This window comes from Paracidovorax wautersii (genome assembly GCF_031453675.1).
In the GTDB taxonomy this organism is placed as follows: domain Bacteria; phylum Pseudomonadota; class Gammaproteobacteria; order Burkholderiales; family Burkholderiaceae_C; genus Paracidovorax.
On the sequence record NZ_JAVIZX010000001.1, the window covers coordinates 397,351 to 624,492 of the forward strand.

Annotated in this window: 203 protein-coding genes, 2 tRNA genes and 4 pseudogenes (2 of these 209 cut by a window edge); 83 read left to right on the forward strand and 126 right to left on the reverse strand. The window is 67.8% G+C overall.

All coding sequences use genetic code 11. The features are described 5' to 3' along the window. Positions 1–233 carry the 5' portion of a M16 family metallopeptidase gene (locus QE399_RS01835; protein WP_309825642.1) on the reverse strand. The gene continues 1,228 nt to the left of window position 1, outside the view, so only the first 233 of its 1,461 coding nucleotides appear in the window; it begins with the start codon at positions 231–233; the stop codon falls past the left edge of the window. 174 nt (positions 234–407) lie between these two features. On the opposite strand from QE399_RS01835, the gene ftsY reads away from it, so the two are divergent. Next, positions 408–1,679, forward strand: a complete 1,272-nt coding sequence (ftsY, locus tag QE399_RS01840; RefSeq protein WP_405044057.1) for a signal recognition particle-docking protein FtsY — start codon at positions 408–410, stop codon at positions 1,677–1,679. Positions 1,680–1,739: 60 nt separating this feature from the next. Here ftsY and QE399_RS01845 read toward each other — a convergent pair whose 3' ends face one another. Then, positions 1,740–2,876 (reverse strand): thiolase family protein, encoded by a 1,137-nt coding sequence (locus tag QE399_RS01845; RefSeq protein ID WP_309825644.1) that lies wholly within the window; start codon positions 2,874–2,876, stop codon positions 1,740–1,742. Between the two features lie 249 nt (positions 2,877–3,125). Here QE399_RS01845 and QE399_RS01850 point away from each other — a divergent pair, with 249 nt between their 5' ends. Beyond that, a complete protein-coding gene (locus tag QE399_RS01850) occupies positions 3,126–3,707 on the forward strand; it encodes a TetR/AcrR family transcriptional regulator (RefSeq protein ID WP_309825645.1) in 582 nt (193 codons plus the stop codon). A 50-nt stretch (positions 3,708–3,757) separates the two neighbouring features. Here QE399_RS01850 and QE399_RS01855 read toward each other — a convergent pair whose 3' ends face one another. Continuing rightward, positions 3,758–4,108, reverse strand: a complete 351-nt coding sequence (locus QE399_RS01855; RefSeq protein ID WP_309825646.1) for a DUF2845 domain-containing protein — start codon at positions 4,106–4,108, stop codon at positions 3,758–3,760. Between the two features lie 126 nt (positions 4,109–4,234). Here QE399_RS01855 and QE399_RS01860 point away from each other — a divergent pair, with 126 nt between their 5' ends. After that, complete coding sequence (locus QE399_RS01860) at positions 4,235–4,711, forward strand: CYTH domain-containing protein (protein WP_309825647.1); 477 nt, start codon at positions 4,235–4,237, stop codon at positions 4,709–4,711. A 48-nt stretch (positions 4,712–4,759) separates the two neighbouring features. Here the strand turns inward: QE399_RS01860 and cutA are convergent, their stop codons facing one another. Together cutA and QE399_RS01870 are read right to left on the reverse strand one after the other, a co-directional pair. Then, on the reverse strand, positions 4,760–5,122 hold the full coding sequence (cutA, locus tag QE399_RS01865) for a divalent-cation tolerance protein CutA (RefSeq protein ID WP_309825648.1): 363 nt from the start codon (positions 5,120–5,122) through the stop codon (positions 4,760–4,762). Positions 5,123–5,204: 82 nt separating this feature from the next. Further along, a complete protein-coding gene (locus tag QE399_RS01870) occupies positions 5,205–6,161 on the reverse strand; it encodes a DMT family transporter (protein WP_309825649.1) in 957 nt (318 codons plus the stop codon). A gap of 138 nt (positions 6,162–6,299) precedes the next feature. Between QE399_RS01870 and QE399_RS01875 the strand changes: the two genes are divergently transcribed. Next, complete coding sequence (locus tag QE399_RS01875; protein WP_309825650.1) at positions 6,300–6,791, forward strand: Lrp/AsnC family transcriptional regulator; 492 nt, start codon at positions 6,300–6,302, stop codon at positions 6,789–6,791. A gap of 52 nt (positions 6,792–6,843) precedes the next feature. On the opposite strand, the gene QE399_RS01880 is transcribed toward QE399_RS01875, so the two are convergent. The 3 genes from QE399_RS01880 to QE399_RS01890 all read right to left on the reverse strand — a co-directional run bounded on the left by QE399_RS01880 (position 6,844) and on the right by QE399_RS01890 (position 10,126). Beyond that, entirely contained in the window at positions 6,844–7,869 is a 1,026-nt protein-coding gene (locus tag QE399_RS01880; RefSeq protein WP_309825651.1) for a Bug family tripartite tricarboxylate transporter substrate binding protein, read from the reverse strand. Positions 7,870–7,933: 64 nt separating this feature from the next. Then, positions 7,934–8,893 (reverse strand): 2-hydroxyacid dehydrogenase, encoded by a 960-nt coding sequence (locus tag QE399_RS01885; RefSeq protein WP_309825653.1) that lies wholly within the window; start codon positions 8,891–8,893, stop codon positions 7,934–7,936. Between the two features lie 36 nt (positions 8,894–8,929). Then, complete coding sequence (locus QE399_RS01890; protein WP_309825655.1) at positions 8,930–10,126, reverse strand: mandelate racemase/muconate lactonizing enzyme family protein; 1,197 nt, start codon at positions 10,124–10,126, stop codon at positions 8,930–8,932. Positions 10,127–10,266: 140 nt separating this feature from the next. On the opposite strand from QE399_RS01890, the gene QE399_RS01895 reads away from it, so the two are divergent. The 5 genes from QE399_RS01895 to QE399_RS01915 all read left to right on the forward strand — a co-directional run bounded on the left by QE399_RS01895 (position 10,267) and on the right by QE399_RS01915 (position 14,847). Then, positions 10,267–10,938: a FadR/GntR family transcriptional regulator gene (locus tag QE399_RS01895; RefSeq protein WP_309825656.1), complete on the forward strand. Its 672-nt coding sequence runs from the start codon at positions 10,267–10,269 to the stop codon at positions 10,936–10,938. A gap of 270 nt (positions 10,939–11,208) precedes the next feature. Next, positions 11,209–12,150 (forward strand): RNA polymerase sigma factor RpoH, encoded by a 942-nt coding sequence (rpoH, locus tag QE399_RS01900; RefSeq protein WP_309825657.1) that lies wholly within the window; start codon positions 11,209–11,211, stop codon positions 12,148–12,150. Between the two features lie 128 nt (positions 12,151–12,278). Further along, entirely contained in the window at positions 12,279–13,304 is a 1,026-nt protein-coding gene (locus QE399_RS01905; RefSeq protein WP_309825658.1) for a Bug family tripartite tricarboxylate transporter substrate binding protein, read from the forward strand. A 144-nt stretch (positions 13,305–13,448) separates the two neighbouring features. Then, positions 13,449–13,826 (forward strand): Gfo/Idh/MocA family oxidoreductase, encoded by a 378-nt coding sequence (locus tag QE399_RS01910; RefSeq protein ID WP_309825659.1) that lies wholly within the window; start codon positions 13,449–13,451, stop codon positions 13,824–13,826. Positions 13,827–13,968: 142 nt separating this feature from the next. Beyond that, positions 13,969–14,847: a Crp/Fnr family transcriptional regulator gene (locus tag QE399_RS01915; RefSeq protein WP_309825660.1), complete on the forward strand. Its 879-nt coding sequence runs from the start codon at positions 13,969–13,971 to the stop codon at positions 14,845–14,847. Between the two features lie 23 nt (positions 14,848–14,870). Here the strand turns inward: QE399_RS01915 and QE399_RS01920 are convergent, their stop codons facing one another. From QE399_RS01920 to QE399_RS01945, 6 genes are all read right to left on the reverse strand, one after another. Then, the gene (locus QE399_RS01920; RefSeq protein ID WP_309825661.1) at positions 14,871–16,604 is read right to left on the reverse strand and encodes a putative bifunctional diguanylate cyclase/phosphodiesterase; all 1,734 of its coding nucleotides are present in this window, start codon (positions 16,602–16,604) and stop codon (positions 14,871–14,873) included. Between the two features lie 443 nt (positions 16,605–17,047). Then, positions 17,048–17,659: an SCO family protein gene (locus QE399_RS01925; protein ID WP_309825662.1), complete on the reverse strand. Its 612-nt coding sequence runs from the start codon at positions 17,657–17,659 to the stop codon at positions 17,048–17,050. 13 nt (positions 17,660–17,672) lie between these two features. Then, entirely contained in the window at positions 17,673–18,596 is a 924-nt protein-coding gene (cyoE, locus tag QE399_RS01930; protein WP_309825663.1) for a heme o synthase, read from the reverse strand. Next, on the reverse strand, positions 18,593–19,804 hold the full coding sequence (locus QE399_RS01935) for a COX15/CtaA family protein (RefSeq protein WP_309825664.1): 1,212 nt from the start codon (positions 19,802–19,804) through the stop codon (positions 18,593–18,595). Before QE399_RS01935 ends, cyoE begins: the two co-directional genes overlap by 4 nt. After that, positions 19,801–20,559, reverse strand: coding sequence for a hypothetical protein (locus QE399_RS01940; protein WP_309825665.1), 759 nt, complete (start codon positions 20,557–20,559; stop codon positions 19,801–19,803). Before QE399_RS01940 ends, QE399_RS01935 begins: the two co-directional genes overlap by 4 nt. Continuing rightward, positions 20,501–21,229 carry an SURF1 family protein gene (locus QE399_RS01945; RefSeq protein WP_473094002.1) on the reverse strand — a complete coding sequence of 243 codons (729 nt, stop codon included), beginning with the start codon at positions 21,227–21,229 and terminating at the stop codon, positions 20,501–20,503. Before QE399_RS01945 ends, QE399_RS01940 begins: the two co-directional genes overlap by 59 nt. A 75-nt stretch (positions 21,230–21,304) precedes the next feature. Between QE399_RS01945 and QE399_RS01950 the strand changes: the two genes are divergently transcribed. Then, on the forward strand, positions 21,305–21,526 hold the full coding sequence (locus tag QE399_RS01950) for a twin transmembrane helix small protein (RefSeq protein ID WP_309825667.1): 222 nt from the start codon (positions 21,305–21,307) through the stop codon (positions 21,524–21,526). A 213-nt stretch (positions 21,527–21,739) separates the two neighbouring features. Here the strand turns inward: QE399_RS01950 and QE399_RS01955 are convergent, their stop codons facing one another. The 7 genes and pseudogenes from QE399_RS01955 to QE399_RS01985 all read right to left on the reverse strand — a co-directional run bounded on the left by QE399_RS01955 (position 21,740) and on the right by QE399_RS01985 (position 28,081). Continuing rightward, positions 21,740–22,621 carry a cytochrome c oxidase subunit 3 gene (locus QE399_RS01955; RefSeq protein ID WP_309825668.1) on the reverse strand — a complete coding sequence of 294 codons (882 nt, stop codon included), beginning with the start codon at positions 22,619–22,621 and terminating at the stop codon, positions 21,740–21,742. A 68-nt stretch (positions 22,622–22,689) separates the two neighbouring features. Beyond that, positions 22,690–22,917 (reverse strand): DUF2970 domain-containing protein, encoded by a 228-nt coding sequence (locus tag QE399_RS01960; protein WP_309825669.1) that lies wholly within the window; start codon positions 22,915–22,917, stop codon positions 22,690–22,692. Next, positions 22,914–23,534 carry a cytochrome c oxidase assembly protein gene (locus QE399_RS01965; RefSeq protein ID WP_309825670.1) on the reverse strand — a complete coding sequence of 207 codons (621 nt, stop codon included), beginning with the start codon at positions 23,532–23,534 and terminating at the stop codon, positions 22,914–22,916. Before QE399_RS01965 ends, QE399_RS01960 begins: the two co-directional genes overlap by 4 nt. 81 nt (positions 23,535–23,615) lie before the next feature. Further along, positions 23,616–23,720, reverse strand: a complete 105-nt coding sequence (locus tag QE399_RS01970; RefSeq protein ID WP_309825671.1) for a cytochrome oxidase small assembly protein — start codon at positions 23,718–23,720, stop codon at positions 23,616–23,618. Positions 23,721–23,733: 13 nt separating this feature from the next. Further along, entirely contained in the window at positions 23,734–25,365 is a 1,632-nt protein-coding gene (ctaD, locus tag QE399_RS01975; RefSeq protein WP_309825672.1) for a cytochrome c oxidase subunit I, read from the reverse strand. A gap of 38 nt (positions 25,366–25,403) precedes the next feature. After that, positions 25,404–26,573 (reverse strand): cytochrome c oxidase subunit II, encoded by a 1,170-nt coding sequence (gene coxB / locus QE399_RS01980; protein ID WP_309825673.1) that lies wholly within the window; start codon positions 26,571–26,573, stop codon positions 25,404–25,406. Positions 26,574–27,170: 597 nt separating this feature from the next. Then, positions 27,171–28,081, reverse strand: a pseudogene (locus QE399_RS01985) (class I SAM-dependent methyltransferase). 34 nt (positions 28,082–28,115) lie between these two features. On the opposite strand from QE399_RS01985, the gene QE399_RS01990 reads away from it, so the two are divergent. Together QE399_RS01990 and QE399_RS01995 are read left to right on the forward strand one after the other, a co-directional pair. Further along, complete coding sequence (locus QE399_RS01990) at positions 28,116–28,832, forward strand: phosphoribosyltransferase family protein (RefSeq protein ID WP_309825674.1); 717 nt, start codon at positions 28,116–28,118, stop codon at positions 28,830–28,832. Positions 28,833–28,930: 98 nt separating this feature from the next. Continuing rightward, positions 28,931–29,401, forward strand: coding sequence for a tRNA (cytidine(34)-2'-O)-methyltransferase (locus tag QE399_RS01995; RefSeq protein ID WP_309825675.1), 471 nt, complete (start codon positions 28,931–28,933; stop codon positions 29,399–29,401). Between the two features lie 81 nt (positions 29,402–29,482). On the opposite strand, the gene QE399_RS02000 is transcribed toward QE399_RS01995, so the two are convergent. From QE399_RS02000 to QE399_RS02010, 3 genes are all read right to left on the reverse strand, one after another. Continuing rightward, positions 29,483–29,947, reverse strand: a complete 465-nt coding sequence (locus QE399_RS02000) for a MaoC family dehydratase (protein WP_309825676.1) — start codon at positions 29,945–29,947, stop codon at positions 29,483–29,485. Positions 29,948–30,013: 66 nt separating this feature from the next. Further along, positions 30,014–30,631 carry a nucleotide-binding protein gene (locus QE399_RS02005; RefSeq protein ID WP_309825677.1) on the reverse strand — a complete coding sequence of 206 codons (618 nt, stop codon included), beginning with the start codon at positions 30,629–30,631 and terminating at the stop codon, positions 30,014–30,016. 154 nt (positions 30,632–30,785) lie between these two features. Then, positions 30,786–31,424 (reverse strand): LysE family transporter, encoded by a 639-nt coding sequence (locus tag QE399_RS02010; RefSeq protein ID WP_309825678.1) that lies wholly within the window; start codon positions 31,422–31,424, stop codon positions 30,786–30,788. 237 nt (positions 31,425–31,661) lie between these two features. Here QE399_RS02010 and kefC point away from each other — a divergent pair, with 237 nt between their 5' ends. Beyond that, positions 31,662–33,542 carry a glutathione-regulated potassium-efflux system protein KefC gene (gene kefC / locus QE399_RS02015; protein ID WP_309825679.1) on the forward strand — a complete coding sequence of 627 codons (1,881 nt, stop codon included), beginning with the start codon at positions 31,662–31,664 and terminating at the stop codon, positions 33,540–33,542. 200 nt (positions 33,543–33,742) lie between these two features. Here the strand turns inward: kefC and QE399_RS02020 are convergent, their stop codons facing one another. The 10 genes from QE399_RS02020 to QE399_RS02065 all read right to left on the reverse strand — a co-directional run bounded on the left by QE399_RS02020 (position 33,743) and on the right by QE399_RS02065 (position 42,484). Further along, complete coding sequence (locus QE399_RS02020) at positions 33,743–34,741, reverse strand: Bug family tripartite tricarboxylate transporter substrate binding protein (RefSeq protein ID WP_309825680.1); 999 nt, start codon at positions 34,739–34,741, stop codon at positions 33,743–33,745. Between the two features lie 111 nt (positions 34,742–34,852). Then, positions 34,853–35,137, reverse strand: coding sequence for a muconolactone Delta-isomerase (catC, locus tag QE399_RS02025; RefSeq protein ID WP_309825681.1), 285 nt, complete (start codon positions 35,135–35,137; stop codon positions 34,853–34,855). 42 nt (positions 35,138–35,179) lie between these two features. After that, a complete protein-coding gene (locus tag QE399_RS02030; protein ID WP_309825682.1) occupies positions 35,180–36,514 on the reverse strand; it encodes a short-chain fatty acid transporter in 1,335 nt (444 codons plus the stop codon). A gap of 228 nt (positions 36,515–36,742) precedes the next feature. Next, complete coding sequence (locus QE399_RS02035) at positions 36,743–37,471, reverse strand: SDR family oxidoreductase (protein ID WP_309825683.1); 729 nt, start codon at positions 37,469–37,471, stop codon at positions 36,743–36,745. Between the two features lie 46 nt (positions 37,472–37,517). Continuing rightward, positions 37,518–37,814, reverse strand: a complete 297-nt coding sequence (locus QE399_RS02040) for a YciI family protein (RefSeq protein ID WP_309825684.1) — start codon at positions 37,812–37,814, stop codon at positions 37,518–37,520. A 107-nt stretch (positions 37,815–37,921) separates the two neighbouring features. After that, the gene (locus QE399_RS02045) at positions 37,922–38,995 is read right to left on the reverse strand and encodes a cyclase family protein (RefSeq protein WP_309825685.1); all 1,074 of its coding nucleotides are present in this window, start codon (positions 38,993–38,995) and stop codon (positions 37,922–37,924) included. A gap of 12 nt (positions 38,996–39,007) precedes the next feature. Next, entirely contained in the window at positions 39,008–39,802 is a 795-nt protein-coding gene (gene pcaD / locus QE399_RS02050) for a 3-oxoadipate enol-lactonase (RefSeq protein WP_309825686.1), read from the reverse strand. A 29-nt stretch (positions 39,803–39,831) separates the two neighbouring features. After that, positions 39,832–41,040, reverse strand: a complete 1,209-nt coding sequence (pcaF, locus tag QE399_RS02055) for a 3-oxoadipyl-CoA thiolase (protein WP_309825687.1) — start codon at positions 41,038–41,040, stop codon at positions 39,832–39,834. Between the two features lie 59 nt (positions 41,041–41,099). Next, on the reverse strand, positions 41,100–41,753 hold the full coding sequence (locus QE399_RS02060) for a 3-oxoacid CoA-transferase subunit B (protein ID WP_309825688.1): 654 nt from the start codon (positions 41,751–41,753) through the stop codon (positions 41,100–41,102). Positions 41,754–41,782: 29 nt separating this feature from the next. Then, positions 41,783–42,484: a 3-oxoacid CoA-transferase subunit A gene (locus tag QE399_RS02065; RefSeq protein WP_309825689.1), complete on the reverse strand. Its 702-nt coding sequence runs from the start codon at positions 42,482–42,484 to the stop codon at positions 41,783–41,785. A gap of 109 nt (positions 42,485–42,593) precedes the next feature. On the opposite strand from QE399_RS02065, the gene QE399_RS02070 reads away from it, so the two are divergent. Then, positions 42,594–43,397, forward strand: coding sequence for an IclR family transcriptional regulator domain-containing protein (locus QE399_RS02070; protein ID WP_309825690.1), 804 nt, complete (start codon positions 42,594–42,596; stop codon positions 43,395–43,397). A 33-nt stretch (positions 43,398–43,430) separates the two neighbouring features. Here QE399_RS02070 and QE399_RS02075 read toward each other — a convergent pair whose 3' ends face one another. The 3 genes from QE399_RS02075 to QE399_RS02085 all read right to left on the reverse strand — a co-directional run bounded on the left by QE399_RS02075 (position 43,431) and on the right by QE399_RS02085 (position 45,166). Continuing rightward, a complete protein-coding gene (locus QE399_RS02075; RefSeq protein WP_309825691.1) occupies positions 43,431–44,342 on the reverse strand; it encodes a DUF2145 domain-containing protein in 912 nt (303 codons plus the stop codon). Then, positions 44,339–44,791, reverse strand: a complete 453-nt coding sequence (locus QE399_RS02080; protein ID WP_309825692.1) for a hypothetical protein — start codon at positions 44,789–44,791, stop codon at positions 44,339–44,341. The genes QE399_RS02075 and QE399_RS02080 overlap by 4 nt, the downstream gene beginning before the upstream one ends. A gap of 153 nt (positions 44,792–44,944) precedes the next feature. Further along, the gene (locus tag QE399_RS02085) at positions 44,945–45,166 is read right to left on the reverse strand and encodes a hypothetical protein (protein WP_309825693.1); all 222 of its coding nucleotides are present in this window, start codon (positions 45,164–45,166) and stop codon (positions 44,945–44,947) included. A 325-nt stretch (positions 45,167–45,491) separates the two neighbouring features. On the opposite strand from QE399_RS02085, the gene QE399_RS02090 reads away from it, so the two are divergent. Both QE399_RS02090 and QE399_RS02095 read left to right on the forward strand, forming a co-directional pair. Further along, the gene (locus QE399_RS02090) at positions 45,492–45,926 is read left to right on the forward strand and encodes a DUF1841 family protein (RefSeq protein WP_309825694.1); all 435 of its coding nucleotides are present in this window, start codon (positions 45,492–45,494) and stop codon (positions 45,924–45,926) included. A gap of 56 nt (positions 45,927–45,982) precedes the next feature. Next, complete coding sequence (locus QE399_RS02095) at positions 45,983–48,547, forward strand: bifunctional diguanylate cyclase/phosphodiesterase (protein ID WP_309825695.1); 2,565 nt, start codon at positions 45,983–45,985, stop codon at positions 48,545–48,547. Positions 48,548–48,683: 136 nt separating this feature from the next. Here the strand turns inward: QE399_RS02095 and QE399_RS02100 are convergent, their stop codons facing one another. After that, positions 48,684–49,346, reverse strand: coding sequence for a c-type cytochrome (locus QE399_RS02100; RefSeq protein ID WP_309825696.1), 663 nt, complete (start codon positions 49,344–49,346; stop codon positions 48,684–48,686). A 99-nt stretch (positions 49,347–49,445) separates the two neighbouring features. On the opposite strand from QE399_RS02100, the gene QE399_RS02105 reads away from it, so the two are divergent. From QE399_RS02105 to QE399_RS02130, 6 genes are all read left to right on the forward strand, one after another. Then, entirely contained in the window at positions 49,446–50,300 is an 855-nt protein-coding gene (locus tag QE399_RS02105) for an AAA family ATPase (protein WP_309825697.1), read from the forward strand. Positions 50,301–50,409: 109 nt separating this feature from the next. After that, entirely contained in the window at positions 50,410–50,643 is a 234-nt protein-coding gene (locus QE399_RS02110) for a hypothetical protein (protein ID WP_309825698.1), read from the forward strand. A gap of 26 nt (positions 50,644–50,669) precedes the next feature. Beyond that, entirely contained in the window at positions 50,670–51,269 is a 600-nt protein-coding gene (locus QE399_RS02115; RefSeq protein WP_309825699.1) for a GNAT family N-acetyltransferase, read from the forward strand. A 43-nt stretch (positions 51,270–51,312) separates the two neighbouring features. Then, positions 51,313–52,500: a vWA domain-containing protein gene (locus QE399_RS02120; RefSeq protein ID WP_309825700.1), complete on the forward strand. Its 1,188-nt coding sequence runs from the start codon at positions 51,313–51,315 to the stop codon at positions 52,498–52,500. 196 nt (positions 52,501–52,696) lie between these two features. After that, positions 52,697–54,586, forward strand: a complete 1,890-nt coding sequence (locus QE399_RS02125; protein WP_309825701.1) for an autotransporter assembly complex protein TamA — start codon at positions 52,697–52,699, stop codon at positions 54,584–54,586. A gap of 6 nt (positions 54,587–54,592) precedes the next feature. Further along, positions 54,593–58,954 (forward strand): translocation/assembly module TamB domain-containing protein, encoded by a 4,362-nt coding sequence (locus QE399_RS02130; RefSeq protein ID WP_309825703.1) that lies wholly within the window; start codon positions 54,593–54,595, stop codon positions 58,952–58,954. Between the two features lie 132 nt (positions 58,955–59,086). Here QE399_RS02130 and QE399_RS02135 read toward each other — a convergent pair whose 3' ends face one another. After that, positions 59,087–59,575 (reverse strand): guanylate cyclase, encoded by a 489-nt coding sequence (locus QE399_RS02135; protein WP_309825705.1) that lies wholly within the window; start codon positions 59,573–59,575, stop codon positions 59,087–59,089. A gap of 73 nt (positions 59,576–59,648) precedes the next feature. Between QE399_RS02135 and QE399_RS02140 the strand changes: the two genes are divergently transcribed. Then, positions 59,649–59,723: transfer RNA gene (locus tag QE399_RS02140), tRNA-Arg, on the forward strand. A gap of 116 nt (positions 59,724–59,839) precedes the next feature. On the opposite strand, the gene QE399_RS02145 is transcribed toward QE399_RS02140, so the two are convergent. The 9 genes from QE399_RS02145 to QE399_RS02185 form a co-directional block, all read right to left on the reverse strand. After that, positions 59,840–60,115, reverse strand: coding sequence for a hypothetical protein (locus tag QE399_RS02145; protein ID WP_309825707.1), 276 nt, complete (start codon positions 60,113–60,115; stop codon positions 59,840–59,842). Positions 60,116–60,263: 148 nt separating this feature from the next. Then, positions 60,264–60,398: a hypothetical protein gene (locus tag QE399_RS02150; RefSeq protein WP_309825709.1), complete on the reverse strand. Its 135-nt coding sequence runs from the start codon at positions 60,396–60,398 to the stop codon at positions 60,264–60,266. A gap of 320 nt (positions 60,399–60,718) precedes the next feature. Next, on the reverse strand, positions 60,719–62,104 hold the full coding sequence (locus QE399_RS02155; RefSeq protein ID WP_309825711.1) for a phospholipase D-like domain-containing protein: 1,386 nt from the start codon (positions 62,102–62,104) through the stop codon (positions 60,719–60,721). Then, positions 62,101–63,528, reverse strand: coding sequence for an ATP-binding protein (locus QE399_RS02160; protein ID WP_309825712.1), 1,428 nt, complete (start codon positions 63,526–63,528; stop codon positions 62,101–62,103). The genes QE399_RS02155 and QE399_RS02160 overlap by 4 nt, the downstream gene beginning before the upstream one ends. After that, the gene (locus tag QE399_RS02165; protein WP_309825714.1) at positions 63,525–64,184 is read right to left on the reverse strand and encodes a response regulator transcription factor; all 660 of its coding nucleotides are present in this window, start codon (positions 64,182–64,184) and stop codon (positions 63,525–63,527) included. The genes QE399_RS02160 and QE399_RS02165 overlap by 4 nt, the downstream gene beginning before the upstream one ends. 224 nt (positions 64,185–64,408) lie before the next feature. Then, the gene (locus QE399_RS02170) at positions 64,409–65,941 is read right to left on the reverse strand and encodes a DegQ family serine endoprotease (protein ID WP_309825716.1); all 1,533 of its coding nucleotides are present in this window, start codon (positions 65,939–65,941) and stop codon (positions 64,409–64,411) included. Between the two features lie 153 nt (positions 65,942–66,094). After that, entirely contained in the window at positions 66,095–66,448 is a 354-nt protein-coding gene (gene arsC / locus QE399_RS02175) for an arsenate reductase (glutaredoxin) (RefSeq protein WP_309825718.1), read from the reverse strand. A 42-nt stretch (positions 66,449–66,490) separates the two neighbouring features. Then, positions 66,491–66,883 carry a DUF423 domain-containing protein gene (locus QE399_RS02180; RefSeq protein ID WP_309825720.1) on the reverse strand — a complete coding sequence of 131 codons (393 nt, stop codon included), beginning with the start codon at positions 66,881–66,883 and terminating at the stop codon, positions 66,491–66,493. Positions 66,884–66,954: 71 nt separating this feature from the next. Beyond that, the gene (locus QE399_RS02185) at positions 66,955–68,667 is read right to left on the reverse strand and encodes an ABC transporter permease (protein ID WP_405043047.1); all 1,713 of its coding nucleotides are present in this window, start codon (positions 68,665–68,667) and stop codon (positions 66,955–66,957) included. A 23-nt stretch (positions 68,668–68,690) separates the two neighbouring features. Here QE399_RS02185 and QE399_RS02190 point away from each other — a divergent pair. Continuing rightward, positions 68,691–69,783, forward strand: a pseudogene (locus QE399_RS02190) (ABC transporter ATP-binding protein). A 99-nt stretch (positions 69,784–69,882) separates the two neighbouring features. On the opposite strand, the gene QE399_RS02195 reads toward QE399_RS02190, so the two are convergent. The 6 genes from QE399_RS02195 to QE399_RS02220 form a co-directional block, all read right to left on the reverse strand. Next, positions 69,883–70,623 (reverse strand): lysophospholipid acyltransferase family protein, encoded by a 741-nt coding sequence (locus tag QE399_RS02195; protein ID WP_309825723.1) that lies wholly within the window; start codon positions 70,621–70,623, stop codon positions 69,883–69,885. A gap of 8 nt (positions 70,624–70,631) precedes the next feature. Further along, positions 70,632–71,927 carry a dihydroorotase gene (locus QE399_RS02200; protein ID WP_309825724.1) on the reverse strand — a complete coding sequence of 432 codons (1,296 nt, stop codon included), beginning with the start codon at positions 71,925–71,927 and terminating at the stop codon, positions 70,632–70,634. 183 nt (positions 71,928–72,110) lie between these two features. After that, positions 72,111–73,073 (reverse strand): aspartate carbamoyltransferase catalytic subunit, encoded by a 963-nt coding sequence (locus QE399_RS02205; RefSeq protein WP_309825726.1) that lies wholly within the window; start codon positions 73,071–73,073, stop codon positions 72,111–72,113. A gap of 2 nt (positions 73,074–73,075) precedes the next feature. After that, positions 73,076–73,621, reverse strand: a complete 546-nt coding sequence (pyrR, locus tag QE399_RS02210) for a bifunctional pyr operon transcriptional regulator/uracil phosphoribosyltransferase PyrR (RefSeq protein WP_309825727.1) — start codon at positions 73,619–73,621, stop codon at positions 73,076–73,078. Then, positions 73,618–74,046: a Holliday junction resolvase RuvX gene (ruvX, locus tag QE399_RS02215; protein ID WP_309825729.1), complete on the reverse strand. Its 429-nt coding sequence runs from the start codon at positions 74,044–74,046 to the stop codon at positions 73,618–73,620. Before ruvX ends, pyrR begins: the two co-directional genes overlap by 4 nt. Further along, positions 74,043–74,642, reverse strand: a complete 600-nt coding sequence (locus tag QE399_RS02220) for a YqgE/AlgH family protein (RefSeq protein WP_309825731.1) — start codon at positions 74,640–74,642, stop codon at positions 74,043–74,045. The genes ruvX and QE399_RS02220 overlap by 4 nt, the downstream gene beginning before the upstream one ends. A gap of 21 nt (positions 74,643–74,663) precedes the next feature. Between QE399_RS02220 and QE399_RS02225 the strand changes: the two genes are divergently transcribed. Continuing rightward, a complete protein-coding gene (locus QE399_RS02225) occupies positions 74,664–76,130 on the forward strand; it encodes a cryptochrome/photolyase family protein (RefSeq protein ID WP_309825732.1) in 1,467 nt (488 codons plus the stop codon). A gap of 71 nt (positions 76,131–76,201) precedes the next feature. Here the strand turns inward: QE399_RS02225 and QE399_RS02230 are convergent, their stop codons facing one another. From QE399_RS02230 to QE399_RS02255, 6 genes are read right to left on the reverse strand one after another with little or no spacing between them, the layout of a single operon-like run. Further along, the gene (locus tag QE399_RS02230) at positions 76,202–82,387 is read right to left on the reverse strand and encodes a FimL-related protein (RefSeq protein WP_309825734.1); all 6,186 of its coding nucleotides are present in this window, start codon (positions 82,385–82,387) and stop codon (positions 76,202–76,204) included. Positions 82,388–82,439: 52 nt separating this feature from the next. Next, positions 82,440–84,731, reverse strand: coding sequence for a methyl-accepting chemotaxis protein (locus QE399_RS02235; protein ID WP_309825736.1), 2,292 nt, complete (start codon positions 84,729–84,731; stop codon positions 82,440–82,442). 21 nt (positions 84,732–84,752) lie between these two features. After that, the gene (locus QE399_RS02240; RefSeq protein ID WP_309825738.1) at positions 84,753–85,280 is read right to left on the reverse strand and encodes a chemotaxis protein CheW; all 528 of its coding nucleotides are present in this window, start codon (positions 85,278–85,280) and stop codon (positions 84,753–84,755) included. A 16-nt stretch (positions 85,281–85,296) separates the two neighbouring features. Further along, the gene (locus tag QE399_RS02245; RefSeq protein WP_309825740.1) at positions 85,297–85,662 is read right to left on the reverse strand and encodes a response regulator; all 366 of its coding nucleotides are present in this window, start codon (positions 85,660–85,662) and stop codon (positions 85,297–85,299) included. Next, the gene (locus QE399_RS02250; protein ID WP_309825741.1) at positions 85,662–86,060 is read right to left on the reverse strand and encodes a response regulator; all 399 of its coding nucleotides are present in this window, start codon (positions 86,058–86,060) and stop codon (positions 85,662–85,664) included. Before QE399_RS02250 ends, QE399_RS02245 begins: the two co-directional genes overlap by 1 nt. A gap of 51 nt (positions 86,061–86,111) precedes the next feature. Beyond that, positions 86,112–86,264 carry a rubredoxin gene (locus tag QE399_RS02255; RefSeq protein WP_309831900.1) on the reverse strand — a complete coding sequence of 51 codons (153 nt, stop codon included), beginning with the start codon at positions 86,262–86,264 and terminating at the stop codon, positions 86,112–86,114. A 118-nt stretch (positions 86,265–86,382) separates the two neighbouring features. Between QE399_RS02255 and thiD the strand changes: the two genes are divergently transcribed. Together thiD and hemL are read left to right on the forward strand one after the other, a co-directional pair. Continuing rightward, positions 86,383–87,333: a bifunctional hydroxymethylpyrimidine kinase/phosphomethylpyrimidine kinase gene (thiD, locus tag QE399_RS02260; protein WP_309825743.1), complete on the forward strand. Its 951-nt coding sequence runs from the start codon at positions 86,383–86,385 to the stop codon at positions 87,331–87,333. Next, positions 87,317–88,627: a glutamate-1-semialdehyde 2,1-aminomutase gene (gene hemL / locus QE399_RS02265; protein WP_309825745.1), complete on the forward strand. Its 1,311-nt coding sequence runs from the start codon at positions 87,317–87,319 to the stop codon at positions 88,625–88,627. Before thiD ends, hemL begins: the two co-directional genes overlap by 17 nt. Positions 88,628–88,739: 112 nt before the next feature. On the opposite strand, the gene QE399_RS02270 is transcribed toward hemL, so the two are convergent. The 5 genes from QE399_RS02270 to QE399_RS02290 form a co-directional block, all read right to left on the reverse strand. Beyond that, positions 88,740–89,228 carry a c-type cytochrome gene (locus QE399_RS02270; protein ID WP_309825747.1) on the reverse strand — a complete coding sequence of 163 codons (489 nt, stop codon included), beginning with the start codon at positions 89,226–89,228 and terminating at the stop codon, positions 88,740–88,742. A gap of 4 nt (positions 89,229–89,232) precedes the next feature. Beyond that, entirely contained in the window at positions 89,233–90,834 is a 1,602-nt protein-coding gene (gene purH, locus QE399_RS02275) for a bifunctional phosphoribosylaminoimidazolecarboxamide formyltransferase/IMP cyclohydrolase (protein WP_309825749.1), read from the reverse strand. Between the two features lie 83 nt (positions 90,835–90,917). Beyond that, positions 90,918–91,151: a Fis family transcriptional regulator gene (locus tag QE399_RS02280; RefSeq protein WP_309825750.1), complete on the reverse strand. Its 234-nt coding sequence runs from the start codon at positions 91,149–91,151 to the stop codon at positions 90,918–90,920. After that, complete coding sequence (dusB, locus tag QE399_RS02285; protein WP_309825751.1) at positions 91,132–92,184, reverse strand: tRNA dihydrouridine synthase DusB; 1,053 nt, start codon at positions 92,182–92,184, stop codon at positions 91,132–91,134. Before dusB ends, QE399_RS02280 begins: the two co-directional genes overlap by 20 nt. 128 nt (positions 92,185–92,312) lie before the next feature. Beyond that, positions 92,313–93,575 carry a GGDEF domain-containing protein gene (locus QE399_RS02290; RefSeq protein ID WP_309825753.1) on the reverse strand — a complete coding sequence of 421 codons (1,263 nt, stop codon included), beginning with the start codon at positions 93,573–93,575 and terminating at the stop codon, positions 92,313–92,315. Between the two features lie 275 nt (positions 93,576–93,850). Here QE399_RS02290 and QE399_RS02295 point away from each other — a divergent pair, with 275 nt between their 5' ends. Beyond that, entirely contained in the window at positions 93,851–94,321 is a 471-nt protein-coding gene (locus QE399_RS02295; RefSeq protein ID WP_309825756.1) for a YqaA family protein, read from the forward strand. 93 nt (positions 94,322–94,414) lie between these two features. Here the strand turns inward: QE399_RS02295 and rarD are convergent, their stop codons facing one another. From rarD to QE399_RS02320, 5 genes and pseudogenes are all read right to left on the reverse strand, one after another. After that, the gene (gene rarD / locus QE399_RS02300) at positions 94,415–95,311 is read right to left on the reverse strand and encodes an EamA family transporter RarD (protein ID WP_309825759.1); all 897 of its coding nucleotides are present in this window, start codon (positions 95,309–95,311) and stop codon (positions 94,415–94,417) included. A gap of 11 nt (positions 95,312–95,322) precedes the next feature. After that, positions 95,323–96,124: pseudogene (locus tag QE399_RS02305) on the reverse strand (lipoate--protein ligase family protein). Positions 96,125–96,132: 8 nt separating this feature from the next. Beyond that, positions 96,133–96,408 (reverse strand): lipoate-protein ligase small subunit, encoded by a 276-nt coding sequence (locus QE399_RS02310; protein WP_309825761.1) that lies wholly within the window; start codon positions 96,406–96,408, stop codon positions 96,133–96,135. A gap of 169 nt (positions 96,409–96,577) precedes the next feature. Beyond that, positions 96,578–97,672, reverse strand: coding sequence for a redox-regulated ATPase YchF (gene ychF, locus QE399_RS02315; RefSeq protein WP_309825764.1), 1,095 nt, complete (start codon positions 97,670–97,672; stop codon positions 96,578–96,580). 70 nt (positions 97,673–97,742) lie between these two features. Beyond that, entirely contained in the window at positions 97,743–98,612 is an 870-nt protein-coding gene (locus QE399_RS02320; protein ID WP_309825766.1) for an MOSC domain-containing protein, read from the reverse strand. Between the two features lie 129 nt (positions 98,613–98,741). On the opposite strand from QE399_RS02320, the gene QE399_RS02325 reads away from it, so the two are divergent. From QE399_RS02325 to mdoH, 11 genes are all read left to right on the forward strand, one after another. Then, positions 98,742–99,890, forward strand: coding sequence for an FAD-dependent monooxygenase (locus QE399_RS02325; protein ID WP_309825768.1), 1,149 nt, complete (start codon positions 98,742–98,744; stop codon positions 99,888–99,890). A gap of 41 nt (positions 99,891–99,931) precedes the next feature. Further along, positions 99,932–100,663, forward strand: coding sequence for a DsbC family protein (locus QE399_RS02330; RefSeq protein WP_405043058.1), 732 nt, complete (start codon positions 99,932–99,934; stop codon positions 100,661–100,663). Positions 100,664–100,776: 113 nt separating this feature from the next. Further along, positions 100,777–102,564, forward strand: coding sequence for a M61 family metallopeptidase (locus tag QE399_RS02335; RefSeq protein WP_309825769.1), 1,788 nt, complete (start codon positions 100,777–100,779; stop codon positions 102,562–102,564). Between the two features lie 69 nt (positions 102,565–102,633). Then, complete coding sequence (locus tag QE399_RS02340; RefSeq protein ID WP_309825771.1) at positions 102,634–103,413, forward strand: enoyl-CoA hydratase; 780 nt, start codon at positions 102,634–102,636, stop codon at positions 103,411–103,413. 27 nt (positions 103,414–103,440) lie between these two features. Further along, positions 103,441–103,517: transfer RNA gene (locus tag QE399_RS02345), tRNA-Met, on the forward strand. Between the two features lie 242 nt (positions 103,518–103,759). After that, a complete protein-coding gene (locus tag QE399_RS02350) occupies positions 103,760–104,200 on the forward strand; it encodes a hypothetical protein (RefSeq protein WP_309825773.1) in 441 nt (146 codons plus the stop codon). A 95-nt stretch (positions 104,201–104,295) separates the two neighbouring features. After that, the gene (miaB, locus tag QE399_RS02355; RefSeq protein ID WP_309825775.1) at positions 104,296–105,642 is read left to right on the forward strand and encodes a tRNA (N6-isopentenyl adenosine(37)-C2)-methylthiotransferase MiaB; all 1,347 of its coding nucleotides are present in this window, start codon (positions 104,296–104,298) and stop codon (positions 105,640–105,642) included. Between the two features lie 28 nt (positions 105,643–105,670). Then, positions 105,671–107,119 carry an ATP-binding protein gene (locus QE399_RS02360; RefSeq protein ID WP_309825776.1) on the forward strand — a complete coding sequence of 483 codons (1,449 nt, stop codon included), beginning with the start codon at positions 105,671–105,673 and terminating at the stop codon, positions 107,117–107,119. Beyond that, complete coding sequence (locus QE399_RS02365) at positions 107,109–107,822, forward strand: hypothetical protein (RefSeq protein ID WP_309825777.1); 714 nt, start codon at positions 107,109–107,111, stop codon at positions 107,820–107,822. Before QE399_RS02360 ends, QE399_RS02365 begins: the two co-directional genes overlap by 11 nt. 22 nt (positions 107,823–107,844) lie before the next feature. Then, a complete protein-coding gene (locus QE399_RS02370) occupies positions 107,845–109,260 on the forward strand; it encodes a sigma 54-interacting transcriptional regulator (protein ID WP_309825778.1) in 1,416 nt (471 codons plus the stop codon). A gap of 453 nt (positions 109,261–109,713) precedes the next feature. Beyond that, positions 109,714–111,633 carry a glucans biosynthesis glucosyltransferase MdoH gene (gene mdoH, locus QE399_RS02375; RefSeq protein ID WP_405044059.1) on the forward strand — a complete coding sequence of 640 codons (1,920 nt, stop codon included), beginning with the start codon at positions 109,714–109,716 and terminating at the stop codon, positions 111,631–111,633. A 390-nt stretch (positions 111,634–112,023) separates the two neighbouring features. Here the strand turns inward: mdoH and ffh are convergent, their stop codons facing one another. Then, entirely contained in the window at positions 112,024–113,412 is a 1,389-nt protein-coding gene (gene ffh / locus QE399_RS02380) for a signal recognition particle protein (protein WP_309825779.1), read from the reverse strand. A gap of 90 nt (positions 113,413–113,502) precedes the next feature. Between ffh and QE399_RS02385 the strand changes: the two genes are divergently transcribed. The 8 genes from QE399_RS02385 to QE399_RS02420 all read left to right on the forward strand — a co-directional run bounded on the left by QE399_RS02385 (position 113,503) and on the right by QE399_RS02420 (position 123,707). Then, a complete protein-coding gene (locus QE399_RS02385; RefSeq protein ID WP_309825780.1) occupies positions 113,503–114,300 on the forward strand; it encodes a cytochrome C assembly family protein in 798 nt (265 codons plus the stop codon). Beyond that, a complete protein-coding gene (locus QE399_RS02390; RefSeq protein WP_309825781.1) occupies positions 114,297–114,527 on the forward strand; it encodes a PP0621 family protein in 231 nt (76 codons plus the stop codon). The genes QE399_RS02385 and QE399_RS02390 overlap by 4 nt, the downstream gene beginning before the upstream one ends. A 13-nt stretch (positions 114,528–114,540) precedes the next feature. Continuing rightward, positions 114,541–116,241 (forward strand): sensor histidine kinase, encoded by a 1,701-nt coding sequence (locus QE399_RS02395; RefSeq protein ID WP_309825783.1) that lies wholly within the window; start codon positions 114,541–114,543, stop codon positions 116,239–116,241. A gap of 14 nt (positions 116,242–116,255) precedes the next feature. Further along, positions 116,256–117,782: a sigma-54-dependent transcriptional regulator gene (locus QE399_RS02400; protein WP_309825784.1), complete on the forward strand. Its 1,527-nt coding sequence runs from the start codon at positions 116,256–116,258 to the stop codon at positions 117,780–117,782. Beyond that, positions 117,766–118,365 (forward strand): 1,6-anhydro-N-acetylmuramyl-L-alanine amidase AmpD, encoded by a 600-nt coding sequence (gene ampD / locus QE399_RS02405; RefSeq protein ID WP_309825786.1) that lies wholly within the window; start codon positions 117,766–117,768, stop codon positions 118,363–118,365. The genes QE399_RS02400 and ampD overlap by 17 nt, the downstream gene beginning before the upstream one ends. A 306-nt stretch (positions 118,366–118,671) precedes the next feature. Next, positions 118,672–121,578, forward strand: a complete 2,907-nt coding sequence (locus QE399_RS02410) for a ribonucleoside-diphosphate reductase subunit alpha (protein ID WP_309825788.1) — start codon at positions 118,672–118,674, stop codon at positions 121,576–121,578. Between the two features lie 143 nt (positions 121,579–121,721). Beyond that, positions 121,722–122,909: a ribonucleotide-diphosphate reductase subunit beta gene (locus QE399_RS02415; protein WP_309825790.1), complete on the forward strand. Its 1,188-nt coding sequence runs from the start codon at positions 121,722–121,724 to the stop codon at positions 122,907–122,909. A gap of 177 nt (positions 122,910–123,086) precedes the next feature. Continuing rightward, complete coding sequence (locus QE399_RS02420) at positions 123,087–123,707, forward strand: histone (RefSeq protein WP_309825792.1); 621 nt, start codon at positions 123,087–123,089, stop codon at positions 123,705–123,707. Between the two features lie 94 nt (positions 123,708–123,801). Here the strand turns inward: QE399_RS02420 and QE399_RS02425 are convergent, their stop codons facing one another. From QE399_RS02425 to QE399_RS02455, 7 genes are all read right to left on the reverse strand, one after another. Then, on the reverse strand, positions 123,802–124,701 hold the full coding sequence (locus QE399_RS02425; protein WP_309825793.1) for a carbohydrate kinase family protein: 900 nt from the start codon (positions 124,699–124,701) through the stop codon (positions 123,802–123,804). A 188-nt stretch (positions 124,702–124,889) separates the two neighbouring features. Next, positions 124,890–126,404, reverse strand: a complete 1,515-nt coding sequence (locus QE399_RS02430) for a DUF3426 domain-containing protein (RefSeq protein ID WP_309825795.1) — start codon at positions 126,402–126,404, stop codon at positions 124,890–124,892. 45 nt (positions 126,405–126,449) lie between these two features. Further along, positions 126,450–127,349, reverse strand: coding sequence for a 50S ribosomal protein L11 methyltransferase (prmA, locus tag QE399_RS02435; protein ID WP_309825796.1), 900 nt, complete (start codon positions 127,347–127,349; stop codon positions 126,450–126,452). A gap of 89 nt (positions 127,350–127,438) precedes the next feature. Then, entirely contained in the window at positions 127,439–128,788 is a 1,350-nt protein-coding gene (gene accC / locus QE399_RS02440; protein ID WP_309825798.1) for an acetyl-CoA carboxylase biotin carboxylase subunit, read from the reverse strand. Positions 128,789–129,067: 279 nt separating this feature from the next. Beyond that, a complete protein-coding gene (gene accB, locus QE399_RS02445; protein WP_309825800.1) occupies positions 129,068–129,526 on the reverse strand; it encodes an acetyl-CoA carboxylase biotin carboxyl carrier protein in 459 nt (152 codons plus the stop codon). Between the two features lie 110 nt (positions 129,527–129,636). Further along, positions 129,637–130,233, reverse strand: coding sequence for a TlpA family protein disulfide reductase (locus QE399_RS02450; protein WP_405043067.1), 597 nt, complete (start codon positions 130,231–130,233; stop codon positions 129,637–129,639). After that, positions 130,230–130,847 carry a hypothetical protein gene (locus QE399_RS02455; RefSeq protein ID WP_309825802.1) on the reverse strand — a complete coding sequence of 206 codons (618 nt, stop codon included), beginning with the start codon at positions 130,845–130,847 and terminating at the stop codon, positions 130,230–130,232. The genes QE399_RS02450 and QE399_RS02455 overlap by 4 nt, the downstream gene beginning before the upstream one ends. A gap of 205 nt (positions 130,848–131,052) precedes the next feature. On the opposite strand from QE399_RS02455, the gene mpl reads away from it, so the two are divergent. Next, positions 131,053–132,465 carry a UDP-N-acetylmuramate:L-alanyl-gamma-D-glutamyl-meso-diaminopimelate ligase gene (gene mpl, locus QE399_RS02460; RefSeq protein ID WP_309825804.1) on the forward strand — a complete coding sequence of 471 codons (1,413 nt, stop codon included), beginning with the start codon at positions 131,053–131,055 and terminating at the stop codon, positions 132,463–132,465. A 117-nt stretch (positions 132,466–132,582) separates the two neighbouring features. Here the strand turns inward: mpl and QE399_RS02465 are convergent, their stop codons facing one another. The 5 genes from QE399_RS02465 to rodA all read right to left on the reverse strand — a co-directional run bounded on the left by QE399_RS02465 (position 132,583) and on the right by rodA (position 137,685). Beyond that, complete coding sequence (locus QE399_RS02465; protein WP_309825805.1) at positions 132,583–132,894, reverse strand: hypothetical protein; 312 nt, start codon at positions 132,892–132,894, stop codon at positions 132,583–132,585. 85 nt (positions 132,895–132,979) lie between these two features. Then, the gene (locus QE399_RS02470; protein ID WP_309825807.1) at positions 132,980–134,101 is read right to left on the reverse strand and encodes a 3-deoxy-7-phosphoheptulonate synthase; all 1,122 of its coding nucleotides are present in this window, start codon (positions 134,099–134,101) and stop codon (positions 132,980–132,982) included. 244 nt (positions 134,102–134,345) lie between these two features. Beyond that, positions 134,346–134,900 (reverse strand): hypothetical protein, encoded by a 555-nt coding sequence (locus tag QE399_RS02475; RefSeq protein WP_309825808.1) that lies wholly within the window; start codon positions 134,898–134,900, stop codon positions 134,346–134,348. A gap of 70 nt (positions 134,901–134,970) precedes the next feature. Continuing rightward, on the reverse strand, positions 134,971–136,431 hold the full coding sequence (gene tldD / locus QE399_RS02480; protein WP_309825810.1) for a metalloprotease TldD: 1,461 nt from the start codon (positions 136,429–136,431) through the stop codon (positions 134,971–134,973). Between the two features lie 78 nt (positions 136,432–136,509). Further along, positions 136,510–137,685 carry a rod shape-determining protein RodA gene (rodA, locus tag QE399_RS02485; protein WP_309825811.1) on the reverse strand — a complete coding sequence of 392 codons (1,176 nt, stop codon included), beginning with the start codon at positions 137,683–137,685 and terminating at the stop codon, positions 136,510–136,512. Between the two features lie 126 nt (positions 137,686–137,811). On the opposite strand from rodA, the gene QE399_RS02490 reads away from it, so the two are divergent. Next, positions 137,812–138,441: a YqiA/YcfP family alpha/beta fold hydrolase gene (locus QE399_RS02490; protein WP_309825813.1), complete on the forward strand. Its 630-nt coding sequence runs from the start codon at positions 137,812–137,814 to the stop codon at positions 138,439–138,441. Here QE399_RS02490 and QE399_RS02495 read toward each other — a convergent pair. After that, on the reverse strand, positions 138,360–139,979 hold the full coding sequence (locus QE399_RS02495; RefSeq protein ID WP_309825815.1) for a Wzy polymerase domain-containing protein: 1,620 nt from the start codon (positions 139,977–139,979) through the stop codon (positions 138,360–138,362). The genes QE399_RS02490 and QE399_RS02495 overlap by 82 nt on opposite strands. Before the next feature lie 251 nt (positions 139,980–140,230). Here QE399_RS02495 and QE399_RS02500 point away from each other — a divergent pair, with 251 nt between their 5' ends. The 4 genes from QE399_RS02500 (at position 140,231) to mtgA (ending at position 145,073) form a co-directional block, all read left to right on the forward strand. After that, positions 140,231–142,393 carry a ribonuclease catalytic domain-containing protein gene (locus tag QE399_RS02500; RefSeq protein ID WP_309825817.1) on the forward strand — a complete coding sequence of 721 codons (2,163 nt, stop codon included), beginning with the start codon at positions 140,231–140,233 and terminating at the stop codon, positions 142,391–142,393. 79 nt (positions 142,394–142,472) lie between these two features. Continuing rightward, a complete protein-coding gene (locus tag QE399_RS02505) occupies positions 142,473–143,333 on the forward strand; it encodes an energy transducer TonB (protein ID WP_309825819.1) in 861 nt (286 codons plus the stop codon). A gap of 116 nt (positions 143,334–143,449) precedes the next feature. Beyond that, on the forward strand, positions 143,450–144,310 hold the full coding sequence (gene aroE / locus QE399_RS02510; RefSeq protein WP_309825821.1) for a shikimate dehydrogenase: 861 nt from the start codon (positions 143,450–143,452) through the stop codon (positions 144,308–144,310). 28 nt (positions 144,311–144,338) lie between these two features. Next, a complete protein-coding gene (gene mtgA / locus QE399_RS02515; RefSeq protein ID WP_309825823.1) occupies positions 144,339–145,073 on the forward strand; it encodes a monofunctional biosynthetic peptidoglycan transglycosylase in 735 nt (244 codons plus the stop codon). Positions 145,074–145,134: 61 nt separating this feature from the next. Here the strand turns inward: mtgA and QE399_RS02520 are convergent, their stop codons facing one another. From QE399_RS02520 to QE399_RS02580, 13 genes and pseudogenes are all read right to left on the reverse strand, one after another. Continuing rightward, complete coding sequence (locus QE399_RS02520; RefSeq protein WP_309825825.1) at positions 145,135–145,911, reverse strand: enoyl-CoA hydratase; 777 nt, start codon at positions 145,909–145,911, stop codon at positions 145,135–145,137. A gap of 64 nt (positions 145,912–145,975) precedes the next feature. Continuing rightward, positions 145,976–146,804: pseudogene (locus QE399_RS02525) on the reverse strand (acyl-CoA thioesterase). Positions 146,805–146,993: 189 nt separating this feature from the next. Further along, the gene (locus QE399_RS02530; RefSeq protein WP_309825826.1) at positions 146,994–148,193 is read right to left on the reverse strand and encodes an acetyl-CoA C-acyltransferase; all 1,200 of its coding nucleotides are present in this window, start codon (positions 148,191–148,193) and stop codon (positions 146,994–146,996) included. A 49-nt stretch (positions 148,194–148,242) separates the two neighbouring features. Continuing rightward, on the reverse strand, positions 148,243–148,791 hold the full coding sequence (locus tag QE399_RS02535; RefSeq protein ID WP_309825828.1) for a DUF4442 domain-containing protein: 549 nt from the start codon (positions 148,789–148,791) through the stop codon (positions 148,243–148,245). 12 nt (positions 148,792–148,803) lie between these two features. Next, positions 148,804–151,227, reverse strand: coding sequence for a 3-hydroxyacyl-CoA dehydrogenase NAD-binding domain-containing protein (locus QE399_RS02540; protein ID WP_309825830.1), 2,424 nt, complete (start codon positions 151,225–151,227; stop codon positions 148,804–148,806). A gap of 36 nt (positions 151,228–151,263) precedes the next feature. Next, on the reverse strand, positions 151,264–151,698 hold the full coding sequence (locus QE399_RS02545) for a DUF2147 domain-containing protein (protein WP_309825831.1): 435 nt from the start codon (positions 151,696–151,698) through the stop codon (positions 151,264–151,266). Positions 151,699–151,751: 53 nt separating this feature from the next. Next, positions 151,752–153,557: an acyl-CoA dehydrogenase C-terminal domain-containing protein gene (locus tag QE399_RS02550; RefSeq protein ID WP_309825833.1), complete on the reverse strand. Its 1,806-nt coding sequence runs from the start codon at positions 153,555–153,557 to the stop codon at positions 151,752–151,754. A 67-nt stretch (positions 153,558–153,624) separates the two neighbouring features. Next, positions 153,625–154,290 (reverse strand): TetR/AcrR family transcriptional regulator, encoded by a 666-nt coding sequence (locus QE399_RS02555; RefSeq protein ID WP_309825834.1) that lies wholly within the window; start codon positions 154,288–154,290, stop codon positions 153,625–153,627. 636 nt (positions 154,291–154,926) lie between these two features. Next, the gene (slmA, locus tag QE399_RS02560) at positions 154,927–155,580 is read right to left on the reverse strand and encodes a nucleoid occlusion factor SlmA (protein ID WP_309825836.1); all 654 of its coding nucleotides are present in this window, start codon (positions 155,578–155,580) and stop codon (positions 154,927–154,929) included. Positions 155,581–155,673: 93 nt separating this feature from the next. After that, positions 155,674–157,125, reverse strand: coding sequence for a sensor histidine kinase (locus tag QE399_RS02565; RefSeq protein ID WP_309825838.1), 1,452 nt, complete (start codon positions 157,123–157,125; stop codon positions 155,674–155,676). An 84-nt stretch (positions 157,126–157,209) separates the two neighbouring features. After that, entirely contained in the window at positions 157,210–157,929 is a 720-nt protein-coding gene (locus QE399_RS02570; protein WP_309825839.1) for a response regulator transcription factor, read from the reverse strand. Between the two features lie 174 nt (positions 157,930–158,103). Beyond that, complete coding sequence (gene argB / locus QE399_RS02575) at positions 158,104–159,009, reverse strand: acetylglutamate kinase (RefSeq protein ID WP_309825841.1); 906 nt, start codon at positions 159,007–159,009, stop codon at positions 158,104–158,106. A gap of 53 nt (positions 159,010–159,062) precedes the next feature. Continuing rightward, complete coding sequence (locus QE399_RS02580; protein WP_309825843.1) at positions 159,063–160,160, reverse strand: glycosyltransferase family 4 protein; 1,098 nt, start codon at positions 160,158–160,160, stop codon at positions 159,063–159,065. 162 nt (positions 160,161–160,322) lie between these two features. Between QE399_RS02580 and QE399_RS02585 the strand changes: the two genes are divergently transcribed. The 14 genes from QE399_RS02585 to QE399_RS02650 all read left to right on the forward strand — a co-directional run bounded on the left by QE399_RS02585 (position 160,323) and on the right by QE399_RS02650 (position 173,751). Continuing rightward, complete coding sequence (locus QE399_RS02585; RefSeq protein ID WP_309825844.1) at positions 160,323–161,096, forward strand: glycosyltransferase; 774 nt, start codon at positions 160,323–160,325, stop codon at positions 161,094–161,096. A 61-nt stretch (positions 161,097–161,157) separates the two neighbouring features. After that, positions 161,158–161,664, forward strand: a complete 507-nt coding sequence (locus tag QE399_RS02590) for a hypothetical protein (protein ID WP_309825845.1) — start codon at positions 161,158–161,160, stop codon at positions 161,662–161,664. An 11-nt stretch (positions 161,665–161,675) separates the two neighbouring features. Beyond that, entirely contained in the window at positions 161,676–163,355 is a 1,680-nt protein-coding gene (locus tag QE399_RS02595) for a GspE/PulE family protein (RefSeq protein ID WP_309825847.1), read from the forward strand. Positions 163,356–163,360: 5 nt separating this feature from the next. After that, a complete protein-coding gene (locus QE399_RS02600) occupies positions 163,361–164,587 on the forward strand; it encodes a type II secretion system F family protein (protein WP_309825849.1) in 1,227 nt (408 codons plus the stop codon). A gap of 52 nt (positions 164,588–164,639) precedes the next feature. Continuing rightward, the gene (gspG, locus tag QE399_RS02605; RefSeq protein WP_309825851.1) at positions 164,640–165,062 is read left to right on the forward strand and encodes a type II secretion system major pseudopilin GspG; all 423 of its coding nucleotides are present in this window, start codon (positions 164,640–164,642) and stop codon (positions 165,060–165,062) included. Continuing rightward, positions 165,062–165,529, forward strand: coding sequence for a prepilin-type N-terminal cleavage/methylation domain-containing protein (locus tag QE399_RS02610; protein ID WP_309825853.1), 468 nt, complete (start codon positions 165,062–165,064; stop codon positions 165,527–165,529). Before gspG ends, QE399_RS02610 begins: the two co-directional genes overlap by 1 nt. A 12-nt stretch (positions 165,530–165,541) precedes the next feature. Continuing rightward, positions 165,542–165,997 carry a type II secretion system protein gene (locus QE399_RS02615; RefSeq protein WP_309825855.1) on the forward strand — a complete coding sequence of 152 codons (456 nt, stop codon included), beginning with the start codon at positions 165,542–165,544 and terminating at the stop codon, positions 165,995–165,997. Further along, entirely contained in the window at positions 165,994–166,632 is a 639-nt protein-coding gene (locus QE399_RS02620; RefSeq protein WP_309825857.1) for a type II secretion system protein, read from the forward strand. The genes QE399_RS02615 and QE399_RS02620 overlap by 4 nt, the downstream gene beginning before the upstream one ends. 1 nt (position 166,633) lies before the next feature. After that, positions 166,634–167,680 (forward strand): type II secretion system protein GspK, encoded by a 1,047-nt coding sequence (locus QE399_RS02625; RefSeq protein ID WP_309825859.1) that lies wholly within the window; start codon positions 166,634–166,636, stop codon positions 167,678–167,680. Positions 167,681–168,056: 376 nt separating this feature from the next. Next, positions 168,057–168,782, forward strand: coding sequence for a hypothetical protein (locus QE399_RS02630; RefSeq protein ID WP_309825861.1), 726 nt, complete (start codon positions 168,057–168,059; stop codon positions 168,780–168,782). Continuing rightward, entirely contained in the window at positions 168,779–169,462 is a 684-nt protein-coding gene (locus QE399_RS02635; protein ID WP_309825862.1) for a hypothetical protein, read from the forward strand. The genes QE399_RS02630 and QE399_RS02635 overlap by 4 nt, the downstream gene beginning before the upstream one ends. Before the next feature lie 287 nt (positions 169,463–169,749). After that, on the forward strand, positions 169,750–170,088 hold the full coding sequence (locus QE399_RS02640) for a hypothetical protein (protein WP_309825863.1): 339 nt from the start codon (positions 169,750–169,752) through the stop codon (positions 170,086–170,088). A 135-nt stretch (positions 170,089–170,223) separates the two neighbouring features. Beyond that, positions 170,224–172,644 carry a secretin N-terminal domain-containing protein gene (locus tag QE399_RS02645; protein WP_309825865.1) on the forward strand — a complete coding sequence of 807 codons (2,421 nt, stop codon included), beginning with the start codon at positions 170,224–170,226 and terminating at the stop codon, positions 172,642–172,644. Positions 172,645–172,665: 21 nt separating this feature from the next. After that, entirely contained in the window at positions 172,666–173,751 is a 1,086-nt protein-coding gene (locus tag QE399_RS02650; protein WP_309825867.1) for an acyltransferase family protein, read from the forward strand. A 336-nt stretch (positions 173,752–174,087) separates the two neighbouring features. Here QE399_RS02650 and QE399_RS02655 read toward each other — a convergent pair whose 3' ends face one another. The 3 genes from QE399_RS02655 to QE399_RS02665 all read right to left on the reverse strand — a co-directional run bounded on the left by QE399_RS02655 (position 174,088) and on the right by QE399_RS02665 (position 177,898). After that, positions 174,088–174,849: an SGNH/GDSL hydrolase family protein gene (locus QE399_RS02655; RefSeq protein WP_309825868.1), complete on the reverse strand. Its 762-nt coding sequence runs from the start codon at positions 174,847–174,849 to the stop codon at positions 174,088–174,090. 109 nt (positions 174,850–174,958) lie between these two features. Continuing rightward, positions 174,959–175,993, reverse strand: coding sequence for an acyltransferase family protein (locus tag QE399_RS02660; RefSeq protein WP_309825870.1), 1,035 nt, complete (start codon positions 175,991–175,993; stop codon positions 174,959–174,961). Positions 175,994–176,071: 78 nt separating this feature from the next. Further along, positions 176,072–177,898 carry a hypothetical protein gene (locus tag QE399_RS02665; protein WP_309825871.1) on the reverse strand — a complete coding sequence of 609 codons (1,827 nt, stop codon included), beginning with the start codon at positions 177,896–177,898 and terminating at the stop codon, positions 176,072–176,074. Positions 177,899–178,969: 1,071 nt separating this feature from the next. Here QE399_RS02665 and QE399_RS02670 point away from each other — a divergent pair. Next, complete coding sequence (locus QE399_RS02670) at positions 178,970–179,974, forward strand: glycosyltransferase (protein WP_309825873.1); 1,005 nt, start codon at positions 178,970–178,972, stop codon at positions 179,972–179,974. Between the two features lie 19 nt (positions 179,975–179,993). Here the strand turns inward: QE399_RS02670 and QE399_RS02675 are convergent, their stop codons facing one another. The 8 genes from QE399_RS02675 to rfbB are packed head-to-tail and all read right to left on the reverse strand — an operon-like array spanning position 179,994 to position 189,519. After that, positions 179,994–181,250: a glycosyltransferase gene (locus tag QE399_RS02675; RefSeq protein ID WP_309825874.1), complete on the reverse strand. Its 1,257-nt coding sequence runs from the start codon at positions 181,248–181,250 to the stop codon at positions 179,994–179,996. Further along, the gene (locus QE399_RS02680) at positions 181,250–183,850 is read right to left on the reverse strand and encodes a class I SAM-dependent methyltransferase (RefSeq protein ID WP_309825875.1); all 2,601 of its coding nucleotides are present in this window, start codon (positions 183,848–183,850) and stop codon (positions 181,250–181,252) included. Before QE399_RS02680 ends, QE399_RS02675 begins: the two co-directional genes overlap by 1 nt. Positions 183,851–183,882: 32 nt before the next feature. Further along, the gene (locus QE399_RS02685; protein ID WP_309825876.1) at positions 183,883–185,274 is read right to left on the reverse strand and encodes an ABC transporter ATP-binding protein; all 1,392 of its coding nucleotides are present in this window, start codon (positions 185,272–185,274) and stop codon (positions 183,883–183,885) included. Further along, positions 185,264–186,091 (reverse strand): ABC transporter permease, encoded by an 828-nt coding sequence (locus tag QE399_RS02690; RefSeq protein WP_309825877.1) that lies wholly within the window; start codon positions 186,089–186,091, stop codon positions 185,264–185,266. The genes QE399_RS02685 and QE399_RS02690 overlap by 11 nt, the downstream gene beginning before the upstream one ends. Positions 186,092–186,094: 3 nt before the next feature. Beyond that, positions 186,095–186,640, reverse strand: a complete 546-nt coding sequence (gene rfbC, locus QE399_RS02695) for a dTDP-4-dehydrorhamnose 3,5-epimerase (RefSeq protein WP_309825878.1) — start codon at positions 186,638–186,640, stop codon at positions 186,095–186,097. Next, positions 186,637–187,536, reverse strand: a complete 900-nt coding sequence (gene rfbA, locus QE399_RS02700) for a glucose-1-phosphate thymidylyltransferase RfbA (RefSeq protein WP_309825880.1) — start codon at positions 187,534–187,536, stop codon at positions 186,637–186,639. Before rfbA ends, rfbC begins: the two co-directional genes overlap by 4 nt. Positions 187,537–187,558: 22 nt before the next feature. Further along, positions 187,559–188,449 carry a dTDP-4-dehydrorhamnose reductase gene (rfbD, locus tag QE399_RS02705; protein WP_309825881.1) on the reverse strand — a complete coding sequence of 297 codons (891 nt, stop codon included), beginning with the start codon at positions 188,447–188,449 and terminating at the stop codon, positions 187,559–187,561. Beyond that, positions 188,446–189,519 carry a dTDP-glucose 4,6-dehydratase gene (gene rfbB / locus QE399_RS02710; protein ID WP_309825883.1) on the reverse strand — a complete coding sequence of 358 codons (1,074 nt, stop codon included), beginning with the start codon at positions 189,517–189,519 and terminating at the stop codon, positions 188,446–188,448. The genes rfbD and rfbB overlap by 4 nt, the downstream gene beginning before the upstream one ends. Before the next feature lie 390 nt (positions 189,520–189,909). On the opposite strand from rfbB, the gene QE399_RS02715 reads away from it, so the two are divergent. Next, on the forward strand, positions 189,910–190,578 hold the full coding sequence (locus tag QE399_RS02715) for a TetR/AcrR family transcriptional regulator (protein ID WP_309825884.1): 669 nt from the start codon (positions 189,910–189,912) through the stop codon (positions 190,576–190,578). A gap of 7 nt (positions 190,579–190,585) precedes the next feature. Further along, complete coding sequence (locus QE399_RS02720; protein ID WP_309825885.1) at positions 190,586–191,395, forward strand: tetratricopeptide repeat protein; 810 nt, start codon at positions 190,586–190,588, stop codon at positions 191,393–191,395. 38 nt (positions 191,396–191,433) lie between these two features. Here the strand turns inward: QE399_RS02720 and QE399_RS02725 are convergent, their stop codons facing one another. Continuing rightward, positions 191,434–192,210, reverse strand: a complete 777-nt coding sequence (locus QE399_RS02725) for a type III pantothenate kinase (RefSeq protein ID WP_309825886.1) — start codon at positions 192,208–192,210, stop codon at positions 191,434–191,436. Between the two features lie 191 nt (positions 192,211–192,401). Between QE399_RS02725 and lysM the strand changes: the two genes are divergently transcribed. Further along, entirely contained in the window at positions 192,402–192,902 is a 501-nt protein-coding gene (lysM, locus tag QE399_RS02730; RefSeq protein ID WP_309825887.1) for a peptidoglycan-binding protein LysM, read from the forward strand. 144 nt (positions 192,903–193,046) lie between these two features. Here the strand turns inward: lysM and QE399_RS02735 are convergent, their stop codons facing one another. The 10 genes from QE399_RS02735 to QE399_RS02780 form a co-directional block, all read right to left on the reverse strand. Continuing rightward, positions 193,047–193,493: a rhodanese-like domain-containing protein gene (locus QE399_RS02735; protein ID WP_309825889.1), complete on the reverse strand. Its 447-nt coding sequence runs from the start codon at positions 193,491–193,493 to the stop codon at positions 193,047–193,049. Between the two features lie 174 nt (positions 193,494–193,667). Beyond that, entirely contained in the window at positions 193,668–194,648 is a 981-nt protein-coding gene (locus tag QE399_RS02740; protein WP_309825891.1) for a M48 family metallopeptidase, read from the reverse strand. 160 nt (positions 194,649–194,808) lie between these two features. Next, a complete protein-coding gene (locus QE399_RS02745; RefSeq protein ID WP_309825893.1) occupies positions 194,809–195,546 on the reverse strand; it encodes a lysophospholipid acyltransferase family protein in 738 nt (245 codons plus the stop codon). A gap of 76 nt (positions 195,547–195,622) precedes the next feature. Next, positions 195,623–196,198 (reverse strand): D-glycero-beta-D-manno-heptose 1,7-bisphosphate 7-phosphatase, encoded by a 576-nt coding sequence (gene gmhB, locus QE399_RS02750; RefSeq protein ID WP_309825894.1) that lies wholly within the window; start codon positions 196,196–196,198, stop codon positions 195,623–195,625. A gap of 84 nt (positions 196,199–196,282) precedes the next feature. Further along, positions 196,283–196,867: a hypothetical protein gene (locus QE399_RS02755; protein WP_309825897.1), complete on the reverse strand. Its 585-nt coding sequence runs from the start codon at positions 196,865–196,867 to the stop codon at positions 196,283–196,285. A gap of 178 nt (positions 196,868–197,045) precedes the next feature. Then, positions 197,046–199,214 (reverse strand): glycine--tRNA ligase subunit beta, encoded by a 2,169-nt coding sequence (gene glyS, locus QE399_RS02760; protein ID WP_309825899.1) that lies wholly within the window; start codon positions 199,212–199,214, stop codon positions 197,046–197,048. Between the two features lie 24 nt (positions 199,215–199,238). Continuing rightward, positions 199,239–200,180, reverse strand: coding sequence for a glycine--tRNA ligase subunit alpha (glyQ, locus tag QE399_RS02765; RefSeq protein ID WP_309825901.1), 942 nt, complete (start codon positions 200,178–200,180; stop codon positions 199,239–199,241). Between the two features lie 268 nt (positions 200,181–200,448). After that, positions 200,449–201,675 (reverse strand): beta-ketoacyl-ACP synthase I, encoded by a 1,227-nt coding sequence (gene fabB / locus QE399_RS02770; RefSeq protein WP_309825903.1) that lies wholly within the window; start codon positions 201,673–201,675, stop codon positions 200,449–200,451. Beyond that, positions 201,672–202,214 (reverse strand): 3-hydroxyacyl-[acyl-carrier-protein] dehydratase FabA, encoded by a 543-nt coding sequence (fabA, locus tag QE399_RS02775; RefSeq protein WP_309825904.1) that lies wholly within the window; start codon positions 202,212–202,214, stop codon positions 201,672–201,674. Before fabA ends, fabB begins: the two co-directional genes overlap by 4 nt. 559 nt (positions 202,215–202,773) lie before the next feature. Further along, positions 202,774–203,889, reverse strand: coding sequence for a type II asparaginase (locus tag QE399_RS02780; RefSeq protein WP_309825906.1), 1,116 nt, complete (start codon positions 203,887–203,889; stop codon positions 202,774–202,776). Positions 203,890–204,097: 208 nt separating this feature from the next. Here QE399_RS02780 and QE399_RS02785 point away from each other — a divergent pair, with 208 nt between their 5' ends. After that, a complete protein-coding gene (locus QE399_RS02785) occupies positions 204,098–205,033 on the forward strand; it encodes a LysR family transcriptional regulator (RefSeq protein ID WP_309825908.1) in 936 nt (311 codons plus the stop codon). A 54-nt stretch (positions 205,034–205,087) separates the two neighbouring features. On the opposite strand, the gene lnt is transcribed toward QE399_RS02785, so the two are convergent. The 4 genes from lnt to QE399_RS02805 form a co-directional block, all read right to left on the reverse strand. Continuing rightward, complete coding sequence (gene lnt / locus QE399_RS02790) at positions 205,088–206,674, reverse strand: apolipoprotein N-acyltransferase (protein WP_309825910.1); 1,587 nt, start codon at positions 206,672–206,674, stop codon at positions 205,088–205,090. Further along, positions 206,674–207,555, reverse strand: a complete 882-nt coding sequence (locus QE399_RS02795) for an HlyC/CorC family transporter (RefSeq protein WP_309825911.1) — start codon at positions 207,553–207,555, stop codon at positions 206,674–206,676. Before QE399_RS02795 ends, lnt begins: the two co-directional genes overlap by 1 nt. Positions 207,556–207,676: 121 nt before the next feature. Then, positions 207,677–208,399: a GNAT family N-acetyltransferase gene (locus QE399_RS02800; RefSeq protein ID WP_309825912.1), complete on the reverse strand. Its 723-nt coding sequence runs from the start codon at positions 208,397–208,399 to the stop codon at positions 207,677–207,679. A 158-nt stretch (positions 208,400–208,557) separates the two neighbouring features. Beyond that, the gene (locus QE399_RS02805; RefSeq protein ID WP_309825914.1) at positions 208,558–209,046 is read right to left on the reverse strand and encodes an Lrp/AsnC family transcriptional regulator; all 489 of its coding nucleotides are present in this window, start codon (positions 209,044–209,046) and stop codon (positions 208,558–208,560) included. 197 nt (positions 209,047–209,243) lie between these two features. Here QE399_RS02805 and hppD point away from each other — a divergent pair, with 197 nt between their 5' ends. The 3 genes from hppD to phhA all read left to right on the forward strand — a co-directional run bounded on the left by hppD (position 209,244) and on the right by phhA (position 212,375). After that, on the forward strand, positions 209,244–210,371 hold the full coding sequence (hppD, locus tag QE399_RS02810; RefSeq protein ID WP_309825917.1) for a 4-hydroxyphenylpyruvate dioxygenase: 1,128 nt from the start codon (positions 209,244–209,246) through the stop codon (positions 210,369–210,371). A 100-nt stretch (positions 210,372–210,471) separates the two neighbouring features. Further along, the gene (locus tag QE399_RS02815; protein ID WP_309825919.1) at positions 210,472–211,440 is read left to right on the forward strand and encodes a Bug family tripartite tricarboxylate transporter substrate binding protein; all 969 of its coding nucleotides are present in this window, start codon (positions 210,472–210,474) and stop codon (positions 211,438–211,440) included. A 95-nt stretch (positions 211,441–211,535) separates the two neighbouring features. Further along, on the forward strand, positions 211,536–212,375 hold the full coding sequence (gene phhA / locus QE399_RS02820; RefSeq protein ID WP_309825921.1) for a phenylalanine 4-monooxygenase: 840 nt from the start codon (positions 211,536–211,538) through the stop codon (positions 212,373–212,375). A 27-nt stretch (positions 212,376–212,402) separates the two neighbouring features. On the opposite strand, the gene QE399_RS02825 is transcribed toward phhA, so the two are convergent. Next, positions 212,403–213,335: an esterase/lipase family protein gene (locus QE399_RS02825; RefSeq protein WP_309831906.1), complete on the reverse strand. Its 933-nt coding sequence runs from the start codon at positions 213,333–213,335 to the stop codon at positions 212,403–212,405. Positions 213,336–213,461: 126 nt separating this feature from the next. Continuing rightward, positions 213,462–216,098, reverse strand: a complete 2,637-nt coding sequence (locus QE399_RS02830) for a PepSY domain-containing protein (RefSeq protein WP_309825923.1) — start codon at positions 216,096–216,098, stop codon at positions 213,462–213,464. 246 nt (positions 216,099–216,344) lie between these two features. Here QE399_RS02830 and QE399_RS02835 point away from each other — a divergent pair, with 246 nt between their 5' ends. Beyond that, positions 216,345–218,039: an AMP-binding protein gene (locus QE399_RS02835; protein WP_309825925.1), complete on the forward strand. Its 1,695-nt coding sequence runs from the start codon at positions 216,345–216,347 to the stop codon at positions 218,037–218,039. Positions 218,040–218,068: 29 nt separating this feature from the next. Here the strand turns inward: QE399_RS02835 and QE399_RS02840 are convergent, their stop codons facing one another. Further along, positions 218,069–219,328 carry a GGDEF domain-containing protein gene (locus tag QE399_RS02840; RefSeq protein WP_309825927.1) on the reverse strand — a complete coding sequence of 420 codons (1,260 nt, stop codon included), beginning with the start codon at positions 219,326–219,328 and terminating at the stop codon, positions 218,069–218,071. Between the two features lie 458 nt (positions 219,329–219,786). Between QE399_RS02840 and QE399_RS02845 the strand changes: the two genes are divergently transcribed. From QE399_RS02845 to QE399_RS02875, 7 genes are all read left to right on the forward strand, one after another. Continuing rightward, on the forward strand, positions 219,787–220,740 hold the full coding sequence (locus QE399_RS02845; protein WP_309825929.1) for a sugar ABC transporter substrate-binding protein: 954 nt from the start codon (positions 219,787–219,789) through the stop codon (positions 220,738–220,740). 151 nt (positions 220,741–220,891) lie between these two features. Beyond that, a complete protein-coding gene (locus QE399_RS02850) occupies positions 220,892–222,583 on the forward strand; it encodes a sugar ABC transporter ATP-binding protein (RefSeq protein ID WP_309825932.1) in 1,692 nt (563 codons plus the stop codon). Continuing rightward, positions 222,580–223,581: an ABC transporter permease gene (locus QE399_RS02855; RefSeq protein ID WP_309825934.1), complete on the forward strand. Its 1,002-nt coding sequence runs from the start codon at positions 222,580–222,582 to the stop codon at positions 223,579–223,581. Before QE399_RS02850 ends, QE399_RS02855 begins: the two co-directional genes overlap by 4 nt. A 43-nt stretch (positions 223,582–223,624) precedes the next feature. Then, positions 223,625–224,638 (forward strand): LacI family DNA-binding transcriptional regulator, encoded by a 1,014-nt coding sequence (locus QE399_RS02860; RefSeq protein ID WP_309825936.1) that lies wholly within the window; start codon positions 223,625–223,627, stop codon positions 224,636–224,638. 25 nt (positions 224,639–224,663) lie between these two features. Next, on the forward strand, positions 224,664–225,599 hold the full coding sequence (gene rbsK, locus QE399_RS02865) for a ribokinase (protein WP_309825937.1): 936 nt from the start codon (positions 224,664–224,666) through the stop codon (positions 225,597–225,599). Further along, positions 225,596–225,988: a D-ribose pyranase gene (gene rbsD / locus QE399_RS02870; protein ID WP_309825939.1), complete on the forward strand. Its 393-nt coding sequence runs from the start codon at positions 225,596–225,598 to the stop codon at positions 225,986–225,988. Before rbsK ends, rbsD begins: the two co-directional genes overlap by 4 nt. A 243-nt stretch (positions 225,989–226,231) precedes the next feature. Further along, positions 226,232–227,142: the 5' portion of an MBL fold metallo-hydrolase gene (locus QE399_RS02875; protein ID WP_309825941.1), read on the forward strand. 34 nt of this gene lie beyond the right edge of the window; only the first 911 of its 945 coding nucleotides appear in the window; the start codon lies at positions 226,232–226,234; its stop codon lies off the right edge, out of view.

Genomic DNA, 227,142 nt, shown 5'->3' on the forward strand with positions numbered 1-227,142 from the left:
ATGGCGCCCACCCGCACCCAGACCATGTGCACGGCCGTGGGCGCGCGCCGGTCGGGCTGCACGATCAGCTGCATACCGTTCTTGAGCGTGAACTGCTGCGCGCCCGTGGGCGAGGCGCCGGCCGTGGCGGCAGGGGAAGTGGAGGGAGGGGTGGAAGGCGGCACCGAAGGCGACGTCTGCGCCCCGGCATGCACGCAGGCCAGCAGGCCCAGGAGGGTGATAGCGCGTTTCATAGAATGGCTGCGATTCTAAGAACCCCGCAAATGTTCAGTTTTTTCAAGAAAAAGCCTCACACCCCCGCCGACCAGCCGGCTGCCACGCCCGAACCTGGCACATCCGCCGCCGCCCCGCAGACGGACGCAGCCCCTGCGGCCGCGCCCGCCCCCGCTGCCGCCGGACTGGGCTGGCTGCGCAACCCGTTCGCCAAGGCACCGGCGCCCCAGGCCGCTCCGGCCACGCCGGCCGCCCCCGACGCGCCGCCACCGGCCGCCTCGCCCGTGGCACTGCCGACCGCTCCCTCCGTGCCGGACCCGGTGGTGGCGGTGCCCGCTCCTGCGCCGGCACCCGCCTCCACACCAGCGCCGGCCGCTTTCACGCCGGCGATGCCTGTGCCTACCCCGGCTCCAGCCCCAGCTCCAGCTACCACGCCGGTCATCCTGGCGCCTGCGCCTGTCGCGCCCCCTGCCCCGCTCCCGGCTCCTGTGCCTGCAGCCGCGCCCCAGCCCGTTGTGTCTGTCGCGCCAGCGTCCATGCCAGTCGCCCTCCCGGAGCCCGCTGCGGAGCGCAAGGGCTGGCTCGATCGCCTGAAGTCCGGCCTGCGCAAGACCGGCACCAGCATCACCACCGTCTTCACCGGCACGCAGATCAACGACGCGCTGTACGACGAGCTGGAAGAGGCCTTGCTCATGGCCGACACCGGCGTCAAGGCGACGCAGCACCTGCTGGACGATCTCAAGCGCCGTGTGAAGGAAGCCAAGGCCACCGACCCGGCGGCCGTGAAGGGCCTGCTGGCCGATGCGCTGGCCGACCTGCTGCGCCCGCTGGAAAAGCCGCTGGTCATCGGCCAGTACACGCCCACGGTGATCATGGTGGCGGGCGTGAACGGCGCGGGCAAGACGACCTCGATCGGCAAGCTCACCAAGCACCTAGCGAATGAAGGAGCCGCCGTGCTGCTGGCCGCGGCCGACACCTTCCGCGCCGCGGCGCGCGAGCAGCTCGGCGTCTGGGCCGACCGCAACACGGTGGAGATCGTCAGCCAGGAAGGCGGCGACCCGGCGGCCGTGAGCTTCGACGCCGTCACGGCCGGCAAGGCCCGCAACAAGGATGTGGTGCTGGTCGACACTGCGGGCCGCCTGCCCACGCAGCTGCACCTGATGCAGGAGCTGCAGAAGATCCGCCGCGTAGTCACCAAGGCCGATGCGACCGCGCCGCACGAAGTGCTGCTGGTGATCGACGGCAACACCGGCCAGAACGCGCTGGCGCAGGTGCGCGCCTTCGACGACGCGCTGCAGCTCACCGGCCTGATCGTCACCAAGCTGGACGGCACTGCCAAGGGCGGCGTGCTGGCCGCCATCGCGCAGGAGCGGCCGGTGCCGGTCTACTTCATCGGCGTGGGCGAGAAGCTGGAAGACCTGGAGACCTTCAACGCCCGCGAGTTCGCGCAGGCCCTGTTGAACTGAGCGCCGCAGGCACGTGCCGGCCGGGCCCGCCACATCCGCCCGCGGCGGACCTCCGCGCGCTCACAGGCGTTCGAGCACCGTCGCGATGCCCTGGCCCCCGCCGATGCACTGCGTCGAGAGTGCATAGCGCCCCTGCCCGCGCTGCAGCAGCGCGGCCGCCTTGCCGGTGATGCGCGCGCCGGTCGCCCCCAGCGGATGGCCGATGGACAGGCCGCCGCCATCCAGGTTCGCTTTCGCCGGATCCATACCCAGGGCGCGCATGCACGCCAGCGCCTGCGAGGAAAAGGCCTCGTTGATCTCCACGACGTCGATGGCGTCCAGGTCCAGCCCCGCGCGGGCCAGCGCCTTGCGGGTCGCGGGCACGGGGCCCATGCCCATCTCGGTCGGATCGCAGCCGATGGTGGCGAAGCTGCGGATGCGCGCCAGCGGCTGCAATCCGTTGCGCAGCGCGAAGTCCTCGCTGGTCACCAGCACGGCGGCAGCGCCGTCGGTCAGGGGCGACGAGGTGCCCGCCGTCACCACGCCGTCGGGGCGGAAGGCCGGCTTCAGCCCCGCGAGCGCCTCGGCCGTCGTGCCCGGGCGGATGCAGCCGTCTTCATCGACCTGGGTGCCGTCCGGCGTGGTGATGCGGACGATTTCGTCGCGCAGGCGGCCGGCATCCCGCGCGGCCGCGGCCTTGCGGTGCGACCCGACCGCGAACTGCTCCTGGTCTGCGCGCGACACCTGGTAGCGCTGCGCCACGTTCTCCGCCGTCTCGCCCATGCTGATGTAGGCCTGCGGGAAGCGATCCATCAGCTCCGGGCTCGGGTCGAAATGCAGGCCGCCTTGGGGCACCATGGTCATCGACTCGACACCGGCGCATACGAAGGCCTCGCCCATGCCGGCCTCGATCTGCGCGGCTGCCATGTGGATGGCCGACATGGACGAGCCGCAGAACCGGTTGATCGTCATGCCGCCCACCTGCTCGGGCAGCCCGGCAAGAAAGCCGACCAGCCGCGCAAGGTTGTTGCCCTGCGGCCCCTCGGGGTAGGCACAGCCGAGGATGATGTCCTCGATCAGCGCCGGGTCGATGTCGGCCCGCTGCACGAGGGCGCCGACCACCTGCGCGGCCAGGGTATCGGGGCGCGTGCCCGCCAGCGCGCCCTTGCGTGCCGGATGGAAGGGAGAGCGGGCATACGAGGCGATCACGGCTTTCATGGAAACTCCTTGAATGGACGAACGAACAATGGCGATGCAGTCGATCCGGAAGCCGGGGGGCGGACGCGCCGGGCCAGCGCCTGCGCGGCCCTGCGGCCAGGCGCTGCGGGCGTGTCCGACCAACGCCGCATGGGTGTCGGTCCGCTGCCCGGCAGGCGGTGCGCCTTCTGCAGCGGGGTGCCCCAACAGCATTCCGGCTCCCGTTCGTTCATTGTATTACGATCATAATTTTAAAGAAGGGGTGGTGTGATGCGATATGCCTCCGGACAGAAGGAACTCACGCGCCAGAAGATGGTGGACACCGCGGCCCTGGTGCTGCGCCGTGACGGCATCGCCGCGGCCGGGGTGGCCACGCTGATGGCGGAAGCGGGGCTGACGAACGGTGCCTTCTACGCCCATTTCGACAGCAAGGAAGCCCTGGTGGCCGAGGCGGTGGTGGCCGCGCTGAAGGAGACCGCGGCTACCCTGGCCCGGACGGTGGCCGAAACTGCCGAGGGCCACCGGCTCGACGCACTGATCGACCGTTACCTGGATGCGCGCCACGCGGCCCATCCCGAGCGCGGCTGCGCCGTCACCGCCCTCGGGCCGGAGCTCGCCCGCCGGCCGCCGGAGACGCGGGCTGCCGTCGGCGCCGCCATCGACGATCTCATCGGCGTCATCGTGTCGGCCCTGCCGCCCGGCCACCGGGATCCGCTGGCCGCCGGCCGCGCCGTGTTCGGCTGCATGGTGGGCACCCTCCAGCTGGCGCGCGTTGCTGAACCCGGCGCGCAGGCGGACATCCTGCGGGGCGGAGCCGCCGCCGCCCGCCTGCTGGGCCGCCCGGCAGGCTGAGGCCGCTCAGTCAGCGCAGCGCAGCGGCCGCCCGCGGCGCCTGCCGCTGGTCAGCGCAGCCGTGGCCCGCTGCGCACCGATTCGATGGTGCCGTTGTGCACGCGGACGACGCCCAGGAAGTTGCCGTCGCCGCGGTCGTAGGTCCACTCTTCCATGGGCACGCACTGGTTCGCCAGCACCGCGCCGGGGCCGTAAGGACGGTACGGCAAGGCGATCCAGCCCAACTGCAGCATGGGCACGCACACGGCCTGGCGGAACACCGGCTCCCCGCACTTCTGCAGCAGCGCCACCAGCGGTTCGCCCTTGCCGACGAGCCGGCCATTGCAGCGCATCGATTCGGAGGCCTGCGCGTGCGGCGGCGCCATCGCGCAGGCCGCCGCGACGGCCCACGCAGCGGTCAAGGTGCGAGACGTCGCGCGTACGGCCAGGCGATGCAGGAGGGGGCGCAGTGGCATGGCCGGAAGCTTAACCCCGCCCAGCCCGCCATGCCCGCGGTAGACTGCCCGTCCCCCTTCCCAGCACCCGCCATGGCCATCGAAATCGAACGCAAGTACCTCGTCGCCGACCCCTCCGTCGTGGCGGGCCGCACCGGCGTGCGCATGGCGCAGGGCTACATCGCCGACAACGGCATGTGGGTGCGGGTGCGCATTGCCGGCAACGACGGTTTTCTCACGCTCAAGGGCCCGTCGCGCGGCCTGTCGCGCGCCGAATTCGAATACGCGATTCCGCTGGCCGATGCCCAGGCGCTGCTGGCCGACCACTGCGCCCACGGCGCGCTGGAGAAGGTGCGCTACATCGTGCCGCTGGAGGGTTTCGACTTCGAGGTCGATGTCTTCGAAGGCCCGCTGGCCGGCTTGGTCACGGCCGAAATCGAGTTGGCCAGCGAAGGCATCCAGCCGCCCTCGCCGGCCTGGCTGGGCGCGGAAGTGACGGAGGACCTGCGCTACAGCAACGCGCAGCTGGCCAAGGCCCGCCGGATTCCCCAGCCGGCGACGCTGGGGTAGGCGCCCAGACAACGGCCCGTTGCGCCGGCCGGCCGAAAGAGTCCACCGTCAAGTGCGCTCAGCACCGCCGCCCACCTGCTGCGCCACCCAGTCCGCATAGTCTGCGGCCGCCAGTTCCGTGCGCACCAGCAGCTGCGGCACCTCGTAGCCATGGGCTTCGCGCAGCCACGCCAGCAGGGCGGGCACGGTGGCGGGCAGCGTCTTGCAGACCAGGCGCCATTCGGGTTCTTCGCACTGCTGCCCCTTCCACACGTAATGCGAGGTGATGCGCTCCACCTGCACGCAGGCCGCGCGGCGGGCCTGCACCGCGCCCCGGGCCAGGCGAGCGGCGTCGGCCTCGGAGCCTACGGTGGTGGTCACGACGGCAACCGGCGCGGTGGCGGAAGGGGGAACGATATCCACGGCCGGCATCTTCATGCTCCTCAAAAGATAGCTAGTTGCGCTTATCCATCAAGCGCTGGCGGCCATTTTTACTCCAAACCCCGCTATCGGATCAACCGGCGCGCCGTGCCGCCCGGGCTTTGCCCAGGCTCACCACCAGGATGCCGCCCACGATGCACAGCCCGCCCAGGGCCAGCGGCAGCCCCAGGGGCTCGCCAAGGAAGAGCACGGACGCCAGCAGCCCCACCACCGGCACGCCCAGCATGGCGGTGGACATGCCCGTGGCCGACAGCTGCATGCTCGCCGCGTTCACGGCGCAGAAGCAGAACGCCGTGGCCAGCGGGCCGACGAACAGCACCGTCTCCCACAAGGCCGTGCTGCCGTCGCCGGTGAAGGGCCCCTCGAACCCGTAGGCCAGCGCCAGCAGCGGCACGGTGGCTGTCAGCATCTGCCAGGGCGCCAGCTGGTAGGCGGACGAATCGGCCTTGAAGTAGCGCAGGTGCAGGATGGTCATGCCCCACAGGAAGGAGCCGGCCATCAGCATCAGATTGGCGTGGACCAATGCGGTGTTGGTCCAGTCCATGGCCAGCGGATTGAATAGCACGCCCAGGCCCAGCAGCCCCAGCCCCAGCCCGCCGCACTGCAGGCGCGACAGCCGCTCGCGGAACACCCATACGGCCACCGGCGTGACCCACAGCGGCGTGGTGTAGGCCAGCACGGCGGAGCGGCCGGCGGGCACCTGCGTCATGGCGATGGAGCCGAGCGCGGTAAAGGCCATCATCTGCACCAGGCCGACGCTGGCGATCAGCGGCAGGTCGCGGCGCGTGGGCACCTTGAGCGAGCCGGCCGCCAGCTGGATGGCGAACAGGCACAGCCCGCCCGTGGCGAAGCGCAGCGCGGAGAACCACAGCGGCGTCACATGGTCCAGCCCGGCCTTCATCACCGGCCAGTTGCAGCCCCAGACCAGAATGGCGAGCGCCAGCAGCAGCACCTTGCTGCGGACGGCCCAGGCTGTGCCCGCGCCCCAGGGAGAAATCGAGAAGGAAAGAGCGGCGGAACGGCTGGACATGGGAGGGGTAGCAGGGGTCGGGGAAAACCCTGAATCCTAGGCAGTCACCGCCAGTGATTGCATCCTTCTTTGCCTGCCAATTCCCATCACGCAACATAGATTCCCCACACAACAGCCACTTCATGGACAATTTCACCCATGAAGAAACTGGACAAGGTGGACATCGGCATCCTGAACCTGCTGCAGGAGGACGCCGGCATGACCAATGCGGAGCTGGCCAAGGCCGTGCACCTCTCCGCCACGCCCTGCTACAACCGCGTGAAGGCGATGGAAGACCTGGGCCTGATCCAGCGACAGGTCACGCTACTGGACCCGGAAATCCTGGGTCTGCACCTCAACGTGTTCATCCACGTGAGCCTGGAGAAGCAGTTCCAGAGTGCGCTGGAACAGTTCGAGGCCACGATCGCCGCGCGGCCCGAGGTGATGGAGTGCTATCTGATGACGGGAGACGCCGACTACCTGCTGCGCGTGCTCGTGCCCGACATCAAGGCGCTGGAGGCGTTCATCCGCCAGCTGACCACGGCGCCGGGCGTGGCGCGCATCCGTTCCAGCTTCGCGCTCAAGCAGGTGCGCTACAAGACAGCGCTGCCGCTGCCCGACAACGGACTGACGCTGCCCGCGCGCGAGTGAGTGATTGATTGAATGACTGGTCGGCGGACAACGCGGCTGTGCACGTCGCGCCTCACTCGGCCTTGATGTTGTGGTCCTTCACCACCTTGCCCCAGCGCACGCTCTCGGCCTGCATCCACTGGGCGATCTGGGCGCGGTTCATGTCGGTGGGCTCGGAGCCCAGTTCTTCCAGGCGCTTCTTGATGTCGGGCCGCGCCACGATGCGCTGGATCTCGGCCTGCAGCTTGTCGAGGATGGCGGGCGGTGTGCCGGCGGGCGCCAGCAGGCCCTGCCAGGAGCCCGTCACGAAGTCTGGAATCTGAGATGCCACCGTGGGCACGCCCGGCGTGGCCGCGAAGGGTTTGGCGCTGGTGACGGCAATCGCCTTCACCTTGCCGCCCGTCACCAAGGGCTTGGTGGCCAGCACGCTGGCCATGGCGGAGTCGATCTGCCCGCCGGCCAGATCGGCCAGCGCCTGGGCGCCGCCCTTGTAGCCGATGACGTTGAATTCGAAGCCCTTGTTCTGCGCCAGCTGGATGCCCGCAAGTTGGCTGATGGCCGCCAGCGGCGTACCGAAGCTGACCGGCTGGCCGCTCTTCTTGGCGTACGCGGCCAGCTCGTCGATGTTCTTGGCCGGCAGATCGTGGCGCACCACCAGCAGGTGCGGCGAGTAGGCCGGAATGGCAATGGGCGCCAGGTCCTTGGTGGGGCTGTAGTTCAGCTGCGGCATGACGGCCGGGCCGATGGTCAGCACGCTCATGTCCAGGAGCAGCAGGTTGTAGCCATCAGGCGCCGACTTGGCGACGAACGAGGCACCGATGTGCCCGTTGGCCCCGGCCTTGTTCTCCACCACCACGGGCTGCTTCAGCGCATCGCCCAGCTCCTTGCCCAGCAGCCGCGCCAGCACGTCGGACGTGCCGCCCGCCGGGTTGGGCACGGTGATGCGGATCATCTTGTTCGGATAGCCCGCCGCGTCCTGCGCGTGCGCGGCCACCGAGGCGCCGCCCAGCGCCAAGGCGGCCGCCATGCCGAGGGCCGCACGGCGGCCGATGAGGGAAGAGGAAGAAGTGGCGCGGGCGCCCGGATGCACAGTCGTCATGTTTGTCTCCATGGATGGCTTGGGGAAGAGGGAAGTCGCGGAAAACCGTCGCCTGTGCCAGCGCTCAGTTCCCTGCGTGGATCACGTTGGCCAGCGGCTCGCCCTGTGCGAGCTTCTGCACGTTGGCGGCCATGAAGGCGTAGCGCCGGTCCAGCAGCGCGGGCGTGATGGCCGAGATATGGGGCGTGGCGCGCACGTTGGGCAAGGCATGCAGCGGCCAGCGCGAGGGATCGACCGGCGCCTGTCCCTTCTGGGGGTACTGGTACCAGACGTCGAGCACGGCACGGCCCAGGCGCTGTGTGTGCAGAGCGTCGTACAGCGCCTCTTCATCCACCACCTCCGCCCGCGCCACGTTCACCAGCAGCGCGCCCGCAGGCAGCAGCGCAAGCTGACGCCGCCCGATCAGGCCGCGCGTGCTGTCGTCCAGCGGGCAGCAGACCACCAGGTGCTGCACGCGGGGCAGCGCCGCATCGAGGTCGGCCACGGCCACCGTCTCGTGTGCCAGCTCCGGCGCCTGGGCCTTGCCGCTGCGCGTGATGGCGATCACGTGCATGCCGAACGCGCGGGCGCGGCGGGCGATCTCTTGCCCGATGTGGCCGAAGCCCAGGATGGCGAGCGTCTTGCCGTGCGCCTCGTCGTGCTGGGGCCGTGCCGCATACGACTGCGCCCAGGCCTCGGCATCCAGGCGCGCCGGGTACTTCCAGAGCTGCAGCGAATGCTCAAGGATGGCGTGCAGCGTGAATTCGGCGATCGGCACCTCGTGCCCGTGCACATTGCACACCGGGGTGCCTGCGGGTAGCGCCGCCAGCGCGATCTGCTCCGCGCCGGCGCCTGGCACATGCACCAGGCGGCAGCGCAGGCGTGCGGCCTCGTCGGCCGTTATGCTGTTGCTGATGACCACATCCGCCGCGATGTCCCCTGTCTCGGGAAATCGGTCGAGGCCTTGCACCTCATGGCCCGCCCCCAGCAGCGCCTGCAGGCGCGGTGCGTTGGGGGCGTGGAGTCCGACGATCTTGATCTGCATGGAAGACGTTTCTGTAGAGGGGATGAAGGGAGTCACTCAGCGGGTCTCGCGCACGATGAGCCCGGGCTGCTGCTTGAAGCTGTCCTGCAGCTTCGTGCCCAGCCCGGCAGCGACGGGAGGCTGGGCCTCGCCGCCTTCGATCACGGGCAGTTGCGTGACGATGTCGCGGTACCAGGTGGCCAGCGTGGCGCGCACCACCTCCTGGTAGATCGCGGTGGGCGCATGCAGCGCCATGTGCAGCCCGGCCATCAGCGTGACGGGGCCCGTGCAGTCGTGCGGTGCCAGCGGCCGGTTGTAGGCCTGCGCCAGGGCGGCGATCTTGCGGCCCTCGGTGAAGCCGCCGCACCAGGCCAGGTCCAGCATGACCACGTCGAGCGCGTCGCCGGCCAGCAGGTCGCGGAAGGGGCGCAGCCCGCCCAGGGTCTCGCTGCCGCAGATCTGCACGCGCGTGCGGCGGCGCAGGTCGGCCAGGCCGGCCACATCGTCCATCTTGTTCAGCGGGTCTTCGACCCAGAACACGTCGTAGTCCTCCAGCGCCTGGCAGATGCGCAGCGCCGAGTGCCCGCCGAACAGGCTGTGCAGCTCGCACATCACCTCGATCTGGTTGCCCACGGCCTCGCGGATCCGGCGGAACGGCTCCAGGCCCTTTTCCAGGTCCGGCAGGCTGATGAGGTGGCCCTGGCTGGCGGGTGCGTAGATGTCGAACGGCCAGATCTTCATGGCCTTGTAGCCCTCGGCCAGCAGGCTCTTGGCCAGCGTGCCGGCGTCGCGCATGAAGGCGACCTGGTCGTCGTAGGGGCCGTCGGACTGGTCGGTGGCCCCGATGTCGCGGCGCTTGCCGTTGGTGTTGAACGCGTAGCCCGCGCAGGTGTTGTAGACCGGAATCGTGGGCCGCGCACCGCCGCCCAGCGCTTGGTAGATGGGCACGCCCTGCCGCTGGCCGGCCAGGTCCCACAGGGCGATGTCCACCGCGCTGGCGGCACGCACTTCGGCGCCCGAGCTGTTGTAGCCCACATAGGGCGTGAGCAGATGGCGCGAGATGCCCTCGATATGCCGCGCGTCGCGCCCCAGCAGCCAGGGCGCCAGCTCTTCGTGCAGGCAGGTATCGACGGTGGCCGCGCCGCGAAAGGTTTCGCCCAGGCCGACCAGGCCGTCGTCGGTGGCGAGCTCCAGCCAGATCAGGCTGGGGCGGTCCGGCAGCCGGTAGGTGCGCAGGGATCGGATGGTTGACATTGTTTACAGCTTTTTATATCTTTAGCGAACAGGCGACAGTGTGTTTCGGTAGGAAAACAGTGTCTTTTCTCTGTCATCCGGCTGTCAATTGCAATCACTCCGTCGTTTTCCCTGTAAATTTCTGACAAGAGCAACCGCTGATGCTGGGTGACAAGGTCTATGCCGATCTGCTGCAACTGCTGGGCACGCCCGGCTTCGAGCCCCGCGCACGCATGCCGGCGGAAACGGCGCTGGCCGAGCGGCTGGGCGTCTCCCGGCCAGTGCTGCGGCAAGCCCTGTCCCGCCTGCGGGACGAAGGGCTGGTGCAGACACTCAAGGGCTCGGGCAACTTCGTGGCCGACACGCTGCCCACGCGCGAGGCGCCGTTCTTCGGCACGCTGAACCACATCGCGGACATCCGCGCGTTCCTGGAATTCCGCTGCTGCATGGAAGGAGAGGCAGCCGCTCTCGCGGCTCTCGCGCGCACGGCGGACCAGCTGGAACACATCCGGGCCTGCCGCGACCGGTTCGAGCAGGCGCTGACCCACGGCCGGGAAGCGCTGGAGGAAGACATCGCCTTCCATGAGGCGATCTCGCAGGCCTGCGGCAACCGGTTCTTCGGCATGACGATTGCCGCCTTCGCCCCGCAGACGCGCTTCAGCATCGGCCTGGTGCGCAGCATTGCCGGCAAACCCCGGGGCGAGCGCCTGGCCGATGTCTGCCGCGAGCACGCCCACATCGAGCAAGCCATCGCCCAGCAGGACGCGCCCGCCGCCCGCCAGGCCATGGAATCCCACCTGCGCGGAGGCATCGCCCGCTTGTTCGGCCAGTGAGCCGTATCTACCGGTCCGGGCCCGCGGCGATTAGGCGGGGTTCGGGCAACACTGTGTTCGCCAAGCGCGGCAGCGGCAGGCTTTGGGAGGTGCCACCAGGCACTTTCACTACCAAAAATATAGCTACAAGTGCTTGATTTAAAAGCGCTAGAGCCCACTTTTAGCATCAACCCGGAATCCGCTCCGTCCTACGAATTCGCGGGAACTCGTCCCTTAGCACTCCCTCTAACGGAGTGCTAACATGATTGCCTGGAAGAAAGGATTTCTGGAATGACTGTTCAATCTGGAACCGCGACGACGACCCTGGCGCATGCCAACCCCTGGGCGCTCGTGCCGCCCCTGGGGAATCTGGATGCCTATATCTCGGCCGTCAACCGCCTTCCCCTGCTGACGCTCGAAGAAGAGCAGAAATACGCGCGCCAGCTCAAGGAAAACAACGACGTGGACGCTGCCGGCCGGCTGGTGATGTCGCACCTGCGCCTGGTCGTGTCCATCGCCCGCCAGTACCTGGGCTATGGCCTGCCGCACGGCGACCTGATCCAGGAAGGCAACGTCGGCCTGATGAAAGCCGTCAAGCGCTTCGACCCCGACCAGGGCGTGCGCCTGGTGAGCTACGCCATGCACTGGATCAAGGCCGAGATCCACGAGTACATCCTGAAGAACTGGCGCATGGTGAAGGTGGCGACCACCAAGAGCCAGCGCAAGCTGTTCTTCAACCTGCGCTCGATGAAGCAGGGGTTCAAGGCCGACGCCGCTGCGGCAGACGCTGGCACGCACCGCGAGACACTGACCGACCACGAGATCGATGCCGTGGCCGCGCACCTGAACGTCAAGCGCGAGGAAGTGATCGAGATGGAAACCCGCCTCTCGGGCGGCGACGTGCTGCTGGACCCCTCTCCATCCGACGACGGCGAGCAGGCCTTCGGCCCCATCGCCTACCTGGCGGACGGCTCCCATGAGCCCACGGCCATGATCGAAAGCCGCCAGCGCGACGTGTTGGCGACGGACGGCATTGCCACGGCCCTGGAGAGCCTGGACGACCGCAGCCGCCGCATCGTGGAAGAGCGCTGGCTCAAGGTGAACGACGATGGCTCCGGCGGCATGACGCTGCACGAACTGGCCGCGGTCTACGGCGTGAGCGCCGAGCGCATCCGCCAGATCGAGGTGGCCGCCATGAAGAAGATGAAGAAGGCGCTGGCCGAGTACGCCTGACGCCTGCCCCTCGCCCTGCAGGGCGGGGCGATAATCCGGCGCGCGGTCCCCCAGGGCCGCGCGCCTTTTTCATGGCCGGACGGGCAGCACGCCCCGCGCACCGCGCCCGGCCCCTGGAGTCCATCGCCATGCCCTGCACCCTGCCCTTGTCCACCCGCCGCGCCGCACTGCGGCTGATCACGCTCTCTGCCCTCTGTGCCGCAGCCGCGGGCAGCGCTGTCGCGCAGTCCACGCCTGCCACCCCGGGCTGGCCGACCAAGCCGCTGCGCATCGTCGTGGGCTTTCCGCCCGGGTCCTCGCCCGACCTCACCGCGCGCACGTTCTCGGAGCCGCTGGCGCAGGCGATCGGCCAGCCGGTGATCGTCGAGAACAAGGTGGGCGCGGGCGGCAACATCGGCGCCGACGCCGTGGCCAAGGCCACCGACGGCCACACCATCGGCCTGTTCATCAACGGCAACATGACCATCGCTCGGCTCATCAACCCGGCCGTGCCGTACGACCCGCAGAAGGACCTGGCGCCGCTGAGCCTGATCGGCGTCTCGCCGCTGGTGCTGACCGCGCCGGTCGGCCAGAGCGGCGTGCCCGCCACCGGCGATGCACGCGCCTTCCTGGAAGCCGCGCGCCAGGCCGGCGACCGCTGGAGCTACGGCACGCCGGGCGTGGGCACCGTCGGCCACCTGGGCACCGAGCTGCTCAAGGCCCGCGCGGGCATCGCCCCGGTGCACGTGCCCTACCCCGGCTACCCACAGGTGGCCACGGCCATGCTGGGCGGGCAGCTGCAGATGGCCCTGCTGCCGCCGGCGCTGGCGCTGGCCCAGGAGCGCACGGGCAAGCTGCGCCTGATCGGCGTGACCTCCGCCGGCCGCAGCACGCTGGCGCCCGGCGTGCCCAGCCTGGCTGAAGCAGGTGTGAAGGATCTGAACCTGGAGATCTGGAACGCCTTCGCCGCGCCCGCCTCCATGCCGGCGCCCGTGCGGGCCCGCCTGTCGGCCGCCATCGTGGAGATCGCACGCAGCCCGGACATCCGCGCCAAGCTGTTCCAGCAGGGCTGGCAGGCGGTGGGCAGTTCGGCCGAAGGCCTGGCCAACCGCATCCAGGCGGACACCGCCACCATGGGCCGGGTGATCCGCGAGCAGAAGATCCGCGCCGAATAGCCGCGCGCCCGGCCGTAGCGAGCCGGTGGGCACACCGCCCGCGGGACGGCTGCGGCCACCCTGCCCTGCAGCCCAACATTGATGTAGGTCATGCCGGTCCGGCGGCCCCGCCGGCAGACTGTGGGTTTCCATTGGAGACCCTGCATGCCTTCCTTCCGCATCGCTGTCATCGGCGCCGGCCAGACCGGCGCTCCCCTCTTGCAACAGCTGCTGGAGGCTCCCTTCGTCGAGCTGGCCGGTGTGGCCGACCTCGATCTGGACATGCCGGGCATCGCCCTGGCGCGCCAGCACGGCGTGGCGGTCACCACCCAGTTTCTGGACCTGCTGGGTGCCGGCACGCCGGTGGACATCGTCATCGACGTGACCGGCCAGAGCGCCGTGCGCGACGCCCTGCGCAAGCACATGGTGGACAGCGGCAACACCCACACGGTGATCATGCATGAGCGCATCGCGCTGCTGCTGATGTCGCTGTCGGCCGGCCAGCATGTGTCCGGCAAGCACGGCGATCTGGCCTACGCCTGACCGCCCCGCCTTTACTCCTGAATCAATAGCTGATTGCGCTTGCTCCTATTGGGCTGAAGGCAATTTTCCACCCAACCCCGCCGACAGCCCAGCCCCGGGGCCTGCAGCGCCCGGAGCCACCCGACCCGATGGCCCTTCTTCCATGACACATACCGACGAGCCGGCCCGCAAAACCTGTCCTGACTGCGCCTGCCAGCCACAATGCCTGCTGGGCCGCCAGGACGACGCGGTGCGCGAAGCCTGGGCGCCCTTCATCACGGAGCGGCGTTTCCGCAAGGGCGAGGTGCTGCAGCGCCAGGGCGACGGCAACGCGACGCTGCAGGTCGTGAAAGTGGGCACGCTGATCCAGCACCGCCGTGGCGAGGACGGCGTGGACCGGCCCGTGGGCATGGCCGGCTGCGGCCAGGCCCTGGGCGTGCCAGCCCTGCTGGCCCATCCCGCCGAGCTGACCAGCGTGGCCGTCATGCCAGGACGCGTGTGCGAGGTGGACGCGGCCGCGGTGACGCGGCGTGGCCTGGTGACGGCGGACTTCCTCACCGAGCTGGCGCGCGAGCAGATGCAGGCCCACTCCCGGCTGGCGGACTGGGCGCGCATCATGCACGTGCGCGGCGTGACGGGGCAGCTCGCCGGTGCGCTGCTGCAGCTGGCCGACATCCAGCGCAGCACGCTGGTGCGCCTGCCCAGCCACACGGTGCTGGCTTCGCTGCTGGCGACCACCCGCGAGACCATCGCCCGCGCCCTGGCGGCGCTGGCGCTGCAGCAAGGCATCGTGCGGCATGACCGGTGGCACTGCGCCATCCAGCGCGACGCACTGGTGGAGCTTTCGCGCGGGGGCCGGCAACTGCCGCGACCGCAGCGCGCCGCAGGGGCCGCTGCGCTGGCCACCGAGACCCCGCCGCCCGCAGCGCGCGCCGCCGCCGCGGCGCCGGCACGCAGTACCGCGGCCGGCAGCGCGGGGCGCAGCCGTGCGGCGCCATCGCTGCACCGCCATCCCGCCGCGGCCGCAGCCTTCCAGGGCTGAAGAAGCGCCACGCCGTGCGCCGGTCAGCCGGCCGCGGCCGTGTTGACCGACGGGCAGGGCGCGGCGTACAGCTGGGCGATGTCCTCGGCCGGCACGGCCTTGGAGAACAGCCAGCCCTGGAACAGCTCGCAGCCCTCGCGCTGCAGAAAGCGCAGCTGCTCGGGCGTTTCCACCCCCTCGGCCACCACCTTCAGGCCCAGCGTGTGCGCCAGGGCGATCACGGCATGCACCAGGGTGGCGTCGCTGGCGCTGTGCACGACCGGGCGGACGAACTCGCGGTCGATCTTGATGCGCGTCACCGGCAGGTGCTGCAGATAGGCCAGCGATGAGTAGCCGGTGCCGAAGTCGTCCAGCGTCACGCCCACGCCCAGCGCCTGCAGGTTCATCAGCACCTGGCGCGCCTGCTGTGGGTCGGCCATGGCTTCGGATTCGGTCACCTCCACCTCCAGCAGCCCGGGCGGCACGCCGTGCCTGTGCAGGCAGCGCGCCACCTGGTCCACCAGGTCGGCCTGGCGCAGCTGCTGGGCCGACAGGTTGACCGCCACGCGCAACGGCATGTCCGCCTGCGCCCAGGCGGCGGTCTGGCGGCAGGCGGTGTCCAGCACCCACGCGCCCAGCGCCAGGATCAGGCCGGTGGCCTCGGCCACCGGAATGAAGCGCGCCGGCGAGACCTCGCCCAGCTGGGGGTCGTTCCAGCGCACCAGCGCCTCCACGGACACCATGCGCCCCGTGCCCATGTCCACCTGCGGCTGATAGTGCAGCGCCAGGCCGCCATAGGCGAGGGCCAGCTTGAGCCGCTCGTGCAGGCGGATCTTCTCGGCCATGCGTTCGCCCATCAGCGGGTCGTACAGCGCGTAGCGCGCGCGGCCGTGTTGCTTGGCGTGGTACATCGCCATGTCGGCGTAGCGCATCAGCGTGACCGCGTCGCGGGCGTCGCCGGGGAAGAGCGCAATGCCCATGCTGGCGCCGAAGTTCAGCTCGAAGCCGTGCATCTGGCAGGGCATGCACAGCGCCTGCAGCAGGCGCGCGGCGACCTGCTCAGCCTCCTGCGCGTGGGCCAGCGGCGCCAGCAGCACGGTGAACTCGTCGCCCCCCAGCCGCGCCAGCGTGTCGCCCGGCCGCAGCGCGCCCTTCAGGCGGCGGGCGGCCTCCAGCAGCACCTGGTCGCCCGCGGCGTGGCCGTAGCCGTCGTTGATGGCCTTGAAGTCGTCCAGGTCGAGCAGCAGCAGCGCGAAGTGCTGGCCGTCGCGCTGCGCCTCGGCGATGGTCTGCTCCAGCCGCTGGCCGAACTGCCAGCGGTTGAGCAGGCCGGTGAGCGTGTCGTGCGTGGCCTGGTAGTGCATGCGCGCTTCCAGCTGCCGCATGTCGGAGATGTCGCGCACGAAAGCCACCACGGTGCCGCCGCACACGTCGGAATGACCCAGCGCGACGTCCACGGGCACCTGCGAGCCGTCCCGGCGCGAAAGCCACAGATCGCGGCCCATGCCCATGGGACGCCGGCTCGGGTGGTCGAGATAGCTTTGCATCTGCGCGGCGTGCTGCCCGCGCACCGCCGCCGGCACCAGCATGTCGATGGATTGCCCGCGCAACTGTGCCAGGGTGTAGCCGGAGATGGCTTCCATGGCCGGGTTGGCCACCAGGATGCGCCCCTGGCGGTCGGCCAGGAGGATGCCGTCCGGCGCGGCCTCCAGCGCGGCCTGGGCCAGCAGGCTGTCCTGGTCGGGGGGCGGCAACACCGGTGCAGTAACCGCGGTCAAGCGGGGGGGCGTGCAGGCCAGGGCGCCGCCGGGGGGAAGCACCGCGTTCACATCGCCCGTCGGGGCGGACGGAGGCAACAGTTCCGTGGGAAGAATGGGACGTCCTCCAGGCAAGAGGCCCTGCGGCGGGCCGGGCGCCCGGCACGGCCGAAACGGCGCCAGGGTCGATACAACCACTGTAGGGAGCCGCCGGCCGGTTGGCATCCCCCGGACGGCGGAGCATCGCGAGGCAACGTGACGGTCAGGGCACTTCGGTGCCGGCCGGCGGGGATGGAGCAGCCAGGGATGCCGTGGCACGGCCGCTGGGGGGCGGCCTCGCTGCAGGAGTGTCTTTGCGCGAACCGTTGGCCCGGACGCCCGTTCTGCTGCCTTCGCGGCCGGCCGGGAGGGCGCCCTGCTATGGCGGTCCGGCGGCCCGTTGCACCGGCCTGGCCGGCCAGGCGTCAGCCTGCCTCGTTCAGCAGCGCCTGCACGTCCGAGGCCAGGGCCTGGGCGCCGCTGCCGTAGCGGTTGTAGACGCGCAGCCGGCCCTGCGTGTCGTACACGTAGCTGCCGGCGGAGTGGTCCATGGTGTAGCTGGTGGGCGTCTTGCCGTCGACCTTCTTGTAGTAGATCTTGAAGTCCTTGGCCACGGAGGCCAGCTGCTCGGGCGTGCCGCGCAAAGCGAGGAAGGACGGGTCGAAGTTGGCCATATAGGCCTTGAGGATCTCGGGCGTGTCGCGCTCCGGGTCCACGGTAACGAAGATGCCCTGCAGGCGGTCGCCGTCCTTGCCCAGCGAGCGCTTGACCTCGGCCAGCTCCACCATCGAGGTGGGGCACACGTCCGGGCATTGCGTGTAGCCGAAGAACACCACCACCACCTTGCCGGCAAAGTCCTTCAGGCTGCGCTGCTGGCCGTTGTGATCTGTGAGCGGCAGGTCGCGCGCGTACTCGGCGCCGGTCACGTCCACGCCCTTGAACTCGGGGCCTTTCTTGGAGCAAGCCACCAAAAGGCCTCCAGCGCTTGCCAGCAAAGCGCCTGCAGCTATTCTTTTAAGAGCGTTGCGTTTATCCATCGAGAGCACCTGTTCAAAACACGTAGTGGTCCACCAGCAAGGCGGCGAACAGCGCGCTCAGGTGGATCAGCGAGAAGCGGAAGGTCTTGCGCGCCAGCGCATCGGAGTAATCGCGCCACAGCGCATAGCCGTAGGCGCAGAAACCCACGCCCAGCACGACCGCAGCGGCCAGGTAAATCCACGAGCTCATGCCGTAGACGAAGGGCATGAGGCAGCCGGCGAACAGGATCAGCGTGTACAGGAACACCTGCAGCCGCGTGAACTCGTTGCCATGGGTGACGGGCAGCATGGGCAGGCCGGACTTGCGGTAGTCCTCGACCCGGTACAGCGCCAGCGCCCAGAAGTGCGGCGGCGTCCACAGGAAGATGATGAGGAACAGGATCAGTGCCTCGGGGCCCACATCGCCCGTCATGGACGACCAGCCCAGCACCGGCGGCATGGCGCCCGAGGCCCCGCCGATCACGATGTTCTGCGGCGTGAGCGGCTTGAGGATCACGGTGTAGACCACGGCATAGCCCACGAAGGTGGCGAAGGTGAGCCACATGGTCAGCGGGTTGATCCACACGTACAGCAGCACCGAGCCGGCCAGGCACAGCGCGGCGGAAAACGCCAGCGTCTGCGTGTTGGACAGCTCGCCCTTGGCCGTGGGGCGCCAGGCGGTGCGCTTCATCTTGGCGTCGATACCCTGCTCCACCAGGCAGTTGAAGGCCGCGGCGGCACCCGCCACCAGCCAGATGCCCAGGCAGGCCAGCGCCATGTGCGCCCACTGCGGGCCAGTGGGCAGGCCGGGCACGGCCAGCACCATGCCGATGAAGGCGCAGAAGACGATCAGCTGCACCACGCGGGGCTTGGTCAGCGCGTAGAACTGGGACAGCCTGGACGGCATCGCGTACGGCAGGCCGGCAGGCATGGGCGCGGGGGCGGGAGCGGCACTCATACCGGGATTTTCGCCGCTTCGGCGCCGCCGTGTGGGGGGTGCGGCACCTTGTCCACCCCGGCCGTGCCGGTAACCGGCCCGCGGCGGCTGGCCGCCAGGGCCCAGGTCAGCACCACGATCAAGGCCGCGGCGCCGCCCGTGTGCAGCACGGCGGCCACCAGGGGCCAGTCCAGCACCACATTGGACAGCCCGGTGGCGAACTGCAGCAGCGTCAGCCCGGCCAGCCAGCGGGCCGGGTCGCGCAGCGCGCCGGCGCGCCGCAGGCGCCAGACCAGCAGCGCCAGCGCCCCGATCACCACGTAGGCCGCCAGGCGGTGCACGTAGTGGATGGCCGTGAGCCCGGCAAAGCTGATGTGGCTGCCGTCCTGCAGCAGGCCCAGCGGCCGCCAGATCTGGAAGCCCTGGGCGAACGCCATGTCGGGCCACCAGCTGCCCTGGCAGGCCGGAAAGGTGGTGCAGGCCAGCACGGCGTAGTTAGTGCTCACCCAGCCGCCCAGCACGATCTGCGCGGAGACCAGCGCGGTGGTCGCCCAGAGCAGCGCGCGCAGCCCCCCTGGCAGCGCCACGAGCGCCCGCGCCTGGGCCGACAGCGTCTGCCGCACGGCCTGCACGCACAGAAGGGCCAGCAGCACGATGCCGCCGATCAGGTGCAGCGTGACTATGGCGGGAAACAGCTTCATGGTGACGGTGAGCGCCCCGAACGCCCCCTGCAGGCACACCCAGAACAGCGTGAAGGTGGGCCACCACGGGCTGAGCGCGGGCGCGGGGCCCTGGCCGCGGCGGGCCGCCCGCTGCTGCCGCCAGGCGCCGACGGTGAGAGCGATGATGAGCACGCCCACGCCGGTGGCCAGGTAGCGGTGGATCATCTCCACCCAGGCCTTGCCGTGCGTGACAGGGCCGGTGGGCATGGCCTCCTGCGCGGCGGAAATCTCGGCCCGCGCGCCCACGGGGCTGGCGTTGCCGTAGCAGCCCGGCCAGTCGGGGCAGCCCAGGCCGGAATCGGTGAGCCGCGTGAAGGCGCCGAACATCACCAGGTCGAAGGTGAGGAAGAGCGTGAGCACCGTCAGCGCCTGCAGGTGGCGCACGGGCGTGCTGCCCCGGTTGCGCAGCCACACCCAGAGCAGCGGGCCCAGGGCGATCACCACGCCCAGCAGCATCAGGCGCAGCAGGGGCGCCAGGTCGTACAGCGGCTGCGCCGTGTCGGTCATGGCCGGGCCTCCTGCGGGCGGCCGGCCTGGTCCCAGGACGACGAGGCGCGCAGCAGGCGCTCCAGATCGCGCTTGGCCTTGGCGGCGCCGGCCTGGTCCAGCCCTGCCGGGAAGCGCAGCATCCAGTGGCCGAGCGGATCGACCACGTAGAGGTGGTCCTGCAGCTGGTGGCCCGCGGCGGGCGCCAGCCAGCGGCCCAGGGCCTGGGCGTCGGCACGCAGCACGGTCGCCTGCTGCAGGCCGGGAGCGATGTCGGGGGCGATGGGCGCGCTGTCGGACACCAGCCAGACCCAGTCCACGCGGTCCTTCTCCTTGCCCAGGCTCTCGCGCAACTGGCGCTGCAGGTACAGGTGGTTGCGGCAGGCGGCGTCGCAGGCGCCCGGCGCCACGCTCACCAGCAGCCACTGGCCCTTGAGCTGGCCGAGCACGCCGCTGGCGCCATCGCGCGCAGCGGTCACGGGCAGCGCGTCGGGCAGCGGGCGCTGCGGGTCGATCAGCTCGCCGAAGTTGCGCCGCCCCTCGGGCCGCAGCACGTAGTAGGTGAAGTACGAGGCGATCACCGGCGCCGCGCAGATGAGCAGCACGCCCAGCATCTTGAGCCGGCCGCTGCGCGAGCGCTGCAGCGACTGCAGGGCGTCGTCCGCCCCGGGCAGGCTGTGCACGGTCAGCCCCAGGGGCTGCTCTCCGCCGTGCGCCTCAGGCGGATGGCTGGCGCCGTGGGCGAAGGAAGCGTCGGACGATTTGGAACCAGACATAGAGGATTGCCACCAGGCCGCAAAGCCCGAACCATTGGAATGCGTAGCCGTAGTGCTTGTCGACGCCGCTGTCGATCACGGGCCAGTCCCGCTGCAGCCCGTCGCCGGGGCCGCCGGTCTGCAGCACCGACAGCGGCAGCAGCGCCAGCCCCGTCTCGGCCGCATAGGCGCCGAGGTCCAGATTCTGCCGGATGCGCGAAGCCCCTTCGTCCGCCCCGGCAGCGCCCAGCGCATACAGGCGCGACGGCTCCGGCGCCAGCCGGCCCGCCACCTGCACCGGGCCGGCGGGCGTGGGCACGTCGGGCAGCCGGGTGCGGTCCTGGAAGTCGCGCGGCACCCAGCCGCGCTGCACCAGCACGGTGGCCTGCGAGCCCTCCAGCCGCAGCGGCGTCACCACGTAGAAGCCCGGGCGGCCCTGCATCTGGCGGTTGTCGAGGAACACGGTCGCGTTGCCCACCCACTGCCCGCGCAACTGGGCCTGGCGGTGCAGCAAGGCCTGCACTTCGGGCGCGGCCGCGCCCGGGTTGCGCGCAGGGGTTGCCGCGGCCGACCGCAGCTGTGCGACCTCCACCGGCGGCAGCGCCTGGCGCGCGTCGATGGCGGCCTGCAGCGCCTCTTTCTGCGCGGCACGCGAGAGCTGCCAGCGCCCGAGCGAGGCCGTGGCGGCCATCGTGGCCAATGCGGCCAGGGTGATGAGCCAGAAGCGGAAGGACGAGGCGGCGGGGTTCACCGGATAATGGGTTCCATGAAATACGCAGTGGCACTGGCTTTCCTGGCGATCCTGGCCAGCCTGGGGTCGGCGCTCTTCTTCATGATGCGCACCGGCCGCAACGACAAGGCCCGCAGCGGCCACATGGCGCGCGCCCTGGCCGTGCGCGTCGGGCTGTCGATTGTGCTCTTCCTGTGCCTGCTGGCTGCCTACAAGCTGGGCTACATCCAGCCGACCGGCCTGCCCGCCACCCGCTGAGCCGGCGGCCCGCAGCGGCGGGCACATCGTGGCAGCTATCAAAATTCATAGCTGCATGCGCTTGATGGCTGGGCACTTCGATGCTCTGGAGCCTTGCATTCGGCCTGGGGATTGCGCAAGCAGCTATTGTTTTTGATGCGCGCTTCTGTGTGCCCATGAAAAAGCAAAAGCGCCCTGCGGCGCCTTTGCAAAGAGCGCGGGCAGCGCTGCGTGTCACATCCAGTAGACCAGCACGTACAGGCCCAGCCAGACCACGTCCACGAAGTGCCAGTACCAGGCGGCCCCCTCGAAGCCGAAGTGCTTGTCGGCCGTGAAGTGCCCCTTGTGCAGGCGCAGCGTGATCACCAGCAGCATCAGCATGCCCAGGAACACGTGGAAGCCGTGGAAGCCGGTGAGCATGAAGAAGGTGGAGCCGAACACCCCCGAGTTGAGCTTGAGGTTCAGGTCGGTGTAGAGGTGGTAGTACTCGTAGCCCTGCACGCACAGGAAGACGAAGCCCAGCAGCACCGTCGCCCACATGAAGGCGATGGTCTTGCCGCGGTGGTTCTCGCGCAGCGCATGGTGGGCGATGGTGAGCGTCACGCCCGAGGTGAGCAGCAGCGCGGTGTTGATGGTGGGCAGCCAGAAGGGACCGACGGTCTGGAAGGGCTCGACGGTGCCGGCCGGCGCCGCGGTCATGCCGGCGGCCACGCTGGGCCACACGGCCTTGAAGTCGGGCCACAGCAGCGCGTTGTCCAGGCTGCCCAGCGCCGGCACCGAGTGCGAGCGGGCCCACCACAGCGCGGTGAAGAAGGCGCCGAAGAACATCACCTCAGAGAAGATAAACCAGCTCATGCTCCAGCGGTACGAGAGGTCGATCTTGTGTCCGTACAGGCCGCCCTCGCTCTCGCGCGCGGCATCGCGGAACCACTGGTACAGCACGAACAGCCACCAGGCCAGGCCGAAGATCAGCGAATACTTGCCCCAGTCATGGCCGTTGATCCATTGGCCTGCGCCCAGGATCACGAAGAACAGCCCCGCCGCCGCCATCACGGGGTGGCGCGACTCGGCCGGTACGTAGTAGTAAGGCGTGGTGCCAGGGGTGGGTGCGCTCATGGCTTTCTGCTCCTCAGTCTCTAATCTCTAATGGTTGTTGTGTGCGATCGGTGGGGTGGCGGCGCGCGTCATGCGATCCATCGCACCAGCGCGATCAGCGCCGCCACGAACAGGAACGCGGCCAGCAGGCCGACGATGACGACGTGGATGGGATTGATCTTCTCCAGGTCCTGCCGGTACTCCGACCCCTTGCGCAGCCCGATGAAGGACCACGCCACCGCGCGGATGGTGCGCAGCAGCGAGCCCTTGCGCTGCGGCGCAGGCGGGCGCTGCGACGATCCGGCGGGCCCGTTCACGAGCCGGCCTCCGCCGTGGCGGCCGCTGGCAGCGCGGCGGTGGACTCCGGCGCCGGGGGCGTCTTGCCACCCACCTCGAAGAAGGTATAGGACAGCGTGATCGTCGTCACGTCCTTGGACAGCTTGGGATCGATGACGAAGGCCACGGGCCATTCGCGCTTCTCGCCCGGCTCCAGCGTGTACTGGTTGAAGCAGAAGCACTCCAGCTTGTTGAAGTGCGCGGCCGCCTGGCGGGGCGCGTAGCTGGGAATGGCCTGCGCGGCCATGCGGCGGTTCTGGATGTTCTGGAACTCGTACATCACCGTGGTCAGCTCGCCCGGATGCACCTTGATGGAGCGCTGGGCCGGCTTGAAGTCCCACGGCCCGCGTGCGTTGGCATCGAACTCCACGGTGATGGTGCGGCTGGTGTCCACCTGCGTGTTGGCCGGCACCCTGACGTCCTTGCCGGCCACGCCGTTGCCCGGCACCTGGCGTTCGGAGAGCGACAGGATGTTGATGCCCGTCATCTCGCAGATGTGCTTGTAGATCGGGATCAGCACGTAGCCGAAGGCGAACATCCCGACCGAGATCACGGCCAGCTTGCCCACCATGCGGAAGTTCTCGCGGCGCAAGCTCATGCCGTCGGCCCTCCCGGCACAGCAGCGCCCTGCCCGGGGAGGGACAGAGGGGCGGGACGGTGCAGCACGGCGCTCATGGCTTCACCGTGTCATGCGGAACAGGAAACCGATGAAAAACGCTGCAGCGATGGAGGCGAGGATCAGCGCCATGCGCAGGTTGGCCTTCTTCTGCTCGGGGGTCGCCATGCGGTGCTCCGGTTCAGCCGATCACGCGCGTGGCGGAAGAGTCGAGCTTGGGCGGCACTTCATACGTGTGGAAGGGCGCCGGCGACGGCACTTCCCACTCCAGCCCCTCGGCAGCTTCCCACGGACGCTGCGGCGCCTTCTCGCCCTTACCGCGCATCGCGGGCACGACGACGCAGAGGAAGAAATACACCTGCATCAGACCGAAGCCGAACGCACCGATCGACGCCAGCATGTTGAAGTCGGCGAACTGCATGGGGTAGTCGGCATAGCGGCGCGGCATGCCGGCCAGGCCCAGGAAGTGCATCGGGAAGAACGTGACGTTGAAGAAGATCAGCGAGCCCCAGAAGTGGATCTGGCCACGGCGCTCGGAATACATCACGCCCGTCCACTTGGGTGCCCAGTAGTAGTAGGCCGCGAACATCGAGAACAGCGAGCCGGCCACCAGCACGTAGTGGAAATGGGCCACCACGTAGTAGGTGTCCTGCAGCTGGATGTCGATGGGCGCCATCGACAGGATCAGCCCCGTGAAGCCGCCCATGGTGAACACGAAGATGAAACCCACGGCGAACAGCATGGGCGTCTCGAAGGTCATGGAGCCGCGCCACATGGTGGCGATCCAGTTGAAGATCTTCACCGCCGTGGGCACCGAGATCAGCATGGTGGCGTACATGAAGAACAGCTGGCCCGTGACCGGCATGCCCGTGGTGAACATGTGGTGCGCCCACACGATGAACGACAGGATGGCGATGGACGAGGTGGCATACACCATGGAGGCGTAGCCGAAGAGCTTCTTGCGGCTGAAGGCCGGCACGATCTGGCTGATGATGCCGAACGCCGGCAGGATCATGATGTAGACCTCGGGGTGGCCGAAGAACCAGAAGATGTGCTGGTACATCACCGGGTCGCCGCCGCCGGCGGGGTTGAAGAAGCTGGTGCCGAAGTGGCGGTCGGTCAGCGTCATGGTGATGGCGCCGGCCAGCACGGGCATCACGGCGATCAGCAGGTAGGCGGTGATGAGCCAGGTCCACACGAACATGGGCATCTTCATCAGCGTCATGCCGGGCGCGCGCATGTTCAGGATGGTCACGATGATGTTGATCGAGCCCATGATGGAGCTGGCGCCCAGGATGTGCATGGCGAAGATGCCGGCGTCCATGGACGGGCCCATCTGCAGCGTGAGCGGCGCGTACAGCGTCCAGCCCGCGGCGGGCGCGCCGCCCGGCATGAAGAACGACGACACCAGCATGATGGCCGCCGGAATCATCAGCCAGAAGCTGAAGTTGTTCATGCGCGCGAAGGCCATGTCGGACGCGCCGATCTGCAGCGGGATCATCCAGTTCGCGAAGCCCACGAAGGCCGGCATGATCGCGCCGAATACCATGATCAGGCCGTGCATGGTGGTCAGCTGGTTGAACAGCTCGGGGTTCACCAGCTGCAGGCCCGGCTGGAACAGCTCGGCGCGGATCAGCAGCGCCAGCACGCCGCCGATCATCAGCATGGTGAACGAGAACAGCAGGTACAGCGTGCCGATGTCCTTGTGGTTGGTGGCGAACACCCAGCGCCGCCAGCCCGTGGGGCCGTGGTGGTGGGCATGGTCGTCGTGGTGGCCGGCGGCATGTCCGTGGTTGTCGAGAACTGCGCTCATCTTGGATTCCTCAATGCATTGGGACGGCTACCGCCGGTTCACTTGCCGCGCTGGGCCACGACTTCCGAAGGCTGCACCAGCTGGCCGGTCTTGTTGGACCAGGCGTTCTTGGTGTAGGTGGCCACGGCGGCCAGGTCGGTGTCGCTCAGCTGCGCCCACGATGGCATGGCACCGCCCGCGGCGCCCTTGAGCAGGATCTGGAGCTGCTTGGCATGGTCTTCATCCTTGACGATGGCCGAGCCGTCCAGCGGCTTGATCGGGCCTGCGCCCTTGCCGTTGGCCTGGTGGCAGGCCGCGCAATTGGCGGCATAGACCTTCTCGCCCCGCGGCAGCAGGGCCTCCAGCGTCCAGACCTTGTTGGGGTCGTCCTGCTTGGCGGCGGCCTTCTTCTTCTCGGCCTCGACCCACTGGGTGTAGTCGGCAGCGGAGACGACCTTCACGTGGATGGGCATGTAGGCGTGCTCCTTGCCGCACAGCTCGGCGCACTGGCCGTAGTAGTCGCCCACCTTGTCGGCGCGAAACCAGGTGTCGCGCACGAATCCGGGGATCGCGTCCTGCTTGATGCCGAAGGCCGGAACCATGAAGGAGTGGATCACATCGTTGGCGGTGGTGATCACGCGCACCTTCTTGCCCACGGGCACGACGAGTGGGTTGTCCACCTTGAGCAGGTAGTCGGGCGGCGCGTCGGCCACCTTGCCGCTGTCGGACATCTGGCGGTGGCTGCTATCTAGCGTGGAGATGTAGGCCAGGCCTTCACCCTCGCCAGTAATGTAGTCGTAGCCCCACTTCCACTGGTAGCCGGTGACCTTCACGGTGAGGTCGGCATTCGTGGTGTCCTTCTGCGCCACCAGCACCTTGGTGGCGGGCAGGGCCATCAGGATCACGATGATGAAGGGGACGATGGTCCAGATCACCTCGACGGTGACGGACTCATGGAAGTTGGCCGGCTTGGCGCCCTGGGATTTGCGGTGCTTCCAGATGGAATAGAACATCACCGAGAACACGGCGACGAAGATCACCGTGCAGATGATGAGCATCATCCAGTGCAGGAAGTGCTGTTCCTCGGCAATGCGCGTGACGGGCGGGGCCAGGTTCAGCTGGTTGACCGCGGGGCCGCCGGGAAGGTCCCGCGCCGCATGGGCCGCGGTGCCCCACCATGCACCAGCCACCAGCAGCAGAGAAGCCAGCTTGTTGGAAATGCTCTTCATAGTTCTCACTTAACTTATGCCTCAATTTGACCCATCCCTGGCGCAGCTGCGTGGGGTCAGGCTGCGCGCAAGGCCATGCGAACTCCAATTGCCAGACCGGAGGACGGCGGCAGCACACGCCGCACACGCCCCGGACCGCCCTGGGCTCCACATGAACCCGGCTTCCATCGAAACCGGACCGCACCTTGCGGTGCAGCCCGTTGTCTCCGCCATCCATCGCAGGACGCACAGTCCCTGCCATGAACTCTCTTCAGCGAAAGCAGCATGCCGGGCCTCGGGCACTATTGCAATACGCACAAGCCCTGCAATCTGCCAGCGTAGCGCTCCGGAGAGCGCACGGAAAAAAGCCTGCCGACGGGTGCAGGCAGGCCGGTACAGGCGCACGGAACGGTGGAACGGATCGATGGCGCGCAGGCGGGGCGGAGGGGAGGCACCGGCCTGCGGTCACCGCCCATTGTAGCCAGCCTTGATTTTTGTCATTGACAGCGTCGCCAATGCGCCACGCTTGCAGCGGTGATGCCTGCCGAAAGGCCCGCTTTCAGCTCAGACCACGCAGCGCCCCATCCGGTCTGCCACGGCCGGCCACCCCGCCAGCTTTCAGGCACCGCCCGGACGCCCGCCCTGCAACATGGCCCGCATGTCCTGCAGCGAGACGGCGCTGCTGGAGCTGACCTTTACGCGCGGCGCCGGCTTGAAGGCGTGGCCGTAGACGATCTCGAAGGTGAGCGCCAGTTGCCCGCCCTGCGACGGGTCCGCCAGCTGGTCGCCCAGGGCCTGTTCCAGCCGGTCGCGCCAGCGCCGCCCGCGCAGCGCTGGAAACCGCTGCGGATGCAGGTTGCAGCCCAGCTCCCGCAGTTCCTGCAGCAGGCGCTGCGGGGTCGCGAAGGTGAGCGTAATGCGCTCCATGTCCATCACCGGTTCGGCAAAGCCAGCATGCACCAGCATGTCGCCCCAGTCGTGCATGTCGGTCATGGCGTGCCCGGCCGGGGGCCAGCCCAGCGCGGCATACAGACCGTGCAGCTCCCGCACGGTGTCCGGCCCCAGGCACGAGAACATCAGATAGCCGTCCACACCGCCAGCGCCCGGTGCCACTGCGCGATCAGTGCCTGTGGGTTGGCGGCCACGTGCAGCGCCATGTTGGACCACAGCAGCTGCACGCCGCCGTCCTGCGGCAGGCCGAAGCGCGGCGCCTTGCCGGCCCAGCGCGTGGGGTTCCACCACGGCATGGCGAACCGGGCCTGCGCCTGGGCACGGCCGGCGTCGGACGAGGTCTCGGCGATCAGGCAGGCCGCCTCCGGATAGCGGCGCGCCACCAGGTGGTGGCCTTCGATGCCGCCGCGCAGGGGGTCCCAGTCGCACCAGGCGGCGGGTGCCTGGCGGATCCACTGGAGGCGGTCGTCCATGCGCCGCGCCACCTCTTCGTGCAGCCACGGCGAAGTGGCCGGCGCGCCGGCATGCCAGCGCGCTGCGGCGACCGGGTCGATGGTGGGAGGAAGCTGTTCTGCCATGGCAAGCGAAAGTGGCCGCGAGTATATTGACCCGATGCTTCACAACGCTCGTGCAGGGATATGGCGCCCTTGGCGGGAGTGGCTCGCCAGCCTCCCCAGCCAATGCGCGGTGTGCCACGCCTGGCCGGCGCGCCGCGTGTGCGACGACTGCGTGGCGCGTTTCGCCGCACCCTGCCCGCGCTGCGCCACCTGCGCGCTGCCGGTGCCCGCGGGGTTGGCGCAATGCGGGGCCTGCGTCCGGCATCCGCCTCCCATCGATGCCTGCCTGGCGGCCGTGGACTACGGCTACCCCTGGGCCCAGGTGCTGGCCGGCTTCAAGTTCCAGGCCGATCCCGGCTGGGCGGGCACCCTGGCCGGGCTGCTGCGGCAGGTGCCCGGCGTGGAGCCCGCCCTGGCCGCGGCCGACCTGCTGGTGCCCGTGCCGCTGTCGCGCGAACGGCTGCGCGAGCGCGGCTTCAACCAGGCGCTGCTCCTGGCCCGGGCCCTTGCGCCAGGCAAGGCCCGCGCCCGAACGCTGCTGCGCACGCGCGACACGCCGGCCCAGCACAGCCTGCCGCGCGACCGGCGGCTGCGCAACCTGCGCGGCGCCTTCGCGGTGGAGCCTGCACTGGCGCCGGAACTCGCCGGCCGGCGCATCGTGCTGCTGGACGATGTGATGACGACCGGCGCCACCGTGCAGGCCGCCGCGCGGGTGCTGCGCGAGGCCGGCGCCGTGCATATCACGGCCCTGGTCGTGGCCCGCACGCCCTGACGTCCGTAGCCCTGCCAAGGCTGCGCGACGGGCTCCCGCGGATACTTTTGTTTACGACGTGCGCTGTCGGCCCTCGCCTGCCCGATCACAATAGCCGCATGTTCCACATCGTTCTCGTCGAGCCTGAAATCCCGCCCAACACCGGCAACGTGATCCGCCTGGCGGCCAACACGGGCTGCGTGCTGCACCTGGTCGAGCCCCTGGGCTTCTCCATGGAAGACCGCTACATGCGCCGCGCCGGCCTCGACTACCACGAGTACGCCGAGGTCAAGCGGCATGCCGGCTGGACCTCCCTGGTGCGCACCGAGCATCCCGACCCGGCGCGCATGTTCGCGCTCACCACCCACGCCACCCAGAGCGTCTTCCAGACCCTGTTCCTGCCGGGCGACTGGCTGGTGTTCGGCGCCGAGACCCGCGGCCTGCCGCCCGAGCTGCGCGACACCTTCCCGCCCGCCCAGCAATTGCGCCTGCCCATGGTGGCGGACCAGCGCAGCCTGAACCTTTCCAACGCCGTGGCCGTGACGGTGTTCGAGGCCTGGCGCCAGTGCGGCTTCGTCAACGGCGGCTGACGGCAGCGGCAGCACGGCCTGCGAGGGGCGGGCACCGCTGTTGGGCCTGATGGCCATCGCCTAGCCGGCGATCGTCCCGGCTCAGGACTTGGCGCCGTAGTTGCGCACCAGCGACTCGGCCACGCACACCGGCTTGTCGCCCCCCTCCCGCTCGATGGTGACCAGCCATGCCATCTGCACGCCGTCCGGCGCGGCCGGCTCCACGGACTGGAGCGTCAGCCGCGCCCGCAGGCGGCTGTTCACCGGCACCGGCGCCGGAAAGCGCACGCGGTTGAGGCCGTAGTTCACGCCCATGCGCGCGCCGTCGATGCGGAATGCCGACTCGAACAGGCGCGGCAGCAGCGACAGCGTGAGGAAGCCGTGCGCGATGGGGGTGCCGAACGGGCCCTGCGCAGCGCGCTCGGGGTCGACGTGGATCCACTGGTGGTCGCCCGTCGCCTGCGCGAACTGATCGATCTGCGCCTGCGTGACCGTGATCCAGTCGGTGAGGGCCACTTCCTGGCCCACGCAGGCGGCCAGCTCGGAATAGGTCTGGAAGGTTTTCATCGGTGCACTGTAGGCCGAGGCGCGGGCCGCCCTTGTCGGCCGGGCGACACCCTCAAGGAACAGGTTCTACGCGTCCAGCCAGTCGCAGATGGACTGCCACTGCTCCCGGTCGCGCGCCACGCGGCCGGGGGACACGTCGAACAGAGACAGCCCGTGTGCGGCGAGGTGGATGTAGTTCTGCGTGTCGCGGAGGTAGCCCAGCACCGGAAAGCCCAGGCTGTCGACGAAGGTGTGCAGTTGCTCCGCCGCCAGCGTGCGCGCGTCCACCCGCATGCCGACGATGCCGACCTGCGCCCGGCCACCATGGCGATGCTCGGCGAGTTCGTCCAGGAATTGCCGCGTGGCGAAGATGTCGAACACGCTGGGCTGCAGCGGCACGACGATCTTGTCGGCCAGCTTGAGCACATCCTTCAGGCGCCAGCCATGCAGGCCGGCGGGCGTGTCCAGCACGGCATGGGTGGCGTCCTGGGGCGGCCGGGGGATCAGGTCCGAGCGGACATCCCACGCGCCGATGGGCCGGGCGGCGGGCGGCCGCTGCCCCAGCCACAGCCGCGCGGACTGCTGCCGGTCGGCATCGCCCAGCACCACGGCGTGGCCTCGGCTGGCGTAGTAGCCGGCGATGTTGGTGGACAGCGTGGACTTGCCCACGCCGCCCTTGGGATTGGCAACTGCGACCACCGGCATGCGCGCCTCCTTCGATTGGCAGGAAAGGAACTCCGGAACGCGATGGTAGCGCGGCGGCGGCTGCGGCAGCCGGCGTGCAGCGGACTTCAAGCCCAATCGGCCTCAAGCGCTTTATTGACAAGCGCCTATAGCTATTATTTTTATAGCAATTGTTCTAACCGTGCTGCGCCCCGCGCTTGACGAAGAACAGCCCCGCGCCCACGGCCATCAGCAGGCCGCCGAACACGCGGTTCTGCGTGCGCACGGCCTGGGCGCTGCGCAGCAGCCGCCGCAGCGTACTGGCGCCGAAGGCGTAGCCGTGCATGACGACCACGTCCACTGCGACGGTCGTGGCCGCCATGGCCAGCAGCTGCGTCCAGAGCGGGCGGGTGTCGGTCATGAACTGCGGCAGCACGGCCACCATGAAGATGATGCCCTTGGGGTTGGTGGCGTTGGTCAGAAAGCCCGTCAGCACGCGGCGGCGCCAGCCGGTGGCCGGGGCCGCGCCATCGCCCACCAGGCCGCCAGCCTCCCCGGCGCGCCACTGGCTGAACCCCAGATAGATCAGGTAGCAGGCGCCCAGCACCTTGACGACGCTGAAGGCCGTCTCGGAGGCCAGCAGCAGCGAACCCACCCCCGCGCCGGCGATGACCAGGATCAGCAGCAGGCCCAGCTGCAGCCCGAGGATGGTCGCGCCCGTCTTGCGCACGCCGTACGAAAGGCCGTGGCTCATGGACAGCACGGCGCCCGATCCCGGTGAAAGGGCGATGAGGCAGGAAGCGAGGAAAAAGGCCACCCAGGTGTGCAGATCCATGGCGAACTCGTTGCGGCAGACAGTCAGGACAGGGGGCCGGATTGTAGGAGAGGCGCCCCGCGCCCTTCCTGGCAGGGGCTGGACGGGCCCGCGCACGCCGCGGGCCCCGGTGACACAATTCACCCCGGCTCTCGCCGGCCGCGCCGCGCAGCCCGTCCCTGACCTGCGCCGCCAGGCTGCAATGTCTGCCGCCTTTTGCTTCGCCCCCTTTCGTTTCTGCCCACCTGACTGCCGCACATGGCCCACGCCCCCACCTGGCTCACCTACGGATTCACCTACCTCGCGGCCGCCGTGATCGCCGTGCCCATCGCCCGCGCGCTGGGGCTGGGCGCCATCATCGGCTACCTGGCGGCAGGCATCGCCATCGGCCCCTGGGGGCTGGGGCTGGTGAGCAATGTGCAGGACATCCTGCACTTCGCCGAGTTCGGCGTGGTGCTGATGCTGTTCCTGGTCGGGCTGGAGCTGCAGCCCAGCCGTCTGTGGAGCCTGCGGCGGCCGATCTTCGGCCTGGGCAGCGCGCAGGTACTGGGCTGCGCCGCCGTGCTGTGGGCCGCCGCGTGGGCCTGCGGCCTGCCCTGGAACGTGGGCCTGGTGGGCGCGCTGGGGCTGGCGCTGTCGTCCACCGCCATCGCGCTGCAATCCATCGACGAGCGCAATCTGATGCGCACCGACAGCGGACAGAAGGCGTTTTCCATCCTGCTGTTCCAGGACGTGGCGGCGATTCCCATCCTGGCGCTACTGCCGCTGCTGGGCGCCGCAGCCCTGGGCGCCAGTGCACCGCACCACACGCCGGCAGAGATCGCGCTGGAGGCAGCCAAGGTCATCGGCATGATCGCCGCCATCGTGCTGGGCGGGCGCTGGGCGCTGCGCCCGCTGCTGCGCTGGATCGCCAAGAGCAACACGCCCGAGATCTTCACGGCCGCCTCGCTGTTCCTCGTCGTCGGCATCGCCATGCTGATGCTGAGCGTGGGCCTGTCGATGGCGCTGGGCGCCTTCCTCGCCGGCGTGCTGCTGGCCGACAGCGAGTACCGGCGCGAGCTGGAGACCGACATCGAGCCGTTCAAGGGCCTGCTGCTCGGCCTGTTCTTCATTGCCGTGGGCATGAGCATCGACTTCGGGGTGCTCATGGCCTCGCCGTGGACCATGCTGGCGCTGCTGGCAGGCTTCCTGGCCGTGAAGGCCGGGGTGATCTATGCGCTGGCGCGCATCACGCGCATGCCCTACCAGGAGCGCCCGGTGTTCACGCTGCTGCTGGCGCAGGGCGGCGAATTCGCCTTCGTCGTGTTCCAGAGCGGCGCAAGCGCCGGCGCCATTCCCAACGAAACGGCCTCGCTGCTGATCGGCGCGGTGGCGCTGTCGATGCTGCTGTCGCCCTTGCTGCTGGTGGCCATGGACCGCGTGCTGCTGCCGCGCTACGCCCAGCTCAAGACGGATGCGCAGCCGCCCGAGGCCGCGCAGGCACACGCCCTGTCCGAGCCCCAGCAGGCGCCGGTCATCATCGCCGGCTTCGGCCGCTACGGGCAGATCGTGGCGCGCATGATGCTCGCCCAGGGCGTGCCCGCCACGGTGCTGGACCACAGCGTGGAAATGCTGGAGGTGGCGCACACCTTCGGCTACCGCGTGTTCTACGGCGACGCCACCCGGCTGGACCTGCTGCGCATCGCCGGGGCCGACCAGGCGCGCGTGCTGGTCGTGGCCGTGGACGACACCGAGCAGTCGCTGAAGATCGTGAAGATCGCGCGCAAGCATTTTCCGCAGCTGGAGATCGTCGCGCGCGCACGGGACGTGACGCACTGGAATGCCCTGCGCGACCTGGGCGTGACGCGCGTGGAGCGCGAGGTGTTCGAATCCAGCCTGAAGACCGCCCGCGCCGTGCTGGAGGTGATGGGCATGCCCGGCGAACAGGCCGAGGCGCTGGCCGACCGCTTCCGCCACCACAACATCGCCCTGGCCGACCTGATGTACCCGCACCACCAGAACCGCGAGAAGATGATCGCCGTGGCCAAGCAAGGCCGCCAGCAACTGGTGGAGCAGATGGCCAAGGAACGGCAGGAGCACGCTGCAGCACCAACGCCGCAGGACACGTCCCCAGCAGAGCGAGGCTCCCCCGGCAGTTGACAGCAGCGCAGTGAGCGGGCCAGGGGCGCCGCGATGCGAGGCACGGGCCTGCGCAGATCCGACGCCCAGGCCGACTTGCTGAAGACAGGAAGGTGCTGGGGCGGGCGTCTGCCTGCCGTGGTCCGCTGATGCAGCTTACGGGCCAAAAGCCCCGGATTGCTCTTTCATTAAGCGCAATCAGCTATCTTCTTGATAGCAGCTCAATCCACGCTCGCGCCCGACTCCTTCACCACCTTGCCCCACTTCACGGCTTCCTTCTGGATGAAGGCGGCGAACTGCTCAGGCGTTTCGCCGGCGGTCTCGGCGCCCTGCTCGTTGATCTTCTTCTTGATGTCGGGCTGCGCCAGCACCTTGACCAGGGCCTTGTTCAGCTGGGCCACGATGGGCGCGGGCGTGTTGGCCGGCGCAAACATGCCGAACCACGACGTGGCTTCATAGCCGGGCACGCCGGCTTCGGCGATGGTCGGCACGTCGGGCAGTTCGGGCGAGCGCTTGGCCGTGGTGACGGCGATGGGGCGCAGCTTGCCCGAGCGCACGTGCTGGATGGCCGAGGGCATGTTGTCGAACATGATGCCGATCTGGTTGCCCAGCAGGTCGGTCACGGCGGGTGCGCTGCCCTTGTACGGCACGTGCTGCATGTCCACCTTGGCCATGCTTTTGAACAGCTCTCCCGACAGGTGGATGGAGCTGCCGCTGCCCGAGGAACCGAAGTTCACCTTGCCCGGGTTGGCCTTGGCATAGGCGATCAGCTCCTGCACCGTCTTGTACGGCTGCGACGGGTTGGCCACCAGCAGGTTGGGCACGTTCGCCACGCGCGTCAGGGGCGCGAAGTCCTTGATCGGATCGAACGGCATCTTCTTGTAGAGCGCCGCGTTGATGGCGTGCGTGCCCACCGTGCCCATGAACAGCGTGTAGCCGTCGGCAGGCGCGCGCGCAGCCATCTGACCGCCGATGTTGCCGCCGGCGCCGGCACGGTTGTCCACCACCACCGACTGGCCCAGCTCTGTGGTCAGGCCCTGGGCGATCACGCGCGCCAGGATGTCGGTGGTGCCACCGGCCGCGAACGGCACGATGATGGTGATGATCTTGTTGGGGTAAGCCTGCTGCGCGAAGGCGGCTGCGGGGACGATGGCGCCAGCGGTGGCGGCCAGGGCGGCGGCCAGAACGGTGCGGCGGGTATTGAAGCGGAATGCGGACATGTCGTTGTTTCCTCGGATCTCTTGTAGATGAAAAACCTGGCGGGTGCTATGCCCGCCAGAAGGGGCTCGGGGTAGCTGCGGAGCAGCGCGGTGGCTGGATGCGTGCTTGGCTTATTCCTGCACGATGGACGACGGGTGGTTGGCCAGCGGCGTGACCTTGATCTGCATGTACGGGAAGAGCGGCAGGCCGCTCAGCAGGGTGTGCAGCTCGTCGTTGCTGGCCACGTCGAAGATGCTGACGTTGGCGTATTCGCCCACCACGCGCCACAGGTGGCGCCACTTGCCGTCGCGCTGCAGCTGCTGCGAATACGCCTTCTCCTTGGCCTTGATCTCGTCCACCACGTCGGGGGCCAGCGTGGGCGGGATCTGCACGATCATTTCAGCCATGAACAGCATGGAGTTCTCCTTGAAAAGAGGATGGGGAAAAGGGAACGGGAATCACAGGTGCGGCCAGACCAGCATGGTCACGGCGTAGATGGCGCCCACCAGGAGCATCGACACCACTGTGTAGCCCATGATGTCCTTGAGCTTGAGCTTGGACAGGGCCAGCGCCGGCAGGATCCAGAAGGGCTGCACGAGGTCGTTCCAGCCGTTGCCCAGCATCACCGACATGGCCGTCTGCGCCTGCGATGCGCCCAGCGTGGTGGCCGCGTTGATCATGAAGGGACCCTGCAGCACCCAGTGGCCGCCGCCCGAGGGCGCGAAGAAGTTGATGACGAACGAGCTGATCAGGCCCCACAGCGGCAGCGTGTCGACGGTGGACACGCTCACGAACACATGGGCGATGGACTCCACCAGCCCCGAGCCATGCATGATGGCCATGATGCCGGCGTAGAACGGGAACTGCAGAATGATCCCGCCGATGGTCTTCACGCCTTCGTTGACCTTCTCCACGTAAGCCATGGGGGTGCCCAGCAACAGCACGCCCAGGAACAGGATGAAGAAGTTGATCATGTTCAGATCGAGGTTGCCGCCTTGGATGAAGTGGATGGCCACATACGCCATGCCGCACAGGCCGATCAGCAGGCTCAGCACGCGGCTGTGGTTCAGGCGCCAGGCCAGCGTCTTCTCGTCGCCCATCACGCTCTCGGCGCTGGCGGGCTTGGCGTCGACCACGGTGGCCGGGTCCAGCTCGACGACCTTCTCGCCCTGCTTCGGGTGCATGGTGGCGTTGAGCAGCGGCAGCGCGATCAGCACGGCCAGGCTGGTCAGCAGGATGGGCGCGGAGAAGATGGTCTGCGTGAGCGGAATCAGCCCCATCGTGCTTTCAAAGGCATGGCCCTTGGTGGAGATGAGCACCGGAATCGTGGCGGAGAAGCCCAGGCTGTACATGGTGAAGCCCGTGTAGGCCGCCGCGATGATCAGCGGGTAGTGCACGCCCTTGACCTTGAGCGCCAGCTTGCGCGCCATGATGCCGCCAATCACCAGGCCGAAGCCCCAGTTGAGGTAGCTGCCCACGCAGCCCACCAGCGTGGCCACGATGATCGCCTGGCGCGGCGTGTGCACATAGGTGGTGATGCGGTTGAGAAACCGGTCCACGATGGGCGCAGCCGCCAGCACATAGCCCATCACCAGGATCACCGCCATCTGCGTGGTGAAGGCCAGCAGGCTCCAGAAGCCCTTGCCCCAGTCCTGCACCACGTCGTTGATCGGACGGCTTTCCACACCGAAGGCCAGCGCCATGGTGAGCAGCGTGAGCATGATCGCGAAGACGAACGGATCGGGCAGATAGCGCCGCATCAGCTCGGTGAAAAAGGCGGTGATTTTCGACATGGAAGAACTCGTCTCGCTGTTATGGGATGAATGAGAGAAGAAGAGGAATCGATTCAGTGGTGCAGCCTCTGAAACCGTCTCGGCATGGCCGATCAGAAGGCCGCGGAGCAGGCCACGCCAGCAGACGCCGTGGAACGGGCTTCGCCCGGCCACCGGCGTCGTCCCCCTTCCCGGATCGCGCAGCGAGCCGAGAGAAGCGGGAAGGCGCGCAGCGCCTCAGGGGGTTGTTCACACACCGGCTACGCCAACGGTCATGCCGCCGCAGACGTAGAGCACCTGGCCGGTGACGAAGCCGCTGCGCGCATCCAGCAGGTACGACACGGCATGCGCCACGTCGTCAGGCGTGCCCACGCGCTTGACCGGCACGGATTCGATGATGGCCTGCGTGCGCGGCGCATCGGGGGGGTTGGCGCGGTCGAACAGCTCGGTGCGGATGGGCCCGGGACCGATGGCGTTGGCCGTGATGCCGTGGCGGCCCAGCTCCAGCGCCCACACACGGGTCATGCCGATCAGGCCGGCCTTGGTGGCCGAATACGCGGTGCGCAGTTCCTTGCCCAGGGCCGCGCGGGACGACATGTTCACGATGCGGCCGAAGCCCGCTGCCTGCATGCCCGGCAGCAGCGCCTGCATGCACTGCAGGCTGCAGCGCAGGTTCAGCGCCACGGCCAGATCGAACTGCTCCAGCGTCTGTTCGGCCGCCTCGGCCGGCACCACGATGCCCACGTTGTTCACCAGGCGGGTGATGGGGCCGCCGGCCAGCGCTTCCTGCAGGGCGCGGGCAGTGTCCTCCACATCGGACAGGTCGGCCTGGATGCCGCCGGGCACATGGCCCACGGTGCGGTCGATGATGACGGGCTCGTAGCCGTCGGCGCGGCAGCGCTCGGCCGTGGAGGCACCGATGCCGGCGCCGCCGCCGGTGATGAGAACGCGTTCGCGCGCAGACGCGGTGGTGGTCATGGAAGGTCTCTTTCTTGGTTCTTCAGGAAGGTAGGGCGCAGACCGCTCAGAGGAAGCACTGGCCGCCGACATAGGCCTTGCGCCAGCGGGTAAGCGTCACGCGAGCGAACAGGCCCGCGGTGTGGAACGGGTCGGATTCGATGAAGCGCTGCGCCTCTTCGCGCGAGTCCAGCGCCACCACGTACAGACCGCCGCCCAGGTCGGTACCGTCGTCGGCCAGCTTGGCGCCGCAGGCCAGCAGCAGCGCCTTGTGCTGGTCCAGAAACTCCAGGTGCGCGGCGCGCGTGGCCTGGCGCACGTGCTGGTGTCCGGGCTTGTCGAAGGTTTCGATGATGAAAGGCACAGCAGTCTCCCGGCGCACGCAAAAGCGGCACCTAACGAACGCCGCTTGCGCGGCGGATGGAATGGATTCCCTGCGGTGCGCACCGCAGGAACGGGGTGACGGACGGCCTACACGGTGGCAACCGGCGTCACGGGTGAGGCGATGGCCCCGGGCAGATTCAACGGCGGCGCCGTCAGCAAGAAACGGTAGCGGCTGCGTTCACGCAGCCAGGCGGCCAGCGGCGTCAGATGCCACAGTTCACCCAGGTGCACGCCCAGCTTGAACAGGCAGTGCTCGTGCAGCGGCAGCGCGGCGCAGCACGCGGCAGCACCGGCTTTGGCGGGAAAGGCCTCCACCGCATAGTTGTCGGCGGCGATGGCGGCCAGCTGACTGTCGGTGATCCACTGCAGCAACTTCTCGTCGCGCCCGTCCAGCACCGCGCAGCTGCCCGCCAGCACGGCCGGGTCCGGGTGCTTGCGCATGCCCAGCACCACGTCGGCAAAGCCGGTGTGCAGGCAGACGATGTCGCCCGGCTCCACGGCCACGCGGTCGGCGTCCAGCACGCGCATCAGCGTGTCGTAGCCCACCACCGTGCGGGCATCGCCCAGGTGCGCGCGCAGATCGACCATCACGCCGCGGCCCTGCACGCCCGTGCGGGCCATGCCTTCGATGCCCAGCGCATGCGCAGCCGAAGTGCTGACCGCAGCGCCCGGCGCGGCGGGCACGCCGGCATCGCACACATCGCTGGGGCCGACCACATCGCGGCCGGCGGCGTAGCCGTTGTAGTACAGCGCTTCCGGCAGGCCGTCGCCATTGGCGTCGAACATCGAGCCCGCATGCGCGAGGCCATCCCACTGCGTCGAATATTGCAGGTGCAGGATGGCCAGATCGTCCGACAGCACATCGGTGCGGCCCTCTTCCAGCCCGCCCAGCAGGCAGTTGAAGTTGACCTGGCCCTTGCGCAGCAGCGGCCGCAGCACCGGCGGATTGCGGTTGGGGTTGAGCGCATTGCCACCGGGGTAGTCCAGCGGCAGGCTGAGGGCGAAGGCCAGGCCTTCGTGCACCTCGGCCACGCCCTGGCGCACCTTCTCCGGCGTGAGCAGGTTTAGGCGGCCGAGCTGGTCGTTGGGACCGAAGTCGCCCCAGGTGGAGCCGTCGGGCCGGCGCTGCCAGCGGGGGTTGGTGGGCTGCTGCAGACTCATGTGCGATGGGCCTCAGCGCGCCAGAAAGCCGGCCAGCGCGGCGTTGAAGGGGTCGGGCGCCTCCAGGTTGGACAAATGCGAGGCCGGCAACTCGGCGAGCTGCGATCCCGGGATGGCGGCCTGCATGGCCTGCGCATCGGCCACCGTGGTCACCGGGTCTGCACTGCCGGCGATCAGCAGCGTGGGCACAGCGATGGCAGCGATGGCGTTGCGCAGGTCGGCCTGCGCCAGCGCTTCGCAGCACGCGGCATAGCCTTCGGGCGCAATGCCGGCGATCCAGCCCTGCGCGCGCTGCACCACCGCAGGCTGCGCCGCCGTGAAGGTCTCCGTGAACCAGCGGCTGGGCGACGAGGCGGCCAGCTCGGCCATGGCGGCCGCGCCTTTGTCGCGCACCAGGGCGGCGCGCGCGGCCCAGCCCTCTGCCGTGCCGATCTTGGCAGCGCTGTTGGCTACTACCAGGTGGTTCAGACGCTGCGGCGCATGCACGCCCAGCCACAGGCCGGTGAAGCCGCCCATGGAAATGCCGCAGAAGCTGGCGCGCTCGATGCGCAGCGCATCCAGCAACGCGATGACGTCACCGCCCAGCTGGTCGAACGTATACGAGCCAGGCGAGAGCACGCTGCCGCCGTGGCCGCGGGTGTCGTAGCGCAGCACGCGGTGGGTGGCAGCGAAATACGCGGCCTGGACGTCCCACATCTCCAGCGTGGTGCCGAGCGAGTTGGACAGCACCAACACGGGCGCTCCGTCCGGCCCGTCGATGGCGACGCGGAAGGCGCCTTGTGACGTGTTGATCGTGGTGATGGACAAGAGGGTTCCTCCGTGCGCAGTGGTGCGCGTCAGACGCGCTCGAGGATCACGGCGATGCCCTGCCCCACGCCGATGCACATGGTGCACAGCGCGTACCGGCCGCCGTGTTCATGCAGGCGGTTGACGGCGGTGGTGACCAGGCGGGCGCCGCTGGCGCCCAGCGGGTGGCCCAGGGCGATGGCGCCGCCCCAGGCGTTCACACGGGCGTCGTCGTCCTGGATGCCCAGCGCGCGCAGCACGGCCAGGCCCTGGGCGGCGAAGGCTTCGTTGAGTTCGATCACGTCCAGGTGATCGATGGTCAGCCCCGTCTGCGCCAGCACCTTCTGGGTGGCGGGCGTGGGGCCGAAGCCCATGATGCGCGGTGCCACGCCAGCCGTGGCCATGCCGACCACGCGGGCACGCGGCTTGAGGCCGTATTTGGCGGCGCTGGCTTCATCGGCCAGCAGCAGCGCGCAGGCGCCGTCGTTCACGCCGCTGGCATTGCCGGCGGTCACTGTGCCGTCCGGCCGCACCACGCCCTTGAGCTTGGCCAGCGCCTCCAGGCTGGTGGAGCGCGGGTGCTCGTCCTGGCTCACCACGATGGCATCGCCCTTCTTCTGGGGAATGGTGACGGGCACGATCTCGCGCGCCAGGTGGCCGGCCTGGATGGCGGCCACGGCGCTGAGCTGGCTGGCCAGGGCCATGCGGTCCTGCGCCTCGCGCTCGATGCCGAAGTCGGTGGCCACGTTCTCGGCCGTCTCGGGCATGGAATCGACACCGTACTGCGCCTTCATCAGCTTGTTGACGAAGCGCCAGCCGATGGTGGTGTCATACACCGCGTTGTTGCGGCTGAAGGCGGTTTCGGCTTTGGGCATGACGAAGGGCGCGCGGCTCATGCTTTCCACGCCGCCGGCGATCATCAGGCCCGCCTCACCCGACTTGATGGCGCGCGCGGCGGAGCCCACGGCGTCCAGGCCCGAACCGCACAGGCGGTTGAGCGTGGCGCCGGGCACTTCCAGCGGCAGGCCGGCCAGCAGTGCGGACATGCGCGCCACATTGCGGTTGTCTTCGCCCGCCTGGTTGGCGCAGCCGTAGAGCACGTCGGTCACGGCCGCCCAGTCCACGCCCGGGTTGCGCTCCATCAGCGCCTTGATCGGGATCGCGCCCAGGTCGTCTGTGCGCACGCTGGACAGGGCTCCGCCATAACGGCCGAAGGGCGTGCGGATCGCGTCGCAGATGAAGGCTTGGGGGGTGGTCATGCGTGTCTCCAGAAAGATTGGGGGTCGGGACGGCCGGGCGGTGCCCGGCGGCCGGCAGGTCAGACCTGCGCGGGCTGGATCGGCAGGCCGACCAGGCGTTCAAGCTCGGCGTGCTCCAGGCCGGGCACGGCGTCGATCAGCTTCAGGCCCGTGGGCGTGCACTCGATCGTCGCCAGGTCGCTGTAGATGCGCTTGACGCAGCCGATGCCGGTAAGCGGGTACGTGCACTGCGGCACGATCTTGGACTGACCCTGCTTGGTCAGCAGATCCATCATCACCCAGGTCTGCTTGGCGCCGATGGCCAGGTCCATGGCGCCGCCCACGGCGGGAATGGCGCCCGGCTCGCCCGTGCTCCAGTTGGCCAGGTCGCCCGTGGTGCTGACCTGGAAGGCGCCCAGCACGCAGATGTCCAGATGGCCGCCGCGCATCATGGCGAAGCTGTCGGCGTGGTGGAAGTAGGCGCCGCCCGCCAGCAGCGTGACGGGCTGCTTGCCGGCGTTGGTCAGGTCGTAATCTTCCTGGCCGGGGGCGGGCGCGGGGCCCATGCCCAGGATGCCGTTCTCGCTTTGCAGGATGACTTCGCGGTCGGCCGGGATGTGGTTGGCCACCAGGGTCGGCTGGCCGATGCCCAGGTTCACGTACGCGCCTTCGTGGATGTCTTGCGCCACGCGGGCGGCCAGTTCATCCTTACTACGTCTTTGATAGCTGCTCACGCTTATTCCTTCTGCGCTGGAGGCCGATTTCATGCCGATTTCTTGAAGCCGGCCGCCTGGGTGGCGGTGCGCTCGATGCGCACGATCTGGCTCACGTAGATGCCGGGGGTGACGATGGCCTCGGGGTCCAGCCCGCCCAGCTCGACGATCTCGTGCACCGTGGCGATGGTGCGCTTGGCGGCCGTCGCCATCACCGGGCCGAAGTTGCGGGCCGACATGCGGTACGTGAGGTTGCCCCAGCGATCGCCCTTTTCGGCCTTGATGAGGGCCACATCGCCATGGATGGGGTACTCCAGCACGTAGTGCTTGCCGTCGATCTCGCGCGTTTCCTTGCCCTTGGCAAGGTCGGTGCCGTAGGCCGTGGGGCAGAAGAAGGCCCCGATGCCGGCGCCCGCAGCACGCATGCGCTCGGCCAGGTTGCCCTGGGGCACCAGTTCCAGCTCCAGCTTGCCGCTGCGGTACAGCTCGTCGAACACCCAGCTGTCCACCTGGCGCGGAAAGCTGCAGATGATCTTGCGCACCAGACCGGCCTTGAGCAGCGCGGCCAGGCCCGTGTCGCCGTTGCCGGCGTTGTTGTTCACCACCGTCAGGTCGCGCGCACCGTGGGCGATCAGGGCGTCGATGAGCTCGCCCGGTATGCCGGCCGTGCCGAAGCCGCCGATCAGCACCGTGGCGCCGTCCTGCACCCCTGCTAGCGCCTGGGCGACCGATTCCGCAATCTTGTTGATCATGTCTTTGGGAAGGGGGGAGAGACCGAGGGGACAATCCGCTCGATTCGCACCGGCCGATTGTTCGCATATCGAACATTTGTTCGTATAATGAATTTTAGGACGAAAGCCCATGAGTGACACCCCCCTGGAGACTAGTGATAACCCTAGGCCCGGCGACAGCTATGTGCAGTCGTTCGCGCGGGGGCTGGAGGTCATCCGCTCGTTCAACGCCCAGGCGCCGCAGCAGACGCTGAGCGAGGTGGCGGCCGCCACGGGCCTGACCCGCGCAGGCGCGCGGCGCATCCTGCTCACGCTGCAGACGCTGGGCTATGTGGAGAGCGACGGCCGGCTGTTCTGCCTGACGCCGCGCATCCTCGACCTGGGTTTTGCCTATCTCTCGTCCATGCCCATCTGGGACCTGGCCGAGCCGGTGATGGAGGCGCTGGTGGACCAGGTGCACGAGTCCTGCTCGGCCGCCGTGCTCGACGGGCTGGACATCGTCTATGTGCTGCGCGTGCACACACACAAGATCATGAGCACCAACCTGGGCGTGGGCTCGCGCCTGCCCGCGTTCTGGACATCGCTGGGCCGCACGCTGCTGGCCGCCCTGCCCGAGGACGAACTGCGCCAGCGCCTGCAAACCGCCCCGCGCGTGCCCCACACGCAGAACACCGTTCTGGACGACGAAGCGCTGCTCGCGCGCATCGCCCAGGCGCGCCAGCAGGGCTGGTGCCTGGTGAACCAGGAGCTGGAGGAAGGCCTGATCTCCATCGCCGCGCCGCTCAAGAACCGCGCGGGCCACACGGTGGCGGCGCTCAACATCAGCGGGCAGGCCAACCGCACCAGCGCGGAGATGATGCAGGAGCGCCTGCTGCCCGCCCTGCTGCAGGCCTCGCAGGCCATCTCGCGCACGCTGGGCACGCGGCGGCGCTGAGGCGCCGGGGCGCGCGGTCGGCCGGCCCTCCGCTCAGGGCAATGGCAGAAGCCGGTCGCCCTCGCCGGGGCGGCAGGCGTCGCCCAGCGGCGCCCATCCCGCGTGCGCCACCACGCCATCGCCGGCCAGGCACAGTTCGGTGCGATCGGCCTGCGGCAGGCGCTGGCGCACGAAGGCCTCTACCGTGGCGGGCAAGCTCATGCGCAGCCGCAGGGCATAGCGGTCGTCCTCGGGGTGGTCGCGCAGGTGCAGCAGCGGCACGAAGCCGGCGGCGAACATGAGCGCATGTGAATCCACGTGCACCGGCTCGGGCGCATAGCCAGCGCCGCGCAGCCAGTCCTGGGCGCGGGCGCGCAGGTCGGGGCCGTCGGGCAACGCGCCCCACGCGGTGGCCAGCAGTTCCACCACCCACTGGTTGCAGTTCTGGTAGTCCAGCCCGTAGGCATAGGCGTTGGCGCTGTAGCGCGCGGCCAGCAGGCGCAGGGCGCGCGGGGCGTCGAGCAGCGCGTCGCGCACGGCCTGGCCCGCGGGCCCGGGCAGCGGCGCGACCGACAGGTAGCTGCGCTGCGGCGCGTCCATCCCCATCACGAAGCCGGCCAGGCCCTGGTCATACAAGCGGGGCTGTCCGGCCGCGCAGTCGTAGTACAGCTGGCGGGCGCTCCACTCGCCGCGCTCGCTGCGCCAGGCGATGGCGGCATGGGAGTAGCGGATGCCGAAGCGCGAGAGATCCAACCCCGCCCGGCTGATGAGCACCGCGGGCGCGCCGCTGTCCTCCAGGGTCTGGCGCAGCACGGCCGACAGGCGCAGCAGCCGGTCCTGGTCGGCCGCGGTCAGGGGCGTGGTGGTGCGGCAGACATCGGGCCACCCTCCCGCCTGCGCAGGGGCCCCGATGGCGCAGGCCGCACACCACACCAGCGCGGCGGCGGCGCGCCGCCAGGGGCTCATGAGCGGCCGACGGGGCGCGGCGCCAGCCCGCCATGCCAGTCGTCGGCCAGCACCAGGAAGAAGGCTTCGCCCGTATCGCCGCGCGCGAACTGCACGCCGTAGACGCGGCGCTCGGCCCGGACGGTGTCGCCTACCGCCAACTGCTGCGGAGCGAACACGGCCTCGGGCAGCTCCAGCAGCACCGGATCGCCGGCCGGCGGCTGCAAGGCGACGCGCACGAAGCCCGGGCGGTCGGGCGCGGCCGCCACGTCGGTGATGCGGTAGTCGGCATCGGCGACGGCGTCATGCGAGCTGTTGCTGGAGCCCTTCAGCGAATCGGACACGCTGCCGCTGGAGGCCGAGCCAGCGCTCGAGGCACTGGAAACGAAGCTGTCTGCGAACGCGGGCAGCGTGCCCGCGAGGGCGAGAACGCCGGCGCAGGCGAGGCGGAAGACGGCAGGAAAGGACATGGATCGGCCACCACGGAACGGGGAAAGAAAGCACCGCCCCGGGGCAGGCGCAGCGTGCCGGCCAGCCGGGTGCTGGCGGGGCAGTGCCGGCACGGCGGCGATTCTACGGGGCGGGTACCGCAGCCTCTTGCCACCGCGGCAGGGCCCGCCGGCTCAGCGATTGCGAAAACCCAGCACCAGCACCACGGCGCCGGCCACCATGGCGCCGATGCTCAGCCACTGGGGCACGTTGACGGACTCTTTCTCTTGCACCGACAGCTGCAGCGGCCCCAGCTGGGCGTGCGTGGTTTCCTTGGTGAAGCTGAAGCCGCCGGTCAGGAAGCCGGCCAGGCCGAGGATCAGCAGCGCGGCTCCGATGATGCGCAGTGCGGTCATGGGGGATCCTTTCGTCGGGAGGCTCAAAAACAAGGTGCCTGACTGTAAGGAGCCGAAATGCCGTGGCGCGTAGGACACAGCCGCATCGCAGACCGCGGCCCGCGGAGCCTCCCGCACCAAGCGGGCAGGGACATTCTTCAAAAACCATAGCACCTTGCGCTTGATACATAAGCTTTATCAAGGGATTAATGCCTGAATCCCTTTCCAGTCAAGCGCCAGCTGCTATGGTTTTTTAACAACACGGTGCCCGGCCAGAGGGCAGCAGCGCCGGCACCCAAAGGGCGGGCGCGCCAAAAGCGCAGGCCCGGCGTGCTAATCTGCCGCGATGTTCAATCCGTCCCAAGCCGACGTACGGCGCTTCTTCTGCGCCGTCTATGCCAAGTCCCGCGCCGGCCAGCCGATGGAGGCCATCGAAACCCTGGCAAGCCTCTGGATCGACGAACACCCCGAATACCACGCCGACCTGTCGGACGTCGACGCCGCCCTGGCCCGCAACTACGACGATCCGCCCGGCCAGACCAACCCCTTCCTGCACCTGTCGATGCACCTGTCGATCAGCGAGCAGTGCAGCATTGACCAGCCGCGCGGCATCCGCCAGGCGGTCGAGCTGCTGGCCGCGCGCCTGGATTCGCTCAAGGACGCCCACCACGCCGCCATGGAATGCCTGGGCCAGATGCTCTGGGAAAGCCAACGCGCCGGGCGCCCGCCCGACGGCGACGCCTACATCGCCTGCGTGCAGCGCCGCGCCACGCGGGACTGATCCGCCCCCCTCACCACCTGGCCTGCCGTGGTCCTGCCGCCCGCCCACCTTGCCTGGTGCCCGGCCGCCCGCCCGGCGCCTGCGCGTTGATGCGCTACCGCCTGCAGATCCCCCTGCGCATCGCCATCGGCGTACCGGTGGCGCTGCTGTTCGCGGCCACGGTGGCGCTGCTCACGCTGGCGCAGCACCGGCAGATCGACCAGTTGATCGACCAGGAGAGCGCACGCCTCATCGACGCCATCACCACCACCTCGCGCAACCGGCTGGCGGCCTTCCTGGAGCCGCCGTTCCAGATCCAGCGCACGCTGGCCGACGCCATCGCGCGCCACGGCCTCTACCAGCCGGGCGACCTGCAGGCGGTGCAGGACCACCTGCGCGGCATCTTCACCGACCTGTACGGCGACCACGCGCAGATCGGTCTGCTGGGCTTCGGCGGCCGCGACGGCGACTATGCGGCCATCCGGCGCGATGAAGGCCGTTTTCGCCTCATCCTCAAGGACCGCCATACGCAGGACGTCACCCGCATCTACGGGAACGCCACGCCCACGCAGGATGCGATCAAGGTGCACGGCTACGACCCGCGCGCCCGCCCCTGGTACGTGCAAGCCCAGCACCGCGGCGAATCCGTCTGGTCGCCCATCTACACCACGGTGGGAGAGCGCGGCGACGTGATCGTGTCGGCCAACACGCCCGTGTTCGTGCAGGGTGTGTTCATCGGCGTGGCACAGGCCGAGGTGCGGCTGGACAGCCTCAATCGCTTCCTGCGCCAGGAGCCGCTGCGCGGCCATGGCCACATCTTCGTGGTGGATGGCGCGGGGCGGCTGGTGGCCCATTCCGAGCCGGGCTCCGTCCTGGGCGCCCGCCGCGGCCCGCAGGCCGAGTACGAACGGCTGATGGCGTCGGACAGCCCCAGCCCGCAGGTCCGCGCCGCCGCACAGCACCTGGGCGAGGCCGGCGGAGACGAGGCGAAGGATTTCCGCCTGGCACTGGAGGGCGCCGTCTACTACGGCCGGGTCTCGCACTTCGGCGACCCGCGCGGCCTGGACTGGCGCATCGTGGTGCTGCTGCCCGAATCGGACCTGCTGGGCGAGACGCGGCAGTCGATGCGCCGTTCCACCTTCGCCTCTGTCGGCATCGCCTTGCTGGGCCTGCTGCTCGGGCTGTGGGTGCTGCAGCGCGTGGTGCGCGCCATCCAGCTCACCACCGACGCCGCCAACCGGCTGGCGCGCGGCGAATGGGAGTCGGGCCTGCCGCTGCGCAGCGCATTGCGCGAGCCCTCGGTGCTGATCCAGGCGTTCAACCAGATGGCCGAGCGGCTGCAGCACTCGTTCCGGCAACTGCAGGAGCAACTGCTCACCGACCAGCTGACGCAGCTGCTCACCCGGCGCGGGCTGCTGGAGCGCGCGGCCTGGACAGAGCCGCGCCGCGCCGCGCTCAGCCTGGTCGGGCTGGACGCCTTCCGCGCCGTCAACGACAGCGTAGGGTTCGGCACCGGTGACCGGTTGCTGCAGGCCATTGCCGAGCGCATGCGCGAACGCATGCCCCAGCCGGTGCTGATCGCCCGGCTGGGCAGCGACGAGTTCGCGCTGCTGCACCTGGACATGGAAGGCGTGTCCGACGAGGCCATCGGCCGGGCGGTGCTGGGCCTGTTCGCCACGCCCTTCACCGCCGGCGCCGACGAGGTGCTGCTCAATGCCTCGGTCGGCGTGGTCAGCGGCGAGATGCGCGGCGACGAGCTGACCGACTGGCTGCGCAACGCCAGCATCGCACTGGGCGACGCCAAGCGCCGCGGACGCAACCAGTGCGTGGTGTTCGAAGCCGGCATGGTGGCGCAGTCGGTGGAGCGGGCGCGCCTGGCCTCTGAGCTACGGCAGGCGCTGGAGAAGCACCAGTTCCTGGTGCACTACCAGCCCGTCATCCACCTGGCCACCGGCCGCGTGACCGGCGCCGAGGCCCTGCTGCGCTGGAACAGCCCGGCCCGCGGCATGGTGCCGCCCGGGGTGTTCATTCCCGTAGCAGAAGAGTCCGACCTCATCCTGGCGCTGGGCGACTGGGTGCTGCGCCATGCCACGCAGGCCATCGCGCAGCGGCTGCCCCAGCTGCCCGCGGACTTCGAGCTGCACGTCAACGTCTCGGCCCGCCAGCTGATCCAGTCCGACTTTCCGCTGCGCCTGCGGCAGTTGCTCCAGGCGTGCGGGCTGCCCGCGCAGCAGCTGACGCTGGAGCTGACCGAGTCGGTGCTGATCGAAGACGACGCCCTGACGCAATCGCGCCTGGCGGCCATCCGGGCGCTCGGCGTCAAGGTGGCCATCGACGACTTCGGCACCGGCTACGCCTCGCTGGCGTATATGAGCCGGCTGCCTTTCGACTGCCTGAAGGTGGACCAGAGCTTCGTGCGCAAGCTGCTCGACTCGCCCCAGGACGCCGCCATCGTGGCCGCCGTGCTCAGCATGGCCGAAGGCTTCGGCGTGCAGGTGGTGGCCGAGGGCGTGGAGACGGAAGCCCAGGCGCGCCGGCTGCGCGCCATGGGCTGCGCCGCCGCCCAGGGCTACTGCTTCGGCCGGCCGGTACCGCTCGAACTGCTGGACGTATCGGACCGCCAGATTCCGCCCGAAGCCTGAGGCTTGCGCGGCGCCGGCGCCGGCGCCGGCGACGCCAGAGGCAGACGGCACAGGCGCGTGCGCAATGCCGCTGCTCCCATGAAAAAGGGCCCGCGGAGGGCCCTGTCTTTTGTACAGCGTGGCCGCCGCGGCGGCGTCAGCGGAAGCGCGGCTGCGGCACCACCTGCAGGTCGCCGTCCAGCGAGCCGATGTAGCCCGCCAGCGCCTTCAGCTCGGCATTGGTGAACTGCTTGGCGATGCCGGCCATGACCGCGTTGGAGCGGCCCACGTTCTGGTTCTTCTCGGTCTTGTACGACTTGAGCGCCACGTACAGGTAGTCCGAATGCTGGCCGGCGATCTTGGGGTACGACGGGTCGATGGGCTTGGCGAAGTTGGCGCCGTGGCAGGACACGCAGGCGCCCTTCTGCAGCAGCGCCTGGACCTGTGCGCTGGGCTGGCGCGACGGCTGAGCGGGCAGCTCGCCGGCCTTCTTGCCGTGGGCTTCGTAATAGGCGGAGACATCGGCGATGTCCTGCTCGGACAGCGAGTCGGCGATGCCGCGCATGGTGGGATGCTTGCGGTCGCCCTTCTTGTAGGCGTCCAGCGCGGCGGCGATGTACTTGCCGCCCTGGCCCGAGATCATGGGCACCTTGTGCACCTCGGGGAAGCTCGCCTGGTAGCCCGGGATGCCGTGGCAGCCGATGCACATCGCGACCTTTTTCTCACCGGCCTGTGCGTCGCCCTTGACTTCCTGGGCCCCCGCGAAACCGGTCGCACAAGCGACAGTCAGCCCGAATATCGTGGTCAGTGTTCTGTTCATTTTGCGCGCACAATCCCGTGGTGGTTGTCTCTCTAATGAGAAGAATTATAGGAGGGGGTCGTCCACCTCCTTTATCAACGATTACCCTATTCAAGGCCCATGAAATTCCAAGGTTCCGAGAATTACGTCGCCACCCAAGACCTGATGCTGGCCGTGAATGCGGCCATTACATTGCAACGGCCGCTGCTCGTCAAAGGCGAGCCCGGTACCGGCAAGACGATGCTGGCCGAAGAGGTCGCGGCCGGCTTGGGCATGCCGCTGCTGCAGTGGCACATCAAGTCCACCACCAAGGCGCAGCAGGGCCTGTATGAATACGACGCCGTGAGCCGGCTGCGCGACAGCCAATTGGGCGACGCGGACAGCAGCGAGCGCGTCAAGGACATCCGCAACTACATCGTGCAGGGCGTGCTGTGGCAGGCCTTCACCGCCGACCAGCCCGTGGCGCTGCTGATCGACGAGATCGACAAGGCCGACATCGAATTCCCGAACGATCTGCTGCGCGAGATCGACCGCATGGAGTTCTACTGCTACGAGACGCGCGAGCTGATCCGCGCCAAGCACCGGCCGCTGGTGTTCATCACCTCCAACAACGAGAAGGAGCTGCCGGACGCCTTCCTGCGCCGCTGCTTCTTCCACTACATCAAGTTCCCCGAAGCCGAGACGATGAAGAAGATCGTCGACGTGCACTTCCCCACCCTCAAGAGCGAGCTGCTCACGGTGGCGATGAAGACCTTCTACGACGTGCGCAATCTGCCCGGCCTGAAGAAGAAGCCGTCCACCAGCGAGCTGATCGACTGGCTCAAGCTGCTGGTGGCCGAGGACATTCCGCTGCAAGCGCTGCAGAGTGCCGACAACAAGGTCGCGATCCCGCCGCTGGTGGGCGCCCTGCTCAAGAACGAACAGGATGTGAGCCTGTTCGAGAAGCTGGTGTTCATGAACCAGAGGAACCGCTGACCCTCCGAGCCCCGCCGCGTTGCGCTGCGGCTCTGCCACCGCCCGGTGAACGGGGCTGCCTGCAGCGCCCGGCACCGGCTGAATCGAAGACACCCGGAAAGGACATTCCATGGCTGATGCACAGCGGCTCTTGCTCGAAGGCGTTTCGGATGCGGTGGGCTTCGTGGGCGGCGCCCTGCTGGGCTACTGGATCGGCCACCTGCTCGGCTTCGACATCTTTGCCGAAGGCTACGGCGCCGCCAGCCTCCTGGGCATTGCGCTGGTGGGGCTGGGCGGCGGGCTGGGCCTGCACGGAGCCCGGCGCTGGCGTGCCGCGCACAAGAAAAAGCCCGAGACCCCCTGAACTGTTTTCCGAAGGACCGACGCCCCATGGCATTCGTTGAACCCGTGACCCTGCAGGACCGCGGCATCCGCCTGGAGCCGCTGGCTCTGTCCCATGAACCCGGCCTGGCCGCGGCAGCTGCCGACGGCGAGCTGTGGAAGCTGCGCATCACCTCGGTGCCCGAGCCCCAAGACACACGCGCCTACATCGAAACGGCCCTGGAGGGCCGCGCCCAAGGCCACCGCTTCGCGTTTGCCGTTGTGGAAGAAGCCACCGGCCAGGTCATCGGCACCAGCAGCTACCACGACATCGTGCCGGCCGTGAAGCGCGTGGAGATCGGCTACACCTGGTACGCCAAGCGCGTGCAACGCACGCACGTGAACACCACCGCCAAGCTGTTGCTGCTGACCCATGCCTTCGATACGCTGGGCTGCCACGTGGTGGGCTGGCGCACCGACAACTACAACTTCGCCTCACAACGCGCCATCGAGCGCCTGGGCGCGAAGAAGGACGGCGTGCTGCGCGGCCACGCGCCGCGCCGCGACGGCACCATCCGCGACACGGTGATGTACAGCATGCGCAGCGGCGAGTGGCCCGAGGCCCGCGCCCATCTGCTATACCTTTTGAAGCGGCATGCGCTTACTTAATAAGCGCTAGAGGCCTATTGGACTCGAATCGTCTGGAGCCACCATGCTGATCGACTTTTTCTACACGATGCGCGCGGCCAAGCTGCCGGTGTCGGTGAAGGAATACCTGACGCTGCTCGAGGCGCTGCAGGCCGGCGTGGTCGGCCCGAAATCCGACGACGGCTGGAGCATCGACGACTTCTACCACCTCGCCCGTACCGTGCTGGTCAAGGACGAGAAGCACTTCGACAAGTTCGACCGCGCCTTCGGCGCCTACTTCAAGGGCGTGGAGATGGTGGCCGACTTCCGCCAGGAAGTGCCCGCCGACTGGCTGCGCAAGGTGCTGGAGCGCGAGCTGACGCCCGAGCAGAAGGCCGCCATCGCCAAGATGGACTGGGACGAGCTGATGGAGACGCTCAAGAAGCGCCTGGAAGAGCAGAAGGAGCGCCACGAGGGCGGCAGCAAGTGGATCGGCACGGGCGGCACCAGCCCCTTTGGCCACGGCGGCTACAACCCGCAGGGCGTGCGCATCGGTGGCGCGGGCAAGAACAAGAGCGCCGTGAAGGTGTGGGACCAGCGCGCCTACAAGGACTACGACGACCAGCAGGAGCTGGGCACGCGCAACATCAAGGTGGCGCTGCGCCGGCTGCGCAGGTTCGCGCGCGAGGGGCATGAGCTGGAACTGGACCTGCCCGACACCATCCGCAGCACGGCGGCCAATGCCGGCTACCTCGACATCAAGATGGTGCCCGAGCGGCACAACAACGTGAAGGTGCTGCTGCTGATGGACGTGGGCGGCACCATGGACGAGCACATCCAGCGGGTGGAAGAACTCTTCAGCGCCGTGAAGACGGAATTCAAGCACCTGGAGTTCTATTACTTCCACAACTGCGTGTACGACTTCATGTGGAAGAACAACCGGCGCCGCTTCGCGGAGAAGTTCCCGACCTGGGACATCATCCGCAAGTACAACAAGGACTACAAGCTGATCTTCGTGGGCGATGCGACCATGAGCCCCTACGAGATCCTGCAGCCCGGCGGCAGCGTGGAATACAACAACGAGGAAGCCGGTGCCGAGTGGCTGCAGCGGCTCACGCATGCCTTCCCTAAGTTCGCGTGGATCAATCCCGAACCCCAGGGCGTGTGGCAGTACCGCCAGAGCATCAGCATCATCCAGCAGCTCATGGGCCAGCGCATGTACCCGTTGTCCCTGAAGGGGCTCGAAGAGACCATGCGGCTGCTGTCCAAGTAGACAATAGGCCAGGTCCCTCCCGGGAGTCGCCCGATCGGCGGCCCCGTCTGACAACCCTTGTGCGCGCGCGCGGGCATGATCGCAGCGATGGTCGCTGCCATCCCCCCGGGACGCATCGGAAGTCCGGCGCTCGCGCCCTGCCCTCTTTACCCTGTTCGCTGCCTTGAACGTATTGCGCCCCTTTGCCAGACGCGGGGTGCCGGCCCGCTGGCCGGCGCTGCTGCTCCTCTGCGGCCTGCTCGCCCTGCAGGGTTGCAGCCTGCTCCCCGGCTCCCGTGACAAAAGCACCGAAGAAGCTGCGACAGCGGAAACCGACGGCACCCTGCAGACCGATGCCGGCCCGGCCAGCGGCCCGGACGCCTTCACGCTCGAAGTGAAAGCGCCCGACGCCATCCGCGAGCACCTCAGCCGCCACATGGAGCTGCAGCGCTTTCGCAAGCTGCCCGACCTGCAGGCCACCGAGCTCTCCCGCCTCCTGGGCGCGGCCGACGCCAATGCGCGCGACCTGCTCGGCACGCTGGGCTACTTCAGCCCCACCATCACCATCGAGATGCGCGACGTGCAGGAGGCAGACCGCCCACCGCACACCATCACCGTGACCGTGGAGCCCGGGCCGCAGACCAAGGTCGCCAGTGCCGACATCCGCTTCACCGGCGATACGGCCGAGGCGCCGGAGTTCGCGCGCCGCAAGGCCCGCATCCAGCGCGACTGGTCGCTGCAGCCCGGCCAGCCCTTCACGCAGTCGGGCTGGGACGGCGCCAAATCGCAGGGACTGCGCCAGCTGCAGGCCACGCGCTACCCCACGGCCAGCATCGCCAACAGCCGCGCCGAGATCGACGCCGACGCCAACCAGGCCAAGCTGGACGTGACCTACGCGCCCGGCCCGCCGTACCGCTTCGGCGCGCTGCGCGTGCAGGGCAGCACCCGCTACGACCCGGACGGCGCCCGCCGCATCGCCCGCCTGCCGGAAGGCGCCGACTACAGCGAGTCGCAGTTGCTCGACGCCCAGCAGCGCCTGGCCAGCAGCGGCTATTACGACGCGGTGTTCCTCACCATCGACACGCAGGCCGGCGTGGACCCGCAGGCTGCGCCGGTGATCGCCCAAGTGCGCGAGGCGCCGCTGCAGAAGGCCGTGTTCGGGGTCGGCATCTCCACCGACAGCGGCCCGCGCCTCAGCCTGGACCACATCCACAACCGCCTGCCGGGCATCGGCTGGCGCGCGGTGAGCAAGCTCTCGGTCGACCGCAAGAACAAGCTGGCCTCGACCGAATGGACGGCCCTGCCCGGCGAGAACGGCTGGCGCTGGTTCACCGGCGCGCAGCTGCAGCGCGAGACCACCGGCAGCTACGAGGTCAACAGCACCCAGCTGCGTGGCGGGCGCAACAAGAGCACCGACCACATCGACCGCAGCTATTTCCTGCAGTACGACACGTCGGCCAACCAGGGTACCGATCCGCCGCCCTCCAGTGCCGCCATCAGCGCCAACTACGGCTGGACGGGGCGCTACTTCAACAACAACACCGCCCCCACGCGCGGCTACGGCATTGCGGCCGAGGTGGGCGTGGGCACCACGCTGCGGCCCGAGCGCGATCCGTTCGTGCGCACCCGGCTGCGCTGGCAATCGTTCATCGCCACCGGCCGGGTGGACATGGGCGAAGGCATCCGGCGCAGCAGCCGCGTGGCGCTGCGCGCCGAAGGCGGCGCCGTGTTCGCCCGCGACGGCGCGGACATTCCGGCCAACCTGCTGTTCATCACCGGCGGCGACACCACCGTGCGCGGCTACGGCTATCGCAAGATCGGTGCACGCACCGACAACGACACGCTGTACGGCGGGCGCTACCTCGCGGTGGCCAGCGCCGAGTGGCAGCGTCCCATCACCCTGCGCGGCAACCGCACCGATTTCGAGAGCGCCGTGTTCATCGACGCCGGCGCGGTGGCCGACAAGCCGGGCGACCTGGAGCCCCGCGTGGGCGTGGGCGCCGGCCTGCGCTGGGCCAGCCCGGTCGGTCCGCTGCAGGCGGACGTGGCGTATGGCGTCAAGAGCCAGGAGGTGCGCCTGCACCTGCGCCTGGGCTTCAGCTTCTGATCGGCCATGGCGACCCATCACACCCCTGACCCGTACGCCGCCGCCGTGGCCCCCCAGCCGGTGCCGCGGCGCCGGCGCGGCTGGCGCATCGCGCTGTGGAGCGTGGCCGCCGTCTTCGCGCTGCTGTTCCTGCTGCTGGGCGCCGCCTGGTGGTGGGCCGGTGGCAACCAGTCGCTGGCCGCCACGCTGACGCGCGTGGCGATGTACCTGCCCGCGGGGCAGACGCTGGAGACGCGCGACGTGAGCGGATCGCTGCGCGCAGGCGGCCGCATCGGCTGGCTGCGCTGGAGCAGCCCGTCCCTGGCCGTGGAAGTGCAGGACGCCCGCATCGGCTGGCACCTGGGCCCGCTGCTGCAGCGCAAGATCGAGCTGGGCGAGGTGCATGCCACCCGCGTGCTGATCACGCCGCAGGCGAACGCACCCACCAGCACCGAACCCACGCAGCCGCTGGAGAAACTGCGCCTGCCCGTGCAGGTGGAATTGCCGTTCCGCGCGGACGAGATCGTGTGGGCCGCCGGCAGCAACCCGGTCGCCGTTCACCAGCTGGCCGGCACGTACCGCTATAACGGCACGCAACACGAACTGGTGGTGGAGAACCTCGACTGGGCGCAGGGCCGCTACGCCGGCCGCGTGCAGCTGGACGCGCAGGCCCCCATGGCCTTGCAGGCCACACTGAACGGCCTGGTGCGCACGCCGCCGCCGTCCGGCGAGGGCGACGAGATCGAAGCCAAGGCGCACGCCACCCTCCAGGGCACGCTCGCTACCGCCGCGGCCCGCCTGCAGCTGCAGGCGCAGATCGAGGCGGCACCGTTGTCTGCCGCCCAGACGCAGCCTCCCGCATCGGCGGCTGCGTCCAGGCCCCAGGCCCCTGCCGACAGGGCCTCGCGGCCAGCCGCCGCCGCAGCGCGCAAGGCCTCCGCAGCCGCGGTCCCGGCGGAACCCATGCGCGCCGATGTACAGGCGGAGATCGCGCCGTGGGCGCCGCAGCCGCTGCTGCAGGCGCGCGCCGCCCTGCAATCGGTCAACCTGGCGGCCCTGTGGCCGCAGGCCCCGGTGACCCAGCTGAGCGGCGAGGTGAACGCGCAGCCCACGGTGGCCACAGCCACCCCTCCGGCACCGGCACCGGCACCGGCACCGGCACCGGCACCGGCACCGGCACCGGCACCTGCACCTGCACCTGCACCTGCACCGGCACCTGCACCGGCAGCCACCGCTGCCTCCACGCCCGCGTCCTCTGCGCAGACCACCGCGGCCCCGGCGGGTACGCCGCCCGCCCAGGGCTGGGACATCTCCGCCCAACTGCGCAACGCCGTGCCCGGCCCCTGGGACCGCCAGCGCCTGCCTGTGGACGAGCTGCAGGCCCAGGCCGCCTTCGACGGCGCGCGCTGGACGGTGCCCCAGGCCCAAGTGCGCGTGGGCCAAGGCAGCGTGGCGCTGCAGGGCGCCTTCACGCCCGCCACGCGGGCCCTGCAGGGCAGCGCCACGGTGCGCGCGCTGCGCCCGGATCTGCTCTACAGCCGCCTGGACAGCGCACCATTGAACGGCAAGGCCCAGGCCGAAGGCAGCGCGGACGGTGCGGTGCGCTTCACGGCCGACATCGGCAGTGCGGGCGCCGGCCGCCGGTCCGCTGGAGGCACGGTCTCGGCGCTGCGGCTGGACCGGCTGGTGGCCGACGGCAGCTGGCGCGGCGAGCAGCTCACGCTGGCGCGGCTGCAGCTGTCGGCCCTGCAGGCCGAGGTGCAGGCCCGCCAGCTGCGCATCGGTCTGGACGAGCCTTCCGCCCAAGGGCAGCTGCAGGCCACGGTGCCGGGCGCCACACTGCAGGTGGACGGCCAGATGGCGGCCCGCGCGGGCAACGGCTCGCTGGACCTGCGCCTGGCCGATGCACAGCGTGTACAGCGTTGGATCGAATCCCTGCCTGGCCTGCAGTCGGCGCTGAAGGGCATCACGCTGCAGGGCAATGCCCAGCTGCAGACCCGCTGGAACGGCGGCTGGCAAGACCTGCAGCGCCAGCTGCACGCCGCCGGCCTGCTGGCCGGGCCAGCGCCTGCAGCCACGGGGCCTGCCGGCCGGTTCGACCTGCAGGCCCGCCTGAGCACACAGCGCCTGCAGGCCGATCTGCCTCCGCGCCCGGGCGGCGCCACGGGCCCGATGACCATCGAGCTGCGCGACGTGCGCGCGGAACTCGCCGGCTCCGTGGCCCAGGCCACCCTGGCCTGGGACGGCGAAGTGCGCCAGGGCGGCCAGCGCGCCACGCTGCAGGCCCGCGCCACGGCGGGCAGCACCGCTCCGGGCCAATGGCGCGCGCAGATCGACACGCTCAAGCTGCTGGCCCTGCTGGACCAGCGACCCGGCCCGTGGACGGTGCAGCTCACGCAGCCGCTCAGCCTCACCGCGCGCCTGGCGCCGTCGCTGCTGGTGGAAACCTCCGCCGGCCAGGCCACCGTGGCCGGCCCCAAGCCGGGCCAGGCCACGCTGCGCTGGCAGCCCGTGCGCTACGCACAGACCGCGCAGGGCGCCATGCAATTGCGCACCCAGGGCGAGCTGCAGGGCCTGCCCACCGCGTGGGCGGACGCCTTCATGGCCGATGGCGAGCAGGCCCTGCAGCGCCTGGGCCTGGGCGGCAACCTGATCCTGGACGGCCAGTGGGACGTCGATGCCGGCGACACGCTGCGCGCCCGCGCCAGCCTGCGCCGTGTGGATGGCGACCTGCGCGTGCTGGCCGGCGAACTGCCGCCCACCACGGTCGTGCAAAGCAGCGGCCAGGGCGCCGCGGAAGGCGCGCCCAAGGCAGCGGCCAGCACCCCGGGCACGCCCGCCGGCGTGCGCCAGGCCGAGGTGCAGATCGAGGCCGAGGGCGATGCCGTGCGCGCCCGCGTGCTGTGGGACAGCGAGCGCGCCGGCCGCGTGCAGGCCGAAGGCAGCACCCGCCTGGCCCGCGCCGACGGCGGCTGGCGGTGGCCGGCCGACGCGCCGCTGGCGGCCACCGCCCGCGCGCAGCTGCCGGATGTCGGCGTCTGGTCGGCCCTGGCGCCGCCGGGCTGGCGCGTCAAGGGCACGTTGCAGGCCGACGTGGCGCTGTCGGGCACCCGCACCGCGCCCCGCTGGAGCGGCACGCTGGGCGCCGACCAGATGGCCGTGCGCTCGCTGCTGGACGGCGTGGACCTGCGCGACGGCCGCCTGCGCGCCACGTTGCAGGGCGACCGGCTGGAGATCACCGAGTTCCGCGTCAACGGCGGCCAGGGCAGCCGGGCCCGCATCGCCGGCTTCAGCGGCAACCGCACGGCCGCGCCGCACAGCGGCGGCACGCTCACGGGCACCGGCCAGGTGTCTTGGGCCGGGGCCGGCCAGGCGGGCGGCTCTTCTTCCGGCATCGCCATGGATTTCAACGCCGAAGCGCGCGCCCTGCAGGTGCTGGTGCGCGCCGACCGGCAGGTCAGCGTATCGGGCAACCTGCAGGCGCGCCTGCAGGGCGGCCAGTTCACGCTGCGCGGCAAGCTCACCACCGACCGCGCCACCATCATCCTCCCCGAGGCCGGAGCGCCCACGCTGGGCTCCGACGTGGTGGTGCGCTCGGCCGCCAAGGACCGAGAGGCCGCGCAAAAAACCCAGCAGGCCGCCCAGGCCGCCGGCCGGGTGGAAGCCGCCAAGCCGCCGGACATCGCCGTCACCCTCAATCTGGGCGACGACTTCGCGCTGCAGGGCTACGGCATCACGACCCGCCTGACCGGCGAGCTGGAGCTGCGCGGCGCCAGCGTGGCCGGCGGCCCGCCGCGCGTGACCGGCGAGGTGCGCACCGTGGAAGGCCGCTACCGGGCCTGGGGCCAGTCGCTGAACGTGGAGACCGGCCTGCTCCGCTTCAACGGACCGTACGACAACCCGGCGCTGGACGTGCTGGCCATCCGCCCCAACATCAGCGTGCGCGCAGGCGTGCAGGTTTCCGGGTCGGCCAAGGCGCCGCGCGTGGCGCTTTATTCCGACCCCGACCTGCCGGATGCAGAGAAGCTCTCGTGGGTGGTGCTGGGCCGCAGTGCCGCCGCGGGCGGGGCCGAAGCGGCGCTGCTGCAACAGGCCGCGCTGGCGCTGCTGGGCGGCAACGGCGACAGCGGCGCGGGCAACTTCGCGCGGCGCGTGGGGCTGGACGAGATCGGCTTCCGCGGACCGGGCAGCGGCGAGGACGCCAGCGCCGCGGCGCTCACGTTCGGCAAGCGGCTGTCCAAGGACCTGTACCTGACCTACGAGCGCAGCCTGTCGGGCGCGCTGGGCACCATCTACATCTTCTACGACCTGTCGCAGCGCCTCACACTGCGGGGCCAGACCGGGGTGCAGAGCGCGGTGGACCTGATCTACACCCTGCGCTACGACTGACATCGCGCGGGTGCCGGAATCTGAAGCCTTTTCGGCCTCCAGCGACCGTCCACACTGCGCAAGCAGCTATTCAAACAATAGCAAATCAGGGCATGGTGCAAAGGCGGCTGGCGCTTCGCAGTGCCTGTCTTTTCAGGCCGCCGGGTGGGCCTCGGCGCGCAGGTGGCGCACGTAGGGAAAGAGCATCTTGCCCGCCGCTTCCAACAGCTCGAACTGCCCGGCCGGCAACTCGCGCCCGACCATGTCGAAGTGGCACAGGGTGCCGAACAGCCCGCCGGCGTTGTCCGCCACGGGAACCCCGTGGTAGGACAGCACCACGCCCTGGTAGCGGTGTCCGTCGAGCAGCGGCTCGCGGGCCGTGTCGCTGGTGAGGAAGCAGCCGTCGCGCAGGACGAACTGGCAGAAGCTGTCTTCCAGCTGCACCACCGCCAATTCGTCGGGCCGCACAGCCTCTTCCTTGTCGACCAGAAAGACGTTGTGCAGCGCGTCGCCCCGCAGCCGGTAGACACCGGTGTAGCGGTGGGGCACAGCCGCGTTAAGCGCGGCCAGGCCGGCTTCGAGGCCTTGTTCGGCCAAGGAGGCGCGCAGCTGGCGGGGGGTGAGGTCGCGGGGGGCGTACATAAGCTGCCCAGTGTAGAACCAGTTTGCAACCGGGCGTAAGTCGGACAAAGCCGGCACCTTACAATCGCTGGCTCTCCTCATAGTTCAATGGATAGAACGAGTGCCTCCTAAGCGCTAGATGCAGGTTCGATTCCTGCTGAGGGGACCACCCTGGCGCGGCCTCCTTCTTGGCCCGCGCAGACATGAAAAAGCCCGCTCCTGCGGGCTTTTTGCTGGGCGCTTGGCCCGCGACCCCATCACGGGGCGGCGGCCGGTGCCACGTTCCTACTGGCGCACCACGGCGCCCTGCGAGGCCTGGCCGTTCAACGAGGGGGCCGATTGCGCTCCACCCGTTACCGCCTGTGGCGCGGCGATGCTGGTCTGTGCCACGGTGGCGGGCCGCCACGTGGGCTGGTTCATCTTGAAGAAGACGACGGCCGAGACCGCCAGGATGGCCACCAGGGCGGCGATCCAGAAAACGCGCAGGTCGCCATGGCCCAGTTCGGGATCCGTGCTTTCCATGCCGGAACGGATGTCGGCAGAGTACTGTGACGTGTTCATGATGGTTACGCTCCGAGCTCTTTTGAACCATGAAGTTACCGTTGCGCCGCAGGCCGCGCTGTCGGACAAGTACGCATCGCGTCCTGCACCAAGCTACTAACTGGCTTAGGAAGCGAATGCAGTACCGGGCAGCGGTACTGCCAACGCCTTACCAGGGGAAGAAGATGGCCACGGCCAGGAAGGCGGCCACGATGCCGCCAATCCACAGCATGCGGTGGTTGGCGTAGCCGTTGCGGCCGGACGAGGTCGGCACGGCGCCGGAGGTGTTTTTCGAGGGGTTCATGGCAGTCTCTTTCCAAGGGGGGACAGTGAGCCCGTACGATAGGCGCCCCGCCGCAGGCAGCGCGTCGGACAAGCGCCGGTCGCCGGGCCGGAACCCATCCATGGGAGACCCGCGCCCCACGGCGCTTTCGGCGTCGGCAGACGCCCTGCGGCGCGCTTGCCAAGCGCCGCGCACCGGGTTTGCGGCCTGCGGGCTGGAGCAAGACGCCCGGTGTCCCCCCCCCGCCCCGACATCACAGCGGCACTGCCCTGGCAAACCCAGCGGCAGCCCCCTCGGGCCGGGGCCGCACAGGCACCGGCAGGGCCGTACCGCGGAACGGCCTACAGCTGAAAGCCTACTGCGCGCACCACGCCCTCGGCGACGTCGCGCGTCCACGACGGCCGGCGCGGGCGATAGGGCAGCGCCAGCGCGATCTGCCGTGCGCACCAGCGCGACAGCCATTGCAGCTCGGGCCCGGAATAGAACACCGCCATGGCCTCGTAGTTGAGGAACAGGCTGCGCGCATCCAGGTTGAGCGAGCCCGACAGGGCCAGGTCGTCATCCACCAGCACCGCCTTGGCGTGCACCATGCCCGGGGCCAGCCACACCTGCGCGCCGGCGGCGGCCAGCTCGCGCAGTGCCCGCTCGCGCGCCCAGTCGGCCAGGCGGTGGTTGGAGCGCAGCGGCACCAGCAGGGTGACCTGCACGCCCCGCCGGCAGGCCAGGCACCAGGCGTCGAGCAGCGCGTCGTCGGGCACGAAGTAGGGCGTGACGGCCACGATGCGCTGGCGCGCGTGGTACGCGCCCGCCAGCAGCAGCGTGTGCACGGTGTCGTCCGCATGGTCCGGGCCGCTGGGGAGCCACTGCGCCCAGGGTCCGTCGTCCGGGGCTGCCGCCGGTTCGGGCGGCAGCACGGCGCGCGGCGCACGGCCGCTGGCGGCCGCCCAGTCCGCACTGAACTGCGCACCGGCCTGCGCGGCGATCGGGCCCTCGATCTCGTAGCTCAGGTCGATCCAGGCCGGCCGGCCCGGGCGGTCCATGAAGTATTCGCAGGCGAGGTTGCGCCCGCCGCTCCACAGCCTGAGGCCATCGGCCACCACCAGCTTGCGGTGGTTGCGCAGGTTGGTGCGCCCGCGCATCGGGTTGTGCAGCATGGGCATGAAGCGCTGCACCTGCACGCCGCTGCGCCGCAGCTGGCGCAGCATGCCCGGCGGCGTGTGCAGGCTGCCCACCGCGTCGACCAGCAGGCGCACCGCCACGCCCCGCTCCACGGCACGCAGCAGCGCCCGGGAGACGCGCGCACCGATGTCGTCATGGGCGAAGACGAAGGTACACACATCCAGGCTGCGCTCGGCCGTCTCGATGGTGTGCATCAGCCCACGCAAGGCCTGGGCGCCGTCCTCGTGCAGTTCGATGGCATGGTTGCGCACGGCGGGCGCCAGCTCCATGCACGCCAGCAGCTGGGTGGCCCAGGCCGGGCCAGCCTCCTGCGCGGCGGGCACGGCATCGCGCCGGTGGCGCAGGGGCCTGACGAACTTGCGCGTGCCGAACAGCAGGAAGAGCGGCACGGCGACATAGGGGAACGCGACGATGGCCACCACCCACGCGAGCGCCGCCGAAGGATGCCGCCGCTGGTGGCCGATGCGCGTGCCCATCACATAGATCAGCAGACCCACGGCCACGAAGACCGCGTGGCCCAGGCCGGAGAGCACGGCCAGCCAGGTCATGCACCGCCTTGCGCGGGAAAGCGCACCGCCGCGCGCAGGCCGCCCAGCCGCTCGGACACCCCTAACTCCAGCGTCGCGCCGTGCATGCGCGCGATGCTCTGCACGATGGACAGCCCCAGGCCGCTGCCGGCGATGGGCGTGCCGTCCGCATGCACCTGCGCGGCGCGGTGGAAGCGCGCCAGCACCCGCTCGCGCTCCTCCGCAGCGATGCCCGGGCCGCTGTCTTCGACCACCAATTCGGCCACACCGCCGCGCGTCCCGCCATCCGCAGCGGCAGCCGCCTGCACGGCGACATCGACCACGCCCCCGTCCGGCGTGTACTTGACGGCGTTGTCCACCAGGTTGCGCAGCAGGATGCGCAGCGCATCCGCATGGCCCGACACGGACACCCCGTCCGCCTGGCTCAGGCCCAGGTCGATCCCGCGCTCCTGCGCGGCCGGCGCCGCATCGGCCACGGACTGGCGGGCCAGGTCGGCCAGCGGAACGGACTGCGCCGGTGCGCCGGCGGCCACGCGCGCCTCCTGCCGGGCCAGGGCCAGCAGCTGCTCCACCAGCCGCGTGGCGCGGTCGATGCCCGCGGCCAGGCGCGCTGCAGCCACGTCGCGCGCCGGCCCGTCGCCCGCGCGCTGCAGGCCCTGCACCTGCAGCTTGAGCGCCGCCAGCGGCGAGCGCAGTTCGTGCGCGGCATCGGCCACGAAGTGCTGCTGCGCCTCGAACGCGCGCTGGACGCGGGCCAGCAGCAGGTTCAGCTCGTCCACCAGCGGCCGCACCTCGTCCGGCAGAGCGCCGCCATCCACCGGCGACAGATCGTCGGCCTGGCGCTGCGCCACCTGCCGGCGCACGCGCTCCACGGGCGCGAGCGAGCCGCTCACCACCCACCATACGGCCAGTGCCAGCAGCGGCGCCATGATGGCCAGCGGTGCCAGCGTGCGCAGGGCCAGCTGGCCCGCCATCTCGCGCCGCACGGCCATGTTCTGCGCCACCTGGATGACCTGCGATCGGCTCTGCAGCGAGAACACGCGGTAGGTGGCGCCGCGCGCGCGCACGTCGGTGAAGCCCAGCACGGCGATCTGCGGCAGCGCCGCGCCCACGGCGGATTCGAAGATGCGCAGGCCTTCGTTGGTCCACACCTGCACGATGAATTCGTGGTTCTCGTCCTCGGCCGGCAGGCCCGTGCCCAGGCCGCGCGCGTCCACCGGCAGGCCCGAGCGCAGGGCCAGCGCCGTCTGCTCCATGTGGTAGTCGAACAGCGCATCCGCCTCGGCCAGCGCACCGCGATAGGCCAGCGCGCCCTGCACCGCCCCCGCCAGCACCACGGCGGCCAGCAGGAAGATCAGCAGCCGCGTGCGCAGCGAATGCGGCAGCCACGGCCGCACGGCGCGGCGCACGCGGGCGGCGGTCTGGCGCGCAGCGTCCGCCGTCATGCCTTGGGCACCATGTAGCCCACGCCGCGCACGTTCAGCACCAGGTCGGCGCCCAGCTTCTTGCGCAGGCCGTGGATGTAGACCTCCACCGCGTTGCTGCTGATCTCGTCGTTCCAGCCGTAGAGCTTTTCCTCCAGCTGCTGGCGCGAAAGCACCCGGCCCGGGCGCGCCAGCAGCGGCTCCAGCACGGCCCATTCGCGCGCCGACAGCACTACCGTCTGGCCGTTCACGCTCACCTCGCGCGTGGCGGGCTGGATGACCACGCCGCGGTGCTCGTAGGCGGGCTCGGCCCGCCCGGCGGCGCGGCGCGTGAGCGCGCGGATGCGGGCCAGCAGCTCGTCCATGTCGTAGGGCTTGAGCAAATAGTCGTCGGCGCCGGCGTCCAGGCCTTCCACGCGCTGGGCCACGGCGTCGCGCGCGGTGGCGATGAGCACCGGCGTGCGGTCCTTGCGGGCGCGCAGGTCGCGCAGCACCGACAGGCCGTCGCGCCCGGGCAGGCCCAGGTCGAGCAGGACGACGTCGTACGGCTGGGTGCGCAGGGCCGTGTCCGCCATGGCGCCATCGCGCGCCCAGTCCACGGCGTAGTGTTCGGCCCGCAGCAGATCGTGCACGGCCTCTCCGATCATGGTGTCGTCTTCAACAAGCAGCAATCGCATGGCAGGGACGGCAGCAAACAACGGTCAGGGCCGTTGCGCGGCACAGCGCAATGCGTGCGGCGCAACGGCCCCGGGGGAAGGATGGCAGGCCGGGGCCCGGGCCGCCAAGCATAGCGGTAGCCCAGGGCGCACCCGCGTAGGACGGGGGAATCAGGACCGCGCTGAACCCGCCCCCCGTGCGCTGCGCACCGCGGGGACCCGTTCAGCGCTGGAGCACAAGCCTATCAGCCCAGCGGCACGGGCACGAAGATGCGGTCGCCGTCCCGCTGGATCAGCAGCGCCACCGACTTGCCCGCCTTGGCCACGGCCTGGCGCACCTGGTCCACGCCCTGCGCAGGCGTGCCGTTGATGGCCAGCAGCACATCGCCGGGCTGCACGCCGGCCTGCAGCGCAGGGCCCTGCACGTCCTCGATCACCAGGCCGGCCTCGACGCCGGCCTCGCGCCGCTCCTGCGGCTGCAGCGGGCGCAGTGCCAGCCCCAGCTTGCCCTTGCCCACCGCCTTGTCGGCGCTGGCGGTCTTGCTCGGCTTGTCGCTGGCATCGCCCAGCGTGGCGACGATCTCCTCGCGCTTGCCATGGCGCCACACGTCCATGCGCAGTTGGGCGCCGGGCGCGGCCTGGCCCACGTAGGCCGGCAGATCGCCCGAGGCCACGATGGGCTGGCCGTCCACGCTGCGGATCACGTCGCCGGACTTGAGGCCCGCCTTGTCGGCCGGCCCGCCGGGCTCCACGCCGGCCACCAGCGCGCCCTCGGGCTTGTCGAGCTGGAAGGAGTCGGCGAACGCCTGGTTCACCTCCTGCACCGACACGCCCAGACGCGCGTGGCTGGCCTTGCCGGTGGCGACGATCTGGTCCTTGACCTTGGAGGCCACCTCGATCGGGATGGCGAAGGACACGCCCTGGTAGCCGCCCGAGCGGGAGTAGATCTGCGAGTTGATGCCCACCACCTCGCCGCGGGCATTGAAAAGCGGGCCACCGGAGTTGCCGGGGTTCACGGCCACGTCGGTCTGGATGAAGGGCACGAAGCTGTCGTCCGGCAGCGCCCGGCCCTTGGCGCTGACCACGCCGGCCGTCACGCTGTTCTCGAAGCCGAAGGGCGAGCCGATGGCCAGCACCCATTCGCCCACGTTCAGGCTCTTGGTGCTGCCCAGCTGCACCACGGGCAGGTCCTTGGCGTCGATCTTGAGCACGGCGATGTCGGTCTTCGGGTCGGAGCCCAGCACCTTGGCGCGGAACTCGCGGCGGTCGGTGAGCTTCACGGTCACGCTGTTGGCGCCCTTGACCACATGGGCGTTGGTGAGGATCAGGCCGTCGGGGCTGACGATGAAGCCCGAGCCCTCGCCGCGCATGGGCGTCTCGCGCGGATGGCGCGGCGCGCCGGGCATGCCCGGCATGCCGAACTGGCGGAAGAATTCGTAGAACGGGTCGTCCGGGTCGACGCCGCGGCCGCCGCGCTGCTGCGCGGCCGGCGTGTCGTCGTCCTCGTCATCAGAGCCGGACATCGACGTCTTGGTGGTGCCGCTGACGCTGATGTTCACCACCGCCGCGCCGTTGCGGGCGGTGATCTGCGCGAAGTCCGGCGCGACCACGCCGCCGCCCGCACCCGGCTGCGGCGCCACTGCGGTGGCCGCGGGCGCCGGCAGGGCGGCGTGGCCGGAGCGCATGTTGGTGACCAGGCCCGCCCCGGTGGCCCCCATGGCGCCAGCGGCGACCAGGGCCAGGGTGAGACGGCGGGGGGTGGAGAGGATGTTGTTCATGGCAGACCTTTCAAAGGGTTGTGGCATGAACGGCAGTGTCGGCACCGACACTTAAGACAGGCTTAGGGCAACACCTTGCACCCATCACTCCTCATTTGATAGCTGCCTGCGCTTGATGGATAAGCGCTGCAGGCCATTTTGATCCAAAAGATCTCAGGCCAGCAGCTCCAGCACCGTCTCCGGCGGGCGGCACAGGCGGGCGCCGCGGGGCGTCACCACGATGGGCCGGTTGAGCAGTACCGGGTGCTGCGCCACGAAGCCGATCAGCTCCGCATCGCTCCAGCGCGCGTCCGCCAGGTTCAGCGCCTGGTAGATGGCCTCCTTGGTGCGCAGCAGTTCGCGCACCGGCACGCCCAGCCGGGCCACCAGGGCCTGCAGCTGCGCGGCGTCCAAGGGCTGGGCGATGTAGTCCACGATCTGCGGCTCGATGCCGCGCTCGCGGATCAGAGCCAGGGCGCCGCGGAAGTTGCTGCAGCGGGCGTTGTGGTAGATGGTCACGTCGGTCATGGCGCGCAGTGTAGGGCCGGCGCCGGCCTGCGGAAGGCTCTGTCAGGGCGTGCGGGCGCGCAGCCCGGCGAAACCCAGGCACAGCCACGCCAGCATCAGGCTGGTGCCGCCCCAGGGCACGAAGGGGCGCAGCGCTTCGGTGCCCGTGAAGATGCGCAGGTAGATCAGTCCGCAGAACAGCAGCACGCCCAGCAGGAACAGTGCGCCCGCCGCCGCCAGCCAGCGGCTGGGCTGCAGGTGCGCCCAGATGCCGGTGGCCAGCAGGGCCAGGGCATGGAACAGCTGCATCTGCACGGCCAGCTGCAGCGTGGTGCGCGTGGCCTCGCGCTGCGTGCCGTCGGCGATGAAGCCCAGGCCGTGCGAGGCGTAGGCCGCCATGCCGACGCCAGTGGCGCCCAGGAAAGCGGCGATCAGTGTCCAGAGGCGGGCGGTCATGGCGGTGTTCCTGGTGCGAAGAAGAAAAGACAAAGACGAAGACGAGGAAGACGTGAGGGACTGCTCCGCATTCAGCGGGGCCGGCTGCGCAGCGTGCGGCTGAGCAGGATCACCGGCACCAGCCCCACCGCCACCAGCGCCAGCGAGGGCAGCGCGGCCTCGCCCAGGCGCTCGTCGCGCGCAAGCTGGTAGGCCACCACGGCCAGCGTGTCGCTGTTGAAGGGGCGCAGCACCATGGTGGCGGGCAGCTCCTTCATAACGTCCACAAACACCAGCAGCGCGGCCGCCGCGGCCGAGCGCTTGAGCAGCGGCCAGTGCACGCGGGCCAGCAGCCCGGCGCCGCCGGTGCCCAGCATGCGGGCGGAGTCGTCCAGGCTGGCGGGAATGCGCGCGTAGCCGCTTTGCATGGACTGCAGCGCCACGGCGCAAAAGCGCACCAGGTAGGCCCACACGATGCCCACCGCCGTGGCGGTGATAAGCGCCGGCAGCCCCCATTCGGGCGCCGTCTGCTGCAGCCAGCCCACGGGCAGCAGCAGGCCGACGACGATCACCGCGCCCGGCACGGCATAGCCCACGCTGGCCAGCTGCGCCACGCCGCGCGTGAGGGCATCGGGCCGGCGGCGCACGGCGAAGGCCAGCGCCAGCGCCACGCCCACGGCCAGCGCCGAGGTGATGGCGCCCAGGCGCACGCTGTGGCCTGCCCATTCGACGAAGCGGTCCCACGGCAGCACGGACCAGTCCGCCGCCAGCGGCCGCAGCATGAAGAACACCGGCAGCACAAACCCCATCAGCACCGGCAGCAGGCACACGAGCCAAGCTGCCACGCAGCGCAGGCCGTGCAGGCGCAGCGGCAGCGCCTCGGCCGAGCCCGCGCGGCCCGCGCCGCCGGTGGCAAATCGCATGCGGCGCTGCGCGCGCAGCTCCAGCTGCAGCAGCACGACCACCAGCACCAGCAGGATGGTGGCCAGCTGCGCGGCGGCCAGGCGGTTGTCCATGGACAGCCAGGCCTTGTAGATGCCGGTGGTGAAGGTCTGGATGCCGAAATAGCTGGCCACGCCGAAGTCGGCCAGGGTTTCCATCAGCACCAGGGCCACGCCCGCGGCCACGGCCGGGCGCGCCAGCGGCAGCGCCACGGTGAGGATGCGCCGGGCCAGCGGCGCGCCCAGCAGCCGCGCGGCTTCCATCAGGTGCGCCGCGCGCTCGCCCAGCGCCGTGCGCGCCAGCAGGTAGACGTAGGGGTACAGCGAGAAGATGAACACCCAGATGGCGCCGCCCAGGCTGCGCACCTCGGGCAGCAGCCGGCCCTCCAGCCCGTAGGTGGCGCGCAGCCACACCTGCAGCGGGCCGCTGAACTGCAGGAAGTCGGTGTACGCATATGCCGTGACGTAGGCCGGCATGGCCAGGGGCAGCAGCAGCAGCCACTCCATGGTGCGCCGGCCGCGGAAGTCGAACAGCGTGACCGCTGCCGCCGTGGCCGTGCCCACCACGGCCGCGCCCAGCGCCACCGCCAGGCCCAGCCACACGGTGGTGGCGAAGTAGCCCGGCAGCACGGTGGACGCCATCGCGCGCAGGATGGCGCCGGCCTCTTCGCCCCCGTGCCCCCAGGGCAGCCACGAGCCCAGCACGGCCAGCACCGGCAGGGTGAGCACGGCCGCCAGCACGATCAGGGGAAGGGAGCGCAGGGCAAGCGACAAGGTGCGTGGCAAGGGACGGCCTGGAAGGGGAAAGAAGGGCGCCGGAGCGCAAAGCGCCTGGCCGGAGGGGTAAATGCGAATTCTACGCATCTGCGCCCCCTAGAATCCCCCGCATGTTCCTGGAAGTCTCCCAACTCGAAGTGCGCTACGCCGGCCGCGCACAGGCGGCCGTGCGCGGCGTGTCGCTGGGCCTGGCGGCCGGCGAGATCGGCGTGCTGATCGGCCCTTCGGGCTGCGGCAAGACCACACTGCTGCGCGCCGTGGCGGGGCTGGAGCCCGTGGCGGCCGGCGAGATCCGCCTGAGCGGCGCGGCCGTCAGCAGCGCCGGCCGCAGCGTGCCGCCGGAGCAGCGCCGCATCGGCATGGTGTTCCAGGACTACGCCCTCTTCCCGCACCTGTCGGTGGGCAAGAACGTGGCCTTCGGCATCCACGCCCTGCCCCGGGCCGAGCAGGCCGCGCGCGTGCACGAAGTGCTCCAGCTGGTGGGCCTGGAGGGCAGCGAGCAGCGCTATCCGCACGAGCTGTCGGGCGGCCAGCAGCAGCGCGTGGCGCTGGCCCGCGCGCTGGGCGCCGCGCCCGCAGCTGATGCTGCTGGACGAGCCGTTCTCCAACCTCGACGTGGACCTGCGCGAGCGCCTGGCGCATGAAGTGCGCGGCATCCTGAAGGCCGCAGGCGCCACCGCCCTGTTCGTCACCCACGACCAGCTGGAGGCCTTCGCCATCGGCGACCGCATCGGCGTGATGCAGGCCGGCGAGCTGCACCAGTGGGACGACGCCTATGCGCTCTACCACCGGCCGGCCACGCGCTTCGTGGCCGATTTCATCGGCCACGGCGTGTTCGCGCCGGCCACGCTGGTGCAGCGCGGCGAGCACGTGGTGGCGCAGACGCCGCTGGGCGAGCTGACCGATCTGGCGGAGTGCCCCCTGCCCGCCAGCTACCCCGGCGGTGAATGCGACGTGCTGCTGCGCGCCGACGACGTGGTGCACGACGACGCCGCGCCCGTGCAGGCGCGCATCACGCGCAAGTCGTTCCGCGGCTCGGAGTTCCTGTACACGCTGGAACTGGCCAACGGCCTGGCGGTGCTGGCCCACGTGCCCAGCCACCACAACCATGCGGTGGGCGAGTGGATCGGCATCCGGCCCCAGGTGGACCATGTGGTGACATTCCCGCGCGAGTCGGCACCGACCTCAGCGGTTCAAATTTGATAGCTGCCAGCGCTTGTCAACCGGTCGATTCAGGTATCAAAGTACCTGAAGCCCAGCAAATACGAGCGCAAACAGCTACAACTTCAGGAGCGATTCCACTCAACGCTGGCGCAGGGCATCGACGGCGCTGCGCAGATCGTCGCTCCACACGCGCCGGGCGCGCCCCGCGGCCTGCTGCGGCGCGCCGTAGTGCACGACCGCCACCAGGCCGTCGGCGCACAGGGTGCGCCACAGCGAGCCCACCAGCGACTCGTCGCCGATGTAGCTGGCCGCCTGGGTGATCTCGCCCGTTGCGCGGTCGATGAAGCGCAGGCCCACGGGCTGCACCGGTGCGTCGGCCTCCACGGCCGCCTGCAGCAGGTTGGCGTGGAAGGGCAGCAGCGTGATGCCGTCGCCCGTCGTGCCCTCGGGGAATACGGCCAGCACATCGCCCTCGTTAAGCGCCTGCTGCATGGTCTGCACCATGCGCCGCGCGTCGCGCCGCGAGCTGCGCTCGATGTAGAGCGTGCCCGCCGCCGTGGCCAGCCGGCCCAGCAGCGGCCAGCCCTTCACGTCGGACTTGGAGATGAAGCGGCAATGCCGCGCCGCGTGCATCACCGGAATGTCGAGCCACGAGATGTGGTTGGCCACCAGCAGCACCGGCCCCTGCACGGGCGGGGCGCCGCGCACCTTGAGCGTGACGCCAGCGCGGGCCAACAGTTCGAGTTGCCAGGCCTGCACACGGGCCCGTTGCTGGTCCACCGGCATGCGCGGAAAGCGCAGCAGCACCGTGCCCAGCCCGGCAAGGATGTGGGCGATCAGGCGCAGCATGCGTCCGCAGGCGCGGGCCTGGCGCAACATGCGGTGGCTCAGCCGCGCTCGAACGCGACCTGGCCGCCGACCAGCGTGCAGCGCACGCGGCCGGGCAGCTCGTACGACGAGAACGGCGTGTGCTTGCCCTGGCTGGCCAGCGCGTCCGCCTGCACCGTCCAGGCCGCAGCCGGGTCGACGATGCACAGGTCGCCCACGCCGCCTTCCACGATCTGGCCCACGCTGGCCTGCAGCGTGCCGAGCGACGCACCCAGCACGCGGGCGGGCTCGCTGGTCACCGCCGCCAGCGCACGCGTGAGCGGCGCGCCGCCGTCCTGCGACCACTTGATCGCCACGCTCAGCAGCAGCTCCAGGCCCGTCGCGCCGGGCTCGGCCTCGGCGAACGGCAGCACCTTCTCGTCTTCATCGACCGGCGTGTGGTCGGAGACCAGCGCGTCGATCGTGCCGTCGGCCAGGGCGGCCACCAGCGCGTCGCGGTCGCGCTGCTGGCGCAGCGGCGGCGACAGGCGGGCGCGGCTGTCGAAGAAGCCGATGTCGGTGTCGGTGAACATCAGCGAGTTGATGCTCACGTCGCAGGTCACCTTCAGCCCGGCCGCCTTGGCCTGGCGGACCAGATCCACGCCAGCGGCGCTGGACAGGCGGCACAGGTGCACGCGCGCGCCCGTGGTCTTGAGCAGTTCGAAGATGGTGTGCAGCGCGATCGTCTCGGCCGCGACGGGAATGCCCGACAGCCCCAGGCGGGTGGCCAGCGGGCCGCTGGCGGCCACGCCCTTGCCCAGGTACAGCTCCTGCGGGCGCAGCCACACGGTGTAGCCGTAGGTGGCGGCGTACTGCAGCGCGCGCTGCAGCACCTGCGTGCTCTGCAGCGCCACGTCGGCCTGGGCAAAACCCACGCAGCCGGATTCGGTCAGCTCGGCCATCTCGGTCAGCACCTCGCCAGCCAGGCCGCGCGTGAGCGCGCCCAGCGGGAACAGGCGGGACTGGTGCAGCTTCTCGGCGCGGAACTTGAGCATCTCCACCAGGCCGGGCTCGTCCAGCACCGGGTCGGTGTCGGGCGGGCAGACCAGGCTGGTCACGCCGCCGGCCACGGCCGCGGCCATTTCGGATTCGAGCATGCCCTCGTGCTCGTGGCCGGGCTCGCGCAGGCGCGCCGCCAAGTCCACCAGGCCGGGCAGCACCCAGCAGCCCGTGGCGTCGATCACGCGGCTGGGTGTGAAGCCGCTGGGCGCCCGGTCGATCGCCACGATGCGGCCCGCGGCCATCGCCACGTCGCACACCCGGTCGAGGCCGCTGGCCGGATCGATCACGCGGCCGTTCTGGATCAGTATCTTCATGGTTTCAAGCCCAATATGCCTCTAGCGCTTGATGGATAAGCGCAACCAGCTATCAATAACAGAGCAAATCAATCACGTTGCGCCTCCACTGCCAGCCCATGGGCAAGACAGGGAGTTCTGGCGCGGCCCAGGCCAGCCGCCGCTTCTGGCGACAGCGCCGAGGCGCGAGCCGACTCCGGAGGGTCACGCTTCATTCCCCGCCACGATCGACATGACCGCCATGCGCACGGCGATGCCGAAGGTGACCTGCGGCAGGATCACGGCCTGCGGGCCGTCCACCACGGCGGAGTCGATCTCCACCCCGCGGTTGATGGGGCCGGGGTGCATGACGATGGCGTCGGGCTTGGCCAGGCGCAGGCGCTCGGGCGTGAGGCCGAAGCTCTTGAAGTATTCCTGGCTCGAAGGCAGCAGCGCGCCGCTCATGCGCTCGTTCTGCAGGCGCAGGGCGATCACCACGTCGGCGTCCTTGATGCCTTCTTCGAGCGTGTGGCACACGCGCACGCCCATCTGCGCCATGTCGGACGGCACCAGCGTGCGCGGGCCCACCACGCGCACGTCGGGGCAGCCCAGCGTCGTCAGGCCATGGATGTCGGAGCGCGCCACGCGGGAGTGCAGCACGTCGCCCACGATGGCCACGCTCAGGTTGCTGAAGTCCTTCTTGTAGTGGCGGATGGTGAACATGTCGAGCAACCCCTGCGTGGGGTGCGCATGCCGGCCGTCGCCCGCGTTGATCACGTGCACATGCGGCGCCACGTGCTGGGCGATGAGGTAGGGCGCGCCCGACTCGCTGTGCCGCACCACGAACAGGTCGGCCGCCATGGCCGACAGGTTGGCGATGGTGTCCAGCAGCGACTCGCCCTTGCTGGCGGAGCTGCGCGCGATGTCCAGGTTGATCACGTCGGCCGACAGGCGCTTGGCCGCGATCTCGAACGTGGTGCGCGTGCGCGTGCTGTTCTCGAAGAACAGGTTGAACACGCTCTTGCCGCGCAGCAGCGGCACCTTCTTCACCTCGCGGTCGTTGACCGAGACGAAGTTGGCGGCCGTGTCGAGGATGTGCGTCACGATGCCCTTGGGCAGGCCCTCGATCGACAGCAGGTGGATCAGCTCGCCGTTGGCGTTGAGTTGGGGATTGCGCTTGTACAGCACCGTCAGGCCTCTTGGGGGTTCACTGCTTTGATGTCGAAATGGAAAGCGCCGGCCTCGGTGCGGGCCAGGGCCAGCGACTGCGTGTCCGGCAGCGCCACGCGCGCGGCGGCGAACTCGGCCGCCACCGGCAGCTCGCGGCCGCCGCGGTCCACCAGCACCGCCAGGCGCACGCTGGCCGGCCGGCCGTAGTCGAACAGCTCGTTGAGCACGGCGCGGATGGTGCGGCCGGTGTACAGCACATCGTCCAGCAGCAGGATGTCGGCGCCGTTCACGTCGAAGGGCAGCGCCGTCTGCGCGCTCACCGACAGGCCGCGCTGGGAGAAATCGTCGCGGTGCATGGCGGACGACAGCACGCCGGCCTCGCCTTCCAGGCCCAGGTCCTTCTGCAGGCGCTCGGCCAGCCAGGCACCGCCCGAGGCGATGCCGGCCAGGTACGTGTTCGGCCCGCGCAGCGATCGCACGCCGCGCAGCAGTTCGCGGTACAGGGCCTCGGCATCCAGCGTCAGATGGCCGTTCGATGGCGGCGAAGAAGAAGGGGTGGCACTCATGGCAGGTTCCTCAAAAACTGTTCCAGGATGATGCAGGCCGAGGCCGCGTCGGCATCGCGCGCACCGGTGGAATGCGCCTCGGTCGTGCTGTAGCGCTCGTCCACCTCGAAGACCTGCAGGCCGAAGCGGCCGCGCAGCTGGCGCGCGAACTTCAGCGCCCGGGCGGTGTTCTCATGGGCCGCACCGTCGGGGTGGTAGGGCACGCCCACCACCAGCGCGTCGGGCTGCCAGTCCTTGATGCGCTGTGCCACGTGCGTGAAGCGCGCGTCGCCCTCGGCGCGGATGGTCTCCTGCGGCGTGGCGGTGCGCAGCATCTTGTTGCCCACGGCCACGCCTGTGCGCTTGAGCCCGAAGTCGAAAGCCAGGAAGGATTGGAAATGCGCGGGAACGGCGGGGGCAGCGGCAGGGGCAGGCGTGCCGCTCATGCGTGCCCGGCCTCAGGCGAGAGCATCCACGACTGCAGGCCCAACAGACCCAGCGCGCGGTCGTAGCGTTCGGCCACGGGCGTGTCGAAGATGACGGACGCATCGGCGCCCACGGTGAGCCAGCTGTTCTCGGCCAGCTCCGATTCGAGCTGCCCTTCGCCCCAGGAGGCGTAGCCCAGCGTGACCAGCACACGCCGGGGGCCCGCGCCGGTGGACAGGGCTTCCAGCACGTCCTTGGAGGTGGTCATCTCCAGGCCGCCGGGGATGGTCATGGTGGAGGCGTAGGCGGACTCGTCCGCATCCTCCGAATCGGTGGCCATGCGCTCGTGCAGCACGAAGCCGCGCTCGGTCTGCACCGGGCCGCCCTGGTAGACGGGCTCCTCGGTAAGGTCGTCGCGGCGCAGCGACAGATCGACCTTGTCGAACAGGCCCTTGAGGTTGATGTCCGAAGGCTTGTTGATGATCAGCCCGAGCGCGCCGCGCTCGCTGTGCTCGCACAGATAGACCACGCTGCGCGCGAAAGACGCATCCTCCAGCCCCGGCATGGCGATCAGGAAATGGTGCGTCAGGTTCATGGGCGCAGAATCGGCAGGCATCCGGCAATTTTAACGGTGATCATGGCGCCTACTTTTTCCTCCGGCCTCGTCTGGTTCCGGCGCGACCTGCGCGTCGACGACCAGGCCGCCCTGTACCACGCCCTGCGCCAATGCGCCCAGGTGCATTGCGTGTTCGTCTTCGACCGCGAGATCCTCGACCCCCTGCCCCGCGCGGACCGGCGCGTGGAGTTCATCCGCGAATCGCTGGTGGCGCTGGACGAGGGCCTGCGCGATCTCTCTGGCCAGCCGCACGGCGGGCTCATCGTGCGCCATGCCGTGGCACGCGACGACATTCCGGCGCTGGCCCGCCAGCTGCAGGTGCAGGCCGTCTTCGCCAACCATGACGACGAGCCCCAGGCCCTGGAACGCGACGCCCACGTGCGCACCGCGCTGCAGGCGCTCGGCATGCGCCTGCTGACCTTCAAGGACCACACCATCTTCGAGCGCGGCGAGGTGATGACGCAGTCCGCCACGCCCTACAGCGTGTTCACGCCGTACAAGAACGCCTGGCTGCGCAAGGTGGACGATTTCTACCTGAGCGCCTACCCGGTGGAGCGCTACGGCCGGAACCTGGCACAACGGCCCGAGGGCCTGCGCCACGGCGTGCCCTCGCTGCAGGCCTTGGGGTTCGAGCCCACCGGGCTGGCGCAGCTGCGGCTGCCCACCGGCATGCAGGGCGCCCAGGCCCTGTTCGAGGACTTCCTGGAGCGCATCGATGCCTACGACGATGCGCGCGACTTTCCCGCGGTGAAAGGCCCGAGCTACCTCAGCGTGCATCTGCGCTTCGGCACGCTGTCGCCCCGCCTGGCGGCACGCACGGCCTACGCGCGCAGCCAGGCCGGTAGCGCCGGCGCCGCCACCTGGCTGAGCGAGCTGATCTGGCGCGACTTCTACTTCCAGGTGCTGGCGCACCACCCCCATGTCGTGGGTGCGAGCTTCAAGCCGGCCTACGACGCCATCCAGTGGGAAAGCGGCGCCGACGCCGACGCCCTCTTCGCGGCCTGGTGCGAGGGCCGCACGGGCTACCCGCTGGTCGACGCCGCCATGGCCCAGATCAACCAGACGGGCTACATGCACAACCGCCTGCGCATGGTGGTGGCGAGCTTCCTAGTGAAGGACCTGGGGCTGGACTGGCGCTGGGGCGAACGCTACTTTGCGGAGAAGCTCAACGATTTCGACCTGTCGGCCAACAACGGCGGCTGGCAGTGGGCCAGCTCCAGCGGCTGCGATGCGCAGCCCTACTTCCGCATCTTCAACCCGGTCAGCCAGAGCCAGAAGTTCGACCCCCAAGGCCAGTTCATCCGCCGCTACCTGCCGGCGCTGGCAAAGCTGCCCGATGCCGCCCTGCACGCGCCCTGGAAGGCCCGGCCGCTGGAACTGCAGGAGGCTGAGGTCGTAATGGGCACCACCTACCCGCACCCCATCGTGGAGCACGACGCGGCGCGGGAGCGCACGCTGCGGCGCTACGCCGTGGTCAAGGCCGGCTGAGACCCCGCCCACAAAAAAGGTCTGCCGGAATGCCCGGCAGACCTTTTTTTAACCCGCAGTGCAGCGCGCCGTCAGGCCACCGCTGCCTCGCGTGCGGCCGCGGCGTAGCGCTGCACCAGGCCCAGCAGTTCCTCGTCGGAATACGGCTTGCCCAGGTAGTGGTTCACCCCCAGCTCCATGGCATGCTCGCGGTGCTTCTGGGCGATGCGCGACGTGATCATGATGATGGGCAGACCCTGCAGCGCCGCATCCGACCGGATGTTGCGCGCCAGGTCGAAGCCGTCCATGCGCGGCATTTCAATATCGGACAGCACCACCGTCGGGCGCTCTTCCTGCAGCCGCTCCAGCGCCTGCAGACCGTCGGCGGCCAGCGCGACGCGATAGCCTTCGCGCAGCAGCAGGCGCTGCGTCACCCGGCGCACGGTGATGGAATCGTCCACCACCAGCACCAGCGGAACCTGGCTCCCTGCCGCAGGCAACGCCACCGGCGCAGCCGGCTGCCCGGCCTGTGCAGCGCGGCCCGGCCCGGCCGACTCGCCGCCGATGCTGGGCAGCGAAGCGGCCGCCGCGGCAGCGGCAAAGGCGCGTACCTGCTCGCCGTACACGGTGGCCAGAGCCACCGGGTTGTAGATCAGCACCACGGCTCCGGAAGCCAGCACCGACATGCCGGCCAGACCCGGCAGGCGCGACAGCTGCGGCCCCAGGTTCTTGACCACCACTTCCTGGTTGCCCAGCACTTCGTCCACGTGCACGGCGACACGCTGCGACGCACTGCGCAGGATGACCACGGGGCGGGTCTTGCCCACCGGCTCCACGCTGCGGGTGGACGACTGCAGCAGCGCCCCCGACCAGAAGAACGGGAGGCTCTCCACGCCGTCCTCGAACGCGCCGGTGCGGTAGGCCTCGTCCAGCTCGGCCACGCCGGTGCGGCGCACGATCTCCACCAGGTTGGCCGGCACGCCGATGACCTGTTGGCCGGCGCGCAGCAACACCACGTTCGTCACCGCCGTGGTCAGCGGGAGCACCATGCGGAAGGCCGTGCCGCGACCGGCCTGGGTGGACGTCTCGATGCGGCCGCCCAGGGCCTGCACCTCGGAGCGCACCACATCCATGCCGATGCCGCGTCCAGACAGCTCCGTCACCTCGCTGGCGGTCGAGAAGCCCGGCTGGAAGATCATCTGTGCGGCCTCTTCGGGTGTGAACCCGGCATCGGCCGCCAGCAGCCCCTGGGCCACGGCCTTTTCGCGGATGCGCTCCAGGTTGAGCCCGGCGCCGTCGTCGCGGAACTCCACCGACACGTCGTTGCCGTCCTGGCGCACCTCCACGATGATCTCGCCGACCGCCGGCTTGCCGGCTGCCGCACGCGTCTGCGGGTCCTCGATGCCGTGCGCGGCGCAGTTGCGCAGCAGGTGCTCGAAGGCCGGCGTCATGCGATCGAGCACGCCCCTGTCCATCTCGATCGAGCCCCCGGCGATGTCCAGCTTGATCTGCTTGCCGGTTTCCTTGGACGACTGGCGCACCACGGCATACAGGCGTTCGGAGATGCCCTCGAACTCCACCATCCGCGTGCGCAGCAGGTCGCGCTGCAGCTCACGGGCCTGCCGGCCCTGGGCGATCAGATCGTCTTCCGCGCCTTCCATGGCGCGCTGCAGGTTGCGCTGCACGGTGGCCACGTCGTTCACCGACTCGGCCATCATGCGCGTGAGTTCCTGCACGCGGGTGAAGCGGTCGAACTCCAGCGGATCGAACCCGGCGGCCGAATCCTTGGACAGTGCCAGGCGCGATTGCATCTGCGATTCGGCCTGCAGCTCGATGTCGCGCAGCTGCTGGCGCAGGCGCTCCAGGTTGCCCGTCAGGTCCGTCAACGACTGCCGCATCTGCCCCATGCGCGAATCCAGGCGCGAGCGGGCGATCATCACCTCGCCGGCCTGGTTCACCAGCCGGTCGAGCAGCTGGGCACGCACGCGCACCGACTGGCTGGGCGCCACGCGCGCCGGGGCCTGGGCCCAAGTGATCGGAGCGCGCACACCTTGGGAGGGCGCAGCGGAGGGCGGCGCCGTGGCGGCTCCCGCGCGATCGGCGGTGTCGGCCTCGGCGGTGGGTTCGGCGATGGCCGAAGGCGCTACCACGACCGGCTCCGACAGCGGCTGCGCGCCGATGCGGCGCAGACCGTCGAAGCTGGCCTGCAGGCCATCCAGGCTGGCGAGCAAGGGTTCGATGTCCTCGCTGGAGACGCCTTCCGTGCCGATCTGCTCCACGGCAGATTCCATGCGGTGGGCCATCTCACCCAGGCGCATGGCTCCCGCCAGGCGCGAGCTGCCCTTAAGGGTGTGCAGACCGCGCAGCAGTTCGCTGCGGGCACCGGCGTTGTCGGGCCGGGCGCTCCACTGCCGCAAAGCGGCGCCGAGCGCCGGCAGCAGTTCGGCCGCCTCCTCCTCGAAGATGGGGAAGAGATCAGGGTCGATGACGTCGACCGCGTCGATGTCGTCATCGATGTCGTGGGTGCGCAGCGCGGCAGCCTGGGCTTGCGCCAGCGCGGCATCGAACGCCGGCGCCGCGGCCTGGGGCACGGCGATGGACAGGGCCGGCGCGACATAGCCGCGCGCAGGCACGACCTCCGCCTCGGCGGCCGGAGCGTCGTCGGAGGGCACTTCGCCCGCCGCGTCGACGCCTTCCTTGGGCACCGGCGCCAGACCGACGCTGTCCACTTCGGCACGCAGGATCTCGCGCAGACGCTCCAGCACCTGCGCGTTGGGCTCCTTCAGGAAACCGGCGGCGAACTGGTGCAGCAGGCGCCGGATGTCCTCGGACGCGGCCATGAACACATCCGCCTGCTCGGGCAGACCGCGCGGCTGCAGCTGCACATGCTGCAGCGCATGCTCCAGCGTGCGCGCCATCTCGGACAGGGCCGTGAAGCCCACTGTGGCGGAACTGCCCGCCAGCGAATGCGCCAGCGCCACCGCGGTATCAGGCAGCGGCTCGTGCAGTTCGAGCGACCACTCCTGCAGCGAAGTGACGAGACGGCGCGACCACTCGTCGGCCTCGTTCAGGTACACGTTGTAGAGCGGAATGCCGATGCGCAGCGACTCGATGACCTTCACGGCCTCGTCCTCCAGCGCTTCGGGCTCGGACGCGTCGGATGCGGCGGGAACCAACGGGGGCTGGGCAGACTCCTCGCTGGCCTCGCTGGCCTCGCTGGCCTCGATGGCCTCGCTGGCCTCGCTGGCCTCGCTGGCCTCGCTGGCCTCGCTGGCCTCGCTGGCCTCGCTGGCCTCGCTGGCTGCTGGCAGGTCCACCGGGAGATCGAAGGAGATCTCGTCCTCAACCGGCTCTACGTTTTTCGTGGCGTCGACCCGATCGCTGTCCTCGGGCGCCGTCGGGGTGTCCTTGGGCCAGTCGGGCAACTCCAGGTCGAAGACAGGTTCTGCGTCTGCTTCGTCCAATGCGGGCGCCGGGGCCTGTTCGGCTTCCAGGGCCTGCGTGAAGGCAGCGAAATCGATGTCTTCCGCGAGCTCGACGGTCGAAGGCTGGGTCTCAGCGGGATCTGCCGGCCCCTCTTCGGCGGACAGTTCCGTATCGGCAAATGCGGGCGGCTCGTCCGTGTCGGGCAGCAGCAGATCGAACTCCGCCGCAGCCAGGTCGGCAGGTTCTGCGGCAGCAGCGTCGGCCGGCTTGTCATGCCCATCCGCAGGCGGCACCGGGCTCAGCAGCGGTTCGTCATCGGCGGCCGGCGATGCCAGGCCGTCTTCGTTCGTCTGCGCCTGAGCCATCGACAGGGCCGCACCGGTCGCCACCGCACCCGGCACGGCCAGAGGCAGGAAGGCACCGTCGTTGCGCATGGCGTCGGCAGAGGCGCGGAAGGCCTGGGCCTGCCAAGCGCTCGCGTCGCCCGCGGCGATGTCGTCGGCCCACTGGCCAAAGGCGCGGAGCATGTCTTCCGACAGCTGCAGGAGGGCCGGCGCCATGGGTTTCTGTTCGGCCAGCCAGGCATTGAGCACCTGCTCCATGGCCCATGCCGCCTCGCCGAATTCGTTCAGCCCGACCATGCGCGAGCTGCCCTTGAGCGTGTGGAAGGCGCGCCGCAGCGTGGTCTGTTCGCTCAGGTTGCCAGGCTCCGCGTGCAGGGCCTGCACGGCCGCCAGGCCATGGGCCACGACCTCCCGGGCTTCTTCCAGGAAGATGTCCTGCAGTTCTTCCTCTTCATCCAGCAGATCCGCAGCAGACACGGCGGGCACCGGTGCAACCGGTGCCGTGGCAGCGGGTGCAGCAGCTTCGAGCGCCACCTCTTCCTCGGAGAGCGACGCGGGTGCGGGGTCGTCCGTCCCCAGCCCCTGCAGCGCTTCCAGCACTTCCGGATCGTGGCCGGCCTCCGCCGCGTCCTGCGCCGAGGCAGGGACTGCAGGCGCAAAAGCCTCTGGTTCGACCGAGGGGGCACCGCGCTCTTCCAGCACGGCATCGATCTCGTGGGGCGCGTCGCCACCGCGGGCGCGCGTGCGGCCCATCAGGATGCGCAATTCGCCCAAGTCCTCGTCATAGACGAAGAGCTTGCGCGCCATCGTGCGCTGATAGCCCAGCATGTCGATGAGGAAGCCCAGCGCGCCCAGACTGTTGCCCAGCTTCTCGAACACCTGCTGACGCTCTGCCTCGGGCACCTGCTGGATCAGCAGGCGCTCGACCGTGTCGCGCATCCGCACCACCGCCAGCGATGCCTGGTCAAGCCCCAGCACCGAGAGCACGCCGCGCATCTGCGCCAGGCGGCCCGGCACCGGGGTCAGCACGGACAGGTCCGCCGGATCGCGGAAGAACTGGTCCATGGCCTTCTCGGCCTCGGCCAGCGTGGCGCGCAGTTCATCGACGACGCTGCCCATGGTCTGGTGGTCGCTGACGCGGCGGTACAGCTCCTCCATCCAGGGTTCCAGCGGCTCGGGCTGTGCGCCGGCGGTCACGTGGCGCAGGCGGTCGGCCAGGCGGCCGGCACGTTCGGCCATGGTGTCGGGGGCGGAGTCCAGCTCCTCGAACGTGGCCTGCAGGTACAGCACCGACGTGGCGACCTCCATCGCCAGCGCGGGGGACGGCGGCTCCCCTGACCGGGTCGTGCTCTCCACCGCCTGGGTCAGGGCCTGAGCCAGGCCGTCGCTGCCCGGATGCAGCTTGTGCAGCGAGTCGCACACCAGGCTGAACTGGTCGGCCGCGGGCTTGAGCTTGTTGCGATCGCCGCCGGCCAGCGCGGACCAGGTTTCGGTCGCCGCCGCAATGCGCTTGCGGGCCTGGGCCAGCAGAGCCGGGTCGTACAGGCCGAAGCGCGGCGTCTCGTAGTCCACGGGCTTGAAGCGGTCCAGCGCGAACGCCTGGCGGACTGCATGCAGGGCCGGGGCCGCGGCCGCATCGACAGGGCGGGCCTGGGAGCAGAAAAACAGCAGGTCCTGGACCAGCCGGTCCGCGATGGCGCTGTCGCCCTTGGCCAGGGCGGCGTACTGCATCAACACGCGCGAAGCCACCCGCTTGACGTAGACATCCGGGGCCAGCAGGCCGCCGGCAAAGGCTTCGAAGAAGCCCGCACAGATCTTCCAGAAGGCACGGGCCTGGCGCTCGGTCTGCGCCGCAGCGAACGCAAGGGACAGGTCGCGCAGCTCGCCCCCGGCTGTCGTATCCGCGTTCTTGACGATGCGCAGCACCGCGCTGTCGAGCCGCGCACGGGCTTCGGGACCGTAGGACAGCGGCGCGGCGTTGACCACCAGATCAGGTTCGCGGAACCGCCGCTCCACGGGCCAGAGGTCCGCGGGATGCACGCGCTCGGCGCCGGTCAGTGCCTGCGCCGCGCGGTACTGGGGGAACAGCGCTACGGGAGAGACCTGCTTGCCCGCCAGCACGCTGTCGAGGTATTCCACCAGGGCAAAGCTGGCGCGCTCGATGACGCCGGCGGCCTCGTCGGAACACAGTTCCGGCCGCTGCACGAACTTCTGCACGGCCGATTCCATGGACCGCAGCACCAAGGCGGGCGCGCCCATGCCGACCATCTCCAGCGCACCGCTGGCCTGGTGCAGTTGCTGGCGCGCGATGCGCAGGGGACCGGCATCCAGCGAAGCCAGGTCGGACTCGCGCGCGATGTCCGCGTCGCGGACGAAGCGGCGCATGGCCTTGACGGCCCCATCCAGCGATTTGCGCAGCTCGTCGAGCACCCACGCGAGCGGCCCCAGGTCCTGTTCGCCCTGGGCCCAATCTCCGCCTGGTGCGTGTGCAGCGTCAAAAGATGACATGAATGCGTCCCCGGCTTACTGGAGCCAGTCCGTTGAGTGAGAGGAAATCGCGTCAGGCAATCTTGAAACGGGACACGGACTGGCGCAGTTCCTCCGCCATGGCCGACAGTTCGCGCACCTGCTGTGCGGTGGTGCGCGTGCCCTCGCCGGTCTGCTCGGTCACCGCGAAGATGTGCTGGATGTTGTCGGCCACTTCGTTGGCCAGCTCGGCTTCGCGCGAGGTCGAGGACGAGATCTGCTCGATCAGGTCGGCCAGGCGGCGGGACACGCGGTCGATTTCCGACAGTGCCGTTCCCGCGCTGTCGGACAGCCGGGCACCTTCCACCACACCCTGCGTGGAACGCTCCATGGCGGCCACCGCATCCTGCGTGTCGGTCTGAATCGCCTTCACCAGCGCCGAGATCTGGCGCGTAGCGTCGGCCGAGCGTTCTGCCAGCCGCTGCACTTCTTCCGCCACCACCGAGAAGCCTCGGCCGGCTTCACCGGCGGACGCGGCCTGGATGGCGGCGTTCAGGGCCAGCACGTTGGTCTGTTCGGTAATGTCGGAGATTAGCTCGGTGATTTCACCGATCTCCTGGGAGGATTCACCCAGGCGCTTGATCCGCTTCGAGGTGTCCTGGATCTGGTCGCGGATGGAGTTCATGCCGCCGATGGCGTTCTGCACGGCCTGCAGGCCCGAGTCGGCGGCCTGCAGCGACTGGCGGGCCACTGCGGCCGATTCCTGTGCCTGCGAGGACACGTCGTTGATGCGGGTGGCCATGTCGAGCACCGAGCGGCCGGTTTCGCGGATCTCCCGCAGCTGTTCGGTAGACGCGGCCAGCAGCTCGGTGGACGTGTTGTCCACCTGCGCCGTCGTCTGGGCCACGCGGGTGGCCGTGTTCTGCACGCTGCCCACCAGCTGGCGCAGCTCTTCCACCGTGTAGTTCACCGAGTCGGCAATGGCGCCGGTGATGTCCTCGGTCACGGTCGCTTCCTGCGTCAGGTCGCCTTCGGCGACGGACTGCAGTTCGTTCATCAGACGCAGAATGGCCGCCTGGTTGGCGTCGTTGATGCGCTTGGCCTCGTGCTCCTGGCGGCGCGCATCCTTCTGCTGCGATTCGGCCGCGGCCTGGCGGCTGCGGCTGTCCTGCAGTTGCACGCGCGAGATGCCCACGCCGCACAGCACCACGAACAGGCCGGCGATGGCCAGCGCTGCCACCTGGCCGGCGCCCAGGCCGGTCTGGGCGGACAGCTTGGTCTGCAGCTCTTCCAGCTGGCGACGCATCGGTTCGCTGTCCGCAATGATGGCGGACTGCGCTTCGCGGGCGGACACCAGGCCCTGCAGGTTGCCCAGGATGGCGCCGGCCTGCACGCGGGTCTGCTCGTAGAGCTTGATCAGGTTCTCGAGCTGTTCACGCGTCTGCGGATCGCGCGTGGGCGCCAGGCGCAGGTCGGGGCTGCCGTCGAGCATGCCCTGTGCGATTTCCTTGAAGGAGTTCAAGTCCTTGCCCAGCAGGAACACGGCCTCGGGGCTGACGCCCTCGGTCGTCTGGAATTCGTTGGCGGACTTGCCGATGCGCTGGGTCAGCATCACCAGCTGGCCGGCCGCCGAGATCTCGGTCGAGGGCGCGTTCTGCTGCAGCTTGAGCGAAGACACGGTCTCCGCGATTTCCAACAGGTCGGACGACTGGCGGTTGATGGTGCGCAGCGCGTCGCCCACCTGAGTCAGGATTTTCTGCTGGCCCATCACCACGGCCGCATTGCGCTCCGCACGCTCCATGAGCGGCGTGACCGCCTCCAGATCTGGCTTGAAGGAGTCGCCCAGGGACTCGACGCCGAGCGCCGCGTCGCCACTGTTCAGGGCGCGCACGTTGCGCGCCAGCACGCCCGAGCTCTCGGTCACGTCCGGGAAGGCCTGCGGACTACCCACAAGCGCCTGCGACACCGACTTGGCCAGCCGTTGCGACTGCATCAGGGACTGGCCCGTTGCAGCGAGCTGCTGGGCAGCGCGGTCCGCCTGCTGCAGCACCCAGAACGCGATGGCCGCCAGCACGACCACGCCTACGCCCAGCAGAGTGAGCAGGCGGCGCTGGTGGGCCGCCGCCGTGGCCCGGCCAAGCACAGGCAGCGTGATCAGCTCCTCGTCGACCGTGTCCGTGTCGCCGTACGAAGACGACGCGCCGGGGTCACCCTGGACGCTGTTCATTGCGTCCGCGGTGTAGCCCTCACGCAGGGCCGTGTGGCCGTCCAGCGCGCTCATCGCCAGCGGGTCCTGCACGGAGTCCGCACCTGCCGGGGGCTGGTCGGCCTGCGGATCGGCCGGTGCGCGGTTGAACAGCTTTCCAAACGGATTGACGACGGACATGGTGCAGCCTTACAGAAAAACTCAAGCACTGATGCTCAGGAACTCGGGATGCCGGGACAGGGCCTGCAAGTTGATTTCTTGCCAGCGCACACCCTGCGCATCCACATAGTAGGTACCGAAAAAAGACGGGGCGCCCTCATCGGGCGGCTCGGACGAAACGAAGGCATCCGTGCCGCGAAGGCCCGCGAGCCGGTCGACCAGCAGCGCGGCATTGACGCCCAGCGCGGCGTTGAAGGCCAGCAGGCTCGCGTCCGCGAACGCCTGCTCCGACCGTGGTGCCGCCTCGCCCAGCAGCGCGGCGAGGTCGATCACGCCGGTCAGCGCGCCGCGCAGATTGGCCACGCCCAGAAACCAGGGCTGGGTATACGGAACCGCCTGGACACCCGCCCAGGAGAAGATCTCGCCCGACTGCCCCAGCGGCAGCAGGAAACGGTGCCCGGCCGACTCGACGGCCAGCCAGGACGAAACGGACAAGCCCTCTGCGCGCGCCGCCTGCAATCGGGCGGCAAGGCGCGTCTGGAGCTCCCGCAGGGCTTCGCGATTGGCCATGGGTGGAAAGCGGTTCTCAGCCCAGCGCGTCGATCTTGGCCTGCAGCTCTGCAGGATCCACCGGCTTGGTGATGTAGCCTCGCGCACCCTGGCGCATGCCCCAGACGCGGTCCGTTTCCTGGTTCTTGCTGGTGCACATGATGATCGGCACATCCGCATACTGCGGGTCGCGGGAAATGGCGCGGGTGAGCTGGAACCCGTTCTGCCCCGGCATGACCACGTCCATCAGGATCAGGTCGGGCTTTTCTTCGGACAGGCGGCGGAAGGCTTCTTCGCCGTTCTCTGCCGTGCGCACCTGCATGCCCTTCTTTTGCAGCAAGTCGGTCAGAAACATCAACTCGGTTTTCGAGTCGTCCACGACCAGAACTTTCTGAATCGGCATTACATCGCTCCTTTTTGCACATTGCCGAATTGCTGCACGGCCTGCAGCAACTGGTCTTTGGTAAATGGTTTGGTGAGATATTCCTGGCAACCCACCATGCGGCCGCGGGCCTTGTCGAAAACCCCGTCTTTCGACGAAAGCATCACGACGGGCGTATCGGCAAAGCGGGCATTGCGCTTGATGATGGCGCAGGTTTGATACCCATCAAGCTTGGGCATCAGGATGTCGCAGAATATCAATTGGGGCTGATAATCATTGACCTTGGCCAACGCATCGAAACCATCGTCGGCCAGGAGCACTTCATGGCCGCCCTGCTTGAGAAAGATCTCTGCGCTGCGGCGGATGGTATTGCTGTCGTCCACCACGAGTACCTTGAAGGTCGCACCGGTCGTAGTCAATTTGTCACTGCTCCTGAAGGAAGAGAAAACCGCGCAGGCAGGTGCTGCGGGTCAGATCTGGACCATCTCGAAGTCTTCCTTGCGCGCGCCGCATTCGGGGCAGGTCCAGTTCATGGGAACCTGCTCCCAGGGCGTCTGGGGCGGAATGCCGTGCTCAGGAGAACCCTGCGCTTCGTCATATATCCAACCGCAAATCAAACACATCCAGGTTTTTGGGTCGGTCACAGCTTAAGGGGCCTTCACATAGAATGCAACGATTGTATCTAGCCATGACAGCGGGATGCTGCTTTCGTGCCACCACTTACCCTGCTGGCACCTCTCCATGACATCAAATACATCCCCCCCTTCTGATACGGCCCCGGTGGCCACCGACGCGGAAGAGGACGCCAGCCCCGTCTGCGTCATGGTGTTCAACGCCAACGACCCGAGCGGCGCCGGCGGGCTGACCGCGGATGCGGTCACCATCGCGTCGGTGGGCGGGCATCCGGTAGCGATCGCCACCGGTGCCTATGCCCGGGACACGGCGGAAGTCTTCGACCACTACGCGATGGACGACGAGGCCGTGGCCGAGCAGGCCCGCGCCGTGCTGGAGGACATGCCCGTGCAGGCCATCAAGGTCGGCTTCGTCGGCAGCCCCGAGAACCTCAGCGCCATCGCCGAGATCACGGCCGACTACGCCGAAGTTCCCGTCATCGCCTACATGCCCAACCTGTCGTGGTGGCGCGACGACCTCATCGACCAGTACCTGGACGCTTTCCAGGAGCTGCTGCTGCCGCAGACCTCGGTGTTGGTGGGCAACCACAGCACCCTGCGCCGCTGGCTGCTGCCCGACTGGGCGAGCGACCGCAGCCCCTCCGCGCGGGACATCGCCATGGCCGCGTCCGAACTCGGCGTGCCCTATGTGCTGGTGACCGGCATCCCGGCGCCCGAGCAATTCGTCGAGAACGTCCTCGCCTCGCCGCAGTCCGTCCTGGGCAGCGGCAAGTTCGAGCTGTTCGAGGCGACCTTCGCCGGCGCGGGCGACACCCTGTCTGCGGCTCTGGCGGCACTGGTTGCCAGCGGCAGCGACCTGGGCGAGGCCACCAGCGAGGCGCTGACCTACCTGGACCGCTGCCTGGACGCGGGCTTTCGCCCCGGCATGGGCCACATCGTTCCCGACCGCATGTTCTGGGCGCAGCCCGACGAAGACGACGAAGACGATTCCGACGAACCCCCACCCGATCCCACGGCCACCGATGGCTTCGTGATGCCTCCCCATGACACCCAGCACTGACCGCAACATTGCCCTGTTCGAGCGCGCCAAGGCGCTGATCCCCGGCGGCGTGAACTCGCCCGTGCGCGCCTTCAAGGCCGTCGGCGGCACGCCCCGTTTCGTCGAACGCGCACAAGGCGCCTATTTCTGGGACGCCAACGGCCAGCGCTTCATCGACTACATCGGCTCCTGGGGCCCGATGATCCTGGGCCACGGCCACCCGGCCGTGCTGGAGGCCGTGCAGAAGGCCGCGCTAGAAGGCTTCAGCTTCGGCGCGCCCACCGAGCGCGAGGTGGAACTGGCCGAGGAGATCCTGCGCTTCGTGCCGTCCATGGAGATGATCCGCCTGGTCAGCTCGGGCACCGAGGCCGGCATGAGCGCCATCCGCCTGGCGCGCGGCGCCACGGGGCGCAGCAAGATCATCAAGTTCAACGGCTGCTACCACGGCCATGCCGATGCGCTGCTGGTCAAGGCCGGCTCGGGCCTGGCCACGTTCGGCCATGCGACCAGCGCCGGTGTGCCGCCCGAGGTGGTGCAGCACACGCTGGTGCTCGAATACAACGATATCGCCCAATTGGAGGAGGCCTTCGCGCTGCATGGCCACGAGATCGCAGGCCTGATGATCGAGCCCATCGCCGGCAACATGAACTTCGTGCGCGCCAGCGTGCCCTTCATGCAGCGCTGCCGCGAGCTGTGCACGCAGTACGGTGCCCTGCTGGTGTTCGACGAGGTGATGACCGGCTTCCGCGTCGCCCTGGGCAGCGCGCAGAGCGTCTATGCGAAAGCCATCCCCGGCTTCCAGCCCGACCTCACGGTGCTCGGCAAGGTCATCGGCGGCGGCATGCCGCTGGCGGCCTTCGGTGGCCCGCGGTCCATCATGGAGCAGCTGGCGCCGCTGGGTCCCGTCTACCAGGCCGGCACGCTGTCGGGCAATCCGGTGGCCACGGCCTGCGGTCTGGCGACGCTGCGCGAGATCAGCCGTCCCGGCTTCTACGAGGCACTGGCCGAGCGCACCCGCGCGCTGACGGGCGGGCTGTCGCAGGCCGCGGCCGCCGCGGGCCTCCCGTTCAGCGCCGACAGCGAAGGCGGCATGTTCGGCTTCTTCCTGCTGCCCCAGCTGCCGCAGAACTACCCGCAGGTGCTGGCGACCGACGGCGCACGCTTCAATGCGCTGTTCCACGGTCTGCTCGACCGCGGCGTCTACATCGCGCCCGCGCTGTACGAGGCCGGGTTCGTGAGCGCCGCGCACACGGCCGCTGACATCGAGGAAACGGTGGCCATCGCCGGCGACGTGTTCAAGGCGATCTCAAAGTAAGAGCTGCCAGCGCCCACTGCATGGGCGCTGGCAGCCTATTTGGCTGCCCATCGGCTGCCCTGCCCTTCGCACGCACCGACGACGACGAGCCCAGCCGGCGGCAGCACCCGGCTCAGCCCGGCGTTGCCGCACTGCCGCCGCCCAGGGGCGATTCCGGCTCGGCCGGCGGCAGCGAGAGCAGCCACTGCGCCATCTGCAGCGCCTGCGGCTCGGTGATGTGCGGGTGGCGGGGCATCACGACGCGGCCCCAGGTGCCGACGCTGCCCTCGCGGATCTTGCGCGCCAGGTGGTCGGCGGCCTCGGGCTGGCCGGCGTAGCGGCCCGCGATCTGCCGGAACGACGGCCCCACGTAGTGCCGGTCCATGCCGTGGCAGCGCAGGCAATCGGAGGCCTGCACCCGGCCCAGTCCCTCGGACTGCGCGGGCGCAGCATCCGCACCGGCCACCGACAGCGGCGCCAAGGGCGCGCCAGCCCCCAGCGTGCGCCAGCCCACATTCATCACCCCGAGGACGACCAGCACCACGCACAGCGCCAGCGCCCACGCGATCCAGCGGGGACGCTCCGGCGGCGTGTCGTCGTCGTGATCGTCGCGCAGTGGCACGGGATCAGTGGCGGAAGTGGCGCACGCCGCTGAACACCATGGCTACGCCGCGCTCGTTCGCGGCGTCAATGACTTCCTGGTCGCGCATGGAGCCGCCGGGCTGGATCACGCAGGTCGCACCGGCATCCACCACCACGTCCAGGCCGTCGCGGAACGGGAAGAACGCGTCGCTGGCCACCACCGTGCCCTGCAGCGACAGCTTGGCGTGCTCGGCCTTGATGCTGGCGATGCGGGCCGAATCGAGGCGGCTCATCTGGCCGGCGCCCACACCCATGGTCATGCCGCCCTTGCAGAAGACGATGGCGTTGCTCTTCACGTACTTGGCGACCTTCCAGGCGAAGAGCAGGTCTTCCATTTCTTCGAGCGTGGGCTGCTTCTTCGTGACGACCTTCAGGTCCATCAGCGACAGCTCGTGGTTGTCGGCCGTCTGCAGCAGCATGCCGGAGCCGATGCGCTTGGCGTCCATGGCGTTGCGGCCACGGCTCCAGGCCGTCGTGCCCTGGTGGTCGGGCAGCGCGATCTGCAGCAGGCGCACATTGGTCTTGGGCTTGAAGATTTCCAGCGCCTCGGGCGTGAAGGACGGCGCCATCAGCACTTCGACGAACTGCTTGACCACCAGCTGCGCGGCCGCTGCGTCCACCGGGCGGTTGAAGGCGATGATGCCGCCGAAGGCGCTGGTGGGGTCGGTCTGGAAGGCCTTGCCGTAGGCATCGGCCGCGTCCAGGCCCACCGCCACGCCGCAGGGGTTGGCGTGCTTGACGATCACGCAGGCAGCGGCGTCGAAGCTCTTCACGCATTCCCAGGCAGCATCGGCGTCGGCGATGTTGTTGTAGCTGAGTTCCTTGCCCTGCAGCTGCTCACCCGTGACGATGGAACCGGGCGCGGGGTACAGGTCGCGGTACAGCGCGGCCTGCTGGTGGCTGTTCTCGCCGTAGCGCAGGTCCTGCACCTTGATGAACTGGCCGTTGCTCTGGCCGGGGAAGGGGTTGCGCGTGGGCACGTACTCTTCCGACAGCTTCTCGGCCTCGAACGTGACGGACGAGAGGTAGTCGCTGATCGCGCCGTCGTACTGGGCGATGCGGTTGAACGCGGCCACCGACAGCGCGAAACGCAGCTTGTCGGACAGCTTGCCGCCGGCCTTCAGCTCGCCCAGCACGGCGTCGTACTGGTCGGCAGACGTCACCACGCCCACGTCCTTCCAGTTCTTGGCGGCGCTGCGCACCATGGCCGGGCCGCCGATGTCGATGTTCTCGATGGCGTCGGCCAGCGTGCAGCCGGCCTTGGCGACGGTGGCTTCGAACGGGTAGAGGTTCACCACCAGCAGGTCGATGGTGTCGATGCCGTGCTCCTGGAGCGCCGCCATGTGCTCGGGCAGCTCGCGGCGGGCCAGCAGGCCGCCGTGCACCTTGGGGTGCAGCGTCTTCACGCGGCCGTCCAGCATCTCGGGGAACTGCGTGACCTCGGCCACTTCGGTGACGGGCAGGCCCTTGTCGGCGAGCAGCTTGGCGGTGCCGCCGGTGGACAGCAGGCGGATGCCCAGCGCGTGCAGCGCCTGGGCGAATTCGACGATGCCGGTCTTGTCGGAGACGGAAAGAAGTGCGTTCATGGCAGTGGTGGAGTTTTGAATGAAATCGGGCTGCAGCGCTTATCCAGCAAGCGCAAGCAGCTATTATTTATATAGCAAACGGGTCACAGCAGCTTGTGCTCGACCAGCTTCTTGCGCAGCGTGTTGCGGTTCAGGCCCAGCCATTCGGCGGCGCGGGACTGGTTGTTGTCGGCGTGGCTCATCACCACTTCCAGCAGCGGTTTCTCGACCAGGCGCACCAGCATGTCGTACATGCCGTCCGGCGCCTCGCCGCCCAGATCGCGAAAGTACCCCTGCAGGTTTTCGCGCACGCATTCCTCAATGTGCTTCTTGCTCATGCATCCGTTCCCTCGGGTCCGCGTCGGCGTCGCTGGCAGCGGGCAGCCGGTCCATCGCCGCGCCCAGCGCGTCGAAGTAATCCGCCACCGCCTGCCACTGGGCCGCGCAGTCCTCTATCGTGTTGATGTGTTGCCTGAAATCCTCGCCGCCCGGCAGCGCCCGCACATACCAGGCGATGTGCTTGCGCGCGCTGCGCACGCCGGTCAGCTCGCCGTACAGGCCGTAGTGGTCCTGCAGGTGGTCGAGCAGCAGGCGGCGCACCTCGGCCACCAGGGGCGGCGCCAGGTGCTCGCCGGTGGCGAGGTAGTGGCCGATCTCGCGGAAGATCCACGGACGGCCCTGCGCCGCGCGGCCGATCATGACCGCATCGGCACCTGTGGCGGCCAGGACCGCCTTCGCTTTCTCCGGCGAGGTGATGTCGCCGTTGGCCACCACCGGCACGCCCACCGCGGCCTTGACGGCGGCGATGGTGTCGTATTCGGCATGGCCCTTGTAGCCTTGTTCGCGCGTGCGGCCGTGCACGGTCAGCATCTGGATGCCCACGCCCTCGAAGGCGCGCGCCAGCTGCACGGCGTTCTTGTGGTCCTGGCTCCAGCCGGTGCGCATCTTGAGCGTGACCGGCACGTTGCGCGGCGCGCAGGCCTCGACCACCGCCTGGGCGATCTCGACGGCCAGCGCCTCGTTCTGCATCAGGGCGGAGCCCGCCCACTTGTTGCAGACCTTCTTGGCCGGGCAGCCCATGTTGATGTCGATGATCTCGGCGCCGCGGTCGATGTTGTAGAGCGCGGCCTCGGCCATCATCGCGGCCTCGGTGCCGGCGATCTGCACGGCGATGGGACCCGGCTCGCCCTCGTGGTTGGCCCGGCGCGAGGTCTTGAGGCTGTTCCACAGGTCCTTGCGCGAGGTGACCATCTCGCTCACCGCATAGCCCGCCCCCAGCGCCTTGCACAGCTGGCGGAAAGGCCGGTCCGTGACGCCCGCCATGGGGGCGACGAACAGACGGTTCGCCAAGGGAATATGGCCGATGTGCATGGGGTGGGGGAGGCAGCGCGTGCTGAAAAAGGAGGCAGGATTGTAGCTGCTCAAATTTTCAGCAGTTGAAATGCCGCACGGCGTTCCGCCGGGCGCCGCCCGCGGGCCGGCGCCTGCCCCGCGGGCGCTCAGAAATACCCGGTCTCGTAGCGCTGCGGATCGGTGCCTGCAGGCAGGCCCGCGCCCCGGGCGACGGGCTCCTCGACCACCACCTGGTTGCGCCCGCCTTCCTTGGCGAGGTACATCGCCGTGTCTGCGCGCGCGAAGAATTCCATCACCGATTCACCCAGGACGTACTGCGTCACGCCCGTCGACACCGTCACCCGCCCTGGCAGTGGGCCCTCCCAGGCATGCGACTCCACCTGGGCCCGCACGCGCTCGCAGGTGTTGAGCGCCACCAGCAGCGGCGTGCCCGGAAAGATCAACAGGAATTCCTCGCCGCCGTAGCGGCCCAGGATGTCGTCCGCACGCACGTTCTGCTGCACGAGCCGCGCGAACGTGCGCAGCACCTCGTCGCCCGCCAGGTGGCCGCAGGCGTCGTTGATGCGCTTGAAATGGTCCAGGTCGAGCACGGCCATGCACAGCGGAATGCCGCTCTCGTCCGCCAGCTGCTTCTGCTCCTCCAGCACGGCCAGGATATGGCGGCGGTTGTAGCAGCCGGCCAGGGCGTCGCGCTGGGCGGTCTCCTCGATGGTGCGGATCTGGCGGCTGGTCTGGTGCAGCATCTGGTGCAGCAGCCGCACGCGGCCCATCAGCAGCACGAAGGCCGGCATCGCCAGCGCCAGCGCCAGCCAGTGCAGGGCCTCCAGGCGCAGCAGCGCCGCATTGCGCGCCGCGCCGTAGTGCAGCCCCATCACCGCCGCGTAGCCGATCAGGATGCCGGCGCACAGCACCAGCGCCGCCCGGCGCGACAGCGTCAGCAGCCCGTAGGCCAGGGTGACGAAGAGAAAAGGCGCCAGCAGGATCTGCGTGACCGGCTCCAGGTAGAACACCAGCAGCAGGCAGCTGCAGGCCACGCCCACGATGGGCAGCTTGAGGCGCCGCTCGCTGAACGGCGCGTGGCGCCCCGCCCGGAACACGCCCACGAACACCGCCACCGACAGCGCCACGATCGCACCGGCGATGGCCACCGTGCCCCACCCCACCACCCCGAAGGCCCGGAAGGCCAGCAGGCACAGCAGGAACAGCCCCGCCAGCCAGACCGGCGCCCAGCGCCTGCGCGGCCCGCCCATCTCCAGGCCCAGGGCCTTGGCCGCCTGCAGGCGCGAGGCATGCACCTGCAGGGACTCGTCGAAATCGGTGACCCCCTCGCTCAGGGCGAACGCGTCCGTGCTGGCAAAGCGGGGTTGGCCCCACGCCTGCAGCGTCTGGCGCAACTTGGCAAAACTCATCGGTCGCATCCCCGGCTGGCGCCCGGTGCACCGGTCGGCGTGCCCAAGCTGTCCTGTGGTGTTGGTGGCGTGCGGACGCGGCTGCGGTCCGGCACCTCCCGTGCCGTGATCGGCCCCGGACCTTGCCGCCCGCCTGACCCGAGGTTACCGCCCTGTCCACGACCGGGCTTTGACCCGCCTCAACCGGGCGCGCTCCCTGGCGGCCGCACGGGGTGCCGGGCTACAGAAGAGCGGCCCAGGCGCGCACTACACTGCGCTCAGCTATGGAAGTCTGGATGAATCAACTCATGGACGTGCTGGCCCTGCCCCAGTTCGGCCTGAGCACGGTGTTCGTGGTGGCGTTCATCTCCGCCACGCTCTTGCCCCTGGGCTCCGAGCCGGCGGTGTTCGGGCTGATCAAGCTCAGTCCGCATCTGTTCTGGCCGGCCATCCTGGTGGCCACCGCCGGCAATACGCTGGGGGGTGCGCTGAGCTGGTGGATGGGCCTGGGCACGCACAAGGTGGTCGACCATGCCGCGGGGCACCACACCGAGGTGCGGGCCCTGGCGTGGCTGCGCCGCTTCGGGCCGCGCGCGTGCCTGATGAGCTGGCTGCCGGTGGTGGGCGATCCGCTGTGCGCGGTGGCCGGCTGGCTCAAGCTGCCGTTCTGGCCCTGCGTGCTCTACATGGCCATTGGCAAGTTCCTGCGCTACCTGACCATGACGGTCGCCCTGCTCTACCTGTGGCCCGGGGCCATGCCGCACTGAACGAGGGCGGCCGGCCAAGGCGCAACGCCCTGGAAAGCACACTCATCTTTTGATAGCTGCTTGCGCTTACCCATCAAGCGCCAGAGGCCGATTTCACCCCAAGGCCTGCGCTGCCGCTGCGGACGCGCGGCGGCGGTGCAGCGCGCCCTCGGCGGTGTACAGTGCCAGGGCCAGCCAGATCAGCGCAAAGCCGGCCAACCGCGCCGGCTCCACCGTCTCGCCAAACAGCCAGATCCCCAACGCGAACTGCAGACTGGGCGAGATGTACTGCAGCACGCCCATGGTGGCCAGCGGAATGCGCCGCGCTCCGGCGGCGAACAGCAGCAGCGGCACGGCGGTCACGGGCCCCGCCGCGGCCAGCCACCCCAGCGTGGCCGCATCCGCCGACGGCCAGGCCGCCTGGCCCGTCCAGGTCCACCAGGCCATCCACGCGACGGCCAACGGGGCCAGCAGCGCGGTCTCGAGCGCCAGGCCTTCCAATGCGCCCAGCACGGCCGTCTTGCGCAGCAGGCCGTAAAAGCCGAAGGTGACGGCCAGCGCCAGCGCGATCCACGGCACGTTCCCCGTCTGCACCGCCAGCCACACCACGCCCGCCGCGGCCACGGCCAGGGCCACCCACTGCGCGCGGCGTGGCCGCTCGTGCAAGAACACGTAGCCCATGGCCACATTGACCAGGGGCAGGATGAAATAGCCCAGGCTGGCATCCACCACGTGGTGGTTGTGCACGGCCCAGACGTAGATCAGCCAGTTGGCCGACAGCAGCAACGCAGACAGCAGGAAGGCCGCCACCACGCGCGGCTGGCGCCGCAGCTGCGCCACCCAGGCCAGTTGCCCGCGCGCCATCAGCACCACGGCGACGAAGACCATGGACCACAGCGTGCGGTGGGCCACCACCTCCATCGCCGGCACGGCGGCCACCTGGTGGAAGTACACGGGAAACACGCCCCAGGCGACGTAGGCGAGGATGGCGTAGAGGATGCCGGGATGCATGGGCGGGACCTTCAGGGGACGAGGGCCGTCCACTCGGCGGACGCAAAACGCTCCTGTGCCAGCGTGCGGGCCTGCTGCAGCGTGCGCTCGTCCAGCGGCACGGGCGCCAGCGGCGCCTGCGCGGCGAAGGCGGCGGTCATCGCGGCGACCACGCTCTCGCGCGGCAGGCCGGTCTGGCTGCGCAGGGGGTCCACGCGCTTCTTGGCACTGGTCGTGCCCTTGTCGGAGAGCTTTTCCTTGCCGATGCGCAGCACCTCCAGCATCTTGTCGGCATCGATGTCGTAGGCCATGGTGACGTGGTGCAGGACCGCGTGGCCCTTGCGCGCCTGGGCCCGCGCCACCGATCTTGCCGCCGCTGCTCGTGATGTCGTTCAGCGGCTGGTACCAGGCATCGATGCCCAGCCCCCGCAGCGCGCGGATCACCCACGCATCCAGGTACTCGTACGACTGCTGGAACGACATGCCCGCGACCAGCGTGGACGGCACGCTCAGCGAATAGGTGATGGTGTTGCCCGGCTCGATGAACATCGCGCCGCCGCCGCTGATGCGGCGCACGACACGGATGCCGTGGCGTTCTGCGCCTTCGGCGTCCACCTCGTTGCGCAGCGACTGGAAGCGGCCGATCACCACCGCGCTTTCCTGCCACTCCCAAAAGCGCAGCGTGGCGGGCCGCTCGCCGGCGCTCACCTGCTGCGTGATGACTTCGTCCAGCGCCATGTGCAGGGCAGCAGGCTGGGCGGGTCCATGGATCAGCTGCCAGGGCTGGGCCGCCCAGCGGGCGTCCCGCTCGGCGGGCGCGGAGGCGGTCGGCATTGTGTCGCTCATGCCAGGGCCCTCCGCACCACCACGGCCACCGCCTCGGGCGACAGCCCGAACATCTCGGCGCCCTCCGGCAACGCCTGCGCAATCGCCTGGGCGATGCGGCCCTCGTCGGCATCGGCCGGCAGCCCGTTCAGCGCCGCGTCCATGCACGCCAGCGCCTCGGGCGGCTCCAGGAAGAAGTCGCCACTCAACTGCGCCTGCACGATGCGGCCGTCCGCCACCTGCAGATCGACCACCACGAGCTTGCCGCCCGGCACCTTGTATTCCGCATGCATCGCCACTCACTCCTTATGCAATCACGCCAACGCCATCGCAACCCCGCCGCCGTCGCCAGTGCCACAACCGCGGCACAGGCGAGGCCATCAAAAAACCCTGCGGGCACGGGGCCGGCAGGGTCATCGCAACCAAACCCCGCAGCCCACGGCGCGGAGCGGGGCCGGGCTGTCAGACGTTGAACAGGAAGTTCAGCACGTCGCCGTCCTTCACCACGTATTCCTTGCCTTCGGCGCGCATCTTGCCCGCATCCTTGGCAGCCTGCTCGCCCTTGTAGTGGATGAAGTCGTCGAACGCGATGGTCTGTGCGCGGATGAAGCCGCGCTCGAAGTCGCCGTGGATCACGCCGGCCGCCTGCGGCGCCGTGGCCCCCACGGGCACCGTCCAGGCGCGCACTTCCTTCACGCCGGCGGTGAAGTAGGTCTGCAGGCCCAGCAGCTTGAAGCCGGCGCGGATCAGGCGGTTCAGGCCCGGCTCCTGCAGGCCCAGCTCCTGCAGGAACATGTCGCGGTCCTCATCGCTCATCTCCGACATCTCGGCTTCGATCTTGGCGCAGATGGCCACGACGGGCGCGCCTTGCGCCTCGGCGTAGGCCTTCAGGCTGTCGAGCAGCGGGTTGTTCTCGAAACCGTCTTCGCTCACGTTGCCCACGAACATCGCCGGCTTGGCGGTGATCAGGCAGAACTGCTTGAGCAGGGGCGCGTCTTCCTTGGACACCGGCACGATGCGTGCGGGCTTGCCCTGGTCGAGCGCAGCCTGGATGGGCGTGAGCAGCGAAACGATCTTGGCGGCGTCCTTGTCGTTGCCCGACTTGGCCGCCTTGCTGTAGCGGTTGAGCGCCTTCTCCACCGTGGCCAGGTCGGCCAGGCACAGTTCGGTCTGGATCACTTCGATGTCGGCGATCGGGTCGACCTTGTTGGCCACGTGGATCACGTTGGGGTCTTCGAAGCAGCGCACCACGTTCACGATGGCGTCCGTCTCGCGGATGTGGGCCAGGAACTGGTTGCCCAGGCCTTCGCCCTTGCTGGCGCCCGCCACCAGGCCGGCGATGTCCACGAACTCGACGATGGCCGGCACGATGCGCTCGGGCGTGATGATGTCGGCCAGCTGCTGCAGGCGGGGATCCGGCACCTCGACCACGCCGGTGTTGGGCTCGATGGTGCAGAAGGGGTAGTTCTCGGCGGCAATGCCGGCCTTGGTGAGGGCGTTGAAGAGGGTGGACTTGCCGACGTTGGGCAGGCCCACGATGCCGCATTTCAGGCTCATGGCAGGGCTTTCAGGATTCGGGGAAAACCGGCGATTTTACGTGGCTCGCCGGAAAGGGCCGGCACGCGGGCTACTCGAAGCGCAGGTCGGCCGCGACGGGCTGCCCCACGCGCAGCACCCGGCCGGCGCCTTCGCGCACGATGGCGTTCATGCCGAAGGTGATGGCGCCGTCCAGCCGACGGTCCTGGCGGTAGGTGCGCAGGGTGTCGCCCACCACAGGCGTGCTCTCGGCCGTGGCCGGGTCGATGTCGGGAATGGGGCAGCGCGCGCAGGGCTTGACGTGCTGCAGCTGCACCTCTCCGCCCTCCACGCCGATGTACAGGGTGTCGATGCGGTCCTCGTCGTGCTCGTCCACGCCGGCGAGCACCACGTTCGGGCGAAAGCGCTCGATGCCCACGGGCGCATGGCCGGCGGCCTGCAGCCGGGCGTTGAGCCCATCAATCGAGCCCTGGCTGGCCACCAGCAGCGGAAACCCGTCGGAGAACTGGTTGGGCACCTCCAGGCCGCCGGTCCATGCGGGGCTGGACAGGCGCCGCACCGCCGGATCGAAACGCACCAGGCGGCAGGGCTGGCCCAGGAAGTCGGAGAACCACTGCGCCGCCAGAGGGCCCATGTCCCAGGCGGGCACCACGTCGTCCCATACGCGGGCCTGGGCGGGGCCCTCCACCCGGTCCAGCGACAGGTGCAGCGCCAGCATGCCGGGCGCGCGCAGCACCAGGTCGTCGCTGCGCAGCTGGGGCCGCACCAGGGCCATGCGCGGATGCGCGCGCTGGGTCAGGAACACGCCCTCGGCGTCGACCACCATCCAGGCGCGGTCCAGATCCAGGCCGGCCTCGGTCAGCACGGCCTCCTGCACCTCGATGCCTGCGCACGACTTCACCGGGTGGATGAACAGGCGGGCGATCGTGCCGGCAAGGTCGTGGTCGGAGCGGAAGGTCACGCGGAAATCCTCGGAGAAAACCAGACAGGCACAGGCCTGCGAATGCGGGAAGGCAGCGCTGTCCAGCGCCCGCCGAACCCGCGATTGTGCCCGGCCGGGGGCCCGCCACCCGGCTTCTACAATCGCGCCATGGCGCAAACCTTCGACGTATGTATCCGCGGTGCCGGTGTGGTGGGCCGCACCCTGGCGCTTTTGCTGGCCCGGGAACGGCTGCGGGTGGCCCTGGTGGCCGGCTCCGCCCCGCGGGCGCAGTCCGCTTCTGCCGCACCCGATGTGCGGGCCTATGCCCTCAATGCGGCCTCGCGGGATCTTCTGCAATCCGTGCGGGCCTGGCCCGACCCGGCCGACGCCACCGCCGTGCGGCGCATGGAAGTCCACGGTGACCAGGACGGCGCGGTGACGTTCGACGCCGACCGGCAGGGTGCCGAGGCCCTGGCCTGGATCGTCGACGTGCCGGCGCTCGAGTCGCGCCTGGCCGACGCGGTGCGCTTCCAGCCCCAGGTGGAGGTGGTCGATGCGCCCGTGCCCGCCGCCCTGACCGTGGTCTGCGAGGGCCGCGCCAGCCGCACACGCGAAGAATTCGGCGTGGAGTTCGACGTGACGCCCTACGGACAGCACGCCATCGCCGGCCGGCTGGCCTGCGAGCTGCCGCACGGGCAGGTCGCCCGGCAGTGGTTCCTGCCCGACGGCATCCTGGCGTTTCTGCCGCTGGGCGGTGCCGAAGGGAACTCCGTGGCCGTGGTGTGGTCAGTCTCCCAGGAAAGCGCTCCGCAGTGCATGGGCCTGGACGCCGATGCCTTCGCGCAGCGGCTGCAGGAGGCCAGCCAGAACGCGCTGGGCCGGCTGGAGGTGCTGGGCGACCGCGCCTGCTGGTCTTTGCAGCAGGCCACGGCGCGCCGCTGGTGCGGCCCCCTGGCCGAGCAGCCCGCCAAAGGCCCGCAGCGCACCTGGGTGCTGGCCGGCGATGCGGCGCACAACGTGCATCCGCTGGCCGGGCAGGGACTGAACATCGGCCTGGCCGATGCCCAGGCGCTGGCCCGCTTGCTGCGCGAGCGCGACTACTGGCGCAGCATCGGCGATCTGCGGCTGCTGCGGCAGTACGAGCGCGAACGCAAGGCAGCCCTGCTGCCGCTGGGAATGACGATGGACGGGCTGCAGCAGCTGTTCATGCGGCGCGAAGGCGCGCTGCAGTCGCTGCGCAACTGGGGCATGAAGGGATTCGACCTCAGCGGCCCGTTCAAGGATTGGGTGGCCCGCCGGGCCATGGGCGTGCGCTGACCGCGCCCGCACTTTGAAGCGAAGAAGACTGGACCGACCGAGTGAACACGTACACCAAGAAGCTCCTCCCCTCCCTGCTGGCCGGCGCCGCGCTGGTGCTGGGCCTGAGTGCCCATGCCCAGGAAGCCGCCATCCGCAAGTCGCTGGCCGAGCGCATTCCCCAGCTGGAGAAGATCGACGAAGTGCAGGCCACGCCCATGAAGGGGCTGTACGAGGTGCGCGTGGGCACCGACGTGTTCTACACCGATGCCAAGGGCAACTACCTGATCCAGGGCGAGCTGATCGACACGCAGGCGCGCCGCAACCTGACCGAGGACCGCATCAACAAGCTGAGTGCGGTGGACTTCTCCGCGCTGCCGCTGAAGGATGCGTTCACCATCGTGCGCGGCGACGGCAAGCGCAAGCTCGCCGTCTTCGAAGACCCCAACTGCGGCTACTGCAAGCGCTTCGAGAAGGACATGCTGAACGTGGACAACGTCACGGTCTACCTGTTCCTCTACCCCATCCTCAGCCCGGACTCGGCCGAGAAGTCGCGCAACATCTGGTGCGCCAAGGACCGCGTGGCCGCGTGGCATGACCAGATGCTGCGCGACAAGACACCGGCGGCGGCCAGCTGCGATACCGCAGCCCTGCAGCGCAACCTGGCCTTCGGCAAGAAGCACAAGATCACCGGCACGCCCACGCTGATCTTCGCCGACGGCTCCCGCGTGCCCGGCGCCATCGGCGCGCAGGAAGTCGAAAAGCGCCTGGCCTCTTCCGCCGGCACCAACTGACGGGTATGGCACGGCGGCCGGCGTAAGGGCCGCCGCAGCGCCGCCCTCTTCTCCCGGCCCCGCCGGCCGCCGCGCCGGCTCCCGCACCGCCACGCTCTGCCGCCCTTGCCGCCATGTCCTCCCTGCGCTCCGCCACAGCCCCTTCCCCGGTCCATTACCGCATCGAGCCGGCGGACCTGCATGCCCATCTGTTCTCGGTGACCCTGACGATCCCGGCCCCCGCGGCGCGTCAGGAGGTCTCGCTGCCGGTGTGGATTCCGGGCAGCTACCTGGTACGGGAGTTCTCCAAGAACCTGCTGGGGCTGCAGGCGCAGCAGGACGGCGCCCCCGTGCCGCTGGCCCAGCTCGACAAGCACCGCTGGCAGGCGCAGTGCCGCAAGGGCCAGCCGCTGGTGCTCACCTACCAGGTGGCGGCCTACGACAACTCCGTGCGCACGGCCTGGCTGGATGCGGCCCGCGGCTTCTTCAACGGCACCAGCCTGTGCCTGCGCGTGCACGGGCGCGAGGACGAAGCCCACCTGCTGGAGATCGTGCGCACGTCGGCCACCAACGGCTGGTCGGTGGCCACCGGCCTGGCGGCGGAGAAGACGAACCGCGCCGGCTTCGGCACCTACCGCGCCGAAAGCTACGACGAGTTGGTGGACTGCCCGGTGGAGATGGGCACCTTCTGGAGCGTGCGCTTCACGGCGTGCGGCGTGCCGCACCGCCTGGTGGTGGCCGGTGCGGCCCCTTCCTTCGACGGCACCCGGCTGCTGGCCGACACGCGCCGCATCTGCGAGGCGCAGATCCGCTTCTGGCACGGTACGGGCAAGCCGCCGCATGCCAACTACCTCTTCTTGCTGAACGTGGTCGACGACGGCTACGGCGGCCTGGAGCACCGCAACTCCACCGCCCTGATCTGCGGCCGGCGCGACCTGCCCCGCGTGGGCGAGGCCCGCGCGCCCGACGGCTACACCACGCTGCTGGGGCTGATCAGCCACGAATACTTCCACACCTGGAACGTCAAGCGCCTGCGCCCCGCCGAGCTGGCCAGCTACGACTACACGCGCGAGAACTACACCGAGCTGCTGTGGTTCTTCGAAGGCTTCACCAGCTACTACGACGACCTGCTGCTGCGCCGCTGCGGCCTGCTGGACAACGGCAGCTACCTGCGCCTGGTCACCAAGACCATCAACCAGGTGCTGCAGACGCCGGGGCGGCATGTGCAGTCGGTGGCGCAGGCCAGCTTCGACGCCTGGGTGAAGTACTACCGCCAGGACGAGAACACGGCGAATGCCACGGTGAGCTACTACACCAAGGGCGCCCTGGTGGCCCTCTGCCTGGACCTGGCGCTGCGCCGCGAAGGCCAGACGTCGCTGGACGACGTGATGCGCGCCTTGTGGGAGCGCACGGGTGCGGCCTCGGGCGTGGGTCCGGTCACGCAGGCCGAGCTGCTGCGCGTGCTGCAGGCGCTGTCCGGCCGCGACTGGTCGCGCGAGATCGCGCAGTGGGCGCACGGCACCGACGACCTGCCCCTGGCCGAGCTGCTGGCCGCGCACGGCGTCACGCTGCAGGCGGACGCTCCGCAATGGGCGCAGCGCCTGGGCCTGCGCGTGGGCGAAGGCGCCTCGGTGCAGATCAAGGCCGTGCTGCGCGGCGGTTTGGCCGAGCAGGCCGGTTTCATGGCCGGCGACGAATGGCTGGGCATCGAGACCCCGGGCGAGGCCTGGCGCCTGGGCAAGCTGGAAGACCTGCCGCTGTACGCCGGCAGCGCCGCCCAGGTGACCGCCCTGGTGGCGCGCGACCGGCGGCTCCTGCGGTTGCCGCTGGCGCTGCAGGCGCCGGCGGGTGCGGCGGCCGATACGGTGCGGCTGTCGCTGGCGGACACGGCCCTGGCCGAGCGCTGGCTGTCAGGCACCTGACCAGGGCCTGCGGGCGCCGCGGTGGCGGCTTATAGTCGTTGCTATCCCCAACAACACCAGGAGACACCCGTGGCCTATGAAGTCATCGAGGTCCGCACCGAAGCGGACAAAGTCGGCATCATCACCCTCAACCGCCCCAAGCAGCTGAACGCGCTGAACGACCAGCTCATGAACGAGCTGGGCGAGGCCCTGCGGGCGTTCGACGCGGACGAGCGCATCGGCTGCGTCATCCTCACCGGCAGCGAGAAGGCTTTTGCAGCGGGTGCCGACATCGGGGCCATGGCCAATTACAGCTTCGCCGATGCCTACAAGGGCGATTACATCACGCGCAACTGGGAGCAGATCCGCAGCATCCGTAAGCCCGTCATCGCCGCCGTGAGCGGCTTCGCGCTGGGCGGCGGCTGCGAGCTGGCGATGATGTGCGACTTCATCATCGCGGCGGACAACGCCAGGTTTGGCCAGCCCGAGATCAAGCTCGGGGTGATCCCCGGGGCCGGCGGCACGCAGCGCCTGCCGCGCGCCGTGGGCAAGTCCAAGGCCATGGACATGGCGCTCACCGGCCGCATGATGGATGCGGTAGAGGCCGAGCGCGCCGGGCTGGTCAGCCGCGTCGTGCCCTACGACAAGCTGATGGACGAAGCCCTGGGCGCCGCCATCACCATCGCCGGCTTCTCGCAGATCGCCGTCATGGCGGCCAAGGAGTCGGTCAACCGCGCCTTCGAGGGCAGCCTGAGCGACGGCGTGATGTTCGAGCGCCGCCTGTTCCACGCGCTGTTCGCCACCCAGGACCAGAAGGAAGGCATGGACGCGTTCGTGAACAAGCGGCCGGCCACTTTCACCCACCAGTGATTTTTTGTTCTATAATTTCGGTCTTACGGTCGTATAGCTCAGTTGGTTAGAGCGCAGCATTCATAATGCTGATGTCGGTGGTTCAAGTCCACCTACGACCACCAGACAAAGAAAACCCACAGTGTTCACGCACTGTGGGTTTTTTCTTGGGGCCATCGCCGCATGTGTCTGCCCCAGGCTCCGCCGCCACCATGATCCATGGTCAAAAGTGGCTCCAGCGCTTGATAGACAAGCGCATTAAGCTATTATTTTAATAGCAAACAGAGGGAGTGCGGCAACGGCTCCGTGGCCGGGCACCTCCGGCCGGCCTCCTTAGAATCGCGCCTTCAGCCCCTGGATACACACCATGCAACGCTGCTCGCTCCACGCTCTCCATCGCCGCCATGGGCCCCTGGCCTGCTGCGCTGCCGCGCTGCTCGCGCTCGCAACCGCCCTGCCGGCCACCGCCCAGACGGTCGCGCCGCAGGCCGGCACCACGCAGCGCAACTTTCCGCCCGCAGCGCTGCGCGGCACGCTCGTCATCACCGACATCGTGCAGGCGCAACTCAACGGCAAGGCCGTGCGCATGGCGCCGGGCATGCGCCTCTTCAGCGCGGACAACCACCTGCTGGCGCTGCACACCATGGCCGGCCAGCGCCTGCGGGTGAACTATGTGCTGGAGGCCAGCACCGGCATGCTGCTCACCGCCTGGGTGCTCAACAGCAGCGAAGCCGCCGCCAAGCGCGCAGGCGACGACACCATCGAATTCAACTTCAAGACGGAATCGGACAAGCCGAACCTGCGGTGAGCGCCGTCCGGCGCGTGGCCGCGCCCATTGCTTCCCTTCCGTTTCCTTTCTGTGACGCGCTGCGCCGCAACGCAACGCATTCGCCCGAGAACGCCATGCCCAAGAAAGTCTTCATCAAAACCTTCGGCTGCCAGATGAACGAGTACGACTCGGACAAGATGGCCGATGTGCTCAACGCCGCCCAAGGCTATGAGCCGACCCAGAACGCCGAAGAAGCCGACCTCATCCTGTTCAACACCTGCTCGGTGCGCGAGAAGGCGCAAGAGAAGGTGTTCAGCGACCTCGGGCGCTTCAAGCACCTGAAGGCTCGCGGCGTGAAGATCGGCGTGGGCGGCTGCGTGGCGAGCCAGGAAGGCGCCGAGATCATCAAGCGCGCGCCTTACGTGGATGTGGTGTTCGGCCCGCAGACCCTGCACCGCCTGCCTGAGCTGCTGAACCAGCGCGAACGCCTGCAGAAGCCCCAGGTGGACATCAGCTTCCCCGAGATCGAGAAGTTCGACCATCTGCCGCCCGCGCGCGTCGAGGGCGCCAGCGCCTTCGTCTCGATCATGGAAGGCTGCAGCAAGTACTGCAGCTACTGCGTGGTGCCCTACACGCGTGGCGAAGAGGTGAGCCGCCCGTTCGACGATGTGCTGGTGGAAGTGGCGGGACTGGCGGACCAGGGCGTGAAGGAGATCACGCTCCTGGGCCAGAACGTGAACGCCTACCTGGGCAAGATGGGCGGTACGGCCGAGGTGGCCGACTTCGCCCTGCTGCTGGAATACGTGGCCGATATTCCGGGCATCGAGCGCATCCGCTACACCACCAGCCACCCCAACGAGTTCACGCCGCGCCTGATCGAGGCGTACGCGCGCATCCCCGAGCTGGTGAGCCACCTGCACCTGCCCGTGCAGCACGGCTCGGACCGCATCCTGATGGCCATGAAGCGCGGCTACACGGCCATGGAATACAAGAGTACGGTGCGCAAGCTGCGTGCCATCCGCCCCGACCTGGCGATGAGCAGCGACTTCATCGTGGGATTCCCCGGCGAGACCGAGGACGACTTCCGCAAGATGATGAAGCTCATCGACGACATCCATTTCGACAACAGCTTCAGCTTCATCTTCAGCCCCCGCCCCGGCACGCCCGCCGCCGGCCTGCACGACGACACGCCGCACGACGTGAAGCTGCGCCGCCTGCAGGAGCTGCAGGCCGTCATCAACGGCAACATCAAGTCGATCAGCGACAGCCGCGTGGGCACGGTGCAGCGCATCCTGGTGGAAGGCGCCTCCAAGCGCGACGCCACCGAGCTGATGGGGCGCACCGAATGCAACCGTGTGGTCAACTTCGTCGGCCAGCCGCGCCTAATCGGCCAGATGGTCGAAGTGACCATCACCGAAGCCAAGGCCTACACGCTGCGCGGCGACGTGCGCACGGCCGAATCGGCCCTGGCAGCGGCCTGAACCGGGCAGTCCCGGCACGGCATCCGACATGTCCCGCTTCCACAAGCAAGCCAAAGTCGCCGCGCTCAGCGGCCTGTCCTTCCAGCAATTGCTGCTGCTGGCCTTCCTGCTCATCGCGGGGCTGCTGGGCGCCAGCTCGCTGCGTGCCATCTTCACGCTCGAGCAGCTCATGGTGCAGAGCCGGCGCGGCGCCGCCGAGGCCATCCAGCTCAACACCTCGGCCCAGCAGCTCAATGCCCGCAGCCAAACCCTGGAGCGGGCGGCACGGCAATCGCTGGTGCTCGCCGACGCCCAGCTGCGCCGCCGCTTCGACGAAGGCGCCCGCGAGGCACAAGACATCCTGCAGCGCCTGGAGGCCAACGGCCTGCCGCACGAGCAGGCGGCGCAGTGGCGCACCCATCTGGCGGCGGTGGCCGAACTGGTGGACGGGCCTTCGGCCCTGTCGCTGGAAAACGAGCGCTCCGTCGCCGCGATGTTCCTGGAGATCGACGGGCTCAACGCCGTCATCGCGCAGGAGGTCCAGGACATCAACACCCGCCGCAGCAACACGCTGCAGGACAAGATCGAGGCCAGCCGCCGCGAGGTGACGCACCAGGTGGTCGGCGTGATCGTGCTGGCGCTGGCCCTGGCGCTGCTGCTGGGCATCTGGCTGGCCCGGCCCTTCAAGCGGCTGGAAAGCGCCATCCGCCTCCTGGGCGAGAACGACTTCGCGCAGCCCGTGGATATCGCCGGGCCGGTGGACATCCGGCGCGTGGGCCAGCAGCTCGAATGGCTGCGCGTGCGCCTGCTGGAGCTGGACTCGGACAAGGCGCGCTTTCTGCGCCACGTCTCGCACGAGCTGAAGACACCGCTGGCGTCCATGCGCGAGGGCGTCGCCCTGCTGCAGGACGGCGTGACGGGCGAGCTGTCGGGCGGCCAGCGCGAGGTGGTGAACATCCTGCACCAGAACACATTGCTGCTGCAAAGCGAGATCGAGGCCTTGCTGAGCTTCAACGCCGCGGCGTTCGAGGCCCGCCAGTTGCGCCGCACGCCCACCGACCTGTTGGCGCTGCTGGAAGCGCAGGTCGAAGCCCAGCGCCTGCAGTGGCAGGCCCGCAAGCTGGACGTGCTCGTCGAGGGCAAGCCCGCCGTACTGCAGCTGGACGCGGAGAAGATGGCCTCCGCCGTGGGCAACCTGCTGTCCAACGCGATCCGTTTTTCCCCGCCGGGCGGTACGATTCGCATTGTTTTGTCACACCTGACCGACCGCATTCGGGTCGACTTCATCGACCAGGGGCCGGGAGTCGATGAAAATGACCGATCCCGCATTTTCGAACCCTTCTACCGCGGCGTGCGCCAACCCGAGGACGCAGCGCGCGGTACGGGCATCGGCCTGTCGATCGTCCAGGAATACCTCAGCGCCCATGGCGGCCGGGTGGAACTGGTGACCAACGGGCCGGGCACCCCCTTCCGCATCGAGTTACCCCATGCTGCCTAGTCTTCGCTCGCCGCGCTCCGCGCCCGTTTCCGCCTGCCCGCTGCCGGCCCGTGGTGCGTTTGTGCCTGCCGCCGTGCTGGCCCTGGCCGCCGTGCTCGCAGGCTGCGGCACCGACGCCGGCCTGCAGATGCCCGCCCCCGCCCCGGTGGTGGCCACGCCTGCGCCGGCACCGACGCCAGCGCCGCCTGTTGCGGACGACAAGGAGCCCGAAGACGCCGCACCAGCCGCGTCCGTCGACACCCCTGCCGCCGCCGCACCCCGGCCCTCGCTGGTCAAGCACCTGCTCGTCTATTCCGACCAGGTGGCTGCGCTCGCGCCGCCTGCGCTGGCGGCCGAGATCGCCCGGCTCACGCCCCGTCAGGAGGAGTCCGCCCAGCAGCAGCTGGAGCTGGCCCTGGCCCTGGGCCAGACCCGCCTGCCCGCCGACACGGCGCGCGCACTGGGCCTGGTGCAGCGCGCGCTGGCCCAGAAGGACAACGCGCCGCTGGTGCAGTCCTTCGCCCGCCTGCTGGAGAACCGCTACCTGCAGCAGCGCCGCCTGGAAGACCAGATAGACCGGCAGAACAACCAGGTGCGCGACGCACAGCGCCGCAACGACCAGCTGAACGAGCGGCTGGAGGCCATGCGCGCCATCGAGCGCAGCCTGAATGCCCGCCCCGGCGGCCCGGCCAACGGCAAGTCCGTGGTCCCGCCGGCCCCCTGAAATCCCGCCACCGCCACCCGCCATGCCCGCCGCATCCAAGCCCTCAGAGACCCGTGCCAAACCCCACATCCTGGTGGTGGACGACGATGCGGACATGCTGCGGCTGCTGTCGCTGCGGCTGCAAGCAGCCGGCTACGAGATCACGGCCGTGCCGTCGGCCGAAGCCGCGCTCGCCAAGCTGGAGATGCACCGGCCGCAGCTGGTGCTCAGCGATGTGCAGCTGCCGGGCCGCGACGGGCTGGCGCTGTTCGACGAGGTACGGGCGCGCCATCCCTCGCTGCCCGTCATCCTGCTGACGGCCCACGGCACCATTCCCGACGCCGTCGAGGCCACGGCGCGCGGCGTCTTCACCTACCTGACCAAGCCCTACGACGGCAAGGAGCTGATCGAGAAGATCCAGCAGGCCCTGGCCCTGAGCGCACCCGCCACCGCGCAGAGCCGCACCAACGAGGCCTGGCGCTCCGACATCGTGAGCCGCTCCAACCGCATGGCCGACGTGCTGGCCGAAGCGCACATGGTGGCCCAGTCGGACGCCAGCGTGCTGCTGCTGGGCGACAGCGGCACCGGCAAGGAGATGCTGGCCCGCGCCATCCACAAGGCCAGCCCGCGCGCCTCGCGGCCCTTCGTCGCCGTCAATTGCGGCGCCATCCCCGAGGCGCTGCTGGAGTCCGAACTCTTCGGCCACATGAAGGGCGCATTCACCGACGCGGTGAGCAACCATAAGGGCCTGTTCCAGGCCGCCGACGGCGGCACGCTGCTGCTCGACGAGATCGGCGACATGCCGCCCGCGCTGCAGGTCAAGCTGCTGCGCGTGCTGCAGGAGCGCGCCGTGCGGCCCGTGGGCTCCAGCCAGTCGGTGCCCGTCAACGTGCGCATCATCTCGGCCACCCACCGCGACCTGGAGACCGCCATGGCCGCCGGCCAGTTCCGCGAGGATCTGTACTACCGGCTCAACGTGGTCACCCTGTCGTTACCCACCCTGGCAGATCGGCGGGAGGACATTCCCCTGCTGGCCAACCACTTTCTGGACAGCCTGGCCAAGAAGTACGACAAGCGCTTGTCTGGCTTTTCGCCGGAAGCCCTGAAGGCCCTCACCGCCGCGGCCTGGCCCGGCAACGTGCGCCAGCTGTTCAACGTGGTCGAGCAGGCCTGCGCCCTGTCCACCACGCCGCTGGTGCCCCTGGGATTGGTACAGCGGGCGCTGCGCACGCCGTCGGCCCAGGTGCTGAGCTTCTCGGAGGCGCGCCAGCGCTTCGAGCGCGAGTACCTGGTGGACCTGCTCAAGATGACGGACGGCAATGTGGCCGACGCCGCCCGCCTGGCCCAGCGCAACCGCACTGAGTTCTACCGGCTGCTGCAAAAGCATGCGCTGACACCCGGCCACTTCAAGAACGAACCGGGCTCCGGCGATGATGTCGCCGAAGAGCGACAAGAATAAGTCATTGATTCATATAGTTTTTTGCGACCTGCCGGGGCAAACGGTCGCAAAACGGCGACAAAAACAGGGGTTTGGGCCCCTTTGGCAGGGCCTGTACAAGCACTTACAGGCGAAAAGCGCGCCAAGCCCTTGATTTCAAAGAGCTTTTCCATGCTGGCACAGGGTTTGCCCTATTGATCGCATGACGCAAGCTCCCGCCCTCCTCACTCTCGGTGAAACGGTGTCCCTCCGGACCTCGTTCGGCGTGCTCTTGTCCTTTCACACGACAACAACGCAGTGAGCGAAACATGGAAAAACGCCCTTCCTCCCGCGACGACGTGGTCACTCCCCTGAACACCGTCCGTCCCGTACCCGCAGCGGCCCCGGCTGCCGTGGCGCGGCGCGGGCGCCCGCTATCCCCGCCCGGTCGAATCCCGCCGCAGCACGCTGCGCGAAGAACGCCATCCCAACTCGCTGACGGCACCGCCCGTGCACCGCGGCTCCATGCCCGCCCGCCCGTGGCGCGGTTTCTGGAACAGCCTGGGCACGGCTGCGCTGATGCGCCTGACGGGCCGCAGCCGCGGCACCGCCGCGCCGCAGGCCCCGCAAGCCGCCTGGCAGGCCGCCGCCCAGCAGCGCCGCAACGTCTTCCTGGTACTGACGGTGCTGAGCAGCGCGCTGGCCACGGCCCTGTTCGCCGGCGTGCAGCCCAACTACGACAGCGCCTGGCTGGAGTACGGCCAGCTCGCCCTGTTCGCCATGCTGTCCACCTGGGTGGTCACGGGCTTCCTGACCGCCATGATGGGCTTCTGGGTCATGCTCAAGGGCGACGCGCATTCGCTGTCCGCCCGCAGCGTCGATGACCACGAACTGAGCGCCGACGCCCGCACCGCGATCATCATGCCGATCTGCAACGAGGACGTGGCCACGGTGTTCGCCGGGTTGCGCGCCACCTGCGAATCGGTGGCCGCCACCGGCCATGGCAAGACCTTCGACGTGTTCGTGCTGTCCGACAGTTACGACCCCGAAATCGCCGCGGCCGAGCGCACCGCCTGGGAAGAGCTGCGCTCGGCCCTGGCCAGCAACCCCAAGCAGCCGCAGGTCGAGGTGTACTACCGCCTGCGCAGCCGCCGCACGCACCGCAAGGCCGGCAACGTGGCCGACTTCTGCCGCCGCTGGGGCAAGGACTACCAGTACATGGTGGTGCTGGACGCCGACAGCGTGATGAGCGGCGAGTGCATCGTGTCCATGGCCAAGCTGATGGAAGCCAATCCCCAGGCCGGCATCATCCAGACCGCCACGCAGGCCATCGGCCACGTGACGCTGCACGCCCGCGCCCAGCAGTTCGCCTCCCGCGTGACGGGCCGCCTGTTCACCCTGGGCATGCAGTACTGGCAGCTGGGCGAGTCCCACTACTGGGGCCACAACGCCATCATCCGCGTGAAGCCCTTCATGGAGCACTGCGCGCTGGCCCCCATCCAGGGCACGGGCGGCATGTCCGGCGGCATCATGAGCCACGACTTCGTCGAAGCAGCCCTGATGCGCCGCGCCGGCTTCCACGTGTGGCTGTGCGCCGACCTGGTGGGCAGCTACGAGCAGCAACCGCCGGACCTGCTGGCCGAGCTGCAGCGTGACCGCCGCTGGTGCCAGGGCAACCTGCAGAACGCCCGCCTGATGGCCGAGCCCGGCATCCACCCCGTGCACCGCGCCATGTTCGTGACCGGCACCATGGCCTATCTGTCGGCCCCCCTGTGGCTGGCCTTCATCACCCTGGGCACCGCCCTGTGGCTGTCGGGTGCCCGCGTGGTGGCCGACTGGAACATCCTGCCGAGCGAGCTGATGGGCCTGTGGGCCTGGACGCTGTCGATGCTGTTCCTGCCCCGCATCCTGGGCGTGGTCGCCGTCTTTATGAAGGGCGAGCAGCAGCAGTACGGCGGTGCCGCCAGCCTGTTCAAGAGTGCCGGCCTGGAAAGCGTGCTGGCCATCCTGCAGGCCCCCATCCGCATGCTGGCGCACTCGCTGTTCGTGCTGGTGGCCCTGACCGGCATCAAGCTGGACTGGAAGTCGCCTCCCCGTGAAGCCGCCGCCGTGCCCTGGACCGATGCGGCCCGCAAGCTGGCACCGATGAGCCTGGTGATCGCCCTGCTGGCCGTCGGCGTGGCCTTCATCGATCCGAGCGCCCTGGTGTGGCTGCTGCCCGTGGGCCTACCCCTGGCACTGGCCATCCCGCTGACGGTGGTGACCAGCCAGATCGGCCTGGGCGAAGCCGCCAAGTCGGGCAAGCTGCTGCTGATCCCCGAGGAATCGTGGTCGCCTCCGGTGCTGCGCCGTGCCTGGATGCACGCCACCCGCCTGGCCCGCAGCCAGCCGCAGCCCCTGCTCAAGGCCGCGTGACCGGCGCCGGGCCTGGCGCCCGGCCCTCCAACCCAACAGCCCGCTTCTGCGGGCTGTTCGCTTTTGGGAATCGACAAGGGCGAGATGCCAGATGGGGAAGGCGTGCCGCCGGCGACGCAGCAGAACCCTCGCACCCTCCGGTGACCGATGCAGGTTCCGCAGGTGGCTCCCGCAAAGACGGGGCGCGATGCGATGCGCGGCAATGCACCGCGTTGACGCCAAAAGGCGGAAGCCGCCTTCGCAGAATCGGTGAAATCAAAAACAATAGCTGCCAGCGCTTACCCAGCAAGGGATTCAGATGAAAAACACACTGAATCCCAATCAGGACAAGCGCATGCAGCTATCTTTTTTCTCACAGCCCTGCCAGGACCGGCGGGCCGCAGCGCAGGCTTAGAAGCGCGGCATGCCGCCGCCACCGCCCAGGCCGGGGAAGCCGCCCTTCATGCCGCCCATCTTCTTCATCATCTTCATCAGGCCGCCGCCCTTCATCTTCTTCATCATCCCCTGCATCTGGTCGAACTCGTTGAGCAGGCGGTTCACCTCTTGCACCTGCACGCCCGCACCGGCGGCGATGCGCTTCTTGCGCGTGGCCTTGATCAGCTCGGGCTTGCGGCGCTCCAGCGGCGTCATGCTCTGGATGATGCCTTCCTTGCGGCGCACGTCCTTCTCGGCCTTGTCCATGTCCACCTGGCCGGCCTTGGCCGTCAGTTGGGCCGGCAGCTTGTCCATCAGGCTGGACAGGCCGCCCATCTGCTTCATCTGCTGCAGCTGGCCCAGGAAGTCGTTCAGATCGAAGCCGTCGCCACTCTTCACCTTGGCGGCCAGCTTCTGCGCAGCCTCCATGTCGACGCCGGCCGTGACCTGCTCGACCAGCGCCACGATGTCGCCCATGCCCAGGATGCGGCCAGCGTGGCGCTCGGCATCGAACACCTCCAGGCCGTCGATCTTCTCGGATACGCCGGCGAACTTGATGGGCGCGCCCGTCACCTGGCGCACCGACAGCGCCGCACCACCGCGCGAGTCGCCGTCGAGCTTGGTCAGCACGATGCCGGTGAGCGGCAGCGCTTCCTTGAACGCCTTGGCGGTGTTGATCGCATCCTGGCCCTGCATGGCATCGACCACGAACAGGGTCTCGACCGGGTTCAGCGCGGCGTGCAGGTCCTTGATTTCCTTCATCAAGGCTTCATCGATGGCCAGGCGGCCGGCCGTATCGACCAGCAGCACGTCGAAGTAGTGCTTCTTGGCGTAGTCCAGCGCACCGCGGGCGATGTCCAGCGGCTTCTGGTCGGACGTGCTGGGGAACCACTCGGCGCCGGCCTGCTTGGTCACCGTCTTGAGCTGCTCGATGGCGGCCGGGCGGTACACGTCGCCCGACACCGTCAGCACCTTCTTCTTGCGCTTCTCGATCAGGTGCTTGGCCAACTTGGCGGTGGTGGTCGTCTTGCCCGCGCCCTGCAGGCCGGCCATCAGGATGATGGCGGGCGGCTGGGCGTTGAGGTTGATGTCGGCAATGCCCTCGCCCATGGTCGCCGCCAGTTCGCGGTTGACGATGGAGACCAGCGTCTGCCCCGGCTTGAGGGAGCCCAGCACCTCCTGGCCCAGTGCCTTTTCCTTCACGCGGGCGACGAAGTCGCGCACCACGGGTAGGGCCACGTCGGCCTCCAGCAGCGCCATGCGCACTTCGCGCAGCATGTCCTGGACGTTGGACTCGGTGATGCGGGCCTGGCCTCGCATCTCCTTGACGAGTCGCGTGAGTTTTTCGGTAAGAGCGGAGGCCATAGGAGGAATGTTCCGGATGTGCCGGCAGCCGCATGAAGAGGCCGGCCACCTTGCCCGCCGGAGGCGGGCGAAAGGCTAAACTGTGACCCCATGATTTTACCCAGTGCATCCCCGCTCGGCTGGCTTCTGGCGCTGGCAGCGGCAGCCGCCTATGCCGCCCCCGCGGCAGCGGCATCCCGGCTGAGCGCCGAGGGCGGGCGCATCGCACTGCTGCTGGCCTGGGTATTGCACGGCGCCGCCCTGGTCTGGGGCCTGGTCGGCGAGACGCCGCACTTCGGTTTCGCCCCGGCGCTGTCGATGACCGCCTGGCTCGTCCTCACCGCCTACGCCGTCGAGCGCCAGCTGTTTCCCCAGATGCAGGCCCGCTGGGCGCTGGCCGCGCTGGGCGCTGCCGCGGTTCTGCTGGCGCTGGTCTTCCCCGGCCAGCCGCTGCACGTGGCGGCTTCGCCCTGGCTGCCCTTGCATCTGGCGCTGGGCATCGCCTCGTACGGGCTGTTCGCCGCTGCGGTGGTCCACGCCTGGCTGATGACCCGGGCCGAACGGCAGATCCGCCTGGCCGTGGACGCCCACAGCGGCATCCCCCTGCTCACGCTGGAACGGCTGACCTTCCGCTTCGTCATGGCCGGGTTCGCCGTCCTGTCGGCCACGCTGATCGCCGGCTGGTGGTTCAGCGAGACGCTGTACGGCCGCGCCTGGCATTGGGACCACAAGGCGGTGTTTTCCGTCCTTTCGTGGCTGACCTTCGCGGTCCTGCTCATCGGCCGCTCGCGCTTCGGCTGGCGCGGCCGCAATGCCGTGCGCGTGCTGTACGCCGGCGCGGCGCTGTTGCTGCTGGCGTACGTGGGTTCGCGCTTCGTCATCGAAGTGGTGCTGGGGCGCGCCGCGTGAAGTACCTCGTCCTGCTGGTGGTGCTGGTCATCGCCTATGGCGTCTGGCGCAGCCAGTGCCAGGCCGCCGTGCGGCAAGCCCGCCGCCCGGCCGCTGCGCCGCGGCAACTGCAGACGATGGTGGCCTGTGCCCACTGCGGTGTCCATCTGCCGCAGGCGGACGCCGTGCTTGCCGAGGGCCTGCCCTACTGCAGCGAAGCGCACCGCCGCCTGGGCCCGGCGGCCTGACGGGGCCGCACGCATGCCGTTTCGCCACACCGCTGCGGCGCCAGAGCGCGACGCGCCGTTCCTGCGGCTCTGGAAAGGGTTCCTGACCAGCCGCGCCATGATCGCGCTGGCGCTGCTGCTGCTGCAGGTCTTGGGCGCCGCACTGAACCAACCCCTCGAGCCCACGCTGCAGACCCTGTGCCTGGTCTACCTGGCCGGCGCGGTGGCGCTGCGCATCCTGGGCCGGCACCGCCCGCCGCCGCCGCAGACCGGGCCGCACTGGCTGCCCACCATCGGCGTGGACCTGCTCTTCATCAGCACCCTGCAGGTGCTGCAGACCGGCGTGATGAATTTCACGCCCCTGTTCGGCCTGCCCATCCTGATGGCGGGCGTGCTGGGCAGCCTCACGCTGGCGTTCGGAACGACCGCCGCGGTCACGCTGCTGCTGCTGGCATGGACCTGGTGGCGCGGCGAGGTCGGCGGGCTGGACGCCACATCGCAGTACCTGCAGGCCGCGTTGACGGGCACCGGCTATTTCATCGTCGCCTACCTGGTGCACCAGCTGTCGGCGCGGCTGATCAGCGAACAGCAGGTGTCCGAGCAGAGCCAGATGGAAGCCCGCGTGCAGGAGGACGTGAGCGCGCTGGTGATGCAGAACCTGGCCGACGGCGTCCTCGTGGTGGACGAGCACGACATCGTGCGCATCGCCAACCCGGCAGCCATGCGGCTGCTCAGCCACAGCGCGCAGCCGGCCGCGCCATTCCCGCTGCTGCACATACCGGGCGGAGCCCCCTTGCTCACGATGGCGCAGCGGACCTTCCGCCTGGAGCATGCCCAGTCCGCGGACATCGACCTCCTGCCCGGAGAGCAGGCCGCGCAGGGCCTGCACGTGCGCACCTGGCTGACCTCCACCCGCGGCGAGGCGGCACATGCCGGCAGCGAAGCGCTGTGCGTGATGTTCCTGCACGACCTGCGCGAAATGCAGGCGCGCCTGCGCACCGAAAAGCTCGCCGCCATGGGCCGCATGTCGGCCGCCGTGGCGCACGAGATCCGCAACCCGCTGGCGGCCATCATGCAGGCCAATGCCCTGCTGGAAGAAGACCTGACGGACCCGGCGCAGCAGCGCCTGGCGCGCATGGTGCAGCAGAACGCCGAGCGGCTGTCGCGCATCGCGGAAGAAGTGCTGGACATCGCCCGTGTGCAGCACCAGATCAGCCACGCCCCCTCCGCCAGCGTGCCCCTGGACGCCGCCGTGGCCCAGGTGTGCGAGGACTGGCAGTCGCACGACCCGGCCCGGCGCGTGCTCCAGCGCACATTGACAGCGGGCGATGCCGCCGTGGAATTCGAGGCCGAGCATCTGCGACGCGTGCTCGTCAACCTGCTGGACAACGCCGTGCGCTACAAGGGCGAGGGCGTGGACTCCCTGTGCGTGAGCACGCAGGTCGACGCCGACGGCCAGGCCACGCTGCAGGTCTGGAGCGATGGGGCACCGCTGGACAAGTCGGTGGAGCGTCACCTGTTCGAACCCTTCTTCTCGTCCGAGAGCCGCTCCAGCGGCCTGGGCCTGTATATCTGCCGCGAGCTGTGCCAACGGCACGGCGCCTCCATCGGCTACCAGCGGCGCAGCCGCCTCCTGGCCCGGGGGGAGACGAGCGGCAACGCCTTCACGGTGAGTTTTCGCCGCGCTCTGCGGCCCGGTGACTCGCTGTCGCTGTTTGACACAATCATGGTCTGACCGTGAAATCCACCATGAACGCCGCCCCCGCCTCCATCCTCGTCGTGGACGACGAGCCCGACCTGCGCACGCTGTATGAACTCACGCTGCTGCGCGAAGGCTACCGCGTGGAAACCGCCGCCAGCGTGACCGAAGCCCGGGAGGTCCTCCAGGCCCAGCGTTTCGAGGCGGTCATCACCGACATGCGGTTGCCGGACGGCTTCGGCATGGAGCTGCTGCAGGATCTGCGCGACCAGCAACGGCGCGAGCGCTGCGTGGTCATGACCGCCTACGGGTCGGCGGAGAACGCCGTCGAGGCGCTGCGCGCCGGCGCCTTCGACTACCTCACCAAGCCGGTCGATCTCAAGCAGTTCCGCGCCGTGGTGGCGTCCGCCATCCAGGGAGCAGGCGGCGTGGTATGGGCATCGACGCCTGCGCGGGCCGAAGGTACGTCCGTCCGCGCCGCGCAGCCAGTGCCCGACGCGGCGACGGACAACCCGGCCCTGCAACGGCTGGTCGGCCCATCGGAGGCCATGCGCAACGTCAAGCAGCGCATCGCCAAGGTGGCCCGGAGCATGGCGCCGGTGCTGATCCGCGGCGAGTCCGGGACGGGCAAGGAACTGGTCGCCCGCGCACTGCACGCCTGCAGCCAGCGCGGTGACCGGCCTTTCGTGGCGGTCAACTGCGGCGCCATTCCAGAAAGCCTGCTGGAGGCCGAGTTCTTCGGCGCGCGCAAGGGCTCGTACACCGGCGCGGTGCAGGACCGCGACGGCTATTTCCAGGCCGCCCGAGGCGGCACGCTGTTTCTCGACGAGATCGGTGACCTGCCGCTGGCCATGCAGTCCAAGCTGCTGCGCGCCATCCAGGAGCGCAGCGTGCGCCCGCTCGGCTCCGTGCAGGAAGAAATGATCGACGTGCGCATCGTCAGCGCCACGCACCGCGATCTGGCCGCCGACGTGCAGGCCGGACGGTTCCGGCAGGATCTCTATTACCGCCTTAACGTCATCGAACTGCTGATCCCGGCCCTGCGGGAACGGCGCGAAGACCTGCCGGCCCTGTGCGAGGCCTTGTTGCTGCGCATCGGCCAGGAGTCCGGCGTGCCCGTGCCCCGCCTGAGCGCGTCGGCACTGGCCTGCATCGCGCAGCACCCGCTGCCCGGCAACGTGCGCGAGCTGGAAAACCTGCTGCACCGCGCGGTCGCGCTCAGCGACGCCGGCGAACTGCAGGTAGACCCGCCACCCGCGGCCGCGGGAGCAGACCCGGCGAACGCGCCCCCGAACCCGGCAGCCTCTGCGGCCGCCGAAGAGCCGCTCGCCGCGCCCCCGCTTGCCCCGGCGGGGCCGGCAGTGAATGCCGCCGCACAGCCATTGCCCAGCGATCTGCAGGGCTGGCTGGACCTGCAGGAGAAGGACATTCTGGTGCGCGCCTTGCGCGAGACCGGCTTCAACCGCACGGCCACTGCGGCACGGCTGGGCATCAGCCTGCGCCAGATCCGCTACCGTATCGCCCGCCTCGGCATCGCCACGCCGCAGGGCGGCGACTCCCATGACGACGAAACCTGATCCCACCGGCGACACGCAAGGCGCATGGGACGGCGGGCGCTACCTACCGGCCCGCTACCTGGCCTCACCCAACTTCGGCCCCCGACCACTGAGCGCGGCAGTGGACCTGGTCGTCGTGCACTCGATCAGCCTGCCCCCGGGCCAGTACGGCACGGGCTGCGTCCAGCAGCTCTTCACCAACCGCTTGGACTGGGATGCCCACCCCTACTTCCAGAGCATCCGAGGCCTGCAGGTATCCGCGCACTTTTTCGTCACACGCGAGGGCGTCATCTGGCAGTTCGTGGACTGCGATCAGCGCGCGTGGCATGCCGGCCCCTCCAGCTACCGTGGGCGAGAGAATTGCAACGACGATTCCATCGGCATCGAACTGGAAGGCCTGGAGGGCCAGTGCTTCGAGGAAGCGCAGTACGCGTCCCTCACTGCCTTGTGCCAGGACATCGCCTTGCGCTACCCGATTGCGCACATCGCCGGTCACGAAGATATCGCTCCAGGACGCAAGCAGGATCCGGGGGCCGGCTTTCGCTGGGAGCGGTTGCGGGATGGATTGGGCTGGCCTGTGGCGCGTTTCCCACGCCGCCGCTGAGCGGGGCGGAGCGGCCTGAAAAAAAGCGGGGCCGTCCCGGCATGAACGGCCTGCAGATCGCGTATCCTCGCCGGCCCGGCCGGTTTTGCGACACCAGAATCCGCCGATCCGCTGCGGTCTGTCCGTACGGATTCATCTGGTTGCAAGCGCTTCACCCGCTTCGCGCGGTACACTACCTGTAGTGCCTTGCGGTCGCCACACACCCCATATATAGTGTGCTCCGGCTTCCAGCCGGCCCATCTTCCTTGCAGATCGGCACCCGTCCCGCCGACCTGCCTCCCCGACAGCCCACAGAGAGGAAAACCCATGCAAGCTGCGCCCCATCTTTCGTCCGCCGACGCCGCTCAGCGCCCCGTCCAGCCCGCTTCCCCCGCCGAAGCCGCCGACTCCGCAGAGACGCTCACCCACTACCAGATCATCCGCCGCAACGGCGCAGTGGTGCCCTTCGAGCCCCAGAAGATCGCCGTCGCCCTGATGAAAGCCTTCCTCGCAGTGCATGGCACCCAGGGGGCGGCTTCGGCCAGCGTGCGCGAGACGGTGGACGCCCTCACCCAGGGCGTGGTCCGGGCGCTGATGCGCTCGCGTCCCAATGGCGGCACCTTCCATATCGAAGACGTGCAGGACCATGTCGAGCTGGGCCTGATGCGCGGCGAGCACCACGAAGTGGCGCGCGCCTACGTCCTCTACCGCGAACGCCGCACTCAGGAGCGTACGCACCACCAGGAGCAGCTGGCCCCGGCCACGCCCGCCCTGCACGTGATCGACAACGGCCAGCGCGTACAACTCGACATCCTGCGCCTGCACGGCCTCATCGAATCCGCGTGCTCCAACCTGGGTGCAGACATCAAGGCCGGCCCCATCGTCACCGAGACGATGCGCAACCTCTACGACGGCGTGCCCATGGACGAGGTCTACAAGGCCTCCATCCTGGCCGCGCGCACGTTGATCGAAAAGGACCCCGACTACACCTACGCCACCGCACGCCTGCTGCTGCACACCATCGTGCGGGAAGTGCTGGGCCGCGACGTCGTCCCCGCGGACATGAGCGCCGCCTATGCCGCCTATTTCCCTGAGTTCATTCAGAAGGGCGTGGACAACGAACTGCTCGACCCGCGGCTGCTGCAGATGTACGACCTGCACAAGCTCGGCGCGGCACTGAAGGCCGAGCGGGACCAGCAGTTCGATTACCTGGGTCTGCAGACGCTGTACGACCGCTACTTCCTGCACGTGCGCAAGACACGCATCGAACTGCCGCAGGCCTTCTTCATGCGCGTGGCCATGGGCCTGGCATTGAACGAGGTGGATCGCGAAGCCCGCGCCATCGAGTTCTATGAAGTGCTGTCGTCGTTCGACTTCATGTCGTCCACGCCTACCCTGTTCAACAGCGGCACGCTGCGCTCGCAGCTCTCCAGCTGCTACCTGACCACGGTGCCCGACGACCTGGACGGCATCTATGAATCGATCAAGGAAAACGCCCTGCTCTCCAAGTTTGCCGGCGGCCTGGGCAACGACTGGACGCGCGTGCGCGCCCTGGGCTCCCACATCAAGGGCACCAACGGCGAATCGCAGGGCGTGGTGCCTTTCCTGAAGGTGGTGAACGACACCGCCGTGGCGGTGAACCAGGGCGGCAAGCGCAAGGGCGCCGTCTGTACCTACCTGGAAACCTGGCATCTGGACATCGAAGAGTTCCTGGAGCTGCGCAAGAACACCGGCGATGACCGCCGCCGCACGCACGACATGAACACGGCCAACTGGATCCCCGACCTGTTCATGCGCCGCGTGATGGAAAAGGGCACCTGGACGCTGTTCTCGCCCTCCAACGTGCCCGACCTGCACGACCTGTTCGGCGCCGACTTCGAGAAGGCCTATGTGGCCTACGAGGAAAAGGCCGCACGCGGCGAGATCAAGCCCTCGCGCACCATCCAGGCCACCGACCTGTGGCGCAAGATCCTGACGATGCTGTTCGAGACCGGCCACCCCTGGATCACGTTCAAGGACGCCTGCAATGTGCGCTCGCCCCAGCAGCACGCCGGCGTGGTGCACTCGTCCAACCTGTGCACGGAAATCACGCTCAATACCAGCGACACGGAAACGGCCGTCTGCAACCTGGGTTCCGTGAACCTCATGCGCCACCTCAAGGACGGCGCCAACGGCAAGGAACTGGACCACGCCAAGCTGCGCAAGACTATCTCGGTGGCCATGCGCATGCTCGACAACGTCATCGACATCAATTACTACGCCGTCGAAAAGGCCCGTGCCTCCAACATGCGCCACCGTCCGGTGGGCCTGGGCCTCATGGCCTTCCAGGACAGCCTGTACGAACTGCGCATTCCCTACGCCTCCCAGGCGGCAGTGGAATTCGCCGACCAGTCGATGGAAGCCATCTGCTACTACGCCTACTGGGCTTCGACCGAACTGGCCAAGGAACGCGGCAAGTACGACAGCTACACCGGTTCGCTGTGGGACCGCGGCATCCTGCCGTTCGACACGCTGGACCTGCTGGAAAAAGCCCGCGGCGGCTTCGTCGAAGTGGACCGCTCTTCCACGCTGGACTGGGATGCCCTGCGCAAGAAGATCGCGCAGGACGGCATGCGCAACTCCAACTGCGTGGCCATCGCGCCCACCGCCACCATATCCAACATCGTCGGTGTGGACGCGTCCATCGAACCGTCGTTCGGCAACCTGTCCGTGAAATCCAACCTGTCGGGCGAGTTCACCGTGATCAACGGCTACCTGGTCCGTGATCTGAAGCGCCTGGGCCTGTGGGACGATGTGATGGTCATGGACCTCAAGCACTTCAAGGGCTCGCTGCATGCCATCGACCGCGTGCCGCAAGACGTCAAGGCGCTGTACTCCACCGCCTTCGAAGTGGCTCCTTCGTGGCTGGTGGAAGCCGCGTCGCGCCGCCAGAAGTGGATCGACCAGGCCCAGAGCCTGAACATCTACATGGCCGGCGCATCGGGCAAGAAGCTCGACGATACCTACAAGCTCGCCTGGGTGCGCGGCCTCAAGACCACGTACTACCTGCGCACGCAAAGCGCCACCCACGTGGAGATGAGCACCGTGAACACGCGTCAGCTCAACTCCGTGTCCTCCGGCAGCGACGCCGGCGGCGTGAGCGCGGCGCCTGCACAGCCAGTGGCTGCAGCAGCCCCCGCAACCGATGTGCGCTTCACGCCCATCGAAGACCAGACCTGCGAAGCCTGCCAGTGACAACAGGCCTGCGAAGGGCGAAGAGGTGCACACCTCTTCGTGCCTTTTCGCATGTGCTGTAGAGCAACAAATCACGGCAGCACATTGCCTCAGCGCTTTTCATTTTGCAGCGCTGCTTTCATAATCCGATCACGGGAAAACCTATGCTGACCTGGGACGAAGAAGTCAAGCCCTCATCGCAAAAACCAACGGACGGCGGTTTGTCCAACAACCGCCAGGCGGACGTTCCGCCGGCGTCTTTTCAAGGCGCTGCACTGCAACCCGTTTCCGGCTCCGCCACCGACGCTTCCGCCACGCCGGCCGCTGCACAGCATCGCCGCGTGAATGCCGCCGACAAGCGCATCATCAACGGCCAGACCGACGTCAATCAGCTCGTTCCCTTCAAGTACAAGTGGGCCTGGGAGAAGTACCTGGCCACCTGCGCCAACCACTGGATGCCGCAGGAAGTAAACATGACGCGCGACATCGCGTTGTGGAAGGACCCGAACGGCCTGACCGAAGACGAGCGCCGCATCGTCAAGCGCAACCTCGGCTTCTTCGTGACGGCGGATTCGCTCGCGGCCAACAACATCGTGCTGGGCACGTACCGCCACATCACCGCTCCCGAGTGCCGCCAGTTCCTGCTGCGCCAGGCCTTCGAGGAAGCGATCCACACGCACGCCTACCAGTACATCGTCGAGTCGCTCGGCCTCGACGAGAGCGAGATCTTCAACGCCTACAACGAGGTCGCGTCGATCCGCAACAAGGATGAATTCCTGATCCCCTTCATCGAGGCGATCATGGACCCGGACTTCAAGACCGGTACGCCCGAGACCGACCAGACGCTGCTCAAGTCGCTGATCGTCTTTGCGTGCCTGATGGAAGGTCTGTTCTTCTACGTCGGCTTCACGCAGATCCTGGCGCTGGGCCGCCAGAACAAGATGACCGGCGCTGCAGAGCAGTACCAGTACATCCTTCGCGACGAGTCGATGCACTGCAACTTCGGCATCGACCTGATCAACCAGCTCAAGCTCGAGAATCCGCACCTGTGGACCGCGGAGTTCAAGGAAGAGATCAAGGCCCTGTTCATGAAGGCGGTCGAACTGGAATACCAGTACGCCGAAGACACCATGCCCCGCGGCGTCCTGGGCATGAATGCATCCATGTTCAAGGGCTACCTGCGCTACATCGCCAACCGGCGCGCCACGCAGATCGGTCTCGAAGCCCTCTTCCCGAACGAAGAGAACCCCTTCCCCTGGATGAGCGAAATGATCGATTTGAAGAAGGAGCGCAACTTCTTCGAAACCCGCGTCATCGAGTACCAATCCGGCGGCGCGCTGTCCTGGGATTAAAGCCCCAGCATTCCAGGCCATGCATCTTTCACCACGCTCCCCAACGGGTCTTGCACGCAGACCTCTGCGGCGGAGCGTTTCCGCATTCATGGGGATGGGGTCACCCATCCCCATGGATCATTTCGTGCCCAATGCAGGCATGAAGTGCTCTTTGCAAATTGAACCAAGGAGAAAATGATGGCAACTGCGAAAAAAACCGCCGCGAAGAAGGCTGCCCCCGCCAAGAAGGCTGTGGCAGCAAAGAAGGCCGCTCCCGCCAAGAAGGCCGTAGCAGCGAAGAAGGCAGCGCCGGCCAAGAAGGCCGCGGCACCTGCAAAGAAGGCCGCCCCCGCCAAGAAGGCCGTAGCAGCGAAGAAGGCAGCACCGGCCAAGAAGGCTGCAGCACCTGCAAAGAAGGCCGCTCCCGCCAAGAAGGCCGTAGCAGCGAAGAAGGCAGCACCGGCCAAGAAGGCCGCAGCACCTGCAAAGAAGGCCGCTCCCGCCAAGAAGGCCGTAGCAGCGAAGAAGGCAGCACCGGCCAAGAAGGCTGCAGCACCTGCAAAGAAGGCCGCTCCCGCCAAGAAGGCCGTAGCAGCGAAAAAGACAGCACCGGCCAAGAAGGCTGCAGCACCTGCAAAGAAGGCCGCTGCGCCTGCCAAGAAGGCTGCTGCTCCGGCGAAGAAGGCTGCCGCACCCGCTGCCAAGAAGCCTGCACCCAAGAAGGCGGCCAAGGCGCCTGCTGCGGCCCCTGCCCCTGCAGCACAGACCACGCTGAACCCCCAGGCCGCCTGGCCGTTCCCCACGGGCGGCAAGCCGTAAGGCACGGACTGGCTTCAGTCATCGACCCGGTGCATGCACCGGGTTTTTTTATGCCTGGGCCCCGCCTATCTAGGTGGGATCCAACAGCACAAGCTCAGACAGGCTGTGGAAAATCCAGACGGTAGTTTTGCGGTCCACGCTGGGCGATCTTCAGCGCGCCCAGACGGTTGCCGAGTTCAGCACAGCGCGCCAGCGACCATTCCCGCTCCAGGCCGAAGAGAAGCGCACCCCGCCAAGCGTCACCGCAGCCGGTGGGGTCCACCACCTGGGCCGGCGCCGCGGGTGGTACGCGGGTGGCGATGCCCTGCTCCCAGACGTCGCAGCCCTCCGCCCCGAGGGTGACGACCAGTCCCCGCACCTTGCGCGACAGCTCTGCCAAGCTCCAGCCCGTGCGTTCGCACAGCATCTTGCCTTCGTAGTCATTCACCGTGACCCAATCGGCCTGCTCGACGAAGCGCGAGAGCTCTTCGCCGTTGAACATGGGCAGCCCTTGGCCGGGATCGAACACGAACGGAATGCCCGCGGCAGCGAACTGGGCCGCGTGCTGCACCATGGCATCGCGCCCGTCGGGTGCCACGATGCCCAGCTTCACCTCCGGCGCCGCTTCCACGCGGTTGCTATGGGCCTGCATCATGGCTCCCGGGTGGAAGGCGGTGATCTGGTTGTTGTCGCGGTCCGTCATGATCAGCGCCTGCGCCGTGAACGTGTCTTCCACCCGTCCCACATGGCGCGTATCGATGCCCAGATCCTGCAGGCGCTGCAGGTAGTCCGCACCGTCGGTGCCGAGCGTGGCCATGGGCAGCGGATCGCCGCCCAGCAACTTGAGGCTGTAGGCGATGTTGCCGGCACAGCCCCCAAAGTCACGCCGCAGCGATGGGACGAGGAAGGACACATTGAGGATGTGCAACTGCTCCGGCAGGATCTGCTCCGCGAAGCGGCCCTCGAAGGTCATGATGGTGTCGAAAGCCAGGGAACCACAAATCAGAACGGCCATACAGGTAGAGGTAGTGCGTTGAAAGGAATGAACGGATCGGTGAAAAGGTCAGCACCGTGGGCTGGCCGGAACCATGCGACCGAAGCGCGGACAGACCTCCATGCAGCCATGGTGCAGGTAGCCACCGGACGATGAACCATCCAGCGCTCCAACCTGGAATGCCGACAGGGGCAGCGGGTCCGACGCCTTCACGGATAGAACGCCAGCAGGCGATAGCCCGCCACGCGGCTGCCGACGTCTGCCACGTTGAGCGAAAACGCACCGGACCACTCGCCCCGGGCTGACAACTCGCGCGGTGCGGCGATCTCGCCCGCCTGCAGCACCTTGCGCAGCAGGGGCTGGTCTTGCGCGTCCGTCAGCGTCAGTTCGACGGCGGGCATGGCGACGGCTGTGTCGGCGTTGTTGTTCTTGATGGTCATCGACAGCAGATAGGTGTCCGTGCGCCCGCGGGTGAACGAAGAGCTGTCGATCACTACGTCCGCGATGCGTCGCGGCGGCGCCAGGCTGCATTGCCACGGCCCGCAAAGCACCTCCAGCGTGCCGCGCAGGCCAGGATGGCGCGCAGCAAGCGCGTCGCGCTCGCGCACCGCGACCTGTGAGAGCAGCAATGCTGCCAGCACCAGCACGCACAGGGCCAGCACGCCCCGCGTGGTGGGGCTGCTCCAGAACGCCTGGCGGCGTGCGGTCCGCACAAAACTGGGTTCATCCGCGCCGGGCGCCTCCGGGCCATCGTCGTCGCCCAGGTGGGAGACCGCCTCTTCGGCCGCATGCGGACCCCGCTGTGGCAGGGGCAAGCGGGGGGATGCCGCGGCGGCACCGAGAGCCGCGGGAAGGGAATCACCTTCCTGTTCCGAGTCGTCGTTCGCTTGCGCAGCAGAGTCGGCGCTCGGAGCAATCAAGAGTCCGGGACGGATTCCGGCTTCAGGGCCCGGCAGCTCCGGCGGCGGCACATCGGACAACACCGGCAGCGGCCGCTCGACCTCCGGCGTCTGTACCGGCACCTCCAGTTCCAGGTCCTCCGGCCATTCCGAATCGCGCAGTTGCGCAAAAGGCAGCTCATAGCCAGCCGGCTCCGGCGTAGCGGAGGTAGCGGATCCCGGCGAGGCGCCAGAAGACATGGCACTGCTGCCGTGCGAAAGCTCAGGCGCTACATCCGTGTGCGGCACCGCAGGCGCGCGTGTCGTCCAGCCATAGGGCGACTGGGGTTCCAGCGACCACCCCTGGGCGCCGCCCACTCCCGCAGAGGTGCTCGTCGCCAGAAAAGGGGGCACCTCGACGGACGGACGACCGGTCGTGTTCGTTTGCGCCATGACACCGGGAAGGCTTGGGTCCGGGCGGCCCCGTGCGCCAGGCTCTGCATCAGACCATCCCACGGGCGCCCCGTCCCTTTCGACAGGCACGACCGGCGACGGGGGGGCAGAGCTGAAGGGTGCTGGCGGGGCCGACGACGGCGTCCGTGCGCTGCCCCACACCCGGACGGGCGCCGCAGGCGGGGTGGCGCTGCCTTCAGCAGAGCCGGTGCGCAGCCCGTCGAATCGCATCTCCGGAAGGAGCTGCGCCGTCTCGATCACGACCAGATGAGCGGCCGCGTCGAAGACGTCCTTGCATTGACCACAGCGCACCCATCCATCGGAGATCCGCAACTGGTCGGCCACGACCTTGAAGGTCGTGCCGCAGGAGGGGCAGCGTGTGATCTGGCTCATCGGCTGTGGATTGTAGGTGCCTGGTCAGGCACCGGACTACGCCCCTCAGCGCCTGGCCGTCATCAGAATCCAGCCATCCTCAGCGTCCGCCACCTCCAGCGCTAGCCAAGGCGCGTAGGCGTCCTTCAGCTCCTGGGCCTGCCGCTCAAGAATGCCGGCCAGCACCAGGTGGCCCCCTGGCGCCACATGCGCGCACAGCAGCGGCGCCAGCACCTTCAGCGGGGTGGCCAGGATATTGGCCAGCACCGTTTCATAAACGCCTTGGGCGCGGTCCGGCAGGCCGGCGTGCAACTGCACGCTGTTGGCTTCGGCGTTCTGCAGCGTGGACTCCACCGCCGCAGAATCGATGTCGACCGCGTCGATCTCGATCGCACCGAACTTCGCAGCGCCGATCGCCAGGATGCCCGAGCCACAGCCGTAATCGAGCACGCGGCCCAGGCCTGCGGCACCACCGGCCTGAGCACCCTGGCGCGCGATCCAGCGCAGGCACATGCGGGTCGTGGGATGGGTACCGGTCCCGAACGCCAGCCCCGGGTCGAGCCGGATGCTGCGGGTCGCGGCCGCAGGCAGGTCATGCCAGGTCGGCACGATCCAGAAATCGGGCGTGATGTCGACCGGTGCGAACTGCGACTGCGTCAGACGGACCCAGTCCTGGTCCTGCACCGCCGCGATGCCAAGCGTGCGGCAGCCCTCGAAGAAATCCTGCGCCTCCAGCAGGGTCCGGGCTTCCTGCGCCGCCGCTTCGGCAGGGAACAGCGCGACCATGCGGCTGCGCTGCCAGCCCTCCTTGGGCGGCGGCATGCCGGGTTCGCCAAACAGCGCCTGCTCGGCGTCGGTCTGCGCGTCCGCGTCTTCCACCGAAACGCTCAGCGCCTCCAGTGCCTCCAGCGCATCGCTCAGGGACTCCACCCGGTCCTCGGGGCACAACAGGCTCAGCTCAAACATGGGCACACCCTCTTTCTTCCACGCAAAAAATGAAAATGCCGGCATCCGTCGCCAGATGCCAGCATGCCGCGATCATCGCCGTACAGCGATCAACGCTTGTGGTGCGACAGCCACTCTTCCAGGTAATGGATGTTGGTGCCGCCGGCCATGAACTTGGCGTCGACCATCAGCTCGCGATGCAGCGGCACGTTCGTGTTGATGCCTTCGATCACCGTCTCGGACAGGGCGGTGCGCATGCGCGCCAGGGCCTCCTCGCGGGTGTCGCCGTGCACGATGATCTTGCCGATCATCGAGTCGTAGTTCGGCGGCACGTAGTAGTTCGTATAGGCATGCGAGTCCACACGCACGCCCGGGCCACCCGGCGCATGCCACATGGTGATGCGGCCGGGCGATGGGATGAACTTGTACGGGTCTTCGGCGTTCACGCGGCACTCGATGGCGTGGCCGCGGATCTCGATCTGGCGCTGCGTGAACGGCAGCTTCTCGCCGGCGGCGACCATGATCTGCGTCTTCACGATGTCCACGCCGGTGATCAGCTCGGTCACCGGGTGCTCGACCTGCACGCGCGTGTTCATCTCGATGAAGTAGAACTCGCCGTTCTCGTACAGGAACTCGAACGTGCCCGCACCGCGGTAGCCGATCTTCTTGCACGCGGCCACGCAGCGCTCGCCGATCTTCTCGATCAGCTTGCGTGGAATGCCCGGCGCCGGCGCCTCTTCGATCACCTTCTGGTGGCGGCGCTGCATGGAGCAGTCGCGCTCGCCCAGGTACACGGCATTGCGGTGCTTGTCGGCCAGCACCTGGATCTCGATGTGGCGCGGGTTCTGGAGGAACTTCTCCATGTATACGGCAGGATTGCCGAATGCGGCGCCCGCCTCGGCCTTGGTCATCTGCACCGCATTGACCAGAGCAGCCTCGGTATGGACCACGCGCATGCCGCGCCCACCACCGCCGCCTGCGGCCTTGATGATGACGGGATAGCCGACGGTCTTGGCGATGCGGCGGATCTGCACCGGATCGTCAGGCAGTTCGCCGTCCGAGCCGGGCACGCAGGGCACGCCCGCACGGATCATGGCCTGCTTGGCAGACACCTTGTCACCCATGGTGCGGATCGAATCAGGCGTCGGCCCGATGAACTGGAAGCCACTCTTCTCCACCCGTTCGGCGAAATCGGCATTCTCAGACAGGAATCCGTAGCCGGGGTGGATGGCCTCGGCATCCGTCACCTCGGCGGCCGAAATGATGGCCGGCATGTTGAGGTAGGACAGCGGCGAAGGCGCGGGGCCGATGCACACGGCCTCTTCCGCCAGCTTGACGTACTTGGCGTCGCGATCGGCTTCGGAATAGACCATCACCGCCTTGACGCCCAGCTCGCGGCACGCGCGCTGGATACGCAGGGCGATTTCGCCGCGGTTGGCGACAAGAATCTTTTTAAACATAGGCTGCCTCGCGGCTCATCGCTCGCGCGCTGGCGCCTGCCAGGGCGCGGCGCAACGCCTTGCCGGGGGCAAGAGCGCCGCGGCAGGCGACGAGAATCTTGGTAAACATGGGCTGTCCCGCAGCCCCGCCAGCTTGCACGCGGGCGCAAGGCAGGGCGATCTGGTTCGCACTGCCTGCGGCTACGGCGCCGCGGGGGGCGACGAGAATCGGGGTGAACATAAATGTCCGGGTTCGCTGCAGGCAGGGGCGATGCACGCCGATGCCGCCGCAGCGGCGCCTCACTCGATGATGAACAGCGGCTGGCCGTACTCGACGGCCTGGCCGTTCTCACCCAGGATACGGGTCACGGTGCCGGACTTGTCGGCCTCGATCTCATTGAGGATCTTCATCGCCTCGATGATGCAGATGGTGTCGCCTTCCTTGACCTGGCTGCCGACCTCGACGAAGGACTTGGCACCCGGGCTCGAAGCGCGATAGAACGTGCCGACCATCGGCGACTTGACCACATGGCCCGTCACCTGGGCTGCGGCAGGTGCCTCGGCAGCCGCTGCTGCGGGCGCCGCCGCTGGTGCGGCCGCCGCCACGGGTGCGGGCACGGGGGCCGCCACGTATTGCTGAACGACAGCGCCCCCACTCTTGACGATGCGGACCTTGCCTTCGGCTTCGGTGATTTCGAGTTCTGAGACGTTCGACTCGGACACCAGATCGATCAGGGTCTTGAGTTTGCGCAAATCCATGGGAGCTCCAACGGCGAAAAACGGAATAGGGCGCGAATTTACTCCAATTTCCACCTAATTCCATGAACCCAATGCAATTTCCATCATCTCGCTCGTGGAAATGCGGTGAGCTAGCCCAGTTGCCCCCACTGCTGCAGGTCCTGGGGTGTCACCTGCCCCATTTTACGGTGCAAGATGCGTCCATCTGCGCTGAACAGCACCGTAAACGGTAGCCCACCGGTCAGATTCCCCAGATTCCGCCCGAGGTCGGTACCCGTCAGCCCCCCAAGCACCACCGGAAAATCAAGCGACATCCGCTCCAGGAACTTGCGCACGGCAGAGGGCTGGTCGAGGGCCAGGCCAACCACTTGCCAGCGTTTGGCAGATTTTTCGCGGTAGAAGCTGTTGAGTAGCGGGAGCTCTTCCACGCAGGGCGGGCACCATGTGGCCCAGAAGTTCACCAGGAGGGGCTTGCCTTGGAAACCGCGCATCGGCACCTCTTCCCCGGCCAGCCCCTTGAATGACGCGTCCCACCACGCCTGCTCCGCGCCGTCCATCACGGCGTGGGGTTTCAGGCGCTGCCAGGCGAGGCCGGCCCCCGCCAGTGCGGCCACCCCGCCCACGCCGGCCATGAGCCAGCGGCGGCGGGAAGGAGCGCCCGGCCCTGGCGCGGCGCTTGCAGAGGCCGGAGAGTCGGACGGCGGAGAAGGAGGCACGGAAGACGTCATGGGGAAGCAGGAAGATCAGTGGCGTCCAGCGACTGCAGCAACCGCTGCACCGCCGCCGCATCGCCACGCGGTACGCGGCCGCGGGCATCGGGACGCAAGGCGCCGCGCAGGTCGTCCAGATCGTAGATCATGAGGTGCACGCCGATCATCTCGGCCAGTTCGGGCGACCGGCTGCTCAGGCTCAGGGCCTCGACGGGCTCGCCCCGAAAGCCGGTGACGGTGCGGGGCTCGTAATCCACGCGGTGGTCGATGAGCGCGATTTCGGCGGACTTCGGATCGTCGCAGAACAACTGCAGGTAGATATCGGACAGGCGCGTCGCCGTCCCGTGCCAGACAGCGCCGGCCAGGTAGGGGCGAAACGCCGCCATGCGGTCCATCCACACCAGCGCCAGTTGCCGCAAAGCGCGCAATTCAGCGGGCTGCGTATCGGCGCAGAACAGGCCAATGTATTCGCGCACCGCATCCTCGACGAGGTCGTTGTCGGGCAAGGCGGTGCGGGCCGGCAGGCCGAGTTGCTTGACCGCGCGGCGCTTGGCGGGGCCCCACTCCAGCCCCTCCTCCACGACCAGGCGGGCGGCGGCGTTGGCGATCTCGGTGGCGAGTGCGTTTTCCATGGCGATGGTCCGGAAAGGAACCCGACACCCGGCGGGTGTCGTAGCCGCATTGTGGCGCGAACGCCCGGACATCCCCTTGACGGCGCAGTGACAACGCACGGGCGGCAAGGGTATTGGCCCCTCGAAACTACCAATTCGATAGCACCAGGCGCATATGGAGCGGGCGTTACAAGGCTATTGAGCTAAAAACGTAGAATCGCCGCCCATGCATATTCATATTCTGGGCATCTGCGGAACGTTCATGGGCGGCCTGGCGGCGCTGGCGCGCGAGGCGGGCCACCGGGTCACGGGCTGCGATGCGGGCGTGTACCCGCCCATGAGCGACCAGTTGCGCGCACTGGGCATCGAACTCATCGAGGGCTATGGCGCCGACCAGATGGCGCTGCGGCCCGATCTGTTCGTGATCGGCAACGTGGTGAGCCGCGCGCGGCTGGCCGACGGCAGCCCCAAGTTTCCGCTGATGGAGGCCATCCTGGACGCCGGCGCGCCCTACACCAGCGGTCCGCAATGGCTGTCCGAGCATGTGCTGCAGGGTCGGCACGTGCTGGCGGTGGCCGGCACCCACGGCAAGACCACCACCACGTCGATGCTGGCCTGGGTGCTGGAATGCGCCGGCCTGCAGCCGGGCTTTTTGGTAGGGGGCGTGCCGCTGGATTTCGGCGTCTCCGCCCGGCTGGGCGCGGCGCAGCGCCCGGTGCCGGGCACGGGTCCGCAGGGCAGCGCGCCGGTGTTCGTGATCGAGGCGGACGAGTACGACACGGCCTTCTTCGACAAGCGCAGCAAGTTCGTGCACTACCGCCCACGCACGGCCGTGCTGAACAACCTGGAGTTCGACCACGCGGACATCTTCGACGACCTGGCCGCCATCGAGCGGCAGTTCCACCATCTGGTGCGCACCGTGCCACCGTCTGGCCGCGTGGTGGTCAACGGGGTGGAAGAGAGCCTGACGCGTGTGCTGCACGCCGGCTGCTGGAGCGAAGTGGCCAGCTTTGGCGCTGCCGTCAGCGACTTCACCGCCCGGGGCGAGCCCCACGCCTTTGACGTTCTGTACCGCGACCAGCCCGTCGCCCGCCTGGAGTGGAGCCTGAGCGGCGTGCACAACCAGCTCAATGCGCTGGCGGCCATCGCAGCGGCGCACCACGCGGGCGTGGCGCCGGCGCAGGCCGCCGAGGCGCTGTCGCGCTTCCAGAACGTGAAGCGCCGGATGGAGCTGCGCGGCACGGTGCACGGCATCGCCGTGTACGACGACTTCGCCCACCACCCGACGGCCCTGCGCACCACGCTCGACGGCCTGCGCCGGCGCATCGGCCCCGGCGCGCGCATCTTGGCCGCGTTCGAGCCGCGCAGCAACACGATGAAGCTGGGCACCATGAAGTCGCAGCTGCCCTGGGCGCTGGAATCCGCCGACGTGGCTTTCTGCCATACCGCAGGACTGGACTGGGACGCCGCGGCCGCCCTGGCGCCGATGGGCGAGCGCGCCCGCACGGCCGACAACGTGGGAGCGCTGGTAGGGCAGATCGTGCAGGCCGCCCAGCCTGGCGACCACGTGGTGTGCATGAGCAATGGCAGCTTCGGCGGCATCCATGCCCAGCTGCTGGATGCGCTATCAAAAAAATAGCTGCCTGCGCTTATCTGGCCTTAACTGCCGGCCAATTTGGCTTGAATCTTCGTTCTGGCGATCGTGCCTGTCAGGGCGGGCTGCCCCAAAGCATCACCAGCTTAGAACGTCACTACCTTAGAACGTCACCGCCATCGCCGGCACGTCCACCCGCACGGTGGGCCGCGCCAACGCCGCACTGGTGGCGCGCGCAAAGGCGGTGAACCAGGTCGCGTCGGACAGCAGCTGCGGACCGGCCGCATGCGCCACGGTCAGTACCTTGTCGGCCAGCAGCACCTTGCCGCTGGCGCGCAGCGGCTCGCATTCCAGGCGGATGAACTCGTCATCCAGCCAGCGGCGCGCCGCCTCGTGCGCCATGGGCTCGGCGCCCTGCAAGTCCATGCGGAACTCCTGCTGGGGACCGAGCGTGACGGAGACTTGGCTTGGCATGGGTCGTGGCCTTTCTCTTGGGAGGTATGCGCGTATGCGAAGAAGGCAGCTTACACCGCCCTCCCCGCCGCGCTTCTCGGGGTTTTCAGCGGGCGCGGCGGGCCGTGATGGAGGCGGACAGATCGGCCAGCGCGGCCAGCGAGTCGTCCCAACCCAGGCAGGCGTCGGTGATGCTCTTGCCGTACTCCAGCGCACAGGCCTGGTCCTTGCCGGGCGTGAACTTCTGCGCACCCGCGTTCAGGTGGCTCTCGATCATCACGCCGAACACGCAGTGCGAGCCGCCGGCGATCTGGCCGGCGATGTCGCGGGCCACGTCGCGTTGCTTCTCATGCTGCTTGCTGCTGTTGGCATGGCTGCAGTCCACCATCAGCGTGGCGGGCAGGCCGGCCTTTTCCAGGTCCGCGCAGGCGGCCTGCACGCTGTCCGCGTCGTAGTTGGGCGCCTTGCCGCCACGCAGGATGACGTGGCAGTCCTTGTTGCCGCTGGTGTTGACGATGGCCACCTGGCCGTTCTTGTGCACCGACAGGAAGTGGTGGCCGCGCCCGGCCGACTGGATGGCGTCCGTGGCGATGCGGATGTTGCCGTCCGTGCCGTTCTTGAAACCGATGGGCGCCGACAGGCCCGAGGCCAGCTCGCGGTGCACCTGGCTCTCCGTCGTACGCGCACCGATGGCGCCCCAGCTGATGAGGTCGCCGATGTACTGGGGCGAGATCACGTCCAGGAATTCGCTGCCGGCCGGCACGCCCAGGCGGTTGATGTCGATGAGCAGCTGGCGCGCGATGCGCAGGCCTTCGTCGATGCGGTAGCTCTCATCCAGGTAGGGGTCGTTGATGAGGCCCTTCCAGCCGACGGTGGTGCGGGGCTTCTCGAAGTACACGCGCATCACGATCTCCAGCGTGTCCTTGTACTGCTCGCGCACGGCCTTCAGGCGGCGGGCGTACTCCAGGGCGGCGGCCGGGTCGTGGATGGAGCAGGGGCCGATCACCACCAACAGCCGGTCGTCCTCGCGGGCCATGATGCGGTGGATGGTCTGACGCGTCTGGGTGATGAGGGATTCGACCGCCGTCCCATGGATCGGGAAGAAGCGGATCAGATGTTCGGGAGGCGGCAACACTGTGATGTCCTTGATGCGTTCGTCGTCGGTCTGGCTGGTTTTCTCGACGTCGCGGTACCAGGCATCGCTGGAGGGATGGGCGGGGGCCTTCATGGGTTGCGTCCTCGTGGGTGGATGAATCAGGAAAGGGAGAGCGGAAAAACAAAAAACCGCCGGGCTTTTCAGCTTCGGCGGTTTCTTAGAGAAGGGGGCTCGGGTCTGGGTGCGCGCTTACCTCTCATCCGCCAGGGACAGAGAAGTAAAACCAAAAGTAGAACGCGCTACGGACTTGCATGCGGGCCAATGTAGCACGTCTTGCGCGTTGCAACATCCCGCAGCGTTGCGGCCGAGCGACAGGTCATGGACTGCGACGCCACCATGCGCGCAGCCGCCCGATCCAGGACGCATTGCCGCGGCGGGCGGCCGGAGGTGCGGCGCGGGAGAGCGGTGCGCCTTGCGTCTGCGCGCCATGCTCGTACATCTCCAGCAGCAGCAGCGCCTCGCCCACCGCGCGCCAGGCCACCAGCTCGAACGAGTCGAAACGCGCGCGCTCGGCACTGCTGCGGCGCTCCAGCGCGCCCTGCCACGCGGCGATCGCATCGCGCAGTTCGCGCAAGGTACCTTGGTACACGCCAAGTTCGTACATGGCATGCCATGCCGAGCCCAGGCTGGTGAGGAAACGCTGGTGCTCGCGGGCGCAGGCGGCGAGCTGCTCCACGCTGTGCAGGATGGCAGGGGGATCGCTGCGCCGGCGGCGCATGCGCACTGCGGTCTCGATGTGCTGCGACAGGGCGACAAGGCTGTCGCGCAATTGGCGGGACTCTTCGTCCGCCAGCCCCTCGCGCAGGAACCGGCTGATGTCGTCGAACGACTGGGCGCTGTGCAGCAGGCGGGAGGTCAGCGGTCCGTGCATGCAGCGCATTGTGCGCCGGCCCGGCCGGGGCGGCCTGCCGGCAGGCCGCCTCGACCGCGAAGGCCGAGACTCAGGCCGTGCCGCCCACGGTCAGGCCTTCGATGCGCAGCGTGGGCTGGCCCACGCCCACGGGCACGCTCTGGCCCTCCTTGCCGCACGTGCCGACGCCGCTGTCCAGCGCCATGTCGTTGCCGATCATGGTGACCTTCTTCAGCGACTCCGGCCCGCTGCCGACGATGGTGGCGCCCTTGACGGGGTAGAGGATCTTGCCGTTCTCGACCCAGTAGGCCTCGCTGGCCGAGAAGACGAACTTGCCGCTGGTGATGTCCACCTGCCCGCCGCCGAAGTTGGTGGCGTAGAGGCCGCGCTTCATGCTCGCCACGATCTCTTTCGGGTCCTTGTCGCCGCCCAGCATGTAGGTATTGGTCATGCGCGGCATGGGAATGTGCGCATAGCTCTCGCGCCGGCCGTTGCCGGTGGGCTTCACGCCCATCAGCCGGGCGTTCATGGCGTCCTGGATGTAGCCCTTTAGGATGCCGTCCTCGATCAGCACGTTGCGCTGGCTGGCCTGGCCTTCGTCGTCCACGTTGAGCGAGCCGCGGCGGTCGGCGATGGTGCCGTCATCCAGCACGGTGACGCCCTTGGCGGCCACGCGCTCGCCGATGCGGCCGCTGAACGCGCTGGAGCCCTTGCGGTTGAAGTCGCCCTCCAGCCCGTGGCCGATGGCCTCGTGCAGCAGCACGCCGGGCCAGCCCGGGCCGAGCACCACGGTCATCTCGCCAGCGGGCGCCGGGCGCGACTCCAGGTTGACCAGCGCGGCGTTGACGGCGTCGTCCACGTACTGGTTGATCTGCGCATCGTCGAAATAGTCCAGCCCGAAGCGGCCGCCGCCGCCGGAGGAGCCGACCTCGCGCCGGCCGTTCTGCTCGGCGATGACGGTGATCGACAGACGCACCAGCGGGCGCACGTCGGCGGCCAGAGTGCCGTCGGCGCGGGCGACCAGCACCACGTCGTATTCGCTGGCCAGGCCGGCCATGACCTGGGCCACGCGCGGGTCCTTGGCGCGAGCACGCTGCTCGGCCTTTTCCAGCAGCGCCACCTTGGCGGTGCTGTCCAGCGTGGCGATGGGGTCGATGCCGCGGTAGAGCGAGCGGCTGCTTGCTATCTTTTGGGGAGCTAACCGCGCTTTACCAGACTGGGCCGAGGCGGAAATTGACCGCACAGTGCGGGCCGCATCCAGCAGCGAGGCCAGGGAGATGTCATCGGAATAGGCAAACGCCGTCTTCTCGCCGCTCACCGCGCGCACGCCCACGCCCTGGTCGATGCTGAACGAGCCGGTCTTGACGATGCCCTCTTCCAGGCTCCAGCCTTCGCTGCGCGTGTACTGGAAGTACAGGTCGGCGTCGTCGACGCGGTGCGCGCGGATCTCCGCCAGGGCGCGCGTCAGATGGGATTCGTCCAGACCGAAAGGCTCCAGCAGGAGCTGACGGGCAATGGCCAAACGTTCGATGGTGGGTTCGCGGGAGATCATGCGCCCGATTGTAGGCAGCCGGCCATGCCCCCGTGCCCGGCGCGGGTGCCCCTGCCGCAGGGTCGTACGGAAGCGGGCCTACAGCGCCTGACGGGGGGCGTCCGGGGCCTGGCGCTGCGCCCGGGCCACCGACATGAGCACGCCCAGCGCCAGCCCCAGCGTGACCATGGCCGTGCCGCCGTAGCTCACGAACGGCAGCGGCACGCCGACCACGGGCAGGATGCCGCTGACCATGCCCATGTTCACGAAGGCGTAGGTGAAGAAGATCATGGACACCGCGCCCGCCATCAGCCGCCCGAACAATGTGGCCGAGCCCATGGCGATGGCCAGGCCGCGCCACACCAGCAGCAGGAAGCACACGATCAGAAAGAGGTTGCCGGCCAGACCGAACTCCTCGGAGTAGGCGGCGAAGATGAAGTCGGTGGTGCGCTCGGGGATGAACTCCAGATGCGTCTGCGTGCCGGCCATGAAGCCCTTGCCCCAGAAGCCGCCCGAGCCGATGGCGATCATGCCCTGGATGATGTGGAAGCCCTTGCCCAGGGGATCGCGCGTCGGGTCCAGCAGCGTGCAGATGCGCTGCTGCTGGTAGTCGTGGAGCACCGGCCAGCGCACGCCGTCGGCGCACAGCTGGGGCTCGAACCAGACGATCAGGATGATGCCGACCGCGCCGATGACGACCGGCGGCACCACCAGCTTCCATGGCAGGCCGGCGAAGAAGATCACCGACAGGCCCGCCGCCAGCACCAGCAGCGAGGTGCCCAGGTCGGGCTGCTTCATGATCAGGCCCACCGGCAGCGCCAGCAGCGCGCCGGCGGCCACGAAGTCGAGCGGGCGCAGCTGGCCTTCGCGCTTCTGGAACCACCACGCCAGCATCAGCGGCATGGCGATCTTGAGGATCTCGCTGGGCTGGATCGTGATGCCGAGGTTGATCCAGCGCTGCGCCCCCTTCTTGGTGATGCCGAACAGCGCCACGGCGATCAGCAGTGCCACGCCCACCGTGTACAGCGGCACCGCCAGCATCATCAGCCGCTGCGGCGGGATCTGCGCCACCACGAACAGGATGCCCGCCGCCAGCAGCATGTTGCGGCCGTGGTCGTAGAAACGCGTGCCGTGGTCGTAGCCGGACGAATACATCGCCACCAGCCCGATCGACGCCAGCAGCCCCAGCATGACCAGCAGCATCCAGTCGAAGCCGCGGAAGAACGGCAGGATGCGCTGCAGCAGGGAGGGCTTGTCGAATACGGCGGAAGACATGGGGCGCGATTATCGGGCGCACGGACCGCGCCGGCACACGGCGGGGCCAAAGGGGCGCGAGACCCGCCAGGCAGAATGGACTGCACGCCCCGTCCCGGCCCCGCGCCCTCTCGCATCTTCCCCACCATGACACAGACCACCCACCTGCTCTACCTGCACGGCTTCCGCTCCTCGCCCCAGTCGGCCAAGGCCCGGCTGATGGCCCAACACGTGGCCACGCGGCATCCCGGCGTGCACTTCTGGTGCCCGCAGCTGCCGCCCTCCCCGCGGGAGGCGATGGCCCTGGTGGCGGCCGGCATCGCCGACTGGCCGCGCGCGGCCATGGCGGTGGTGGGCTCGTCCCTGGGCGGCTACTACGCCAGCTGGGTCGCGCAGCGGCAAGCCTGCCCCAGCGTGCTGCTCAACCCGGCTGTGGACCCGGCGCGCGATCTGGAGCGCTACATCGGCGAGCAGACGGCTTGGCACGACCCGGCGCAGCACTTCTACTTCCGCCCCGAATACATCGCCGAGCTGCGCGCGCTGGACGTGCGCGGCCGCGCCCCGGCGGCGCCGGAGCTGGCCGTCATCGCCAAGGGCGACGAATTGCTGGACTGGCGCGAAATGGCCGCGCGTTACGCCCACGCGCAGCTGAGGCTGCTGGAGGGCGGAGACCACGCCCTCAGCGCCTTCCCCGATCACATCGACGAGGTGGCGCGCTTCTGCGGGCTGGCGGGCGGCCCGGACGGCGCGGCCGCGGATCGGGCCCAGGCCGCGTAGTCCCGCGGGTACGCGATGCGGTAGCGCTCGGCGTGGAAGGCCTCTTCGTCGACCAGACCCAGCAGCCGCGTGCTGGCCAGTACGGCTTCGATGATGCGCGGCTCGGGCGAGTAGTGCAGCAGCCGGCGCGCCGCGGGGTACAGCGTGGCGGCATTGGCCGCGGTGACGGGCGTGGTCGTGACCCAGGCGAACGCGGCGGCGTCGCGGAAGAAGGTGGTCTCCCGCGCCACCTGCTCGGCGGTGTCGCGCTGGTACTGCGGGGCCCGCTGCGGCGCCGGGCGGTACAGGCCGCTCACCCGCTCGTAGTCGTGCGCCAGCCAGGCGCCCCAGGCCAGCACGGCCAGGCCGGCCACGGCAACGGCGGCCCGCAGCGCGGGCCCCAGCGCCGACAGATGGGGCCGCCACAGCACCCACAGCGCCAAGCCGGTGGCCAGCTGGAAGGGGCCGTACCACAGGGGGAATTCCAGCAGGCTGTGCACGCCGATCACGGCCAGCACGCCCCACGCCAGCTGGCGCAGCGGATCGGTCTCGGCCCACGGGCGGCCGCGCAGCACCCACCACAGCACGGCACCGCAGAAGACCAGCGCCACCGGCAGGCCCAGCTCCACGGCGAGGTGCAGCGGCAGGTTGTGCGCGTTGTCCACCAGCACGCAGAAGCGCTCGCCGGGGAACAGCGTGGCGTAGTGGGCGTAGTCCAGCTCGCCCCAGCCCCAGCCGGCCCAGGGCTTCTGGGCGATCAGGTGCAGCATGTTGGGCCAGAGCACCGAGCGCGTGCCGCAGCGCTCGCCGCCGCCCAGGCGGTCGAACAGGCCGTCCATGGCAACGCCCGTCCACTGCTCCAGCAGGTGCGGCAACGCCCAGGCGGCGCCCAGGTACAGCAGCACGCCCGCGCCGGCCAGCCCCAGCGGCAGCCAGCCCATGGAGCGGCGCCACAGGATCAGCAGCACCAGCAGCACGCCCCACTCCAATGCCCCCGTGCGGGAAGCAGTCGCGGCGGCGCAGGCGGCGATGGGCACCAGCGCCCAGGGCGTGAGAAAGCCCGACAGGCGCACCAGCCAGTCGCTGACCCGCCCTGTGCGCACCCTGCCGCCGGGCAGCAACGGCTGCCCCTGCGTGCAGGCCGCCGCGCGGCCCACCCACCACACCAGCGCCCACAGGCCCAGCGCCATCAGGGTGGCCTGCTGGTTGCGCTGGCGCAGGTTGCCCAGCGCCTCGCCGATGGAGGCCGGATACACCCAGGGCGCCCAACCCAGGTCGCCGCGGAAGAACTGCAGCAGCCCGATGCACGCGCCCACCACGGCCGCCAGCAGCAGGCCGGCGGCCAGGGCCACGGCAGGCTGGGCGGAAGACGCCGCCTGCCCCCGGCCCGCCCCCTGCCCGGCCCGCACCCACGCCAGCGCCGTCAGCAGCCAGGCACAGCCGCCCGCGACCATCAACGGCCAGAAGTTGGACAGCGGGGCCTGCGTGCGCGCGAAGAGAAAAGGCAGCGCCACGGCCAGCACGGACAGCAGCGAAGCAAAAACGTTGAAGGCGGACATTGAAGGGGCAGCAGGGGCGCCGCGGGGGGTGCGGACGGGCGGACACCGGCCTGGAGGGGCGGCGGCGGGAAAGGGCTCGATCATAGGGGGCGCAGGCTCCGGCCAAAATATGGAACGAAATAGGCCGTAGCGCCCGCAGATATTGCGCAAGCAGCTATTCAATCAATAGCACTGCTTTTTATTGCCGCCGCCCGCTGCACGGCAAAGCCCCCGCTCCGGCCACCCGGGCGGCCCATGGGACAATGCCGGCCATGCATGCATTGTTTGAAGAAGCCGGCAAATTCCTGGCCGGCCGTATCCTCTCCGAGGCCGAAAGCTCCGCGCAGATCGAGCTGGATTCCGGCAAGCGCGTCAAGGTCAAGGGCGCCCACATCCTGCTGAAGTTCGAGAAGCCCGCGCCCGCCGATCTGGTGCGCGAGGCGCAGTCCGTGGCCGCCGAGATCGAGCTGCCGCTGGCCTGGGAATTCGCCCCCGAGGAAGAGTTCGGCTTTGCCGACCTGGCACGCGACTACTTCTCCGCCAACGCCACGCTGGCCCAGCAGGCCGGCGCGCTGTTTGCGCTCTACGAGGCGCCGCATTACTTCCGCCGCGCCGGCAAGGGCCGCTTCAAGAAGGCCCCGGCCGAGATCCTGCAGCAGGCGCTGGCCGCCATCGAGAAGAAGAAGGCCATCCTGGCGCAGATCGACGAGTGGGCCGCCGCCCTGGGCCGGGGCGAATGCCCGCAGCCGATCCGCGAGCAGCTCTACAAGATCCTGTTCAAGCCCGACAAGAACGCGCCCGAATACAAGGCCGTGGTGGAAGCCAGCCGCGCCACGCACAAGGCGCCGCTCGACCTGCTGCAGCAGGCCGGCGCCATCGACTCGCCCTACCAGTTCCACTGGAAGCGTTTCCTGTTCGAGAACTTCCCCAAGGGCACGGGCTTCCCCGCCGTCACCGCGCCGCAGCCGCCCGAGGACCTGCCGCTTGCGCCCGTGCAGGCGTATTCCATCGACGATTCGCAGACGACGGAAATCGACGATGCGCTGTCCGTGCAAGGCCTGGGCACCGGCACCGTCACACTCGGCATCCACATCGCCGCGCCGGGCCTGGCCATCGTGCCGGGCACACCGCTCGACCAGCTGGGCCGCAACCGCCTGTCCACGGTCTACATGCCCGGCTACAAGATCACCATGCTGCCCGACGAGGTGGTGCGCATCTACACGCTGGACGAAGGCCGCGCCAACCCGGCCGTGTCGCTCTACGTGACGATCAACGAAGAGACTTTGGAGATCACCGGCACCGAAACCAAGCTGGAGCGCGTGCCCGTGGCCGTGAACCTGCGCCACGACCAGCTCGACCACATCGTGACCGAGGAATGGCTGAGCGACCCCTCGGTTCAGGTCCAGAACACGCCCCAGCCCTTGCTGGAACGGCGCGAGCAGCTCTCCTTTTTGCATCGCCTCGCCAAGAGCCTCAAGGCCCAGCGCGAAGTGGTGCGCGGCAAGCCCGAGACTTTCAACCGGCCGGACTACAACTTCCGGCTGAGCGCCGCCCGGCCGCCCGAAGGCGCGAACACCCCCTCGGGGGGCAGCGCAGCCAACGCAGTGGCAAGCGTGGGGGCTGGCAAATCCGGCAACGACGGCGCCGAGCCCACGGGCCGCGAGCAGGTCAGCATCACCACGCGCAAGCGCGGCGCGCCGCTGGACCTGATCGTGGCCGAGGCGGCCATCGTCGCCAACAGCAGCTGGGGCCAGCTGCTGGCCGAGCACGGCGTGCCCGGCATCTACCGCAGCCAGGCCAGCCTGGCGCCCGGCGTGAAGGTGCGCATGGGCACCAAGGCGCTGCCGCACGCCGGCATCGGCGTGAAGAGCTACGCCTGGGCCACCTCGCCGCTGCGCCGCTACGTCGATCTGGTGAACCAGTGGCAGATCATTGCCTGCGTGCGCCACGGCAAGACGGCCGCGCTGGCCGCACCATTCAAGCCCAAGGACGCGGACCTGTTCTCCATCATCAGCAGCTTCGACGGCGCCTACAGCGCCTACAACGGCTACCAGGCCGGCATGGAGCGCTTCTGGACGCTGCAGTACCTGCAGCAGAACGAGGTCACCGACATCGAGGCCACCGTGTTCAAGGAAGGCCCGGCCGGCAGCTTCCTGGTGCGCGCCGATGCCCTGCCCCTGGTGCTGCCCGTGCTAGGCGCGCAGAATCTGCCGCGCGGCGCGCGGGTGCGCGTGAAGCTGGGCGAGATCGACGAGATCACGCTCGACATCAGCGGCACGGTGCTGGAGCGCCTGGACGACCCGCAGGATGCCAGCGATGACGGCCCGGTGGACGAGCCCGAGGGCGACGACGACGAGGCCGTGGCCGGCCCCATCGCCATTGCGGTGGACGTGAACGAGGCCGAGGCCGCCGGCACCGATAATCGGGCGCCGTGAACACACACCTCCACGCCCCCCGTCCCCTGTGGCCGCTGCGCCCCGCCGGCGCCGGCCGCCCTGCTGGAGCGGCCCGGCGATGAAGCTGCCGGCCCTCTTTCGCCGCATGGGCGCGCTGCAGTGGGCTCTCACGGCCTCGGTGGCGGTGCACGCCGTGCTGCTGTCGGTGCGTTTCATCGATCCGGAGAGCTTCAACCGGGTCTTCCAGGACACGCCCCTGGAGGTGATCCTGGTGAACGCCAAGTCCAACGAGCGCCCGGACAAGGCCCAGGCCATCGCCCAGACCTCGCTGGCCGGCGGCGGCGAGGCGGCCCAGGGCCGCGCCACCAGCCCCCTGCCCTACTCCGCCATCACGGCCGTGGGGGATGATTTCGAGGAAATGCAGCGCAAGATGGACGCCATGCTGGAGCAGCAGAACCAGATGCTCGCCCAGCTGCGCAAGCAACTGGCCAGCATGCCGGTGCCCGATCCGCGCCCGACCAGCCAGGCCACCGAGGCGCAGACGCAGGAAGAAAAGCGCCGCCAGCTGGTCAAGCTGCTGGCCGAGATCGAAAAGCGCATCAACGAAGAGAACGCCCGCCCGCGCAAGCGCTACATCAGCCCGGCCACGCGCGAAGAGGCCTATGCCGTGTACTACGACGCGCTGCGCCGCAAGATCGAGGACAAGGGCACCGAGAACTTTCCCGAGCAGGCCGGCAAGAAGCTCTACGGCGAGCTGACCATGATCGTCACCGTGAACCACGACGGCCGCGTGCTCACCACCGAGGTCGTCCAGGGATCGGGCAACAGCCTGCTGGACCGCCGCGCGGAGGCCATCGCCCGCGCGGCCGGCCCGTTCGGCACCTTCGACAAGGCGATGCGCGCCAAGGCCGACCAGATCGCCGTGGTCTCGCGCTTCAAGTTCACCCGAGACCAGACGCTGGAGACGACGGTGAGATGACGACCCGCGGCGTGCGCCGGCCCCCGCCGCCTGCGCGGGGACCGCACCGCAGGCCGCGCCCCGGCACCCGAACGCGCACACGCACGCACGCAGCCCCTGACTGTTTCCCTTTCCCCATGACTGCTTCGACCGCCGCCCCTGCCAGCTACTGCGTGATGGGCAACCCCATCGCGCACAGCCGCTCGCCCTGGATCCACGCACGCTTTGCCGAGCTGACCGGCCAGGCCCTGGTGTACGAACGCCGCCTCGTGCCGGTGGACGGCTTCGCCGCTGCGCTGCACGACTTTGCCGGCGCTGGCGGGCGCGGCTGCAACGTCACCGTGCCGTTCAAGCTCGAAGCCGCGGAGCGCGCCACCGAACGCAGCGAGCGCGTGCAGCTGGCCGGCGCCGCCAACACGCTGGTCTTCGGCAGCGACGGCGCCATCACGGCCGACAACACCGACGGCCTGGGCCTGGTGGCCGACATCACGCGCAACGCCCAGGTGCCGCTGACCGGGCGCGACGTGCTGCTGGTGGGCGCGGGCGGCGCGGCGGCCGGCGTGCTCGGGCCGCTGCTGTACGAGCGCCCCCGCCGCATCGTGGTGACCAACCGCACGCACGCACGCGCCGAAGCCCTGGTGCACAGCCATGCCGGCCTGGCGACGCTACAAAAAGTAGAGCTGCTTGCGCTTGATATACAAGCGCTGGAGGGCGATTTCGATGTGATCATCAACGCCACGGCCAGCAGCCTGGCGGGCGGCGGCGTTCCGGTGCCTGCCCGGGTGCTGCGCCCCGGCAGTCTGGCCTACGACATGATGTACGGCCCCGCGGCCCAGGGCTTTCTGGACTGGGCGCGCCAGCACGGCGCCGTGGCGCGCGACGGGCTCGGCATGCTGGTGGAGCAGGCGGCCGAGGCCTTCGCGCTGTGGCGCGGCGTGCGTCCGCCCTCCGCGCAGGTGCTGGCAGAGCTGCGGGCCGCCATCGCGGCAGGCCAGTGACGGCTGGCACGTACAGGACGGACACACGATGAAAGCCCTGCTGCGCTGGATCGGATTGGGTCTGCTGGCCTTCGTGGCGCTGCAGCTGTTCTTCGTGGGCCGCATCGCGCTCATGGCGGTGGTGGCCCCTGAATCGACGAGCTTCCAGCGCTCCGAGGCCTGGGCCCAGATCGCCGACCGCGGCGGCGTGCGCTGGCGCCAGGAGTGGGTGGCCTACGGCGAGATCGCCGACACGCTCAAGCGTGCGGTGATCGCCTCCGAGGACGACGGCTTCGTCAACCACGACGGTGTGGACTGGAACGCCATCGAGGCCGCCTGGGAGAAGAATGCGCGCGCCGAGGCCCAGTTCCAGAAGCGCCAGGACGCCGCGCCCGCCCGTGCGGTGCGGCCGGCCAAGATCGTGGGCGGCTCCACCATCACCCAGCAGCTGGCCAAGAACCTGCTGCTGTCGGGCGAGCGCACGCTGCTGCGCAAGGGGCAGGAGTTCGTTCTCACGCTGGCGCTGGAGCACCTGCTGAGCAAGCAGCGCATCCTGGAGATCTACCTCAATAGCGTGGAATGGGGCGACGGCGTGTTCGGAGCCGAGGCAGCGGCCCAGCACTACTTCCGCAAGAGCGCTGCGCGCCTGAGCGCGGCCGAGGCGGCCCGCCTGGCGGTGATGCTGCCGCAGCCCAAGCGGTTCGAGAAAACGCCGGGCTCCGCCTACCTCTCGGGGCGCGCCCGGATCATCATGGGCCGGATGGGGTCGGCGGAACTACCCTGAGCGACCGCTGGCGACCGCTCTGAGCGGCACCGCCGCTCAGAGCGGTGTCGTCACCACCGCCTCAGCTGGCGCTGAAGTCGGGACGGCGCTTCTCCATGAAGGCCGTGAACGCCTCGCGCGCAGCAGGCTCGCGCAGCATGCGGCCGAAGCTCTCGCCCTCTTCCGCCATCCGTTCGAGCACGGCCGACTGCGAGGACTTCTTCATCAGGCGCTTGGTCTCCACCAGCGAACTCAGCGGCTTGCCGGCCAGCTTGCGGGCCTGGGTCTGGGCCACCATGTTGCATTCGGTGGGCGGCACGACGCGGTTGACCAGGCCCACCTCCAGCGCCGCCTCGGCCATGAAGGGCTCGCCCAGCAGCAGCGCCTCGGCGGCGCGGTGGTAGCCCAGCAGCTGCGGCGCCAGCAGGCTGGAGGCCGCCTCGGGGCACAGGCCCAGGTTCACGAAGGGCATCGAGAACGCTGCGTTGTCGCCCGCGTACACCAGGTCGCAATGGAACAGCAGGGTGGTGCCGATGCCCACCGCCGGGCCGCACACGGCGGCGATGACGGGCTTGGGAAAGGTGGCGATGCCGCGCAGGAAACGGAACACCGGCGAATCCGGCGTGGAGGGCGGCAGCTCCAGAAAGTCGCCGATGTCGTTGCCGGCGCTAAAGATCGCCACGTCGCCCTGCAGCACCACGACGCGCACGGCATTGTCCTGCGCCGCAGCGTCGAACGCATCGGCCAGGGCCGAGTACATCGCGCGGGTGATCGAATTCTTCTTCTCGACGCGGTTGAAGGTGATGGTGGCCACGCCGTGTTCGGTGTGGACCAGGATGTCCTGGTGGGCTTCGGTCATGGGGACTCCGTTGAGAGGGTCTGAAATGATAGGACGGTGGGTGCATGCTGCCCCCCGGCGCCCGCTATTCCTTGTAGTACACGATCTGGTGGCTGCTGGCCAGCAGAGTGCCGGACTGGTTCCACAGCTGCGCCGTCTGGTCGAAGAAGCCGTTGCGGAACTCCTGCGCGCGCGCCTGTCCCAGCACATGGCCCGTGCCGGTGGCCTGCAGCTGGGCACTGCTGGCGTGGAAGTACACGGTGATGGACACGGTGCCCGCGGGCACGCGCCGCGCACGGCGCAGCCACACGCGCGGGAAGAACACATCCGCCAGCGCAGCCAGCGCGCAGAAATCGAGCGGGCGCGGCGGGTCGTCACGCATCCACAGCTGCGTCAGGCTGCTTTCGCCGCGATCGTCCCACTCCTCGGGCAGGCCGCCGGACACCAGGCGCATGTCGTAGCGGTTGAGCCACTCCACGCTGAAGTTCCTGGCGCCCTTCTGCAGGGTGTCCGGCGCGGGCGCGCCAGGCATGGGCGTATCCGCCAGGCTCCAGGTCTCGCGCCGCGCAGCGGTGACCACCGTGGCCGTGGTCGTGACCACCGGGGCGCCGTCCGCGCCCGGCTGCAGGATGGACAGCGTCCAGTGCTGGGTGGAGCGGTTGGTGCGTACCGGCGTGGCCTGCAACGTGAAAGGGCCTTCGGCCAACGCGCCCGCGTAGTTCACCGTGAGCGACAGCGGCTCGCCCAGCCGGTCCCGGGTGCTGCATCACCGCCTGCAGCAAGGTGGCCGCGGTGATGCCGCCGAACGGCCCCACCATGTTCCAGTAGGCCGGCGTGGTGCGGCCGGCATAGGTGCCGGGCGCCGACGGTGTGATCGCCAGCGCTTCGTCCAGGGGGTGCAAGGATTCGGTCATGTGAACGAGTGTGCCGTGGTTCTCGAACGGGTGCCGTCGTGCCCGGGACTCTGCGCTGCGAAGGGCATGGCTGGACTTCGCCAGCAGACGCCGTGGAACGGGCTTCGCCCGGCCACTGGCGTCGTCTCCCTTCCCATCGCGCAGCGATGAGAGAAGGGGGAAGGCGCGCAGCGCCTCAGGGGGTTGTTCTCAAACCCTTTCGAAGATGCCCGCAGCGCCCTGCCCCATGCCCACGCACATGGTGACCATGCCGCGCTTGAGGTTGTGGCGGCGCAGCGCATGCACGACCGTGGCGGCGCGGATGGCGCCGGTGGCACCCAGCGGGTGGCCCAGGGCGATGGCGCCACCCATGGGATTCACCTTGGCCGGGTCCAGGCCCAGTTGCCGCACCACCGCCAGCGATTGGGCGGCAAAGGCCTCGTTCAGCTCGAACCAGTCGATGTCGTCCTGCTGCAGGCCGGCATAGCGGAGCGCGGCGGGAATGGCTTCGATGGGACCGATGCCCATGATGGACGGCGGCACGCCCTTGCTGGCGAAGCTCACGAAGCGGGCCAGCGGCGTGAGGCCGAAGCGTTTCACCGCCGCTTCGCTCGCCAGGATCAGCGCGCCCGCGCCGTCGCTGGTCTGCGAGCTGTTGCCCGCGGTGACCGAACCGCGCGCCGCGAACACGGTCTTGAGCTTGGCAAGGCCTTCCAGGCTGGTGTCGGGCCGGGCGCCTTCGTCGAGCGTCACCGTGCGGGTCTTGGCGATGCTCTCGCCCGTTTCCAGATCGGCCGTGCGGTCGGTCACTTCGATGGGCGTGATCTCGTCGGTGAACTCGCCGGCCTGCTGCGCCTTGAGGGCACGCTGGTGCGACTGAAGGGCGAAGGCGTCCTGGTCTTCGCGGCTCACCTTCCACTGCTGCGCCACCTTCTCGGCCGTGAGGCCCATGCCGTAGGCGATGCCCACGTCGCCGTCCTTGGCGAAGATGCTGGGCGAGAGGGACGGCGTGTTGCCCATCATGGGCACCATGCTCATGCTCTCCACGCCGGCGGCGATCATCACGTCGGCCTCGCCCACGCGGATGCGGTCGGCCGCCATCTGCACGGCCGACAGGCCGGACGCGCAGAAACGGTTGACGGTGATGCCGCCCACGCTGGTGGGCAGGCCCGCCAGCACCGCGCCGATGCGCGCCACGTTCAGGCCTTGCGCGCCCTCAGGAATGGCGCAGCCGCAGATGATGTCCTCGATGGAGGCCGGGTCCAGTCCGGGCACCTGGGCCAGCGCCGCCTTGAGGGTGGTCGCCAGCAGATCGTCCGGGCGGGTGTTGCGGAAGTAGCCGCGGTGCGACTTGCCGATGGGCGTGCGCGTGGCGGCGACGATGTAGGCGTCCTGCATTTGTTTGGCCATGGAGAAGGCTCCTTCAGTCAATCGATCGATCGGTCTCGCGATCGGTGAGTCAATGGGTGGGATTCGGTTCGGTCGTTGGCTTGCCGGGGCGGTTGGACGGCACCCAGGCCCAGGTGAATTCGCACTCCACCGGCTCTGCGCCGGTTTCGTCCGTCACCGTGACCTGGACCTGCATCTCGCCCTTGGTTTCCGCCTGCATGGCCGCGCGCTGCGCATCGGTCAGCACCGCCACGGCCCGCAGGGCGCCGTGAGCGCGCTTGCGGAAGGCCATCTTCATGTCCTTGGCCAGCGGAATGCAGTTGTCGCGCACGTTCAGTCCCACCACCATGCCGGTGGCCGTCTCGGCCAGCAGGTTCATCGCCGAGGCATGGATGCCGCCGATATGGTTGCGCACCCGCGGCTCGTTGCGCAGGTGCACTTCCACGCGGTGGGGCGACATCTCTGTGAACTCCACGCCGGCCGTTCGCGTGAACGGCACGGCGCGGCGCAGCACCAGGTTGCGCACCCAGGGGCGCAGGAACTTCGGGAATTCGTCCACCTGCTCCAGCTGCAATTGCAGCCGGTTGGGCGCGAAGACGCTGTCCGGGGTCGTGGTCATGCGGGCGGCCAATCAGTTGCGCAGCGGCTTGCCGGTGTTCAGCATGCCCAGGATGCGTTCCTGCGTCTTGGGATGCTGGATCAGCGCGCAGAAGGCCTTGCGCTCCAGCGCCATCAGGTACTCCTCGCTCACCAGCGCGCCGGCATCGACATCGCCGCCGCACACGATCTCGGCGATCAGTGTGGCGATGTGCTGGTCGTGGTCGCTGATGAAGCCGCCGTCGCGCATGTTCACCAGCGAGCCGCGGATGGTGGCGATGCCGCTGCGGCCCGCCACCGGGAACAGGCGCTTGTTCGGCGCGCGCCAGCCGCTGGCCGCCAGGGCCTTGGCCTCGTTCAGCGCGACGAACAGCACCTCGTCCTTGTGCGGCACGACGATGTCGCTCTCCAGCAGGTAGCCCAGCTTGCGCGATTCGAGCGCGCTGGTGCCCACCTTGGCCATCGCGGCGGCCGTGAAGCCTTCGGTCAGGAACGGCAGCAGGTCCTTGCCCGTGGAAGCCGCGGCATTCTCGGCCGCGCGGCGGGCGATATAGGTCAGCCCGCCCGCGCCGGGCACCAGCCCCACGCCCACTTCGACCAGGCCGATGTAGCTTTCCATGTGCGCGACGCGCCGGGCCGAATACACGGCCAGCTCGCAGCCACCGCCCAGCGCCATGCCGTGGATGGCCGAGATGACCGGCACCTGGGCGTAGCGCAGGCGCAGCATCAGGTTCTGCAGTTCCTGTTCCACGCTTTCGATGGCCGAGATGCCGGCCACCACGAAGGCGGGCATGGTGGCGGCCAGGTCGGCCCCCACGCTGAAAGGGGCGTCACCGGACCAGATCACCAGGCCGTCGTATTCGCGCTCGGCGGTGTCGATGGCTTCGACCAGGCCTTCCATCACGTCGGGGCTGATCGCGTGCATCTTGCTCTTGATGCTGGCGATGAGGATCCGGCTACCGGAGGGACCTGCATCCTGGTCGAGCGTCCAGGTGCGCAGCGCATCGGACTCGGCCACCGTGGTGCCGGCCGTGCGCCAGTCAGGCAGGTTCGTTTCACCCAAGAGCCGCTCGGGGAAATGCTGGCGCTCGTACACGGGCAGTTGCCGGCGCGGCACAAACTTCGACTTCGACGCGCTCCACGAGCCTTCGGCCGTATGCACGCCACCAGCCTCGGCCACCGGCCCCTTGAAGACCCACTCGGGTAGCGGCGCCTTGCTGAGCGCCTTGCCGGCATCGATGTCCTCCTGGATCATCTTCGCCACGTCGAGCCAGCCGGCTTCCTGCCACAACTCGAACGGGCCCTGCTTCATGCCGAAGCCCCAGCGCATGGCCTGGTCCACGTCGCGCGCGTTGTCGGCGATGGTGCCCAAATGCACGGCGGCGTAATGGAAGCTGTTGCGCAGGATGGCCCAGAGGAAGCGGCCCTGCGCGCCCTCGGCGTTGCGCAGCAGTTTCAGGCGCTCGGCGGCGGGCTTCTTGAGCATGCGGCCATAGACCTCGTCGGCCTTCTGGCCGCCGGGCACGTAATCGCCTTCGGCCAGGTCGAAGCGCAGGATGTCGCGGCCCACCTTCTTGTAGAAGCCGGCCTTGGCCTTCTGGCCCAGGTGCTTCATCTCGATGAGTTTGTTCAGCACCTCGGGCGTGCCGAAGCTGCCATAGAACGGGTCGGTTTCTTCCGTCAGGTTGTCCTGCAGCGTCTTGATGACGTGGGCCATCGTGTCCAGGCCCACCACGTCGGCGGTGCGGAACGTGCCGCTGCTGGCGCGCCCCAGCTTCTTGCCCGTGAGGTCGTCCACCACATCGAAGGTCAGGCCGAAGTTCTCCACCTCCTTCATCGTCGCCAGCATGCCGGCGATGCCGACACGGTTGGCGATGAAGTTGGGCGTGTCGTGCGCACGCACCACGCCCTTGCCGAGGCCGCTGGTCACGAAGGCTTCCAGCTGATCCAGCACTTCCGGCGTGGTGGTGGGCGTGTCGATCAGCTCCACCAGCGTCATGTAGCGCGGCGGATTGAAGAAGTGGATGCCGCAGAAGCGCGGCTTGATCGCATCGGGCAGCGCCTCGGAGAGCTTGGTGATCGACAGGCCCGAGGTGTTGCTCGCCACGATGGCGTGCTTGGCGACGAAGGGCGCGATCTTCTTGTACAGATCGAGCTTCCAGTCCATGCGCTCGGCGATGGCCTCGATGATGAGGTCGCATTCGCGCAGCTGCTCCAGATGCTCTTCGTAGTTGGCCTGACCGATCAGGGCGGCGTTCTCCGCCACGCCCAGCGGTGCGGGCTTGAGCTTCTTCAAGCCTTCGATGGCCTTGGTGACGATGCCGTTCTTCGGGCCTTCCTTGGCAGGCAGGTCGAACAGCACCACGGGCACCTTCACGTTGGCGAGGTGGGCGGCGATCTGCGCACCCATCACGCCCGCGCCGAGCACGGCGACTTTCTTCACTTGGAATCGGGACATGGTTGGTTTCTTGTGAATGGTTGGGGGCAGCCGCTCTTACTGCACGCGCTGCCAGACCTGCGTGCGCCAGAAAGGCCCCAGGTAGCCGCGCACCTCCAGCTTGGCGCCGCCGTCGATGGGCGCGAAGCTGGCGCGGTATTCCTTGCCGTTCTCGGGGTCGAGGATCTTGCCGCCCTCCCACACGTCCTTGCCTTCGGCCTTCTTGCCGCCGCGGATGATCTCCAGCCCCGCGATGGGCTGGCCCTTGCGGTCGTCCGTGCATTCAGCGCACACGGCGTCGGGCTTGGTGTCCTTCTTGAGCGATTTCTCGATGCGCCCGGTGAGCGCGCCGCCTGCCTCCGACACCCGGATCTCGGCCTTGGCCTCGCCGGTCTTGTCGTCGATGCTGCGCCAGGTGCCCACAGGCGACACCTGGGCCCAGACGGGGGCGGAAATTGCTACACAAAATATAGCTACCAGCGCTTTATTCATAAGGGCTCCAGGTCAAAAATGCTTGAAACGATGGGACAGTGAAGCGGCACCGGTCAGGCCAAGGCGGCGTCGGTGTCCATCAGCGGCTTGGCGCCGGCGCGCGCGGTGCGCATCAGCGTGGCCGTTTCGGGGAACAGCTTGGCGAAGTAGAACCGCGCCGTCTGCAGCTTGGCGACGTAGAACGGGTCGGTGTTGCCGGCCGCGATCTCGCGCAGCGCCACCTGGGCCATGCGGGCGAACAGGTAGCCGAACACCAGGTGGCCGGCTACGCGCAGGTAATCGACCGCGGCAGCGCCCACTTCATCGGGGTTCTGGAAGCCCTTGAAACCGATCTCGGTGGTGAACTTGGTCATCTGCTCACCCAGGTAGGCGATGGGGTTGATGAACTCGGCCATCTTCTCGTTCACGCCTTCTTCCTGCACCAGTTGGCCCACCAGCTTGCCCAGTTTTTTGAGCGTGGCACCGTTGTTGCCCAGCACCTTGCGGCCCAGCAGGTCCAGCGACTGGATGGTGTTGGTGCCTTCGTAGATCATGTTGATGCGGTTGTCCCGCACGAACTGCTCCATGCCCCATTCCTTGATGAAGCCGTGGCCGCCGAAGACCTGCATGCAGGCGTTGGTGCTGATGTGGCCGTTGTCGGTGATGAAGGCCTTGACGATGGGCGTCAGCAGCGCGACCAGTTCATCGGAGTCCTTGCGCACCTTCTCGTCGGGGTGGCTGTGCGACTTGTCCAGCAGCAGCGTGCAGTAGATCTGCAGCGCGCGCGCGCCTTCGGCATACGCCTTGGCGGTGAGCAGCATCTTGCGCACGTCGGGGTGCACGATGATCGGGTCGGCGTCCTTGTCCTTGGCCTTGGTGCCCGACAGGCTGCGCATCTGGATGCGGTCCTTGGCATAGGCCAGCGCGTTCTGGAAGGCCACTTCGGTCAGACCCAGGGACTGGTTGCCCACGCCCAGGCGGGCGGCGTTCATCATCACGAACATGGCCTGCAGGCCCTTGTGCGGCTGGCCCACCAGCGTGCCGATGGCGCCATCGATGGCAATCTGCGCCGTGGCGTTGCCGTGGATGCCCATCTTGTGCTCCAGGCCGGTGCAGTAGATGGGGTTGCGCTCGCCCAGGGAGCCGTCGGCGTTGACCTGGTACTTGGGCACCACGAACAGGCTGATGCCCTTGCTGCCCTTGGGCGCGTCCGGCAAGCGGGCCAGCACCAGGTGCACGATGTTCTCGGTGAAATCGTGCTCGCCCGCGCTGATGAAGATCTTGTTGCCGGTGAGCTTGTAGGTGCCCTCGGGCGCGCCGGCGACGGGCTCGGCCTTGGTGCGCAGCAGGCCCAGGTCGGTGCCGCAGTGCGGCTCGGTCAGGCACATGGTGCCGGTCCACTCGCCGCTGGTCAGCTTGGGCAGGTACAGCTTCTTCTGCTCGGGCGTGCCGTGGGCGTGCAGGGCCTCATAGGCGCCGTGCGACAGGCCGGGGTACATCGTCCACGCCTGGTTGGCGCTATTGAGCATTTCGTACAGGCACTGGTTCAGCACGAAAGGCAGGCCCTGTCCGCCGTATTCCGGGTCGCACGACAGCGCCGCCCAGCCGCCTTCGACGTACTGCGCGTAGGCGTCTTTGAAGCCCTTGGGCGTGGCCACTTCGTGCGTGGCCTTGTCCAGGGTGCAGCCCTCCTCGTCACCGCTCATGTTGAGCGGAAACGCCACGCCGGCGGCGAACTTGCCAGCCTCTTCCAGGACGGCGTTGATGGTGTCGGCATCCACCTCGGCGTGCACGGGCATGGCCTTGAACTCGTCCGTCACGTTGAACACTTCGTGCAGCACGAATTGCAGGTCGCGCAGGGGCGGCGTGTAGGTAGGCATCGTTGGCTCCTGATGTATGAGAAGAATGGTTGGCGAAGCGGAAAAGGAAAAGGAAACGGAGGGCGATTCAGCCCTGGGCCGGCACAGCGGCGCCGTAGCGGGCCAGGATGTTGTCGAAGCCGGCGTTGGCGCGGTCGATGGAGCCCGGGGTCTGCAGGAAGCGCGCCTCGTAGTGCAGCGCGAGGATGAGCCCATGGATCTCGAACAGCATCTGCTCGGGATTCACGTCGGCGCGCAGCTCGCCCTGCTCCATGCACTGCTCGATGGCGCGCTTCATCGCGGCCAGCCAGGTGCGCACCGAGCTGGCGAGCGCATCCCGCACCGGGCCGTCGCGGTCGTCGAACTCCACGGCCCCACTGATGTAGATGCAGCCCGAGTCGATCTCGATCGAGGTCCGCTTCATCCAGTTGCCGAACAGGGCCCGCAACCGGGCCACGCCGCGCTCGGCTGCCAGCGCGGGGTAGAAGACCTCCTGCTCGAAGCGCACGTGGTACTCGCGGACCACGGAGATCTGCAGTTCCTCGCGCGAACCGAAATGGGCGAACACGCCTGACTTGCTCATGCCCGTCACATCGGCCAGAGCGCCGATGGACAGGCCCTCCAGCCCGATGTGGGTGGCCAGGCCGAGGGCGGCCTCGACGATGACCGCCTTGGTCTGCTGCCCCTTTTGCAGGGCACGTCCATCGCGGGCGGCGGACCGAACGGGCTTGATGAGAGTGGGTGAGGCCGGCATGGTAGAAATAAAACGAACGATCGTTCTATTTTGCATGATTTCTCGCGCCCACCGCCAGCCCTTTACACGCCGCAGGGGCATTGGCGGGAAAACCCTAAGAACGTGTTTACGATCTCCTTGGGGCCGCGCAGCGGCGTTTGCGGGAGGGGATGCCAGGCGCGGTGCGCCGTGGATAGCTCAGCTATCCACCAGCAGACCGCCCGCAAAGCCACTGCCCGAAGGGTTGGAGCGGAATCGGGCGATTGAACGCCCCGGCTGCTTGCATGGGCACGAGCCCATGCGGCGCATCCGCAGCGTCCACTCATCCCGATTGCGCTCCAACGCGATCCCTGCGAGATCGCAAACACGTTCTAAGGGCGGCGGGCGCGAAATGCACGCCCCGCAGTCTGGCGCAGCAACATGTCCGCCGAACTACGGGCCGTGGACAGGTCGCGCAAGCCGTCGGCCCTGCGTCAGCCATCAGGGTACGCTGTCGATACGCAACAGGGTGCAGAACGTGGAACGCGGTCGGGAGCGCGTGGCCGGCACGCGTCGTCGTCGGCCCGGAAAGCCGTCGCGCGGCCTACCGAGCCCTGTGGATACCGACCGCCATGCCCACGCACAGGCGCGCAGGTCAAGGTCAGTGTGCCGTGGGCTTCAGAGCAGAAGACCCAGCGTCGCGTCGAGATGCTCGCTCGGCGAGCGCCGGAAACCCGAGCGGGCGTAACGCTGGAGGCGTCCGCGCAGCACATCGCACACGGCGGCCGCGCGCACCTGGGCGTCGACGGTGGGGGTGGACGAGCCGGCAGCCTCTGCGGCGGGGCGCAGGCATTGGCGCAGGCTGGCCTCGATCTTGTCGAAGAACTGGTTCATCCGCTGCTGCAGGCGCTCGTTTTCCAGCACCAGCGCGTCGCCGATCATGACGCGAACCATGCCCGGATTGCGCTCGCCGAACTGCAGCACCATGGCGGCGATGCGCGCTGCACGCTGCGCACCGTCGGCCGCGCTGCCTTGTTCCGAAATCTGGTTCACCAGCGTGAAGATGCTGTGCTCGATGAAGTCGATCAGCCCTTCGAACATCTGCGCCTTGCTGGCGAAGTGCCGGTACAGCGCCGCCTCGCTCACCGACAGGCGTGCCGCCAGTGCCGCCGTGGTGATGCGCTCGGCGCCGGGCTGCTCCAGCATGGATGCAAGGGCCTGCAGGATCTGCATGCGGCGTTCGCCGGGCTTGGGTCGCTTGCGCACCGCCGGCGCGGCATCGGCCACGGCGGCAGGCACATCGGAGTCGGGTTCGGAGCGGAGTTCAGGCATGGGCAACAGATGTGTGCAATTGATTCTCGCACACCGCTTCGGCACGACTTTTCGCAGCGCCGGCGGCCTATCGGCCACCCTCCCCGGATCTGTTCAAGCCGCCGCAAACTGCACGCGTACCAACAGGCCGCGTCCGTGCGCCCCGGCCTCCAGCCGCAGCGCGGCGTTGTGCACGTGGGCGATCTCGTCCGCAATGGCCAATCCAAGACCGGTACCCTCTCCTTCGGCACCCGGCACGCGGTAGAAGCGCTGCATCACCCGCGCGCACTCGCTCTCTGGAATGCCCGGACCGTCATCCTCCACCTCCAGGTAAGAGCCCTGGCCTCCGGCCGGCAGGGCCGCCGTCCCGCAGCGCAGCGTGAGGGTGCCGCCCGGCGGCGTGTACTTGATGGCGTTGTCCACGAGGTTGGACAGCAGTTCGCGCAGCAGCCAGCCGTGGCCTGCGACCCGGGCCGGCGCAACCTCCAGCCCCAGATCCAGGCCCTTGGCGGTGGCCGCGTCCAGGAATGCCTCCAGCAGGCTCTCGCACAGCGCCTTCAGATCGACGCTCTCGGAGGGTTGCGCCTCCAGGCTGCGGGCATCGGCGCGCGAGAGCGCCAGGAGCTGGTGCGCCAGCTTGGAGGTGCGCCGCGTCGCATGCCGCAGTTTCTCGACCTGCTCCGCTTCCAATACGATAGCACCATGCGCTTTATCCATAAGCGCTGGAGGCGGATTTGACTGCAACCCGCCGCTTTGACCCCAAGCGCGGGCTGCCTGGGCCTGGAGCGCCCACGCCTCCACCTGGGCCTGCAGGCCCGCCAGCGGCGTGCGCAGCTGATGCGCCGCATCGGCCACGAAGCGGCGCTGCCCCTCGGCCTGCGCATTCACCAGCGCAAAGAGGCGGTTGAGCGAGTTCACCAGCGGCCGGACTTCTGCGGGCGACGCCGCCTCGTCGATGGGACTGAGGTCGCGCGGCGAACGGCGCTCCACCGCAGCAGCCAGGTCGACCAGCGGCTTGAACGCGCGCCGCACCGCCCAGTGGATGGCCAGCGCGGCACCGGCCACGAGCACCAGGTTGGGCAGCAGCACGCGCAGGGCCATCTGCTTGCCCCATTGCTGGCGGGGATCGGATCCGTCGGCCAGCGCCACCACCAGATCGCCCGCGCCGGTGCGACTGCGCTGCACTGCCACCCGGTAGGTCACGCTGTCGTATTCGATGCTGTGGAATTCGGGCTCGTGCGTGGTGGGCGTGGCGCTCTGGATCCAATCGTCACCGAGCAGCACCCGGCCCGACAGGTCCTGCACGCTGAATCCCGAAAAGCCCGCGTTCTGCCGCAGAAACTCTTCCACCGGCGGGGCCAGCAGCAGCAGGGGCGGACCGTCGTCCGTCATGGACGGGGCCAGCAGTGAATCCGCCAGGGCGGGAAGCAGCCGCATCAGGCGCTGGTCATGGCGGCTGGCGGCCTCGTCGGCGGAACGGTAGTCGATCCACGCGCCGCCCAGCGCCAGCAGGCACAACGGCAGCACCAGCAGCAGCAGCAGGCGGTTGCGGAGATCGGAGGTCATGTGCGCATGCGTGGGCCTGCCGCCGTCGTCCGCCAAAACACGGCGGTGCCGGCAGCGACGCTGCAGGCCGGCCCGCAGCCCCCCTCAGCCACGTGGCACCTGCAACTCCAGCCGGTACCCGAATCCGCGGATGGAGCGCAAGGCCACGCCGTACGGCTCCAGCTTGCTGCGCAGGCGGGAGACATACACCTCGACGGCATTGGGCGTGATTTCCTTGTCCCAGCCGGTGAGGGCCTGCAGCAGCTTTTCCTTGCTGGCGGGCTTGGGCGCATTGATGAGCAGGTATTCGAGCACGGTCCATTCCCGTGGGCCCAGTTCGATCAACTGGCGCAAGGGCTCGCCGCTGCGCTCTGTTGTCGTGGTGCGCACGCTGACGCTGCGGTTGGCGGTGTCCAGCTCCAGCGGCCCGAAGCCCAGCACGGCCGTGGTCGCGGCCTGCGAGCGCCGCAGGAGGGCCCGGAGCCGCGCCAGCAGCTCGGGCAGCTCATAAGGCTTGACCATGTAGTCGTCTGCGCCCAGGTCCAGGCCCTGGACGCGGTCGTGCAAGGCGTCGCGCGCGGTGAGGATCAGCACTGGCATAGCCGGGTTGGCCATGTCGGGGAGGCGCAGGCGCTTGGTGAGTTCCAGGCCGTCCATGCCGGGCAGGCCGATGTCGATGACCGCCGCGTCGAACGACTCGGCGCGCAACACCTCTTCGGCGCGCTCGCCGCTGCCCACCCAGTCCACGGCATAGCCGGCATCCGAGAGGCCCAGCTTGATGCCGCTGGCGAGCATCACATCGTCTTCGACCAGAAGGAGGCGCATGGGAAAGTCGCTCGCCGCAAAACGCGCGTACGGCTGCTTGCTGTTGCTACGTCAATGCGCCAGCACGCATCGGAAATGCCGGGACCCTAACTGCGCGCGCACACGCATCACCGGTGAAGAAGCGCCAGCGCCTTCCCGTTCCAAAGCGCCGCACGGTTGGGGCATGGATGGTCTTCAGTGGCTGCGGATCATCGTGCCGTACGCCTGGTCCGTCAGGATTTCCAGCAGCATGGCGTGGGGGACGCGGCCGTCGATGATGTGCACGGCGTTCACGCCGGCCTTGGCGGCATCCAGCGCGCCAGCAATCTTGGGCAGCATGCCGCCGGAGATCGTGCCATCGGCGAACAGGCCGTCGATCTCGCGCGCCGTCAGGTCGGTCAGCAGTTCGCCGGCCTTGTTCAGCACACCGGGTGTGTTGGTCAACAGCACCAGCTTCTCGGCCTGCAGCACGGTGGCCAGCTTGCTTGCCACCACGTCGGCATTGATGTTGTAGCTCTCGTTGTTCTCGCCGAAGCCGATGGGGCTGATGACGGGAATGAAGGCATCGTCCTGCAGCGCCTTCACCACGCTGGGATCGATCGCGACGATGTCACCCACCTGCCCGATGTCGTGCTCGATGGAGGGGTCCTTGTTGTCCAGCATCTTGAGCTTCTGCGCGCGGATCAGCCCGCCATCGCGCCCCGTCAGACCCACGGCCTTGCCGCCAGCCTGGTGGATCAGACCCACGATGTCCTGCTGCACCTCACCCGCCAGCACCCATTCCACGACTTCCATCGTCTCGGCATCGGTCACGCGCATGCCCTGGATGAACTCGCCCTTCTTGCCCAGACGGTTCAGCGCCGTCTCGATCTGCGGGCCGCCGCCATGCACCACCACCGGGTTCATGCCCACCAGCTTGAGCAGCACCACGTCCTCCGCGAAGTCGGCCTGCAGCGCAGGGTCCGTCATGGCATTGCCGCCGTACTTGATCACCATGGTCTTGCCATGGAACTTGCGGATATAGGGCAGCGCCTGGGCGAGGATTTCCGCCTTGGCGCGGGGGGCGATGGAAGACAGATCGGGCTCGGTGGTCGTGGACATGGCGTTGGACGTTCCAGAAGCAAAAACTCGGCGGATTGTAGAGGGCCCAGCCCTCACATCCGCAGCCAGCCGGGGACCTTGAAGCGGATGATCATCAGATAGGCGGACACATAGGCCACAGCGAATGCGACGCAGCAGAGGAACAGGATGAGCGTGTTGTTCCAGAACAGCACGGCGGGGACCACGGATGTCGCCGCAAACATCCACAGGTAGGGCGAGGTGCGGTTGTTGCGTGCCAGCAGCTCACGCACTTCGTCTTCATCGAGAGCGACTCTGACAATACGACGAAAGATGAGCTGATGAAGATGCAACGCGTCAGCAGTTCCGGGCGACTGCCCGCGTACCAGCTTGCGATAAATAGAAAAAAAAGTTTCCCCCACCGGATATATCAGCAGTAAGACAGGAAACCAAGGCGAAACTTGGGGATGACGCTGCACTAGAAGGATGCAACACACTGCGATCACAAGCCCCCATACATAGGCCCCGCCGTCTCCTGCAAAGACCTTCCCATGGGGATAGTTCCAAAGCAAAAACCCGGCGGTTGCACCAGCAAGGCAAATCAGCACGGCAGCCAGTTGACGGTCTCCCAACTGCAGTGCCACATGTGCCAGAGCCAAACTGATCAGCAGAGCCACCACACCCGCCAAGCCGTTGTACCCATCGATCAAATTGAACGCGTGGGGCAACCCCGCAATGGCGACAACCGCCAGCCCTGCAGCAACCAAGGGCGCAGTTCGAAGCCAAGCATCAGCGAACCCTACCCCAACGCGATTCAATTGAAGCTCCAGCAACCAGCACAACAGCACTGCCGAACAGGCCGTAAGCGCAAGGCGCAACTTCGCGGGCAGCCTTTGCGTTACATCCTCAGCCAATCCGCCGGCAACAGCAGGAGCCATGCACAACAGCCCGATCACGGCAAACCACATGGAGCCGCTCACGTTCAGGCCATTAGCCCAAGGGGTAGAAGCGAACAACCATGCCAGAGCCAGTCCCACAAAAATACCCATGCCTCCGATGCGCGGCACATGCCCCTCATGAAACCGCTGAGGCATGTCGTACCCATAACGACGGGCGTGTATACGAGCACTGCGAATGATAAAAAAGGTGGTTAGTGCCGAAAAGCAAAAACTCAGAACGGCAAGGACGATCATGAAAATCAGGTGGAAGCGAACGCTTTAGACGTTTCTCAGGAATCTGCGCTCCTCGCGGCTAGCAAGAAACAGCCAGCAGACCCCAATCAATTAGCACTACGATAAGAAGACGCTAGTGCGCGGAGTCATCGACTCCGGACCAGCCCAACTCGAAATTAGACCATGACATCCAAGCAGGCCTCCAAGCAAAGTGTGACCATCTCCATCGTCAGCCACGCCCAGCAAGCGATGGTCCTGCCTTTGCTGGAACAGTTGGACCGCCATTGCCAAGGGGTTGTGGCCAACGTAGTACTGACGATCAATGTCGCCGAAGAGAACCTTGTTAGCACCCGTAAGTGGAAAATACCGCTCACTTTATTGACCAACGCACGGCCCTTGGGGTTTGGCGCCAACCACAACACAGCCTTTGAGTTATGCAAGACACCGTGGTTTTTGGTGCTCAATCCGGACATTCGCCTGCGGGATGACGTACTTTCTCATCTCATCAGCTCCGCCCCCGAAGACGCGGCACTAGTCGCCCCAAGAATCCAAGAGCCAAGCCATGTCGCGCCAACACCCCACCGGGGCTTACTAACGCCGATTGAAATCTGGAAGCGGAGACATCCGTCCCATCAACCTCCTTTGCTACCAGCCTGGATCCCCGGAATGTTCATGCTTTTTCGCTCCGAGGCTTATCGTCAGATCAACGGATTTGATCCGCGCTTCTTCATGTATGGCGAGGACTTCGACATTTGCGCTCGCTTGCGCTTGGCAGGATGGCAACTACGCACCGATGAAGGCACCACGGTCCTACACGAAGCCCAGCGCGATAGCCATCGGAAATTCCGCCCGCTGTACTGGCACCTCTCCAGCTTGGCAAAGATCTGGCTGTCCCCGACGTTCTGGCGTTATCGGGCTTTGCTTCTCAGAGCTAGCAAGTCCACGGCGACCATCTAGTCCAAAATTCCCATTTCCGCTCACTTAGAAGGTCACCCCAGCCTCCGCAGATAATAGGGGCATGCTGTCGCCTATCGCCATCCAGCGCGCAATGTCCGTCGCGCTCCTCTGCCTCCTCACCTCCGCAAGTGCTGCCGCACAGACTGCCGGCGGTGCCCAAGGAGCCCCTGCCGCCGTACCGTTGCCAACCAACACCGATGGGAAAAAGGTCGACGAATTCCTGGCCACGTTGCGCCCCCCCACCAATCTGAAGAGCCTTAACAGCGGCAACGACCTGTTGCTCGAGTTTCCCGCAGTCGCTTCAGCAGGCCCCGTGCGATTTCGCATCGTGAGCACTGTTCCTCGTACCGACGGCATGTGGCTACTCAGTCTCAGCCCCCAACCCGACAGCGGCGCCGCACTATTTACGGGGCTGACTGTAGAGCCCTCCGCTTTTCCGGAAGCCACCTTGCTTCTCAATATCGAGAAAACACAGCCCGTTCTTCTGGTTGTACGTGCAGGCGGCAAATACTACGGACTGCAAAGAGAAATCAAGGTAGGGCAAGCGATGACTGGTTCCAAGAAGTAGTGAGAGCGACCATGGCCCAGCACATGACCTTTATCCAGCACTTGGTTGAATCTCGCATTCTGGACAATCAAGCAGCGTTCCAACTCGAACAACTGAGCAAAGCCAAACTCGAGTCTCCGTTCACGGTCGCCAGTCGAACGGGCATGGTCCCCGAACATGTCTTGCTCGATGCCTTGCACTCCTACACCCAGTGGCCCGTCATTCCATTTTCGGAAATGACCGCCGCAGAAGGCAACGTGGCTGAGACGCTCAAGTCGCGTCACATCCAGGCCGAATGGTGCAAGCGAGAGGGTGTTGTGATATGGGAAACATCGGAAGACATCCTCTGCTGCAGCAATAACTTGTTATCCCGCGGGGCCCATGAAATGCTGCAGATTCTCAGCACTCAGGCCAACAAACCGCTGAAGCTGCAATTGTGTCGGCCCGTCGATCTCCAAAATCTCTATGCTTCCTTGCAGACAAAAGGCGACACGAGCACAACCACCATCGGAGATGTCGCACACCTACGCGAACTGGCGGAAGAAGGTCCCATTGTTGAACTCGTCAACAGCCTCCTGAGCCAAGCCGTCACTCGGCGGGCGTCGGACATTCATGTAGAGCCAGGTGAACACGGCTTCATGGCACGCGTGCGGGTGGACGGCGTCATGCGAGACCTGCAGCAGTTCAGCGCAGACCGATTTGATGCGACCGTCTGCCGGATCAAGATCCTTTCGCAGCTGGACATTGCAGAGCGCCGCCTGCCTCAGGACGGACGCATGACAGCCCGCATCCATGGAGAAATTTTTGACGTCCGCGTGTCCATTCTTCCTGGGAGCAACGGCGAATCCGTTGTAATGCGCTTGCTGCGGCAGGACAGGCCGGACTACGACCTGGCTGATCTTGGCATGCTGGCCGACCAGTCCGGCATGTTCCGCGATTGGATCGACACGCCCAATGGTATCGTTCTCGTGACCGGGCCGACAGGCTCCGGAAAGACCACAACGCTGTACACCGCACTTGACTTGGGCAATGACGGGCTGAAAAAGATCATCACGGTCGAAGATCCCGTCGAATACAAGCTGGAAGGCATTACGCAGGTACAGGTCAATGCCGATATTGGCTATACATTTGCGTCCGCCTTGCGCTCTATTCTTCGACACGACCCCGATGTGATCCTTATCGGTGAGATTCGCGACCAGGAAACCGCATCCATTGCAGTTCAGTCGGCATTGACGGGTCACTTGGTGTTTTCCACCCTGCACACAAACAGCGCAGCAGGTGCCGTCACACGCTTGGCCGACATGGGCATTGAGCGATTCCTGCTGGCCTCCAGCCTTCGCGGGGTCATGGCGCAACGGCTGGTGCGGCGCCTCTGTCCGCACTGCAGCCAGCCTGCAGACCATATTGAGCCGGCCCATCAATCGCTTCTGAAAGAGGCGCTGGCGATGTCCGGCGAGCAAGCCTCAGAGCCAAAGATGCGGAAACCCGTGGGCTGCGATATCTGTCTGCATACAGGCTTCCTCGGCCGTATTGCCGTTTATGAAATGTTTGACGTGGATGACGCGGTCCGTCAGCAGATTTTGGATCAGAAGAGCGAAACAGAGGTCATCGCCGGGCTGCGTGAAAAAAACGTTCGCTCCATGACGCATGACGGATTGCTCAAAGCATGGCAGGGCATTACCACAGTCAGTGAAGTGCTGTCTCTCGGTTAAATCACATGCCGCTCTTTAAATACCAGGCCACCCAGAATGATGGCCGTCGCAGCAACGGCACCATTGAAGCGGCCACCGCAGCGCGTGCGCTCGCCGAACTCACGAGCCGCGGGCTTCAGGTTTTTTCGCTGCAGGAGCCGCGCGGTATCCAAGAAAGCACCATTAGCGGGCACTCAAAAAACGCACCACGATCACGACGCAAGGTTTCCCAGGAAGAGGTGTTGCTCTGCATCCAGGAACTCTCCACTCTCTTGAATGCAGGCATTCCGCTAGCCGATGCTGTTTTGAATATCGCGCAAGGCCATGAGACCAGCGCACTGGGCGGCATCTTGCAGAGCGCCTACGCAAGCTTGCGCTCAGGCAACACGCTCGCCGCGGCACTACACACCAGCGGCTTGAGCCTGCCGGAATATGTTCACGAACTGATACGGGCAGGCGAGGAAACGGGCAAGCTGGGCGCCTCTTTGACGTCAGCCTCACAGCAAATGGAGGCAGATGCTGTTTTTCGCAGAGAAACACGCAACGCTCTGACCTACCCTATGGTCCTCATCATCAGCGGACTGTTGGCCACGTTGGTCGTTTTCGTTTTCGTCGTACCCAAGTTCGCCAACATCCTGACCAACCCCAAAGCCGATATCCCCTTGCTTTCACGCTGGGTACTCCAATCAGGTCTCTGGTTGGTCAACAACAAGGCCATTGCCGCAGCCACTGCGGCTGCCGTGGGAGCCGGGGGCTTTCTTCTTCTTTCGCGTCCAACGGTTCGCGCACAGGGCTGGGAAATCGCCGCACGCCTGCCTGTCATTGGCACCTGGATTGGCCACGTGGAACTTGCACGCTGGGCCGCCATGTTCTCCGTACTGCTGCACCACCATGTGCCGCTGCTGGATGCGCTACGCCATTCGCAAAACTCTCTGACAGGCCAAGTCTGGCGGCAAAAGGCCAGCTTTATCGCCAAAGATGTGAAAGGCGGCCAATCCCTCAATCTGGCCATGCAGTCACACCATTTCCTCGATGCGGTCGGCCTGAACCTGATTCGCATTGGAGAGCAGTCTGGCAAGCTGGCCCATACCACCGCATCGCTGGCCCACATGCATCGGACACACGCCCAGCAAAGCATGAAACAATTCCTGATCTTGCTGGAACCTGTGACGATTCTGATGGTCTCAGTGCTGCTTGGCGGCATCATGATCAGCGTCATGCTGGCAATCACCAGCCTTACCAACGTCATCTGACCCAATTGCCCGTCAAACTCGCATGAAATACCTTTCGATCTGCCGCTCCCGCATGCAACGTCTGCAGCGTGGTTTTACTTTGCTTGAAATGCTGGTCGTAATGGTCATCATCGGCCTGCTCGCAGGTCTTGTAGGCCCGAGAATCTTTGGTAAGGTCGATTCCAGCAAAGTGCAAACTGCCCAGGTACAGATCAAGATGATCGAAAGTGCGTTACAGATCATGCGGCTGGATATCGGCACCCTTCCCGAAGGCACCGTCGCTTTGCGCTGGCTGACCCAGCAGCCCGAAGAAGCCAATGTGCGTGCTGTATGGAAGGGGCCCTATTTGGAAGGTCAACTCCCCGTTGACCCTTGGAACAACCCCTACCAGATCGTTTCTCCGGGCCCCAACGGCAAACCTTTTGCAGTCATGTCATGGGGAGCAGATGGCAAGCAAGGCGGTGAGGACCTTGCTGCCGACATCATGGGTAAGTAATGGACTGCAGCCCTCAAAGGGCGCAGTGGCCGCGCCATGCATTCCGCCGCCACGACAAGACCACTGGCTTTACGCTGATTGAAATGATGGCCGTCATGGTGCTGCTCGGATTGTTGAGCGCCATCATCTTGCCCAACTTCGAAAAGTGGTTCGGAAACACCGAACGCCGCGTCGAAGTGACGACGGTCACCAATAGACTTCATAAATTACTTACACGTGCAGCTCTCCTTGGCGCTGACTTTGAGCTGAGCGAACATACCATGTCGACCCCACTGGCGGATGGTGCGGCCGCACTGGAATTACCGGCTGGTTGGCGCATTGCCGAAGACCAAAAGCTGCTCATCCGCAGTTCAGGCCTGTGCGATACCCAGCGTTTGACGCTGTCATCAGGCCAACAAACCTTGACCGTTGAAGTAGAAGCAGACACCTGCGAAATCAAGCTGGTCAATGCAATGGCATCGCCATAGCCCATTCAAAAAATGTCTGATCCCATGCGACACCAGCGAGGTATCAGCCTCTTGGAAGTTCTGGCTGCACTCGTTATTCTTAGCCTAGGAGCATCGGTGGCCTTCACCTGGCTCGGCCAGAGCGTCGGCGCTATGGGGCGCCTGAAGGACGAAGAAAACATGCTGCTCGCGCGTACTGAAGCGCTGGATCATCTGCGTGCTATCAACCCGGTGGATCAACCCACAGGCGAGATGCGGCTGCCTGGGTACCTGCTGCGCTGGACCAGTCGACAGATCCGGGATACACGCCCGGCATTAACGCTGCTAGGAACCGCAGCACGCTATGACGTATCTCTCTACGAACTTGACGTCCAACTTGTTCAGCCTGGCGAAGACGAACCATGGACGACCTTCCTGGTTCAACGCAGCGGCTACAAACAAACCGGCTCAGGCTCCATGTCCATCTTCGGAGGAGGAGCTCCGCGATGAAAGCCTGTGCGCATTCGAGGCGGCAACGGCAACAAGGGCTCACGCTGATTGAATTGCTTGTCACTATTGTGATTCTTGGCTTCACCGTGGCGCTCATGTCCGGAGCCTTCCACCAGATCTCCCAGATACTGCGTATCAGCTCAGAGCAAAGCAACGGTTTTCTATCCCGCTGGAACAACAATCGCGCTCTTTATGACATCGTCTCCAACATGGTGCTGGATCCATCCCTGGAAAAGCCGTTCGTCGGCAGCTACCAGCAAGTAGAAACAACAACGACCAGCCCGCCCGACCTACTCCCAGGGACGCCCCGGGGTGTCCGTTTGCGCCTGAAGCCTTCGCCAGACTCGAACGATGTTTCTGAGCTGTGGCTAGAACCCCTTCAACAGAACCAGAATCGCCCACCGATGAAGCTGGCGACTTTTGCGCATCGCGTTGAGTTCCGTTTTGCCGACCACAGAGGCCTAGAACACCAGCAATGGCCACCCAACGGCGTTGCCGAACAGCGCCCCATGCCCAATGCAGTCTTTTTGCGCGACATAGACGAGCAGAACTTGGTGTTCCGCGCAGCCTCTTACCCTGGAGCCCTGGTACCTAAGACCAATGGCGCAGCACAGATGTTGGGCATTACCCGCTGATATGCACCTGCATCGACTGTCGTCATCCGCACAGGCTTCGCAAACTGGCTTTGCCCTGGCTGCCGTGCTATGGCTACTGGCCGGGCTGTCCATCGTAGTAGCCCTTATCGCCGATGCTGCACACACTTCCGCCGAGCGCGTAGCCCAGCTACGTGAGCGCACAGAATTCGTGCGGAGTGCACTGTCGGCTCAGGCACACGCCGAGTACTGGCTCTCCGCCACCCGCCCCCGAGCAGCGGATTTCACTGACGGGGCAGCTTCGGTCATGGTCGATGATCGTTTCTACAAGATTGGAGAGGACAGCATCATTGCGCTACAGGACGTGGGCGGCCTCATGGACCTCAACACAGCCGATCCGACCCGTTTAGCGCAGTTCTTGGTCGTCTGCGGAATCGCCCCCGAGCAAACATCCAGACTGGTGGACACGCTGGCGGACTATATCGATACCGATAACTTGCAGCGCATCAATGGCGCGGAGGCTGACAGTTATCAATTGGCAGGGCTTCCGCCTCCTCGCAATCGTCCGCTGCTCGCACCAGGTGAAGTCTGGGACGTCATGGGCTGGCCCGCCTATCGAACCACTCTGGAAAAGAGTGGCTGCGTACGGGCAATGACCACAGAAGGCGAAGCAGGGATATTTGGCAGCAGCGGGGCCAACCTTGCAACCGCCCCCTCCCCCGTGTTGCGCGCAGCAGGACTCCCTGAAGAAACGGTCCAGGACATTGACAACGCCAGAGGTAATCCAGCCTTGGTAGCTGAGCGCATCGCCGAAGCCAATGCCCTTACAGGAGCTAATGGTGGGTTCGTCGGCATGGGGGGAAGTCAGTCCCAAAAAACGCTGCGGGTAACGCAGAGGTCACTCAAAGGCCCCTGGCAGATAACCTACACCTTGGTGCTTGATCCAGAAGACAACGACAGACCTTGGACCATCAAGCAGTTTCATTTACAGGGCGTTTCAGCGCCCAAAGATAGAATACAAACTTTGCCTTGGCCGTCCGAGGCCCCAGCCACGTCGCCCGGAAATGCTGCACCGAATCTACCTTTTTAACCCTGCCGGAGCTGACGTACAGCTCAAGACGACGGGCAAGTGGGTATTACCAGCGTGGCTGGCGCGCTTACGGATGGTAGTCCCCCGTTCACTTTGCACCTTTCACCGGGTACGGTGCAGCGGAGTCCCACGATTCAAGCTGCGCGATTTCGCTCGCCTCCAGGCTCAGGCGCTCTCACCTTTCGTGGCGCATGGATGCGCTGCCACCCGTCAGGGCTCCTGGCTGTGCCTGTGGATCTGGGATCGCGCCCTGGAAGCAGAATTTGCACAGAAACATGGGATTGCCGAGTCGGGCTTCAGCGTTTTACCCCTGAGCTTTTACGCACGCACGATTCCTAGCGGAGTGACCTGCAGCCCGCAAGAGGATGGCAGGGGGGTGGAATACCTGCTGTGGAAAGACAAACTGCTGCAAGACTCGCTCTGGTTCCCAGTCGCGCCCACACCTGAAGAATGGTCGGCTCTGCTGGCCAACACCCCCGACCTGGCTAGCATGGGTTGGCCTGATGCACTGCCGTCTGTTCAGTCGGCGCGACCATCGTTCTCCCAAAAGGCCTGGGCCCGCAATCTGATCCCTCAAGCCGCATCTGGGATGGCTTTCGACTGGAATGTGATGGCGCCTACCGTATTGACGGTCGCCAGCATCGGCCTCGTGGGCTGGAGCGCTTCGCTATGGAGCCAGAAGGCTGCATACCAACACGCGATTGACAGTCTCACGCACAACCAGGAGCAGCGTCTGGCCCAGTTGGAGCCTCTTCAACAAGCGCGGCAGCGAGCTCAGCAAGTGATCGACTGGGTGCGTTCTGCCCAATCATTGGGACCCGTACAGCCAACCCATGCGCTGATCAATGACCTGGCTCCTGTGATCACCCGCCAGGGATTGGTCGTACGGGAGATAGACATCAATCCGCCCACTGTACAAGCGACACTCACAGCTCCTGGCGGTGGCAGCCCTCGACTGACCGCCGTGCTTGGGGCTCTCGAAGGCAGACCTTACATCTACGACGCACGCTTTGTTGACGTTTCTGGCGTGATGGGATTCAGGTTTTCCTGGCGGCTGAAAGACCAGATAACGCCTCTGCCCGCTCAAGGGGGAACGCCATGACGCCCATGCTCAGATGGCTGGTGTGGCTGGCTGCACTCATTGGTCTGTGGTCTGTGGCCTTGGAGTGGGAGGCAGAGATTGCCCAACTGCGTCCGGAGAAGGCAAAGCTGGAGCAGCTCCGGCAGCGCGAGGGTGCCGCCTTGCAATCCATCGACTGGAAGACACAGGAATTGCTCGCGCGCCAAGCACAGCTGGCCTGGCTGAATCGTTTACCGGAGGTCCACCAGACGGGGCTCTTCCGAGCGGAAGCCATGGAAAATCTGTCGGATCTCTGCAAACGGCTAGATGCCAACTGCCAGATTGCATCGATGGGGGAAACTTTCGCTCGTTCAGCAGCTCCCACGACGCCTGGCGCCACGGCGTCTCAGACCAGCCGAGCTCATTCCGAACTACAAGGACTTGTGAGCACAGGAGTCCGTCTCAGTGTGGGGCTGGCGGGCAACAAGCTGATGCCACTCATGCAGGAAATCGAAGAAGGCCCCGTGCTGCGAAAGATCGAACGCTTCACAGTACGCAGCGGCCGAGCGGAATTGATTGTCAAGGTCTTTGGCCTACAGGGCGAGGTGGCACAGGCAGAGCGCACCGCAGCCACACGCCTCATCGAACAGCACGACGCCGCGCAGACCACTGACGCAACCGCTCCAGAAGCTCGTGCGGCCGATACGGCCTCTCGCCCATGAACTTCGCTCCCCGCACTTATCGCATGGCAGCGGGCGTTTTGCTGACTGCTGTCACAGCTTTGTCGGGTGCTTGGTGGGGCAACCGCCAGGCACAGCCCAACTCACCCGAGCTGCCGAACACACTGGCTGCCACCAACGCCGCGCCACCAATTATTCCCCTGCCCCCACCGCTCTTCCGTGCGGAGTCGCCCGAACCCTCGGCAGCACCAGGCCCCGCGGCTGGAGTACCGGGGACCGCAACTCCCTCTCCGGCGGATATCCAGCCAGCAGGCTTGGGGGGCAACGCCATGCCGACAGATCTGCTTTGGGAAACCACAGCCAGTCAGCCTTGGCAGGTTCGGCCGCAACCCATCACCCCACCCAACTGGTATATCACTGGGGTAGTACGCCGCGGCGAGCAGACGCAAGTGATTGTTCAATTCGATGGCGAGCCCATGCCCCGCATGTTCAAGGTGGGAGACACGCTGCCAGGCGGAGCCCGGCTGGGCTGGGTGCGCCCCAACGCCATCGGCGTGATCACCTCCACCAAGAAAACGCTTGATGTTCCCGTTCTGGGGGGAGACCCCGCTTCACGCGTGACGCCGGCAACGCCTGCCTCCCGCACCTCGCCTTCGACACATCGCTGAGCGCAAAAACGCGCTGCGCATCGCCCGACTTTCGCCATGACAGACCACCGCCTTCCTTTCCTCACGCCCGTGGCCCTGGCCTGCCTGACGCTGGTCGGTTGCGCCGTCCCCCCCCCCCAAGCGCCCAAGCCCTTGGTGTACGACAGCATCCAGGACACGCGCAATACCGGCTCCCTCGGCATTCAGCAACCTGGGGTGCCCAAGCAAACCCCCATTACCACAGGTCCCAAGGCGCCGGCCCCGATCACCGGTAACCTGCGCCCCCCCTCCCCCCCGATCACACCCAGCGAAGCGGCCGGCGATCTGACCGTTTCGGTGGAACAGATGGCCCTGCCCGCCTTCATTCAGGCGGTCTACGGCGGCATCTTGCAACTCAATTATTCGGTCGACGCATCGGTCAACGCCCGCACTGACCTGATCACCTTTCGCACCCCCAAGCCCATCAGCGCCGCCCATCTGAAGGAGCTAGCCACCCAATTGCTCAAAAGCTATGGGGTGGCCGTGCAAGATTTCGGCGGCGTGCTGCGCATCGTGCCCAGCACCAGCATCGGGAGCACGTTGCCGTTGGTGCGCCGTGGCCGCGCCCAACCCACGGTACCCCAGCAACTACGCCCCGTCTTCCATTACATCGAAACCGAGTCGGTACGATCAACGAATCTGGTGGCGCCTCTCAAGAACATTCTTGGGGATAAGGTCAAGGTCGAGGCAGACAATTTTGGCGGCCTCATGCTCAGCGGCCAGCCAGACGACGTGCAGGTGGCCTTGGAACTGGTGCAGGTGTTTGATCAGCCGGGCCTGCGAGGCCAAAACAGCAGCCGTATTGTGCCCCGCTACTGGGGCGCTGATGAGTTTGCCCGCCGCTTGAGCGAAGTGCTCAAAGCCGAGGGATACAACGTAGGCACGCAAAGCGGCCCCGATCCCGTTACCCTCGTGCCGCTACCCCCCATTAACAGTGTGATCGTTTTCGCGAGCTCTCCTCAGGTGATGAAGCACGTGTTGGAATGGGTGCGCGACTTAGATCAGCTTAATGCGGTGCAGGCTGGCAGCGCCTTCTTCACCTACCCCGTCAAGCATGCAGACGCACAGGATCTGGCCAAGGCACTGAACGACCTGGTCGGCAGTCAAAGTAATAACGTCCAGCAGAACCAGCCCACCACCGGCGGTACGCCTCCGTCAACGCCAGCCACCACCACCCAACGACAACGACGCGTCGTCGTCAACGGCGCCACTAACTCCTTGATTTTTCAGGGAGGGAGCCAGGAAGACTACCGCCAGTGGCTCGCTTTGCTGGCCGAGTTGGACCGCCCCGTGAAATCAGCGTTAATTGACGTACTGGTCGCCGAGGTCGCACTCAATGACGATAGCAATCTCGGCTTCACTTGGCAGTTACAACAATTGGGCTCGGGCGCGCAAGCCGTGCGACTCAGTGGCACTACCTACAACCTCAATGCCGGCGGTTCGGGTTTAACCGTCAATGCCCTTCTTGGCGGCAATCCCCTGCGCCAACTGGCCATTACTGCCCTCGCCAGCAATAGCGACTCGCGCGTGATCTCCAATCCCAAGATCGTGACGCGCAATGGCGAGGCTGCTAACATCAGCGTCGGCCAGGATGTACCCACCGTTTCCAGCCAAGCCGTAACAACCAACACTGGCATCATTGGCAGCAACAATACCGTGGTTCCTCAAACCATCCAGTACCGCAATACTGGCGTGCTGCTACGCGTTCGCCCCGTCATCCATGCCGGAGACCGCATCGATCTGGAAGTCAGCCAGGAAGTTAGCAGCGCCGAAAATACCACCACCGGCGTCACTACTTCACCCACGATCAGAAAGCGCTCCGTCGAAACCAAGCTCAGCCTGCGCGACGGCGCCACCATCATGCTCGGAGGCCTGATTTCCGAAACCAACACCGACAGTGATAGTGGGGTACCGCTGCTCAAGGACATTCCCGGACTGGGCAGTCTATTCAAAACAGCTACGAAGTCCCGGCAGCGCACAGAGTTGGTCATGCTCATCACCCCCTACGTGCTCAACGATACCGAAGACGCCGAAGCTGCCACCGATGCCTATCAAAGCACGCTGGGCGAATGGGCGGAAAGCGTACGTCAACGCGTAAGAGCTTCCAGGGAAGCACGACAAGCGGCAACACAACGGCGCGCGGGAGTTCGTGCAGCACACGAAGCCGGGCTCCCTGGCGCTCCTTTGCCGCCAAATGAGACCGTGACACCGGACACGGGCCGACCTGCGGCACCTGCAACTCCAGTCCCAGACGTAACGCCTCGTATGCTGGCGCCTGAATCGTCGCTAGCCCCGGGCGAGCAGATGATCAACTTCAGCGATCGGCCGGTCGAAGCCGTGATGCCATCCAGTTCGCAAGGAAACGCCTTGGGACCAACGGGGCAAGGCAATGGGGCTTCAAGCAACTCCCCCCCTGCCCCCGCCAGCGGCAAACCAGCACCAAGTTCCATCGGCGGCGTTGCGGTGCCACAAGGTTCTACCGTTGTAGAAGATCCGAAATTGCTGGAGGAGATTCTCGACACAGTCCGCAGACGATAAGCCATGCGGTATTGGCCGGCTATGGATGGTCTGCGTGGTGTTGCCGTCATCGCCGTGATGCTTTTTCACGCCCAATGGCCTGGCGCACAGGGCGGATTTATTGGCGTAGATGTTTTCTTCGTGCTGAGTGGTTTTCTCATCACCACACAGCTGCTGGACGAGCTTAATCGGACAGGTCGGGTCCGCTGGCAGGCATTCTTCATGCGTCGTGCGGCGCGTCTGCAACCCGCCCTCCTCATATTGTTGGCGGCTTATGCATTAGCAGCTCACGGGGGACTGCTTCCGCCCAGTGCGGCTCGTGCATGGCTTTCAGACATTGGAGTGGTTGCGCTAGCGCTGACTCATTGGACCCGCGCTTTCAACTGGCACGCCCCAGACTACCTAGGCCACACTTGGTCGCTGGGGATCGAAGAGCAGTTTTACATGCTATGGGCTCTGACCATGGTGCTGAGCGCAAGGGCCCACTTGTCCAAGCGCCGCATGGAATGGCTGGCCACTGGCGCAATGCTTATAAGCGCTGGCTGGATGGCGCTCCTATACACGGATGGCGCTAGTGCCTCTCGCATGTACAACGGTCTCGACACCCGTGCCGCAGCCTTGCTGGCGGGCTGCACATTGGCCTTGGTGCTTGAGCGCTGCGCTCCTGCGCTGCTGTACTCACGTCTTGCTCCATCCCCCATAGCACCTACGGTCGCAAAATGCTGGAGAAGGATCGGCATAGCGGCACTATTGCTGTTGACCGCAGGTGCAGGAACACTGGATTGGAAGCACCCCGGGATGTTTCTGGTTGGGTATACGCTGGTGGCGTTGCTGACAGCCGGCTTGATCGCCAGCATCGTTATCGCTCCAACGGAAGGCTGTGCATCAATGCTGAGCCATCCGCTCCTAGTGACTGTAGGGCGTTGGTCCTATGGACTCTACTTGTGGCACTACCCGATTTACCGAATTGCGGAGGACCATGGGGCACGGCATGGTATCGGTCTTGGCACCTGCATGGCGGTTGGCTCCGCCCTGACGGTAGCGGTTGCTGCAAGCAGCTACTACTTGGTTGAATCGCCCCTGCGACGCAGATTCAAGCACAGCCGCAGCGCACCTACCAACGCATGAGCGGCCACGCGCGCAGGCAAGAGAGGTCATGGTGTCGCTTCTAAAACCTATTTACGATCTCGCAAGGGATCGCGTTGGAGCGGCACCGGGCTTTGAGTAAATGCCTCGGATGCGTTGCAGGCGCTGGAGCCCATGCAAGCGGCCGGGGCGCCAACGCGCCTTTCCATGTCCTGCTGCGCTGCGCGACCCCAGGGAGATCGTGAGCACGTTCTAAGACAACTCGGGTCTATATTCCGCGATGATCTATCTCAGTCAAATAGAAGCTCAGACAACAACGTTGGCGGCGCAACGCAAGCTCATGCTCGAACCCACATGCTTTGACTTTCAGGAAGAAACTCAGTCCGCCTTGCTGAGTTCTCCGGCAAAACCTGTCAATGCCGTTATCCACGCGTCAGCCATTTTGGCGTAGCCAACCGGATTTGGATGGACGCCATCACTCAAGTCTGCCGGGCTGATTTCAGACATCTTGACCACAGTGACCGCCAGATTCGTGTTTGAGTTAATCTCAGCAGCGAGGCTAGGAAGCAGAGCGTTGTAACCTATTCTGATCGATTCAGCGACCTTGGCCGGTTGTCCAGCCTCATCGAAAGGTGGAGCGGTGCGATATGCGTGAATTGGAAGGAGTTCGCCAAGCAAGATGCGAGGCCGCCGACCAGCAGACAGCTCCGCAATCTTCGAGAGCAGCTCACGCATGGTAGCCGCAACGCTGGCTGGCGTCGCGTACGGCTCCTTGATCGCATCGTTGGTTCCAGCTTGCAATAGGATGATGTCTGGCATGCCCTGCGTAAATATCCAGTTTTGCACGCATCGGGTCAGGAATGGAATCTGCCAGCCGGGGAATCCCATGTGGGCGACCGCGCCCACAGACCCTAAGCCACGGCTCCCGAGATACTGGAAATTCCATCCCCGTTGCAGAGCTCTCGCCTTGAAGGGCACGCGATAGCCTCCGAGGTTGCGCTCTTTAATCTCTTTGAACCTGCAATTGGCAACATCTGATCCTCGTAGTTCTGTATAGGATTCTGTGCCACAGTTGCGGGTACTTTGGTCGCTTGCATTTTTGATGCAATAGCCCTCTGTGATGGAGTCACCCAGTGCCATTACCTTTACAGGTGCGGTCCCTGCAGCGCTTCCGACTGACACAGCGAGTAGCCCAAGCATGCACGCTTGACGTAGTTTGCCTTTCATTCTCCCGCATCTCCAGACAGACTTACATTCTTCGGCGGAGTTGAAGCGCAGGCTTCTCGACCCAGTACCAAGACATGGCAGCCAGCATGGCGGTGATTACGGTCGACCCTGCGATGTAGACAGCCAGACCCCGCTCATGCACGCCGAAGTGGGCGAGGGTCTGCTGTACTGGAAAGCCATACAGATACAAGCCATAAGACCAATCCCCCATCCTCGATGGAATGGCGGGTAGCCACTTGGCACGCAATGCCAGCGCCAGCGCCAACCAGGCAACCCCCAACTGAAACAGCAAGGGGCGAGCAGGCCCGGAAAGCAGCAACGCACAGAGCACCAGGAGAGCCCCTTGCCAGCCCCTGGGCTGAAACCGTTCCCGCAACAAGCCTAAAGCCGCTCCCAAGAAAAAAACACTCCCTAGCTTGACGAATAGCATGCCAGGGCTGACTCCCCACAACACAGTCTCGCCCGCTTCAGGGTTCATCAAAGCAAACCCCAGCCACCAAGCCATCAGCAGTGCCAGAGCCACGATCACCTTGATGCGTAATACGCCAGGAAGCCACCCCACAAGCGCTAGCAAGAGATAACAGGCTGTCTCATAAGTGAGCGACCACAAAGAGCCATTCACCGCCACAGGCCACGGATTGCCCTCGAACACGCCTGGCAGCGCGTTTTGAATCCAGTATGCGCTGGCATTCAACAGATAGGCATATGTGGTGGTGCTGGCCCAGTAAGTGCCAGCATCCAGTTGGGAGACCCATGGCCCGAGCACAGCCGTACACAGGAGCACGACCATCCACAGCGCGGGATAGATCCGCAGGGCCCTACGCCACAGAAAATTCCATACCGAGGGACTGCGCTCGAGTGACTGCACAACCAAATACCCGCTCAGTACAAAAAAAACGCTCACCCCCACCTCCCCGGCCAGAAAACCGGTTAGACGCCTGAAGGGCTCATCATCCACTCGCCCTGCCAGTGCAAAAGCATGGCTATACAGCACCAACCAGGCAGCCAGCAGCCGCAAGATATCGAATCGGTTTTCATTTCTCGCGAGTTCCATCATTTTCTCAGTGCCTCTCCAAAAAAAAAGGGAGCCGAAGCTCCCTTTTTTCGATCAAAGGCTGAAAACTCAGCCTGATGATTAGCGGCCCAGGCCGTTGATAGCGTCTTGCGAGACTGGCTGAGCGTCGATAGCCGTCGAAGGCGTACGGTCGTTGGCAGCGTTTTCGAAGTCAACGCCTTGGCCACCGGAGGTGTCCAGCACAGAGTTACCCACCACCATATAGCTTTGCACGCGCAGCGTGGAGCCGGTGTTGGAAACGATACGCAGACGGTCACCGGTGCTGGCGGTGGAGTTAGCCACCACGGCAGCGCCAGGAGCGGACGTGTACACGGTGCCGGTGCCGAAGGGGTTCGTGGCGGCGGGTGCGTTGGTCAGCAGGGCCTCGATAGCTTGCGACGACAGGTTCACCACAGCGCGGGGAGCCAGATCAGCGATCTTGCCCCATGGGCCGTATTGGCCGTTTGCGTAGATGATCTGTGCATACACGTCAGCCGGTTGGCTTTCGCTGTTGTTGATCACGCGAACAGCGGTCGAAGTGCCGGTGCTGGCGAACTTGGCAGCCGTTGCATAGTTACGCACGTCGATCTTGATGCCACCGCCGATGCCCGTCAGCGAACCAGTGCACTGGTTGTTCTGTTCGGAGAAATCGACACCAGCACCAGCAATAGCCTTCACCAGCGTAGCCGTGGCGGGAATGCCACCGCTTTGTGGGATCAGGATCGTGCCAGGGAAGATCGCGAACACTTCCACGCCGTTGGCCAGAGCCGCTGCAGCTGCAGGCGTCGTGGCGGTCAGGGTGATAGCGGTTTGACCAGCCGTCGTGGTGACGTTGGCGATACCAGCGATGGCAGCACCAGCAGCATCACGCGCCGTCACAACGGTACCGGTAGGCCATGCCGTGGGCAGAGCCAGGGTAACCGTTGCGGCGGACAGTTCCACCACACCAGCGTCAGAAGCGGCCGTTGCGGGGTAGGCGAAATCACCAGCGATGAAGGGGTTGGCAGCAACGAACGGAGCCACGGAGTCACCATAGGTGTTCACGTAGTTCAGATCCAGACCATTGGAACGTTGGCGCACTGCCACGCGGCCCAGGTGGTGTTGCACGCCCGTGAAAGGCAGACCAGCTTGCAGAGCCGTGGAATAGTTGGCGGCACTCAACTGCGTGTTCAGCGACTGAGCGGTGGTACGCGACGTTTGAGCAGCGGGGGTGAACACGAAGTCCAGGTTCTGCGTGAAGTTCAGCAGACGGGCGTCGTTGGTCGAACCTTGGCGAACGTGTTCGGAGTCAGGCGACGCCGCCGTTTGCACCACGTTGTTGCCGGTGTGGTTCGTGAAGTGCTTGAAGTTGATGTCCAGATTTTGGTCAGGAGCCACGCAAGCAGCGGTGCCAGCCACGGAGAACAGGTTGTTGATACCAATATTGCCGCCAGCACCCAGAGCACCTGGATTCACGGTGAAAGCAGGCGTACGCAGCAGATTGGCTGCGTTTGCCGGAATCGTTACGTTGAACACCACGGTCTTGGCATCAGGCGTGAGAAACGCGTTGATCACCGTTCCAGCGGGGAAGAGAGCAACGCCGTTGTTACCCGCGTCGGTGTACGCAACAGTGAGCGTACCCGCGGCGCTGACGTCCACGAGCGAACCGGTAGAGGTAAACAGCTGGCCAGCGCCGACAGCCCACGTGCCCTTGGTCAGCGTGTATTGCAGTTGCAGACGCTGCTCGTTGGTGGAGGCGTTGATGTCACCGGAGAAGTTGTAGGTCTTCGAAGGAGCGCGAACGACTTGGGCGTCGCTCTTGATCACTTCGATAGCCAGGGTGGAGGACGAAGAGTCGATCTGACCAGCATGGGCAGCAGCAAAGGCCAGAGCACCGGCGATTGCAAGAGCTACTTTGGTAAGTTTCATGAAAACCTCTAAAAAAAGTTGGAACTAGTTCAGCTTTCGGGTCCTTGCCAGAGCTACCCCCCAGCTAGCCTGAAACCCGGAAGACATCTCGTACACATCTTGGAAAGACTGTTGCGAAGTGTCGTTCGGCGGCCCATTATAGGGAGAGTTACAAGCCGAATGCATCGTCGTTACTGCATTGCGAGTTGTAAAACCTCAAAGAGGTGTTTGTTTCGCGCAACCCCCAACATTGGCGCAGGTTGCGGCGCAGTGCCACGCCTTTTTCGAGGCGCCAGCGAGGCATCCATCGACACGTTTTGCAGCAGGCATTGACGCATCCATGCAATTGATGCTCGAGCCCTCGGGAACCTCATCGTCGCAGCCCCGCAATAAGTACCATGGCGAGGTGCGAGGACCAACGACGCGTTCGAACGGAATGTGACGTGAGTCACAAACTTTCGGGAACTTCAGGGGAGAGCACGGATAGCTCGGATTAAGAGCCCGGATGCACCATGTGCAGGCAGCTTTGGTCCGTCGTGGGCTCAAGACCACGGCGCCACGGCATTCATCTAAAAAGCTCACCCCTTACCCCTTGGCGCGGGCAGCATTTTTGAGAGGGTTGAGCGTTGACGTCTCGCAGAACAACCAAATCGTGCCCGTATCGACCGGGGGGGGCGCCGACAAGCCTGAGACGTGGCCGCTTGCAATTAAGACGGATATCCCCCACATCCCCAGATCGGTACTCTGAAGGCGCACGGGCACGAAATTCCTGTTTGCATTCGCACATCAAGTGGGCCTGTGCCTCGTCGATGACGCCAAGCGGATCTCTTGCGCGCAGACGTATACCCGCTTGAATCAGCGGGAACGGACAGGTTGTTCCATTGGGAGGCGACGCCCCCCCTTTTGGGCAACTGCTTTGTCATCTGCGGGGCAGGCATGGCCATTGAACCTCCCCGTCCGAGAGTTGAATTGTGAGTTGCAAATGCGCCGCAAGCCCCTGGGGTATGCGTTCGCGGCCTTTCCTATCAGCATGCGGCTAGCTGCCTTCAGTACAGAATAGAAACCGAGAGCGATACGTGCTTCTGGCTGCGAATGCTGTATCGTGAAGCGCACTGTGAGAACTGCCTGAAGTTCAGGTGCTGCACTTCAAAGTTTGAAACCGCCGCAATGCAAGGTTTTGTGATCCACATCCTGCTCGCCACGTACCAAGGCGCACCCCATCTGTCTCAGCAACTGGCGTCCATCGCGGCGCAGACGCATGGAGGGTGGCTGCTCTGGGCCAGCGACGACGGTTCCACCGATGGTACGGTTGGGCTGCTGCAGGCTTTTGCACATGCCCACCCCACTCGCGTGCAGTTACTGCAGGGCCCCCGACAAGGTGCCGCGCGCAATTTCTTTAGCCTGATTCATGGCATCGGCGGCGTCGGCATAAACGATCTGGTCGCTTTTTGTGACCAGGACGACGTGTGGCTGCCGGACAAGCTTGCCCGTGCCGCGCAGTGGCACGCTGCGCGCGCCGCGCCAGAGCAGCCGGGCCTGTATATGGCACGCACTACCATCACCAACAGCGCATTGAACCCCTTAGGACATTCCCGCGTGCCACACACACTGGGCATTGGCAACGCGCTGGTAGAGAACGTGGCAGGCGGCAATAGCATGGTGTTCAACCAGGCGCTGCTGCACACGTTACGCCGCATCCAGTCCGCGCACATGGTGCTGCACGACTGGAGCGCCTACCTGGCGGCGGCGGCCTGCGGGGCGCAAATGGTCTACGACGAGAAACCCTGTCTGCTTTACCGTCAGCACGCAGCCAACGTGATTGGCGCTGCGCCAAGCTGGCGCCGTCGAGCACTGCGCCTGTGGAAGGTCAGTCAGGGAGGCTACCGCGTCTGGGGCACCGCCACAGAAGGGGCAATGATCGATCTCCAGCCCCAACTGACCGTCGAGGCCACACAGGCGCTGGCCGCCTTCCAGGGTGCGCGACATGGCCGAGGGCCAGTGCTACGGTTACGCCAAGCACGCCGGGCGGGCCTGACACGCCAAAGCCTAGTAGCGCAGGCCGGACTGCTCGCCATGGTGGCGCTTGGGTTGCTGTAACGCCTCCCAAGCTACGGTGCTACTTCGGCGCTACGAGTTGCCGGTACAGCGACTCGTAAAAGAATGCCTCCTCCTCCATGCGGTAAGGCATGCGTATCTGGCTACGCCAGGTACGCAGCTGCGTCGGGTCCGCAGCCAGTTCGCCCAACGCCTGCGCCCAGGCCACGACATCACCAGCCGCGACCACCTTCCCGCCGCCTTGCGCATGGATGCGCTCCGGAGGCGCTCCAAGGTCCGACACCAGGGCAGGAATGCGCAGGGTAGCCGCCTCGTGCAACGCCAGAGAGAAGGTTTCGGGCACGGTGGACGGCAGGCACAGTAGGTCGAACCGCTCCAGCTCCGCCGCCACATCGGCCGGCGCCACAGGCCCGACCCATTGGACGCGCGGGTCGGCAGCAATCAGACGCTCTATCTCAGCCTGATGTACCGGGTCGCCAGAGAAGTCACCAACGATGCGCAGCTGCAGATGCGGGGCATCCACCCGCGCCAGCGCCTGAAGAAGCACGCGCAAGCCCTTCTGCGGAATGATGGCCCCCAAGTAGCCAAGGGTGACGATGCCAACGCCGTCGGCGGGTGCAGCAGCGGGTGTTGTACTCGCCGCCTGTGCGATCGGTAACAAGCCGAGAAAATCCACGCCATGCGGAACAACACGCCACTCTAGGTCGGGAAACGTACGGCGGAAATAGCGGGCCACATATTCGGAAGGCACCACGCGCTCGCCCGCCGCTTGCAGAAAGGCGCGGGCATGCTGGTGGCGCTGCTCCAGACTGCTGTCCGTCCACGGTGGCACCAGGCAGTCCCGCGCGCAGGCATGGCCCTGCTCCGCATCCGCGCAGGCGTCGCCCGATGCTTTAATGGCGTTGATGCGGTAGCAACCTGTGAAGAAGTCGGTCAGCGTGGTCACATACGGCAACCCGCATTGCTGCGCGGCAAGTACGGCCGAGGCCATGCGCATCGTGTGGAACACGTGCATCAGATCGAAGCGCTGCGTGCGCATCCAGTCGCGCAGCTCGTCCACGACGAGGGGCGCCACATCAAAGCCAATATCACCTTCGGCGGGCAGGTGCTCGCGCGGCACCAGCGTGACTGGGATGCCCCGGTAAACCTCGTGGATCGCCACCCCCTGGGCCGTACGTGCCCTTGCGCGCATAGTGCACGCCAATACATGGACGTAATGGCCGGCGCGCTGCACGCTGCGCGCCAGGTTGAAGACAACGCGCTCGGTACCGCCGGAAAACTCGGGGTAGAACTGGTGAAGGACGAATACGATTCGCATCAAACGCCCGCTTTCAAATCGGAGTAGAGGGACTGGGCCTGCGCGAAATCCCCTTCGCAACGCTTGCGCTCCATGTCCAGGAACATGAAGGCCAGCGCAGAGCCCGCAGCCGCCGCGTAGGCCTTGACGACTGCTTGGCGTAGCTCCGTGCAAAGCGCGTCAGCGCAAAGGCCGTATGTCAACCCCACGAAATGGGCGAAATGGTCGATGCGCGAGAGAAAGGCATCCAGGAAGCGCTGCGCCTCAGCCGCCTCCTTGCCCGTGAGTTTGCGCTGTAGCAAGCCGGCTGCATCCTGGCGCTCGCGCAGGGTCTGCAGCCATGCGTCCAGCCGCACGTCCCCTAGGCCTATCGGCCCGTCAAGGTCCAAGCGCGCGAATTGACGTCGCCCCTCGTCGCTGAAGCGGCGCAGCATCCCGCCCGTGTCGGAGCCCTCCGGCGGTAGTGGCGTTTGCAGCCAACGCGAAAGATGCACTGCGGTAGAGAGAACCCCCGCGAAGAGGCCACTCTGCGATTCGATATGCGCGTAGTCGAAGTCGGGAAACAGGTTGACCAGGAAGATCACATCCACGAAAGAGCGCTTGAGATAGTAGTACGCGGGCCGGTTGTGCGAATGTATGACCTTCACCGATGCCAGCATGGCTACGCGGTATCCGTCCTGGATCAGGCGAATGCCCAAATCCAAGTCTTCGGCATAGTCGCCACGATAGCGGTAACGCTGAAAGGTAGCACGATCGATCATGCACGAGACATCGCTGAGCTGGCCTTCCGATCTCAGCGCTGCATGCCCTCCGTCCTTGAGCTCACCTATGCGGTCGTAATGGAGACAGCCCAGGAATTGGTAATGGGTATGAATCATGGAGTCATACATCACGTCGCTATCGCTGCGGCTGTACTCGGCGCACGACGCCGCTACGAGCTTCTCGTGCGCATGATCTTGCAGGAACTGCAGAATGCCTGCCATCCAGTGATCGCCGATGGGATAGGCGTCCTGCACCATGAACAGCAGGTAGTCGCCTGTGGCTTCGTCTGCACCACGGTTACGCGCGTAACTGTGCGAGAACTCAGAGGGCAGGATTTCTACCACCACACAGCCAGCCTCTCTGGCAACCGCTACCGTACCGTCCCTAGAGCCGGAATCGACTACCACGATCTCAACGCCGCCGATGCCCTGCTGGCCCTGCAGCTTCTGCAGCAGCCAGGGGAATTCCGCTCCTGCGTTCAGCGTCGGAATGACCACGGAGACGGTGACTCCCGGATGCTGTGGCGCCTGCACCAGCAGTTCGGGATGCAATCGCACCTCATGCCGCATGCCGGCGGCCGGCAGAAACTGAGGCGCGTGCGCCTGGGCAGCGGCCAGCAGCCCCGGGCGCTGGCGCAACTGGCGCAGATAGTAAGGAACACGGCGCAGAAAACCCGACAGGCCGTGCTGCTTCAACTGGCGTTGCGCCAGCCGGAGAGCGTTCGCAGGCCTGGATCCCCGCACCAGCGCCAGCACACGACCGGCTACGCGTCGTGCCCCACGCAAAGGACGCGTGATGCGCCAGGAATGGGAAGAGAGCACTCCCTGCAGTGCTGCGTCGAGTTCCGCGGCGCGGCGATCTTGGCGGTCGGCCACTGCTTGCGTCTGTGCAAGTGCCGCCTGCAGTTCGTGATTTCGGGCGTGCTGAGCCGCCAGTTTCTGGCTCATCTGCGCATGCAGTTCGCCCATTTGCGCATGTAGTTCGCGCGTCTGCGCATGCAGTTCGCCCATTTGCTCATGTAGTTCGCGCGTCTGCGCGTCGCGCTCGTCAATGGTCCGGTACAGCACCAGCGATTGAGCGTCGCGCTCGTCGATAGCCTGCGTGAGATGCGCACACCGGTCGGACAGGAATTCGCTGGTCAACCGCAGCTCGAACGCCGCGCCCAAACGGGAGAACAGCGCGCGCGCCTGGTCCCATTGCGGATTGACGCCTTGGTCCACCAACTCCACAAGTGCGGGTAAGCGATCCTGTCCCACGAGCAGCACCCCCAACCCATTGGAGTGGGTGAAGTTGAAACCGGGGAAGCGCTGGCACACCTCATCCCACAGGCGGTGCACGCCAAAGTCGTCGCGGCGCACGCAGGTATCGTGGAATAGTACGACGGCGCGGTGCGACAGCTTGGGCAGCCAAGTCTCGAAGTCGTGCCGCACGGCTTCATAGGTATGCAGGCCGTCGATGTGCAAGAGATCCACGCTGCCAGGCGCAAAATCTACCAACGCTTCATCAAAGGTTTTGCGCAGCAGAGTCGAGAACCCGCCGTACAAGGGGTCGTGGTAGGCACGCAATTGCTGGTAGATGCTGTCGTCATACAGACCCGCATGAGGATCGCCCTGCCACGTATCGACCGCATAGGCCTTCGTAGGCGCGCCGGGCGTTTCGTCGATGGCTTGGCAGAACGCACAGTAGGAATTGCCAGTGTGCGTGCCCAGTTCCACGAATACGCGCGGCCGCAACTGGCGAATCAGCCAGGATGCGAAGGGAATATGGCCCGCCCAGGGATTGGGCAGCACCAACCGGCGCGGTTCGATCAACATGGATGCCAAATCGAAGGGGGCCGTGTTGCGAGAAATGTCATTCATGTAAGAGGGGTCCGTTGTTCTTTGCGCAACCGTCAGGCCGCCTCCGGCGCACCCACATCAATCTGGATGCGGCGCATGGCAATGCCCACTAGACCCGCCGACACACTGCTGGATTCCGATTTGAACTGCAGCGCATCGTGGATCCAATGGTGCTGCACGTGGTCGTCCTGGGTTCCGTCCGCCAAAGCCACCGTCACCGTGTAGTCGCCGGGGGGCAGGCGCGGCATGTCGAAGTCGAACTCTGCCCGAACCGTCTCACCCACTTCACAAGTTTGCGGATCGTCCAGATAGGCCAAACAGGTGTTATCGCCAAAGAGAACTTGGCCAGTGCGGTCGTTGACGAAGAAACCGAGGATAGGCGAGCGCATCCGCTCGATGCACTGCACATCAATACGCAGTGTCACTGACTCTCCGCCCACCACCCAGCTCAGAGGCCGCGCCTGCTCATCAAGCAGGTAGACATTCGTCACGACTCCACCCCGGTGACCAAAGGCGGCGGCATCTGGCCGAAACCGGAAGACCTGGATATCGTTGCGTAACGGAGTGGCATTCATGAAGTCCCTGCGCTGGTCGTGCGGCGCAGCGTCCAACACCGAAGAGCGTGGAAACGTTGTACGACGGGGAGAGGGGGCGACTATCCCCTGCTGTGCTTCGTAGAACGCCTGCAGGTAGTGTTCACACACTTCCTTGGCTCCGCCACTTTCCATCATCTGCCCTTTATCGATCCACACAACGCTGTCGCACAGGCTCTTTACGGCAGCGGTATCGTGACTTACAAACAGCACTGTGCCGCGCTGCATGAAATCGCGCAAAAAGCGCATGCACTTCTGGGTGAAAAAGGCATCTCCCACCGCGAGTGCTTCATCGATGACGAGCACGTCAGCGTCTACGTGGGCAATGACCGCAAAGGCCAATCGCACCATCATGCCGCTGGAGTAGGTTTTCACAGGCTGATCAATGAAGTCACCGATGTCGGCGAAAGCCTCAATGTCGGCCAACCGGGCACGGGTCTGCTCCTCGCTCTGGCCCAGCACTGCGGCGTTGAAGAATACATTCTCCCGCCCAGTGAACTCAGGATTGAAGCCAGATCCTAATTCGAGCAACGCGGCAACGCGACCCTGGACTTCAATGCTCCCAGCAGTGGGATGCAAAGTGCCGCAGATCATCTGCAACAGCGTGGATTTGCCGGATCCGTTGCGGCCAATGATGCCTACAGTCTGCCCCTTACGGATGGAGAGCGAGATATCACGCAACGCCCAGAACTCTCGAAAATGGTTTCTAGGCGCCATTCCCATCCAGCGCCGCAACCGAGGCAGGATGAACTGCCGCAACCGGTGGCCAGGCGTTGTGTAGACCTGGAAGCACTTGTGCAGCCCCTGCACACGAATAACGACGGGTTGCTCGACGGTTTCTTTAGAGGACATCGGCAAACCCCTTGCGAGTCTTCTGAAACCAGGCAAATCCCAGCCAACCGATCAATACTGCGGCAATAGAGTACTGCACTAAGCCAATCCAATCCGGTTGCTGCCCCCACACAAGGACAGCACGCACCTGTTCGATGATGAAAGTAAGCGGATTTAGGTGCATCCAGACCTGAAAGTTCGCAGGCAGCGCATTGATCGGAAAGAAAATTGGGGAGAGAAACAAAAGCACCGAGGTAGCCAGCACGGTAGTCTGCCCAACGTCGCGCACGAAGACGCCCAAAGATGACAGCATCCAAGCCACACCCAGCGTCAGCGCTAAAAGCGGCAATGCAACCACAGGTAGCAGGACGACAGTCCAGGGCACGCCACCGTTGAACACCCACTGCGCCGCCAGCAGAACAACGATGCTGACCAGCGCATGAAATGCTGCAGCCAAAAGTTGAACTACCGGCAATACTTCCAGAGGAAAAACAACCTTCTTCACATAATTCGCATTGCCCAAAATCAATTGTGGCGCCCGATTTAGCACCTCAGAAAAAAGAGTGTGTACGATCAACCCGGCAAACAGCACTACAGCAAACTGCCCTCTACTCTCCTCGCCCGCACCCCAGCGGGCCTTGAAGACTACGGAAAATACGAAGGTATACACAGCCAGCATAAATACCGGATTGAGGAAAGACCACAAGAGTCCCATGACGGAACCTTGGTATCGGCCCACAATCTCCCTGCGGCTCATACGGGCGATAAGTTGGCGGTGTAGCCACAAAGAGCGCAGTAGCGCAGGAAGTGACGCAGCGGCTTCAGAATGCGGATTCATACGTCAGAAGCATTCTGCGTCAGCCAATGCACAGCCTGCCAGGTCTTTCGCAGAAAGCGCTGGCGCGTTGCCCGTGTCTGGCCACTCAATGGCCAGCGTGCTATCGTTCCACAGGATGCAGCGCTCGTGCGCCGGGGCGTAGTAATTGCTGGCCTTGTAGAGGAAGTCCGCGCTCTCACTGGTCACCACGAAGCCGTGCGCAAAGCCGGCCGGAATCCATAGCTGTCGGTGATTGCTCTCATTCAGTTCCACGCCTACCCACTGCCCAAAGGTCGGCGAGCTCTTGCGGATGTCTACCGCCACATCGAACACAGCGCCACGCGTGACTCGCACGAGTTTGCCCTGCGCCTGCTCCAACTGGTAGTGCAGTCCGCGCAGCACGCCCTTCGTGGAACGGGAATGGTTGTCCTGCACAAAGTCGATGTGCTGACCCACGGCCTCGTCGAACACGCGCTGGTTGAAGCTCTCCATGAAGAAGCCGCGGTCGTCACCGAAGACCTTCGGCTCCAGGATCAGCACGCCGTCGAGCTTGGTTTGCGTGACCTTCATCCGTGGTACTCCTCGCGCAGCAGGCGCATCAGGTATTGGCCGTAGCCGTTCTTCTTCAGAGGTGCGGCGAGCTTCTCGACCTGGGCGGCGTCGATGAACCCGCCGCGCCAAGCGATTTCTTCTGGACAGGCGATCTTCAGTCCCTGGCGTTGCTCCAACGTGGCAATAAACTGACCAGCCTCCAGGAGGCTTTCGTGCGTGCCCGTATCCAGCCAGGCATAGCCACGCTTCATGATTTGCACGTTGAGGCGACCCTGGTCCAGGTAGGCTTGATTCACCGCCGTGATCTCCAGTTCGCCGCGGGCGCTGGGCCTGACGGATTTGGCGATGTCCACGACCTGCTGGTCGTAGAAATACAGGCCGGTGACGGCGTAGTTGCTCCTCGGTTCCGTTGGCTTTTCCTCCACGCTCACCGCGCGGCCGGACGCGTCGAAGGCGACCACGCCATAGCGTTCAGGGTCGTGCACGTGATAAGCGAAGACCGTAGCGCCGCTGGGTTGCGCATCGGCGGCACCCAGCAGTTGCTGCAGGTCGTGGCCGTAAAAGATGTTGTCGCCCAACACCAGGGCGCTCGGCGCCCCATCCAGAAACTGCTCGCCGATGAGGAAGGCTTGGGCCAGCCCGTCAGGGCTGGGCTGCACGGCGTACTGCAGATTCATTCCCCACTGGCTGCCATCACCCAGCAATTGCTGGAACCGCGGCGTGTCCTGCGGCGTGCTGATGATCAACACATCGCGGATCCCGCCAAGCATCAGCGTGCTCAGGGGGTAATAGATCATGGGCTTGTCGTAGACCGGCAACAGTTGCTTGCTGATGGCCAGCGTGGCCGGGTGCAGGCGCGTGCCGGAACCGCCGGCCAGAATGATGCCCTTGCGTCGTGTGGTCTGTGATGTCATTTTTTGCGCTCGTCGGGCTATGTCACATCGTCTCGCGCAGCATGCGCGCGACGCCTTCTTCCCAGTGCGGCAAGTGCAGGCCGAAGGCGGCCTGCAGCTTATGGGTATCCAGCCTGGAGTTCGCCGGTCGCCGGGCTGGCGTCGGGAAGGCACTGGTCGGTACCGCCTTGACCGCCTCTGGACCGGCCTTGAGCTCCACCCCCATGGCTTGCGCTGTCGCCAGAACAAAACGCGCATAGCCGTGCCAAGTGGTCTCGCCACCGGCCACCGCGTGGTACAGCCCATGCTTGGACGGATCTTCCTGCGTGGCACGGATCGCGTGGGCAGTGATGTCGGCCAGCAACTCTGCCCCGGTAGGGGCGCCATACTGGTCATCGATGACCGTCAGGCTATCGCGCTCCTTGGCCAGGCGCAGCATGGTCTTGGCGAAATTACCGCCTCTTGCCGCATAGACCCAGCTCGTGCGAAAGATCAGGTGTCGGCTGCACTGCTGAACGATCAGTTGCTCGCCCTCCAGCTTCGTCTGGCCATAGACGCTGAGCGGGCCGGTAGGGTCCGATTCCTGCCTAGGCGTCGTGCCACTGCCGTCGAAGACGTAGTCGGTGGAGTAATGGACCATCAACGCGCCCAGTTCCTCGGCCACTTGGGCCAAGGCACCGGGTGTGGTCGCGTTGAGCTTGCGCGCCAATTCCACCTCGGCTTCTGCCTTGTCCACCGCAGTGTGGGCAGCAGCATTGACGATCACGTCAGGGCGCAAGCGCCGCACCGTGTCGGCCACCTCGTCAGGCTGGCTGAAGTCAGCAGGGTAATCGGTGCTGTCGTGATCGAGCGCAACGAGTTCGCCCAGCGGAGCCAGGCTCCGCTGCAGCTCCCAGCCAACCTGTCCGCCCTTGCCTAGTAACAGCAGCTTCATGCCGCAGCCTTGCTCTCGTCGTACTGTTTTTCGACCCACTCGCGGTAGGCGCCACTCTGCACGTTGCGCACCCAATCGCCATGGGAGAGATACCACTGCACCGTCTTGCGAATCCCGGACTCGAAAGTCTCCGCAGGCTTCCAGCCCAGTTCGCGTTCGAGCTTGCGTGCATCGATGGCATAGCGACGATCGTGGCCAGGGCGGTCGGTGACGTAGGTGATCTGTTCCTTGTACGGCTTGCCGTCAGCGCGGGGGCTCAGGTCGTCGAGCAGCGCGCAGACCGTGTGCACGATCTCGATGTTGGGTTTTTCGTTCCAGCCGCCCACGTTGTAGGTCTCACCCAGGCGCCCGGCCTCCAGCACGCGGCGGATGGCGCTGCAGTGGTCCTTCACATAGAGCCAGTCGCGGATCTGCATGCCGTCGCCATATACCGGCAGGTTCTTGCCCGCCAGCGCGTTGACGATCATCAGCGGGATGAGTTTTTCGGGGAAGTGGAACGGCCCGTAGTTGTTGGAGCAGTTGGTCGTGAGCACCGGCAGGCCGTAGGTATGGTGCCAGGCGCGCACCAGGTGGTCGCTGGCGGCCTTGCTCGCCGAATAGGGACTGTTGGGTTCGTAGGTGCTGTCTTCGGTGAAGGCAGGATCGTCTTTGGACAGCGATCCGTAGACCTCGTCCGTAGAAACATGCAGGAACCGGAACGCCGCCTTGCTCTCAGGCGCTAGACTTGCCCAATAGGCCCGCACGGCCTCCAGCAGGCGGAACGTGCCCAGCACATTCGTCTGGATGAAGTCTTCTGGCCCGTGGATGGACCGGTCCACATGCGACTCTGCAGCGAAGTTCACCACCGCACGGGGCTGGTGCTCGGCCAGAAGCCGCGTCAGCAGTTCGCTGTCGCCGATGTCTCCCTGCACGAAGATATGGCGTGCATCCCCCTCCAGGGACGACAGGGTCTCCAGGTTGCCGGCATATGTCAGCTTGTCGAGATTGATGACAGGCTCATCGCTGGCAGCGAGCCAGTCCAGAACGAAGTTGGCGCCGATGAAGCCGGCGCCGCCGGTGACCAGAATCATGGGATGCGTAATTTGGAGCGCGCGTAAGCGCGGAACCGGCGATTATGTAACGCAAATCTGTAACACTGCCGTAAGCAGACGAGAGAACTGCGTCAGACATCGCCGCTTCCTGAATTAGGGCTTTGCACCTAAAACTTCCTGAAAGTTTGCTTTTTATGCAGTTTTTCCGCCGGCAGGGTTGAATTTGCATGCTGGGGAATATGTGCTGAAGTGATCAGCACAATCTGTTCGGACGGCTGGCGCACAGCGACAGCGCTTGGGGGAAGCCGTCAGGGATCGCCCGTCGAGAGCAGCCCCAGTGCTGCACCGCAGCATGGCAGTCTGGAGCCTGTGGAGTAGAGTCGGCTACGAGACCGACCACTCACCCAACGAGACAAGGGGAGGCAGCACATGGCGAAAAAGCCGCCGCGGCGCACGGCCGAACGCATTCTGGAAGCCAGCCAGGAGCTGTTCAATCGCTTTGGCGAACCCAACGTCTCCACCTCGGCCATATCTGCCGAGCTGCACATCAGCCCCGGCAATCTCTACTACCACTATCCTGCCAAGGACGAACTCGTGAATGCGCTGTTCGGCCGGTACGAGCAGTCGATCAATGCGCTGCTGGCCACTGCGGACGACGTGAACGACATCGAGGATGCCTGGTTCTTCATGCGCACGCTGTTCGAGCTGATCTGGCAGTACCGCTTCCTGTACCGCGATCTCAACGACCTGCTGTCCAAAAACCGCCGCCTGGAGACACAGTTCCAGGCCGTGCTGCAAAACAAGACGCGCGCAGTGCATGCCATGCTCGATGCCCTGCGGCGCGCCGACGCATTGCACATGCCCCCCGAAGAGGTTCACCCCACCGCGACCAGCATGGTGGTCGTACTCACCTACTGGCTCAACTTCGAGTACGTGCGCGCCCCCCGGCACGCCCTGGAGCCCGGCAACGCCCAGGCCGCGCTCCTGCGCGGTGCACGCCATGTCCTCAGCCTGCTCATGCCCTATCTGGACGAAGGGCAGCAGGCCCATCTGGCGGTGCTGTCGCAGGCCTATGCGACCGCCGCGCCCGCGGTCTGAGGACGGGATGCCGCATCGCCTCACTGACAGCCCTGCGCCACCAGACCTTTCCTGGGCGCCCTTTCCTCACACGGACCGCTATCCGTTCACGCCGCAGGAAGTGGCTGCGCAGTGGCACCTCCTACATGCTGGAGATGCGGAGCCCCTGCCGCAGGACCCCGCCGTGCTGCAGGCGTGGACCCTGTTCCACAGCGGCCATTTCGCCCGGGCTGAGCAGGCGGGCCTGGCTGCTGGCGGTGCGGGCCTGACGGTGGCCAACAAGGCGGCCATCATCCATGCCCACTACCTGGAGCCCAGCGAGGCCGCACGGCTGGCCCGTCTTTCGATGGCGGCGGAGCGCGCCGCCCGGCAGGCGGACCACGCCCCCGGCAACGCCAATGCATGGTTCTGGCATGCCTATGCGCTGGGCCGATACAGCCAGGGCATCAGCGTGGCCAAAGCCCTGGCGCAAGGGCTGGGCCTGGCCGTGCGTGACACCCTGCAGCGCGTGATCGACCTGTCTCCGCAGCATGCCGATGCCCGGCTGGCGCTGGGCGCATTCCATGCCGAGGTGATCGACAAGGTGGGAGATCTGGTCGGGCAAATGACCTTCGGAGCGCACCGCGCACAGGGCCTGCGGTACTTCCAGGAGGCGCTGGAGCTTCACCCCGCCACCGTCATCGGCAAGATCGAATACGCCAATGCCCTGCTCATGCTCGGAGGGGATGCGCACATGCCGGAGGCCACCAGACTGTATGAAGCCGCAGCCCGCGCCAAGCCAATCGACGCGCTGGAGCATCTGGCCGTCGCGCTCGCACAGCAGGAGCTGGAAGGCTGAGCAGCCGGGTTGTCCCGCCGCCGTCAGGAGCAGGACTTTCAGGCAGGCACGGGGGCGAGCCGGCGGGAGGCGATTTCCAGCAGACCGTCGAAGATCAGGTTCTCCACCAGTTGAAAGGGCCGCGTCATGCTCGGGGCCATCTTCCAGCCCGCGCCGCCGGTCATCATGCAGACCGGCTCCATGCCGCAGTGCTGTCTCAGGTGCTGGTACATGCGCTCCACCGCGCCTGCGATGGCGTACGTGCCTCCGCTGGTCAGGGCGTCGCTGGTGTTGGTGGGGAAGAGCCGGACCTCGCCGGTCGGCACATGCAGCCCGGCCGTGCCGGTTTCAAGCGCGCGCAGCATGATGCCGTGGCCCGGCAGGATCAGCCCGCCCATGAAGCGGCCCTCGGCGTCGATCGCCTCCACCGTGACCGCCGTACCCACCATCACCACGATGAGCGGCCGCGCCGGTCCCTGCGCCAGCATGCGGTGGCGCGCACCGATCATGGCCACCCAGCGGTCCGACCCCAGGCGGGAGGGATGGTCGTAGCCATTGACGAGGCCGGCCTCCTGGGCCGAAGACACCACCCACTGGGCCGGCACATCCCACAGCTCCATCTGTTCGACCACGCGGCGCTTGGCCGCATCGCCGGCCACCACGCAGCCCAGCATGCGCGTGGGCGCCGGCAGCCCCGCCCAGGCCCCTTCTGCCAGGCGATCGATGTGGTCGAGGAATTCGGCGCCATGGGCCCGCACGGAGGCCCCGGGTTGCGGTGCGTCGAACAGCGCCCACTTCAGGCGCGTATTGCCCACGTCGATGGCCAGGAAAGTCATGCGGCGGATTATCCCGAGTTTTCCGGCACGCCCCGGCGGTCCGAGTGCAATGCGTGACAGCCCTGCCAGCGCGATGCGGGCCCCTCCGCAGCGGCAGCGGGACGTGGGGGCTTATCTGACAGGCGCCTTGCTCCGGCTTCGCTACAGTGGTCGCTCGACGTTTTCAAGAAGCCACCACAGGAGCACATGCCATGGGTCTTTTCCATTTCGTCAAGGAAGCGGGCGAAAAGCTGTTCGGCCACGGCCGCGATGCCGCAGCAGCCACGCCAGCGACGCCCGCCGCACCAGCCCCGTCGCAGGAGGAGCTGAACGCCAAGGCCGGCCAGGCCATTGCGGCCTACATCGCCACCCAGAACCTCGGTGTGCGCGACGTGCAGGTCACGTTCGACGGCCCGGCCGGCAATGTCACGGTGCGGGGCGAAGCGCCCGACCAGGCCGCCAAGGAGAAGGTCACGCTGTGCTGCGGCAACGTGGCCCACGTAACCAGCGTGGACAACCAGATGAGCGTGGCCCAGGAGGAACCTGAGGCCCAGTACCACGACGTGATCCGTGGCGACACGCTCTCTGCCCTGGCCAAGAAGTACTACGGCAACGCGAACAAGTACCCCGCGATCTTCGAGGCCAATCAACCCATGCTGACGCATCCCGACAAGATCTATCCGGGCCAGAAGCTGCGCATTCCGCGGCTGTAAGGGTGTGGGCGACCAGGCTCCCGAGGGTCGGGAGCCGCGTCGTCAGTGCTGCGCCTGGTATTCGGGGGTTGCGTCGGCGCCCGGCCAAGACGGCCTTCGCTGCAGCGGTGTCAGGGGCGTAGGGTGACGGTCGGCGGCCGCCCATCAACCTTGGCGCCATGGCAGGCCACGGAAGCGCCAGCCACCACGGCGGTTGCGGTGACCTTCCTCGTCGGCGTCGCCTTCGAAGCCTTCCAGGATGTTGTAGGCCGACAGCCCCAGCTCGGTGGCCCGCCGCGCGGCCGCTACGGAGCGCACGCCGCTGCGGCACAGCAGTACGGCCTTGCCGTCCGGTGGCACGGCGGCGCGGAGGGCGTTGTCAAAGCCGGGGTTGAGGGCCATGCCCGGCCAGTGCTTCCAGGGCACGGCGACCGCCCCCGGCACGAATCCCACCCAGTCGCGCTCGGCGTCGGTGCGCACGTCCACCAGCACGGCCTCACCGGACTGCACCCATTGCCACGCCAGTTGCGGCGTCACATCGCCCGCATAGCCTTCGGCGGGGCGCACGGTGTCTGGGATCGCAGCGGGGGTGGGTGTGGATGGGGTCGTCATGGGGCCATTCTGGCAGAAGCGCCATGGTGAAGGTCTCGCGCTTCAAAGCGCATTCCAGCCTCATGGGCCACCTGCAAAGCGGCGACGGCCTGCGTTCCCCACGATCACCGAACGGCCGCTGGGCGCAACGGCTGCTGCCGGCAGCCGGCCCTGTGGATCGGAACCGGCGCTGTGTCAGTCCCACTGCGGGGCGGGCTCGTCCTTCAAGCGGTTGCGCAGCTGCGCGTAGTCGGGCACCACGCTGCGCACCGTGTCCCAGAAGCGGGGGCTGTGGTCCATGACCCGTAGGTGCGACAGCTCGTGCGCCACCACGTAATCGATGACGCTCGGGCGGTAGTGCAGCAGCCGCCAATTCAGGCGGATGGAGCCGTCGGCCTTGGCGCTGCCCCAGCGCGTGTGTGCGTTGGACAGGCGCAGGCTGGTCCAGCGCACGCCCAGCAGCGGCGCGAAATGGTCCAGGCGTTCGGTGAAGCGCCGGCGGGCATCGCGCATCAGCCAGGCCTGCACGGCATCGCGCACCTGCGCGGGCGCGGCGCTGCGCGCCAGGCCCACGTGCAGTTGCCGTGCGCCTTCCGCCGTCTCCACCAGCGCGCCGCCCTTGCCGGAAAAACCGTGCGTGGGATCGAGCACCACGGTCAGCGGCTCGCCCAGGTAGGGCAGCACGGCGCCGTCGCCCCAGGCGATACGTGCGCTTTCCTGGCGCTGCTGGCGCTCCTGCGCCTCGCCCAACTTGCGCAGGATCCAGCCGGCTTTCTCGCGCAGCGCGGCATCGATGGCGGCCAGCGTCACCCAGCCCGGAGCGCGCACCGACAACCCGTCCGGCCCCACGCTGAAGCCGATGCTGCGCCGGCGTGCCCGCTGCAGCGCGTAGGCCACCACGGCATCGCCCAGCAGCACCTCGCGGCTGGCCTGGGGATGGCGGAAGATGGCCGGGGCGAGCAGCGTGCCCAGCGGCACGCCGGGCACTGGCGGCCCTGCGGGCGCCGCAGGCCGCGCTATTGAATCAGGAGCTGCCAGCGCACGCAGGTCGGGCGCAACAGGCACTTTGGGCATCGATTCACGCACCCGCTGACGGCGCGGCGCCGGCCCGGTCGCCGCAGGAGATTCGCCTGCCCCGCCGAACAGATCCAGCGCGAGCTGCACCAGCCGCTGCATCAGCCTCCCACCGAGCCCAGCGCCGCGAGCGGCCCGTGAAACTGGCGCGGCCCCGACCAGCGGACGCCGCGCAAGGGCCGCCCCGCCGCGCTGGCGTCGTCCCCCTTCCCACGCGCAGCGTGAGAGAAGGGGGAAGCCGCAACGCGGCTCAGGGGGTTGTTCATGGATACGCCTCGGGGTCCAGCCGCCGCATTTCCGCCTCGATCCACGCCTCGACCTCGCGCATCAGCTCATCCGGCTGGCGCCCTTCGCTGGAGATCGGCTGGCCGATGGACACGTCCACCGTGCCCGGACGCTTGATGAACGCCTTGCGCGGCCAGACCTTGGCCGAGGTGACGGCGATCGGCACCACAGGCACGCCGGCGTCCACCGCCAGGCGCGTGCCGCCGCTCTTGTACTGGCCCTTCTCGCCCCGGGCGGCGCGCGTGCCTTCGGGGAACATGATCACCCAGGTGCCCTGCCCCAGCAGCTTGCGCCCCTGCTGCAGCACCTTGACGAAGGCACGGGCGCCATTGCCGCGGTCGATATGGATCATGTCCAGGCTGCCGATGGACCAGCCGAAGAACGGGATGCGCAGCAGCTCGCGCTTGAACACGTAGGCCAGCGGCCGGGGCATGATCGCGGGCATCAGAAAGGTCTCGTAGGTGGACTGGTGCTTGACCAGCAGCACCACGCCCTGCTTGGGGTCCGTCGGCAGGTGCTCCATGCCGGTGATGCGCGTGCGGATGCCCATGATGACGCGCGCCGCATCGACGCTCAGCTTGAGCCAGGCGCGCGCGATGCGGTAGCGCGTGCGCGTGCTCGCGCCGAACAGGCGCACCACCAGGATGAGCAGCGTGTAGGGCACGCAGGTGAGGGCCATCCAGAGCAGATGGACGATGGAACGGATCAGGGCCATGGAAGTGAAGAGTTGAAGTATTTTTAGGCGCTAGCGCTTATACAGCAAGCGCATATAGCTACCATTTTTATAGCAATCAGATCGCAAGCTGCAGACTGCCGCCAACGGGTGGCAGCAGGGCATCGACCAGTGCCGCCAGGCTGGCATGGGCGCGGGTGCCGGCGGGCCAATCGGGCGGCAGCGGCAGTTCCGGCGCCAGGCGGGCCGACGCGCCCGTGCACACCATGTGCAGTTGCGCGCCCAGGCCGGAGGCCGCCAGCAGGTGGTCAGGGCAGCTGCCGATCACCAGCACCTCGCCCCCCTCCACCCCGTAGCGGTCCCGGATCTGCTCCATCAGGCCCGGGGCGGGCTTGCGGCAGGCGCAGTGCTCGCTCTCGGCGTGGGGGCAGTAGAACACCGCATCAATGCGCCCGCCCGCAGCGGCCATCTGCCGGTGCATCTTGGCGTGGATGGCGTTGAGCGCCAGCACATCGAACAGCCCCCGGCCCAGCCCCGGCTGGTTGGTGGCGACCACCACGTGCCAGCCGGCGTGGTTCAGCCGCGCCACGGCTTCCAGCGCGCCAGGCACGGCGGTCCATTCATCGGCTGTGGCAATGAAGGGCTCACCCGGCACGTTCAGCGTTCCGTCGCGGTCGAGGATGGCGAGTTTCATGCGGCAATTATCCAGGAACGGCGGGTGACGGCCCGCCTGCGCGGGCACCCCGGCCACAGGCACCAAGCACCAGGCCGTAGGCCTTCAGGCACCGCCGGCGGGCGCAACCGGCTGCCAGCCGGTCACGAAGCGGCCACTGAAGCGGCCCGTCGCCCAGTCCAGGCGCAGCGCCTGGCCCGGCTTCCACTGGGCAGCGGCCAGGTCGTCGATCAGCACCTGCTGCACCTGTGGCCAGCCGGCGATGCGCAGCACGACCAGCGTGCCGCCCGCCGCCCGCACCGAGGGCTTCTGCGGGCGGCTGCCCAGCACCTCGGCGGCGGCCGGCGGTTGCGGCTGCAGGCCTTGCACATTCAGGTGGCGCACGACCAGACCGGCCGAACCCGCCACGCCCAGCACCACCCAGCCGGCCAGCAGCAGGCGCCGCACCCGCGCCCCGCCCCAGCGGCGGCCGACCCAGATCAAGCCCCCTACCAGCAGCACGAGCGCCGCCACGGCATAGCCCGCGGAAGCCAGCCCGGCCATCGGGTCCTGCGTGCCGGCGAAAGGTTGCAGAGGCAGCGCGGGCGCGCCCGTGGCGCGGTCGGCCATCCACTGCAGCACCCAGCGGGTGCCGCCCAGGAGTGCCAGGGGGATGAAGAGCAGCCAGACGGTGCGCTGCTGCTGATACACAGATGCAGATGCAGAGGGGGGTGAAGATGCAGCCCCTGGCGTGGGCTCGGGCGCGGCTTCAGGGATGCGGGCGCTCATACGGCTTCACCGGAGCGCAAACGCTGGCGGCGCCCCCTTCCCACGCCCAGCGTGGGACAGGGGCTAAGGCGCGCAGCGCCTCCGGGGCGTTGCGGCATGCTCAGGCCAGGCGCGACAGATCGGCCACGCGGTTCATCGCCACGTGCAGGCTCTTGAGCAGCCCCTGGCGGTTGAGGCGCAGGTCCAGCTGCTCGGCATTGACCATCACGTCGTCGAAGAAGGCGTCCACCGGCGCGCGCAGCACGGCCAGGGTCTGCAGGCTGGCGGTGTAGTCGCCGGCGGCGAACTGCGCATCGGCTTCGGGCACAAAGCGCTGCAGCGCGGCATACAGATCCTGCTCGGCCTTTTCCTGCAGCAGGTCGGGGTTGACGTGCGGGTCCACCGCGCCTTCCACCTCGGCCTTCTTCAGGATGTTGCCCACGCGCTTGTTGGCTGCGGCCAGGGCGGGTGCCTCGGGCAGCTTGGAGAAGGCGCGCACGGCCGCCAGCTGTTTTTGCACCAGCGACAGGCGCTGCGGGCGCAGGGCGATGACGGCGTCCACTTCCTGTGCGCTGTAGCCCTGCTCGCGCAGGCTGCCGGCCAGGCGGTCGTAGATGAAGTCGGCCAGCGCCATGCTCGCATCCTCGATCTTGTCGCCGAAGGCCGGCACCGCGCTGGCCAGCACGGCCTGCAGATCGAGCGGCAATTCCTTCTCGACCAGCATGCGGATCACGCCCAGCGCGTGGCGGCGCAGTGCGAACGGGTCGCGGTCACCCGTGGGCAGGTTGCCGATGCCGAACATGCCGACCAGCGTCTCCAGCTTGTCAGCCAGGGCCACGACCACGCCCACGTTTTCGCGCGGCAGCTCGTCGCCGGCGAAGCGCGGCTTGTAGTGGTCCTCGATGGCGTGGGCCACCTCGTGCGCCAGGCCGTCGTTGGCGGCGTAGTAGCCGCCCATGATGCCCTGCAGCTCGGGGAACTCGCCGACCATGTCGGTCACCAGGTCGGTCTTGGCCAGCAGCGCGGCGGTGTCCACGCAGGACAGCAGATAGTCGCGGGCGATCTCGCCGTCCTGCGAATCCAGCGCGGGGTTCTGCGCACCGATGTTGGCGAAGAGCTGCTCGGCGATGGCGCGGGCGATGGCGCGCACACGCTCCACGCGCTCGCCCTGCGTGCCCAGCTTGTTGTGATAAACCACCTTGCCCAGGGCCTCGACGCGAGAATGCAGCGTCTTCTTGCGGTCCTGGTCGAAGAAGAACTTGGCGTCGGCCAGGCGTGGGCGCACCACGCGCTCGTTGCCGCCGATGACGGCGCTGGCGTCCGAGGGGCTGATGTTGCTCACCACCAGGAACTGGTGCGTCAGCTTGCCCGCGGCATCCAGCAGCGGGAAGTACTTCTGGTTGGCCTTCATGGTGAGGATCAGGCACTCCTGCGGCACGTCGAGGAATTCCTTCTCGAACTCGCAGACCAGCACGTTCGGGCGCTCGACCAGGGCCGTGACCTCGTCCAGCAACGCGTCGTCGTTGATGGGGCGCACGCCGCCGCCCACGCGCTCGGCCGCGGCCTGCAGCTGGCGCGCGATCTCGGCGCGGCGCTCGGTGAAGCTGGCGATCACCGCGCCGTCGTCACGCAGCTGCTGCGCATAGCTGTCGGCGCTGGCGATGACCACCGGGTCCACCGCCGCCTCGAAGCGGTGGCCGTGCGTGGCGTTGCCCGCGGACAGGCCCAGTGCCTTCACGGACAGCAGCACCTCGGTGCCGTGCAGCGCGACCAGGCCATGGGCCGGGCGCACGAACTGCACACTGCTCCAGCCGTCCTGCAGCTGGTAGCGCATGACCTTCGGAATAGGCAGCTTGGCGATGGCCTCGCTGAGCGCCTTCTGCAGGCCCTCGGCCAGCGTGGCGCCCTTGGCGGTGCTCTCGTAGTGCAGCACGTCGGCCTTGCCGTCGTGGATGCGCTGGAGGCCGGCCACGGCCGACGCATCGGCGCCGAGCGCGCCCAGTTTCTTCAGCAGCGCCGGCGTGGCTTGGCCGTCCGCCGTCAGGCCCACGGCCACGGGCATGAGTTTCTGCGACACGGCCTTGTCGGCGGCGGCGGGGGCCACATCGGTGATGTGCGCGGCCAGGCGGCGCGGCGAGGCATAGGCCGTGAGCTGCGAGCCGGCCGCCGTCAGGCCCTGGGCCTTGAGCTGCTCGAACAGCACGCCGGCAAAGGCGTCGCCCAGCTTCTGCAGCGCCTTCGGAGGCAGTTCTTCGACAAACAGTTCGACGAGGAGATTCGGGTAAGTCATCTGTTAGGTACTCCGCGCTGCGCCTCAGGCGGCCTTCTTGTTCTGTTGCTGCTGCTCGGCCTTGGCCAGTTCGGCCAGCACCTCGGTCGCCCAGTCCTTGGGCGCCATGGGGAAGCCCAGGCGGGCCCGGCTGTCCAGGTAGCTCTTGGCCACGGCGCGCGCCAGGTTGCGGATGCGGCCGATGAAGGCGGCACGCTCGGTCACGCTGATGGCGCCGCGCGCATCCAGCAGGTTGAAGCTGTGCGCGGCCTTGAGCACCTGCTCGTAGGCCGGCAGCGCCAGTTGCTGCTCCATCAGGTGCTGGGCCTGCTTTTCATGCGCGTTGAACGCGGTGAAGAGGAAGTCGGCGTCGGAGTGCTCGAAGTTGTAGGTGGACTGCTCCACCTCGTTCTGCTTGTAGACGTCGCCGTAGGAGAGGCCGTCGGTCCAGGTCAGGTTGTAGACGTTGTCCACGCCCTGCAGGTACATGGCCAGGCGCTCCAGGCCGTAGGTGATCTCGCCCGTGGCGGGCTTGCAGTCGATGCCGCCGACCTGCTGGAAGTAGGTGAACTGCGTGACTTCCATGCCGTTCAGCCACACCTCCCAGCCCAGGCCCCAGGCGCCGAGCGTGGGGTTCTCCCAGTCGTCTTCCACGAAGCGGATGTCGTTCTTCTTCAGGTCGAAGCCCAGCGCTTCGAGCGAGCCCAGGTACAGCTCGAGGATGTTGTCCGGCGCGGGCTTCAGGACCACCTGGAACTGGTAGTAGTGCTGCAGGCGGTTGGGGTTCTCGCCGTAGCGGCCGTCCTTGGGCCGGCGGCTGGGCTGCACGTAGGCAGCCTTCCAGGGCTCTGGCCCCAGCGCGCGCAGGAACGTGGCGGTGTGGGACGTGCCCGCGCCCACCTCCATGTCGTACGGCTGGAGCAGCGCGCAGCCCTGGTCTGCCCAGTACGACTGCAGCTTGAGAATGATTTGCTGGAAGGTCAACATGCGTATGTCTGGCATGGCGGGGCCATGCGCGGTGGAGTGAGGGAATGCGCGGGCGCGCATCGCAACCGCCGATTTTACGAGCCGCGCGCGCGGCGCTCTTTGCGTTGGGACGGGCCGGTGGCCGGTCCGCGGTCGCCGGGCCCCGAGACTCCGCTCGGCCGCCACGACGGACTACAAGCAAAAATAGCTGCCAGCGCTTATACAGCAAGCGCAAGCAGCTATTATTTTAATAGCACCAGCAGGCCGCATGGCCTGCCAGCCCAGAGGTTCAGTCTTCCCAGCGGCGCAGCACCAGGCTGGCGTTGGTGCCGCCGAAGCCGAAGCTGTTGGACAGCACCGTCTTCAGGTCGGCGTCGCGCGAGGTGCGCACCACCGGAAGGCCTTCGGCGGCCGGGTCCAGGTTCTCGATGTGGGCCGAACCGGCGATGAAGCCGTCCTGCAGCATGTACAGGCAGTAGATGGCTTCCTGCACGCCCGTCGCGCCCTGCGAATGGCCGGTGAGCGACTTGGTGGACGAGAACGGCGGCACGGCGTCGCCGAACACTTCGCGCAGTGCGCGCAGCTCGGGCAGGTCGCCCACGGGCGTGGACGTGCCGTGCGTGTTCACGTAGTCGATGGGACCGCCGCCGGCCTGCTCGATGGCCTGGCGCATGCAGGCGATGGCGCCGTCGCCCGAGGGCGCGACCATGTCCTCACCGTCCGACGACAGGCCGAAGCCGACGATCTCGGCCAGGATGGTGGCGCCGCGGGCCTGGGCGTGCTCCAGGCTTTCCAGCACCAGCGCGCCGCCGCCGCCGGCGATCACGAAGCCGTCGCGGTCCGCGTCGTACGGGCGCGAGGCCTTCTCGGGCGTGTCGTTGTACTTGGCCGACATGGCGCCCATGCCGTCGAACAGCGTGGCCAGGCCCCAGGACAGCTCCTCGCCGCCGCCCGCGAACATCACGTCCTGCAGGCCGAAGGCGATCTGCTGGGCCGCCACGCCCACGCAGTGCGCGGAGGTGGAACAGGCCGAGGTGATGGAGAAATTGATGCCCTTGATGGCGAACGCCGTCGACAGGTTGGCCGACACGGTCGAGCCCATGCAGCGCGTGACCTGGTAGGGCCCGACGCGGCGGATGCCCTTGCTGCGCAGCGTGTCGGCGGCCTCGATCTGGTTGGCCGGCGAGCCGCCGCCCGAGCCCATGATGAGGCCGGTGCGGGGGTGGGACACCTGCTCCGGCGTCAGCCCCGCCTGGGCGATGGCGTCCTTGAGCGACAGGTACGAATACGCGGCGGCATCGCCCATGAAGCGGCGCAGCTTGCGGTCGATGAGCGCATCCAGGTCGATCTGGGGGATGCCCGCCACCTGGCTGCGCAGGCCGAGTTCCTTGAACTCGGGCATGGCGCGGATGCCGGATTGGCTCTCGCGCAGGGCGGTGACCACCGTCTCCCGGTCATTGCCGATGCACGAGACGATGCCCGCACCCGTGATGACGACGCGCTTCTTGCTGGTCATGCCGATGCTCCCGCTGCGGGTGCTCCGTCCTTCCCGTCTTCTTCACGCTTGAAAAGGCCCACGCGGAGGTCGTTGGCCACGTAGATTTCCTGGCCGTCGGCCAGCAGGCGGGCATCGCCGATCGCCATGACCAGCTTGCGCTTGATCACGCGCTTGATGTCGATCTCGTAGGTGACGAGCTTGACGTTCGGGCCCACTTCACCGGTGAACTTGACCTCGCCCGCGCCCAGCGCCCGGCCGCGGCCCGGCAGCTGCAGCCAGGTCAGGTAGAAGCCGATGAGCTGCCACATGGCGTCCAGGCCCAGGCAACCGGGCATGACGGGGTCGCCCTGGAAATGGCAGGCGAAGAACCACAGGTCGGGCTTGACGTCCAATTCCGCCCGGATCTTCCCCAGTCCATGCGCCCCACCATCGCTGTCGATGTGCGTGATGCGGTCAAACATCAGCATGGGCGGCAGCGGCAGGCGACCGCTGTCAGGAGTGAACAGCCGGCCCTCACCCGAGGCGATCAGTTGTTCATAGGAAAAGGAATCAGCCATTGTCAGTCGTGCTCCAGATCGGCGTCGTGCCACCGTGGTTTGTGTTGGTGCGCAACCGCCAGCAGGTGGTTGCAGCCCCCCATTATCCAGGGTAGTCGCCGCCCGACCGCGCCAAAGGGCCAAGGGAGAGTACCTACAGCTGGCCTGTTACATGATCCGAATCACGTCCGGAGGCGAAACGCCGGACAGGCCGGCAGCGCCCCGCTGCCGCCAGTCTGCCCGGCGTGTGTGACAGAAATCCGCACGGTCCGCTCCATCGCGATGCTCTCTAGCAGCCGCTCCCCAAGAGCAGGCAACGCGTGCGACGCGGATCCGAACGCTCCCCGCCGGCATGCCGATACCGAGGGGCTCTGCCACTGGCGCGGCCCCAAGCGAGCGGCAGCCAAGCAAGGGCCGCCCCGCAGCGAGGGCTGCGTCCCCCTGCCCGTCGTGCGCAGCACGGCGAGAGCGGGGGCTGAGGGCCGCGGCTCCCAGCCTGCCCGCGCAGGCTAGAACGTGCCCGAAGGGCTGCCGGCTCCGACGGCCGCACGGAGGCGCGCAGCGCCTCAGGGGGTGTCGATCAATACTCCCAGAAGATCCGCTGCAGTTCCTTGCTGGTCTGCGCGCGGGTCAGCGCCACGGCCGCCAGGATGCGTGCCTTCTGCGGGTTCAGGTCGTGGGCGACCACCCAGTCGTACTTGTCGTCCGGCTGCTCGGCATTGCGCAGCACGAAGCCGTCGGCCACGCGCGAGGAGCGGATGATCTGCACGCCCTGGCCTCGCAGATCCTGTAGCGCAGGAACAACACGGTCGGCCACCGAACCATTGCCCGTGCCGGCGTGGATCAGCGCCTTGACGCCCGTGCGGCCCACGGCGTCCACCGTGGCGCGCGGCACGTTGCCGTAGCCGTACACGATCTCGACCGGCGCCAGGGCGTCGATCTCGTCGATGTTGAACTCCGACTGGGCCGTGTGGCGCTTGACCGGCGCGCGGAACCAGTAGCTGTTGCCCTCGACCACCATGCCCAGCGGGCCCCACTGGCTGCGGAAGGCCTGGGTCTTGATATTGACGCCCTTGGTCACATCGCGGCCGCTCTGGATCTCGTCACTCATGGTCACCAGGACGCCCTTGCCGGCGGATTGCTTGTTAGCGGCCACGGTCACGGCGCTCAGCAGATTCAGCGCGCCGTCGGCCGAGAGGGCCGTGCCGGGGCGCATGGAGCCGACCACCACGATGGGCTTGTTCGTGCGCACCACCAGGTTCAGGAAGTAGGCGGTTTCTTCCAGCGTATCGGTGCCGTGCGTGATGACGATGCCGTCCACGTCGGGTTGCTTGGCCAGGGCGGACACGCGCTTGCCCAGCGTCAGCAGCTGGGCATTGGTGAAGCTCTCGGACGCGATCTGGAACACCTGCTCCCCGCGCACGTTGGCCACGTTGGCCAGCTCGGGCAGGCCAGCCAGCAGCTTGTCGACGGGCACCTTGGCAGCGGCGTACGAGGCGCTGTTGGCCGCCGTGGCGCCCGCGCCAGCGATAGTGCCGCCGGTGGCCAGCACCACCACCTGGGGCTTGGCGGCGACCACGGCGGCCTGGGCGGCGGGCTGCGCAGCGGGCGCCAGCTGCTGGGCGGGGGCCACGATGGCCCAGATGGCGAAGGCGGCGCCGGCGAGCAGGCGCTTGAGGTTCAGAGGCGAGAACATGTCGATGGACTCCTTTGTTGTAGTGCTGTGTGACCCGCGGCGCGCCCCCTGTCCGGTCCGGTGCGCCGCAGAGCCCGCGCTGCAGTGGCTGCGGCGCGGGTGCCGTATCGTAGAAAGGCGGCATGCGCGCGGTGCGGAATAATCGCCCCCCGGGTGTGAATCCCCCTCATATCCGGGAAAACCCAGGCCGATCGATCCTCCTCCTCCCATGAATCTGCGGCAACTCGAAGTCTTCCAGGCCGTCATGCAGACGGGCAACATGAGCGCCGCCGCGCGGCTCATCAGCATCACGCCCTCGGCCGTCAGCAAGACCATCGCCCACGCCGAGCTGCAGCTGGGCTACCCGCTTTTCAGCCGCACCCGCCATGCCCTGGTGCCCACGCCCGAGGCGCAGGCGCTGTTCGCGGCCTCCAGCCAGATCCACCGCCAGCTCGACGAGCTGCGCCGCACCGCCCTGAACCTGCGCCAGCCCGAGGACGGCCTGGTGCGCCTGGCAGCCATCCCGTCGGTCACGCACGAATTCCTGCCCGCCGTGCTGGAGCTGCACGCCCGCCGCGCGCCACGCGTGCAGGTGGAAGTGCGGACGCTGCACCAGGACCAGATGGCGCAGGCGCTGCTGACGCGGGCCGTGGACTGTGCGCTGGGCTTCTACGCCCACCCACACCCGCAGGTCCACAGCCGCATGCTGGTGAGCGGGCCGCTGTGCATCGCCGTCACGCGCGAGATCTGGCTGCGGGCCGTGCGCGTGAACCGGTCCGATCCGCTGAGCTTCCTCGCCAACACGCCGATGATTCCGCTGCTGGGGGACGACCCGATGCGGCCGTACATGGCCGAGATCGCGCGCACGCTCGGCGTCCACACCGAGCTGTCGATCCAGGTGCAGACCTCGCGCCTGGCGCTGGAGCTGGTCAAGCGCGGACTGGGATGGACGGTGATCGACTTCCTCACGGCCAGCAACCTCGACCCGGCCACCATGGCGGCCGTGCCGCTGCCGGACCTGCCGCCGATCCCGCTGTACGCCTACCACGCCACGCAGCGCCCGCCCGACCGGCATGCCGCCGGCCTGCTCGATCTGCTACCCGGCCTGCTCAGCCACGCCATGGGGCCGCCGCGCGCGCAGGCAGCGCCGGGCGCGGCGCACTGACGGAAGTCTGCTTCTTTTTTCCGGGCGACCGCCGGCCCTGCGCCGGGCGCGGTCCTAGCGGCGGCGGCGCAGCAGCACCGCCAGCACGGCGATCGCACCGCCCAGCGCCCACAGCGGCCACAGCGCAAAGCGCGACACCCACCAGGCGAACGGCGTGACGTCGCCGCCCCGGCCCTCCACCTCGGCCAGCAACACGGCGCGCGTGTGGGACGGCAGGCGGTGGGTGACCACACCCCGGTGGTCGATGACGGCCGTGGCACCGGTGTTGGTGGCGCGCACCATGGGGCGCTCGAACTCCAGCGCGCGCATGCGGCTGATGGCCAGGTGCTGGTCGATCGCCACGCTGTCGCCGAACCAGCCGATGTTGCTGAAGTTGACCAGCACGGTGGGCGCCCGGGCCGCATCGGCGAAGTGCGCGCCGATCTCTTCCCCGAACAGATCCTCGTAGCAGATGTTGGGCGCGATGCGCTGGCCCCGCCAGTCGAACGCCGGCTGGCCGAGCGCGCCGCGGTTGAAGTCGCCCAGCGGAATGTTCATCATCTCCGTGAACCAGCGGAAGAACGGCGGAATGAATTCGCCGAACGGCACGAGATGGTGCTTGTCGTAGCGATAGGCCGCCGGCTGCCCGGGCGCCAGGCCGATCACCGAGTTGGTGTAGCCCAGGTCGCGGTTGCCCAGCGGAATGCCCACCAGCGCGGCCTGCCCGTTCTGGGCGTAGCGGGCGGCGATGTCCTGCAGGTACGCGGGCGGCAACTGCTCCGGCATCAGCGGAATGGCCGTCTCCGGCGCCACCACCAGCGCGGCCCCTGCCGCCTTCAGTTGCTCCGCATACCACTGCAGCGCCACGGGGACGCCGCTGCCGGGCTGGAACTTCTCGTCCTGCGGGATGTTGCCCTGAAGCAGCGCCAGGGACAGCGGCGCGGGCCGCGCCATGGGCGTATGGCACAGCTCCACCGCACAGTGGCGGTCGGCCGCCAGGCCGGTCCACGCCAGCACGGCCAGCGCGGCGGCCACGCCCGTGCGCGGACGGCGCAGGTCGCTGGCGCGCCACTGGGCAGCGGTGGCGGCCAGCACGGCAGCCACGCAGCCGATGCCGTACACGCCTACCCAGCGGGCCAGCACGGCCAGGGGCCCGTCGACATGCGCATAGCCGCCGGCGCCCCACGGGAAGCCCGTCCACCACACGCCGCGCGCCAGTTCGGCCAGCAACCACAATCCCGCAAAAATGATAGCTGCCAGCGCCCGATTGGCGGGCGCTAGAGCCCTGAAACACCCCAATGCCACGGCATAGTAACTGCCCAGAAAGGCGGCCAGCCCCAGCACCGCCGCCACGGCCAGCGGCGCCGCCAGCCCGCCATAGGTGTGCATCGAAATGAACAGCCACCAGAACGTGCCGGAGAGCCAGGCCGTGGAGAACACCCAGCCCAGCGCCGCTGCCCGGCGCGCACTGGGAGCGGCCAGCGCCAGGCGCACCAGCAACGCCAGCGACAGCAGTTGCAGCCACCACAGGGGCTGCCCGTTCCAGGGCCAGGCGATGGAGGCGGCCTGCGCCAGCCCGGCGACCAGGGCCAGGGGCCAGGCGGCTGCGCCGGCCACGCCGAGTGCGGGCGCCCGGCCCGCCAGAGAGGGTGCGGCGCGCATCAGGCCTGCGGCCCGGTCTCGTCCGCCACCGCGGGCGACACCTTGAACCAGCGCACCGCGCCGCCCTTGGTGTGCAGCACCACGAACTGCAGCCCGCCCAGCACCACCTGCTCGCCCTTGCGCGGCAGGCGGCCCAGTTCGTGGGCGATGAGCCCGCCGATGGTGTCGAAGGTCTCTTCCGGATCGCTGCCGGCGATGGTCACGCCAAAAGCCTCGGCCACGCGCTCCACGGGCGTGTCGCCGCTCACGCGGTAGGTGCGGTCGGCCAGGCCGAAGATGTCGCCTTCGTCCTCGGGGATGTCGAACTCGTCCTCGATCTCGCCGACGATCTCTTCCAGCACGTCCTCGATGGTCACCAGGCCGGCCACGCGGCCGAACTCGTCGATCACCACGGCCATGTGGCTGCGCGCGCTGCGGAACTCGCGCAGCAGGTCGTTCAGCCCCTTGCTCTCGGGCACGAACAGCACCGGACGCAGCAGCGCACGGATGTTCAGCTCGGGCGCGCGCTGCAGCTTGAGCAGGTCCTTGGCCAGCAGGATGCCGATGATGTTCTCGCGCTCGCCCTGATAGACCGGGAAGCGCGAATGCGCGGTGTCGATGACCTGGTGCAGCATCTGGTCGAACGGCGCGTCGATGTCCAGCAGGTCCATGCGCGTGGCGGCCACCATGACGTCGCTGGCCGTCATCTCGGCCATGCGCAGCACGCGCTCGAGCATGACCCGCGCGTCGGCATTGATGACTTCGTTGGTTTCAGCCTCCGCCAGCGTGGCGATCAGCTCTGCGGTCGAGTCCGGGCCCGGATGGATGAACTCGATGAGCCGCTGCAGGAAGGTGCGCTTGTCTTCCTTGTCGGAAGGGCGTCCCGGATGGGGATCGGACACGGTCTTGGAATGCAGGACGTGCGGTCGTTGGACAAGCCGCAAGGATAGCGGATGAATTTCGGGCCGGCATGACGGACAACGCCGACCCCGGGCGCGCAACCCGCCAGCGGGCCGCCCGGGCCTACTCGGCGGAGCGGTGCCGCCCGTCCTGGACGCCGCGGCGCACTTCCTGCACGCCGGCCAGCAGGCTCCAGAGCTGGCGCGCCTGCTTCTTGAGCTGGTAGTCCACTTCGCCGAAGTGCTGCACCACGATCTCGGCCATGCGCGTGTCCAGGCTGGCGGGCGGCAGCTGCAGGTAGGCCTCGGCCTCCGAGCCGTCGCGGCGCACGGTGGCTCCGGCATTGCGCGCGATCTTCAGCATGGCCGTGTTCTCGGACAGCGCGTGGATGAACAGCGTGCTGACGCCAGCGGTGCGGGCGTGCATGACGGCGCGCTCGAACAGCCGCGCCCCGAAGCGCCGGCCGCGCAGATGGCGCAGCACCGACACGCCGAACTCGGCGCTGCCCTGCGGGCCCGGGCCGGTGGCAAAGGCCAGGTGCGCCATGGCGACGATTTCCAGACGTCGGTTGAAGATGCCGTAGACCTCGTCGCGCGCGAAGTCGATCTGCTCGACGTAGCGGGCAACCTGCTCGTCGCTGGCGGTGTAGCCGAAGCGCAGGTAGCGGTCGCCCGGCTCCAGCCGCATCAGATGGGCGACGATGCGCGCGCGGTGCTGGGGACCCAAAGACCGGATGGGCACCATGACCGGGGTCCGGGTGGACCGGTGCGGGCCGGCGCCCGAGGGGCGCAGCAGGTCGCGCCCGGCATCCCAGGAAGCGCGAAGCCAATCTTTGGTTGGAAGCATGATGCCGTGATTTTAGGGTTTTCCCCTAGAAACACAGCAACCTCTTGTTGCATAGCACCCGGCCGGCAGGGCCATTCCGAGCCGTTTTGGCCGCAAGCCTAACTACCACCAGCGCAGCACGCTACCTTTTCAGGAGTGCCGGAAACCCGAAGCCCCCGTCATACCGGCACGGCCGTGGTGGCCTTGACGCGGTCGAGCACGAAGCTGGTCTTGCAATCCTGCACGCTGGGGTGCTTGAGCAAGGTGTCCATGATGAAGCGGCTGTAGTGCGCCATGTCGGCCACCACCACGCGCAACAGGTAGTCCATTTCGCCCGTCAGGGCCGCGCACTCTACCACCTCGGGCCAGGTCTGCACGCTGGCGCGGAACAGGTCCATGGGGTTGCGCTTGTGGCTCTCGGTGTGCTTTTCCAGGCGCACGTTCAGGTAGGCGGTCAGCCCCAGGCCCACGGCCTCGGGCTGCACCAGGGCCACGTAGCGGTCGATGACGCCAGTCTCTTCGAGCCGCTTGGCGCGCCGCAGCACGGCGCTGGGCGACAGCCCGACCTGCTCGCCGATGACGTCGTAGGTTTCGCGGCCGTTGTCCTGCAGGCGCCGCAGGATGGCCCGGTCGAGTTTGTCGAGTGCGCTGGGAGTGGATCCGCTCATGGCTGCGGATTCTAGGAATCGGGCGGCTGGCGTGCACCCGCATCTTCCCTAACGCGAAGGAGGTGCGCCACGCTTTGACGTGACGCAGTTTTCCTGCAAACAGCAGCCGGTCGCCCCCTGCATTTGCCGTAAACATGCCCGACGCCGCGCCTACAGTGCAAGCACAGGCCACCCACGGCCCGCAACGGAGACAACGCATGAACGCAGCCCTGCCCCAGACCGCCCTTCAGGACACCGCCGCATGGGAGAACCCCATGGGAACCGACGGGTTCGAATTCATCGAATACGCTGCGCCGGACCCGGTCGCCATGGGCAAGGTCTTCGAAGGCATGGGGTTCAGGCCCGTGGCGCGCCACCGCCACAAGAACGTCACCCTGTACCGCCAGGGCGAGATCAACTTCATCATCAACGCCGAGCCCGACAGCTTCGCGCAGCGCTTTGCCCGCCTGCATGGCCCGAGCGTCTGCGCCATCGCCTTCCGCGTGCACGACGCCAAGGCCGCGTACGAGCGCGCCCTGGGCCTGGGTGCCTGGGGCTATGCCGGCCAGGCTGGCCCGGGCGAACTGAACATTCCCGCCATCAAGGGCATCGGCGACAGCCTGATCTACCTGGTGGACCGCTGGCGCGGCAAGAACGGCGCCAAGCCGGGCGACATCGGCAACATCGGCTTCTTCGACGTCGACTTCGAGCCGCTGCCGGGCGTGAGCGCCGAGGAGGCCCTGCACCCCAAGGGCCACGGCCTGACCTACATCGATCACCTGACGCACAACGTGCACCGCGGCCGCATGGCCGAATGGGCGGGCTTCTACGAGCGGCTGTTCAACTTCCGCGAGATCAAGTACTTCGACATCGAAGGCCAGGTCACGGGCGTCAAGAGCAAGGCTATGACCAGCCCCTGCGGCAAGATCCGCATCCCGATCAACGAGGAAGGCAAGGAGAAGGCCGGCCAGATCCAGGAGTACCTGGACATGTACAACGGCGAGGGCATCCAGCATATCGCCATGGGCTCGGACGACCTCTACGCCACGGTGGACGCCTTGCGCGCCTCGGGCGTGCGCCTGCTGGACACCATCGACACGTACTACGAACTGGTGGACAAGCGCATTCCCGGCCACGGCGAACCCCTGGCCGAACTGCACCGGCGCAAGATCCTGGTCGACGGCAAGAAGGACGCCATCCTGCTGCAGATCTTCAGCGAGAACCAGCTGGGCCCGATCTTCTTCGAGTTCATCCAGCGCAAGGGCGACGACGGCTTCGGCAACGGCAACTTCAAGGCCCTGTTCGAGAGCATCGAGCTGGACCAGATGCGCCGCGGCGTTTTGTAAACGGGTATCGGACCGGCTTGCGCAGTAGTTTTTGCGATGCTGCGTCGCAATATGAAATTTCTATACTGAGCCCCTTTCAAAAAGACTCGGGAGATTTCAAATGTTGCGTGGCAGTTACTGGATGGCGGGGTGGATTCTGTGCTTGGCGCTCGGGGCGCAGGCCCAGACGCCTTCTCCGCCCCTGACCATCGTGGTGCCCTACCCTGCGGGCGGGCCGCTGGACAAGTCCGCGCACATCCTGGCCACGGCCGCGCAGGGCAAGCTCGGGGCCATCAAGGTCGACAACAAGCCGGGCGCCGGCGGCAACGTGGGCGCCGACCTGGTGGCCAAGGCCCCGGCCGGCGGCAACCTGCTGCTGATGGGCGCGGTGGCCACCCATGCGGTCAACCCCTGGCTGTACAAGAGCTTCCCGTACGACCCGATCAAGGACTTCACGCCCATCGCGCTGGTGGCCCGCACGCCCAACGTGCTGGTCATGAGCGCGGACCAGGCCAAGGCGCTGAACATCCACACCACGGCGGACCTGGTGAAATATCTCAAGGCCCATCCGGACCAGCTCAAGTACGGCTCGGGCGGCAACGGCAGCATCGGCCACATCGCCGGCGAGATGTTCAAGTCGCTCACCAACACGCGCATGCCGCACACGCCCTTCCAGGGCGCAGGCCCGGCGCTGAAGGCGCTTCAGGAAGGCGGCGTGAGCGTGGTGTTCGACAACCTGGCCTCGTCGCTACCGCTGATCCAGTCGGGCAAGCTCAAGGCGCTGGGCGTGACCTCGCTCAGCAACGATGGTGCGCTGCCCGGCGTGCCCAGCATCAACAGCGAGGTGCCCGGCTTCAATGTGTCGACCTGGTTCGGGCTGTTCGCCCCGGCTTCGCTGCCGGCCGATGCGGCGCAGAAGTACGCTGCCGCGTTCTCGGCGGCCATGGGCTCGCCCACGGTCAAGGATCAGTTCAAGAAGATGGGGTTGGACCCCGAAGAACTCACGCTGGGCGGCTTTGGCGCCTTCGTGAAGTCGGAGCACGGCAAATACGGCTTCCTGATCAAGGCAGCCAAGATCAAGATCGACTGACGCCGCACGCGCTTCGGCAGGCCCGCCAGCCGCACCGCGGCGGGGCCACGTAGACGGACGGCGTCTTGGATTCCACACACAAGGAGACAAGCACCATGGGCCAGCCCCCCGTCGTCTACGGACAATCCAGCCGCCCACCGCGCGGCGACTACGCGCGCGCCAGCGCCGACTACACCTGCGCGCAGGACTACGCCGCCTACACCGAGGCCGACCACGACACCTACCGCCGCCTGTACGAGCGCCAGACGGCACTGCTGCCCGGGCTGGCCAGCGATGCGTTCATCCAGGCCCTGCCCTCGCTGGGCGCGCGCGACCGCATTCCGCGCTTCGACGAGATCAACGAGCGCCTGCTGCGAGCCACCGGCTGGGAGATCGTGGGCGTGCCCGGGCTGATTCCCGAGGTGCCCTTCTTCTCGCTGCTGGCGAACCGCAAGTTCCCGGTGACGGACTGGATCCGCAAGCCCGAGGAGTTCGACTACATCGTCGAGCCCGACATCTTCCACGACCTCTTCGGCCACGTGCCGCTGCTGTTCAACCCGGTGTTCGCCGACTACGTGCAGCGCTACGGCCAGGGCGGTCTGAAGGCGCATGCACTGGGCGCCTGCGAAATGCTGAGCCGCCTGTACTGGTACACCATCGAGTTCGGCCTGATCCGCCAGGACGACGGCCTGCGGGCGTACGGCGCCGGCATCCTCAGCTCTTCGGGCGAGCTGGAGTACGCGGTGCGCAGCCCCGAGCCCCAGCGCCTGCCGCTGCAGCTCGAGCGCACCATGCGCACGCGCTACAAGATCGACACCTACCAGCAGACCTATTTCGTGATCGACAGCTTCAAGCAGCTGTTCGACATGACCGCGCCCGACTTCGCGCCGGTGTATGAGCGGCTGCAGCGCCTGCCGGAATTTGCGGCCGACGCGCGCGAGGCGGTCGCCGCCTGACAGGGCGCGGGCCGCCGGCCCGACCCATTAGGTCGCACGCCGCCTATCCTCTTCGCGCAGGATCTCGTCCAGGCAGGCCTGCACCACGGGTGGGTGGAAGGCCATCTGCACATGGGCCACGCCCTCGACGAAGCGGTTGTCGGCGCCCGGCAGCGTGGCCACCTGCGCCGGGAAGACGATGTTGTCGCAGTTGGAGTACCAGCAGACGAAGCGCGCGCTGCGCCCGGGCGGCTCGCTGCCGCTCAGCGCGCCAATCCAGTCACCGTCCAGCGCCATCTGCTGGCCGTTGACCGCGCGGCTGAAACGCCCAGCCCAGGTGCCGCGGTGCGGCGTGCCCAGGGTGACGACGCGGTGCACGCGGTCGTCGGCCTGGCAGGTGCGCAGCCATGCCCGGGCGGCCAGGCCGCCCATGCTGTGGCCGATGACGACGGGCGGGCGGCCCGTGGCCTCGGCCACGCGGCGCACGGCCGCATCGATGGCCGGTGCGTAGTCGTCGATCGAGCCGAAGGGCGGCTCCAGCGTGACCGCCACGTAGGCATGGCCGCGGGCGCGCAGCAGCGGCAGCCAGGGCGTCCAGAAGCCGCGGTTGCACAGAAAGCCGTGCAGCAGCACCACGCCGCGCGGGCCGGGTGCGGCGGGGTCAGCGCGCGCAGGCAGCCAGTCGGGGATCGCTGCGGCGCGGAACGGCTGCCACCAGCCGAACACCACCGTCGCCCAGCGCGTCTCGGCCCACCAGGCGCGCACCACCTGCGCTACACGGGGGCGTGGCACCGGGTCGTGCCGGTTGGCGCGCGCCATCAGCACGAACTGCAGGCCCATCAGGGCGCGGAACAGCAGCAGCGCCGCCACCAGCCCGCCCACGGCCCGCCACGGGGAGGCCGGCCATTGCCAGGCCAGCCAGGCCGCCGCAAGGGCCAGGTTCGTGAACACCATCCAGCGCTGCCAGCCTGCATTCGTCAAGATCACCGCCCCTTTCCAGCCCGTGCACCGGGCCGCGGCCGCATCATGGCATGGGCTGGCATTGCTATCATTTAAATAGCTTATTGCGCTTTATCCATGAGCGCCAGAGGCCGATTTCATTCAACATCAATACACATCGCGCCGGTAGCGGCCTTCGGCGATCAGGTCGTCGAGCGCGTCGGCGCCCAGCAGCTCGGCCAGGGCCGCATCCACTCCCGCCGCCATGCCGGCCAGGCTGCCGCACACATAGAGCGTGGCGCCCTCCGCCACCCAGGCGCGCAGCAGGTCGCCCTGCTCGCGCAGCGCGTCCTGCACGTAGCGGCGCTCGGCCTGGTCGCGCGAGTAGACGAAGTCCGCCCGCTCCAGCTGGCCGGCCGCCAGCCAGCGCGCGGCCTCACGGGTGCAGAAGGCGTCGTGGGCCTGCTGGCGCTCACCGAACAGCAGCCAGTTGCGGTGCTGCCCGGCCTGGATGCGCGCCAGCAGGTGGCCGCGTAGGCCCGCATAGCCCGAGCCGTTGCCGATGAAGACCGCCGGCGCGTGGCCCGGCGCCGGTGCGAAAGCCATGTTCTCCACCAGCCGCAGCGCGACGGGCGTGCCCAGGGGCGCGTGCGCCGTGAGCCAGCCCGAGGCCAGGCCCAGCCCCGCGTCGTGGCGCACCTGGCGCACCAGCAGGCCCACATGCCCCTCTCTGGGCAGCGAAGCGACGGAGTAGCTGCGTGGCGCCAGCGGCTGCAGCGCGTCGGCCAGGGCCTGGGCCGGGGCGCCGTCGGGCACGCTGCCGAGCAGGGGCGCGATGCTGCGGGCCAGCGCGTCACGCAGGGCCAGCGCCTGCCCGTTCCAGCGCACGGGTTCATCGCCCGCGTGACCGTGGCGCTGCAGCAGCGCATCGACCGTGGCCGCGGCCTGCTGCGGCAGCACCTCGACCAGGGCGCCGGGCTGCCAGGCGGCGGCCGCCAGCGCAGCGCTGCCGGGCGGCGGCGTGAGCTGCAGCCAGAACAGCGGCGCGCCCTGGCTGCCGGCATTGCAGTGCTGGCGCGCGGCCAGTGTCCAGGGGGTGAAGGGCACGGCAGCGGCGGCCGGCCCGGGTGCGCCGCCGGCTAGCGTGGCCGCCAGCGCAGGCGCGCCCAGGTGACCGGCCAGCGCAGACTGCCAGGCGGCCCAGGCGCCGGCGTCTTCGCCGTCCAGCTCGATCAGCGGAAACAGCGGCTGCGCGCCCAGGCGGCGCAGCTGGTGGTCCAGCGCATGGCCGAAGCCGCAGAACGCGGCGTACTGCCGGTCGCCCAAGGCCAGCAGGCCGTAATGCAGCCCGGGCAAGGCGGCGCCGGCCGCCGTGCCCAGCGCGCGGGCGAAGCGGCGCGCGGCGTCCGGCGGCTCGCCTTCGCCGAAGGTGCTGGCGATGAACAGCACCCGCCGGTGGTGGCGCAGGCCTTCGGCATCCAGCTGCGCCACCGGGGCCAGCGTGGCGGGCAGCCCCGCAGCGCGCAGCGCCGCCACGGTGCGCACCGCCAGGCGCTCGGCCCTGCCGGCCTGGCTGGCGAAGGCGACCAGCACGGTGTCCTCGCCCGCTCCTTGCGGGACGCCATCCTGCGCGGTGCCGGTGACGCCTTCGGCCGCCAGGGCGGCGCGCTCCCGGCGCACGGCGCGGGCCTTGCGGCGGCGGTCCAGGTACAGCATCCAGCCGGTAATGGCGAAGAGCGGCATGGCCAGCGAGGCCAGTGCCATGAAGATGCGGCCCGGCAAACCGAAGTACGAGCCCAGGTGCAGCGGGTAGATGGCAGCCAGCGCGCGGCGGCCGGCGGGCAGGTCGCCGAAGCGCTCGTCCAGGCGCACGGTGCCGTCCGCCAGCAGGTTCATGCGGTGGCGGGCGTTCTCGTGCGGGGCGGCGGCGTCCCGCCAGAAGACCTGCACGGCCTGGCTGGCGCGCTCGGGCAGGCGGAACTGGACCGACTGCCAGCCGGCGGCGCGGGCGGCGAAGGCCGTCCACACCGGGGCGATGTCACCCGCCGCGGCGCCCGGCGATGGGATTTGCCCGGCCGCCGTTCGGTCGGCGGCCGGCGTGGCGGGCGCCGCGCTGCGCGGCGGCACCCCGGCCAGCCGGTCCACCGGGCCGCGCACGGCATCGAAGGCCCAGTACAGGCCGGTGAGCGAGAACACCACATAGGCCACCAGGGCCCAGGTGCCGATGACCGAATGCAGCCCCCACAGGAAGGAACGCCCCTGCAGGCGCGTGTCGAACGTGAACCAGTTACGCAGCGACAGCGGCCGGCGCGGCCAGCGCAGGTACAGGCCCGACAACGACAGCACGAGCAGCCCCGCGGCCAGGGTGCCGGTGATCTGTTTGCCATCGTCGCGCGGCAGCAGCAGCCAGCGGTGCAGGCGCAGCGCCCAATCGAAGAACTCCGCCCCGCGCCGCTCGGGCAGGCGCGCGCCGGTGTACGGGTCCAGCATCAGCGGCGGCCCCCGGCGCTCGCCGGCGGCGGGGAACAGGGTCACCGGCACGGCCGCGCCGGGCTCGGCCGACACGGTGATGCGCTGGATGGTGCGCCCCTCGCCCTGCGCGCGCAGGGCCTCGACCAGCTGCGGCAGCGCCAGGGCGGGCTGGTTGCGCACCGGCACGGCGGCGGTGCCGGGGTTGATGAAGTCCAGGATCTCGTCCTGAAAGGCATAGGCCGCACCGGACAGGCCGATGACGATCAGCACCGTGCCGGCCGTGATGCCGATGAACCAGTGCAGCTGGAACCAGAGATTCTTGAAGGACAGCATGAGGGGCCGCCAGGCTGGGCGGACTGCACGAAACGGGAAGAGAAGGGAAGACGTCGGGTGGCGCGCCACAGCGGCAGGCACCACCCGAAACGAAGGGCCGCAATTGTAAGTCGTTCTCATTTGCACGATCTGTGCCACCATCGTGCGGGGCGCCCTGCCCGGCGTCGCCCGCGGGACTGTGGCTAGGTAAACCCCCGAGTCCTACCGGCGCCACCCGCTTTGAGAATGGGGCAAAGGAGACAAGACATGACCCAGGCCCGTCCCTGGCTGGCGCACTACCCCGCCGGCGTACCGCATGACGTCGACCCCGCGCAGTACCGCTCGGTCGCCCACCTGCTGGAGGAGTCGTTCCGCCAGCATGCAGACCGCCCGTTCTCGGTGTGCATGGACCGGTGGATGTCGTACGGCGAGCTGGACCGGCTCTCCACCCAGCTCGGCGCCTGGCTGCAGGGCCAGGGCCTGGCGCCCGGCGCGCGCGTGGCGATCATGCTGCCCAACGTGCCGCAGTTCGGCGTGACCATGGCCGCCGTGCTGCGCGCCGGCTACACCTGCGTGAACGTCAACCCGCTGTACACCGCCCGCGAGCTGGAGCACCAGCTCAAGGATTCCGGCGCCACGGCCATCGTCATCCTGGAGAACTTCGCGCACACGCTCAGCGAGGTCATCGACCGCACGCAGGTCCGGAATGTGGTGATGGCCGGCATGGGCGACCTGCTGGGCGCGGCCTATGGCCGCTGGATCACCTTCGCCGTGCGCCACCTGGCCAAGATGGTGCCGGCCTACGAACTGCCCCTGACCGGCGGGCGGCAGGTGGAGACCTTCAACCAGGCGCTGGCGCAGGGGGCAGGGCGCACGCTGGCGCCCAGCACGGCCACGCTCGACTCCACGGCCTTCCTGCAGTACACCGGCGGCACCACGGGACTGTCGAAGGGCGCGGTGCTCACGCACCGCAACATCGTCGCGGCCACGCTTCAGGCCGAGGCCTGGTTCACCCCCGCGCTCGCCAAGGTGGGCGACGTGAGCCGCGCCAACTCGATTGCCGCGCTGCCGCTGTACCACATCTTCGCGCTCACGCTGTGCCTGCTGGCGATCCGCCAGGGCTCCAGCCTCACCCTGATTCCCAACCCGCGCGACATCCCCAAGTTCGTCGCCGTGCTCAAGAAGCGGCCCTTCCACATGCTGCCGGCGGTGAACACGCTGTTCAATGCGCTGCTGCAGAATGCGCAGTTCCGCGCGCTCGATTTCTCGCCGCTGTGCGTGTCGCAGGCCGGCGGCATGGCGGCCTCGGAAAGCACGGCCCAGCAGTGGCAGAAGGTGACGGGCAGCACCATGATCGAGGGCTGGGGCATGAGCGAGACCTGCGCCATCGGCACCAACAACCCGGTGGACAACACCGCGTTCACCGGATCCATCGGCCTGCCGCTGCCGGGCATCGACATCGCCATCAAGAACGACCAGGGCGAGAGCCTGCCCATCGGGGAGGCGGGAGAGATCTGCATCAAGGGCCCGAACGTGATGGCGGGCTACTACAACCAGCCGGACGAAAACGCCAAGGCTTTCACCGCCGACGGCTTCATGCGCACCGGCGACGTGGGCGTGATGGACGAGCGCGGCTACACCCGCATCATCGACCGCAAGAAGGACATGATCCTGGTGAGCGGCTTCAACGTGTTTCCCAACGAGCTGGAACAGGTCATCTGCCTGTGCCCCGGCGTGCTGGAGTGCGCGGCCATCGGCATCGCCGACGACAAGCAGGGCGAGGCGATCAAGGTCTTCGTGGTGCGCAGCGACCCGTCGCTCACCGAAGACGACCTGGTGCGCTACTGCCACGACCATCTCACCGGCTACAAACGCCCCAAACACATCGAGTTCCGCGACGCACTGCCCAAGACGAATGTGGGCAAGATCCTGCGGCGGGAGCTGCGGGCGCCCGGAGCCTGAGGGCGTCCGCGGCTGCAGCGCGCGCCGGCTTACCGGCCCAGCCCGGCCGGACGGGCCAGCGCAGGCACCTGCCCGTCCGGAAGGTCTTTCGTCCCGTGGGCTTCATCCGTTGCCTGAGCCGCGCTGTCGGCCTGCGCCCATTCAACCCGGTTGCGCCCGCACGCCTTGCCCCGGTACAGCGCCGTGTCGGCCTGCCGCATGGCGTCCTCCAACGCATGGGGACGGGCAAAGCCGTGTGAAATCCCGATGGTGATCGTGCAGTGCAGCGGATCGCCCAAGCCCTTGGCCACAAGCGGTTGGGTTTCGACCGCCGCGCGCAGGCGCTCCGCCAGCTGCATGACACCCTGCTCGTCGGTGTCCAGGCAGACGGCGACAAACTCTTCCCCGCCAATGCGGCTGATCAGATCGCCCCGGCGCATGGTGTCGCGCAGCACCTGGGCCACATGGCACAGCACGGCGTCGCCCGTGTGGTGGCCGTGGTTGTCGTTGATGCGCTTGAAATGGTCCACATCGGCGATCAGCAGATAGGCCGTGGCCGAGGGGTGGCTGCTGCTGAAGTGCAGTTGCAGCGCATCGGCCAGCCCGCGGCGGTTCAGCAACTGGGTCATGGGATCGCGGGCGGCCATGTGGCGCAGCTCTTCGGTCAGGCGGCGCAGCAGAAGCCAGACCATGGAGGGCGGCAGCACGGTGGCCAGCAAGGACATGTAGACGTAGAACACCATCTGGAAGGTGGCGTCCATCTGCAGCGCATCCAGGCCGCCGCTCAGCAGCTTGACGAACTTGATGGCATTGAGCACGCAGATGCCACCGATCAGCAGCGCGAAGAAGACCATCTCGCCCTGCAGGTCCTTGGCAAACGTGCGCACGCCATAGACCACGATGCAGACCATGGCCAGAAACAGCAGCGCGGACGTACCGGACAGCAGGGCGTACCGCGCCAGCGAACCCAGACCCCACTGCACCAGCACCTGCAGGGTGCCGTAGGCCACGGCGAAGGCGACGAGGGGCTGCCAGAGCGCCGTCGGCCGGCCGAAGAAACGCATGGCGCCGATCGCGTACGCCATGGGAGAGGCCAGGGTCAGGGTGTGATTGAGCACGCTCATGGCGCTGAAGGCGGGCCGCCCTTCGGCCAGTTGCAGCACATAGGCGCAGCCCAGCAGCAGGTTGCCGACGGCAAAGCACTCCATGCCCACCTTCTTGCCCTGCAGACGCCTGCTGATGAGAAAGAACATCAGCGAAAAGCACAGCAAATGTGCGCACAGCATGCCGACAAGAATGGATGCAACCATGGGGTGGAAAAGGAAAGGGGCCGATGGCGGTCTGTGCCAGGGATCTGAAAGCAGCCCGGCGACGGGGACGACACCCGCCATGCAGGGAGTACGCCCGAGTCACAGGACTGCGGTAAAGCAATTCCCCGCGTTGTAGCAGAGCGCGGTGAAGGCGACCGGCTGCCCTGCCGGGCGGATGGCGCATTCCCGACCCGGGCGCACGGCCATCGTGCCGTGATTCGGTTACAGCCGGCGGTGCCATTCCACCGCCCGAGCCCGCGGGTTGCCACTGTGTGACCCGGTTACCGAGGCGGCATCGCAGCGATCGGGCGGGCAAGGCCACTTGCCGTCATTGCGGGTTAACCACCATGCGCAAACGTTTGCGCAAACGTTTTACATCGCTATCATCCGGAGCCTCGGACCGCTCGGATACCCCATGCGCGTTCGTTTTTCTTCTACACGCCGCACAGGAGACAACCATGCAGTTCACCCGCCGCTCCCTTCAGACCGCCGCCGCCCTTGCTGTCATGGGCAGCGTTCTGGCCACCCCCGTGTGGGCGCAGGACAAGCCCAAGATCGCGCTGGTGATGAAATCGCTGGCCAACGAGTTCTTCCGCACGATGGAAGACGGCGCCAAGGCGCACCAGAAGGAGCATGCGGGCGAATACACGCTGATCGCCAACGGCATCAAGAACGAGACCGACACCGCCGCGCAGATCAAGATGGTCGAGCAGGCCGTGGCCCAGAAGGCCAGCGCCATCGTGCTGGCCCCGGCCGACTCCAAGGCCCTGGTGCCCGCCGTCAAGGCCGCCATCGACAAGGGCGTGATCGTGGTGAACATCGACAACCAGCTCGATGCCGACGCGCTCAAGGAAAAGAACATCAACGTGCCCTTCGTGGGCCCGGACAACCGCGCCGGCGCCAAGCTGGTGGGCGACTACCTGGCCAAGCAGCTCAAGGCCGGCGACAAGGTCGGCATCGTGGAAGGCGTGTCCACCACCTTCAATGCGCAGCAGCGCACGCTGGGCTACCAGGACGCCATGAAGGCCGCCGGCATCAACGTGGTGAGCGTGCAGTCCGGCCAGTGGGAAATCGAGAAGGGCAACACGATTGCCGCCGGCATGCTGCGCGAGCACCCCGACCTGAAGGCCCTGCTGGCCGGCAACGACAGCATGGCGCTGGGCGTGGTGGCCGCCGTCAAGGCCGCGGGCAAGACCGGCAAGGTGCAGGTGGTGGGCTATGACAACATCCGTGCCCTCAAGCCCATGCTGGCCGACGGCCGCGTGCTCGCCACGGCCGACCAGTACGCCGCCAAGCAGGCCGTGTTCGGCATCGAGCTCGCCCAGAAGGCCCTGGCCGCCAAGACGCCCCAGGCCCAGCTGCCCGCCCTGGTGAAGACCGACGTGGTGCTGGTCACCAAGGACAGCAAGTAAGCATCCCGCCCCCGCGGCGCACGCAGCGCCCGGCCGGCGCGCCGTCGTCTCCTGCCGCACGCCCCGTGCGGCGCGCGGCGCGCAGGCCACCGCGCTGCGGCGCTGCTTCCACCGTCCGACGACGATCGAGTAACCCCTGCCGTCCACCCCCATGCCCCGCCACTCCGACCCCACCGCCCAGCCGCTGCTGTCCATCGACGGCGTGGGCAAGGACTACACGGCCACGGTGCTCGACGGCGTGACGCTGGCGCTCAACGCCGGCGAGGTGCTGGCGCTGACCGGCGAGAACGGCGCGGGCAAGAGCACGCTGTCGAAGATCGTGTGCGGGCTGGAACCGGCCACGCGAGGCAGCCTGCGCCTGGGCGGCCGCGCCTATGCACCCACCTCGCGCCGCGACGCCGAGCGCCAGGGCGTGCGCATGGTCATGCAGGAGCTGGGCCTGGTGCCCACGCTCACCGTGGCCGAGAACCTGCTCATGGGCCGCCTGCCGCACCGCGCCGGCTGGCTCCGGCGCGGCGCGCTGCACGCCGCCGCGCAGGCGCAGCTGGCCAAGATCGGCCTGCAGCACATCGACCCGGCCACGCCGGTGTCGGCCCTGGGCATCGGCCAGCAGCAGATGGTGGAGATCGCCCGCAACCTGCAGGACGACACCCGCATCCTGATCCTGGACGAGCCCACGGCCATGCTCACGCCGCGGGAGACCAACTACCTGTTCGAGCAGATCGCCCACCTCACCGCGCGCGGCGTGGCCATCGTCTACGTCTCGCACCGGCTGGAAGAGCTGCGCCGCATCGCCGACCGCGTGGCCGTGCTGCGCGACGGCCGCCTGGTGGACGTGCGCCCCATGGCCGGGCTGTCGGAAGACGACCTGGTGCAGCGCATGGTGGGCCGCTCGGTGAGCGACCTGGAACACCGCCCGCGCCGCCCCGCCGGCCCGGTGGTGATGAGCGTGGAAGGCATCGGCCGCGCGGACGTGGTGCAGGACGTGAGCCTGGAGCTGCGCGCCGGCGAGGTCTTCGGCATCGCCGGCCTGGTGGGCTCGGGGCGCACCGAGCTGCTGCGCCTGCTGTACGGCGCCGACCGGGCCGACCGCGGCCAGGTCGCGCTGCATGCAGCACCTGAACAAAATACCCCTCCAGCGCCCGCCGAGTCAGCGCAAACAGCTACCAATTCAATAGCAAAAGAGGTTGCCGCCGTGCCACCCGTGTGGAAGCGCTGGGCGCGCGGCTTCGCCTCGCCGCTGCAGGCCATGGCCGCCGGCGTGGGCCTGGTGACGGAGGACCGCAAGTCGCAGGGCCTGCTGCTGGCGCAGCCCATCCGCGTGAACGCCACGCTGTCCGATCTAAAAACCATCTCCCGTGGCGGCTGGCTGCAGCGCGCCAGGGAAAACGCGCTGGTGCAGGGCTTCGTGCGCACCCTGCGCGTGCGCTGCAGCAGCCCCGAGCAGCCCGTGGGGCAACTGTCGGGCGGCAACCAGCAGAAGGTGGTCTTCGCCCGCTGGCTGCACCGGCCCGTGCGCGTGCTGATGCTCGACGAGCCCACGCGCGGCGTGGACGTGGGCGCGCGCGCTGAACTCTACGGCGAGCTGGACCGCATGGCCGCCGAGGGCCGCGCGCTGCTCATGGTCTCGTCCGACCTGCGCGAACTCATGGCCATGGCCGACCGCATCGGCGTGATGAGCGCCGGCCGCCTGGTCGCCGTGTTCGAGCGCGGCGAGTGGACCGAGCAGTCCCTGCTGGCCGCCGCCTTCTCCGACACCGCAGGCCGTGCCGGTGCAGCCACTGCGCCTGCTGCCGCCAGCACGTCCGCCTCTCCTTCCCAACGTCCCTCTGCCACCGCATGAACGCCCCCGCCACCCCTTCCGCCTCCCTCGCCGCCCCCGCCACGCCCCGCCCCCCTTCGGTCTGGCGCAGCCAGCTCGGTACCTACCTCGGCCTGGCCGCCGTGCTGATCGGCATGGTCGCGCTGTTCTCGTACCTCTCCGACTATTTCTGGAGCGCCGAGACCTTCGTCACCATCGCCAACGAGGTGCCCGCCCTGGCCGTGATGGCCGTGGGCATGACCTTCGTGCTGATCATCGCGGGCATCGACCTGTCGGTGGGCTCGGTGATGGCGCTGGCCGCCGCCACCTCGGCCGCGGCCATCCTGCAATGGGGCTGGAGCGTACCGGCCGCCGCCGCGCTGGCGCTGGCCACGGGCCTGGTGTGCGGCACCATCACGGGCGCCATCTCGGTGGCGTGGCGGCTGCCCTCGTTCATCGTCTCGCTGGGCATGCTGGAGGCCGTGCGCGGCAGCGCCTACCTGGTAACCGACTCGCGCACGCAGTACGTGGGCGATGCCATCTCGTGGATGGCCGCGCCGTTCTTCGGCGGCATCTCGGTGGCCTTCCTGCTGGCCGTGGCGCTGGTGGTGGTCGCCCAGCTGGTGCTCACGCGCACGGTGTTCGGCCGCTGCGTGGTGGGCATCGGCACCAATGAGGAAGCCATGCGCCTGGCGGGCGTGGACCCGCGCCCGATCCGCATCATCGTGTTCGCCGTCACGGGCCTGCTGGCCGGGCTGGCCGGGCTGATGCAGTCCGCGCGCCTGGAAGCGGCCGATCCCAATGCCGGCAGCGGCATGGAGCTGCAGGTGATCGCCGCCGTGGTGATCGGCGGCACCAGCCTGATGGGCGGACGCGGCTCGGTGGTGACCACGGCCTTCGGCGTGCTCATCATCGCCGTGCTGGAAGCCGGCCTGGCCCAGGTGGGCGCGAGCGAACCCGCCAAGCGCATCATCACCGGCTGCGTGATCGTGGCCGCCGTCATCATCGACACGCTGCGCCAGCGCCGCGCCCTGCGCTGAGCGCCCGGCTGCACCACCGCACCGCACAGCGCCCGTCTGCTCCATGGCCACCATCAAGGACGTCGCCCACCACGCGCAGGTCTCCGTGACCACCGTGTCGCACGTGGTAAACGGCACGCGCGCTGTGAGCCCGCAGGCGCGCGAGCGCGTGGAACAGGCGATCCGCACCGTGGGCTACGTGCCCAGCGCCATCGCCCGCAGCCTCAAGAGCAACAACACGCGCACGCTGGGGATGCTGATCCCCAACAGCTCCAACCCGTACTTCGCCGAGATCGTCCACGCCGTGGAAGACCGGGCCTTCGGCGCCGGCTACAACGTCATCCTGTGCAACACCGATGACGCGGCGCCGCGCCAGGGCCGCTACCTGCAGGTGCTGGCCGAGCGCCGCATCGACGGCCTGATCGTCGTCTCCACCGGCCAGGACGCCACGCTGCCCACGCAGCTGGCCGGCCTGGCCGTGCCCACCGTGCTGGTGGACCGCGAGATCGAGATCGCCGAGCAACCCTGCGACCTGGTCGAGACCGCGCACATGCAGGGCGGCCAGCTGGCGGCGCAGCACCTGCTGGACCTGGGCCACCGCCGCATCGCCTGCATCCACGGCCCGGCCGGGCTGCGGCCCAGCGAGCAGCGCATCGCCGGCTGGCGCACCGCGCTGGCCGCCGCCGGCTGCGACCACGGCGCGCACCTGCTGTGGGATGGCCGCTTCACCAGCCAGGGCGGCTATGACGCCATGCACGCGCTGCTGCGCTCGGACGCTGCGCCCACGGCCGTGTTCGTGTGCAACGACCTCATGGCCATGGGCGCGCTGTGCGCCGCGCACGAGCGCGGCCTGCGCGTGCCCGAGGCCCTGTCCCTCGTCGGCTTCGACGACATCGAGCTGGCCGCCTTCACCAGCCCGCCGCTGACCACCATTGCCCAACCCAAGCAGCGCATCGGCGCGCTGGCCGTGGACATGCTGCTCGAACGCATCGACGGCAAGCGCCAGGGCCACCGCCAGACGCTGCTGCAGCCCGAGCTGCGTGTTCGATCCTCCACCGCGCCGCTGGCACGCCCCTGATTTTTCACTTCAAAGGAACCGCGGCATGACCGCCCCACGCATCGCCGTCGTCGGCAGCCTCAACATGGACCTGGTGCTGCAGGTGCAGCGCGCGCCCGAGGGCGGCGAAACCGTGCAGGGCGACAGCCTGCAGAGCATTCCCGGCGGAAAGGGCGGCAACCAGGCCGTGGCCTGCGCACGCCAGGGCGCCCTGGTGTCGCTGTTCGGCCGGGTGGGCGCCGATGCGCACGGCCAGGCGCTGCGCGACGCGCTCACTGCCGACGGCATCGACCACAGCGGCGTGCAGACCGATGCCGACGCCACCACCGGCGTGGCCGCCATCACCGTGGACGCCGCGGCGCAGAACCGCATCGTCTTCGTGCCCGGCGCCAACGGCCGCTTCGTGCTGGATGCCGACGCGCTGCTGGCCACGCTGTTCCAGGCCGACTTCCTGGTCATGCAGCTCGAAACGCCCCTGCCCGAGGTGCTGGGCGCCGCGCAGCAGGCATTGACGGCCGGCTGCCCCGTGCTGCTGAACCCCTCGCCCATCCAGCCGCTGCCCGAGGCGCTGTGGCCGCTGCTGCACACGCTGGTGGTGAACGAATTCGAAGCCGCCACGCTGTCGGGCCAGCCCGTGGCCACGCCGGCCGACGCCGCGCGCGCCGCGCAGGCGCTGCGCGCACGCGGCCCGGCGCAAGTCATCGTCACGCTGGGCGCCGCGGGCGCCGTGGCCGCCGACGCGCAGGGCAGCCGCCACCACCCCGGCCTGGTCGTGCAGGCCGTGGACACCACCGCCGCCGGCGACACCTTCCTGGGTGCGCTGGCCGTGGCGCTGGCCCAGCGCCACACGCTGGACGAGGCCGTGCGCGAAGGCATCCGCTCGTCGGCCCTGTGCGTGACGCGCCGCGGCGCGCAGCCGTCCATTCCCACCCGCGCCGAAGTGGCGCAAAGCCCCCAACCACCCGACTGGACCCCGCTGTGAAACGCACCGCCCTGCTGCACGCCGAACTCTCCCACGCCATCGCCAGCCTGGGCCATGGCGACATGCTGGTGATCGGCGACGTGGGCCTGCCGATTCCGCCCGGCCCGCGCCGCATCGACCTGGCGCTGACGCCCGGCATCCCGGCCGTGGCCGACGTGCTGCGCACCGTGCTGACCGAGATGCAGGTCGAGCGCGCCGTCATCGCCACCGAGGCCTCCGCCCGCGAACCCGGCGGCGCCCTGCCCGCCTGGTGCGCCCTGCCGGTCACGCCCGCGCAGGTGCCGCATGACGAATTCAAGCGCCTGACGGCCCAGGCCCGCGTGGCCGTGCGCACCGGCGAATGCACGCCGTACGCCAACGTCATCCTGGTGGCCGGCGTCACCTTCTGATCAAAAAAGTGAGCAGCTAGCGCTTACCCTCATTGGCATTCAGGCACAAAAGTATCTGAATCGGTTGATTGACAAGCGCAAGCAGCTATCATTTTTAATATCGACCGGCCGGTGCGCCAGGCCACGCGGCGCTTGCGGCCAGGGCGGCGCAGGGTCAGGTCCGGGTTTTGGAGAGCGCCAGCGTGCACCGCCTGGCGTTACGCTGGTCGGCCCGCCGCCCTGCCGCGGCCGCACGCACCCGCCATGCCCTTGCCGCCCCCCTCCGCTCCGTCGCCACCGCCGCTTCCCCCTGACATCACCGTGCTGGAGCGCGGCTGGCTGTCGGCCAACAACATCGTCTTCACCGGGCCCGAGGCCACCGTCGTCGTGGACACGGGCTACTGCGCCCACGCCGAGCAGACCGTGGCGCTGGTGGACGCCGCGCTGGACGGCCGCCCGCTCGACCTGCTGCTCAACACCCACCTGCACAGCGACCACTGCGGCGGCAACGCCGCGCTGCAGGCCGCCTGGCCCGGCGTGCGCACGCTCATCCCGCCCGGCCAGGCCGCGCACGTGGCCGACTGGGACCCGTACGCCCTGAGCTACACGCCCACCGGCCAGGACTGCCCGCGCTTTCGCATGGACGGCGTGCTGCAGCCCGGCACCACGCTGCGCCTGGGCACGCGCGACTGGCAGGTGCATGCCGCGCCGGGGCACGACCCGCATTCCATCGTGCTGTTCGAGCCGCAGGCGGCGCTGCTCCTCTCGGCCGATGCGCTGTGGGAGAACGGCTTCGGCGTGGTCTTCCCGGAGCTGGAAGGCGACAGCGCCTTTGGCGACGTGGCCGCCACGCTGGATCTGATCGAAGCGCTGGCGCCGCGCACCGTCATTCCCGGCCACGGCAGCGTCTTCCACGGCGTTCCGCAGGCCCTGGACACGGCCCGCCGCCGGCTCGACGGCTTCGTGCGCGCGCCGCAGCGGCATGCGCTCTACGCCGCCAAGGTGCTGCTCAAGTACAAGCTGCTGGAGTGGCAGGACATCGCCACCGCCGACCTGCAGGCCTGGGCCGCCGCCACGCCCTACTTCGGCATGCTGCGCGGGCGGCACTTCGCGGACCAGACGCAGCCCGAATGGGTGGAGAGCCTGCTGGACGACCTGGTGCGCTCGGGCGCGGC

Excerpts from the sequence above, each read along its gene's own strand:
- QE399_RS01860 (WP_309825647.1), top strand. The coding sequence starts at position 4,235 with ATGGCCATCGAAATCGAACGCAAGTACCTCGTCGCCGACCCCTCCGTC.
- QE399_RS02610 (WP_309825853.1), top strand. The coding sequence starts at position 165,062 with ATGGACTGCAGCCCTCAAAGGGCGCAGTGGCCGCGCCATGCATTCCGC.
- coxB (WP_309825673.1), bottom strand. The coding sequence starts at position 26,573 with ATGAAGAGCATTTCCAACAAGCTGGCTTCTCTGCTGCTGGTGGCTGGT.
- mpl (WP_309825804.1), top strand. The coding sequence starts at position 131,053 with ATGCATATTCATATTCTGGGCATCTGCGGAACGTTCATGGGCGGCCTG.
- QE399_RS02065 (WP_309825689.1), bottom strand. The coding sequence starts at position 42,484 with ATGATCAACAAGATTGCGGAATCGGTCGCCCAGGCGCTAGCAGGGGTG.
- lnt (WP_309825910.1), bottom strand. The coding sequence starts at position 206,674 with ATGCGCGCCGCACCCTCTCTGGCGGGCCGGGCGCCCGCACTCGGCGTG.
- QE399_RS02005 (WP_309825677.1), bottom strand. The coding sequence starts at position 30,631 with ATGCCGGTGGTCGCAGTTGCCAATCCCAAGGGCGGCGTGGGCAAGTCC.
- QE399_RS01990 (WP_309825674.1), top strand. The coding sequence starts at position 28,116 with ATGCTTCACAACGCTCGTGCAGGGATATGGCGCCCTTGGCGGGAGTGG.
- QE399_RS02365 (WP_309825777.1), top strand. The coding sequence starts at position 107,109 with ATGCTGCCTAGTCTTCGCTCGCCGCGCTCCGCGCCCGTTTCCGCCTGC.
- QE399_RS02835 (WP_309825925.1), top strand. The coding sequence starts at position 216,345 with ATGACCCAGGCCCGTCCCTGGCTGGCGCACTACCCCGCCGGCGTACCG.
- QE399_RS02085 (WP_309825693.1), bottom strand. The coding sequence starts at position 45,166 with ATGACCGCACTGCGCATCATCGGAGCCGCGCTGCTGATCCTCGGCCTG.
- QE399_RS02555 (WP_309825834.1), bottom strand. The coding sequence starts at position 154,290 with ATGCCGGCCTCACCCACTCTCATCAAGCCCGTTCGGTCCGCCGCCCGC.
- rarD (WP_309825759.1), bottom strand. The coding sequence starts at position 95,311 with ATGCATCCCGGCATCCTCTACGCCATCCTCGCCTACGTCGCCTGGGGC.
- QE399_RS02235 (WP_309825736.1), bottom strand. The coding sequence starts at position 84,731 with ATGTCCGTCGTCAATCCGTTTGGAAAGCTGTTCAACCGCGCACCGGCC.
- QE399_RS02395 (WP_309825783.1), top strand. The coding sequence starts at position 114,541 with ATGCCGTTTCGCCACACCGCTGCGGCGCCAGAGCGCGACGCGCCGTTC.
- QE399_RS02595 (WP_309825847.1), top strand. The coding sequence starts at position 161,676 with ATGGCCCAGCACATGACCTTTATCCAGCACTTGGTTGAATCTCGCATT.
- QE399_RS02245 (WP_309825740.1), bottom strand. The coding sequence starts at position 85,662 with ATGCCGATTCAGAAAGTTCTGGTCGTGGACGACTCGAAAACCGAGTTG.
- QE399_RS02290 (WP_309825753.1), bottom strand. The coding sequence starts at position 93,575 with ATGAGTTTTGCCAAGTTGCGCCAGACGCTGCAGGCGTGGGGCCAACCC.
- QE399_RS02520 (WP_309825825.1), bottom strand. The coding sequence starts at position 145,911 with ATGACCGAAGCCCACCAGGACATCCTGGTCCACACCGAACACGGCGTG.
- QE399_RS02550 (WP_309825833.1), bottom strand. The coding sequence starts at position 153,557 with ATGCCTACCTACACGCCGCCCCTGCGCGACCTGCAATTCGTGCTGCAC.
- QE399_RS02670 (WP_309825873.1), top strand. The coding sequence starts at position 178,970 with ATGCTGTATCGTGAAGCGCACTGTGAGAACTGCCTGAAGTTCAGGTGC.
- QE399_RS02650 (WP_309825867.1), top strand. The coding sequence starts at position 172,666 with ATGGATGGTCTGCGTGGTGTTGCCGTCATCGCCGTGATGCTTTTTCAC.
- QE399_RS02505 (WP_309825819.1), top strand. The coding sequence starts at position 142,473 with ATGAAGCTGCCGGCCCTCTTTCGCCGCATGGGCGCGCTGCAGTGGGCT.
- QE399_RS02135 (WP_309825705.1), bottom strand. The coding sequence starts at position 59,575 with ATGTACGCCCCCCGCGACCTCACCCCCCGCCAGCTGCGCGCCTCCTTG.
- tldD (WP_309825810.1), bottom strand. The coding sequence starts at position 136,431 with ATGATCTCCCGCGAACCCACCATCGAACGTTTGGCCATTGCCCGTCAG.
- QE399_RS02800 (WP_309825912.1), bottom strand. The coding sequence starts at position 208,399 with ATGCTTCCAACCAAAGATTGGCTTCGCGCTTCCTGGGATGCCGGGCGC.
- QE399_RS02565 (WP_309825838.1), bottom strand. The coding sequence starts at position 157,125 with ATGACCTCCGATCTCCGCAACCGCCTGCTGCTGCTGCTGGTGCTGCCG.
- QE399_RS01850 (WP_309825645.1), top strand. The coding sequence starts at position 3,126 with ATGCGATATGCCTCCGGACAGAAGGAACTCACGCGCCAGAAGATGGTG.
- QE399_RS02280 (WP_309825750.1), bottom strand. The coding sequence starts at position 91,151 with ATGAGCAAGAAGCACATTGAGGAATGCGTGCGCGAAAACCTGCAGGGG.
- QE399_RS02805 (WP_309825914.1), bottom strand. The coding sequence starts at position 209,046 with ATGAGCGGATCCACTCCCAGCGCACTCGACAAACTCGACCGGGCCATC.
- QE399_RS02120 (WP_309825700.1), top strand. The coding sequence starts at position 51,313 with ATGCTGATCGACTTTTTCTACACGATGCGCGCGGCCAAGCTGCCGGTG.
- hemL (WP_309825745.1), top strand. The coding sequence starts at position 87,317 with ATGACACCCAGCACTGACCGCAACATTGCCCTGTTCGAGCGCGCCAAG.
- QE399_RS02335 (WP_309825769.1), top strand. The coding sequence starts at position 100,777 with ATGTCCTCCCTGCGCTCCGCCACAGCCCCTTCCCCGGTCCATTACCGC.
- QE399_RS02830 (WP_309825923.1), bottom strand. The coding sequence starts at position 216,098 with ATGCTGTCCTTCAAGAATCTCTGGTTCCAGCTGCACTGGTTCATCGGC.
- QE399_RS02180 (WP_309825720.1), bottom strand. The coding sequence starts at position 66,883 with ATGACCGCCCGCCTCTGGACACTGATCGCCGCTTTCCTGGGCGCCACT.
- QE399_RS02145 (WP_309825707.1), bottom strand. The coding sequence starts at position 60,115 with ATGAACACGTCACAGTACTCTGCCGACATCCGTTCCGGCATGGAAAGC.
- QE399_RS01845 (WP_309825644.1), bottom strand. The coding sequence starts at position 2,876 with ATGAAAGCCGTGATCGCCTCGTATGCCCGCTCTCCCTTCCATCCGGCA.
- catC (WP_309825681.1), bottom strand. The coding sequence starts at position 35,137 with ATGCTGTTCATGGCTGAAATGATCGTGCAGATCCCGCCCACGCTGGCC.
- argB (WP_309825841.1), bottom strand. The coding sequence starts at position 159,009 with ATGTCCACGACCACCGAGCCCGATCTGTCTTCCATCGCCCCCCGCGCC.
- QE399_RS02075 (WP_309825691.1), bottom strand. The coding sequence starts at position 44,342 with ATGAGCCCCTGGCGGCGCGCCGCCGCCGCGCTGGTGTGGTGTGCGGCC.
- mtgA (WP_309825823.1), top strand. The coding sequence starts at position 144,339 with ATGAAAGCCCTGCTGCGCTGGATCGGATTGGGTCTGCTGGCCTTCGTG.
- QE399_RS02720 (WP_309825885.1), top strand. The coding sequence starts at position 190,586 with ATGCCGCATCGCCTCACTGACAGCCCTGCGCCACCAGACCTTTCCTGG.
- QE399_RS02080 (WP_309825692.1), bottom strand. The coding sequence starts at position 44,791 with ATGTCCTTTCCTGCCGTCTTCCGCCTCGCCTGCGCCGGCGTTCTCGCC.
- QE399_RS02425 (WP_309825793.1), bottom strand. The coding sequence starts at position 124,701 with ATGGCCGTTCTGATTTGTGGTTCCCTGGCTTTCGACACCATCATGACC.
- QE399_RS01935 (WP_309825664.1), bottom strand. The coding sequence starts at position 19,804 with ATGACCGACACGGCGCAGCCGCTGTACGACCTGGCGCCCCTGCTGCGC.
- QE399_RS02150 (WP_309825709.1), bottom strand. The coding sequence starts at position 60,398 with ATGAACCCCTCGAAAAACACCTCCGGCGCCGTGCCGACCTCGTCCGGC.
- rbsK (WP_309825937.1), top strand. The coding sequence starts at position 224,664 with ATGACCGCCCCACGCATCGCCGTCGTCGGCAGCCTCAACATGGACCTG.
- QE399_RS02430 (WP_309825795.1), bottom strand. The coding sequence starts at position 126,404 with ATGAGCCAGATCACACGCTGCCCCTCCTGCGGCACGACCTTCAAGGTC.
- QE399_RS01895 (WP_309825656.1), top strand. The coding sequence starts at position 10,267 with ATGCTGGGTGACAAGGTCTATGCCGATCTGCTGCAACTGCTGGGCACG.
- rfbA (WP_309825880.1), bottom strand. The coding sequence starts at position 187,536 with ATGACATCACAGACCACACGACGCAAGGGCATCATTCTGGCCGGCGGT.
- QE399_RS02350 (WP_309825773.1), top strand. The coding sequence starts at position 103,760 with ATGCAACGCTGCTCGCTCCACGCTCTCCATCGCCGCCATGGGCCCCTG.
- QE399_RS01890 (WP_309825655.1), bottom strand. The coding sequence starts at position 10,126 with ATGTCAACCATCCGATCCCTGCGCACCTACCGGCTGCCGGACCGCCCC.
- arsC (WP_309825718.1), bottom strand. The coding sequence starts at position 66,448 with ATGACCGACGTGACCATCTACCACAACGCCCGCTGCAGCAACTTCCGC.
- QE399_RS02855 (WP_309825934.1), top strand. The coding sequence starts at position 222,580 with ATGAACGCCCCCGCCACCCCTTCCGCCTCCCTCGCCGCCCCCGCCACG.
- QE399_RS02155 (WP_309825711.1), bottom strand. The coding sequence starts at position 62,104 with ATGACCTGGCTGGCCGTGCTCTCCGGCCTGGGCCACGCGGTCTTCGTG.
- QE399_RS02585 (WP_309825844.1), top strand. The coding sequence starts at position 160,323 with ATGACATCCAAGCAGGCCTCCAAGCAAAGTGTGACCATCTCCATCGTC.
- QE399_RS02540 (WP_309825830.1), bottom strand. The coding sequence starts at position 151,227 with ATGTCCCGATTCCAAGTGAAGAAAGTCGCCGTGCTCGGCGCGGGCGTG.
- QE399_RS02195 (WP_309825723.1), bottom strand. The coding sequence starts at position 70,623 with ATGTTGCGCCAGGCCCGCGCCTGCGGACGCATGCTGCGCCTGATCGCC.
- QE399_RS02010 (WP_309825678.1), bottom strand. The coding sequence starts at position 31,424 with ATGGATCTGCACACCTGGGTGGCCTTTTTCCTCGCTTCCTGCCTCATC.
- QE399_RS01905 (WP_309825658.1), top strand. The coding sequence starts at position 12,279 with ATGCCCTGCACCCTGCCCTTGTCCACCCGCCGCGCCGCACTGCGGCTG.
- QE399_RS01880 (WP_309825651.1), bottom strand. The coding sequence starts at position 7,869 with ATGACGACTGTGCATCCGGGCGCCCGCGCCACTTCTTCCTCTTCCCTC.
- glyS (WP_309825899.1), bottom strand. The coding sequence starts at position 199,214 with ATGACTTACCCGAATCTCCTCGTCGAACTGTTTGTCGAAGAACTGCCT.
- lysM (WP_309825887.1), top strand. The coding sequence starts at position 192,402 with ATGGGTCTTTTCCATTTCGTCAAGGAAGCGGGCGAAAAGCTGTTCGGC.
- QE399_RS02400 (WP_309825784.1), top strand. The coding sequence starts at position 116,256 with ATGAACGCCGCCCCCGCCTCCATCCTCGTCGTGGACGACGAGCCCGAC.
- QE399_RS02860 (WP_309825936.1), top strand. The coding sequence starts at position 223,625 with ATGGCCACCATCAAGGACGTCGCCCACCACGCGCAGGTCTCCGTGACC.
- QE399_RS01970 (WP_309825671.1), bottom strand. The coding sequence starts at position 23,720 with ATGGCGACCCCCGAGCAGAAGAAGGCCAACCTGCGCATGGCGCTGATC.
- QE399_RS02715 (WP_309825884.1), top strand. The coding sequence starts at position 189,910 with ATGGCGAAAAAGCCGCCGCGGCGCACGGCCGAACGCATTCTGGAAGCC.
- QE399_RS02200 (WP_309825724.1), bottom strand. The coding sequence starts at position 71,927 with ATGAAGATACTGATCCAGAACGGCCGCGTGATCGATCCGGCCAGCGGC.
- QE399_RS02455 (WP_309825802.1), bottom strand. The coding sequence starts at position 130,847 with ATGGAAAACGCACTCGCCACCGAGATCGCCAACGCCGCCGCCCGCCTG.
- rfbC (WP_309825878.1), bottom strand. The coding sequence starts at position 186,640 with ATGAAGGTCACGCAAACCAAGCTCGACGGCGTGCTGATCCTGGAGCCG.
- QE399_RS02600 (WP_309825849.1), top strand. The coding sequence starts at position 163,361 with ATGCCGCTCTTTAAATACCAGGCCACCCAGAATGATGGCCGTCGCAGC.
- QE399_RS02410 (WP_309825788.1), top strand. The coding sequence starts at position 118,672 with ATGCAAGCTGCGCCCCATCTTTCGTCCGCCGACGCCGCTCAGCGCCCC.
- QE399_RS02160 (WP_309825712.1), bottom strand. The coding sequence starts at position 63,528 with ATGACGGCGGACGCTGCGCGCCAGACCGCCGCCCGCGTGCGCCGCGCC.
- QE399_RS02840 (WP_309825927.1), bottom strand. The coding sequence starts at position 219,328 with ATGGTTGCATCCATTCTTGTCGGCATGCTGTGCGCACATTTGCTGTGC.
- prmA (WP_309825796.1), bottom strand. The coding sequence starts at position 127,349 with ATGTTTGAGCTGAGCCTGTTGTGCCCCGAGGACCGGGTGGAGTCCCTG.
- QE399_RS01955 (WP_309825668.1), bottom strand. The coding sequence starts at position 22,621 with ATGAGCGCACCCACCCCTGGCACCACGCCTTACTACTACGTACCGGCC.
- QE399_RS02105 (WP_309825697.1), top strand. The coding sequence starts at position 49,446 with ATGAAATTCCAAGGTTCCGAGAATTACGTCGCCACCCAAGACCTGATG.
- QE399_RS02255 (WP_309831900.1), bottom strand. The coding sequence starts at position 86,264 with ATGTGTTTGATTTGCGGTTGGATATATGACGAAGCGCAGGGTTCTCCT.
- QE399_RS01885 (WP_309825653.1), bottom strand. The coding sequence starts at position 8,893 with ATGCAGATCAAGATCGTCGGACTCCACGCCCCCAACGCACCGCGCCTG.
- QE399_RS01910 (WP_309825659.1), top strand. The coding sequence starts at position 13,449 with ATGCCTTCCTTCCGCATCGCTGTCATCGGCGCCGGCCAGACCGGCGCT.
- QE399_RS02415 (WP_309825790.1), top strand. The coding sequence starts at position 121,722 with ATGCTGACCTGGGACGAAGAAGTCAAGCCCTCATCGCAAAAACCAACG.
- QE399_RS02090 (WP_309825694.1), top strand. The coding sequence starts at position 45,492 with ATGTTCAATCCGTCCCAAGCCGACGTACGGCGCTTCTTCTGCGCCGTC.
- QE399_RS02735 (WP_309825889.1), bottom strand. The coding sequence starts at position 193,493 with ATGACGACCCCATCCACACCCACCCCCGCTGCGATCCCAGACACCGTG.
- accB (WP_309825800.1), bottom strand. The coding sequence starts at position 129,526 with ATGGATTTGCGCAAACTCAAGACCCTGATCGATCTGGTGTCCGAGTCG.
- QE399_RS01995 (WP_309825675.1), top strand. The coding sequence starts at position 28,931 with ATGTTCCACATCGTTCTCGTCGAGCCTGAAATCCCGCCCAACACCGGC.
- QE399_RS01870 (WP_309825649.1), bottom strand. The coding sequence starts at position 6,161 with ATGTCCAGCCGTTCCGCCGCTCTTTCCTTCTCGATTTCTCCCTGGGGC.
- QE399_RS02450 (WP_405043067.1), bottom strand. The coding sequence starts at position 130,233 with ATGACGTCTTCCGTGCCTCCTTCTCCGCCGTCCGACTCTCCGGCCTCT.
- rfbB (WP_309825883.1), bottom strand. The coding sequence starts at position 189,519 with ATGATTCTGGTCACCGGCGGCGCCGGCTTCATCGGCGCCAACTTCGTT.
- QE399_RS02230 (WP_309825734.1), bottom strand. The coding sequence starts at position 82,387 with ATGTCATCTTTTGACGCTGCACACGCACCAGGCGGAGATTGGGCCCAG.
- thiD (WP_309825743.1), top strand. The coding sequence starts at position 86,383 with ATGACATCAAATACATCCCCCCCTTCTGATACGGCCCCGGTGGCCACC.
- QE399_RS02660 (WP_309825870.1), bottom strand. The coding sequence starts at position 175,993 with ATGATGGAACTCGCGAGAAATGAAAACCGATTCGATATCTTGCGGCTG.
- ffh (WP_309825779.1), bottom strand. The coding sequence starts at position 113,412 with ATGGCCTCCGCTCTTACCGAAAAACTCACGCGACTCGTCAAGGAGATG.
- QE399_RS02295 (WP_309825756.1), top strand. The coding sequence starts at position 93,851 with ATGAATCAACTCATGGACGTGCTGGCCCTGCCCCAGTTCGGCCTGAGC.
- QE399_RS02240 (WP_309825738.1), bottom strand. The coding sequence starts at position 85,280 with ATGGCCAATCGCGAAGCCCTGCGGGAGCTCCAGACGCGCCTTGCCGCC.
- QE399_RS02045 (WP_309825685.1), bottom strand. The coding sequence starts at position 38,995 with ATGAGTCTGCAGCAGCCCACCAACCCCCGCTGGCAGCGCCGGCCCGAC.
- QE399_RS02020 (WP_309825680.1), bottom strand. The coding sequence starts at position 34,741 with ATGTCCGCATTCCGCTTCAATACCCGCCGCACCGTTCTGGCCGCCGCC.
- QE399_RS02490 (WP_309825813.1), top strand. The coding sequence starts at position 137,812 with ATGACACAGACCACCCACCTGCTCTACCTGCACGGCTTCCGCTCCTCG.
- gspG (WP_309825851.1), top strand. The coding sequence starts at position 164,640 with ATGCAACGTCTGCAGCGTGGTTTTACTTTGCTTGAAATGCTGGTCGTA.
- QE399_RS02370 (WP_309825778.1), top strand. The coding sequence starts at position 107,845 with ATGCCCGCCGCATCCAAGCCCTCAGAGACCCGTGCCAAACCCCACATC.
- QE399_RS02780 (WP_309825906.1), bottom strand. The coding sequence starts at position 203,889 with ATGTTCTCGCCTCTGAACCTCAAGCGCCTGCTCGCCGGCGCCGCCTTC.
- QE399_RS02635 (WP_309825862.1), top strand. The coding sequence starts at position 168,779 with ATGACGCCCATGCTCAGATGGCTGGTGTGGCTGGCTGCACTCATTGGT.
- QE399_RS02785 (WP_309825908.1), top strand. The coding sequence starts at position 204,098 with ATGAATCTGCGGCAACTCGAAGTCTTCCAGGCCGTCATGCAGACGGGC.
- miaB (WP_309825775.1), top strand. The coding sequence starts at position 104,296 with ATGCCCAAGAAAGTCTTCATCAAAACCTTCGGCTGCCAGATGAACGAG.
- kefC (WP_309825679.1), top strand. The coding sequence starts at position 31,662 with ATGGCCCACGCCCCCACCTGGCTCACCTACGGATTCACCTACCTCGCG.
- QE399_RS02615 (WP_309825855.1), top strand. The coding sequence starts at position 165,542 with ATGTCTGATCCCATGCGACACCAGCGAGGTATCAGCCTCTTGGAAGTT.
- QE399_RS02130 (WP_309825703.1), top strand. The coding sequence starts at position 54,593 with ATGGCGACCCATCACACCCCTGACCCGTACGCCGCCGCCGTGGCCCCC.
- QE399_RS02675 (WP_309825874.1), bottom strand. The coding sequence starts at position 181,250 with ATGCGAATCGTATTCGTCCTTCACCAGTTCTACCCCGAGTTTTCCGGC.
- QE399_RS01965 (WP_309825670.1), bottom strand. The coding sequence starts at position 23,534 with ATGAGCTTGCGCCGCGAGAACTTCCGCATGGTGGGCAAGCTGGCCGTG.
- QE399_RS02580 (WP_309825843.1), bottom strand. The coding sequence starts at position 160,160 with ATGATCGTCCTTGCCGTTCTGAGTTTTTGCTTTTCGGCACTAACCACC.
- QE399_RS02740 (WP_309825891.1), bottom strand. The coding sequence starts at position 194,648 with ATGCAGCGGCTGGTGCAGCTCGCGCTGGATCTGTTCGGCGGGGCAGGC.
- QE399_RS02030 (WP_309825682.1), bottom strand. The coding sequence starts at position 36,514 with ATGTCGAAAATCACCGCCTTTTTCACCGAGCTGATGCGGCGCTATCTG.
- glyQ (WP_309825901.1), bottom strand. The coding sequence starts at position 200,180 with ATGTTGACCTTCCAGCAAATCATTCTCAAGCTGCAGTCGTACTGGGCA.
- ruvX (WP_309825729.1), bottom strand. The coding sequence starts at position 74,046 with ATGAGCGGCACGCCTGCCCCTGCCGCTGCCCCCGCCGTTCCCGCGCAT.
- QE399_RS02625 (WP_309825859.1), top strand. The coding sequence starts at position 166,634 with ATGCACCTGCATCGACTGTCGTCATCCGCACAGGCTTCGCAAACTGGC.
- QE399_RS02185 (WP_405043047.1), bottom strand. The coding sequence starts at position 68,667 with ATGCGTAGAATTCGCATTTACCCCTCCGGCCAGGCGCTTTGCGCTCCG.
- QE399_RS02170 (WP_309825716.1), bottom strand. The coding sequence starts at position 65,941 with ATGAACAACATCCTCTCCACCCCCCGCCGTCTCACCCTGGCCCTGGTC.
- rodA (WP_309825811.1), bottom strand. The coding sequence starts at position 137,685 with ATGTCTTCCGCCGTATTCGACAAGCCCTCCCTGCTGCAGCGCATCCTG.
- cyoE (WP_309825663.1), bottom strand. The coding sequence starts at position 18,596 with ATGAGTGCCGCTCCCGCCCCCGCGCCCATGCCTGCCGGCCTGCCGTAC.
- dusB (WP_309825751.1), bottom strand. The coding sequence starts at position 92,184 with ATGCACATCGGCCATATTCCCTTGGCGAACCGTCTGTTCGTCGCCCCC.
- QE399_RS02545 (WP_309825831.1), bottom strand. The coding sequence starts at position 151,698 with ATGAATAAAGCGCTGGTAGCTATATTTTGTGTAGCAATTTCCGCCCCC.
- QE399_RS02225 (WP_309825732.1), top strand. The coding sequence starts at position 74,664 with ATGGCGCCTACTTTTTCCTCCGGCCTCGTCTGGTTCCGGCGCGACCTG.
- aroE (WP_309825821.1), top strand. The coding sequence starts at position 143,450 with ATGACTGCTTCGACCGCCGCCCCTGCCAGCTACTGCGTGATGGGCAAC.
- QE399_RS02310 (WP_309825761.1), bottom strand. The coding sequence starts at position 96,408 with ATGCATGCGGAATACAAGGTGCCGGGCGGCAAGCTCGTGGTGGTCGAT.
- ctaD (WP_309825672.1), bottom strand. The coding sequence starts at position 25,365 with ATGAGCGCAGTTCTCGACAACCACGGACATGCCGCCGGCCACCACGAC.
- QE399_RS02360 (WP_309825776.1), top strand. The coding sequence starts at position 105,671 with ATGTCCCGCTTCCACAAGCAAGCCAAAGTCGCCGCGCTCAGCGGCCTG.
- QE399_RS02220 (WP_309825731.1), bottom strand. The coding sequence starts at position 74,642 with ATGCCTGCCGATTCTGCGCCCATGAACCTGACGCACCATTTCCTGATC.
- QE399_RS02725 (WP_309825886.1), bottom strand. The coding sequence starts at position 192,210 with ATGACTTTCCTGGCCATCGACGTGGGCAATACGCGCCTGAAGTGGGCG.
- QE399_RS02475 (WP_309825808.1), bottom strand. The coding sequence starts at position 134,900 with ATGCACGGACCGCTGACCTCCCGCCTGCTGCACAGCGCCCAGTCGTTC.
- QE399_RS02325 (WP_309825768.1), top strand. The coding sequence starts at position 98,742 with ATGGCGCAAACCTTCGACGTATGTATCCGCGGTGCCGGTGTGGTGGGC.
- hppD (WP_309825917.1), top strand. The coding sequence starts at position 209,244 with ATGAACGCAGCCCTGCCCCAGACCGCCCTTCAGGACACCGCCGCATGG.
- QE399_RS02470 (WP_309825807.1), bottom strand. The coding sequence starts at position 134,101 with ATGAAGGCCCCCGCCCATCCCTCCAGCGATGCCTGGTACCGCGACGTC.
- rfbD (WP_309825881.1), bottom strand. The coding sequence starts at position 188,449 with ATGAAGCTGCTGTTACTAGGCAAGGGCGGACAGGTTGGCTGGGAGCTG.
- purH (WP_309825749.1), bottom strand. The coding sequence starts at position 90,834 with ATGAACGCACTTCTTTCCGTCTCCGACAAGACCGGCATCGTCGAATTC.
- QE399_RS02115 (WP_309825699.1), top strand. The coding sequence starts at position 50,670 with ATGGCATTCGTTGAACCCGTGACCCTGCAGGACCGCGGCATCCGCCTG.
- QE399_RS01940 (WP_309825665.1), bottom strand. The coding sequence starts at position 20,559 with ATGTCTGGTTCCAAATCGTCCGACGCTTCCTTCGCCCACGGCGCCAGC.
- cutA (WP_309825648.1), bottom strand. The coding sequence starts at position 5,122 with ATGCCGGCCGTGGATATCGTTCCCCCTTCCGCCACCGCGCCGGTTGCC.
- QE399_RS02620 (WP_309825857.1), top strand. The coding sequence starts at position 165,994 with ATGAAAGCCTGTGCGCATTCGAGGCGGCAACGGCAACAAGGGCTCACG.
- QE399_RS02690 (WP_309825877.1), bottom strand. The coding sequence starts at position 186,091 with ATGAATCCGCATTCTGAAGCCGCTGCGTCACTTCCTGCGCTACTGCGC.
- QE399_RS02640 (WP_309825863.1), top strand. The coding sequence starts at position 169,750 with ATGCCGACAGATCTGCTTTGGGAAACCACAGCCAGTCAGCCTTGGCAG.
- QE399_RS01915 (WP_309825660.1), top strand. The coding sequence starts at position 13,969 with ATGACACATACCGACGAGCCGGCCCGCAAAACCTGTCCTGACTGCGCC.
- QE399_RS01950 (WP_309825667.1), top strand. The coding sequence starts at position 21,305 with ATGAAATACGCAGTGGCACTGGCTTTCCTGGCGATCCTGGCCAGCCTG.
- ampD (WP_309825786.1), top strand. The coding sequence starts at position 117,766 with ATGACGACGAAACCTGATCCCACCGGCGACACGCAAGGCGCATGGGAC.
- fabB (WP_309825903.1), bottom strand. The coding sequence starts at position 201,675 with ATGACCAGCAAGAAGCGCGTCGTCATCACGGGTGCGGGCATCGTCTCG.
- QE399_RS02500 (WP_309825817.1), top strand. The coding sequence starts at position 140,231 with ATGCATGCATTGTTTGAAGAAGCCGGCAAATTCCTGGCCGGCCGTATC.
- QE399_RS02100 (WP_309825696.1), bottom strand. The coding sequence starts at position 49,346 with ATGAACAGAACACTGACCACGATATTCGGGCTGACTGTCGCTTGTGCG.
- QE399_RS02530 (WP_309825826.1), bottom strand. The coding sequence starts at position 148,193 with ATGGCCAAACAAATGCAGGACGCCTACATCGTCGCCGCCACGCGCACG.
- QE399_RS02000 (WP_309825676.1), bottom strand. The coding sequence starts at position 29,947 with ATGAAAACCTTCCAGACCTATTCCGAGCTGGCCGCCTGCGTGGGCCAG.
- QE399_RS02680 (WP_309825875.1), bottom strand. The coding sequence starts at position 183,850 with ATGAATGACATTTCTCGCAACACGGCCCCCTTCGATTTGGCATCCATG.
- slmA (WP_309825836.1), bottom strand. The coding sequence starts at position 155,580 with ATGCCTGAACTCCGCTCCGAACCCGACTCCGATGTGCCTGCCGCCGTG.
- QE399_RS01925 (WP_309825662.1), bottom strand. The coding sequence starts at position 17,659 with ATGGATAAACGCAACGCTCTTAAAAGAATAGCTGCAGGCGCTTTGCTG.
- QE399_RS02590 (WP_309825845.1), top strand. The coding sequence starts at position 161,158 with ATGCTGTCGCCTATCGCCATCCAGCGCGCAATGTCCGTCGCGCTCCTC.
- QE399_RS02070 (WP_309825690.1), top strand. The coding sequence starts at position 42,594 with ATGAGTGACACCCCCCTGGAGACTAGTGATAACCCTAGGCCCGGCGAC.
- QE399_RS02665 (WP_309825871.1), bottom strand. The coding sequence starts at position 177,898 with ATGAAACTTACCAAAGTAGCTCTTGCAATCGCCGGTGCTCTGGCCTTT.
- QE399_RS02465 (WP_309825805.1), bottom strand. The coding sequence starts at position 132,894 with ATGCCAAGCCAAGTCTCCGTCACGCTCGGTCCCCAGCAGGAGTTCCGC.
- pcaF (WP_309825687.1), bottom strand. The coding sequence starts at position 41,040 with ATGACCACCCCCCAAGCCTTCATCTGCGACGCGATCCGCACGCCCTTC.
- accC (WP_309825798.1), bottom strand. The coding sequence starts at position 128,788 with ATGTTTAAAAAGATTCTTGTCGCCAACCGCGGCGAAATCGCCCTGCGT.
- QE399_RS02385 (WP_309825780.1), top strand. The coding sequence starts at position 113,503 with ATGATTTTACCCAGTGCATCCCCGCTCGGCTGGCTTCTGGCGCTGGCA.
- QE399_RS02685 (WP_309825876.1), bottom strand. The coding sequence starts at position 185,274 with ATGTCCTCTAAAGAAACCGTCGAGCAACCCGTCGTTATTCGTGTGCAG.
- ychF (WP_309825764.1), bottom strand. The coding sequence starts at position 97,672 with ATGAGCCTGAAATGCGGCATCGTGGGCCTGCCCAACGTCGGCAAGTCC.
- QE399_RS02165 (WP_309825714.1), bottom strand. The coding sequence starts at position 64,184 with ATGCGATTGCTGCTTGTTGAAGACGACACCATGATCGGAGAGGCCGTG.
- QE399_RS02495 (WP_309825815.1), bottom strand. The coding sequence starts at position 139,979 with ATGTCCGCCTTCAACGTTTTTGCTTCGCTGCTGTCCGTGCTGGCCGTG.
- fabA (WP_309825904.1), bottom strand. The coding sequence starts at position 202,214 with ATGGCTGATTCCTTTTCCTATGAACAACTGATCGCCTCGGGTGAGGGC.
- QE399_RS02535 (WP_309825828.1), bottom strand. The coding sequence starts at position 148,791 with ATGACCACGACCCCGGACAGCGTCTTCGCGCCCAACCGGCTGCAATTG.
- phhA (WP_309825921.1), top strand. The coding sequence starts at position 211,536 with ATGGGCCAGCCCCCCGTCGTCTACGGACAATCCAGCCGCCCACCGCGC.
- QE399_RS02570 (WP_309825839.1), bottom strand. The coding sequence starts at position 157,929 with ATGCGCCTCCTTCTGGTCGAAGACGATGTGATGCTCGCCAGCGGCATC.
- QE399_RS02655 (WP_309825868.1), bottom strand. The coding sequence starts at position 174,849 with ATGGCACTGGGTGACTCCATCACAGAGGGCTATTGCATCAAAAATGCA.
- QE399_RS02845 (WP_309825929.1), top strand. The coding sequence starts at position 219,787 with ATGCAGTTCACCCGCCGCTCCCTTCAGACCGCCGCCGCCCTTGCTGTC.
- rpoH (WP_309825657.1), top strand. The coding sequence starts at position 11,209 with ATGACTGTTCAATCTGGAACCGCGACGACGACCCTGGCGCATGCCAAC.
- QE399_RS01945 (WP_473094002.1), bottom strand. The coding sequence starts at position 21,229 with ATGGCCGCCACGGCCTCGCTCGGGCGCTGGCAGCTCTCGCGTGCCGCG.
- QE399_RS02815 (WP_309825919.1), top strand. The coding sequence starts at position 210,472 with ATGTTGCGTGGCAGTTACTGGATGGCGGGGTGGATTCTGTGCTTGGCG.
- pyrR (WP_309825727.1), bottom strand. The coding sequence starts at position 73,621 with ATGAGTGCCACCCCTTCTTCTTCGCCGCCATCGAACGGCCATCTGACG.
- QE399_RS02420 (WP_309825792.1), top strand. The coding sequence starts at position 123,087 with ATGGCAACTGCGAAAAAAACCGCCGCGAAGAAGGCTGCCCCCGCCAAG.
- QE399_RS01875 (WP_309825650.1), top strand. The coding sequence starts at position 6,300 with ATGAAGAAACTGGACAAGGTGGACATCGGCATCCTGAACCTGCTGCAG.
- gmhB (WP_309825894.1), bottom strand. The coding sequence starts at position 196,198 with ATGAAACTCGCCATCCTCGACCGCGACGGAACGCTGAACGTGCCGGGT.
- QE399_RS02110 (WP_309825698.1), top strand. The coding sequence starts at position 50,410 with ATGGCTGATGCACAGCGGCTCTTGCTCGAAGGCGTTTCGGATGCGGTG.
- QE399_RS02850 (WP_309825932.1), top strand. The coding sequence starts at position 220,892 with ATGCCCCGCCACTCCGACCCCACCGCCCAGCCGCTGCTGTCCATCGAC.
- QE399_RS02035 (WP_309825683.1), bottom strand. The coding sequence starts at position 37,471 with ATGACCACCACCGCGTCTGCGCGCGAACGCGTTCTCATCACCGGCGGC.
- QE399_RS02745 (WP_309825893.1), bottom strand. The coding sequence starts at position 195,546 with ATGGCCCTGATCCGTTCCATCGTCCATCTGCTCTGGATGGCCCTCACC.